The organism is Streptomyces sp. NPDC027672 (assembly GCF_055566335.1).
On sequence record NZ_JBVHSO010000006.1, the window covers coordinates 280848 to 471142 of the forward strand.

Annotated in this window: 164 protein-coding genes, 2 tRNA genes and 6 pseudogenes (1 of these 172 only partly in view); 111 read left to right on the plus strand and 61 right to left on the minus strand. The window is 73.3% G+C overall.

Annotated elements, in window-relative coordinates; all coding sequences use genetic code 11:
* Both ACZ4SV_RS17125 and ACZ4SV_RS17130 read left to right on the plus strand, forming a co-directional pair.
* Positions 1 to 71, plus strand: the 3' end of a protein-coding gene (locus ACZ4SV_RS17125) for a hypothetical protein (RefSeq protein WP_468005129.1). The gene continues 181 nt to the left of window position 1, outside the view; 71 of the gene's 252 nt are visible here — the last part of the coding sequence; its start codon lies beyond the left edge, outside the window; its stop codon occupies positions 69 to 71.
* Positions 68 to 403, plus strand: a complete 336-nt coding sequence (locus tag ACZ4SV_RS17130) for a hypothetical protein (protein WP_365875528.1) — start codon at positions 68 to 70, stop codon at positions 401 to 403. The genes ACZ4SV_RS17125 and ACZ4SV_RS17130 overlap by 4 nt, the downstream gene beginning before the upstream one ends.
* A 177-nt stretch (positions 404 to 580) precedes the next feature.
* On the opposite strand, the gene ACZ4SV_RS17135 is transcribed toward ACZ4SV_RS17130, so the two are convergent.
* The gene (locus ACZ4SV_RS17135; RefSeq protein ID WP_397936294.1) at positions 581 to 994 is read right to left on the minus strand and encodes a pyridoxamine 5'-phosphate oxidase family protein; all 414 of its coding nucleotides are present in this window, start codon (positions 992 to 994) and stop codon (positions 581 to 583) included.
* Positions 995 to 1118: 124 nt separating this feature from the next.
* Between ACZ4SV_RS17135 and clpB the strand changes: the two genes are divergently transcribed.
* Together clpB and ACZ4SV_RS17145 are read left to right on the plus strand one after the other, a co-directional pair.
* Positions 1119 to 3716 carry an ATP-dependent chaperone ClpB gene (gene clpB, locus ACZ4SV_RS17140; protein ID WP_397936293.1) on the plus strand — a complete coding sequence of 866 codons (2598 nt, stop codon included), beginning with the start codon at positions 1119 to 1121 and terminating at the stop codon, positions 3714 to 3716.
* 113 nt (positions 3717 to 3829) lie between these two features.
* A complete protein-coding gene (locus ACZ4SV_RS17145) occupies positions 3830 to 4360 on the plus strand; it encodes a type III secretion system chaperone family protein (protein ID WP_365875534.1) in 531 nt (176 codons plus the stop codon).
* A 53-nt stretch (positions 4361 to 4413) separates the two neighbouring features.
* Here the strand turns inward: ACZ4SV_RS17145 and ACZ4SV_RS17150 are convergent, their stop codons facing one another.
* Entirely contained in the window at positions 4414 to 4857 is a 444-nt protein-coding gene (locus tag ACZ4SV_RS17150) for an aminotransferase class I/II-fold pyridoxal phosphate-dependent enzyme (RefSeq protein WP_468005133.1), read from the minus strand.
* Here ACZ4SV_RS17150 and ACZ4SV_RS17155 point away from each other — a divergent pair.
* The 3 genes from ACZ4SV_RS17155 (at position 4745) to ACZ4SV_RS17165 (ending at position 6557) form a co-directional block, all read left to right on the plus strand.
* Positions 4745 to 5299 (plus strand): Uma2 family endonuclease, encoded by a 555-nt coding sequence (locus tag ACZ4SV_RS17155; protein WP_468005135.1) that lies wholly within the window; start codon positions 4745 to 4747, stop codon positions 5297 to 5299. The genes ACZ4SV_RS17150 and ACZ4SV_RS17155 overlap by 113 nt on opposite strands.
* A gap of 391 nt (positions 5300 to 5690) precedes the next feature.
* Complete coding sequence (locus tag ACZ4SV_RS17160) at positions 5691 to 6077, plus strand: hypothetical protein (RefSeq protein WP_468005137.1); 387 nt, start codon at positions 5691 to 5693, stop codon at positions 6075 to 6077.
* A 69-nt stretch (positions 6078 to 6146) separates the two neighbouring features.
* Positions 6147 to 6557 (plus strand): hypothetical protein, encoded by a 411-nt coding sequence (locus ACZ4SV_RS17165; RefSeq protein WP_468005139.1) that lies wholly within the window; start codon positions 6147 to 6149, stop codon positions 6555 to 6557.
* A gap of 62 nt (positions 6558 to 6619) precedes the next feature.
* Here the strand turns inward: ACZ4SV_RS17165 and ACZ4SV_RS17170 are convergent, their stop codons facing one another.
* On the minus strand, positions 6620 to 7810 hold the full coding sequence (locus tag ACZ4SV_RS17170) for a pyridoxal phosphate-dependent aminotransferase (protein ID WP_468005141.1): 1191 nt from the start codon (positions 7808 to 7810) through the stop codon (positions 6620 to 6622).
* A 140-nt stretch (positions 7811 to 7950) separates the two neighbouring features.
* Between ACZ4SV_RS17170 and ACZ4SV_RS17175 the strand changes: the two genes are divergently transcribed.
* The 15 genes from ACZ4SV_RS17175 to ACZ4SV_RS17245 all read left to right on the plus strand — a co-directional run bounded on the left by ACZ4SV_RS17175 (position 7951) and on the right by ACZ4SV_RS17245 (position 23648).
* Complete coding sequence (locus ACZ4SV_RS17175; protein WP_468005143.1) at positions 7951 to 8298, plus strand: hypothetical protein; 348 nt, start codon at positions 7951 to 7953, stop codon at positions 8296 to 8298.
* A 418-nt stretch (positions 8299 to 8716) separates the two neighbouring features.
* A complete protein-coding gene (locus ACZ4SV_RS17180) occupies positions 8717 to 9259 on the plus strand; it encodes a DUF2617 family protein (RefSeq protein ID WP_365875539.1) in 543 nt (180 codons plus the stop codon).
* Between the two features lie 120 nt (positions 9260 to 9379).
* A complete protein-coding gene (locus ACZ4SV_RS17185) occupies positions 9380 to 11002 on the plus strand; it encodes a polyamine aminopropyltransferase (protein WP_468005145.1) in 1623 nt (540 codons plus the stop codon).
* Positions 11003 to 11083: 81 nt separating this feature from the next.
* Entirely contained in the window at positions 11084 to 12196 is a 1113-nt protein-coding gene (locus ACZ4SV_RS17190) for an SRPBCC family protein (protein ID WP_468005147.1), read from the plus strand.
* Between the two features lie 45 nt (positions 12197 to 12241).
* The gene (locus ACZ4SV_RS17195) at positions 12242 to 13030 is read left to right on the plus strand and encodes an aldose epimerase family protein (protein ID WP_365875545.1); all 789 of its coding nucleotides are present in this window, start codon (positions 12242 to 12244) and stop codon (positions 13028 to 13030) included.
* 10 nt (positions 13031 to 13040) lie between these two features.
* A complete protein-coding gene (pyrE, locus tag ACZ4SV_RS17200) occupies positions 13041 to 13589 on the plus strand; it encodes an orotate phosphoribosyltransferase (RefSeq protein WP_365875547.1) in 549 nt (182 codons plus the stop codon).
* Between the two features lie 143 nt (positions 13590 to 13732).
* Positions 13733 to 14764, plus strand: coding sequence for a class II fructose-bisphosphate aldolase (gene fbaA / locus ACZ4SV_RS17205; RefSeq protein ID WP_365875549.1), 1032 nt, complete (start codon positions 13733 to 13735; stop codon positions 14762 to 14764).
* 65 nt (positions 14765 to 14829) lie between these two features.
* Complete coding sequence (locus ACZ4SV_RS17210; RefSeq protein WP_468005150.1) at positions 14830 to 16326, plus strand: MFS transporter; 1497 nt, start codon at positions 14830 to 14832, stop codon at positions 16324 to 16326.
* A 188-nt stretch (positions 16327 to 16514) separates the two neighbouring features.
* Positions 16515 to 16928 (plus strand): DUF3151 domain-containing protein, encoded by a 414-nt coding sequence (locus ACZ4SV_RS17215; RefSeq protein ID WP_365942101.1) that lies wholly within the window; start codon positions 16515 to 16517, stop codon positions 16926 to 16928.
* 174 nt (positions 16929 to 17102) lie between these two features.
* On the plus strand, positions 17103 to 17951 hold the full coding sequence (locus ACZ4SV_RS17220; protein ID WP_365879394.1) for a tryptophan 2,3-dioxygenase family protein: 849 nt from the start codon (positions 17103 to 17105) through the stop codon (positions 17949 to 17951).
* Positions 17944 to 19128, plus strand: a complete 1185-nt coding sequence (gene kynU / locus ACZ4SV_RS17225; protein WP_468005152.1) for a kynureninase — start codon at positions 17944 to 17946, stop codon at positions 19126 to 19128. The genes ACZ4SV_RS17220 and kynU overlap by 8 nt, the downstream gene beginning before the upstream one ends.
* Before the next feature lie 208 nt (positions 19129 to 19336).
* Positions 19337 to 20251 (plus strand): alpha/beta hydrolase family protein, encoded by a 915-nt coding sequence (locus ACZ4SV_RS17230; protein WP_468005154.1) that lies wholly within the window; start codon positions 19337 to 19339, stop codon positions 20249 to 20251.
* Between the two features lie 142 nt (positions 20252 to 20393).
* Positions 20394 to 21749: a sensor histidine kinase gene (locus ACZ4SV_RS17235; protein ID WP_468005156.1), complete on the plus strand. Its 1356-nt coding sequence runs from the start codon at positions 20394 to 20396 to the stop codon at positions 21747 to 21749.
* The gene (locus tag ACZ4SV_RS17240; RefSeq protein WP_397936276.1) at positions 21746 to 22411 is read left to right on the plus strand and encodes a response regulator; all 666 of its coding nucleotides are present in this window, start codon (positions 21746 to 21748) and stop codon (positions 22409 to 22411) included. Before ACZ4SV_RS17235 ends, ACZ4SV_RS17240 begins: the two co-directional genes overlap by 4 nt.
* 19 nt (positions 22412 to 22430) lie before the next feature.
* A complete protein-coding gene (locus ACZ4SV_RS17245; protein ID WP_468005158.1) occupies positions 22431 to 23648 on the plus strand; it encodes a cytochrome P450 in 1218 nt (405 codons plus the stop codon).
* 79 nt (positions 23649 to 23727) lie between these two features.
* Here ACZ4SV_RS17245 and ACZ4SV_RS17250 read toward each other — a convergent pair whose 3' ends face one another.
* Complete coding sequence (locus ACZ4SV_RS17250; protein ID WP_365883833.1) at positions 23728 to 24555, minus strand: diacylglycerol kinase; 828 nt, start codon at positions 24553 to 24555, stop codon at positions 23728 to 23730.
* Between the two features lie 197 nt (positions 24556 to 24752).
* Between ACZ4SV_RS17250 and ACZ4SV_RS17255 the strand changes: the two genes are divergently transcribed.
* Positions 24753 to 26036 (plus strand): adenylosuccinate synthase, encoded by a 1284-nt coding sequence (locus ACZ4SV_RS17255; RefSeq protein WP_365883834.1) that lies wholly within the window; start codon positions 24753 to 24755, stop codon positions 26034 to 26036.
* 85 nt (positions 26037 to 26121) lie between these two features.
* On the opposite strand, the gene ACZ4SV_RS17260 is transcribed toward ACZ4SV_RS17255, so the two are convergent.
* The 3 genes from ACZ4SV_RS17260 to ACZ4SV_RS17270 all read right to left on the minus strand — a co-directional run bounded on the left by ACZ4SV_RS17260 (position 26122) and on the right by ACZ4SV_RS17270 (position 29098).
* Positions 26122 to 26772, minus strand: coding sequence for a hypothetical protein (locus ACZ4SV_RS17260; protein ID WP_365941453.1), 651 nt, complete (start codon positions 26770 to 26772; stop codon positions 26122 to 26124).
* A 119-nt stretch (positions 26773 to 26891) separates the two neighbouring features.
* Entirely contained in the window at positions 26892 to 27587 is a 696-nt protein-coding gene (locus ACZ4SV_RS17265) for a GntR family transcriptional regulator (protein ID WP_365876980.1), read from the minus strand.
* Positions 27588 to 27742: 155 nt separating this feature from the next.
* Positions 27743 to 29098, minus strand: coding sequence for an aminotransferase class III-fold pyridoxal phosphate-dependent enzyme (locus tag ACZ4SV_RS17270; protein ID WP_468005161.1), 1356 nt, complete (start codon positions 29096 to 29098; stop codon positions 27743 to 27745).
* Between the two features lie 158 nt (positions 29099 to 29256).
* Here ACZ4SV_RS17270 and ACZ4SV_RS17275 point away from each other — a divergent pair, with 158 nt between their 5' ends.
* The gene (locus ACZ4SV_RS17275) at positions 29257 to 31650 is read left to right on the plus strand and encodes a serine/threonine-protein kinase (RefSeq protein WP_468005163.1); all 2394 of its coding nucleotides are present in this window, start codon (positions 29257 to 29259) and stop codon (positions 31648 to 31650) included.
* 59 nt (positions 31651 to 31709) lie between these two features.
* Here the strand turns inward: ACZ4SV_RS17275 and ACZ4SV_RS17280 are convergent, their stop codons facing one another.
* Positions 31710 to 32459 (minus strand): SLATT domain-containing protein, encoded by a 750-nt coding sequence (locus ACZ4SV_RS17280; RefSeq protein WP_397936267.1) that lies wholly within the window; start codon positions 32457 to 32459, stop codon positions 31710 to 31712.
* 289 nt (positions 32460 to 32748) lie between these two features.
* On the opposite strand from ACZ4SV_RS17280, the gene ACZ4SV_RS17285 reads away from it, so the two are divergent.
* The 7 genes from ACZ4SV_RS17285 to ACZ4SV_RS17315 all read left to right on the plus strand — a co-directional run bounded on the left by ACZ4SV_RS17285 (position 32749) and on the right by ACZ4SV_RS17315 (position 39231).
* On the plus strand, positions 32749 to 33090 hold the full coding sequence (locus ACZ4SV_RS17285; protein ID WP_365877008.1) for a YbaB/EbfC family nucleoid-associated protein: 342 nt from the start codon (positions 32749 to 32751) through the stop codon (positions 33088 to 33090).
* A gap of 73 nt (positions 33091 to 33163) precedes the next feature.
* The gene (gene recR, locus ACZ4SV_RS17290; protein WP_365876988.1) at positions 33164 to 33763 is read left to right on the plus strand and encodes a recombination mediator RecR; all 600 of its coding nucleotides are present in this window, start codon (positions 33164 to 33166) and stop codon (positions 33761 to 33763) included.
* Positions 33756 to 34418: a DUF5063 domain-containing protein gene (locus ACZ4SV_RS17295; protein WP_365876991.1), complete on the plus strand. Its 663-nt coding sequence runs from the start codon at positions 33756 to 33758 to the stop codon at positions 34416 to 34418. Before recR ends, ACZ4SV_RS17295 begins: the two co-directional genes overlap by 8 nt.
* A gap of 193 nt (positions 34419 to 34611) precedes the next feature.
* Complete coding sequence (locus ACZ4SV_RS17300; RefSeq protein ID WP_365876993.1) at positions 34612 to 35883, plus strand: aspartate kinase; 1272 nt, start codon at positions 34612 to 34614, stop codon at positions 35881 to 35883.
* Positions 35883 to 36944, plus strand: a complete 1062-nt coding sequence (locus tag ACZ4SV_RS17305; protein ID WP_365876995.1) for an aspartate-semialdehyde dehydrogenase — start codon at positions 35883 to 35885, stop codon at positions 36942 to 36944. Before ACZ4SV_RS17300 ends, ACZ4SV_RS17305 begins: the two co-directional genes overlap by 1 nt.
* 368 nt (positions 36945 to 37312) lie before the next feature.
* Complete coding sequence (locus ACZ4SV_RS17310) at positions 37313 to 37993, plus strand: SigE family RNA polymerase sigma factor (protein WP_397967995.1); 681 nt, start codon at positions 37313 to 37315, stop codon at positions 37991 to 37993.
* Between the two features lie 143 nt (positions 37994 to 38136).
* Positions 38137 to 39231, plus strand: coding sequence for a hypothetical protein (locus ACZ4SV_RS17315; RefSeq protein WP_468005166.1), 1095 nt, complete (start codon positions 38137 to 38139; stop codon positions 39229 to 39231).
* A gap of 31 nt (positions 39232 to 39262) precedes the next feature.
* Here the strand turns inward: ACZ4SV_RS17315 and ACZ4SV_RS17320 are convergent, their stop codons facing one another.
* The gene (locus ACZ4SV_RS17320) at positions 39263 to 40054 is read right to left on the minus strand and encodes an SURF1 family protein (protein ID WP_468005168.1); all 792 of its coding nucleotides are present in this window, start codon (positions 40052 to 40054) and stop codon (positions 39263 to 39265) included.
* A 156-nt stretch (positions 40055 to 40210) separates the two neighbouring features.
* Here ACZ4SV_RS17320 and ACZ4SV_RS17325 point away from each other — a divergent pair, with 156 nt between their 5' ends.
* Positions 40211 to 42016, plus strand: a complete 1806-nt coding sequence (locus ACZ4SV_RS17325; RefSeq protein ID WP_468005170.1) for a S9 family peptidase — start codon at positions 40211 to 40213, stop codon at positions 42014 to 42016.
* Between the two features lie 164 nt (positions 42017 to 42180).
* On the opposite strand, the gene ACZ4SV_RS17330 is transcribed toward ACZ4SV_RS17325, so the two are convergent.
* Both ACZ4SV_RS17330 and ACZ4SV_RS17335 read right to left on the minus strand, forming a co-directional pair.
* Entirely contained in the window at positions 42181 to 44127 is a 1947-nt protein-coding gene (locus tag ACZ4SV_RS17330; RefSeq protein ID WP_468005349.1) for an NAD-binding protein, read from the minus strand.
* Between the two features lie 125 nt (positions 44128 to 44252).
* Positions 44253 to 46319, minus strand: coding sequence for an NAD(+) synthase (locus ACZ4SV_RS17335; protein ID WP_365877004.1), 2067 nt, complete (start codon positions 46317 to 46319; stop codon positions 44253 to 44255).
* Positions 46320 to 46480: 161 nt separating this feature from the next.
* Between ACZ4SV_RS17335 and ACZ4SV_RS17340 the strand changes: the two genes are divergently transcribed.
* Positions 46481 to 46879, plus strand: a complete 399-nt coding sequence (locus tag ACZ4SV_RS17340) for a hypothetical protein (protein WP_468005172.1) — start codon at positions 46481 to 46483, stop codon at positions 46877 to 46879.
* Between the two features lie 476 nt (positions 46880 to 47355).
* On the opposite strand, the gene ACZ4SV_RS17345 is transcribed toward ACZ4SV_RS17340, so the two are convergent.
* From ACZ4SV_RS17345 to ACZ4SV_RS17370, 6 genes are all read right to left on the minus strand, one after another.
* Positions 47356 to 47832, minus strand: coding sequence for a DUF5994 family protein (locus ACZ4SV_RS17345; RefSeq protein ID WP_468005174.1), 477 nt, complete (start codon positions 47830 to 47832; stop codon positions 47356 to 47358).
* Between the two features lie 187 nt (positions 47833 to 48019).
* A complete protein-coding gene (locus ACZ4SV_RS17350) occupies positions 48020 to 48307 on the minus strand; it encodes an SCO5918 family protein (protein ID WP_365880892.1) in 288 nt (95 codons plus the stop codon).
* A gap of 46 nt (positions 48308 to 48353) precedes the next feature.
* A complete protein-coding gene (locus tag ACZ4SV_RS17355; RefSeq protein ID WP_468005177.1) occupies positions 48354 to 48761 on the minus strand; it encodes a CBS domain-containing protein in 408 nt (135 codons plus the stop codon).
* Positions 48762 to 48950: 189 nt separating this feature from the next.
* Positions 48951 to 50408, minus strand: coding sequence for a DEAD/DEAH box helicase (locus ACZ4SV_RS17360; protein ID WP_468005178.1), 1458 nt, complete (start codon positions 50406 to 50408; stop codon positions 48951 to 48953).
* A gap of 272 nt (positions 50409 to 50680) precedes the next feature.
* The gene (locus ACZ4SV_RS17365) at positions 50681 to 50884 is read right to left on the minus strand and encodes a cold-shock protein (protein WP_007383480.1); all 204 of its coding nucleotides are present in this window, start codon (positions 50882 to 50884) and stop codon (positions 50681 to 50683) included.
* Positions 50885 to 51125: 241 nt separating this feature from the next.
* Positions 51126 to 51464, minus strand: coding sequence for a MerR family transcriptional regulator (locus tag ACZ4SV_RS17370; protein ID WP_468005181.1), 339 nt, complete (start codon positions 51462 to 51464; stop codon positions 51126 to 51128).
* Between the two features lie 369 nt (positions 51465 to 51833).
* Here ACZ4SV_RS17370 and ACZ4SV_RS17375 point away from each other — a divergent pair, with 369 nt between their 5' ends.
* Both ACZ4SV_RS17375 and ACZ4SV_RS17380 read left to right on the plus strand, forming a co-directional pair.
* Positions 51834 to 52913, plus strand: coding sequence for an ATP-binding cassette domain-containing protein (locus tag ACZ4SV_RS17375; RefSeq protein ID WP_468005183.1), 1080 nt, complete (start codon positions 51834 to 51836; stop codon positions 52911 to 52913).
* On the plus strand, positions 52910 to 53704 hold the full coding sequence (locus tag ACZ4SV_RS17380) for an ABC transporter permease (RefSeq protein ID WP_365880901.1): 795 nt from the start codon (positions 52910 to 52912) through the stop codon (positions 53702 to 53704). The genes ACZ4SV_RS17375 and ACZ4SV_RS17380 overlap by 4 nt, the downstream gene beginning before the upstream one ends.
* On the opposite strand, the gene ACZ4SV_RS17385 is transcribed toward ACZ4SV_RS17380, so the two are convergent.
* Positions 53682 to 56840: an ATP-binding protein gene (locus ACZ4SV_RS17385; protein ID WP_468005185.1), complete on the minus strand. Its 3159-nt coding sequence runs from the start codon at positions 56838 to 56840 to the stop codon at positions 53682 to 53684. The two genes, ACZ4SV_RS17380 and ACZ4SV_RS17385, sit on opposite strands and share 23 nt — an antisense overlap.
* A 124-nt stretch (positions 56841 to 56964) precedes the next feature.
* Between ACZ4SV_RS17385 and ACZ4SV_RS17390 the strand changes: the two genes are divergently transcribed.
* The 4 genes from ACZ4SV_RS17390 (at position 56965) to ACZ4SV_RS17405 (ending at position 58852) form a co-directional block, all read left to right on the plus strand.
* Positions 56965 to 57204, plus strand: a complete 240-nt coding sequence (locus ACZ4SV_RS17390; RefSeq protein WP_468005187.1) for a hypothetical protein — start codon at positions 56965 to 56967, stop codon at positions 57202 to 57204.
* 79 nt (positions 57205 to 57283) lie between these two features.
* Positions 57284 to 57817: a phosphatase PAP2 family protein gene (locus ACZ4SV_RS17395; RefSeq protein ID WP_468005189.1), complete on the plus strand. Its 534-nt coding sequence runs from the start codon at positions 57284 to 57286 to the stop codon at positions 57815 to 57817.
* A 97-nt stretch (positions 57818 to 57914) separates the two neighbouring features.
* On the plus strand, positions 57915 to 58343 hold the full coding sequence (locus ACZ4SV_RS17400; RefSeq protein WP_468005191.1) for a phage holin family protein: 429 nt from the start codon (positions 57915 to 57917) through the stop codon (positions 58341 to 58343).
* Complete coding sequence (locus ACZ4SV_RS17405; protein WP_365941455.1) at positions 58340 to 58852, plus strand: DUF3618 domain-containing protein; 513 nt, start codon at positions 58340 to 58342, stop codon at positions 58850 to 58852. The genes ACZ4SV_RS17400 and ACZ4SV_RS17405 overlap by 4 nt, the downstream gene beginning before the upstream one ends.
* Before the next feature lie 117 nt (positions 58853 to 58969).
* Here the strand turns inward: ACZ4SV_RS17405 and ACZ4SV_RS17410 are convergent, their stop codons facing one another.
* Together ACZ4SV_RS17410 and ACZ4SV_RS17415 are read right to left on the minus strand one after the other, a co-directional pair.
* Positions 58970 to 59836 (minus strand): choice-of-anchor K domain-containing protein, encoded by an 867-nt coding sequence (locus tag ACZ4SV_RS17410; protein ID WP_468005193.1) that lies wholly within the window; start codon positions 59834 to 59836, stop codon positions 58970 to 58972.
* Between the two features lie 20 nt (positions 59837 to 59856).
* Positions 59857 to 60468: a hypothetical protein gene (locus tag ACZ4SV_RS17415; RefSeq protein WP_468005195.1), complete on the minus strand. Its 612-nt coding sequence runs from the start codon at positions 60466 to 60468 to the stop codon at positions 59857 to 59859.
* Between the two features lie 664 nt (positions 60469 to 61132).
* On the opposite strand from ACZ4SV_RS17415, the gene ACZ4SV_RS17420 reads away from it, so the two are divergent.
* The 6 genes from ACZ4SV_RS17420 to ACZ4SV_RS17445 all read left to right on the plus strand — a co-directional run bounded on the left by ACZ4SV_RS17420 (position 61133) and on the right by ACZ4SV_RS17445 (position 67821).
* Positions 61133 to 62755, plus strand: coding sequence for an NHL repeat-containing protein (locus ACZ4SV_RS17420; RefSeq protein WP_468005197.1), 1623 nt, complete (start codon positions 61133 to 61135; stop codon positions 62753 to 62755).
* Positions 62756 to 63033: 278 nt separating this feature from the next.
* Complete coding sequence (locus tag ACZ4SV_RS17425) at positions 63034 to 64119, plus strand: hypothetical protein (RefSeq protein ID WP_468005199.1); 1086 nt, start codon at positions 63034 to 63036, stop codon at positions 64117 to 64119.
* The gene (locus tag ACZ4SV_RS17430) at positions 64112 to 65764 is read left to right on the plus strand and encodes a polyprenyl synthetase family protein (protein ID WP_468005201.1); all 1653 of its coding nucleotides are present in this window, start codon (positions 64112 to 64114) and stop codon (positions 65762 to 65764) included. The genes ACZ4SV_RS17425 and ACZ4SV_RS17430 overlap by 8 nt, the downstream gene beginning before the upstream one ends.
* Before the next feature lie 8 nt (positions 65765 to 65772).
* The gene (locus ACZ4SV_RS17435) at positions 65773 to 66441 is read left to right on the plus strand and encodes a hypothetical protein (protein WP_468005203.1); all 669 of its coding nucleotides are present in this window, start codon (positions 65773 to 65775) and stop codon (positions 66439 to 66441) included.
* Between the two features lie 109 nt (positions 66442 to 66550).
* Positions 66551 to 67021, plus strand: coding sequence for a hypothetical protein (locus ACZ4SV_RS17440; protein ID WP_365876360.1), 471 nt, complete (start codon positions 66551 to 66553; stop codon positions 67019 to 67021).
* A gap of 83 nt (positions 67022 to 67104) precedes the next feature.
* Positions 67105 to 67821 (plus strand): hypothetical protein, encoded by a 717-nt coding sequence (locus ACZ4SV_RS17445; protein WP_468005205.1) that lies wholly within the window; start codon positions 67105 to 67107, stop codon positions 67819 to 67821.
* 98 nt (positions 67822 to 67919) lie between these two features.
* On the opposite strand, the gene ACZ4SV_RS17450 is transcribed toward ACZ4SV_RS17445, so the two are convergent.
* Both ACZ4SV_RS17450 and ACZ4SV_RS17455 read right to left on the minus strand, forming a co-directional pair.
* Entirely contained in the window at positions 67920 to 71687 is a 3768-nt protein-coding gene (locus tag ACZ4SV_RS17450; protein ID WP_468005207.1) for a caspase, EACC1-associated type, read from the minus strand.
* Entirely contained in the window at positions 71684 to 72100 is a 417-nt protein-coding gene (locus tag ACZ4SV_RS17455; RefSeq protein WP_468005209.1) for a hypothetical protein, read from the minus strand. Before ACZ4SV_RS17455 ends, ACZ4SV_RS17450 begins: the two co-directional genes overlap by 4 nt.
* Before the next feature lie 282 nt (positions 72101 to 72382).
* Here ACZ4SV_RS17455 and ACZ4SV_RS17460 point away from each other — a divergent pair, with 282 nt between their 5' ends.
* The 7 genes and pseudogenes from ACZ4SV_RS17460 to ACZ4SV_RS17490 all read left to right on the plus strand — a co-directional run bounded on the left by ACZ4SV_RS17460 (position 72383) and on the right by ACZ4SV_RS17490 (position 79130).
* Positions 72383 to 72748 carry a hypothetical protein gene (locus tag ACZ4SV_RS17460; protein ID WP_365876368.1) on the plus strand — a complete coding sequence of 122 codons (366 nt, stop codon included), beginning with the start codon at positions 72383 to 72385 and terminating at the stop codon, positions 72746 to 72748.
* Entirely contained in the window at positions 72738 to 77024 is a 4287-nt protein-coding gene (locus tag ACZ4SV_RS17465; protein ID WP_468005211.1) for a DUF6531 domain-containing protein, read from the plus strand. The genes ACZ4SV_RS17460 and ACZ4SV_RS17465 overlap by 11 nt, the downstream gene beginning before the upstream one ends.
* A complete protein-coding gene (locus tag ACZ4SV_RS17470) occupies positions 77021 to 77482 on the plus strand; it encodes a hypothetical protein (RefSeq protein ID WP_468005213.1) in 462 nt (153 codons plus the stop codon). Before ACZ4SV_RS17465 ends, ACZ4SV_RS17470 begins: the two co-directional genes overlap by 4 nt.
* Positions 77421 to 77642: a polymorphic toxin type 24 domain-containing protein gene (locus tag ACZ4SV_RS17475; protein ID WP_468005351.1), complete on the plus strand. Its 222-nt coding sequence runs from the start codon at positions 77421 to 77423 to the stop codon at positions 77640 to 77642. The genes ACZ4SV_RS17470 and ACZ4SV_RS17475 overlap by 62 nt, the downstream gene beginning before the upstream one ends.
* 17 nt (positions 77643 to 77659) lie before the next feature.
* Entirely contained in the window at positions 77660 to 78100 is a 441-nt protein-coding gene (locus ACZ4SV_RS17480; protein ID WP_468005215.1) for a hypothetical protein, read from the plus strand.
* A gap of 56 nt (positions 78101 to 78156) precedes the next feature.
* Positions 78157 to 78363 (plus strand): annotated as a pseudogene (locus ACZ4SV_RS17485) (tyrosine-type recombinase/integrase); the annotation flags it as partial.
* Positions 78364 to 78458: 95 nt separating this feature from the next.
* The gene (locus tag ACZ4SV_RS17490; protein WP_468005217.1) at positions 78459 to 79130 is read left to right on the plus strand and encodes a phosphotransferase; all 672 of its coding nucleotides are present in this window, start codon (positions 78459 to 78461) and stop codon (positions 79128 to 79130) included.
* A gap of 48 nt (positions 79131 to 79178) precedes the next feature.
* Here the strand turns inward: ACZ4SV_RS17490 and ACZ4SV_RS17495 are convergent.
* From ACZ4SV_RS17495 to ACZ4SV_RS17515, 5 genes and pseudogenes are all read right to left on the minus strand, one after another.
* Positions 79179 to 80147: pseudogene (locus tag ACZ4SV_RS17495) on the minus strand (serine hydrolase domain-containing protein); the annotation flags it as partial.
* Positions 80148 to 80241: 94 nt separating this feature from the next.
* Positions 80242 to 80987, minus strand: a pseudogene (locus tag ACZ4SV_RS17500) (transcriptional regulator); the annotation flags it as partial.
* A 174-nt stretch (positions 80988 to 81161) separates the two neighbouring features.
* Positions 81162 to 81235, minus strand: a tRNA-Pro gene (locus ACZ4SV_RS17505).
* A 66-nt stretch (positions 81236 to 81301) separates the two neighbouring features.
* A complete protein-coding gene (locus tag ACZ4SV_RS17510) occupies positions 81302 to 82060 on the minus strand; it encodes a Pr6Pr family membrane protein (RefSeq protein ID WP_468005219.1) in 759 nt (252 codons plus the stop codon).
* A 265-nt stretch (positions 82061 to 82325) separates the two neighbouring features.
* A complete protein-coding gene (locus ACZ4SV_RS17515; protein ID WP_365873796.1) occupies positions 82326 to 83252 on the minus strand; it encodes a metallophosphoesterase in 927 nt (308 codons plus the stop codon).
* A gap of 212 nt (positions 83253 to 83464) precedes the next feature.
* Here ACZ4SV_RS17515 and ACZ4SV_RS17520 point away from each other — a divergent pair, with 212 nt between their 5' ends.
* Positions 83465 to 83932 (plus strand): GatB/YqeY domain-containing protein, encoded by a 468-nt coding sequence (locus ACZ4SV_RS17520; RefSeq protein ID WP_365873794.1) that lies wholly within the window; start codon positions 83465 to 83467, stop codon positions 83930 to 83932.
* A 229-nt stretch (positions 83933 to 84161) separates the two neighbouring features.
* Here ACZ4SV_RS17520 and ACZ4SV_RS17525 read toward each other — a convergent pair whose 3' ends face one another.
* Complete coding sequence (locus ACZ4SV_RS17525; RefSeq protein ID WP_468005221.1) at positions 84162 to 86522, minus strand: transglycosylase domain-containing protein; 2361 nt, start codon at positions 86520 to 86522, stop codon at positions 84162 to 84164.
* Positions 86523 to 87105: 583 nt separating this feature from the next.
* Between ACZ4SV_RS17525 and wblA the strand changes: the two genes are divergently transcribed.
* Positions 87106 to 87444 (plus strand): transcriptional regulator WblA, encoded by a 339-nt coding sequence (gene wblA, locus ACZ4SV_RS17530; protein WP_365873790.1) that lies wholly within the window; start codon positions 87106 to 87108, stop codon positions 87442 to 87444.
* A gap of 502 nt (positions 87445 to 87946) precedes the next feature.
* Here the strand turns inward: wblA and bagB are convergent.
* Entirely contained in the window at positions 87947 to 89380 is a 1434-nt protein-coding gene (bagB, locus tag ACZ4SV_RS17535) for an ATPase BagB (protein ID WP_468005224.1), read from the minus strand.
* Positions 89377 to 90354 carry an ATPase BagA gene (gene bagA, locus ACZ4SV_RS17540; RefSeq protein ID WP_468005226.1) on the minus strand — a complete coding sequence of 326 codons (978 nt, stop codon included), beginning with the start codon at positions 90352 to 90354 and terminating at the stop codon, positions 89377 to 89379. Before bagA ends, bagB begins: the two co-directional genes overlap by 4 nt.
* Positions 90355 to 90449: 95 nt before the next feature.
* On the opposite strand from bagA, the gene ACZ4SV_RS17545 reads away from it, so the two are divergent.
* From ACZ4SV_RS17545 to ACZ4SV_RS17560, 4 genes are all read left to right on the plus strand, one after another.
* Positions 90450 to 90608, plus strand: a complete 159-nt coding sequence (locus ACZ4SV_RS17545) for a DUF4177 domain-containing protein (protein WP_009189813.1) — start codon at positions 90450 to 90452, stop codon at positions 90606 to 90608.
* Complete coding sequence (locus tag ACZ4SV_RS17550) at positions 90605 to 91069, plus strand: RidA family protein (protein ID WP_365873784.1); 465 nt, start codon at positions 90605 to 90607, stop codon at positions 91067 to 91069. The genes ACZ4SV_RS17545 and ACZ4SV_RS17550 overlap by 4 nt, the downstream gene beginning before the upstream one ends.
* A gap of 63 nt (positions 91070 to 91132) precedes the next feature.
* Positions 91133 to 92098 carry an NUDIX hydrolase gene (locus tag ACZ4SV_RS17555; RefSeq protein ID WP_468005229.1) on the plus strand — a complete coding sequence of 322 codons (966 nt, stop codon included), beginning with the start codon at positions 91133 to 91135 and terminating at the stop codon, positions 92096 to 92098.
* Positions 92095 to 92925: an MBL fold metallo-hydrolase gene (locus tag ACZ4SV_RS17560; protein WP_397943663.1), complete on the plus strand. Its 831-nt coding sequence runs from the start codon at positions 92095 to 92097 to the stop codon at positions 92923 to 92925. The genes ACZ4SV_RS17555 and ACZ4SV_RS17560 overlap by 4 nt, the downstream gene beginning before the upstream one ends.
* 36 nt (positions 92926 to 92961) lie before the next feature.
* Here the strand turns inward: ACZ4SV_RS17560 and ACZ4SV_RS17565 are convergent, their stop codons facing one another.
* Together ACZ4SV_RS17565 and ACZ4SV_RS17570 are read right to left on the minus strand one after the other, a co-directional pair.
* The gene (locus ACZ4SV_RS17565; RefSeq protein ID WP_468005232.1) at positions 92962 to 93654 is read right to left on the minus strand and encodes a nucleotidyltransferase domain-containing protein; all 693 of its coding nucleotides are present in this window, start codon (positions 93652 to 93654) and stop codon (positions 92962 to 92964) included.
* A 31-nt stretch (positions 93655 to 93685) separates the two neighbouring features.
* The gene (locus tag ACZ4SV_RS17570) at positions 93686 to 94360 is read right to left on the minus strand and encodes a Crp/Fnr family transcriptional regulator (RefSeq protein WP_014674022.1); all 675 of its coding nucleotides are present in this window, start codon (positions 94358 to 94360) and stop codon (positions 93686 to 93688) included.
* A gap of 275 nt (positions 94361 to 94635) precedes the next feature.
* Here ACZ4SV_RS17570 and nth point away from each other — a divergent pair, with 275 nt between their 5' ends.
* The 3 genes from nth to ACZ4SV_RS17585 all read left to right on the plus strand — a co-directional run bounded on the left by nth (position 94636) and on the right by ACZ4SV_RS17585 (position 97755).
* Positions 94636 to 95712: an endonuclease III gene (gene nth, locus ACZ4SV_RS17575; protein ID WP_468005234.1), complete on the plus strand. Its 1077-nt coding sequence runs from the start codon at positions 94636 to 94638 to the stop codon at positions 95710 to 95712.
* 55 nt (positions 95713 to 95767) lie between these two features.
* On the plus strand, positions 95768 to 96463 hold the full coding sequence (locus ACZ4SV_RS17580) for an NUDIX hydrolase (protein ID WP_397967940.1): 696 nt from the start codon (positions 95768 to 95770) through the stop codon (positions 96461 to 96463).
* A gap of 92 nt (positions 96464 to 96555) precedes the next feature.
* Positions 96556 to 97755, plus strand: coding sequence for a MarP family serine protease (locus ACZ4SV_RS17585; RefSeq protein ID WP_397967939.1), 1200 nt, complete (start codon positions 96556 to 96558; stop codon positions 97753 to 97755).
* Positions 97756 to 97768: 13 nt separating this feature from the next.
* On the opposite strand, the gene ACZ4SV_RS17590 is transcribed toward ACZ4SV_RS17585, so the two are convergent.
* From ACZ4SV_RS17590 to ACZ4SV_RS17615, 6 genes are all read right to left on the minus strand, one after another.
* Positions 97769 to 97948, minus strand: coding sequence for a hypothetical protein (locus tag ACZ4SV_RS17590; RefSeq protein WP_365873769.1), 180 nt, complete (start codon positions 97946 to 97948; stop codon positions 97769 to 97771).
* Between the two features lie 139 nt (positions 97949 to 98087).
* Positions 98088 to 99023 (minus strand): alpha/beta fold hydrolase, encoded by a 936-nt coding sequence (locus ACZ4SV_RS17595; RefSeq protein ID WP_468005237.1) that lies wholly within the window; start codon positions 99021 to 99023, stop codon positions 98088 to 98090.
* Complete coding sequence (locus tag ACZ4SV_RS17600) at positions 99020 to 99508, minus strand: phage holin family protein (protein WP_365873765.1); 489 nt, start codon at positions 99506 to 99508, stop codon at positions 99020 to 99022. The genes ACZ4SV_RS17595 and ACZ4SV_RS17600 overlap by 4 nt, the downstream gene beginning before the upstream one ends.
* A 119-nt stretch (positions 99509 to 99627) precedes the next feature.
* Positions 99628 to 101070 (minus strand): Na+/H+ antiporter NhaA, encoded by a 1443-nt coding sequence (gene nhaA, locus ACZ4SV_RS17605; protein ID WP_468005239.1) that lies wholly within the window; start codon positions 101068 to 101070, stop codon positions 99628 to 99630.
* Between the two features lie 199 nt (positions 101071 to 101269).
* On the minus strand, positions 101270 to 103225 hold the full coding sequence (gene acs, locus ACZ4SV_RS17610) for an acetate--CoA ligase (protein WP_397947870.1): 1956 nt from the start codon (positions 103223 to 103225) through the stop codon (positions 101270 to 101272).
* Positions 103226 to 103621: 396 nt separating this feature from the next.
* Complete coding sequence (locus tag ACZ4SV_RS17615) at positions 103622 to 105361, minus strand: SulP family inorganic anion transporter (protein ID WP_468005241.1); 1740 nt, start codon at positions 105359 to 105361, stop codon at positions 103622 to 103624.
* A gap of 262 nt (positions 105362 to 105623) precedes the next feature.
* On the opposite strand from ACZ4SV_RS17615, the gene ACZ4SV_RS17620 reads away from it, so the two are divergent.
* A complete protein-coding gene (locus ACZ4SV_RS17620; RefSeq protein WP_468005243.1) occupies positions 105624 to 106892 on the plus strand; it encodes a polysaccharide deacetylase family protein in 1269 nt (422 codons plus the stop codon).
* Between the two features lie 3 nt (positions 106893 to 106895).
* Here ACZ4SV_RS17620 and ACZ4SV_RS17625 read toward each other — a convergent pair whose 3' ends face one another.
* The gene (locus ACZ4SV_RS17625) at positions 106896 to 107876 is read right to left on the minus strand and encodes an ATP-binding protein (RefSeq protein WP_468005245.1); all 981 of its coding nucleotides are present in this window, start codon (positions 107874 to 107876) and stop codon (positions 106896 to 106898) included.
* Between the two features lie 101 nt (positions 107877 to 107977).
* On the opposite strand from ACZ4SV_RS17625, the gene ACZ4SV_RS17630 reads away from it, so the two are divergent.
* Positions 107978 to 108811, plus strand: a complete 834-nt coding sequence (locus ACZ4SV_RS17630) for a Fic family protein (RefSeq protein ID WP_468005247.1) — start codon at positions 107978 to 107980, stop codon at positions 108809 to 108811.
* A 498-nt stretch (positions 108812 to 109309) separates the two neighbouring features.
* Here the strand turns inward: ACZ4SV_RS17630 and ACZ4SV_RS17635 are convergent, their stop codons facing one another.
* Positions 109310 to 110140 carry an HAD family hydrolase gene (locus ACZ4SV_RS17635; protein ID WP_468005249.1) on the minus strand — a complete coding sequence of 277 codons (831 nt, stop codon included), beginning with the start codon at positions 110138 to 110140 and terminating at the stop codon, positions 109310 to 109312.
* 595 nt (positions 110141 to 110735) lie between these two features.
* Here ACZ4SV_RS17635 and ssd point away from each other — a divergent pair.
* The 7 genes from ssd (at position 110736) to ACZ4SV_RS17670 (ending at position 116038) form a co-directional block, all read left to right on the plus strand.
* Positions 110736 to 111842, plus strand: coding sequence for a septum site-determining protein Ssd (gene ssd, locus ACZ4SV_RS17640; RefSeq protein WP_365875604.1), 1107 nt, complete (start codon positions 110736 to 110738; stop codon positions 111840 to 111842).
* Positions 111839 to 113029 (plus strand): TadA family conjugal transfer-associated ATPase, encoded by a 1191-nt coding sequence (locus tag ACZ4SV_RS17645; RefSeq protein WP_468005251.1) that lies wholly within the window; start codon positions 111839 to 111841, stop codon positions 113027 to 113029. Before ssd ends, ACZ4SV_RS17645 begins: the two co-directional genes overlap by 4 nt.
* 69 nt (positions 113030 to 113098) lie before the next feature.
* A complete protein-coding gene (locus ACZ4SV_RS17650; RefSeq protein WP_468005253.1) occupies positions 113099 to 113959 on the plus strand; it encodes a type II secretion system F family protein in 861 nt (286 codons plus the stop codon).
* Positions 113956 to 114747 carry a type II secretion system F family protein gene (locus ACZ4SV_RS17655; RefSeq protein ID WP_468005255.1) on the plus strand — a complete coding sequence of 264 codons (792 nt, stop codon included), beginning with the start codon at positions 113956 to 113958 and terminating at the stop codon, positions 114745 to 114747. The genes ACZ4SV_RS17650 and ACZ4SV_RS17655 overlap by 4 nt, the downstream gene beginning before the upstream one ends.
* A 220-nt stretch (positions 114748 to 114967) precedes the next feature.
* Entirely contained in the window at positions 114968 to 115105 is a 138-nt protein-coding gene (locus ACZ4SV_RS17660; protein WP_397947861.1) for a DUF4244 domain-containing protein, read from the plus strand.
* Between the two features lie 22 nt (positions 115106 to 115127).
* The gene (locus ACZ4SV_RS17665; RefSeq protein ID WP_468005257.1) at positions 115128 to 115466 is read left to right on the plus strand and encodes a TadE family type IV pilus minor pilin; all 339 of its coding nucleotides are present in this window, start codon (positions 115128 to 115130) and stop codon (positions 115464 to 115466) included.
* 122 nt (positions 115467 to 115588) lie between these two features.
* A complete protein-coding gene (locus tag ACZ4SV_RS17670) occupies positions 115589 to 116038 on the plus strand; it encodes an Rv3654c family TadE-like protein (RefSeq protein ID WP_468005258.1) in 450 nt (149 codons plus the stop codon).
* 61 nt (positions 116039 to 116099) lie between these two features.
* Here ACZ4SV_RS17670 and ACZ4SV_RS17675 read toward each other — a convergent pair whose 3' ends face one another.
* Positions 116100 to 118571, minus strand: coding sequence for a DEAD/DEAH box helicase (locus ACZ4SV_RS17675; protein ID WP_468005260.1), 2472 nt, complete (start codon positions 118569 to 118571; stop codon positions 116100 to 116102).
* A 160-nt stretch (positions 118572 to 118731) separates the two neighbouring features.
* On the opposite strand from ACZ4SV_RS17675, the gene bldG reads away from it, so the two are divergent.
* From bldG to ACZ4SV_RS17730, 11 genes are all read left to right on the plus strand, one after another.
* Entirely contained in the window at positions 118732 to 119073 is a 342-nt protein-coding gene (bldG, locus tag ACZ4SV_RS17680; protein WP_365873753.1) for an anti-sigma factor antagonist BldG, read from the plus strand.
* Between the two features lie 380 nt (positions 119074 to 119453).
* Positions 119454 to 119885 (plus strand): ATP-binding protein, encoded by a 432-nt coding sequence (locus ACZ4SV_RS17685; protein WP_365873755.1) that lies wholly within the window; start codon positions 119454 to 119456, stop codon positions 119883 to 119885.
* A gap of 299 nt (positions 119886 to 120184) precedes the next feature.
* Positions 120185 to 122590 carry a sodium-translocating pyrophosphatase gene (locus tag ACZ4SV_RS17690; RefSeq protein WP_468005263.1) on the plus strand — a complete coding sequence of 802 codons (2406 nt, stop codon included), beginning with the start codon at positions 120185 to 120187 and terminating at the stop codon, positions 122588 to 122590.
* Between the two features lie 284 nt (positions 122591 to 122874).
* The gene (locus ACZ4SV_RS17695) at positions 122875 to 123486 is read left to right on the plus strand and encodes a small secreted protein (RefSeq protein ID WP_365941462.1); all 612 of its coding nucleotides are present in this window, start codon (positions 122875 to 122877) and stop codon (positions 123484 to 123486) included.
* A gap of 61 nt (positions 123487 to 123547) precedes the next feature.
* The gene (locus ACZ4SV_RS17700; protein ID WP_468005265.1) at positions 123548 to 125068 is read left to right on the plus strand and encodes a DUF7059 domain-containing protein; all 1521 of its coding nucleotides are present in this window, start codon (positions 123548 to 123550) and stop codon (positions 125066 to 125068) included.
* A gap of 280 nt (positions 125069 to 125348) precedes the next feature.
* Positions 125349 to 125546, plus strand: coding sequence for a hypothetical protein (locus ACZ4SV_RS17705; protein ID WP_468005267.1), 198 nt, complete (start codon positions 125349 to 125351; stop codon positions 125544 to 125546).
* Between the two features lie 256 nt (positions 125547 to 125802).
* The gene (topA, locus tag ACZ4SV_RS17710) at positions 125803 to 128646 is read left to right on the plus strand and encodes a type I DNA topoisomerase (protein ID WP_468005269.1); all 2844 of its coding nucleotides are present in this window, start codon (positions 125803 to 125805) and stop codon (positions 128644 to 128646) included.
* A gap of 125 nt (positions 128647 to 128771) precedes the next feature.
* Complete coding sequence (gene tmk, locus ACZ4SV_RS17715; protein WP_468005271.1) at positions 128772 to 132179, plus strand: dTMP kinase; 3408 nt, start codon at positions 128772 to 128774, stop codon at positions 132177 to 132179.
* Positions 132180 to 132430: 251 nt separating this feature from the next.
* On the plus strand, positions 132431 to 133636 hold the full coding sequence (locus tag ACZ4SV_RS17720; RefSeq protein ID WP_468005273.1) for a DNA polymerase III subunit delta': 1206 nt from the start codon (positions 132431 to 132433) through the stop codon (positions 133634 to 133636).
* A 190-nt stretch (positions 133637 to 133826) separates the two neighbouring features.
* A complete protein-coding gene (locus ACZ4SV_RS17725; protein ID WP_468005275.1) occupies positions 133827 to 135437 on the plus strand; it encodes an alpha/beta hydrolase in 1611 nt (536 codons plus the stop codon).
* Positions 135438 to 135544: 107 nt separating this feature from the next.
* Positions 135545 to 135621 (plus strand) — tRNA-Thr (locus tag ACZ4SV_RS17730).
* A gap of 43 nt (positions 135622 to 135664) precedes the next feature.
* Here ACZ4SV_RS17730 and ACZ4SV_RS17735 read toward each other — a convergent pair.
* Positions 135665 to 135862, minus strand: a pseudogene (locus ACZ4SV_RS17735) (tyrosine-type recombinase/integrase); the annotation flags it as partial.
* On the opposite strand from ACZ4SV_RS17735, the gene ACZ4SV_RS17740 reads away from it, so the two are divergent.
* Positions 135855 to 136280, plus strand: coding sequence for an NUDIX domain-containing protein (locus ACZ4SV_RS17740; protein ID WP_468005277.1), 426 nt, complete (start codon positions 135855 to 135857; stop codon positions 136278 to 136280). The pseudogene ACZ4SV_RS17735 and the gene ACZ4SV_RS17740 overlap by 8 nt on opposite strands.
* On the opposite strand, the pseudogene ACZ4SV_RS17745 reads toward ACZ4SV_RS17740, so the two are convergent.
* A pseudogene (locus ACZ4SV_RS17745) lies at positions 136268 to 136817 on the minus strand (HD domain-containing protein). The gene ACZ4SV_RS17740 and the pseudogene ACZ4SV_RS17745 sit on opposite strands and share 13 nt — an antisense overlap.
* Before the next feature lie 123 nt (positions 136818 to 136940).
* Positions 136941 to 137201: pseudogene (locus tag ACZ4SV_RS17750) on the minus strand (GntR family transcriptional regulator); the annotation flags it as partial.
* A gap of 672 nt (positions 137202 to 137873) precedes the next feature.
* Here ACZ4SV_RS17750 and ACZ4SV_RS17755 point away from each other — a divergent pair.
* The 3 genes from ACZ4SV_RS17755 (at position 137874) to ACZ4SV_RS17765 (ending at position 143606) form a co-directional block, all read left to right on the plus strand.
* The gene (locus ACZ4SV_RS17755; RefSeq protein WP_468005279.1) at positions 137874 to 138008 is read left to right on the plus strand and encodes a hypothetical protein; all 135 of its coding nucleotides are present in this window, start codon (positions 137874 to 137876) and stop codon (positions 138006 to 138008) included.
* 733 nt (positions 138009 to 138741) lie between these two features.
* Positions 138742 to 139635, plus strand: a complete 894-nt coding sequence (locus ACZ4SV_RS17760; protein ID WP_468005281.1) for a glycosyltransferase family 2 protein — start codon at positions 138742 to 138744, stop codon at positions 139633 to 139635.
* A gap of 488 nt (positions 139636 to 140123) precedes the next feature.
* Entirely contained in the window at positions 140124 to 143606 is a 3483-nt protein-coding gene (locus tag ACZ4SV_RS17765) for an AfsR/SARP family transcriptional regulator (protein WP_468005283.1), read from the plus strand.
* An 85-nt stretch (positions 143607 to 143691) separates the two neighbouring features.
* On the opposite strand, the gene ACZ4SV_RS17770 is transcribed toward ACZ4SV_RS17765, so the two are convergent.
* Complete coding sequence (locus tag ACZ4SV_RS17770) at positions 143692 to 145374, minus strand: bifunctional 3'-5' exonuclease/DNA polymerase (protein WP_468005285.1); 1683 nt, start codon at positions 145372 to 145374, stop codon at positions 143692 to 143694.
* Between the two features lie 240 nt (positions 145375 to 145614).
* Between ACZ4SV_RS17770 and ACZ4SV_RS17775 the strand changes: the two genes are divergently transcribed.
* Positions 145615 to 146721: a DUF2786 domain-containing protein gene (locus ACZ4SV_RS17775; RefSeq protein ID WP_468005287.1), complete on the plus strand. Its 1107-nt coding sequence runs from the start codon at positions 145615 to 145617 to the stop codon at positions 146719 to 146721.
* Positions 146722 to 146729: 8 nt separating this feature from the next.
* Here ACZ4SV_RS17775 and ACZ4SV_RS17780 read toward each other — a convergent pair whose 3' ends face one another.
* Together ACZ4SV_RS17780 and ACZ4SV_RS17785 are read right to left on the minus strand one after the other, a co-directional pair.
* Positions 146730 to 147245 carry a DUF4232 domain-containing protein gene (locus ACZ4SV_RS17780; RefSeq protein WP_397947817.1) on the minus strand — a complete coding sequence of 172 codons (516 nt, stop codon included), beginning with the start codon at positions 147243 to 147245 and terminating at the stop codon, positions 146730 to 146732.
* A 95-nt stretch (positions 147246 to 147340) separates the two neighbouring features.
* On the minus strand, positions 147341 to 147826 hold the full coding sequence (locus tag ACZ4SV_RS17785; RefSeq protein WP_468005289.1) for a hypothetical protein: 486 nt from the start codon (positions 147824 to 147826) through the stop codon (positions 147341 to 147343).
* Between the two features lie 414 nt (positions 147827 to 148240).
* On the opposite strand from ACZ4SV_RS17785, the gene ACZ4SV_RS17790 reads away from it, so the two are divergent.
* A complete protein-coding gene (locus ACZ4SV_RS17790; protein ID WP_397943512.1) occupies positions 148241 to 148510 on the plus strand; it encodes a DUF397 domain-containing protein in 270 nt (89 codons plus the stop codon).
* 159 nt (positions 148511 to 148669) lie between these two features.
* Here the strand turns inward: ACZ4SV_RS17790 and ACZ4SV_RS17795 are convergent, their stop codons facing one another.
* Complete coding sequence (locus ACZ4SV_RS17795; protein WP_468005292.1) at positions 148670 to 149146, minus strand: ATP-binding protein; 477 nt, start codon at positions 149144 to 149146, stop codon at positions 148670 to 148672.
* A gap of 364 nt (positions 149147 to 149510) precedes the next feature.
* On the opposite strand from ACZ4SV_RS17795, the gene ACZ4SV_RS17800 reads away from it, so the two are divergent.
* The 6 genes from ACZ4SV_RS17800 (at position 149511) to ACZ4SV_RS17825 (ending at position 155266) form a co-directional block, all read left to right on the plus strand.
* Positions 149511 to 150335: a helix-turn-helix domain-containing protein gene (locus tag ACZ4SV_RS17800; protein WP_468005353.1), complete on the plus strand. Its 825-nt coding sequence runs from the start codon at positions 149511 to 149513 to the stop codon at positions 150333 to 150335.
* An 87-nt stretch (positions 150336 to 150422) separates the two neighbouring features.
* Positions 150423 to 151883, plus strand: coding sequence for an aldehyde dehydrogenase family protein (locus tag ACZ4SV_RS17805; protein ID WP_468005294.1), 1461 nt, complete (start codon positions 150423 to 150425; stop codon positions 151881 to 151883).
* Between the two features lie 117 nt (positions 151884 to 152000).
* The gene (locus ACZ4SV_RS17810; protein WP_365873618.1) at positions 152001 to 152549 is read left to right on the plus strand and encodes a DinB family protein; all 549 of its coding nucleotides are present in this window, start codon (positions 152001 to 152003) and stop codon (positions 152547 to 152549) included.
* A gap of 26 nt (positions 152550 to 152575) precedes the next feature.
* Positions 152576 to 153217: a PadR family transcriptional regulator gene (locus ACZ4SV_RS17815; RefSeq protein WP_365873616.1), complete on the plus strand. Its 642-nt coding sequence runs from the start codon at positions 152576 to 152578 to the stop codon at positions 153215 to 153217.
* 76 nt (positions 153218 to 153293) lie between these two features.
* Positions 153294 to 154058 carry a MerR family transcriptional regulator gene (locus ACZ4SV_RS17820; protein ID WP_468005297.1) on the plus strand — a complete coding sequence of 255 codons (765 nt, stop codon included), beginning with the start codon at positions 153294 to 153296 and terminating at the stop codon, positions 154056 to 154058.
* 200 nt (positions 154059 to 154258) lie between these two features.
* A complete protein-coding gene (locus tag ACZ4SV_RS17825; protein WP_468005299.1) occupies positions 154259 to 155266 on the plus strand; it encodes a DedA family protein in 1008 nt (335 codons plus the stop codon).
* 3 nt (positions 155267 to 155269) lie between these two features.
* Here ACZ4SV_RS17825 and ACZ4SV_RS17830 read toward each other — a convergent pair whose 3' ends face one another.
* Both ACZ4SV_RS17830 and ACZ4SV_RS17835 read right to left on the minus strand, forming a co-directional pair.
* Positions 155270 to 156928: a threonine/serine exporter family protein gene (locus ACZ4SV_RS17830; RefSeq protein WP_468005301.1), complete on the minus strand. Its 1659-nt coding sequence runs from the start codon at positions 156926 to 156928 to the stop codon at positions 155270 to 155272.
* 133 nt (positions 156929 to 157061) lie between these two features.
* The gene (locus tag ACZ4SV_RS17835) at positions 157062 to 157553 is read right to left on the minus strand and encodes an inorganic diphosphatase (protein ID WP_030734045.1); all 492 of its coding nucleotides are present in this window, start codon (positions 157551 to 157553) and stop codon (positions 157062 to 157064) included.
* 124 nt (positions 157554 to 157677) lie between these two features.
* Between ACZ4SV_RS17835 and dacB the strand changes: the two genes are divergently transcribed.
* The 6 genes from dacB to folE all read left to right on the plus strand — a co-directional run bounded on the left by dacB (position 157678) and on the right by folE (position 165262).
* The gene (gene dacB / locus ACZ4SV_RS17840; RefSeq protein ID WP_468005303.1) at positions 157678 to 159210 is read left to right on the plus strand and encodes a D-alanyl-D-alanine carboxypeptidase/D-alanyl-D-alanine endopeptidase; all 1533 of its coding nucleotides are present in this window, start codon (positions 157678 to 157680) and stop codon (positions 159208 to 159210) included.
* Between the two features lie 78 nt (positions 159211 to 159288).
* The gene (locus tag ACZ4SV_RS17845; RefSeq protein WP_468005304.1) at positions 159289 to 160422 is read left to right on the plus strand and encodes a zinc-dependent metalloprotease; all 1134 of its coding nucleotides are present in this window, start codon (positions 159289 to 159291) and stop codon (positions 160420 to 160422) included.
* A gap of 191 nt (positions 160423 to 160613) precedes the next feature.
* The gene (tilS, locus tag ACZ4SV_RS17850) at positions 160614 to 161660 is read left to right on the plus strand and encodes a tRNA lysidine(34) synthetase TilS (protein WP_468005306.1); all 1047 of its coding nucleotides are present in this window, start codon (positions 160614 to 160616) and stop codon (positions 161658 to 161660) included.
* 85 nt (positions 161661 to 161745) lie between these two features.
* Positions 161746 to 162306, plus strand: coding sequence for a hypoxanthine phosphoribosyltransferase (gene hpt / locus ACZ4SV_RS17855; RefSeq protein ID WP_365873602.1), 561 nt, complete (start codon positions 161746 to 161748; stop codon positions 162304 to 162306).
* Positions 162307 to 162502: 196 nt separating this feature from the next.
* Positions 162503 to 164542 (plus strand): ATP-dependent zinc metalloprotease FtsH, encoded by a 2040-nt coding sequence (ftsH, locus tag ACZ4SV_RS17860; protein WP_365873600.1) that lies wholly within the window; start codon positions 162503 to 162505, stop codon positions 164540 to 164542.
* Between the two features lie 114 nt (positions 164543 to 164656).
* Entirely contained in the window at positions 164657 to 165262 is a 606-nt protein-coding gene (folE, locus tag ACZ4SV_RS17865; protein WP_365873598.1) for a GTP cyclohydrolase I FolE, read from the plus strand.
* Between the two features lie 40 nt (positions 165263 to 165302).
* Here folE and ACZ4SV_RS17870 read toward each other — a convergent pair whose 3' ends face one another.
* The 6 genes from ACZ4SV_RS17870 to ACZ4SV_RS17895 all read right to left on the minus strand — a co-directional run bounded on the left by ACZ4SV_RS17870 (position 165303) and on the right by ACZ4SV_RS17895 (position 170520).
* Positions 165303 to 165791 carry a DUF3180 domain-containing protein gene (locus ACZ4SV_RS17870; RefSeq protein WP_468005309.1) on the minus strand — a complete coding sequence of 163 codons (489 nt, stop codon included), beginning with the start codon at positions 165789 to 165791 and terminating at the stop codon, positions 165303 to 165305.
* Positions 165792 to 165864: 73 nt separating this feature from the next.
* Positions 165865 to 166476, minus strand: a complete 612-nt coding sequence (folK, locus tag ACZ4SV_RS17875) for a 2-amino-4-hydroxy-6-hydroxymethyldihydropteridine diphosphokinase (RefSeq protein ID WP_468005311.1) — start codon at positions 166474 to 166476, stop codon at positions 165865 to 165867.
* Positions 166473 to 166832 (minus strand): dihydroneopterin aldolase, encoded by a 360-nt coding sequence (gene folB, locus ACZ4SV_RS17880; protein ID WP_365873591.1) that lies wholly within the window; start codon positions 166830 to 166832, stop codon positions 166473 to 166475. The genes folK and folB overlap by 4 nt, the downstream gene beginning before the upstream one ends.
* Before the next feature lie 261 nt (positions 166833 to 167093).
* The gene (locus ACZ4SV_RS17885) at positions 167094 to 167627 is read right to left on the minus strand and encodes a nuclear transport factor 2 family protein (protein ID WP_468005313.1); all 534 of its coding nucleotides are present in this window, start codon (positions 167625 to 167627) and stop codon (positions 167094 to 167096) included.
* Entirely contained in the window at positions 167624 to 168553 is a 930-nt protein-coding gene (gene folP, locus ACZ4SV_RS17890; RefSeq protein ID WP_365873587.1) for a dihydropteroate synthase, read from the minus strand. Before folP ends, ACZ4SV_RS17885 begins: the two co-directional genes overlap by 4 nt.
* A gap of 128 nt (positions 168554 to 168681) precedes the next feature.
* Complete coding sequence (locus ACZ4SV_RS17895) at positions 168682 to 170520, minus strand: phosphatidylglycerol lysyltransferase domain-containing protein (RefSeq protein WP_468005316.1); 1839 nt, start codon at positions 170518 to 170520, stop codon at positions 168682 to 168684.
* Positions 170521 to 170724: 204 nt separating this feature from the next.
* On the opposite strand from ACZ4SV_RS17895, the gene ACZ4SV_RS17900 reads away from it, so the two are divergent.
* Positions 170725 to 171852 carry an alpha/beta hydrolase gene (locus tag ACZ4SV_RS17900; RefSeq protein ID WP_468005318.1) on the plus strand — a complete coding sequence of 376 codons (1128 nt, stop codon included), beginning with the start codon at positions 170725 to 170727 and terminating at the stop codon, positions 171850 to 171852.
* 97 nt (positions 171853 to 171949) lie between these two features.
* A complete protein-coding gene (locus tag ACZ4SV_RS17905; protein ID WP_468005320.1) occupies positions 171950 to 173350 on the plus strand; it encodes a hypothetical protein in 1401 nt (466 codons plus the stop codon).
* A gap of 80 nt (positions 173351 to 173430) precedes the next feature.
* On the opposite strand, the gene ACZ4SV_RS17910 is transcribed toward ACZ4SV_RS17905, so the two are convergent.
* Together ACZ4SV_RS17910 and ACZ4SV_RS17915 are read right to left on the minus strand one after the other, a co-directional pair.
* Positions 173431 to 174777, minus strand: a complete 1347-nt coding sequence (locus ACZ4SV_RS17910) for a PH domain-containing protein (RefSeq protein ID WP_468005322.1) — start codon at positions 174775 to 174777, stop codon at positions 173431 to 173433.
* Complete coding sequence (locus ACZ4SV_RS17915) at positions 174774 to 175277, minus strand: PH domain-containing protein (RefSeq protein ID WP_468005324.1); 504 nt, start codon at positions 175275 to 175277, stop codon at positions 174774 to 174776. The genes ACZ4SV_RS17910 and ACZ4SV_RS17915 overlap by 4 nt, the downstream gene beginning before the upstream one ends.
* A 31-nt stretch (positions 175278 to 175308) precedes the next feature.
* Between ACZ4SV_RS17915 and ACZ4SV_RS17920 the strand changes: the two genes are divergently transcribed.
* Positions 175309 to 176460 (plus strand): NADH-quinone oxidoreductase subunit D, encoded by a 1152-nt coding sequence (locus tag ACZ4SV_RS17920; protein WP_365875461.1) that lies wholly within the window; start codon positions 175309 to 175311, stop codon positions 176458 to 176460.
* A 54-nt stretch (positions 176461 to 176514) separates the two neighbouring features.
* Here ACZ4SV_RS17920 and ACZ4SV_RS17925 read toward each other — a convergent pair whose 3' ends face one another.
* Positions 176515 to 177639, minus strand: a complete 1125-nt coding sequence (locus ACZ4SV_RS17925; protein WP_468005326.1) for an SAM-dependent methyltransferase — start codon at positions 177637 to 177639, stop codon at positions 176515 to 176517.
* A 118-nt stretch (positions 177640 to 177757) separates the two neighbouring features.
* Between ACZ4SV_RS17925 and ACZ4SV_RS17930 the strand changes: the two genes are divergently transcribed.
* Together ACZ4SV_RS17930 and ACZ4SV_RS17935 are read left to right on the plus strand one after the other, a co-directional pair.
* On the plus strand, positions 177758 to 178963 hold the full coding sequence (locus tag ACZ4SV_RS17930; RefSeq protein ID WP_397943483.1) for a sensor histidine kinase: 1206 nt from the start codon (positions 177758 to 177760) through the stop codon (positions 178961 to 178963).
* 133 nt (positions 178964 to 179096) lie between these two features.
* Positions 179097 to 179768 (plus strand): response regulator transcription factor, encoded by a 672-nt coding sequence (locus ACZ4SV_RS17935; protein ID WP_365875467.1) that lies wholly within the window; start codon positions 179097 to 179099, stop codon positions 179766 to 179768.
* Between the two features lie 33 nt (positions 179769 to 179801).
* On the opposite strand, the gene ACZ4SV_RS17940 is transcribed toward ACZ4SV_RS17935, so the two are convergent.
* Positions 179802 to 180905, minus strand: a complete 1104-nt coding sequence (locus ACZ4SV_RS17940) for a DUF5937 family protein (RefSeq protein ID WP_397943480.1) — start codon at positions 180903 to 180905, stop codon at positions 179802 to 179804.
* Between the two features lie 190 nt (positions 180906 to 181095).
* On the opposite strand from ACZ4SV_RS17940, the gene ACZ4SV_RS17945 reads away from it, so the two are divergent.
* Positions 181096 to 181302 carry a hypothetical protein gene (locus ACZ4SV_RS17945; protein ID WP_397947800.1) on the plus strand — a complete coding sequence of 69 codons (207 nt, stop codon included), beginning with the start codon at positions 181096 to 181098 and terminating at the stop codon, positions 181300 to 181302.
* 188 nt (positions 181303 to 181490) lie between these two features.
* On the opposite strand, the gene ACZ4SV_RS17950 is transcribed toward ACZ4SV_RS17945, so the two are convergent.
* Positions 181491 to 182858, minus strand: a complete 1368-nt coding sequence (locus ACZ4SV_RS17950) for a threonine aldolase family protein (RefSeq protein WP_468005330.1) — start codon at positions 182856 to 182858, stop codon at positions 181491 to 181493.
* A 157-nt stretch (positions 182859 to 183015) separates the two neighbouring features.
* Here ACZ4SV_RS17950 and ACZ4SV_RS17955 point away from each other — a divergent pair, with 157 nt between their 5' ends.
* The 6 genes from ACZ4SV_RS17955 (at position 183016) to ACZ4SV_RS17980 (ending at position 189411) form a co-directional block, all read left to right on the plus strand.
* Entirely contained in the window at positions 183016 to 184068 is a 1053-nt protein-coding gene (locus ACZ4SV_RS17955; RefSeq protein WP_468005332.1) for a Rossmann-like and DUF2520 domain-containing protein, read from the plus strand.
* Positions 184065 to 185066 carry a pantoate--beta-alanine ligase gene (panC, locus tag ACZ4SV_RS17960; protein WP_397947796.1) on the plus strand — a complete coding sequence of 334 codons (1002 nt, stop codon included), beginning with the start codon at positions 184065 to 184067 and terminating at the stop codon, positions 185064 to 185066. Before ACZ4SV_RS17955 ends, panC begins: the two co-directional genes overlap by 4 nt.
* Complete coding sequence (locus ACZ4SV_RS17965) at positions 185063 to 186784, plus strand: L-aspartate oxidase (RefSeq protein ID WP_468005334.1); 1722 nt, start codon at positions 185063 to 185065, stop codon at positions 186782 to 186784. The genes panC and ACZ4SV_RS17965 overlap by 4 nt, the downstream gene beginning before the upstream one ends.
* A 4-nt stretch (positions 186785 to 186788) precedes the next feature.
* Positions 186789 to 187766: a carboxylating nicotinate-nucleotide diphosphorylase gene (gene nadC / locus ACZ4SV_RS17970; RefSeq protein WP_365875481.1), complete on the plus strand. Its 978-nt coding sequence runs from the start codon at positions 186789 to 186791 to the stop codon at positions 187764 to 187766.
* A 5-nt stretch (positions 187767 to 187771) separates the two neighbouring features.
* Entirely contained in the window at positions 187772 to 188569 is a 798-nt protein-coding gene (locus tag ACZ4SV_RS17975) for a type III pantothenate kinase (RefSeq protein ID WP_365875483.1), read from the plus strand.
* A 185-nt stretch (positions 188570 to 188754) separates the two neighbouring features.
* Positions 188755 to 189411: a hypothetical protein gene (locus ACZ4SV_RS17980; RefSeq protein ID WP_365875505.1), complete on the plus strand. Its 657-nt coding sequence runs from the start codon at positions 188755 to 188757 to the stop codon at positions 189409 to 189411.
* The last annotated feature ends 884 nt before the right edge of the window (positions 189412 to 190295 follow it).

Below are 190295 nucleotides of genomic sequence, written 5' to 3' on the forward strand. Positions count from 1 at the left end.
GCTCCTGGGTCGCGCCCGCGGACAGTTCCTGGGTCGCCCCCGCCGACAGCAGTTGGGCCGTGCGGTCATGACCACTCCACCCGACGACCGTTCCTTCCGGCGCGAGATGGCCACCGCCTACCGCTCCGGCTGGCACTTCATCGACCTGGTCACCGCCATCCCCCACAGTGGTGACTCGTTGATGGTGACGGTGTTCGGCGAGCCGGTCGTCGTCACGCGGGACGACGACGGAGACGTACGGGCGTTCCGGTGTCTGCGCAGGCCGCGCGGCGCGCCCCAGCCGGTGCGCTGTGCCATCCGGTACGGAATGATCTTTGTGAACCTGGACCAGCGGGACCACCGGCTGACCGAGCCGGTGGAGTCCGACCTGAGGACCATCTCGGCCACCCCCCGCAGTGCCTGACGCGATTCCCCCGTCGTAAAAGATCGCTCAGGCGCTTCCCCCCGCAGCGGCGTCACCGTGACCTGAACACGGTGACGCCGCTGCAGTTTGCGGGGAGATTTCGAGGTATGCCGCCATTTCCAGGGTGGCTGAAAATCGACTGTGCAGGCTGGGAGCCCCTGCTTCTCCGGCCGGGTGTCAGCCGTGGCCCAGGGTCCGCTCGACCTCGATCTCGATCACCACGCGGGCCGGATTGGGGCGCGGCACGCGCGCGTAGCGCTCGGCGTAGCGCCGTTCCGCCTCCGCCACCCGGTCCGGCTCGGTGCGCACCCGCGCCCGCCCCTCCAGCGTCGCCCAGCGCCGGCCGTCCACCTGGCACACCGCGACCCGGGCGCCCGCCTCCCCGGCCGCCCGCACATGCCGGGCCTTCGCGCTGGTGCCGCTGGTGATCACCCGGGCCAGCCGGGCCTCCGCGTCGTAGGTCACGCCCACCGGCACCACGTGCGGGCTGCCGTCGGGGCGCAGGGTCGTGAGCGTGCACAGGTGCCGTTCGCGCCAGAAGGCGAGGTACGGCTCGTCCGGAGCGGCCGGATCCATGGAATGCCTGGTCATGCGCGCAACCTAGCCCGGAACCCCTCCCCGGCGAACCTTGAGCGGAATAGACTCAACTTTGTGTACGCTGATGTAGTCAGCGCCACTCGCAGGAAGTGCCAGGACGAGGAGGAGAACGGACACCGTGGATGCCGAGCTGACCAACCGGAGCCGGGACGCGATCAACGCGGCGAGTCAGCGCGCCGTGACCGAGGGGCACCCGGACCTGACCCCCGCCCACCTGCTGCTGGCCCTGCTCCAGGGGCAGGACAACGAGAACATCACCGACCTGCTCGCGGCCGTCGGCGCCGACCAGGCGGCTGTACGCTCCGCCGCCGAGCGCGTCCTGGCCGGCCTGCCCAGCGTGACCGGGTCCACCGTCGCCCCGCCGCAGCCCAACCGGGACCTGCTGGCCGTGATCGCCGACGCCGGCGAGCGCGCCCGGGAGCTGGGCGACGAGTACCTGTCCACCGAGCACCTGCTGATCGGCATCGCCGCGAAGGGCGGTGCGGCCGGCGACCTGCTCAAGGGGCAGGGCGCCGAGGCGAGGAAACTGCTGGAGGCCTTCCGCAAGGCCAGGGGAGGACGCCGCGTGACCACCGCCGATCCCGAGGGCCAGTACAAGGCCCTGGAGAAGTTCGGCACCGACTTCACCGCCGCGGCCCGCGAGGGCCGGCTGGACCCCGTCATCGGGCGGGACCAGGAGATCCGGCGGGTGGTGCAGGTGCTGAGCCGCCGTACCAAGAACAACCCCGTCCTCATCGGCGAGCCCGGAGTCGGCAAGACCGCCGTGGTGGAGGGGCTGGCCCAGCGGATCGTCAAGGGCGACGTGCCCGAGTCGCTGAAGGACAAGCGGCTCGTCGCGCTCGACCTCGGCGCGATGGTGGCCGGCGCCAAGTACCGCGGCGAGTTCGAGGAGCGCCTGAAGGCCGTCCTCGCCGAGATCAAGGACTCCGACGGGCAGGTCATCACCTTCATCGACGAGCTGCACACCGTCGTGGGCACCGGCGCCGGCGGGGACTCCGCCATGGACGCGGGCAACATGCTCAAGCCCATGCTCGCCCGCGGTGAGCTGCGCATGGTCGGCGCCACCACGCTGGACGAGTACCGGGAGCGGATCGAGAAGGACCCGGCGCTGGAACGCCGCTTCCAGCAGGTGCTGGTCGCCGAGCCCACCGTCGAGGACACCATCGCCATCCTGCGCGGGCTCAAGGGCCGCTACGAGGCCCACCACAAGGTACAGATCGCCGACAGCGCGCTGGTGGCCGCCGCCACCCTGTCCGACCGCTACATCACCTCCCGCTTCCTGCCCGACAAGGCCATCGACCTCGTCGACGAGGCGGCCTCCCGGCTGCGCATGGAGATCGACTCCTCGCCCGTCGAGATCGACGAACTCCAGCGCGCCGTCGACCGGCTGCGGATGGAGGAGCTGGCGATCGCCAAGGAGACCGACCCGGCCTCCGTCGCCCGCCTGGAGAAGCTGCGCCGCGACCTCGCCGACAAGGAGGAGGAGCTGCGCGGGCTCACCGCCCGCTGGGAGAAGGAGAAGCAGTCCCTCAACCGGGTCGGCGAGCTGAAGGAGAAGCTGGACGACCTGCGCGGCCAGGCCGAGCGCGCCCAGCGCGACGGCGACTTCGACACCGCGGCCAAGCTGCTGTACGGCGAGATCCCGCAGCTCGAGAAGGAGCTGGAGGCCGCCTCCGCCGCCGAGGAGGAGGTCGCCCGGGACACCATGGTCAAGGAGGAGGTCGGCTCCGACGACATCGCCGACGTGGTCGGCGCCTGGACCGGCATCCCGGCCGGGCGGCTGCTGGAGGGCGAGACGCAGAAGCTGCTGCGCATGGAGGAGGAGCTGGGCAAGCGGCTCATCGGCCAGAGCGAGGCCGTGCGGGCGGTCTCGGACGCCGTACGGCGCTCGCGGGCGGGAATCGCCGACCCGGACCGGCCCACCGGCTCGTTCCTCTTCCTCGGCCCGACCGGTGTCGGCAAGACCGAGCTGGCCAAGGCGCTCGCGGACTTCCTCTTCGACGACGAGCGGGCCATGGTCCGCGTCGACATGTCGGAGTACGGCGAGAAGCACAGCGTGGCCCGCCTGGTCGGCGCGCCTCCCGGCTACATCGGCTACGAGGAGGGCGGCCAGCTCACCGAGGCGGTGCGCCGGCGCCCGTACAGCGTGGTGCTCCTGGACGAGGTGGAGAAGGCCCACCCGGAGGTCTTCGACATCCTGCTCCAGGTGCTCGACGACGGCCGGCTGACGGACGGCCAGGGCCGCACGGTCGACTTCCGCAACACGATCCTGGTGCTCACCTCCAACCTGGGCAGCCAGTTCCTGATGGACCCGCTGAGCAGCGAGGAGCAGAAGCGGGAGCAGGTGCTGGAGGTGGTCCGGGCCTCCTTCAAGCCCGAGTTCCTCAACCGGCTGGACGACCTGGTGGTCTTCTCCGCGCTGACCAAGCCCGAGCTGGAGCGGATCGCCGGGCTGCAGATCGGCCGGCTGGCCCGGCGGCTGGCCGAGCGGCGGCTCACGCTGGACGTCACGCCCGCGGCGCTGGCCTGGCTGGCGGAGGAGGGCCTGGACCCGGCCTACGGCGCCCGGCCGCTGCGCCGGCTGGTGCAGACCGCCATCGGCGACCGGCTGGCCCGCGAGATCCTCTCCGGGGAGATCACGGACGGCGACACGGTCCGCGTGGACCGCTTCGGCGACGGCCTGCTGGTCGGACCGGACACCGGCAAGACACTCTGACCGCGCGTTCCCCCTCCGACCCGCCGGTTCAGGGCCGACCGGCGGGTCGGGGCTTGCCACGCCCCTCCCCGCATGGGGGAGGATGGCGGCATCCGCATGAAGGGAAAAACACGGTGAGCATCGACCCGTCCTCCATTCCGAACTTCGGGGGCCAGCCCGAACCGCAGCCCCAGGGACCGGCGGGCCCCGTCCTCCCGGATCAGGACCTGGTGAAGCAGCTTCTCGACCAGATGGAACTGAAGTACGTCGTGGACGAGGAGGGTGACCTCGCCGCGCCGTGGGAGCAGTTCCGCACCTACTTCATGTTCCGTGGCGAGGACGAACAGGCCATCTTCTCGGTGCGGACCTTCTACGACCGCCCGCACAAGATCGACGAGAAGCCGCAGATCCTGGAGTCCATCGACGACTGGAACCGCCGCACCCTGTGGCCCAAGGTGTACACCCACACCCACGACGACGGCACCGTCCGGCTGATCGGCGAGGCCCAGATGCTGATCGGCACGGGCGTCGACATCAACCACTTCGTCTCCTCCACGGTCAGCTGGGTGCGGGCCGCGATCGAGTTCGACAAGTGGCTGGCCGAGCAGTTGGGCCTGGAGCAGGAGGCCGACGACTCCGGCACGCCGGAAGAAGACGGCGAGTAACAGCCGTCCCGGCCGGCCCGGGGGCCTCACGCCCCGGGCCGGTCCCGCCGCGCTCACATGCGCCGCAGCCGCTCCGCCGCCTCCCGCAGCACCTCTTCCCGCTTGCAGAAGGCGAAGCGCACGAACGGCGCCCCCGCCTCCCGGTCGTCGTAGAAGACCGCGTTCGGGATGGCCACCACGCCCGCCCGCTCGGGCAGGGCGCGGCAGAACGCGAAGCCGTCCTTCTCGCCGAGGGAGCGGATGTCGGTGGTGATGAAGTAGGTCCCGGCCGGCCGGAGCACCGTGAACCCCGCCTCCGTCAGCCCCCGCGCCAGGATGTCCCGGCGGGCCCGGTGACGCGGCACTGTCCGTCGTATCCTGACCACACACGGGAAGGAGCCGTCCATGAGCGTCGACGCGATCGTGCACACCGAGTTCCCCAAGGGGTACACGGTCCTGTTCGGGGCCGACGGAAAGGTGATCATGACCCCGCAGAGCGAAGAGCACTCCAGCACCATCAGGTCGATGCAGATCGACTCCGCTCTTGCCCTCGGCCGTCACGCGAAGGTCACCTCCGACGTCTACATCGACTTCCCCGCCGATGAGAACTCCGCCCCCGACCTCGCGATCCTGCGCGAGGACGCGCGCAGGGAAGGCAAGCGCTACAGCTTCGAGGACGTCCTGCTGATCTCCGAGGTCGTCTCGACCTCTTCCGCACGCAAGGACTACGACGACTGCACCGCGAAGTACGGCCGCTACGGCATCCCGATCTACCTGGTCGTGGACCCCTACGCCCAGGAAGTCGTCCTTCACACCCAGCCGACCGCCACCGGTTACATTGCGGCACACACCCACAAGTACGGCACCGGCAAGCTCCCCATCCACCTGGCCGACGGCCGCACTTTCACCCTCGACCTCGACGAGCTCCCGCGCCCGGAGCCCGAGGCGGACGCCCGCTGACGACGGACTCCCGGTGCGGCCAGGCCCGTGCCGTTCTGTGCAGTGAGTCCGTGCGGCGCAGTCCGGTTCGCCGCAACGAGGTTCGAATCCGAGGAGGAGTTCGAGGCGGCGCGTGGGCTGCTGGTCGACCGCCTGGTTCGGTGGGCCGGGGAACAGGGATCAGGGCCTGCCGCAGTTCGAAACACGCGTCGAAGGCAGACGTCCTGGATGACGTGCTGAACACGCTCTACAGCCTGCCGTACTCGATGCCCTGGCCACGGCTGCGCGACACGATACATCTGGCCTATCGGGCCTCCTTCCAGCTCGATGGCGGTTCGAGCACGCCGACCGGGACCTGCGCACGGTTCTCGACCTGCTGGACGACCTGGGCGCGATCGAGCGTGACCGTGGGATGGCCGATCCGGTGTTCCTCGACGTCGACCTCTCCGATGCCGGAGCCGAGATGCCCGCGGACATGCCGCCGGAGCTCGTGGAGCTGCTGGGCGTCGCGGGGGCGGCGACGGACCCGGCGGCGCGGGAGCGCGCCGATGCCCGGCGTGAGGAGCTGACCACCGGGCCGGTCGAGCTGATCCGTCTCACCGAGCTCGGTACCCGGGCCGTACGACAGCGGTTGCTGGCGGTCGGCAGGGACGCACCGCTGGTCGGTGAACTGGCCCGGGCGCCGGCGGCCGGCCTGCTGGGGGTGCCGGCTGAGGACTACCCCCGGATGCGGCCCGCGCTGAGCCGGCCGGCTGGATCACGGTCCGCGGCGAGCGAGAGGCCACACCGCGGCAACTGACCGTCGCCGCACCGACCATGTCGTTCCGCACGCGTGCGCAGGCGATGCTCGACGTGCTGCTGGCGGGGGTTGCCGGACGGTGAGGGCGAACGGCTGCTGCGTACGCTGCGTCGCGACACCCGGCTGGCGCCCCTGGCGCTGAACGCGCTGGCGCAACGCGAGCTGCTGTCTCCAGAGGACATGACCGATGCCGAGCAACTGCTGGTGCTCGCCGAGAGTCTGCTCCAGCTCGTGGAGTCGGCGGGTGGCGAGGACGGCGCCGAGGGGATGCTGCGCGCCCAGGGCTCCCAGGCCAGGGACGCGGTTGCCGCCGCGTTGGACTCCGCACACCCGGACCGGGCCGGACTCGACGAGCTCAGGCGGCTGGCGGCCCGTGCACTGGGTACCCACGACGCCCGCGCCCGGCCGGCGGAGGAGGGCTACTGCCCGATCACCACCTTCTTCGTGGAGCCCGGTGCGGGTTGTGTCCTTCGGAGCTGATATGCGTCTTCGCCGTCCCTGTCCTCCGTGATCAGGGTGCTGTCACGAGCCCGGCGGCGTGTTCAGGACACGAGGCGTTGAAGACGGCCGGTGGCCTCGCTGAGGACGTCGTCCCTCTTGCAGAAGGCGAAGCGGACCTGGCTGCGGCCGGCGTCGGGATCGTCGTAGAAGACGGAGTTGGGGATGGCGACGACGCCGCAGCGTTCGGGGAGCGCTCGACAGAAGGCGTAGGCGTCCTTCTCGCCGAGGGGGGCGATGTCGGTGGTGATGAAGTACGTGCCTTGGGGCTGGTAGACCTTGAACCCGGACGCGCGCAGGCCATCGCCGAGCAGGTCGCGCTTGCGGCGCAGGTCGGCGCGGAAGCCGTCGAAGTACGTCTCCGGCAGGGCGAGCGCCTCGGCGACCGCGTACTGGAAGGGGCCCGAGGCGACGTAGGTCAGGAACTGCTTGACCGAGCGGACCGCGCCGACCAGCTCCGGGGACCCGGTCACCCAGCCGACCTTCCAGCCCGTGAACGAGAAGGTCTTGCCCGCCGAGCCGATGCTCACCGTGCGCTCGCGCATCCCCGGGAAGGTGGCGAGCGGCAGGTGCTCGGCGCCGTCGAAGACCAGGTGCTCGTAGACCTCGTCGGTCATCACCAGCAGGTCCCGCTCCACCGCCAGCTCGGCGATCGCGGCCAGTTCCGCGCGGGTGAGGACGGTCCCGGTCGGGTTGTGCGGGGTGTTGATCAGCAGCAGCCGGGTGCGGTCGGTGACGGCCGCGCGCAGCTCGTCCAGGTCCAGCCGGAAGCCGTCCTCGTGCGGCCGGAGGGTCACCGGCACCCGCCGGCCGCCCGCCATCGCGATGCTCGCCGCGTAGGAGTCGTAGTACGGCTCCAGCGCGACGACCTCGTCGCCCGGCTCGACCAGGGCCAGCAGCGTGGCCGCGATCGCCTCCGTGGCGCCCGCCGTGACCAGTACCTCGGTGTCGGGGTCGTAGGACAGGCCGTAGCGGCGGAGCTGGTGCGCGGCGATCGCGGTGCGCAGCTCGGGGATGCCGGGGCCCGGCGGGTACTGGTTGCCGCGGCCGTCGCGCAGGGCCCGGACGGCCGCCTCCCGGATCTCCTCGGGGCCGTCGGTGTCCGGGAAGCCCTGGCCCAGGTTGATCGAACCGGTCGCCGTGGCCAGCGCCGACATCTCGGCGAAGATCGTGGTCCCGAACTCGGCGAGCCGGCGGTTGAGGTGAGGACGTGCGCTGGAGGTCATGCCGGTCATCCTGCGCGCAAGCTCTGGAGTTCCTCAACTCTGCTTTGGGCGCGATCCGGGCCGGGCATCTCCTCGGCACCGCGAGACGCGGTGACACGGCGAGGCGCCCACGGGGGGCCGCTTCGGGGGAACGGAAGGAGGGTGACGCCATGACCGAGGGCATCATCCTGGCGGTGTTCGCGCTGCTGGTGTTCACGGTGGGCCGGACCCGCCGCGGCCGGCGCGGCAGGCAGTCCGGCGGGGGCGGCGGACGGAACCGGGGGCGGCGCTGGTCGTCGTCGTCATCGTCGTCGTACGCGGGCAGCGCGGGGGCGGGTAGCTGGTGGGCCGGCGCCGGGGACTCCGGCTCGTCGGGCGGCGGCCACCACGGGCACCACGGCGGGCACGGGCACCACGGGGGCCACTCCTGCGGCGGGGGCCACTCCTGTGGCGGCGGCTCGTCCTGCGGCGGCGGATCGTCGTGCGGCGGCGGGGGCGGATGCGGGGGAGGCGGCTGACGGGGGCAGCCGGGCGCGGCTGACAGGGGGGCAGCCGCGCTTCCGGACATGGGGAAGCCGGGCTTCCGGACACGGGGGAGCCGGGCTTCCGGGGACGGGCAACCGGGCTTCCGGGGACGGGGGGCCGCGTCCGGGCCGCATCGCGCCGGGTGTGCGCCGGGTACGCCATCCGGCGGGCGCCCGGCGTCCGCGCATCCGCGCCCGGCGCACGCCGGGGTGGAACAGTTGAGCTGTGGAGCCCCCTGAGGGATGGAAACCCCCCAGAGTTGGGTAAAAACGCTGTGGCGTCACCGCTGTTCATGATTCCCTCTACTTCGCCAACGCAGCCCCTCGGATGCCCCTGACTGCCCCCTCCGGCCGGGCCGGCCGGGCTGACATGGCCGATCTCCCCCTTCTTGCGTGTTAGCGGAGCCGATCCATGCTCACGACCCTGAACACCTCCTACACCGATACGCGCGCTGCCGACCTCGCCTGGGCGCTGGGCCGCGAACCGCTGCCCGCCCTGGCCACCCTCGATCTCGAACTCACCGGCGCCAAGCTGCAGTTGCGGCTGCTCGGCGCGTCCCACCAGGTGCTCGTGGAGGAGGAGCGCGGCAACTGCTCGGAGACGGTCGCGTGCATCCCCGGCTCCAGCACCCCGCTGCCGCTGGGCGTCGCCAAGCGCGTCGACGACTGGGAGTACGAGTTCGCCGCCCGCGTGGAGGTGCTCACTCCCGGCTCGTTCGCCGGCCGCGCCCAGGAGCTGCTGGCCCTCGTCTCCGACCATCCGCACGGTCTCGCCGGCGTCTTCCCGGGCAGCCCGCACGCCTTCACCGCGATGCTGGCCCAGCGGCGCGAGGGTCAGGTGCACTGGCGCACCTGGCACGCCTACCCGCAGGACGGGCAGCTCGTGGCCACCCGGACCCGGGTCGGGGCGCGGTCGCGGGCCGGATCGCGGACGCGGGTGACGCGCTCGGGCTGACCGGCGGGCAGGTCCGGGCCGACCGCTTTTCGGCGACATAAACCCGTTGTGCGTCAACCGCCCCTTCTTTCACACCTGCGGGTGACGTGGTGTGCCGGGTCAGTGACGTAACGTCACAGCGTGATCGCATCGCACGCCCCCGCGCCGCCGGGCGCCCCGCCCTGCCGGACCCGCCCCGCGCGGCTGCCCGTCCGGCCCGGCACCGGGCGGTTCCTGGTCCTCGTGTGCGTCTTCGTCTGCGCGGCCTGCGGACTCGTGTACGAACTGGAACTCGTCGCCTTCGCCTCGTACCTGACCGGCGACTCGGTCACCCAGGCATCCGTCGTGCTGTCCGTGATGGTGTTCGCCATGGGCCTCGGCTCCCTCGGCGCCAAGCGGCTGCGCCGGCACGCGGCGGCCGGGTTCGGCGCGCTCGAGTCGGTCCTCGCGCTGGTCGGCGGGTGCAGTGCCATGGCCCTGTACGCCGTGTTCGCCTGGACCGCCGGCTGGGGCGGGCCGTGGGCCGCCGGACCGCGCTGCCTGCTGGTCGCCTTCACCCTGGTCATCGGCCTGCTCATCGGCGCCGAGGTCCCGCTGCTGATGGAGCTGATCCAGCGCATCCGCCGGCAGGACGCGGGCGGCGCGGTGGCCGACCTGTTCGCGGCGGACTACGTGGGCGCCCTCGTCGGCGGCCTCGCCTTCCCCTTCCTCCTGCTGCCCTGCCTCGGCCAGCTGACCGGGGCGCTGCTGACCGGCACGGTCAACGTGGTCGCGGGCGGCACGCTGGTCCTCGGCCTGTTCCGGCGCGACCTCACCCGCGGCGCCCGCCGGACCCTCCTCGTCACCGGCCTCGCCGTCCTCGGCGTCCTCACCGCCGCCGCCCTCCTCGCCGGCGACTTCGAACGCGCCGCCCGGCACGCCGTGTACGGCGCGGACGTCCGGGTGGCGGTGCGCACCGACGTCCAGGAGGTCGTCCTGGCCGGCGGCACCCGCGGCCGGCCCCTCGGCCTCTTCCTCGACGGCCGGTTACGGGTCGACGGCCGGAACGAGCACCGCTACCACGAGGCCCTGGTCCACCCGGCCCTCACCGGCCCGCACGCGCGGGTGCTGATCCTCGGCGGCGGCGACGGGCTGGCCGCCCGCGAGGTGCTGCGCCACCGCACGGTGCGCCGCGTGGATGTCGTGGAACTCGACCCCGGCCTGGTGGACCTGGCCCGCCGCGACCCCGGTCTGGCCGCCGCCAACGCGCACGCCTTCGCCGACCCGCGCGTCCACGTCACCACCGCCGACGCGCTCGCCTGGCTGCGCCGGGCGCGCGTACCCGCGTACGACGTCGTGATCAGCGACCTGCCCGACCCCGGCATCACGGCCGGCGCCAAGCTGTACTCCCAGGAGTTCTACGGCCTGGTCCGCCGGGTGCTGGCCCCGGACGGCCGCCTGGTGGTGCACGCCGGTCCGCTCACCGCCCGGCCCCGCGCCTTCTGGACCGTCGCCGCGACCCTCCGCGCGGCCGGCCTCGCCGCCTCGCCCTACCGCGTCCCCGGCCACGACCCGGGCGCCGCCCCGGGCCCCGGCCGCTCGCCGGGCGCGCCGGACTGGGGCTTCCTGCTGGCGGGCCGGGGACCGGTCCCGCCGGTCCCGCGGCTGGGCTCCTGGCGGCCCGGCACCCTCACCCCGGCCGGGCTGGCGGCGGACGTCCGGGCGGCCGGACGGACCCGGATCGGCGGCCTGCCGGCGTCCACGCTGGCGCACCCGCGGTACTGAGCGCGCACCGGCCGCGGCCTGCTGCCTCCGGGTGACCGGGTTCGGGTGAGTTCCGGCCCCGAGTGGGTAGGCTCCCCGACCATGGAGCACCAGGTCTTCGTCCCGGCCCCCACCGACAGGCTCGGCGCCGCGCTGACCGACCCCGCTCGCGTGGCCCGCGCCGTCCCCGGCCTGCACCAGGACGCCGGTGCGGAACCGGTCGCCGGGCGGCTGAAGCTCCGCGTCGGCGGCCACTCCGTCACCTACCGGGGCACGGCCCGCGTGACCCGCCGCGAGGACGGCGCGTACACCGTGACGGCCGAGGCCACGGAGGCCCGCGGCGCCGGCTCGGTCTCGCTGGCCCTGACCCTGCGCCTGGCGGACGCCGAGGGCGGCTGCACGGTCACGGTCGAGGGCACGGCGGACACGGCCGGCCGCATCACGGAACTGCCCGCGGAGACGGTCGCGTCGGCGGCGGCCAGGCTGCTGAGCCGGTTCCTGGAGGCGCTGGCCACGGAGGAGGACCCGGCCGAGGACCCGGACGAGGACCCGGCGGACGACGAGGGCTCGGCGGACGACGAGGGCCCAGCGGACGGCGAGGGTTCGCCGGAGGGCGAGGGTCCGGCCGCCGGTGAGCACGTGACCGACGCGGACGAGGGCCTGACCGACGCGGACGAGAACCCGGCGGACGGCGGAGCCGCGGACGAGGACGCGTCCCGCCCGGGCGGCGAGGACGTGGCCCAGCCACCGGACCGGGCCCCGGACACGGGCACCGCCGAGCAGTCGCAGCCCCCCGCCGGTGCCGCCCCCCGCCCCTCCGTCTTCGACACCGAGGTCCCTCCGCCCGCCCTCGATCCGGCGACGGACGACGACGCAGCCGACACCGACACCGCCGCCACCGGAACCGGCAGCGCCACCGGCAGCGGCACCGGCGTCCGCGGCGGTGACGGCCACCGCCCCGCCCACCCGGACGGCCTCGCCGAGGACTTCGCCGACACCGGCGAACCGCCCGCCGAGGCCGCGCACGCCCGCCGCACGATGATCGGCCGCAGCGCCGAGGAGGTCGACCACGCCCCGCCGCGCGGCCGGTACGCCCCCGTGCCCGCCCCGCAGGCCGGCAGCGGCCACCCGGTCCTGCGCTGGGCGGCCCCCGCCGCCGCGGTGGCCCTCGCCTCGGCGATCGTGGTCTCCCGCGCCCTGCGCAGACGACGCTGAACGTCCTGCGTACACCGCCCCGGACAGCCCGCTAGGGTCGGTCGGGTGAGCAACGAAGACATCACGCTGACCGCGGGTGAAGCGGAAGTACGCGTCAGTCCCGCAGGCGGCGGCCGGATCAGCGGGCTCAAGGTCGGCGACCTGGAACTGCTGCGGCAGGGCCCCCGCTTCGGCTGCTTCCCGATGGTGCCCTGGTGCGGCCGGACCCGGGACGGCCGCTTCCTGGACGGCGGCACCGTGCGCCGCATGCCGCTGAACGCCCCGCCGCACGCCATCCACGGCACCGCGCGCGACGGCGCCTGGCGCACCGCGCGCGTCTCGGCGGACGAGGCGGTGATCACGTACGAGCTGACCGAGCCCTGGCCGCACCCCGGCCGCGTCACCCAGGTCGTCGCGCTCGCCGAGGACAGCCTGACGCTGACCATGTCCGTGGAGACGTACGAGGACTCCTTCCCGGCGCAGCTCGGCTGGCATCCGTGGTTCCAGCGGAACCTCGGCGGCGCGGACGTGCGGCTCGACTTCAAGGCGGCCTGGCAGGAGGAGCGCGGCGCCGACCACCTGCCCACCGGCAACCGGATCGCCCCGGAACCCGGCCCGTGGGACGACTGCTTCGGCATGCCCGGCGGAGTCGACGTCACCCTGACCTGGCCCGGCCGGCTCCAGCTGAAGGTGGCCAGCCGGGAGGAGTGGGTGGTGGTCTACGACGAGCAGGCCGAGGCCGTCTGCGTCGAGCCGCAGACCGGGCCGCCCAACGGCCTGAACACCCTTCCGCGCCTGGTCACCCCGCTGGACCCGCTGGAGGCGAGCACCACCTGGACCTGGCGGCGCCTCTAAGCTGGTCGCCATGACGGACGTACGTGGCGCACTGCTGCAGCAGATCAAGGACAAGGCCGTGGTGCACGGCAAGGTGACCCTCTCCTCCGGTCTGGAGGCCGACTACTACGTCGACCTGCGCCGCGTGACCCTCGACGGCGAGGCCGCCCCGCTGGTCGGCCAGGTGCTGCTGGACCTGACCGCCGACCTGGAGTTCGACGCGGTCGGCGGGCTCACCATGGGCGCCGACCCGGTCGCCGCCGCCATGCTGCACGCCGCCGCGGCGCGCGGCCGGCGGCTGGACGCCTTCGTGGTCCGCAAGGCCGCCAAGGCGCACGGGCTCCAGCGGCGCGTGGAGGGCCCGGACATCGCGGGCCGCCGGGTCCTGGTGGTGGAGGACACCTCCACCACCGGCGGTTCCCCGCTGACCGCCGTGGAGGCCGTGCGGGAGGCCGGGGCCGAGGTCGTCGCCGTCGCCACCATCGTGGACCGGGCGACCGGAGCCGCTCAGAAGATCGAGGCCGGTGCGGGTGTTCCCTACCGGTTCGCCTTCTCGAAGGACGAACTGGGTCTGGACTGACGCCCGCAAGCACCGGTTTCCACCGGCGCGTGGACCATCGGCTCAGGTCTGGGAAGATGGGGCCGACGATGACGTCGCCCCCCAGGTCTAGGTCAGGGCCGTAGCACGCAGAACGCCAACCCGCACACCCAAGGAGCGGACAGATGCCCATCGCAACCCCCGAGGTCTACAACGAGATGCTCGACCGGGCGAAGGCAGGCAAGTTCGCCTACCCGGCCATCAACGTGACCTCGTCGCAGACCCTGAACGCGGCGCTGCGCGGCTTCGCCGAGGCCGAGAGCGACGGCATCGTCCAGATCTCTACCGGCGGGGCCGAGTTCCTCGGCGGCCAGTACAGCAAGGACATGGTGACGGGCGCGGTCGCCCTCGCCGAGTACGCGCACATCCTGGCCGAGAAGTACCCGGTCAACATCGCGCTGCACACCGACCACTGCCCGAAGGACAAGCTGGACGGGTACGTGCGTCCGCTGATCGCGGTCTCCGAGGAGCGCGTGAAGGCCGGCCGCAACCCGCTGTTCCAGTCGCACATGTGGGACGGTTCGGCCGAGACCCTCGCCGACAACCTCGCCATCGCCCAGGAGCTGCTGGAGCGCACCCGCGCCGCCAAGATCATCCTCGAGGTGGAGATCACCCCGACCGGCGGCGAGGAGGACGGTGTCACGCACGAGATCAACGACGAGCTGTACACCACGGTCGACGACGCGATCCGCACCGCCGAGGCGCTGGGCCTGGGCGAGAAGGGCCGCTATCTGCTGGCCGCCTCCTTCGGCAACGTGCACGGCGTGTACAAGCCGGGCAACGTCGTGCTCCGCCCCGAGCTGCTGAAGGAGCTGAACGACGGCGTCGCCGCCAAGTTCGGCAAGGCCGCTTCCCCCGGCCCCTTCGACTTCGTCTTCCACGGCGGCTCCGGCTCCAGCGAGCAGGAGATCCAGACGGCGCTGGAGAACGGCGTGGTGAAGATGAACATCGACACCGACACCCAGTACGCCTTCACCCGGCCGGTCGCCGCGCACATGTTCCAGAACTACGACGGCGTCCTGAAGGTCGACGGCGAGGTCGGCAACAAGAAGGCCTACGACCCGCGCACCTGGGGCAAGCTGGCCGAGGCGAGCATGGCCGCGCGTGTCCTCCAGGCCACGCAGCACCTGCGCTCGGCGGGCAACAAGATCAAGTAAGCGCGCGCGGTACCCGGCGGGCCCGGCGGCTGTCCAAGCCGCCGGGCCCGCTGTATACCTGGGGCATGCCCGGTGTCCGGCTGGCCTCGTCCCGGGGCCGGTGGCTGCTGTTCACCACGGTCCTCGGGTCCGGCATGGTGATGCTGGACTCCACGGTCGTCAACGTCGCCCTGCCGCGCATCGGCCGTGATCTGCACGCGAGCCTCGCCGCCCTCCAGTGGACGGTCAACGCGTACCTGGTGACGCTGGCCGGCCTGATCCTGCTCGGCGGCTCGCTCGGCGACCGGTACGGCCGCCGGAAGGTCTTCGTGCTCGGCGTCGCCGCGTTCGCCGCGGCCTCCCTGCTGTGCGGGCTCGCCCCGACCCCGGGCGTGCTGATCGCGGCGCGCGCGGTGCAGGGGGTCGGCGGCGCCCTGTTGACGCCCGGCTCGCTCGCGCTCATCCAGGCGTCCTTCCACCCCGACGACCGCGGGCGGGCGGTCGGCCTGTGGTCCGGCTTCGGCGGGATCGGCGCGGCCGTCGGCCCGTTCCTCGGCGGCTGGCTGGTGTCCGGGCCCGGCTGGCGCTGGGTGTTCCTGCTGAACGTGCCGCTGGCGGTGCTGTGCGTGCCGGTCGCGCTGCGGCACGTGCCGGAGTCCGCCGGCCGGCGGGCCCACGGCCGCTTCGACGTCCTCGGCGCGGTGCTGGGCGCGCTGGCCCTGGCCCTGCTGACGTACGCCCTCATCGAGGCCCGCGCGGGCCTGCTGCCGGTGGCCGTGACCGGGGCGGCGGGCCTGGCCGCCGCGGTGGCCTTCGGGTACGTCGAGACGCACCGCGCGGAGCCGATGCTGCCGCCGGACATCTTCGCCGGCCGCCAGTTCACGGCGGTCAACCTGGTCACGGTGTGCGTGTACGCGGCCTTCGGCGGCTTCTTCTTCCTCACCGCGCTCCAGCTCCAGGTGGTGGCGGGCTACTCGCCGCTGGCCGCCGGCACGGCCCTGCTGCCCACCACCGCGCTGATGCTGCTGTTCTCGGCCCGCTCGGGCGCGCTGGCCGACCGCACCGGCCCCCGGCTGCCGCTGACCGCCGGTCCGCTGCTGTGCGCGGCGGGGACGCTGCTGATGCTGCGGGTGGGGCAGGACGCCGACTACCCGAGGGACGTCCTGCCCGCGCTGCTGGTGCTGGGCGCCGGCATGGTCACCCTGGTCGCGCCCCTGACGGCCACGGTCCTCGCCTCCGTCGACACCGCGCGGGCGGGCCTGGCCAGCGGGGTCAACAACGCGGCGGCGCGCGCGGCGGGCCTGCTGGCCGTGGCGGCGCTGCCGCTGCTGACGGGGATGGGCCCGCAGGCGTACCGGTCGCCCACGGCGTTCGACGCGGCGTACGACCGGGCGATGCCGCTCTGCGCGGGTGCGCTGGTGCTGGGCGCGGTCCTGGCCTTCGCCCTGGTCCGCCGCCCGGCCGTGGACCGCCCCCGCCCGGAGTGCCGGACCCACGGCCAGGTGACGGCCCCGCCGCTGGAGGGGGAGCCGCCGGAGGGCGGGCGCGAGCGCCGGGGCGGACAGCGGGCGGACGGGGGCTGACCGGGCTTCCCGGGGCCCGGAAGGCTCCGGACGCGGCTGCGGTCACCTCCGGACGCGGGTTGCGGTCACCTCGGTACCCGGCCGCGGCCGCCGCCGTACCGGCCGCGGTGACCGCCGTACCCGGCCGTGCTCACCGCCGTACCCGGCCGTGGGAGCCCGTCGCCGTGCCCGTACGCCACACTGAACCCATGACGATTCACGAGAACCTCCTCGGCGGCCCGCCCCCGACCCGGCTGCCCGACGACCCCGGGCCCCGCGAGGCCCTGGCGGCCGGCACCCCGCCCGCGGACGTCGCCGCCAAGCACCCCACCTCCTCCCTCGCCTGGGCCCAGTTGGCCGACGAGGCGTTCGAGCGGGGCTCGGTCGTGGAGTCGTACGCCTACGCCCGTACGGGTTACCACCGCGGTCTGGACGCCCTGCGCCGCAACGGCTGGAAGGGCCACGGCCCGGTGCCCTGGGAGCACGAGCCGAACCGCGGCTTCCTGCGCGCCCTGCACGGCCTCGCCCGCGCCGCCCAGGCGATCGGCGAGCAGGAGGAGTACGAGCGCTGCTCGCAGTTCCTGAAGGACTCCTCGCCGGCGGCGGCCCAGACCCTGGGCTGACCCGCACGGGTGCCACCGGAGTCGCCGTGATCACACCGGTGAAGGCCCGTCTGGCGACAGGCGGGCCTTGCCGTCCCCCGGGGCATTGCGCAGGATGGCGGGGTGGGGACCGGGGCCCCCGTGCCGGCATCGGCAGGGGCGGACCGCTACCCGGAGTAACAACAGGAGACAGCGATGTCCCAACAGGCTCACCCCCCTCACCAGGCCGCTGAGCCCGAGACCCCGAACCTGGATTTCGCGGGGACGACGCCGTACGAGGACTACGTCAAGGCCGACGTGCTCACCCACCTCCAGCACCTCCTCTCCGACGATCCCGCGGAGATGGTCTTCCTGGTGACCACCCAGGTCATGGAGCTGTGGTTCACGGTGATCGTGCACGAGTGGGAGACGGCCGCCCGGGCGCTCCGCTCGGACGACGTGCCGGCCGCGCTCGCCGCGCTGAAGCGGTCCACGCGCGAACTGGAGGCCCTGAACGCCTCCTGGAAGCCGCTCGGACAGCTGACCCCGGCCCAGTTCAACGCCTACCGCGGCGCGCTCGGCGAGGGGTCCGGCTTCCAGTCGGCGATGTACCGGCGGCTGGAGTTCCTGCTCGGCGAGAAGTCCGCCTCCATGCTCGTCCCGCACCGCGGCGCCCCGCGCGTCCACGCGGAGCTGGAGAAGGCACTGCACGAGCCGAGCCTGTACGACGAGGCGGTACGGCTCCTCGCGCGCCGCGGCCACGCCGTACCCGACGCCGTGCTGGACCGGGAGGTCTCCGCGCGGTACGAGCCCTCGGACGCCGTGGAGGACGCCTGGGCCGCCGTCTACGCGGGCGACCCGGACGACGAACTGGCCCGGCTGGGCGAGGCGCTGACGGACGTGGCGGAGCTGGTGTGGCGGTGGCGCAACGACCACCTGGTGGCCACCCGGCGCGCGATGGGCGCCAAGTCCGGCACGGGCGGCTCCGCCGGCGTGGCCTGGCTGGAGAAGCGGGCCCGCAAGAACGTGTTCCCCGAGCTGTGGACGGCGAGGTCCCATGTCTGAACTGTCCCTGCACGCCGAGAAGCTGGACGCGGCGGACGACCTCGCGCCGCTGCGGGACCGCTTCGTCCTGGACGACGTGGTCTATCTGGACGGCAACTCGCTGGGCGCCCTGCCCGCGCACGTCCCCGGCCGGCTGGCGGACGTGGTGCGCCGCGAGTGGGGCGAACTGCGCATCCGCTCCTGGGAGGAGAGCGGCTGGTGGACGGCGCCCGAGCGGGTCGGCGACCGGATCGCCCCGCTGGTGGGCGCGGCGCCCGGCCAGCTCGTCGTCGGCGACTCGACCAGCGTCAACGTCTTCAAGGCGCTGGTCGCGGCGGTCCGCATGGCGGAGGACGGCCGTGACGAGATCCTGGTCGACGCCACGACCTTCCCCACGGACGGCTACATCGCCGAGTCGGCGGCCCGGCTGACCGGCCGCACCCTGCGCGCCGTGACCCCGGCCGAGGTGCCGGGCGCGCTGAGCGGGCGCACCGCCGCGGTGCTGCTCAACCACGTCGACTACCGCACCGGCCGGCTGCACGACCTGCCGGCGCTCACCGCCGCGGTCCACGCCGCGGGCGCCCTCGCGGTGTGGGACCTGTGCCACAGCGCGGGCGCGCTGCCGGTCGGCCTGGACGAGCACGGCGTCGACCTCGCGGTGGGCTGCACCTACAAGTACCTGAACGGCGGCCCGGGTTCACCGGCGTACCTGTATGTGCGCCGGGAACTCCAGGACCGCTTCGACTCGCCGCTGCCGGGCTGGAACTCGCACTCCGAGCCGTTCGGGATGAGCCCCGCCTACGCCCCGGCGCCGGGTGCCCTGCGCGGCCGGGTCGGCACGCCGGACATCCTCTCGCTGCTCGCGCTGGAGGCCGCCCTCGACGTCTGGGACGGGGTGTCCGTGGCCGCCGTCCGCGCCAAGTCCCTGGCGCTGACGGACTTCTTCCTGCGGTGCGTGGCCGAGTACACCGAGCCCGGCCGGGTGGAGTGCGTGACGCCCGAGCGGCATGCGGAGCGGGGCAGCCAGATCGCCCTGCGCTGTCCGGACGCGGGCGAGGTGATGAAACGCCTGATCGCCCGCGGGGTGGTCGGCGACTTCCGCCACCCCGACATCCTCCGCTTCGGCTTCACCCCGCTCTACCTGGGCTTCCGCGAGACGGAGCGGGCGGTGCGGGTGCTGGCGGAGGAGCTGGCGTAGGGGAGCGGACCGGGCGGGCACGGGCGCCGGACAGGCAGGGCGCGCCCGTGCCCGCCCCTCCCGTCACCGTGCGTGACATTCCGGTGTCCCCGCATGTCACCGGCCTGGTACCGTCCCCGCCAACGGCCGGGCCCGCACCCGGTCCGCCGTCCCTTCCCGCAGCGGCCCGAGCCCGGGAGGGACCCCATCGTCGCTGAGAGGTTGGAGCATGCCGGACGACGCCGCAGCAGCCCGCGCCGCCGCCGAGGAGGAGTCGGCCTTCTCGCACGCGCCGGTCGGTCCGGACGCCACCGCCGCGTACGGCGACCACCCCGACCAGGTGATCGACTTCTACGCCCCCCGCTCCGGCCCGGGCACCGCCGCTCCCGCGTACCCCGCCCCGCTGGTCGTCGTCCTGCACGGCGGGGCCTGGCGCGCCCGCCACGACCGCCGCCACGTCACCCCCTTCGCGGACTACCTGGCCCGCCGGGGGTTCGCGGTGGCCAACGTCGAGTACCGGCGCGGAGGCACGCCGCTGATCCCGGCGCAGCCCACCGGGTCGGAGGCGGACGACGTGCCGCCCGCCGGGCGCTGGCCCGACACCTTCGACGACGTGGCGGCGGCCCTGGACGCCCTGCCCGCGCTGGTCCGCCGGGCGCTGCCGCAGGCGGACGCCCGCCGCACGGTGCTGACCGGCCACTCGGCGGGCGGCCACCTCGCGCTGTGGGCGGCGGCCCGGCACGTGCTGCCCGCGGACGCCCCCTGGCGGACCGCCGGCCCGGCGCCGCTGCGCGGGGTGGTCGCGCTCGCGCCCATCGCGGATCTGGAGGTGGCGGAGAAGCTGGCGGTGTGCGCGCACGCGTCCCGGCAACTGCTGGGCGGGCGCGAGGCGTTCACCGGGCGCCGGGCCTATGCGGACCCGGCGCTGCTGCTGCCGACCGGTATCGCCACGACCCTGGTCCAGGGCCGGGCCGACCTGGTGGTGCCGCATCCGGTGGCCGAGTCGTACGCGGAGGCGGCGGCGAGGGCGGGGGAGGTGGTGGGGCTGACGCTGCTGGAGGACGTGGGCCACTTCCCGCTGATCGACCCGGCGGCGGACGCCTGCGCGGTGGTGGCCGAGGAGATCGCCCAACTGGCCTGGTGACAGCCCGTAGTGCCTGACGGGCCTGGTGACAGCCCGCAGTGCCTGACCGGCCTGGTGACAGCCCGTAGTACCTGAGGAGGACGCCCGAAGACCCCTCTCCAAGGGGACGACCGGGCCCCCGGCCCGCGCCTACCGTCTTCCCGTGACCGAGACGACGCATACGCAGACCACACCGCCGAGGGCGGCCGGACGGCCCCGCAGTCCGGAGCTCCGGCTGGTCGCCGACGCCCTGCGCGGACTGCGGCAGGACCTGTTCCAGGGGGCCTTCGCCTACCGCCCGCTGCCCCGCGCGGCCGTCGACGGCCCGCTCGCCCGCCACCTGTCCGCCCGCGCGCGGTGGTACGCGGCCTGGACCCCGCACCTGCTGGTGGCCGGCGCCGGCGTGGCCGCGATGTTCGCCAACGCGGCCGCGTTCCGCGAAGGCCAGGTGCCGCGGCTGCTGTACGGGTTCCTCGCGCTGGCCCCGGTGCTGCTGACCCTGGTCCGTCCGGTCGGCGCGTTCTGGCTGTCGCTGGCGGCGACCGCGGTCACCGCGGCGGCCGGCGACAGCTGGGACAGCTGGCCGTGGCTGCCCGGGAGCTTCCTCGCCCACGTCGTGGTGCTCACGGTCGTGGCGCTGCGCACCCGGCCGCGCGCCGCGGCCTGGATGTGGCTGCTGTCCGCGGTCTACGGCCTGTGGAGCGTGTCCGTCCTGGGCGCGAACCACTACCAGGTCGACGCGGCCCAGATGATCCTCCTGTCCGCGCTGCTCCTGCTGGCCGTCGCCGTGCGGCACATCCGCCGGCAGGCCCGGCAGGAGGTGACCGCCCAGCAGACGGTGACCGAGCACGAGCGCTCGCGCCGCACGCTGCTGGAGGAGCGCACCACGATAGCCCGCGAGCTGCACGACGTGGTCGCCCACCACATGTCGGTCGTCGCGATCCAGGCGGAGGCCGCGCCGTACCGGGTGCAGGACCCGCCGCCGGAGCTGGAGCAGGCGTTCGTCACCATCCGGGAGAACGCGGTGGCGGCCCTGACCGAGCTGCGCCGCGTCCTCGGAGTGGTCCGCGCCGAGGACTACGAGGCCCCGGACACCCCGCAGCCCACCCTGGCCGATCTGGACGGCCTGCTCGCCAACGTCCGGGAGGCCGGCGTGGCGGCGGAGAAGGCGGTGACCGGTGCGGTGCGGGAGCTGCCGCAGGGCGTGGAGCTGTCGGCGTACCGGATCGTGCAGGAGGCGCTCAGCAACACCCTGCGGCACGCGCCCGGGGCGAGCGCCCGGGTCGAGATCGGCTATGTCCTCGGCGGTCTGGGACTGCGCGTGGTCAACGGCCCGCCACCGGCTCCGCACCTGTCCAAGGCGTCCCCCGGCGCCGGGCACGGCATCACGGGCATGCGCGAGCGGGTCTCCATGCTGGACGGCGAGATGACGGCACAGGCCACGGCCGCGGGCGGCTACGAGGTGACGGTGTTCCTGCCGGTGCCGGCCGCGGTCCCGGCGGCCGGGGACGGGGCATGACGATCCGGGTGCTGGTCGCCGACGACCAGATGATGGTCCGGGAGGGCTTCTCGGTCCTGCTGAACGCGATGCCGGACATCGAGGTCGTGGGCGAGGCCGTCAACGGCCGGGAGGCGGTCGAGCGGGTCCGGGAGCTGGCTCCGGACGTGGTGCTGATGGACATCCGCATGCCGGAGCTGAACGGCATCGAGGCGACCCGGGAGATCGTCGCCGCGGACGCGTCGGCCAAGGTGCTGGTGCTGACCACGTTCGACCTGGACGAGTACGTGTACCAGGCGCTGCGCGCGGGCGCCTCCGGGTTCCTGCTCAAGGACGCCTCGGCCCGCCGGCTGGCGGACGGGGTGCGGGTGGTGGCGGCCGGCGAGGCGCTGCTGGCTCCCTCGGTCACCCGGCGGCTGATCACCGAGTTCTCCCGGCTGGCGGACAGCCCGCGGCTGACACCGGCGGCGCGGACGGCGTACGGGGAGCTGACGGAACGCGAGACGGAGGTGCTGGTGCTGATCGCCCGGGGTCTGTCGAACGCGGAGATCGCCGCCCGGCTGGTGGTGGCGGAGTCGACGATAAAGACCCATGTGAGCCGCGTGCTGGTCAAACTCGGCCTGCGCGACCGCACCCAGGCGGCGGTGTTCGCGTACGAGGCGAGGCTGGTCACACCCGGGTGAGCCCGGCTAGCGTCCGTGCATGGCTGCTGCGGACCTCGCCTTCGACCCGTGGGACCCGGCGTTCCTCGCCGATCCCCGTCCGGCCTACGCCGAGCTGCGGGCCCGCGGCCGGGTGATCCGGTACGAGCCGACCGACCAGTGGCTCGTCCCGCACCACGCGGACGTCTCGGCGCTGCTGCGGGACCGCCGGCTCGGCCGCACCTACCGGCACCGGTTCACGCACGAGGAGTTCGGCCGCACCCCGCCCCCGCCGGAGCACGAGCCGTTCCACACCCTGAACGACCACGGGATGCTCGACCTGGAGCCGCCGGACCACACCCGGATCCGGCGCCTGGTGGCGAAGGCGTTCACCCCGCGCACGGTGGAGCGGCTGCGGCCCTACGTCCACGAGCTGGCCCGGGACCTGGTGGCGGCCCTGGTCCGCGCGGGCGGCGGTGACCTGCTGACGGACGTGGCGGAGCCGCTGCCGGTGGCGGTGATCGCCGAGATGCTCGGCATCCCCGGGGCGGACCGGGCCCGGCTGCGGCCGTGGTCGGCGGACATCTGCGGGATGTACGAGCTGAATCCGTCCGAGGAGACAGCGGCGAGGGCGGTCCGGGCGTCGCGGGAGTTCTCCGACTGCCTCCGCGAGCTGATCGCGGCCCGCCGCCGGGAGCCCGGCGAGGACCTGATCTCCGGCCTGATCGCGGCCCACGACGAGGGCGAGCGCCTCACCGAGCAGGAGATGATCTCCACGGCGGTGCTGCTGCTCAACGCGGGCCACGAGGCGACGGTCAACGCCACGGTGAACGGCTGGTACGCCCTGTTCCGCCACCCCGGCCAGCTCGCCGCGCTGCGCGCCGACCACCGGCTGGTGCCGTCCGCGGTGGAGGAGCTGCTGCGCTACGACACCCCGCTCCAGCTCTTCGAACGCTGGGTGCTGGACGACATCGAGATCGACGGCACGACGATCCCGCGGGGCTCCGAGATCGCCATGCTGTTCGGCTCCGCCAACCACGACCCGGCCGTCTTCGCCGACCCCGGCCGCCTGGACCTCGCCCGCGCGGACAACCCGCACCTGTCGTTCAGCGCGGGCATCCACTACTGCATCGGCGCCCCGCTGGCCCGGATGGAACTCGCGGCCTCGCTGACGGCCCTGCTGGAGCAGGCGCCCGCGCTCACCCTGACGGCGGAACCGGAGCGCAGGCCGAACTTCGTGATGCGGGGACTGCGCGGACTGAGCGTGGCGGTGGGCTGACCCCGGCCCCGGGCGGGCGGCCCGGACGGGCACCCGCACCGGCGCGGGCGTCACCGCCGCGGGGCCGCCGGGGGCGCCGTCACCGGTCGGCGGGCAGGACGAGCCCCCAGGCGCCCTCGGCCACCCGCCAGGTCCGCCGGCGCACCGGCCCGGTCACCGACGCGTCCGCCCGGTAGCGGAAGTCCGCCCCGGTGACCGTCACCGTGCGGCCGGTGGCCAGCAGCGGCGTCGCCTCCGCGCCCACCGACAGCGGTCGCACCTCCACCGCGGCCACCCCGTCCGCGCCCGGCGTCACCGACACCGCCTGCACCGGCTGGTCCAGGTCGATCACCGTCGCGCCGTCCACCTCCACCCGGAGCCGGGCCGGACCGGTGGCGGGCCGCACGGGCCGCGGGGCCAGGGTGCGCACCAGGGAGCGGTACCAGGGCCGGCCCGGGACTGCCGGCACCGGCTCGGCGGCGGTCTCGCGCACCGGCGCCGGCGGGATGCCGAGCGTGCCCAGCACCACGCCGTCGCTGTCGTCGACCAGCAGGTCGAGCCGCCGTTCGACACCGTCCAGGACCGCCCGCGCCGCCGCGACCGCGCCACCGGGCACGCCGAGCGACTCGGCGAGGGCGGTGTCCCCGACCGGCACCACCGACAGCGGGCACCCGGCCAGCTCCCGCCGCCGGTGCAGTACGGCGACCGCCCGCGCCAGGGCCCGGCCGTCCCCGATCACGACCGGCCGCCGTGCACCCCTCCGGCCCAGTGCCCGGGCGAACTCCTCCGGCCCCTCCGGCAGACACAGTTTGGCCGCCGCACCCGCGCTGAGCACGTCTTTCGCGATCCGTACGGACTCCCCGTCCGTCTGCCGTGCCGCCGAATCGATGATCACCAGCAGCTGATCGGACGTCGCGGAAGTCGCCACCTCGGTCCTGCCTCGCTTCCTCGGGTAGCATCTTTGTGCAAGAGCCCCTTGCGCTATTGCGCCAGGGGCTTCGTCTATTCCGGGGCATCCGGTCCGACGGTTGTGCGACCAACGACGGTCGCGGTGGTACGCGGCGGTGAACCTTACGCCCACGCCCCCGACCTTGGACATGCCCCGCCCGGAAGGGGTGTACGCGCGTGCCCGCACTTGTGCTGCTCGGTGCTCAGTGGGGTGACGAAGGCAAGGGAAAGGCGACGGACCTGCTCGGTGGTTCCGTCGATTACGTGGTGCGTTACCAAGGCGGCAACAACGCCGGTCACACGGTCGTCGTGGGCGACCAGAAGTACGCACTCCACCTCCTCCCTTCCGGAATCCTGTCGCCCGGCTGTACGCCGGTCATCGGCAACGGTGTCGTCGTCGACCCGTCGGTCCTGCTCTCCGAGCTGAGCGGTCTGAACGAGCGTGGCGTCGACACGTCCAAGCTCCTGATCAGTGGTAACGCGCACGTCATCACGCCGTACAACGTGACCGTCGACAAGGTGACGGAACGCTTCCTCGGCAAGCGCAAGATCGGCACGACCGGCCGCGGCATCGGCCCGACCTACGCGGACAAGATCAACCGCGTGGGCATCCGGGTCCAGGACCTGTACGACGAGTCGATCCTCCAGCAGAAGGTGGAGGCGGCCCTCGACGTCAAGAACCAGATCCTCACCAAGCTGTACAACCGGCGCGCGATCGCCGCGGACCAGGTGGTCGAGGAGCTGCTGGGCTACGCCGAGCAGATCAGGCCGTACGTCGCCGACACGGTGCTGGTCCTGAACCAGGCGCTGGAGGACGACAAGGTCGTCCTGTTCGAGGGCGGCCAGGGCACCCTGCTGGACATCGACCACGGCACTTATCCCTTCGTCACCTCCTCCAACCCCACCGCGGGCGGTGCCTGCACCGGCGCCGGTGTGGGCCCGACGAAGATCAGCCGGGTCATCGGCATCCTCAAGGCGTACACGACCCGTGTCGGCGCCGGCCCGTTCCCGACCGAGCTGTTCGACGAGGACGGCGAGGCACTGCGGCGCATCGGCGGCGAGCGGGGCGTCACCACCGGCCGGGACCGCCGCTGCGGCTGGTTCGACGCGGTCATCGCCCGCTACGCCACCCGCGTCAACGGCCTGACCGACTTCTTCCTCACCAAGCTGGACGTCCTCACCGGCTGGGAGGAGATCCCGGTCTGCGTGGCCTACGAGATCGACGGCAGGCGCGTCGAGGAACTGCCGTACTCGCAGACCGACTTCCACCACGCCAAGCCGGTCTACGAGACCCTGCCGGGCTGGAGCGAGGACATCAGCAAGGCGAAGACGTTCGCCGACCTGCCGAAGAACGCCCAGAACTACGTCAAGGCGCTGGAGGAGATGTCCGGCGCCCCGATCTCCGCGATCGGCGTGGGTCCGGGCCGGAACGAGACGATCGAGATCAACTCGTTCCTGTAGGCACCGCGCGGTCCCTGGTGCCGGCGCCCGCCGGTCCCGCCTCCGGGCGGGCCGGCGGGCGCCGGCGTCTGCCGGCCCGGCCGGCCTAGCTGAACACGATCATCGAGCCCTGGGCCAGGGAGCGGGTCGCCGCCGCGTGCAGACCCAGCCAGACGTGGCGTTCGCGGGCGAAGGGACTGGGGTCGTACGGGGCGGGGACGGCCGGTTCCTCCAGTTCCGTGGGGGCCGCCGGCGGGGCGGGTGCCGCCGGGGGGTTGGCCGCGTCGATGCCGATCGACGGCGCCACGTACTGCAGTTCCCGCAGCAGGGCGTGCGCGGAGCCCAGCGGGCCGCCGCCCGCGAGGAGTTCGTCGTTCGACAGCGGGTGCGGGAAGTCCACGGGGACGTACGCGCCCGCGTGGTCGTAGTGCCAGACGAGGTGCGACTGCTGGGCGGTCGACTCGAACATCTCCAGCAACTGCTCGTAGTCCCCGCCCAGTTCGTCCACCGGGGTCACCGGCAGGCCGCAGACCTGGAGCAGGTAGGCCCGGCGCAGGAAGTGCAGGGCGTCGTAGTCGAAACCGGCGACCGGGGCGACGTCGCCGGACAGGCCCGGCATGTACTGGTACACCGGCACCGGGGGCAGGCCGGCCTCGGCCAGGGCCTTGTCGTACTGCGCGAGTTCCTCGGCGAAGGGGTTGTCCGGGGTGTGGCACAACACGTCCACGAGCGGTACCAGCCACAGATCACAGGCCAAAGAGAGCTCCTCGCATCGGCGGGCGCGCGGTCACGCACGGCAGCAGGTTCAGGGAAGGGTAGTCCGTACGGCCCAGCAAAGGCGCCCCTCGTACGGACCGTGGGGGCCGTATCGGTCATCTACCCGTTGGTCAGGTGTTCCAGCAGTGCCAGCGAGTGCGCGTTGGAGGCGGCCACCACCGACCGCGCGGTCTCGGCCTCGCGGCGGGCCAGCGCGTCGACCAGCTCGGTGTGCCCGGCCCACAGCCGGCCGCGCAGGTCGGGCAGGCGCAGCAGGTGCTGCACGGCGCAGACCCAGGACTGCACGCGCAGCCGGTGCAGGAAGTCGCCGAGGTAGGGGTTGCCGAACAGGGCGCTCAGCTCGCGCCAGAACCGCAGGTCGTAGCCGATGAGGATGGTCAGGTCACCGGCCGCGGCGGCCCGCTGGGCCTCCTCGCCGCGGCGGCGCACGGTGGTCAGGGCCGCGGCCGTGCGCGGGTCGCCGGGCGGGGAGTGGAAGGCGGGGTGGCCGGCGGTGAGGGCCTGGAACATGCCGTCGGTGACCAGGCTGCGCGCCTCGATCATGTTCCGGTAGTCGGTGACCGAGTAGTCGGGCACGCGGAAGCCGCGGTGCTGGTCGGCCTCCAGGATGCCCTGCGCGGACAGGTCGACCAGCGCCTCGCGGACAGGAGTGGCGGAGACGCCGTACTGGTCGGCGATCTCCTTCACGGTGAACGCCCGGCCCGGGCGCAGCCGGCCCGCGAGCACCTCGTCACGGAGCGCGTCCGCGATCTGCTGGCGCAGGGTGCTGCGCGTCACGGTGCCGTGGCCGGGCATGGTCCGTGCCTCTCCTCACACGTCCGGTTACGTACTTGTTCGACTCGTGATCACACGAGTCTCCATTGCTTACGAGCACGTCACCTTACGCGTTCGAATCGGTTCGAAGGCAGTCGTGGTTCGTCGGTGGTTCGTCTCTTTTCGACTGCCGACGGTCACACCGTGTGCTCGTCCGCCACGCTCAGCGCGGCGTCGAGCGCGGCCAGGCCCTCCTTCAGCTCGGCCTCGGTCGCGTTGCACGGCGGGACGACATGGGTGCGGTTCATGTTCACGAACGGCCACAGGCCGTGCCGCTTGGCGGCCGCCGTGAACGCGGCCATCGGCGCGTTCGCCTCCCCGGAGGCGTTGTACGGCACCAGCGGCTCGCGGGTCTCCCGGTCCCGCACCAGCTCCAGCGCCCAGAACATGCCGGTGCCGCGCACCTCGCCGACGCTCGGGTGCCGCGCGGCCAGCTCGGCGAGACCAGGTCCGACGACGCTCTCGCCCAGCCGCCGGGCGTTCTCCACCACGCCCTCCTCGGCCATCACGTTGATCGTGGCGACGGCGGCGGCGCAGGCCAGCGGGTGGCCGGAGTAGGTGAGACCGCCCGGGTAGGGGCGCTTGCCGAAGGTCTCCGCGATCCGCCCGGACACGGCCACGCCGCCCAGCGGCACGTAACCGGAGTTCACGCCCTTGGCGAAGGTCATCAGGTCCGGTACGACGCCGAACAGGTCCGCCGCGAACCACTCGCCGGTGCGGCCGAACCCGGCCATCACCTCGTCCAGCACGAAGACGATGCCGTACTTGTCGCACAGCGCGCGCACACCGGCCAGGTAGCCGGGCGGCGGGACCATGATCCCGGCGGTGCCCGGCACGGTCTCCAGGATGATCGCGGCGATCGTCCCCGGGCCCTCGAACTCGATCGTCGTCTCCAGGTGCTCCAGCGCCCGGGCGCACTCCTGCTCCTCGGTCTCGGCGTGGAAGCGGGAGCGGTAGAGGAACGGCGCCCAGAACCGGACGACACCGGCGGTGCCGCCGTCGGACGCCCAGCGGCGCGGGTCACCGGTGATGTTGACGGCCTGCTGGGTGCCGCCGTGGTACGAGCGGTACGCCGAGAGCACCTTCGGCCGGCCCGTGTGCAGCCGGGCCATGCGCACCGCGTGCTCGACGGCGTCCGCGCCGCCGTTGGTGAAGAAGATCTTGTCCAGGTCGCCGGGGGTCCGCTCGGCGATCAGCCGGGCCGCCTCCGAGCGCGCCTCGATCGCGAAGGCCGGCGCGAACGTGGTCAGCCGCGCGGCCTGCTCCTGGATCGCGGCGACGACCCGGGGGTGCTGGTAGCCGATGTTGGTGAAGACGAGCCCGCTGGTGAAGTCCAGGTACCGCGTGCCGTCGTAGTCCCAGAAGTACGACCCCTCGGCGCCGGCCACGGCGAGCGGGTCGATGAGGTCCTGCGCGGACCAGGAGTGGAAGACGTGCGCACGGTCCGCGGCCTTGACTGCGGCACCGGCTTCGGGGCTGGGCTGAGGGGTCATGCCGGTGAGGGTAGATGTCCGCGATGCGGAAACGACATCGGCGTCTTGTTCCGTGGACGCGGCGATTCCGCGACAGGTTGTCGACGGCCCGGTCCGCCGTCCCGCCCGGCCACTATTCTCGGTCGTCGCAGACCTATGGGGGGAAGGCGGGCACGGGGATGGAGAAGCTGGGAGCGGGTGATCCGCTCGGGGAGCCCCCGGCCGGCGGCCGGGGGCGGCTGGGGAGCTACCGGCTGCTGGCGCGGCTCGGCGCGGGCGGCATGGGCCAGGTGTACCTGGCCCGGTCCGACCGGGGCCGGACGGTCGCCGTCAAGGTCGTCCGGGAGGAACTGGCCGCGCGGGAGGAGTTCCGGGCCCGGTTCCGGCAGGAGGTGGTGGCCGCCCGGCGGGTCGGCGGGTACTGGACGGCGCCGGTGCTGGACGCGGACACCGAGGCGGCCGTGCCGTGGGTGGCGACCGGGTACGTGGCCGGGCCGAGCCTCCAGCAGGTCGTCGGGCACGACCACGGGGCGCTGCCCGAGCGGTCGGTGCGGATCATGGCGGCGGGGCTCGCGTACGCGCTCAAGGACATCCACGCGGCCGGGATCGTGCACCGGGACCTGAAGCCGTCGAACGTGCTGGTCACCATCGACGGGCCGCGCGTGATCGACTTCGGGATCGCGCGGGCGCTGGAGTCGGAGACCGCGGACGGGGCGGGGCTCACCCGGACCGGGGCGCTCGTCGGGTCGCCCGGGTTCATGGCGCCCGAGCAGGTGCGCGGGGACCGGATTACGCCCGCGTGCGACGTGTTCTGCCTGGGCTCCGTGCTGGCCTACGCGGCGACCGGCGCGCTGCCCTTCGGGACCGCCGACAGCGGGGTCCACGCGCTGATGTTCCGCATCGCCCAGGAGGAGCCGGACCTGACGGGGGTGCCGGAGGGCATCGCCGATCTGGTCCGGGACTGCCTGCGCAAGGACCCGGCGCAGCGGCCGTCGCTGGACACGGTCCTGGAGCGGACCGGCGCGGAGGACACCGTGGCCGGCGGGCGCTCGCGGGACCCCTGGCTGCCGGCCTCCCTGGTCGCCCAGCTCGGCCGGCACGCGGTACGGCTGCTGGAGGTGGAGGACCCGGAGCGGGAGGGCGGCCCCGCACCCGGAACCGACGGGCCCGACGACCGGCCGCTGCCGCCGCGCGCGGACGGCTCGGGCGGCCACCCGGGTGTCGGCGACGGTACGGCGGCCTCGTCGGCGGGTGCGGGGGGTTCCGAGGGCTGGCCGGTGCCTCTGCCGCGCGTGGAGGGCGCCGGTGGTCAGCCGGGCGTCGGTGGCGGGGTGGTCTCACCGGCTGGTGCGGGTGGTTCCGATGGCTGGCCGGTGCCTTCGCCCCGCGTGGACGGCTTCGGTGGTCACCCGGGTGGCGTCGGCAGTACGGCGGTCCCCTCGGCGGGTGCCGGCGGCGTCGGCGGTGGCAAGGTGTCGCCGGCCGAGGCGGGTGGTGTCGATGACTGGCCGGTGCCTCCGCCGCGCGGGGACGGCTCCGGTGGTCAGCCGGTGCCCCCGGCCGGCGCGGGCGGCCTCGGCGGCGGGTGGGAGGCGCCCGGTGCCGACGGCTGGCCGGTGCCCCGCGCGGGCGGTCCCGGTGACTGGCCGGTCCCGGTCGCCGGTGCCGGTGCGGGGCCGGGGAGTGTGCCGGGCGGTGTCGAGTCGTCGCCCGAGCATGCCGCCGTGTCGGACGGCCGGCCCGGCGGGGGCGACCATCCGCCCGGCGTCGCGCCCGGCCAGGCCCCGCCGCCCGCCAGACCTCCGGTGCCGCCCGGGTTCGGGACCGCTCCCCCCGCGCCCTATGGCGCCCCGCACCCCGGGCACCAGCCCCCCGCCTACGGCTACCCACAGCAGCCCGGCGCCGGGCCTTGGGGCACGGGGCAGCCGCTGTACCAGCCCTATGCCGGCGGACCCGGCGCCACCGCGCCGTACGGTCCGCAGGACGCCGGCGGGCCGGCGGAGGAGCGCCGCAGCGGCCGGTCCACCGCGCTGCTCCTGGTGATCGCGCTGGTCGTGGCGCTGGGCGCGGGCGGCTCGGTGTACGCGCTGATGAAGAACGGCGGCGAGGACAAGGACGGCGGCACGGCCGGCCCGGCGCCCACCGGCCGCTCCGCGCCCCCGGTCACCTCGCCCGGACCGACCGCCTCGAAGGACTCCGCCTCGCCCTCGGCCGCCGGGGCCGTCCCGGACGCCTATCTGGGCACCTGGCGGACGGTCATCGGCAACGCGAGCGGGACCAACACCCGCGAACTGACCATCCGGCAGGGCGAGGTGGGCGACACCGTGCTGACGCTGGTCGCGGAGGGGCCGGCCGAGGGCGGCGGGTCGTACCACTGCGTCTTCGAGGCGGAGCTGGCCGCACGGCCCGCCGGCGACGGTCCGCTGGCGATCGGGCCGTCCACCGTCACCTCCGGGGAACCCGCGTCCTCCTGCGCCCCGGGCGAGGCCACCGAGGTCAGCCTGTTGCCGGACGGCCGGCTGAAGCGGGCCAAGGCGACCGGCGAGGAGAGCCTGACGTACGACAAGGAGTGACCGGGCGGCCCGACGACGCCCCGGCGCGACCGGGGCCGGCATGATCCGGAGGAGAGGCGCTAACGCGGCTCCGGGGGCCGCTGCCGCGGCATGTTCGGCCGGTTTCCGTTCACCGGCGGCAGCGGCAGCCGGCCGCCCGCGCCCCCGGCCTCCTGCCGCGGCACCGCCGCCACCGCCGTCTGGATGCCGAGCGGGGCCGAGCCCGTGCGGAACTCCACCATCCAGTCGGTGGTCTCCGTGCGCACCAGCTCCGTGACGTCCTCCGAGAAGCGCCGCAGCACCGCCAGGCACCGCTCGGCCGCCTCGCTCGCCGTGCCCTCCGCCGGTCCGAGCACCTCCCGCACGCTCTCCGACGCCCAGTCGAACTGCAACACCTGGAGCCGCCGCTGCACCGCCTGGGCCGTGGCGACGTCCCTTATCCAGCCGGAGGTGAACCCGAAGAACCGGTCGGTGCCCACGCCGGCGACCCCGAGCAGCAGGGCCAGACAGCCCCAGGGCGCCACGCCGTCGGCCGCGCCGGTGAGGTCCAGCAGCGGCAGCGCCGCCCCGGCCACCGCGCCGGACGCCGCCGCGACCCGCAGCGCGCGCGCCCCGCGCCGCTTCCAGATCCGGTCCCGCAGATACCAGGCGGCCGTCTCCAGCGCCCGGCGCTCCACCCACCGGTACAGCTCGTCCAGCCGTTCGGCGGGCTCGCCCCAGTCCCCGAGCGGGAAGGCCCGCCCGGTCAGATCGCCCGGCCGCAGCCCGGCCGCGCCCTCGCCCCGCCCGTCCTGAGGCGGACCCTCGGGCTGCATCTCCGGCTGACCCACCCGGCACTCCCTACTGATCACGACCGGTCGCGTTGCGTGACATTCCATGCCGACGCGCGGCCACCTTCCTACCGCCCAACGGGTGGCGGAGAGGGAGCTTCGCCGCCTTTTCCGCTCGGAAGAGGGTCTTGATCAGGTAGAGGACTGGGGGCATCCTCACTCGAAAGAGTGGCAGGGCAGTGGCCGCGTGGACCACGTAGGCTCGTTGACGACTGAGGAGATGCCGCGGACGTCCTGGACGCCCGCGGGCATCGCAGACGACGACACGGAAGACGGCGAGGAGCTGATCGTGATCCCCGGTGGCCAGCCCAACATGCAGCAGTTGCTCCAGCAGGCGCAGAAGATGCAGCAGGACCTGCAGCGGGCGCAGGAGGAACTGGCGAACACGGAGGTCGACGGCCAGGCGGGCGGTGGCCTGGTGAAGGCCACCGTGACCGGCGCCGGTGAGCTGCGCGCGCTGAAGATCGACCCGAAGGCGGTGGACCCGGAGGACACCGAGACCCTCGCCGACCTGATCCTGGCGGCCGTCCAGGCGGCCAACGAGAACGCGCAGTCGCTCCAGCAGCAGAAGCTGGGCCCGCTGGCGCAGGGGCTGGGCGGCGGCTCCGGCATCCCGGGCCTGCCGTTCTGAGGACTCCGCCTTCCGAGCGGAGGCGGAAGCCAACTACCGTACGTACCGAAAGGTCTCCAGGAAGGGCAGTCCGTTGTACGAAGGCGTGGTCCAGGACCTCATCGACGAACTGGGGCGGCTCCCCGGCGTCGGTCCCAAGAGCGCGCAGCGGATCGCCTTCCACGTGCTGCAGGCTGAGCCGGCCGACGTGAAGCGGCTCGCGCACGCCCTCCTGGAGGTGAAGGCGAAGGTCCGCTTCTGCGCGACCTGCGGCAACGTGGCGCAGGAGGAGCTGTGCGGCATCTGCCGCGACCCGCGCCGGGACGTCTCCGTCATCTGCGTGGTGGAGGAGCCGAAGGACGTCGTGGCGATCGAGCGCACCCGTGAGTTCCGGGGCCGGTACCACGTGCTCGGCGGCGCGATCAGCCCGATCGAGGGCGTGGGACCCGACGACCTGCGTATACGGGAACTTCTCGCGCGGTTGGCCGACGGGACGGTCACGGAGCTGATCCTGGCCACGGATCCGAACCTGGAGGGCGAGGCGACGGCGACGTACCTCGCCCGCATGATCAAGCCCATGGGCCTGAAGGTCACCCGCCTGGCCAGCGGCCTCCCGGTGGGTGGCGACCTGGAGTACGCGGACGAGGTGACCCTCGGCCGCGCCTTCGAGGGGAGACGACTGCTAGATGTCTGACGCCACGCTGCATGCCACGACACGGGACCCGGACGACTTCGCGGTGCAGATCGCGGACCAGATGGAGAGCTTCCTGGTGGCCGTCACGGAGGTGGCGAGAGGCGACGAGCCGGAGTCGGCGGTCCCCTTCCTCCTCCTTGAGGTCTCCCAGCTCCTGCTGGCCGGCGGCCGGCTGGGCGCCCACGAGGACATCGTCCCGGAGGAGCGCTACGAGCCGGACCCGGGCCCCGAGCCGGACCTGGACGAGCTGCGCATGAACTTCGCCCGGCTGCTGGACCCGGTCGACGTCTACTCCGAGGTCTTCGACCCGTACGAGCCCCGCAAGGCGCCCGTGCCGGCGAGGATCTCCGACGACCTCGCCGACATCATCACCGACCTGCGGCACGGCATGGTCCACTACCGGGCGGGCCGCACCACCGAGGCCCTGTGGTGGTGGCAGTTCTCCTACTTCTCCAACTGGGGACCCACGGCCTCCGCGGTGCTGCGCGCCCTGCAGTCCGTGCTCATCCACGTCCGGCTGAACCAGCCCCTGGAGGAGCTGGACGGCCTGGACACCGACCAGGCCGACATCGGCGACGAGACGCTGGAGTTCGAGGCGGGCCGGGTGATGGCGGAGGAGATCGGCGGACCGCTGGGGATCCGGCCGGGCTCGTAGGCCGGACCCGCCGTACCCGCCGGGGCCGCGTCCCGCGGCGCTGTGACCCGGGGCACGTTCCGCGTGGCCGGGCGCACGGTGGGCAGGTTCCGGTCGCGGGCGCGCCGGATGTCTCACCATGCGGGACCAGGGTGGGGGAATTCGGGCGCTCGTTAGACTGAGCCGACATCAACGAACCGAGCGAGGAGCGCACGTGGGCCTTGTCGTGCAGAAGTACGGAGGCTCCTCCGTAGCCGATGCCGAGGGCATCAAGCGCGTCGCCAAGCGGATCGTGGAAGCGAAGAAGAACGGCAACCAGGTTGTCGTCGTCGTTTCCGCGATGGGCGACACGACGGACGAGCTGATCGATCTCGCCGAGCAGGTGTCTCCGATGCCTGCCGGGCGGGAATTCGACATGCTGCTGACCGCCGGAGAGCGGATCTCCATGGCCCTGCTGGCGATGGCGATCAAAAACCTGGGCCACGAGGCGCAGTCCTTCACCGGCAGCCAGGCAGGCGTCATCACCGACTCGGTCCACAACAAAGCCCGGATCATCGACGTCACGCCGGGCCGCATCCGCACCGCGCTGGACGAGGGCAACATCGCGATCGTCGCCGGTTTCCAGGGCGTCAGCCAGGACAAGAAGGACATCACCACGCTGGGCCGCGGTGGGTCCGACACGACGGCCGTGGCGCTGGCCGCCGCGCTCGACGCCGAGGTCTGCGAGATCTACACCGACGTCGACGGCGTCTTCACGGCCGACCCGCGGGTGGTCAAGAAGGCCCGGAAGATCGACTGGATCTCCTTCGAGGACATGCTGGAGCTGGCCTCGTCCGGTTCCAAGGTGCTGCTCCACCGCTGTGTGGAGTACGCCCGCCGCTACAACATCCCGATCCACGTCCGGTCCTCGTTCAGCGGACTGCAGGGCACGTGGGTCAGCAGTGAGCCGATTGGGGACAAGAAGGTGGAGCAGGCCATCATCTCCGGTGTCGCACACGACACCTCCGAGGCCAAGGTCACGGTCGTCGGTGTGCCGGACAAGCCGGGTGAGGCCGCCGCGATCTTCCGGACCATCGCCGATGCCGAGATCAACATCGACATGGTCGTGCAGAACGTGTCCGCCGCCGCCACCGGTCTGACGGACATCTCCTTCACCCTGCCGAAGACCGAGGGCCGCAAGGCCATCGACGCGCTGAAGAAGAACCGTCCCGGCATCGGCTTCGACTCGCTGCGCTACGACGACCAGATCGGCAAGATCTCCCTGGTCGGCGCCGGTATGAAGACCAACCCGGGGGTCACCGCCGCCTTCTTCGAGGCGCTGAGCGACGCGGGCGTGAACATCGAGCTGATCTCGACCTCCGAGATCCGCATCTCGGTCGTCACGCGCGCCGACGACGTGGCGGAGGCCGTCCGCGCCGTGCACACCGCCTTCGGGCTGGACTCCGACACCGACGAGGCCGTCGTCTACGGAGGCACGGGCCGCTGATGGCACCGACCGGCAGGCCGACGCTCGCGGTCGTGGGGGCGACCGGAGCGGTCGGCTCGGTCATGCTCCGGATCCTGTCCCAGCGGGCGGACGTCTGGGGCGAGATCCGCCTGTTCGCCTCGCCGCGCTCGGCCGGCCGCAAGCTGGCCGTGCGGGGCGAGCAGGTCGAGGTGGCGGCCCTGACGGAGGACGCCTTCGCCGGGGTCGGCATCGCGTTGTTCGCGGTGCCCGAGGAGGTGGCCGCGGTCTGGGCGCCGGTCGCCGCCGCGCACGGCGCGGTCGTCGTCGACGGCTCCGGCGCCTTCCGGCAGGAGCCGGATGTGCCGCTCGTCGTGCCCGAGGTCAATCCGCACGCGGTGCGCACCCGCCCGCGCGGGATCGTCGCGAGCCCCGATGGCACGACGTTGACGATGATCGTCGCCCTGGGCGCGCTGCACGCCGAGTTCGGCCTGCGCGAGCTGGTGGTGTCCTCGTACCAGGCGGTGAGCGGGGCCGGGCGGGCCGGCGTGGAGACGCTGCGGGCCCAGCTCTCGCTGGTGGCCGGCACCGAGCTGGGCACCACGCCCGGGGACCTGCGGCGGGCCGTCGGGGACGACACCGGTCCGTTCCCGGAGCCGGTCGCGCTCAATGTCGTCCCGTGGGCCGGCTCGCTGCGCGAGGACGGCTGGTCGTCGACGGAGATGGCGGTCCGCGACGAGTCCCGCAAGATCCTCGGTCTGCCGCGGCTGCCGGTCGCCGTGACCTGTGTCCGGGTGCCGGTGGTCACCACGCACTCGCTGACCGTGCACGCCCGCTTCCAGCGCGAGGTCCCGCTCGACGGCGCCCGGGAGATCCTCGCGACCGCGCCGGGCGTGGTGCTGTGCGACGATCCGGCCGCCGGCGAGTTCCCGACGCCCGCCGACGTGGCGGGCACCGATCCGGCCTGGGTGGGCCGGCTGCGCCGGGCCCTGGACGATCCGGCCGCGCTGGAGCTGTTCGTGTGCGGCGACAACCTGCGCAAGGGCGCGGCGCTGAACTGCGCCCAGATCGCCGAGCTGATCGCGGCGGAGACCTCCGGCTGACCGGGCCGGGGCCGAATGTCCGTCAGGCCCCCGCAGCTTTGTAGAACTTTGTAATATCTACGTAAGCAGTGTGGCCGGGAGCATGGTCCAAAACCCTTGAACCGCCCCTCTTCGGCAGCAGAGGATTTCACTCCCCGCCCTTCCGCAACCGTACGGAGGGCGGGGAGCGTCTTTGCGGTCACCCTTGCGGGACCTGGGGACGTGATGATCCTGGCGTGGGGACGCCGTGATCGGGGCGTGGGGACGCCCGTTCAAATGGGACATAAGGGAAGAGCGGGACGCATGACGGCAGTTGAGGTACCGCCGGTGGTCGCACATGTGACGCCCGGCACGTACAACCCCGGAGGGGGGATGCGTGTCCAACTGGCGTGGCAGAGGTACTCGAACTCAGTGTGGCCCGCGGCGGCTCGGCCCTGCGGCCCCGTGCGGCGCTCCGGCCCCGTGCGTCCGGCGGCATGCCGGTGATCGCGCCCATGCCCGCAGCGCGGCCCGCCCGCATACCCAGTCAGCGTGACGGCGCCGAGGATGTCGCGGGCGCCGTGACGGCCGAGGCCGCCGGGACCACCGTCGACCACCTCACCGAGACCTACCGGGCGCACTACCGCTCGCTGCTCGGCCTCGCCGCACTGCTCCTCGACGACACCGCCTCCTGCGAGGACGTCGTCCAGGAGGCCTTCATCCGCGTCCATTCGGCCCGCAAGCGCGTCCGCGACCCCGAGAAGACCCTCGCCTATCTGCGGCAGACGGTCGTCAACCTCTCCCGGTCCACGCTGCGCCGGCGCATCCTCGGTCTGAAGCTGCTGGCCAAGCCGATGCCCGACATGGCGAGCGCGGAAGAGGGCGCCTACGACCGGCTGGAGCGTCGGGACCTGATCAAGGCGATGAAGGGCCTCCAGCGCCGCCAGCGCGAGGTGCTGGTGCTGCGCTACTTCGCGGACATGACCGAGGCCCAGGTCGCCGAGACGCTCGGCATATCCCTGGGTTCGGTGAAGGCGTACGGCTCACGGGGGATCGCCGCGCTGCGGGTGGCCATGGAGCAACCGGTATGAGCGCCCACGCCGAAGGGCGCGACGCCCGTGACGGCCACGCCGGCGAGCGCCACTCCCACGAACGTCACGAGCCCTACGCCTGGCACGAGCCGACAGACGGCCAGGGGCAACCGCACACGCCAACGCACGCTGGGAACGCAACTGTGAACCACGGCCCCCAGGACAAGGGCCCCGACAGACTCGGCCCGGACACCGACGGGCCGGCCGGGCCCGCCGGATCCGCCCCGGACGAACTGGCCCTGCGCCGACTGCTGCACTCGGCGGTCGACGGCATCGAACCGCGCCGGGGCACCCTGGACCATCTGCGCCGGGCCGTCCCCGCGCGCCGCGCCCGCAAGCGGCAGGCGGTCGTCGGGCTGGCCGCCGCGGCCCTGTTCATCGGTACCGCCATCCCCGCCCTGGTGCACGTCTCCCAGACCGGCGGCACCGACCCCAACACCGCCATGGCCGGCCAGACCTCCCAGGCCCAGGGCGGCACCGGCCAGGGCAAGGACAAGGGCAGCCCGGACAAGGGCGGCCACCCGGACACCGGGAGCACGACGGTCAAGCCCGGCCGGGAACCGGGCAAACGCGACGAGGAGCCCGAGCGGGGCGGCCACAGCGGCACCGCGCCCGGCGGCACCGGCCCGTCCGCCACCCCGTCCGCCGGCACCCCGCCGTGCACCCCGGCCCAGCTCGGCTCCGCCACCGGCACCGTGAACGCCCCCGACTCCGCGGGCGTCGTCTACGGCACCTTCCGCGTCGCCAACGTCTCCGGCACCGCCTGCACCGTCGACGGTCCCGGCAGCGTCACGCCCCTGGCGCAGGGCGCCGCCGACCCGGCCAAGATCTCCGCGGCCCGGCACACGGCCGGGGACGCGGCCACCGCCCTGCCCGACCCGTCCGTGGAGGTCGCCACCCTGGTCCTCCAGCCCGGTGAGGCGTACGCGGAGCAGTTCGCCTTCGTGCCCTCCGAGACCTGCCCCGCCACCGGCGGCACCGGCACCACGGGCAGCCCCGGCACGGGCGACCCGTCGCCGGACCCGACGCCGACCGAGGAGACGAGCGCGACCGGCGGGACGACCGACACCACCGGGGCCGCGGGCCCCACGCCCCAGCTCGTCACCGAGGACGGCACGGCCGACGGCAGCGTCGCGGTCACCCACACGGCGCAGGGCGGCGCACCGGCGGCGACGGCGGTGGTACCGGGCGCGTGCGCGGGCACGGTGTACTACACGGGGCTGCTGGCGGGCTCCTGAGGCACCGCGGGCGGCGTCTCGGCCCGCGGGCTCAGCCGCTCGCCACCGGGGTCTGCTCCGGCTCCTGCGGGACCAGCCCCAGCGCGGCGTCCCGCTGGAACTCCAGCTCCCGGCGCAGCAGCCGGAACCACATGAACGCCACGAAGCCCGCGAACACGAACCACTCCCCGGTGTACCCGAGGTTCTGGAACGCCTTCAGGTCCAGTCCCGTACCGCTCGGCGCGCTCGCGGGCACGGCCTTCATCCCGGCGTCGCCCCGGTCGAGTGTCACCCACGCGTCGTACAGCCGGTACGGCACCAGGTTGACCAGTGACGCCGGGCTGATCGCCGCCGTCTGCCCGGCGGGCAGTCCGCTCTGCGCGCCGACCCCGTTGTCCCCGGGCGTCTCCGGGGCCTGGAGCGCGCCGGTGACGGTGACCTCGCCGGCGGGCGGCGCGGGCGCCTTGGCCGGATCCGCCGTCCCCGGCAGCCAGCCGCGCACCACGGGCAGCGCCTTGCCGGAACCGGTGCGCAGCAGGCCGAGGACGTAGAAGCCGGGCTTGCCGTCCAGCTCCCGGCCGGGCACCAGCAGCTGCTCGCCGTACCGCCCGCTCGCCGTGACCCGCCGCCCCGCGGGCCCCTTGTCGACGGGCACCATCGAGTCCAGCGGGCGCGCGGCCTCGTGCCGGCCGGCGGCGGCCTGCTCGGTCGCGGCGCGGTGGTCCTGCACCCGGCCCTCGAACCGGCCCAGCTGCCAGGACCCCATGAAGACGCAGAACGGGATGGCGAGCAGCACGAAGACGTTGATGCCCCACCAGCGTGGTGTCAGCAGAAACCGGTACACGCCCTCCACGGTACGGCGCCGCCGGCGGGCCGCCGCCCGCGGGTCGGCCCCTGCCGGTGCCCGGACGCGCCGCGGACGGGAAGTTATCCACAGGCTGGGCACACCCGTCCCCCACTTGTCGGCGCGGCCAGGCAGTATGGGCGCATGACTGGGGCCATGAGTGAGAGCAGCACACCGGACACGCCGGACATGCCGGACTGGGAGAAGCGCTTCCGGGCGCCGCGGGTCTCGCTGCCCGACTGGGCGGAGGACGCGCCGGACCGCTCCCTGTTCGTGTCGAACGCGACGGGGACGTACGAGCTGTACGCCTGGGACCGGGCCACGGGCGAGCAGCGGCAGGCGACGGACCGGCCGAACGGCACGACGGACGGCGTGCTGTCCCCGGACGGCGCGTGGATCTGGTGGTTCGACGACAAGGACGGCGACGAGTTCGGCGTCTGGCGCCGCCAGCCCTTCACGGGCGGCCCGGACGAGCCGGCCGTGCCCGGTCTGGCCCCGTCGTACCCGGCCGGTCTGGCGCTGTCCCGGGACGGCCGCACGGCGGTCGTCGGCCGCTCCACGGACGAGGACGGCACGACGATCCACCTGGCCCGGCAGGGCGCGGAGCCGGTGGAGATCTACCGCCACCGCGAGTCGGCGGGCGTCGGCGACCTCTCGCACGACGGCTCCCTGATCGCGATCGAGCACACCGAGCACGGCGACGCCATGCACGCGGCCCTGCGCGTGCTCCGCCCGGACGGCACGACGGTCGCCGAGCTGGACGACACCAAGGGCGGCACCGAGGAGCTGGGCCTGGAGGTGCTGGGCTTCGCCCCGGTCGACGGCGACACCCGGCTGCTCATCGGCCACCAGCGCCGGGGCCGCTGGGAGCCGCTGGTGTGGGACGTGGCCACGGGCGAGGAGACGGACCTGGCCCTGGAGCTGCCGGGCGACGTCGGCGCGGAGTGGTATCCGGACGGCTCGGCCCTGCTCGTCGCCCACGGCTTCGAGGCCCGCAGCGAACTGTTCCGGTACGACCTGGCGGCCCGCGAGCTGACCCGCATCCCCACCCCGCCCGGCACGGTCTCCGGTGCCACGGCCCGGCCCGACGGCAGCGTGGAGTACCTGTGGTCGTCGGCCGCCGAGCCGCCGGCGGTGCGGTCCACGGCCGGCGGTGTGGTGCTGGACCCGCCCGGCATGGCGTGTCCGCCGTCGGTGGCCGTGGAGGACGTCTGGGTGGACGGCCCCGGCGGCCGCATCCACGCCCTGATCCAGAAGCCGGCCGGCGCCACGGGCCCGCTGCCCACCGTCTTCGACCTGCACGGCGGCCCGACCTGGCACGACAGCGACTCCTTCGCGGCGGGTCCGGCCGCCTGGGTCGACCACGGCTACGCGGTGGTCCGCGTCAACTACCGCGGCTCCACCGGCTACGGCCGCGCCTGGACCGACGCCCTCAAGCACCGGGTGGGCCTGATCGAGCTGGAGGACGTGGCCGCGGTCCGCGACTGGGCCGTCTCCAGCGGTCTCGCCGACCCCGCCCGCCTGGTCCTCACCGGCGGCTCCTGGGGCGGCTACCTCACCCTGCTGGGCATCGGCACCCAGCCGGAGGCCTGGGCGCTGGGCATCGCGGTGGTGCCGGTCGCGGACTACGTCACCGCGTACCACGACGAGATGGAGGCCCTGAAGGCCATGGACCGCACCCTGCTGGGCGGTACCCCCGAGGAGGTCCCGGAACGCTTCGAGGCGTCCTCCCCGCTCACCTACGTCGACCAGGTCAAGGCCCCGGTCTACATCTCGGCGGGCGTCAACGACCCCCGCTGCCCGATCCGCCAGATCGACAACTACGTCAAGCGCCTGGAGGCCCGCGGCGCCACCCACGAGGTCTACCGCTACGACGCGGGCCACGGCTCCCTGGTGGTGGACGAACGCATCAAGCAGGTGCGGCTGGAACTGGAGTTCGCGGAGCGCCACCTGGGCCGGTAGAGCCCGGCCCCCGCCGACGGGGGCCGGCGGAGCCGCCCCGGGCCTTGGGGCGCCCCGACCTCCGCCCCGGCCTCCCGGGTCGCTCCGGCCTCTCGGGTCGGCCCGGCCCCGGATCGTCCTGGCCGCCGGGTCGTCCCAGCCTCCGAGCCGACCCGGCCCTCCGGTCAGCGGAGTTCCGCCAGGCCCCTGCGGGTCGCGGCGATCACGACCCGGTCTCCCTTCGCCAGTACGTGGTCGGCCGAGGTGTCGGTGCGGCCCTCCAGCGCCAGCACCCGCCACGCCCCGGCCCGGAACGCCTCCCGCACGGTACGGCCTTCCAACTGGCGGTGGCCGTCCACGTCGACGGCGGCGAACAGCAGGACCCGCCGTTCGACCGCGATCGCGCCCAGCACCTGCCGGCCCAGCATGGCCCCGGCGAACGCGGGCGCGGCCAGGTGGGTGACGCTGCGGCTGCGGGTCAGCGCGTGCGGGTGGGCGGCCCGCAGGGTGCGGTAGACGGCGGTGGCGAAGTCGTCGTCGTAGAGGCGCAGGACCACGCGGAGATCGGGGCGCACGGTCCGCGCGTACAGCACGGCCTCCAGGTTGGTGGTGTCGGCGCTGGTCACCGCGAGCAGTGTCTGCGCCCGGTGGATCTGCGCCGCTTCCAGGACGCCTTCCTGGGTGACGTCCCCGAGCACCACCGGCACCCGCAGCCGGCGGGCGGTGGCCAGGCCGCGTGCCTCCGGGTCGGACTCGACGCAGACCACGGGCACGTTCAGTTCCCGCAGCCGGGTCAGCACCCGGGTGCCGATCTTGCCGAGTCCGAGCAGCACCACATGGCCGCTCAGCCCGCGCGGCGGCCGGCGCAGGGCGGAGGCGGTGCGGAAGGTGCCGAGCGCCTCCAGCGCGGTGGCCAGCAGCACGGGCAGGAGGAGCAGTCCGACCAGGGCGGACAGGAGCTGGAGCAACTGGCGGCCCGGGGGCGCGCCGAGGGCCGGGTCGTCGATGGCGAACAGGTCGAGGAGGGTGAGGTAGAAGGCGCCCAGCGGGTGGATGCCGGTGACCAGCCACAGGGCGACGGCGAGGGCGGCGACGCAGCAGAACAGGCCGGCCAGGGACCAGCGCAGCCGCCGGGAGAAGAGGGAGGCGAGCGGCATGACGCCGGTGATCCGGCGGGTGGGTGCGGCGGACTCCGCGCCGGCCGCGGCGGAGACGTTCTCCAGCACCACGGCGTGCCGGCCGGCCGCCTGCCGTACCTCCTCGTCGTCCGGGAGCAGGCGCGGCTGTTCGCCGGCGAGGTCCGGTTCGCCGCCGGTGAGCAGTGCGAGCGTGCACAGTCCGGGGCCGGTGGCGGGGCCGGTGCCGTCCGCGGCCAGCGGCCGTTCCACGGCCCGCAGCAGCAGGCTCTCGGTCTGGACGACCTTGCTGGTGCCGGCGACGGCGGTCGCGGCCAGCGCGGGCGCGGCGGTGTCGGCGTCGGACAGCACGGTCGTGGCGGTCTCGGCGCCGGTGCCCGGGCCGTCGGTCTCGCTCCCGGCGGCCAGCGCGGCGGCCTGGTCGAGGAGTTCCTCGATGTGCTGGCCCAGCCGCCGGTTGTAGAGGCGCAGGACCAGCCGCAGCCGCGGGTTGAGCCGGCGGGCGGTCAGCGCGGCGCGGATGTTGGTCTCGTCGTCGTCGTAGACGAGGGCGAGCGCGGCGGCCCGGGCCACCCCGGCCTCGGCGAGCACCGCCTCGGTGGGCTCGGCGGCCTCCATCACCGCCTCGCCGTCCGCGCGCTGGCCGGCCGCCGGTCCGGCGGCCCCGCCGGTCCCGCCCGCCCCACTGCCCCGGCCGGGTCCCGCGGCCACACCGGCTCCGCTCCCGCGTCCGCCGGACCCCGCTGTCGTGCCCGCCCCGCTCCCGCGCCCGGCGGGTCCTCCGGTCGCGGTGGTTCCGCCCGCCCGGCCGACGGTGCCCACCGCCGCGCTGACCATGCGGTCCAGCAGCGCCGACGCGGCCCGGGCCCGGCCGACCACCGGCGGCCGGGCGGTGCGCTCGTTCGGCGGGACGACGAGGGTCACCTGTTCGCCGTAGACCCCGCGCAACTCGGCCGCCAGCCGGTGCGCGAGCCCGTCGTCACCGCACACCACCATGTGCGCCTGCGGGGACCCGGGCCCCCCTTGATACGGAACACTCGCCACAAGGGAAGAGAGTGGCCCGGGCGGACGCCCGGTTCCACACCGGACGCACCGCCGGGAGGGCGCCGGGCGTCAGCGGCTCAGCCGTCCGTCCGCTCCGACGGCCAGTCGAAGCGGTCCAGGTCCCGCAGCCACGCCTCCGCGTTGCCGTCGGACGGGGCCCGCCAGTCGCCGCGCGGGGAGAGGGAGCCGCCCGCCGAGACCTTGGGCCCGTTCGGCATGGCCGAGCGCTTGAACTGCGAGAACGCGAAGAAGCGGCGGCAGAACACCTCCAGCCAGTGCCGGATCTCGGGCAGGCCGTACGCCCCGCGCTTGTCCTCCGGGAAGCCGGGCGGCCAGGCGCCGGCCTCCGGGTCGTGCCAGGCGTGCCAGGCCAGGAAGGCGATCTTGGAGGGCCGGAAGCCGTAGCGCAGCACGTGGAAGAGGGTGAAGTCGTGCAGCGCGTACGGGCCGATCTTCGACTCGGTGGACTGCATCTCCTCGCCGGGCACCAGCTCCGGGCTGATCTCGGTGTCCAGGATCGCGGTGAGCACCTTGCCGGTCTCGTCGTCGAACTGGCCGCTGCCGACCACCCAGCGGATCAGGTGCTGGATGAAGGTCTTCGGCACCCCGGCGTTGACGTTGTAGTGGCTCATCTGGTCGCCGACGCCGTACGTGGACCAGCCGAGCGCCAGCTCCGAGAGGTCGCCGGTGCCCAGGACGATGCCGCCGCGCTGGTTGGCCAGCCGGAACAGGTAGTCGGTGCGCAGACCGGCCTGCACGTTCTCGAAGGTGACGTCGTACACCGGCTCGCCGGAGGCGAAGGGGTGGCCGATCTCCTTCAGCATCAGCCGCGCGGTCGGCGTGATGTCCAGTTCGGCGGCGGTGACGCCGAGCGCGCGCATCAGCTTGTGCGCGTTGTCCTTGGTGTGGTCGCTGGTGGCGAAGCCGGGCAGGGTGAAGGCCAGGATGTCGCTGCGCGGCCGGCCCGCGCGGTCCATCGCCCGGGCGGCGACGATCAGCGCGTGGGTGGAGTCCAGGCCGCCGGACACGCCGATGACGACCTTGGGGCCGCCGATCGCCGCCAGCCGCTGCTGGAGCCCGGCGACCTGGATGTTGTACGCCTCGTAGCAGTCCAGGGCGAGCCGCTCGGCGTCGGCGGGCACGAACGGGTACCGCTCGACGCGCCGCCGCAGCCCGAGGTCGGTGAGCGGGGGGTCCAGCTCGAAGGAGATCGTCCGGAAGTCCCCGGTCCGGCCGGCGTGGGTCCGCCGGTTGTCGTCGAAGGTGCCCATCCGGTGCCGCTCCTGCCGCAGCAGGTCCAGATCGACGTCGGCGACGGCGCACTGGTCGCCCAGCGGGAAGCGCTCGGACTCGGCGAGCAGCACCCCGTTCTCGTAGATCATGGTCTGTCCGTCCCAGGACAGGTCGGTGGTGGACTCGCCCAGTCCGGCCGCCGCGTAGACGTAGGCGGCGAGGCAGCGGGAGGACGCCGAGCGGCACAGCAGTTCGCGGTCCCCGGCCCGGCCGACCGTGATCGGGCTGCCGGAGAGGTTGACCAGCACCGTCGCGCCGGCGAGCGCGGCCTCCGCGCTGGGCGGCACCGGCACCCACATGTCCTCGCAGATCTCGGTGTGCAGCACCAGCCCGGGCACGTCTGCGGCCTCGAACAGCAGGTCCACGCCGAACGGCACCTCCGCGCCCGCGACGCGGAGGGTCCCGCCGCGCTCGTCGTGGCCGTCGGCGATCTGCCGGCGCTCGTAGAACTCCCGGTAGTTCGGCGGGTACGACTTCGGCACCACCCCGAGGACACGGCCCCGGTGGATGATCACCGCGCAGTTGTAGATCCGGTGGCGGTGGCGCAGCGGGGCGCCGACGACCAGCACCGGCAGCAGGCCGGCCGAGCCGGCCACGACCGTCCGCAGCGCCGTCTCCACCTGGTCGAGCAGCGCGTCCTGGAGCAGCAGGTCCTCGATGGAGTAGCCGGTGAGGCCCAGCTCGGGGAAGACGGCGACGGCGACGCCCTCGTCCGCGCACCGGCGGGCCTGGCGCAGGACCGTTTCCGCGTTGGCCTGCGGATCGGCGATGACGGTGTGGCCCGTGCACGCGGCGATGCGCGCGAAGCCGTGGCTGTAGAGCGACCAGAAGTTCAACGGGGCTTCCTTCATGATTCAACAGACGGCGCGGACGAGGCGGATCTCCTCCAGGACAAAGCCTAGATCCCGGCCACGCGGCGGCCCGGTCCTGGCCGCGTACTCAGGCGGGTACCCGGACACGGCTGAGTACGTGCGCTCTGGCCGCCGCCGGCGTACGACGCGACGGTGGAGGCATGCGACAAGATCCGAGAAGGCTTCTGCTCCGCACGCTGCCGCTGCTCGCGCCCGCCGTCGTGGCGTCCCTGGCGTGGGCCGCCTGGCTGGGCTGGGACCAGCAGCGGGATGTGGCCCCGGACGGCACGGTGTCCGGGCCGTACGAGAGCTGGCAGGTGATCGGGCTGGTCCTGACCCTGCTGCCGCCGGTCTACTGGGCCACGATCCGGCACCACCCGGTGAGCGCCGTCCTCGGCACCTCCGCCGGTCTGACGGCCGCCGCCTACTACGACTGGTCGGACGACTCCAGCGGGCTCTTCGTGATCGGTGTGGGACTGGTGCTGGCCGGCAGCCTCGCCGCGACCGCCGCCGTCTGCGGGATCATCGGCTTCGCCCGCCGCGCCACCGCCACGGCGTAGGCCGGCGGGAGCGGCGGTGCTGCGGGCCCGTGGTCAGGACGCTGCGGTGCCGCGGGCGACGGCGGCGGTCACGGCGCGGCCCCGCCTGGAGGGTCAGCGGTCCCGGCCCGGAGGGGCGGCGGTGGTGCGGGCCCGTGGTCAGGGCGCTGCGGTGCCGCGGGCGACGGCGGGGGCCACGGTGCGGTCCGGCCCGGAGGGGCGGCGGTCCCGGCCTGGAGAGTCGTCGGTCCCGCCTGAAGGGCCGGCGGTCCCGGCCGGAGGGCCGGCGGTCCCGGCCTGGAGGGGTGGCGAGGGTGCGGGCCCGTGGTCAGGGCGCTGCGGTGCCGCGGGCGACGGCGGCGGCCACGGCGCGGCCCCGCCTGAGGGGCCGACGGTCGCGGCCTGGAGAATCGGCGGTCCCGGCCTGGAGGGTCAGCGGTCCCGGCCCGGAGGGCGTCGGTCCCGGCCTGCAGGGTCGGTGGTCCCGCCCCGGAAGGTCAGTTGTCGTCGAAGTCCGCCTGGGCGAGGGCCAGTATGTGCGCGGCCGTCAGGGCGTTCCACGGGTCGGCGGCGGTGCGCAGCAGCCAGTCGGCCGCGGCGGCGGGCTGTCCGGGCGGGACGACCAGCAGCGCCCAGCGGCCCACCGTGCCGCAGTCCAGGGTGATCGAGTGCGCCTCGGCGTCGACGTCCGACAGGGCCACCTCGATCAGCTGGCCCGGCGCCAGCACCGTACGCGGGGCGGCGGGCCAGGCGGCCGTGTCGACCATGACCCGGGTGACGCTGCCCGGTACCGGGTTCAACGCGTCGACCAGCGCGGGCAGTTCCAGTTCCAGCGCGTCGCAGCGGGGCCACCAGGCTCCGTCCAGCGGGCCGTGGCTGACACCGGGGGTGAGCGTCAGCCGGGGCGCGGGCATCCGGTAGACGCGCGCTCCGCCCGCGGGGCCGTCGCCGGGGGAGCTTGTGGTGTCGCCCATCAGCAGATCCCGTCCCGAACGGCCCCCGGCCGTCCGCGCTCGTCGACCGCCGGGAGCGGCACCGCGGTGGCCGCGCTGCGCGAGGGCTCCCGGTAGGGCCAGGGTACGTCCGGCCGGAGGGACCCGGCGCGGCCCTCTCCCGGGCGCGGTGGCCCGCGGTGCCGGCCCGGGGAGGGGAGCGTGCGGGTCACCGGCTCCAGGGCAGGTCGTCGGCCCGGACCTCCGGGACCGGCGCGGCCGCGGGGACGTCGTGGCAGGTGAAACCGAGCCGGGTCAGGGCCCTGCGCACCTCGTGCGCCGTGAAGTCGCGGCGGTCCTGCCGGGTGATCACCTGTCCGACCTGCTTGACCGGGTAGACGCGGCGGCCGATGGTCACGCACACCCCGGTGGCGGGCTCAGGCGGGATGCCCTCCATCGAGTCCTCGACCTCGCTCTTGGTCAGGTCGAAGGGGAAACGGGCGATGACACAGCGCATGATGCCTCCAAGGACGAGCGGTCGGGCGGCGGGGTGTGACGGTCGGTCAGGGCGTGAGCGCGAGGACGCCCAGGGCGTAGCCCTGCTCGTCCACGACGGGCGAGGCGTCCAGCGTCCGCAGGCGCATCGCGGCCTCCGCCTCGCCGAGCACGGCCGCGGAGGCGGTGAACGGACCGCGGTCGAGCGGGAGGTCCCGCAGTCGCGTCCGGTCGGCGTACCAGGAGCCGCCGCGGTGCGCGGCGAGCTGCGACCGGGTGACCAGTCCCGCGCACCGGCCGTCCTCGTCCCGCAGGAGCAGGTGCGGGACCCGGGCGCCGAGGAGGACCGACAGCGCCACGTCGACCGCCATGTGGTCCTCGACCTGCGGTCCGGGAGCGTGCATGGCGTCACGGGCGGTCAGGTCCGTGCCGCCGGTGGTGCCGGCCTGCCGGGTCCGCGGCGGGAACTGCGTCAACGGCTTCTCCTCGTCGGTTGCGTCGTGCGGGTCGGGTGCGTCTCGCCGTGCGGGGCGGGTCCGGCGGTCGGTGGTGGCGTGCGGGGTGCGTCTTTCCGTCGTACGAGAGGGGCGTGCGGCCGTCGCGGGCGCGGTGCGCCGGCCGTGCGGGCCGGGCCGTCGGGCAGCCGACAGCCCGGCCGGCGGCTGTTACTGGCCGCGGTTGGCGCGCGGGGCCGAGCGGCGGCCCCGGCTGCTTCCCCGGCCGCCGCGGCCGCGGCCGGCGGAGCTCTTGCGCTCCTCGCGCTGCTCGGCGGCCGGCACGGTGATCGTGACGGGCACGCCGGACGGCGTCCGGGCGCCGGTGATGCGGGTCAGCTCGGCCTCGCCCGGGCGGACCCGCGCGCTGTTGGCGGTGATGCCGGCGTCGGTCATCAGCCGGTCCATCGCGCGCCGCTGGTGCGGCAGGACGAGGGTGACGACGGTGCCGGACTCGCCGGCCCGGGCCGTACGGCCGCCCCGGTGCAGGTAGTCCTTGTGATCGGCGGGCGGGTCGACGTTGACGACCAGGTCGAGGTCGTCGACGTGGATGCCGCGGGCGGCGACGTTCGTGGCGACCAGGACCGTGACGTGCCCGTCCTTGAACTGGGCGAGCGTCCGGTTGCGCTGCGGCTGGGACTTGCCGCCGTGCAGGGCGGAGGCGCGCACCCCGACGGACAGCAGGTGCCGGGCCAGCTTGTCCACGGCGTGCTTGGTGTCCAGGAACATGATCACGCGGCCGTCGCGGGCGGCGATCTCGGTCGCGGTGGCGTGCTTGTCGTCGTCGTGCACGTGCAGCAGGTGGTGCTCCATCGTGGTGACGGCGCCCGCGGACGGGTCGACCGAGTGCACGACCGGGTCGTGCAGGTAACGGCGCACCAGGAGGTCGATGTTGCGGTCCAGGGTGGCCGAGAACAGCAACCGCTGGCCGTCGGCGGGGACCTGGTCGAGCAGGGCGGTCACCTGGGGCATGAAGCCCATGTCGGCCATCTGGTCGGCCTCGTCCAGCACGGTGACGGCGACCTGGTCCAGGCGGCAGTCCCGCCGCTCGATGAGGTCCTTGAGCCGGCCGGGGGTCGCGACGACGACCTCGGCGCCGCCGCGCAGGGCGCTGGCCTGGCGGCCGATCGACATGCCGCCCACCACGGTGGCGAGCCGCAGCCGCAGCGCGCGGGCGTACGGCGTGAGCGCGTCGGTGACCTGCTGGGCCAGTTCCCGGGTGGGTACGAGGACCAGGGCGAGCGGCTGCCGGGGCTCGGCGCGCTGTCCGTCCAGCCGGGCCAGCAGGGGCAGTCCGAACGCGAGCGTCTTGCCCGAGCCGGTGCGCCCGCGGCCCAGGACGTCCCGGCCGGCCAGGGCGTTCGGCAGGGTGGCCGCCTGGATGGGGAAGGGGGTGGTGACGCCCTCGGCGCCGAGCGCGGTGAGCAGCCGTTCGGGCATGTCCAGCTCGGCGAACGTCTCGACGGCGGGCAGCGGCTCGGTCAGCGTGACCGGCAGCGCGAACTCCTGCTGGCGCGGGGCGGAGCGCGGCCCCCGGTTGCCGGTGCGCCCGGTGGCCGGACGGGGGCTGCGGCGGCGCGTCTCCTGCGTGCGGGGGCGGCCGGAGCGTGCGGACTGTGTGCGGTTCAAGGGGAACCTTCCTCGATGCGGCACGTATCGAGGAATTCCTCCGGCGGGTTGCACACCGCACGAGTCGTACGAGGAATCACAAGAAAAGAGCCGGGGGTGAAAACCGACGGCCGGGGTCTGCGGACTGCGCCTGCCGGAGGCAGGGCCGGGCCTGTCGGGAAGAGGGGAAAGCAAACGGGCTGGAACCCGCACCCGAAGAGCGCGGGCCCCAGCCACGTGATGCACGAGCCGTACGGCGTGGAGCCGTACGCCTGCGTGGGTTCGCGTCAGCGTCAGGCGGGAACGATGTTCTCGGCCTGCGGGCCCTTCTGGCCCTGCGTGACGTCGAAGGTAACCTTCTGGCCTTCCTGAAGCTCGCGGAAGCCGGAGGTGGCGATGTTCGAGTAGTGGGCGAACACGTCAGCGCCGCCGCCGTCCTGCTCGATGAAGCCGAAGCCCTTTTCCGCGTTGAACCACTTCACGGTGCCAGATGCCATATTGAATCTCCCTTGGGGGGCAGTGCCGGAGTCCGCACTTTACGGATCCCGAGTCGCCGCGATGATCACCCCTCCGGAAAGATCCGGAAAGCTCTGCGAAAGAAAAGATCCTGAAGAGATCTCTGGTAACCAAAACTGCAACTGGTATCACGCTAACACAGGTCACCGGAAAACTGCAGGCATTTCGCGGCCGTCCGGATATTCTTGCCCCGCCGGTGCCCGTATATCTGCAACGGTGGCGTCAGATTTCCAGGCCGTGCTCGGCCAGCTTCCGGCGCAGGTCATCGGTGCGGCGCAGGGCGTCGGCGAGCCGGTCCTCCAGGTCGACGATCCGGCAGGCGGCCTCCACGGGGGTGTTCTGGTCGACCAGTACCCGGGCGCGGGCGACGATCCGTAGCTGCCGGCGGGAGTAGCGGCGGTGACCGCCCTCCGACCGCAGCGGGCTGATCAGCTCCGTCTCGCCCACCGCCCGCAGGAAGGCGGGTGTGATGCCGAGGACGGCGGCGGCCCGCCCCATGGTGTAGGCGGGGTAGTCGTCATCGTCGAGGAGGCCGGCGGCCGGCGGGTTCTCGGCGGGCATGGCACCTTCGTTCAGGGACGGGGTGGCGGACGGGGCGCGCGCGGCGCCCCGCGCTCCGAAGGATTCGGCACCATCTGTCTCGTGGTCCAACCCTAGTCCCGTCGGCCACGGAGATCTGGTACGGCCGCGACAGATTTTGTGTCGGCGGGGGAGCCGCATCCCGAGCGGGCGGCGACGGCAGGTCCCTGGTCCGCGAGTCCCCCGTCCGGCGTCGCCGTCCCGGCGCCTCCGGTCTGCCGTCGCCGGCCCGGCGCCCCCGGCCCGCCGTCCCCGGCCCGCCGTGCCGGTTTCAGTGCGCCGCGCGGTCCTCCCGGGGGCTGAAACCCGGCTGAAGCCGTTCTGAACCGTCCGGGCCGCACGCTCTGCGGCATGACGACGACCGACCGAGAACTCGCGATCGCGGCCACCGGGCTGCGCAAGTCCTACGGGGACAAGACCGTCCTCGACGGCATCGACCTCCACGTGCCCGCCGGCACCGTCTACTCCCTGCTCGGGCCGAACGGCGCGGGCAAGACCACGGTGGTCGGCATCCTGTCCACGCTGGTGCCCGCCGACGCCGGACAGGCGCGGATCGCCGGGCACGACCTCACCGCCGAGGCCCACCAGGTGCGGGCCGCGATCGGGGTCACCGGACAGTTCTCCGCGGTCGACGGGCTGATCACCGGCGAGGAGAACATGCTCCTGATGGCCGACCTGAACCACCTCCCGCGGGCCGAGGGCCGGCGTGTGACGGCCGAGCTGCTGGAGCGCTTCGAGCTGACCGAGGCCGCGAAGAAGCCCGCGTCCGCCTACTCGGGCGGGATGAAGCGCCGGCTCGACATCGCCATGACCCTGGTCGGCCGGCCGCGGATCATCTTCCTCGACGAGCCGACCACGGGCCTGGACCCGCGCTCCCGCCACACCATGTGGCAGATCGTCCGCGAGCTGGTCGCCGCCGGCACCACGGTCTTCCTCACCACCCAGTACCTGGAGGAGGCCGACCAGCTCGCCGACCGCATCGCGGTGCTCAACGGCGGCCGGCTGGTCGCCGAGGGCAGCGCCGCGGAACTCAAGCGGCGCGTGCCCGGCGGTCACGTCCGGCTGCGCTTCTCCGACCCGGTGGCGTACGAGCGGGCGGCGGCCGCGCTGCGCGGCACGCACCGCGACGACGAGGCGCTCACCCTGCAGATCCCGAGCGACGGCAGCCAGCGCGAGCTGCGCGCCATCCTCGACTGGCTCGACGCCACCGGCACCGAGGCCGACGAGCTGTCCGTGCACACGCCCGACCTGGACGACGTGTTCTTCGCCCTGACCGGCAGCCCCGTCCCCGCACAGCCCACCGGCTCCCCGGACCGAACCGGCCCCGTGGACCCCGCCGGCACCCCCGACCCCACCGCCCCCGCGCGGCCCACCGCCTCCGCGCACCCCGCCCCGTCCGCGCACCCCGCCGGCAAGGAGACCACCCGATGAGCGCCGCCACCCACGCCGTCCGCGACAGCATGACCATGCTGCGGCGCAACCTCCTGCACGCCCGCCGCTACCCGTCCCTGACCCTGAACCTCCTGCTCACCCCGGTCATCCTGCTGCTGCTCTTCGTCTACGTCTTCGGCAACGTGATGAGTTCCGGCATCAGCGGCGGCCCCGCCGACCGCGCCGGCTACGTCGCCTATCTGGTCCCCGGCATCCTGCTCATGACGGTCGGCGGGACCGCCCTCGGCACCGCGGTGTCGGTGGCCACCGACATGACCGAGGGCATCATCGCCCGGTTCCGCACCATGGCGATCTCCCGCGCCTCCGTGCTGGTCGGCCATGTGCTGGGCAGCGTGATCCAGACCCTGATGGCGCTCGCGCTGGTCCTGGGCATCGGCGTGGCGATCGGCTTCCGGCCCGACGCGACCTGGACGGAGTGGCTCGCGGCGGCCGGGCTGCTGGCCCTGGACAGCCTCGCGCTGACCTGGATCGCGGTCGGTATCGGTCTGGTCAGTCCGAACGCCGAGGGCGCCAGCAACCTGGGCATGCCGCTGATGGTGCTGCCCCTGCTGGGCAGCGCCTTCGTGCCGGTGGACCTGATGCCGGGCTGGTTCCGCTGGTTCGCCGAGTACCAGCCGTTCTCGCCGGCCATCGAGACCCTGCGCGGGCTGCTGCTGGGCACCGGCATCGGCACCACGGACGCGGTGCTGGCCGTCGCCTGGCCGGTGGGTCTGACGCTGCTGGGCTTCTGGTGGTCCACGGCCCGGTTCACCCGCGCGTCGCGGCGGTGAGTTCGCGCAGCGCCGCGGTCCACAGCTCCTCCCGCCCCAGGGCGGCGTACGCCGACTTCGCCGCGGCGTACGCCGCCCGGTCGGCCCGCTCCGCGGCCTGCCGGCAGCGGGCCGAGGACAGCGTCGGGAACTCCCGCACCACCGGCATGCGTTCCGCCAGCGCCACCAGCCGTACGGCCGACGGATCGCCCGCCGCCAGACCGGCGAAACCGAGCCCCAGCAGGACGGTGCCGTACACGGGCAGTTCCACCGGGGCCGCCCCCTCGCCGGCCGGCGCCGACAGCATGGCCAGCAGCCGGGTCCGCAGCCGCCCGGCGAGTCCGGCCACCGGTTCCGGCCGGCCGTGCTGGGCGTGCGCCGCCAGCGCGGCCGACTGCACCTGGAGCGCCCAGGTGTCCAGGAACGGGTCGTCGGCGTACGCCGGGCCGGCCGCCCCGGTCCGTTCGACCGCCCGGCGCCACAGCCCGAGCCCGACCTCGGTCAGCCCCCGGGCCAGCGCGATCTCCGCCCGGGCCGGCAGGTCGGGGCTGTAGCCCTGCTCGGGGTCCGGCCGCTGGTCCAGGGCGGCGAGCCCGAGCCAGTACTCGGCCTCGTCGATCTCCCCGCGCTGGAGACAGGCGAGCACCAGCCCCCAGCGGACGTCGATCGGGTCCGCCCAGTCGCCCATCTCGCCGAGCACCTCCAGCGCGGCGCGCAGATGCCCGTACGCCTCGTCGCCGCGCTCGGCCTGGAGGCACAGCTCGCTGATCCGCCCGTGCCCGAGCAGCAGCATCGCCGGATTGCCGAGCGGTTCCAGCGCGTCCAGCATGCGCCGGGCGCACTCCAGGGCGCGTTCCGTCTCGTGCTCGGAGTGCCACATGTAGCTGGCGACACCCGACGCGACTCCCGCGAGGAGGGGCTCGGGGGCGTCGCACAGCTCCTGCAGCCGCGTGAACCGCGGCGGGTGTATCTCCGGTACGGCGCACAGCACGGCGGCCAGTGCCCGGACCAGGGTGTCCGGCGGGGCGGGCGGCAGCCGGCGCAGCGTGACGAGCTGCCGTACGGCGTGCGGGCCGTGGCCCATGAACAGGCTTGCCGCGCACACCGCCGCCGCGCTCCGGGCCGCCTCCAGGTCCCCGGGCTCCCCGGGCCCGGGACGGAAATGCGACAGGGGCCCGGCGGTCTCCGCGGCGAGCGCGGCGAGCCGGGCGTAGTTGCTGTCGGTGGCCCACAGCGTGGACAGCACGGCGGTGAGCGCCGCGGTGGCGGGCCCGTCGCCGCGGGCCAGCGCGAACCGCAGGGCCAGGACGAGGTTGTCCTGCTCGGCCCGGACCCGGTTCCAGGCCGGCAGCGGCCGGGCGCGGAACAGCGCGTCGTGGTGGGCCCGGCCGAAGTCCCGCGCCCAGGCGAGGAACCGGCCGGCGACCCGCTCCTCCTCCCCGGCCTCGGCGCGCCGGGCGGCGCCGAACTCCCGCAGCGTCTCCAGCATGTGGAAGCGCATCCCGGCGGGACTGTCCCCGGCCTTGATCAGGGACTGGCCGGCCAGTTGCTCCAGCAGGCCGAGCACGTCCCCGGTCCCGTCCAGCACCCGCTCCGCCGCGTCCGCGGAGAACCCGCCGGGGAACACCGACAGCGCGCGCAGCGCCGCCCGGCCGTCGGGTTCCAGCAGGTTCCAGCTCCACTCGACCACGGCCCGCAGGGTCCGGTGCCGTTCCGGCGCGTCGCGCGCGCCGCCGCGCAGCAGCGCGAAGCGGTCCTGGAGGCGGCGCGCGATGTCGGCCACCGACAGCACCCGCACCCGGGCCGCGGCCAGCTCCACGGCCAGCGGCAGCCCGTCCAGATGACGGCAGATCCCGGCCACCTCGCCGGCCGGCAGCTCCACACCGGGCCGGGCCGCCCGCGCCCGCTGTGCGAACAGCTCGACGGAGGTGGCCAGGGACAGCTCCGGCAGGTCGTACACGGACTCCGAGGTCAGCCCCAGCGCGGCCCGGCTGGTGGCGAGGACCCGCAGCTCCTTCGACCGCGACACCAGCTCCCGCACGAGTCCGGCCGCGCCGGCGATCACCTGCTCGCAGTTGTCCAGCACCAGCAGCGCCGGCCCGGGGCCCAGCGCGCCGAGGATGCCGTTCACGGCGTGCTTGTCCGTGCCGCCGCCGGTGAACGGCCGGGCCTCGGCGGCCCCGACGGCCGAGGCCACCTCGCCGGCCACGTCCGCGTCGGCGGTGACACCGGCCAGCGTCACGAAGTGCACCACCGGTTGCGCCGCCGCCCGGCTCACCGCGTGCGCGAGGCGGGTCTTGCCCAGCCCGCCCGGACCCAGGACGGTCACCACCCGGGCCGTGCGCAGCAGCCCGGTCACGGCGGCGAGGTCGGCGTCCCGGCCCAGCAGCGGGTTCGGGTCGTGCGGCACACCGTGGCGGAGCGGCGGCGCGTCCGCGTGCAGCAGCTCCTGGTACACGGCCTTCAGCCCCGGCCCCGGGTCGGTCCCCAACTCCTCGCGCAGTGCGCGCCGGTAGGCGTCGTACCGGCTCAGCGCGGTGGCCCGGCCGGCCGTACCGGCCTCGCAGCGCAGCAGCTCGGCGAGCACCTCCTCGTCCCGCGGCAGCTCCCGGGCCAGCCCGGCCAGCGGCTGGACCGCCTCCGCCCGCCGGCCCACCCGGGCGAGGGCGAGCGCCCGGGACCGCAGCAGGGAACGGAACGCCCGGACCCGGCCGGCGCGCAGCGCGACCACCGGGTCGTGCAGGTCCTCGCCCGCCGCGGCGCCCACGGTCCCGTCCCACAGCGCCAGGCCCGCCTCGGCCTCGGCCAGGGCGCCCTCGTGATCGCCCGCCCGGGCCCGCTCGGCGCTCGCGGCCTCGTGCAGCAGCAGCGCGGAGCTGTCGATCCGCGTCTCGTCCAGGCCCAGCCGGTATCCGGTCGGGGTGCTCACGACCAAGTCGGCGCCGGCCTGCGCCCTGAGCCGCGACACCAGCACCTGCACCGCCTTGCCCGGCCGTTCCGGCAGCTCGTCCGGCCACAGCCCTTCCACCAGCCGGGCGGTGCTGCACCCGGTGCGCGGATCGTCCCCGAGCAGCGCGAGCAGACCGCGCAGCCGGGGCGCGGTGATCTCCCGTCCACGACAGGCGACTCGGGACAGCAGGATCAACTCGGTCGTCACGCGTGCAGAGTAGCCAAGAGCCTTTCGCGGGACCCCCGTCACAACATGTTCACAACGACGGGCCGGTGACCGGAGGCGCCCCGGGCACCCGTCCACGGCTGTCTGCCGGGGAGGAGCCCGAGCCGTGGTCGTCATCGCCTGCCTTCTGCTGCCCGTCATGGGAGTACTGCTGTACGGCATGGACCGTGTCGAGAACTGGCTGACGCGTCCGGCCCCGCCGCCCCGCCACGCCGGCGCGCGCCCCCTGCGCCTGCTCCAGGGCGGCCGCCGCGAACCGTCCGTGCGCCGCGCACCGTCCGTTCTCCGTGAACCGTCCGTGCGCCGGGTGCCGGAGGCCGGACGGGAGCACCGCCGGGCCGCTTGAACCGGGGGAACAGCGGGGCCGAGAGGCGCCTACGTCGCCGAGTGCGGGATACCCGCAGGTCATGAGGTTGCCGACGGAGTTGCGTGACATTGATGGTGCCGGGGCACGGGCAGCCGCCCGCCGTATCCCGCCGAAGCCGGCCAAGGTGCTGTCGGCGGTCGAAGAGGCGGCGGAGAGTACGAAGCTGTGGTGCGGCGCCGCCGTGCTGATGGCCGCCACCGGCGGCCGGCGGGGCCGGCAGGCGGCGGTCGCGGGACTGGCCGCGGTGGCGGTGGCACAACTGCTGGCCAACGGTGTCTGCAAGCAACTGGCCGGCCGCGAGCGGCCGCCCGAGGAGTGGTACCCGCACGACGAGGTCCACGACCGCCCGGACTCCTCCTCGTTCCCCTCCGGACACACCGCCGCCGCGGCCGCCTTCACGGCGGCGGTCGCCCCGGCCTGGCCCGCGGCCGCCGCGCTGTGCGCCGTACCGGCCGCGATGGTCGCGCTGGAGCGCGTGCAGTCCGGCGCCCACTACCCGAGCGACGTCGTGGCGGGCGCCACCATCGGTCTGCTCAGCGCCGGGCTGGTACGGCGGGCACCGCGCCGGCTGCTGCGGCGCGCCCCGTGGTGAACGCGGTGGCGGCCGGGCCGAAACCGGTGACCTGAACGGCGGACACCGGGGTACTCGCGAGCTGACCGGACATAAGCACAGACGGGAGGTGAGCGCCGTGTCGAGTACGCAGCCCCGCACCGGAACGGACGGGCACGCACCGGTTTCGGAACCGGTGGGTGAACTGGTGCAGCGTGCCTCGCAGCAGCTGACGGAACTGGTACGCGGTGAACTGCGCCTGGTGCAGGCGGAGATGACGGAGAAGGGCAAGCGGTACGGCAAGGGAGGCGGACTCTTCGGCGGCGCCGGCGTGGTCGGCTTCCTGATGCTCCAGGCCCTGGTGGCCACGGTGATCGCCGCGCTCGCGGTGCCGCTCCCGGTGTGGGCCGCTGCCCTCATCGTGACCGCGGTGCTCGGTGTGATCGCCGCGGTGCTGGCGCTGAACGGCAAGAAGCAGGTCGCCCGGGCCGCGCCGCCGACCCCGCAGCAGACGATCGAGAACGTGAAGGCCGACGTGGCCGAGATCAAGGAGAGTGCGCATCGATGACCCAGCCGCCCCACGACGAGCCCACCGCCGCGAACCCCGGCGAACTGCGTGAGCAGGTCGAGCAGACCCGCCAGGAACTCGGCAAGACGGTGGAAGCCCTCGCGGCCAAGACCGACGTCAAGGCACGCGCCCAGGAAAAGGCCAACGAAGCCGCCGCGAAGGCCGGCGAGCTGAAGGAACAGGCGGTGGCGAAGGCGGGTGAACTGAAGGAGCAGGCCGCCGTGAAGGCGGAGGAGCTGAAGGGACAGGCCGCCGTGAAGGCCGGCGAGCTGAAGGAACAGGCCGCCGTCAAGGCGGAGGGGCTGAAGGAGCAGGCCGCCGTCGGGGCGGGCACGGCCCGGACCAAGGTCGCCGAGGCGGCGGCCAAGGCCCAGGACAGCGTGCCCGAACCGATCAGGGACAAGGCGGTCCAGGGCGTCCGGCTGGCCCGGCAGAACCGCCCTGTGCTGCTGGCGGTCGCCGGCGCCGCGGCCGTCGTCTGGCTGGCCTGCCGCCGGCGCAAGGGCTGAGCGGGGCCGGAGCGCCGCCGGAAACCGCACCCGGTTCCCGGCGGCGCTCCGGCGTACACGGCCCCGGCCGCCCGGAGCCTCGCCGCACCCCGGTCTCACCGCCACCGCGGGTTGTGCTTACGGGGCGCTGGCCCTGTTGAAGCCCTTGTCCAGGTAGGGGGACTGGTCGACCACGAAGCCGTCGTCCGCGACCAGGCGGGCGATGCCGCCCTGGTCCCGCCAGATCTCGCTGGAGGAGGCGAAGGAGAAGCCGCCGTACTGCGGGTGGTTCTCGTTGGTGTAGACGCGGTAGCGCTGGCCGGGCTGGATGACCGTACCCGGCGGGAAGGGGAAGGAGTACCCGGTGGGCTTGGCCTCCACCTTCCAGCCGGTCAGGTCCTGGGCTGCGCCGCCCTGGTTGAGGATCTCGACGTATTCGTCCGCCTGGGCCGCACCCGTGCCCTGGTAACGCAGTCCGGAGATGACCACGTCGGGCTCGTCGAGCGTGAACATGCAGACCACGTGGGCGAAGTTGATGCCGCCCTCCGGGCTGCGGAACTGCCGGACGATCTGGCCGTTGCGCTCGAACCCGCTCAGCACCGCCCGGTACTGCTTGCCGTTGACCGTGACGGGCTGCGGGTGGACGAAGGTCTGCAGGTCGACCAGGTCGTCGTCCGCGGGGCTGGTGTTGGTGGTGTTGGGCGTCTCGTCGTGGTGGAAGCTGAAGGTGAGGTCGGTCGTGCTGCCGTCCTCGAACATGACGTTGACGGTGAGCTGGACGTCGAACTGGCTCGGGGTGACGGTCGTGGGCTTGTTGCGGTGCACGAAGGTGCCGATGACGAACTCGGTGCCGTCGAGTTCGACGTCCACGGCCGCACCGCGGAACTGGTACCCGCTCTGGCTGCCGGCGCTGCCCCATTGGATGTAGTCGGTGCCCAGGCCGCTGACCGGCGAGATGCCCGGGTTGGTGGAGGTGAAGACGCCGGAGGTGACGACGGTGGTCATGGTGTCTGGTTCCCGCTTCCTCAGTCCTCGTCCTCGATGACCTCGGCCTTGAGCTTGGCCGGCGGCGCGGTGCCGATCTGGGCGGTGCCGTCGGTGTGACGGCCGGGTGCGGCCCCGTCGACGGCTTCCAGCCCGCAGGTGTAGACGATGCAGTCCTTGTCCTGGGCGCCCGTGTTCAGGTGCACGTGGGAGGTGAAGGTCAGCGTGCGTCCGTCGTCGCTGACCTTCGCCTGGACGGAGGGCAGGCCGCCGCCCGTGGTCTGGTCGATGCGCTTGTACTGGGCGCCCACCGTGCCGTTCCAGCGGAAGCCGGTGGGGGCGGTGAACACGTGCTCGCGCTCGCCGGCGTCGACCGTCTCGTTCCAGTTCGGCGTGCGCACGCAGATGTTGATGGTGGTGCCGAGGCCGCCGGGCGCGTCCTCGACTCCGCCCTCCTGCCACACCACGAGGTCGAGTTTCTGGGCACGGCCCTGCTCGTAGCCCCAGTCGTACCCGTTCGCGTACTGGTCCTGCTCGCCGCGCGCGCCGTCGCGCGGCGGGTCGGCGTAGGGCGTCCCGGCGAGCGCGTCGGCGCGTCCCTCCTCCTCCCCCCGTTTGTACGCTTCCCTCTTGGTCTGCACATCGGTGCTCATCTCCGGGTCCTCCTGGGGCTGTGGTCGACGCGTGCGACGGAAAAGAAGAGACGTCCTGGTGCGGGTCGCCCCGGCGTGCGGGCGGCGGGCAGGCCCGACACCGCACACCGCGCGGGTTCGCCGGACGCGGAGCGTCATGAAGGGCGTCCGCGAGACGGACCTCGGGGCGCTGCCCGCGGCTTCCGGCGGGGCGTCCGCGCGGGTGTCGCGGCACGCACCGGACTTTCCTCCGGGTCCATCGTTAGCCCGGACCTGCCGGTGATATGCCGTCATTCCCCCGTTTGGTATGCCGAATCGATTCCGCGTCACTTGTTCGAGTGAGATCGAGGCGCAGTACGGCGCAGGGGAGTGGAGCAGAGCGCGTCAGCGCGCCTCCCGTCGCGTGCGCCGGTGCGGGCGCCGGCCCACCGTCCTCCCCTACGGCCCCCACCCCCGCCCCTGCCTCCCGGTCCTGCCGCTCCGTCCCCGTCCCTGCCTCCCGGTTCCTCCCCCGTGCGGGTGGAGCGCTCGGTGGCGGCGCCCGCCGTGCCGTCCGGGCCGGTATGCAGGGGAAATGCCAACGGCGGAGCGGAAGGAGACGGAAGATGCGGGAGACGAGGCCGTGGACGCGGGAGGTGCCGGGCGCCGGCAGGGCCCGGCCGCGTGCGGGCCGGGGGGTGACGGCGTGACGGCCGGGGCGGCGACGCGGCGGCAGCCACCGGACACGCCGGACGCGGACGGCCCCCCGGGCACGGCGGCCGTCACCGTGGCGGGCGACGGCACGGCCGGGTTCTCCGGGGACGGCGGCCCCGCTCCGGACGGGCAGTTGGCCTTCCCGGCGGACGTGGCGGTGGGAGGCGGCGCGGTCTACGTCGCCGACCACGCCAACCACCGGGTCCGCCGGATCGACGGCACCGGCACCCTGACGACGGTCGCCGGCGCCGGGCTGCGGGGGTTCGCCGGGGACGGCGCCGACGCGGCGCGCGCCCGCCTCGGCTTCCCGTCCGCGCTGGCGGCCGCCCCGGACGGAGCCGTGTTCGTCGCCGACGAGATGAACCACCGGGTCCGCCGGATCGATCCCTCGGGCGTCATCGCCACCGTCGCGGGAGACGGCTCGCGCGGCGACGGCGGGGACGACGGTGACGGCGGCCCGGCCGGCCGCGCCCGGCTGGCCGCCCCGTGCGCCCTGGCCGTGGACGGCGCCGGAACGCTGTATGTCGGGGAAGCGGGCACGTCCCGGGTGCGCAGGGTCGGCGACGACGGTGTCATCAGCACGGTCGTCGCGGCATCCGGACGCCCCGGCGGCAGTGCCGCGGCCGACGCGGGCGCGGAGTTCCTGCCCGCCGGCCTGGCGGTCGACGCGGCCGGCCGGCTGTACATCGCCGACCCGGTGGGCCGCCGGGTGCTGCTGCTCGACCCGGACGGCGCGCTGCGGGTACTGGCGGGACCGCCGGACGGGGACGCCGGCGCCACGGCGGTCGACTGGGGCGCGCCGTGCGCGGTGGCGGCCGACGGCGAGGGCACGCTCTACGTCGCCGACCAGACCGGACACCGGGTATGGCGGCTGGCCGGCGGAACGGCCCGGATCCTCGTGGGGCCGCCGGGGGCGGGGGGCCAGGAGGCCGGCCCGGCCGGTGACGCGGCCGGTGACGGAGCCGATGCCGCCGTCCACACCACGCTGCGCTACCCGTGCGGGCTCGCCGTGGACCCGGCCGGGCGCCTGCTCGTGGCGGACAACTTCCACCACCGGATCGCGGCCGTACCCCTCACCATCGCTCCCCTCCAGGAGACCGAGCCGGTACGGGACGAGGAACCGGCACCCGCTCCCGCCCCGGCACCCACCCCTGCTCCCGCGCCGACGCCCGCCCCCGCGCCCCCGCCGTCCGCCAAGCTGCTGGTCCGGCAGGAGGTCGGCCTCGAAGTCCCCCGAGGGGCGAGCGAGTTGCTGCACGTCCGGATCTCCTCCACCGACCCCTGGGCTCCGGGACGGGTGGAGCACCGCTTCACGGCTCCGACGGGTTTCGTCTTCGACGGGCGGGTGACCTGCGCGTACTACCGCGCGGACCGCACGGTGCTCCCCGGCGGGGACCCCACCGGGACGGCCGGGAACGACGGCAGGACGCTGACCGTCACCGACGAGCCCCGCCTGAACACGCCCGGCCACCCGGCGGCGGCCCTGGTCTACACGCTCGGCATCCGCGCCCTGGGCGACGCCGAGCCGGGCCGGTACACCGACGGGCGCGCGGTGATCGCGGGCGGCCCGGAAGCGCCCCTGAAGGCAACCGTTCTCGGAGACGACGAGGACTGACGACGACCGATGACGACCGGCGACGACCGATGACGACCGGCGACGACCGACGACGGCCGGCGACGACCGACACGGACCGGCGCGGAGTGACGGCGGCCGATGACGCCTGACGGGGGCGCGGTCGCGTCCGGAGCCGTCCATGGCGGACCACTCCCCGTGGACGGCTCCGCGCGATCTCAAACCCTGAATGGGCAGGTAATCGTTTCTGTGCTCCCACGTCACCCCCCTGATGGTCACGGATTGCAGGTCGCTGACCACGTTGGGTTAGCGTTCGATACGTGTTCACGCCCACCCTCCCGAGGCTCGGCCCGCCGGGTCCCTTCCCGCGCGCGCCCCTTGCCCATCAGCTCGACCGCAAGTGGCTGCACTACGCGTTCCTGTCTCGGTGCGGTCGGCACGCGCTCATCGCGAACCTGTCCGTCCTGGGGTCCGCCAGCGGCGAGGTCGTCGCGGATCCGGGCGCCCCGGCCACCGGGCGCCGCAGCGGCACCGGCACCGCGGCCGAGGGGCAGCACATGGCGATCCTGCTGCTCCACGGGGAGGGCCACGGCTGGAGCGCGACGCAGTTCAACGCCGAACAGCCCGAACTGCCCTGGTCGGCCTTCCGGCTGCCGCACCCGCACGGTGAGCCCGGCGCGTTCCGGGTGGCGGCCCGGTCGGCGGCGCCGGCGGCGGACGTCCGGCTGACCCGGACCAGCAGGCCGTGCACCTCGCAGTGCGCGCCGTTCGGCGCGGACGAGCACCTGCGCTGGCAGTCCGAGCCCGGTGTCCTGGGCACCGGCACCCTGCGGCACGGCGACGGCACGGCCACGGAGACGGACCTGCTGGGCTACCACGAGCGGGTACGCGGCCGGTGGTCGTGGCCCACGCTCGGCGGCTGGGTGTTCGGGTTCGTCAACGACCCCTCGGGCCCCGCCGGCCAGGCCCCGCCCTCGGCGGTCGTCTTCACCCTGATCCAGCCCGCGTACCCGGCGGACGCGGCCAACGGGTCGGTGATGCTGTGGCGCGACGGGCGCATGATCCGCCACTTCCCGCGGCGCAGTCTGCGGGTGGCGGTCAGCGGCAGCCTGGACCGCGACCGGGTGGCGGTGGTCCCGCCGCTGGCGGGCCTGCTGGGCACCCCGCCGATGGCCGCGGTGCCCGGCCGGCTGCTGATCACCGCCCGGCTCGGCGAGGACCGTCTCGTCCTCGACTTCCGCTCGCACACGGCGGTCCGGATCGCCAACCCGTCCGAGACCAGCCTGCACCCGTTCAGCGTGCACGAGACCCTCGGCCCGTGCACCGTGGAGGGCCGTGTCGGCGGACGCCGTATCGGCTTCCGCACCGGGGGCATCGTGGAGTTCGCCGGGGGTGCCCATGACTGAGACCGCCCCCGCGTTCACCGGGGCCCGGCTGCTGGACGAGACCGTCACCGCCCTGTCCGACCGGGCCCCGGCCGTTCTCGCCGCCGCGGCCGGCCAACTGCGCGGCATCCGGCTCGGTCTGCACTTCAACGACGACAGCCACGCCACGCTCACCGCGCGGCACAGCCGTCTCCTCGTACGCCGGGAGCGCTGCCCGGACCCCGATGTCGAGGTCGCCTTCGACAACCGGGCCATGAACCTGCTGTTCGACCTCCAGCGCCCGCCCGTCGACCAGGTCCTGCCCGACAGCCTCGACGTCCGGGGCTCCCGCGACGACGCCCTCGCCGTGTGGCGGGCCTTCACCCTGCTGGCCCAGCGCGCGGCGGGCCTGCGCAGCATGCAGGAACTGTGGGGGTCCTACCGCGAGCAGGCACCCCAGCTCTGGGGCGGGGTGCCGTCACAGGTCCGGGAACCGGCCGCCGACCCGGTCGACTGGACGGCGCTGGACTTCCTCGCCCGGCGCTCCCCCGAGGACGCGCCCGCACCGCCCGCGCTGATCGGCGACACCACCGTCACCGCGCCGCGCCTGCTGTGGGACGGCCGCGCGAGCACCGACTGGTCGCTGGAGGACACCGTCCAGGACGCGGACCTCCTGGAGACCATGCGCCGGTGCCGGGCCCGCACCAACGAGGAGATCGAGCGGCTGCTCCCGGACCGCGAACCGCGCGCCGAGCTGTACGACCTCATGCGCTCCTACCCCGCCCGCCAGGGCAAGGGCCTGCGCCCCACCCTGACCATCGCCGCCTGTGCCGCCTTCGGCGGGCGCCCCGACGACGCCGTACGCGCCGCCGCCGCACTGGAGCTGTTCCACAACGGCTTCCTCGTCCACGACGACATCGCCGACGAGTCCACGCACCGGCGCGGCCTGCCGACCATGCACGAGGAACACGGCCTGGGCCTGGCCGTCAACGTCGGCGACGGGCTGAACCTGCTCGCCGTCGACGCCGTCCTGTCCAACCTGGAAACGCTCGGCCTGGTCCGCACCCTCGGCCTCATCCACGAGGCGGTGCACATGTGCCGGGAGTCCATCGAGGGCCAGGCCATGGAGCTGGGCTGGATCCGCCACGAGGTGGTCCCCGGGCACGACGACGCCTACTTCACGATGAGCACCAAGAAGACCGGCTGGTACACCTGCATCAGCCCGTGCCGCATCGGTGCCGTCTGCGCCGGCATCACCGACCCTTCCGTGCTCGGCCGGTTCGACGAGGCGTTCCGCCTGATCGGCATCGCCTTCCAGATCCAGGACGACATCCTCAACCTGATCGGCGAGGAGGCCCTGTACGGCAAGGAGCCCCTCGGCGACCTCCTCGAGGGCAAGCGCACGGTGATGCTGATCCACCTCTTCCGCTCGGCGTACGCCCACGAGCGCCCCCGCCTCCTCGACGTCCTGCGGCAGCGCCGTACCGACAAGACGCAGCAGCACGCCGAGGAACTCCTCGCCGCCATGCGGCGGCACGGCTCCATCGAATACGCCACCGACCTCGCCGACCGGCTCGCCGCCGAAGGCATCGCCCGCTTCGAGGAAGACCTCCGGTTCATCCCCGAGAACGAGGGCAAAGCCGTCCTGCGGCAGATCGCCCACTACGTCACCTCAAGGCCACTGTGACCACCACCATGCCCCCGCCCCCGCCGGCCGGTCCCGCCGGCACCGGCCCGCTGACCCCCACCGACCTCCGGGCCTTCGCCTTCCTCGGCCACGTCAACAGCAGTCTGCGCCGGTCCCTGTGCACCCTGGCCAGGCACGGCGTGGCGCTGCGCCGCGACGCCCCGGACCGCGCCCGCCTCCTGCTCGACACCGTCCGGCCCTGGCCCCTCTACAAGGGCGGCCAGTTCCTCTTCGACCTGATGGAGTGGGAGGACCTCATGGTCGACGGCGACCCTCCGCCCGTCCTGCCCACGGAACGGATCGTCTCCGCCTGCACGCTCCCCGTGCAGTTGCTCGCCGCCGCCACCGAGGAGGCGTCCGCAGCGACGGGAGCGGTGCCCGGCCAGCGCACGGCCGCCGCCTTCGACCTCCCGCTGCGCCTGCTGGCCGGCACCGCCCGCACCACCCTCCTGGGCGCCGCGCAGGACCTCACCGACCTGTTCGGCACGCCCTCCCACCGGACCGGACCCGACGGCGACGACCCGGAAGACACCACGGCCGCGGAGAGCACCGATCCCGAACTCCCGCCGCTCGAAGCGGGTTTCTACCTCTACGAGGACATCGCCCTCGGCGCCCTGGCCGTCCTCGGCCCGCTCCTGGCCGGCCACGCACCGGCCGGCTCCGCGACATCCGCCTAGCTCATGAAGCCCGTCGCCGCCTCCGGCGGTCCATGAGCGGACCCGGTCACCAAGCCCGCCACCGGCGGATCCGCTCACGCGGACCCCTCCACCCACAGAAGGGACACCCATGGCCACGCAGACCCAGTCACCCGTCCAGCCGGGCTCCGAGAACAAGCTCTACATCCTCCAGCAGGGCATCGTCGAGGACGCGCCCGGCGGCGTACCGGCCCACCTCAGCTTCGGCATCCTCAGCACCGTCCCCGACCCGGTGAACCCCGGCGACATCACCTTCACCCTGAAGGCGCCCACCGGCTTCGCCTTCACCGGCTGGCTCTCCTGGGCCTACCACGACGTCAACACCCTGCAGGCGAAGGGCAACCTGGAGACCACCCAGGGCACCCTCGGCGACGGGGGCCGCACCCTGACCTTCACCCACAACCCGTACCTGTCCACCAACCAGGAGTGCCTCGGCTACGGCGCCCAGGTCACCGCCGTCGACGGCGCGACGCCTGGCCGCTACACCGACGGCCAGCTCAAGGTGGGCGCCGCCACCCCGATCAAGCTCAAGGGCCGCGTCCTGGCCACCGACGAGGACTGAGCGACCCTCACCAGCCGCCCGTCGGTGGCCGTGCCGGCGCGACCGGGGCCACCGACGGGCCACGCGGAAAGGAAGGACGGAGCATGTACGGAGCAGGAAACCGCGCCGGGTGCCGTACCGGGAGCGCCGCCGCCTGGGCACCGGCGCGGCGCCGGGGACGCCGGGCCCTGTGGACCCTGGGCACGCTGGCCGCGACGACGCTGCTGGCATCGTCACTGCCCGCGACCACCGCCACGGCGCAGGCCGGGCCCGCCCCGGCGGCGCGGACCACGGCGGCACGCGACCCGGAGTGCATCCAGCCGGGCAACGCGTGGCTCAACCCGCGGTTCTACTGGCGGAACGTCTTCGGCACCCGGCTGGGCGAGGGCACGATCAACGAATCGTCGTCCCCGAACCCGTTCGGCGGCCGGATCGCGCCGGGCTCGACGTTCACGTTCCGCTGGCGCCCGGACACCACCCGCAACCCCGTGGGAGCGCAGTACCACGTCCACCGGGTCAACCTGGCCTCGGTGCTGGCAGTGGCCGACGCGGAGTCGGTGACGGGCCCGGGCACCTTCTCCGGAACGACACTGAGCGCTCAGGAGACACCGCCGCAGAAGCTGGGCGACACCGTGGTGCGGTTCCGGATCAGGCCGGGCACGGAGGGCCGCACGGCCACCCTCTCCTCGGCCGACCACAGCCTGACCACGAGGTGGCTGTTCGCCAACATCAACAACGTCTGGGAGAACACCGGAACCATCTCCTTCACGGTCGCCTCCCGCGCCGCACTGGGCTGCACTTCGTCATCGATCCTCGGCTGACGGATCCCCTCGCCGGCCCCTCGGTCACGACTGTGACCGAGGGACGGCGTGTGTGTGGGAGGGGCAAGGCCGCGCCGGATCAGGGCGCGGGCCGGAGCTCACCCCCGCTGCTCTTCCGTCTCGTACAACCTCCAGGCCGGCCATCGAACGGCTTCGGCTTCTCCGTCGTCGCTGCCCAGCAAGTTCCGTCGATGCAGCATGAGCCGAAGGTGGCGGGCAGCGTCGGAGCCCTCTTCGATTCCCCTGTCGAGGAGTACGGCTCTGGGTGCGGAGGCACCGTCGCCTCCCACCAGGGCGTCCGCCGGATGCCCGTTGACTGTCTCGCTCAGCGTGACCGTGGCTTTCTCCGTGCGGGAGAGGGTCTGGTACAGGCGTTTGAGCAGCTCGTCGTCGTCTCTGCCACCCGGGGGCACGCCATCCCGCTCCGCAGCCTCCAGCAGTGCGGCGCCCACGCCTCCCCGCTTTCGCCAGAGCTCCTTGTCCCCCACCACGATGAGGTGACCGCGTGCCCGGGTGATGGCGACGTTCCACAGGTTCAGTTGTCCACCGACCCACTCGACGGCGCCCGGATGCATGCCTTCGCCCGCGACGAGGGAGAACACCATGACGTCCCGTTCACCACCCTGGAAGGTGTGCACGGTACCGATGCGCAGGCGCACCTCATCGTAGGGTCCCAGCCGCTTGCGCAGCAGTTCGGCCTGCGCCGTGAAAGGAGTGACGACGCCGACGGTGGCCTCGGGCGGCAACTGGTCCAACAGGTACCTGACGCTGGCGAGCACTTTCTGGATCTCGTCCTCGTTGACCCAGGAGCCACCGAACGGGGGGCGGGCGGCCCGCCCGGTCACATCCGTCCAGATGACGGCGGGGCGATGCGCCAGAGCGGGACGGCCACGGGTGTCGGTGAGAACGGTCAGCCCACCGTCGTAGAAGAATGTGTTGGAGATCCCGGCGATGTGCGGATGACAGCGGAAGTGCTCGTCGAGAAGCAGCGTGCCACCCGCGGACTGCTCGGCCGCGTGGAAGGCGGAGTGGCGCCGGTAGGCGAGGTGGTGCTTCTCCAGCCAGTCGGACCGCAGCCCGTTCCCGCGCCGGATGAGAGCCTCGCGGTGCGGGCTGGTCCGCGTGATGTGCGTGAGCTGCATGGGATCGCCGATGACCAGGGCGCGCCGCGCGCGGAACAGCAGCGGCAGGACGTGGGGGATGGCGCACTGGCTGGCCTCGTCGATGACGACGAGATCGAACAGGGCCGGGTCCGGAGGAAAACGCCGGGCGGAGAGGCTGGTCACTGCCCAGCCGGCCACTGCGGGTGCGTCCGTCGATGTTCCCGAGCGGCCGAGCACCCTTCCCAACTGCGGCCAGTCGCCGCGTTTGCCGTCCCGAGCCGTCAACAGGTCCAGGATGCGGCGGCGTCCGGCCCAGGCGGCGGCTTGGACCGTGGCGGCGAGGAGCGTGCGGGAAGCGTCCTGGAGGGCACTCTCCGCATCGCGGAGCGTACGCGTGAGCGCTGTGTCGTCCACAGCGGCCGCTTGCTCGCGCCCGTCACGCCATACCGCCTCGGCCGCGGCGAAGCCGGCGAGCGCGAGGCATCCCGTGGCGGGATCACCGGAGTACCCCTCCAGACCGGTGGTGCGCAGGAAACGGGTCCGGCGCCACGATCCGAGGAAGCGCGCGTGGGCGAGGCGGCGTGCCTTGCTCTCCAGCTCCCTCGGCCGGGCCGGGCCACCGAGCAGGTCCTGGAGGTCGGCGACGGTGGCCCCGAGCTGTTCTGCGTGGTGGTCGCGGACTTCGCCTGCCCGGCGAAGCCGCGCCTCGGTCTGAGCGATATGTGCCAGACCTTGCCGTACTTCTGCCAGACGGTCGGTGGCCAGCGCGGTGGCCATGGATGCCGTGGCCACGGTGGTGGACGGCTCCGGGCCGGTACGCAGCGCGTGCAGTGCGGCGGCCTCGTACTCGGCGTTGCTCGTGCCGTTCTTCCGCGCCGAGCCGGTGCGCACGACGCTGCCGGGCACCAGCTTGTCGCAGCGGCGCCAGACCTCGTCCACGGCATCGTTGTTGGTGGACGCGACCAGTACGGTCTGACCTGCCGCGATCGCGGTGGCCACGAGATTGGCGACCAGCTGGCTCTTGCCGGTGCCGGGCGGGCCCGTGGCCACGGTGAGGCGGCGGGTCATGGCGGACCGGAGCACCGCCGTCTGGGCCTCGTTACAGGGCAGCGGCGTCACAAGGCGTACCGGTCCGGGGTCCGTGTGAGCGAGGGACCGGGCGCGCTGCGCGGTGTCGGGCGCGAGCGCCCCGAGGGCGGTCTTCCCGATCTGGTCCGTCTGCTGGGCGATGACGGCGAAGTCGTTGAGAAGCCCCTTCGTGAAGCCCGTCTGGGGGCGTGCCGCGAACAAGACCGCGGTGTTGCGGGCCCCGTGGCCGGGCGTGCGGACGTCGATGCGGTCGGCGAGCTGGTCGGGACGGAGCTCCTGCACGCACGGCAGTTCGAACTCCTGCGTGAGGAGGTTGCGCACCTCCACCGCCATACGGTCGTGCTGTCCTCGATGCCAGGACGGCTGAAACGTGTCGATGAGCTGGTTGGCCTCGTCCTCGCCCAGCCAGTCGTGCGCCAGCTGAGGATGCGGCTGGACCGGGCCGTACGGCTTCAGCCGCACCTCGCCCTCGGCCTGGACGATCTCGACCCGGCGTACCAGCAGGGGCGCGAACTTCGGCTGCCGCCAGGGGCGCCCGGCACGCGGCCCGGTGAGGACCACGGCCGGGTACCCCGCCCAGAGCTCGGCGTCCTCGTCGGCCGCTGAGTCCACCAGCGCGGCCGCTTCCTCGGGAAGCGCGACGCAGCCGTCGTCATCGACGTCGCCGGAGATGAACCTCTCCACGCCCTCCAGGCACACGTACGACGCGTCCTGACGGCTCACTTCCATCAACGGTGTCTCGGCGCTCTCGGCCAGGACGCACTCGCGGTAGTAGTCCAGCAGGCTGGCCCAGGAGGGCTGCGTGTGAGCGGATTTCGCCGCACGCGGTGGCGCCGTCTCGCCGGCGGCAGCCCGGGGCCGAGAGCTCAGCGGATCGAGGAGGGGGGCCCGGCCGAAGGGGCTGTCCGCGATGACGATGCGGTCGTCGACGCCGAGCGCGGAGTGCACCGGCACCTGACGTCCGCCGTCCTGGGCACGCATGCGCCGGTTGACGTAGTGGAACAGGTCGCTGACCGTCACCGCGCTGCCGCCGTCCTTGCTGACCTTCCCCGTGCGCAGCGCCTCGATGACCTCGCCGGTGAACGCCGACGGCTTCAGGTCCTCGTCGCCGCCCGCGTCCGCGTACGAGTCCTCCCCGGCCCGCGAGGACGACAGGACGTACACACCCCTGCTGGTCAGTGGGGGCTGCTCGCCGGACTTGGGCACAGCGTCCCCGGGCCGCCGGTCCGATGTGCGCAGCCCCATGGCGAACCCGCCGCTGCGGCAGCAGTCGATCATCACGATCTTCTGCGGGGCAACGCACTCTTCCAGCGCGTCGTTGAGGAACCCCGCGCTGACCCCGGTCGAGGCCACCCGGTCGTAGTCGGTGTCCTTGGCGACGAAGTGGAACTCGCCGCCGTCGCGTACGGTGCGCACACCGTGCCCGGAGACGTACACGAGCGCGAGTTCGTCCTCGTCGCGCTCCTGGAGGAACTCCCCGATGACCGCCCGCATGTCGTCGGCGGTGAGATCGGATGCGGTCTGGACGGAGACGAAGTTTCCGATGTTGCGATGCTTCAGGACCTGGGAGAGTCCCCAGACATCCGCCCGTACGGAAGCCAGCGGCGAGAAACGGCCGTCGTCGTAGTGCTCGTTGCCGATCAGGAGAGCCCGGCGCTTGTGCAGGCGGGTCACGCCGCGTCGTCATCCGGTTCGGGGGCGTCGCCGTCGGCGAGCCGGCCCTGGAACTCGCGGACCATGCGCTCCTGGGCCGCGTCCGGGCGCCCGGTGATCTCCAGGGAGTCGTCTCCGACGGTGACCACGACCTTGCGGTGCCGCTCCTTGGCGCACCACTCCTTGATCAGGGTGATCAGGACCTGGGACGCCGGACGGGCGACGGCGGCGGCCGTGGTGGCCCAGAGAGCCACCTCCCCGACACCGGTGCCCTTACGGCCCGGTTCGGCAGGCCCGCCGACGTCATGAAAGCCGACGACGAGGCCGTCCGTCGTCTGCAGAGTGGCGTGGAGATCCCGGGTGAGGCGCTCCTGCCGGAGTGTGTCGCCGCCTGTGGGCACGGTGAGTGTCCACCGCGGGCCCCCGTCGCGCATGTGCTGCTCCTCGCGTCGTTGTGTGACTTGTCCTGTCCGATCAGCGACTTTGACACGAGGACATTCCCTGGTGACAGCCCGGGACTGACGGCAGCGACAGCATCTGGCCACCTCCGCGACGTGCAACAGCCACGGGCTGAGGGTGCTGTTCGTCAGCGAGCAGTTCACCGCACTTTCCCGTCGCCGACACATTGCTTGCACGTGCCTTCGCTATGACCTTTCCTTGACTCGTTTCCCCTAGGGTCGGAAGCTGCAATCGCGAACCGGGGGGAGGCGACACCGATGGGCGACGGCAAGGTCCCCGGCAAGGTCCTGGACATCAAGACCGCCGACATCAAGGCGGCGGCACCGGCCTTCCACCAGGGCGCCATCGATCTGAGCAAGGCGCTGACCACGCTCATCCAGACCCTGGACGGCCTGGGCGAGCCCTGGGGCCACGACGAGCAGGGCGACAAGTTCGGCAGCGCCTACAAGCCGCAGCAGAAGAAGATCGAGAGCGCGGCGGGCATCCTGGTGCTCGGTCTGACGAGCATCCACGAGGCCATGGTGGACCTCTCGGACGGGCACGTGGACAACGACCAGCTCATCGCCGGCATGTTCACGCGGGTGAAGCCCGGCGAGCAGAGCGACGGTGCCGGTGAGCGTTGAGGACAAGGCCCGCCACATCCTGCTCAAGCTGGGCCTGTGGTGGCCGGAAGCCGACTCCGGCAAGCTGCGGGACGCGGCGAAGGCCTGGCGCGCCTTCGCCGACTCGGTGGACGACGTCCGCGCCCCGGTGCACCGCAGCGCGTCGTCGATCATCCACAACAACACCGGTGAGTCGATCGAGGCGTTCGACACGTTCTGGGGCCGCTATGCCAAGGACCAGGACGGCGGCTGGCTGAGCGACCTCGCGAAGTCCTCGCGGGAGATGGCCAAAGCGCTGGAGAAGTTCGCCGACGCCATCGACGACGCGATCAACAAACTCTGGACGCAGATCGGCATCGACGCCGCCGTCATCGCGGGCGGGGTGACGCTCGCCTTCCTCACCGCGGGCCTCGCCTCCGGGGCCGCCGTCGCGGCGGCCGACGCGGTCATCGAGTTCGGCGCCACCATGGGCATCGCCGTCACGACGACGGTGGCCGAGATCGCCGCGGGCACCCTCGTCGCCGCCGCGTTCGGCGGTGTCGAGTCGGTCGCGGTCGACCTCGCCGTGGCCCAGCCGCTGAAGATGGCGACCGGTCTCCAGCAGGGCTTCAGCCTGGACGAGGTGAACCAGGCCGCCAAGGACGGCATGATCTTCGGCGGCGCGCTGGGAGCGGGCGGCGGCGTGCTGAAGGCGAGCATGGAGGGCGGCCTCGCCGACACCACGCCGCTGCTGCTGCGCCCGCCGTCGCTCCGCCCCGACCTGGTGGAGCTGGGCCCGGCGGCCCGCAACGCCGAGCGCACCCCGTGTGTCGGCGAGCCGATCGACGTGGCGACCGGCGCCATGCTGATGACCCAGACGGACCTGACCCTGCCCGGCAGCCTGCCCCTGGAGTTCACCCGCACCCACCTCTCCTCCTACCGGGGCGGTGTCTGCTTCGGTCCGACGTGGATCTCCACCCTGGACGAGTGCCTCCAGATCGACGGCGAGGGCGTCGTCTTCGCGGCGGCCGACGGCATGCGCCTGGTCTACCCGGTACCGGAACCCGGCGTTCCCACGATGCCGGCCAAGGGCGCCCGCTGGCCGCTGGAGTGGGACGGCAAGCCGGACGGCGCGATGACGGTCACCGACCCGGCGACCGGCGTGACCCGCACCTTCGCCGCCCCCGTCCCCTCACCCTCCTTCGGCGTCTTCCACCTGGCCCTGGACTCCTGGTCGGACCGCAACGGCAACCGCATCGACATCGAACGCGACGACGAGGGCATCCCGTCCGGCATCCGCCACTCCGGCGGCTACTACGTCGCCGTCGACACCCAGGGCCCGCGCATCACCGCCCTGCGCCTCCTGGACGAGCCGCCCTCCCGCTACCACCCGAACCCCGCGGCCGACGAGGGCACGGTGGTGATGCGCTATGCCTACGACACCGCCGGCAACCTCACCGAGGTCGTCAACTCCAGCGGCGAGCCCCTGCGTTTCGCCTACGACGCCGAGGGCCGCGTCACCCGCTGGACCGACCGCAACGGCACCTGGTTCTCGTACACCTACGACGACCGCGGCCGCGTGCTCCGCACCGAGGGCGTCGACGGCGTCCTCTCCGGCACGCTGACCTACGACGACACCACCCGCACGACGACGTACACGGACTCGCAGGGCCATGTCTCGGTTCACCGGTACAACGCCGAGGGCCTGGTGGTGGAGGAGACGGACCCACTCGGCCACGTCACGCGCACGGAGTGGGACGAGTACGGAGCCCAGCCACTGTCGGTGACCGACCCCCTGGGCCACACCACGCGGTACGCCTATGACGACGCGGGCAACGTCACGGAACTCACCCTGCCCGACGGCTCGGTAGCCCGAGCCACGTACAACGCGCTCGGCCTGCCCACGGAGGTGGTCGAGCCGGGCGGCGCCATCTGGCGGCACACGTACGACGAGCGGGGCAACCTGCTCGCCACCGTGGACCCGCTCGGCGCCGAGACGCGGTACACGCAGGACAGCGCCGGCCGGCCGACGGCGATCACCGACGCCCTCGGTCACACCCGGACGGTGGCGTACGACGCGGCAGGCCTGCCCGTCTCCCTCACGGACGAACTCGGCCACACGACGACGGTCCGCCGCGACACCTTCGGCCGCGTCATCGAGGTGACCGACCCTCTCGGCCACAGCACCCGCCTGGGATGGACGACAGAAGGGAAGCCGGCTTGGCGGGAACTGGGCGACGGCACGCGCGAGTCCTGGACCTGGGACGCCGAGGGCAACCTGCTCAGTCACACGGACCTCGCCGGGAACACGACCCACCACACGGTGAGCCACTTCGGCGTGCCGGCCACCCGCACGGATCCGGACGGGGCGCAGTACGCGTTTGTCTACGACACCGAACTCCGTCTGACCGCCGTCACGAATCCGCAGGGCTTGAGCTGGTCGTACACGTATGACGGCGCGGGCCGGTTGACAGCGGAGACGGACTTCAACGGTCGGGCCCTCAGCTACACGCGCGATGCCGTCGGCAACCTGACCGCGCGCGCCAATGGCGCTGGACAGACACTGCGCTTCGTGCGGGACCCGCTCGGCCGGGTAGTGGAACAGCACGCCGACACCGGTGATGTCACCACGTTCGCCTACGGCTCCGACGGCAACCTGTGCCGTGCGGCAAACGCGGATGCCGAGGTCGCGCTGGAGCGTGACCCGCTCGGCCGCGTGCTGTCGGAGACCGTCAACGGCCAGACGACCACCTATGTCCACGATGCCCTCGGTCGTCGGACCCGGCGTATGACCCCTTCGGGGATGGTCTCCGAATGGACCTACGACCTGGCGGGGCGTCCGCTCACCCTGCGGTCGTCCGTGGGTGCCCTGGACTTCTGCCATGACGCTGTCGGCCGTGAGACACAGCGCAACATCGGTTCGGAGACCACGCTTACCCAGGCATGGACCGCGGCGGGTCTGCTGGCCGCGCAGACCCTGACCGCCGCCTCCCCTGACCGCATCCTCCAGCATCGGACGTACGCGCATCGAGCAGACGGCTACCTCACCGAGATCCGGGAGCTGACGTCGGGCACCCGCCGGTTCAACCTGGATGACATGGGCCGCGTCACCCGTACGCGCGCCCACGGCTGGAGCGAGACCTACGCGTACGCCCCAGCGGGCAACCTGACGCACGCCGCGTCGCCAGCCCATGGGGCACCCGGTGAGCGGCGGTTCGAGGGCACGCTCGTCCGCTCGGCTGGCCACAACTCCTATGAGCACGATGGCGAAGGCCGCCTCGTGCGCAGGACCCGCAAGCTCCTGAACGGTCAGACCCGTAGCTGGACCTACAGGTGGAACGCCGAGGACCGCCTCACAGAGGTGGTCACCCCAGACGGGATTCAGTGGCGGTACGCGTACGACCCGCTCGGCCGACGCATCTCCAAACACCGGGTCGTCGACGACGGCTCCGTGGCCGACCGTACGGATTTCTTCTGGGAGGACCTGTGCCTGGCCGAGCAGGCCACAGCAGACGGCTGGGTGACAACCTGGGACTACGCGCCGGACAGCCCGCGCCCGGTCGCCCAGACGCGCCACAAATCGACCGCGGCAGCCGCCAATACGTCGTTCCTGGCGCAGTTGGCGGAGATAGCGGATCCCGAGCGAGACACTCGGTTCCACGCAGTCGTCACCGACTCCCTCGGTACACCCACGGAGCTGGTCTCCGCGACAGGAGATCTGGTCTGGCAACGCCGTACCAGCCTGTGGGGCACTCCCTTGCCGGCTCTGGACGACGCGACGTCGCCAGTCGACTGCCCGCTGCGTTTCCCGGGACAGTACGCCGACCTCGAGACGGGTCTGCACTACAACCTGCACCGGTACTACGATCCCGAGACAGCGCGGTACATCAGCGCGGATCCGCTGGGCCTCGTCCCCGCACCGGATCACCACGCCTATGTACCGAACCCGCTGAGCTGGAGCGACCATCTCGGCCTCGCGGGGAAGGGGCCGAAAGGCCCGCCGAATCCCCTGGACTTCGGGCAGGGGTATACGGGGCGGGCCGACATCTTTCCGGTGAGCAACAAGGGCATGGATGTGGAAATCCATGTCTACGACAAGTCCATGCGCGAAGTGGGGTTGTTCAACAGTCAGGGATGGTTCAATAAGCACGGCATCAAAGCCTCGGAAGTCGAGGTACCGCCCGGTGTGCACAATGCCATCAAGGGACGGGTCATCTACGAATTGCGGAAAGTCGGCCGCATCGGCCCGAAGGGTACTGAAGACATTTCGGGAGATAAATGGAGGCGACCGCCTCTCGCCGCGGAAGGTTGTAAATGAAGTACGTGACGGCCGTCTGGAATGATGGCGGGTTCTACGTCGACCCGAGGGACTACCTGGCCGAACTCCCCAAATTCCTTGATCGACTGCCAAGCGGGGCAAGGGAATTCGCGTCGGATCCGGCGCACTATGCTTTGGGGCACGGCAATAGCCGCTGTGTCAAGGACTTGGAATTGTCTGGTATCCAGGTGTCCACCGACAAAAGCGGAGGGCTTACCCTGGAATTCGCCCCGAACCAGTGGAAGCATGACGCCGGGCTTCGCATCAGCTATTCGGGCGTGACGCATTTCTCCATCGACTATGAGCACTCCATCGACTGGATGCTGGTCGACACCGTGCTCCTCGACGAGATTCTCCCGGGCGAGGACGGGGGCTGCGTGCACGAGATCGCCCTCACTGACGCGTCGATCACCGTCCGCTGCGAGGACCTGCACGCCGTTTGGGGGGAGGCGAGCTGAGGGGGGCAACCAGACCCTCGGCCTACAGGGCACCCACGGCGGGGTGCCGGCACCCCACGTGTTGGAGACCACCAGGAACGTGAACCCGAAGACCGGCCAGACGTTCCTCACGTGGAAGAAGATGCCCAGGCCCGCTCGCCCCGACGAGCTCCCTCAGTGAGTGTGAAGGACGGAATGATGGACCCGCTGAGAGTCCGGGATGTGCGGGAGTGGACACAGGCGGTCGGTGACGACGCCGATTACCTCGACTACCTGTCGCAGCAGGCAGGACTGGGCGAGTGGGCGGCCTTCTCACGCGCGTTCATGCCCCGCTTCGTGGAAGTGGAGGGATGCGTCCTGTGGGACCGCGTCTACGAGCCCGGCAACTTCCGCAGCTGGTACGAGCAGCTGCGTGGGGACGCCACCTCGATCGAGGCGACGCTGAACCAGTTCCGCCTGGCGCTCTACATCGACATCCCGGAGGATTCCGACTCCGAGGCCGCCGCCCAAGCCCTGGCCGAGGAGATCGCTCGCTCCTGGCACAGGTGCCTGCACGACACCTTCCCGGACCGCTCGTTCCAGGTCGTCGCGAGCGAAACGGAGGACGGCCCGGTCGTGAGCTTCACGACGATCCGCTGACGCAACGCCGTCAAGGCTCATAGCGTAGAGCCCGCAACTCAACTCACCCTGATCACTCTCGGGGCGAGGCTCAGCGTGCAGCGGCCGAGGCCGAGAACAAGGACCGTCGCGGCGACTGGCGCGACCCGGCCCTCGGCCAGGAGACCTTCGGCGAGTACGCGAACCGCTGGTACGAGGCCCAGGACCTGGCAGCCTCCACCATGCAGAACTACAAGCGCCACATCGAGGAGCACCTCCTCCCCGAGTTCGAAGACAAGGCGCTCGACGCTCCACCTGATCCTCGTCCTGCGGGTGAGTCTTGGGTGCTTGTTCGCGCGAGTTCGGGGACCGGCCCGCGCGGGGTCGATCTGACGGTAGCGTGATCGTCATGACGGCTGGGGGCGAGGCGCTGGTCGGCGGCATGGCGAACGCAGGGGCGGTCTTCCGCCGTGGTGCGCTGGTGGAGCGCCCGGCGCCGCGCAACGCGCGCGCCCTGCATGCCTACCTCCTGGCGCTGAAGGAGCATGGCTTCGACGCAGCGCCGGCCTTCATCGGTCTCACCGAAGATGGCCGTGAACAGCTGACCTTCATCCCTGGCGACGTGGCTCTGCCACCGTTCCCGGACTGGGCGATGACGCGTTCCGCCCTCGAATCGGTGGGGAGCCTGCTGCGGCGTCTGCATGAGAACAGCGCGGCCGTCGAGTTCGACACCCATGCCGAGTGGCCCCGGGACCTGGCCGACCGGGAGGGGGGAACGATGCTGTGCCACAACGACGTGTGCCCGGAAAACGTCGTCTTCCGCCACGGCCGTGCCGCTGCCCTGATCGATTTCGACCTGGCGGCCCCTGGCCGCCCCCTCAAGGAAGCGCTGAGCGACGCTCCGGACCGGCTCTGCCTTCCCGCAGTCGATGAACGGGCCGTGCGAGGGCCGAAGTTCGGGAATGCGCTGCCGCCACGCCTGGCGGAGGCGACGCTGTCGGCCCGACTGGCGGACTTGACAGCCGCAACAGCAGTACCAGCCGACCCCGTACTTGTCGCCGCCTGTAAGTGAAGCGGTACATGACTCGCCGAATGATCACACCGTGTGAGCGCCAGGTCATTACGCCAGAGATCGGCGCACTGCCTCGACCAGCGTGGCCGCTCGCACATCGTCGCCGCCTCCGATGACGCGGTTCATCGCGTAGGCGAATGCAACACCGTGCTCCGGGTCGGCGAAGGCGAGTGATCCCCCTCGGCCGGTGTGACCGGAAGAGCTCGGCCCGAGCATCGGGTTGCTCTCGGTGGGCAGCATGTACCCGGCGCTGAAGCGGCTGGGGATCAGCATGACCTGGTCCTTCCCGCTGGCCTGCTCCTCGGTCGCCGCCGCCAGGGCGTCCGGGGAGAGCAGGCGCACGCCGTCCACCTCGCCGATCAGCGCGGCGTACATGCGCGCAAGAGCGCGTGCGGTGCCGATGCCGTTGGAGGCCGGGAGCTCCGCGGCCTGCACCTCCGGTGAGTCGAAGTCGATCTCGGGAGGATTGGTGACGGCGTACGCCCTGTTGCTGAACGAGTTCGGGTCCCGCCAGGCGGCGACCTGCTCGCGGAGTTCCTCGGGGACCGACTCGGTGGGCAGGGTGGTGAGGTCGACGTCCGGTCGCTGGTAGACCATGCGGCTCACTCGGTCGCGTTCGCCGGCGGGCAGGCCGATGAAGAAGTCCAAGCCCAGTGGGGCCGCGATCTCGTCGGCGAAGAAGCGGCCCGGTGAGCGACCGGACACCCGTCGGATCACCTCGCCGACCAGCCATCCCCAGGTACGGCCGTGGTAGCCGTGCGCTGTGCCCGGAGTCCAGAAGGGGTGCTGCGCGGCCAGTGCCGCCGCCATCGGGTGCCAGGCCAGCGCCTCCTTCAACGGCACCGGCTGATCCAGCGCGACCAGGCCGGCCTGGTGTGACAGGAGCCAGCGCAGCGGGATGTCCGCCTTGCCGTTCGCGGCGAACTCCGGCCAGTACGTCGCGACGGGCGCGTCCAGGTCGAGTGCTCCGCGCTCGGCCAGCATGTGCACGGCGGTTGCGGTCGCTCCTTTGGTCGCCCTCGCCGTAGATCGTCGTCATGCCGGCCATCCTGGCAGTCTTGCAGCCCTCGTCACCGAGACGGGCTCGCCCCCGGTGGTCAGGCGATCGACATCAAACGGCGACGGACAATTCCCGCAGACGCTCGCGGAACTCCTGTACGGAGGGAACGGACTTGTGCGGCTCCAGCCGTGTGGAGAACTCCTTGAGGCGGTCGAGGGCCCGGACGGATCCGACGCAGTCCTCCAGCAGTCCGGCTCCGTAGTTCCCGGCGTCCAACGCACCCTCCAGGTCACCGCCGGCGAGCCGCGCCTCGGCCAGACGGCTGGACCGTACCGCTTGTCCCGAGGGGCGGCTCTCCCTGCGGATCCTAGGCTGGCGTCGTAGGCCATCCATCCGGCCAGGTGCGACACGCGGGCCGCCAGCGCGTACAGCCGGAGCCTGACTTTGTCCGTGCAACGGCCGCCGCCGAGCAGACCGGTGACCAGAGCCAGGTCGCCTCGCGCCTGTTCCAGCAGTCGAGCGCCGCCAAGCTGGTCGTCGAGCGTACGGAGAGTGCCGATGCGCTGCTCGATCGTCGAGACCATCGTGTTGGTGACCTGGTCACCGTTGAGCGCCGCGGCCATGGCGGGGAGCGCGTCCACCCAGCTCGCCGTGAGCCCGGTCAGGGCGGCTCCCGTGATGGTGAGGAAGCCTCTGCGATCCATCCGTCCACTCCCCACCAGATCGGACAACGCCTCGACGGTACCGGCCTCTTTCCACGGAACGGTGAGCCCGGTCACCTGTCACACAGGGAGCCAGCGGGGCCATCCTCGCCGGCGCGCTGCGTGGACGCTCTCTGGCAGCAGTTCGACGACCAGGGGGTGGGATCGGCTCATCGCTGATGGGAGCAGATCCGGCCCGTGATCCCGACCGGCGCCGTGGTCATGGACGGCATCTTCGGCGCGCAGGAGCGCGGCGGTCGTAGACACGCACGCAAAAGCAGGTTAGGCACTTACTGAATTCAGTAAGTGCCTAACCTGCTGTTATGGCTGTCGGGGTGGCGGGATTTGAACCCACGACCTCTTCGTCCCGAACGAAGCGCGCTGCCAAGCTGCGCTACACCCCGGTGTCGCTGCTTCTCGCGGCGACGTCGTTTACTTTAGCCCACCGGGGGCCGTAGACGAAATCCGGTTCAGAGGCGGTGGCGGGTCGGGGACGGGCGGCCGTGGTCCAGGGTGACCAGGAGGACGGCCAGGGCGTAGACCGCTAGTCCCAGCAGGAGGGCGTTCGCCAGGGTGCTGCGGTAGCCGTGGGCCGTCACGTCCAGGAAGGGGTAGAGGTAGCGCGAGGCCTCGGACGGTGGGAGGACGGCGGCCCGGATGAAGGAGAAGGCCAGGTAGGCCAGTGGGTAGAGGAGCCACGCCGCGGTCTGGCGGAGGTGCAGGCGGGCCGCGGGGGTGAGGAGGAGCCAGTCCAGTACCGCTGCCGCCGGGACCAGGACGTGCAGCACCTGGAGGGCCGTCCACTCGGCGTGCCACCGCTCCGGAGGGGCTGTCGCACCGGTCATGGAGAACGGGGGCGTCGTGTGGTCCAGGAGCAGGTGGTAGACCAGCGCACCGATCACGGCGTAGAGGAGCGTGGCGCCTGTCACGGCGGAGGGGAGCGGGCGGCGGGCCCGCCAAGCCCTCGTCGCCGACAAGAGCATGACCACCGCCAGCAGGATGTCGGCCTGGACGCTGAAGTAGCTCAGGACGCGTGCCGGGCTGCCCAGCAGCAGTTCCAGCGTGACTCCGCCGGCCGCCGCCACCGCGGTCAGGAGGCGGAACACCGCGGCCGGCGGGCGGCGGGCCGGGGCCACCACCGCCGTGGCCGGCACCGGGGCGGGCAGCAGGACGGGCGGGCCCGGGACCGCGGGCAGGTCCGGGATGTCCCTGGGTATCGGGGCGGTCATGCCCCTCACGCTAGGAGCGGGGGAGGGGGGTGGCCAGGTGGGCTGGGCCGGGTGGGTGACGGGCCGAGGTGCGGGGCAGCCGGCCAGCCAGCGAGCCAGGCACGGCCGGGCGATCGTTCGGCCCGGCCGCCGGATCAGTCGTCCGCGCCGGTGCTCGTTCGTTCCGGCCGCCGGACCAGTCGCCCGCCCCTCCGCGATCACTCGCCCAGCCCGCCCCCCGGCGATCACCCCCGGCCGCCGGGCTGCTCGCCGCTCCAGTCGTTCTCTACGCCCTCTCCACCAGCGTCAGCAGTGTCGCCTCCGGCGGGCAGGCGAAGCGGACCGGGGTGTAGCGATTGGTGCCGCAGCCCGCGGAGACGTGGAGGTAGGACGTACGGCCCTCCGCCGTGTGCGTGGACAGGCCCTTCACCCGGTCCGTGTCCAGGTCGCAGTTGGTGACCAGGGCGCCGTAGAAGGGGACGCACAGCTGACCGCCGTGGGTGTGGCCGGCCAGGATCAAGGGGTAGGCGTCCGCGGTGAACGCGTCCAGTACCCGCAGGTACGGCGCATGGACCACCGCGAGCGAGAAGTCGTACGTCCCCGAGGGCCCGCCGGCCACCTGGGCGTAGCGGTCGCGCTTGATGTGCGGGTCGTCCAGGCCGGTCAGCTCGATCGAGGCGCCCTCGGCCTTGAGGACTCCGCGCGTGTTGGTCAGGTTCAGCCAGCCCGCCGCGTCGAAGCCGTCCCGCAGTTCCTCCCACGGGTTGTGGATCGCGCCCACCGCCGGCGGGTTGCCGTTCAGACCGTGGCGTCCGCTCGTCTTCTCCAGCAGATAGCGGGCGGGGTTGCGCAGCTTGGGGCCGTAGTAGTCGTTGGAACCGAAGACGTACGCGCCGGGGAACTCCAGCAGCGGGCCCAGGGCGTCCAGTACCTCGGGGACGCCCTCCGGGTCCGACAGGTTGTCGCCCGTGTTGATCACGAAGTCCGGGCGCAGCCCCGCCAGGGACTGCAGCCAGCGCTGCTTCTTGCGCTGGCCGCTCACCATGTGGATGTCGGAGACCTGGAGCACGCGCAGCGGGCGCATGCCCGGCGGGAGGACGGGGACCGTGACCCGTCGGAGGCGGAACGAGCGGGCCTCGAAGCCCGCCGCATACACCAGACCGGCGGCGCCGGCCGCCATGATTCCCAGGGGAATTCCGTATCGCGCGCGCATGTGTCCATCGTCTCAGACCGGCCGGGCGCGGCGGGACGTCCGCCGGTCACGTGGACGGGCGGGCGGCCTGGCGAGCGCGCCGCGTGCTCGCGTGGACGGGCCGGCGTGCGTCCCCACGCCGGGACCGGGAGTACATCCCGCCTCGGTACCGGCATGCGTCCGGCCGCTAAATGGGCGGGCGTGCGCAGCCGTGCACCTGCGACAATCGCGTCATGACCACCACGCTCAAGTCGAAGCTGCACGACGACCTCAACGCCGCGATCAAGGAGCGTGACGAGCTGCGCTCCTCGACGCTCCGGCTGACGCTCGCCGCGATCACCAAAGAAGAGGTCGCGGGCAAGGAGAAGCGGGAGCTTTCCGACGACGAGGTCGTCCAGGTGATCACCCGTGAGGCGAAGAAGCGCCGTGAGGCGGCCGACGCGTTCGCGCAGGGCGGCCGTGCCGAGCAGGCCGCGCGGGAGAAGGCGGAGGGTGAGGTGCTCGCCGAGTACCTGCCCAAGCAGTTGTCCGACGAGGAGCTGAACGCGCTCGTCGCGCAGGCCGTGGAGGAGGCGAAGGCCGGCGGCGCCGAGGGGCCGCGGGCCATGGGCGCCGTCATGAAGATCGTGAACCCGAAGGTGGCCGGCCGGGCCGAGGGCGGCCGGGTCGCCGCCGCGGTGAAGAAGCTGCTCCAGGGCTGAGCGTCCGCCGCCGCCCCCTCCTGACCCACGCTCCTACGGCCGCGGGGCCGCGCCCCTTCCCAGAGATGCGGCAACGCTCCTACGGCCGCGGGGCCGCACCCCTCCCCAGAGACGCGGCAACGCTCCTACGACAGCGGAGCCTCACTCCTTCCCAGAGGAGGCTCCACGACAGCGGGGCCGCACCCCTTCCCAGAGGTGCGGCCCCGCTGTCGTGTCCGGAGAGCGTGGCCTAGTGCCGGCCGCCTCCGTGTCCGTTCCTGCCGGTTCCGCCGTTCGTCTGGCCCTCGAAGAGGCCCTCGGGGAAGGAGAGCGTCGGCGTCGGGAACGGGTTACGGGGAGCGCCGGTGGCCGTGCCGGTCGTGCCGCCGGTGGCACCGGTGGTGCCGCCGTCAGCGGTTCCCCCGCCCGTCGGCCCGCCGGTCGGTCCCCCGGTCACCTGTCCCGGCGTGTCCCCGTTGCTGCCGTCCGTCGCCCCCCTGTCGCCTTTTCCCTGATCACCGTCCTCGTGGGAGCCGTCGGGGATGTCGACCAGATGGAAGTCAGGCGCCGGCCTGCCGTCCAGCGCGCCGCTCATCATGTCGCGCCAGATCGGGCCCGGGACCTCACCGCCGTAAACCTTGTCGTGCGGGATGCCGCCGATGGTGATGGCGGTCATCTTGCGCTTGTGCTGCGGGTCGCCGACCCAGACCGCGCCCGCCATGTTCGGCGTGTAGCCGACGAACCAGGCGGCGAACCGCTCGTCCGTCGTACCCGTCTTGCCCGCGCTCGCGCGGCTGCCGAGGCCGGCCTCCTGGCCCGTGCCGTCCTCGACCACGCCCTTGAGGAGGGTGCTCACCGTGTCCGCGGTGTTCTCCGACATCGCCCGTGAGCAGGTCGACTTCGGCACCTCCAGGGACTTCTGCTCGCTGCCGGCCTTCCGGGTGACCGACTCGATGGCGACCGGGGTGCAGTACATGCCGCGCGAGGCGAAGGCGGCGTACGCGCTCGCCATCGTCAGCGGGGACATCTCCTGGGTGCCGAGCGCGATGGAGGGCGCCTGGCGGAGCTGGCGGCCGTCCGCGCGGTGCACGCCCATCTTCTTGGCCATGTCGACGACCGGGCAGATGCCGATGTCGCTGATCAGCTGCACGTAGTAGGTGTTGACCGACTTGGCGGTCGCCTCCTTCATGCCGTACGGGCCGTGCTCCTCCTCGTTCTCGTTGGTCAGCTTGGTGGGCTTGCGCGGGTCGTCGCGCCACGTCTTGCCGTCGCACGCGGAGACCGGGCTCGGGTACGTCATCTCGTACGGCGACGAGTACTCCTGCGTCGCGGGCTTCCCGCCCTCGATGGCCGCCGCGGCGACGATCGGCTTGAACGTGGAACCCGGCTGGTAGCCGACGCCTCCGCCCATGTCGTGGTTGACGGACAGGTTGATCGTCGTCTCGTCGTTCCTGACGTTGACGCCGTACGGGCGGGACTGGCCCATGGCGAGGATCTTGCCGGTGCCGGGCTCGACGATGGTCGCGGCGGTCGCCACGGGGTCGCTCTTGTAGACGTGGTCCTTGATGGACTCCTGCACGGACTGCTGCGCCTGCGGGTCGAGCGTCGTACGGATCGTCAGGCCGCCCCGGTTCCACAGCTTGGCCCGCTGCTCCTTGGACTTGCCGAAGACCGGGTCGGTGAGGACGACCTGGCGGACGTAGTCGCAGAAGAAGCCGGCGCCCTTCACGGCGGTGATGCAGCCGTTCTTGGGGCGGCTGGTGTGCAGGCCGAGCGGCGTCTGCTTCGCCTGGTCGGCCTCCTTCTGGGAGATGTCGCCGAGTTCAGCCATCCGCTGCAGCACGATGTTGCGCCGCTTGGTGGCCTCCGCCTCGTCGTTGACCGGGTCGTACCGGCTCGGAGACTGCACGATGCCGGCCAGCAGCGCCGATTCCTGGACGTTCAGGTCCTTGGCGTGCTTGGAGAAGTAGCGCTGGGCGGCGGCTTCGACACCGTAGGCCTGCTCACCGAAGAAAGTGATGTTCAGATAGTTCTCGAGGATCTTCTTCTTGCCCAGCTTGTCCTCGATCTGGATGGCGTACTTCAGCTCGCGGATCTTGCGGCCCAGGGTCTGCTGGGTGGCCTCGGCGACCTTGGTCGGATCGTCGCCGGCCTCTTCGATGAAGTAGTTCTTCACTAGCTGCTGGGTGAGCGTGGAGGCGCCCTGGGCGACCCCGCCCTCCTGGGCGTTCTTGTTCACGGCGCGCAGGACGCCCTTGAGGTCCACGGCACCGTGTTTGTAGAAGCGCGAGTCCTCGATCGCGACGATCGCCTTCTGCAGGTACGGCGAGATGTCCTTGAGGTCGACCACCGTACGGTCGCGGGAGTACACGGTCGCGATCTGCTTGCCCTGGTCGTCCAGGATCGTGGTGCGCTGACTCAGCTGGGGACTCTTCAGATTGGCCGGGATCTCGTCGAAACCCTGGACCGAGCCCTTGGCCGCGAGGCCCAGCGCGCCGGCCGCGGGCAGCGCGATGCCCGCCATCACGGCTCCGGCGAGCACACTGACACCGAGGAACTTGGCGGCCTGCTGCATGGGCGACAGACCGCCGCCCGAGCGCTTCTTTGGCATGGGGGCAGCCTAATCCGTACTGTTGAGCGTTCCGAGGGAGCGACCGCTTCTCGGGATGTTCCGAGTGCCGGATCGTGATGTACCGACGGCACCGCCGGCGCCGTCGGCGTCCCTGGGAGCCGGGCGGGGCGCCGGTCTCCGTCACGGCCCGGTAAAACAGAACGCGTACGTTCTCATTCGCCGGACACGCTGACAGGCCTTGGCCTAAGCTGCTCTCAACTGTCACAACCGAGCGGTCATCTCTCCATACGTACGACGGCGGCGAGCCGTTCCGGACCCGGCCCGGAATTACCGGGGCGTCCGCCCTTTTTCGGGAGGGGCGGGCCCGAATTCGCCGGGTGTGTCGCCCGACGCCCGGTGTGGCATACCGCGACTGCCCCGCTTTGTCGGGATAACCACGAATGTCGCCAGCTCACTCCCGCGGGTGATCTGCCGCTTACCCATAGTCCGTTCGGGCCATTCAAGATTGGGCCCGAAGGGGGTGTTGCGGTGTGCCCGCCTTCCGTAACGTCCTCAACTGGCGGCGGTGAATATGCCGCTGCCGCCGTGGGGGAGCCTGGATTCGGGAGAGGACGGCGCCGGTATGGGCTGGGTAACCGACTGGAGTGCGCAGGCTGCCTGCCGCACTACCGATCCGGATGAACTGTTCGTTCAAGGAGCAGCGCAGAACAGGGCCAAGGCGGTGTGCACCGGATGCCCGGTACGCACGGAATGCCTGGCCGACGCGCTGGACAACCGGGTGGAGTTCGGCGTGTGGGGAGGCATGACGGAGCGGGAGCGCCGCGCGCTGCTGCGCCGGCGGCCCACCGTGACCTCCTGGCGCAGACTGCTGGAAACCGCCCGCTCGGAGTACGAGCGGGGAGCCGGGATCGTGCCCCTCGACAGCGACGAGGTGTACGAGAGCTACGCCGCGGTGAGCTGAGGGCACCCCCTTCCGCACGCTCCCGTGGCACCCCTCTCCAGCACGCCGCCACCGCAGGCGCGCTCCAGAGGCACCGCTTCGGCAGGCGCCAGAGGCGCACCGCACCGGCAGGCCGGCCCCACCGGGCGTGGCCCCATCGCGGAGCGACCCCCCACTTCTGGCAGCCGCCCCAGTCGGGTGAACGACGCCCGCCGCGCACGCGCCCCCGGCCGTCCGCGCGCACACCCGCGTCCACCGCGGCTGCTCCCGCGATACCCGCGTACACCGCGCCTGCCGCGTACACCCACGACCGCCCGCGCACGCTCCTGCCGTACGCGCGCGTGCCCGTGCCACACGTTCCGTGCCCGCACGGCCAGTGCCATACGGCCGCTGTCCACACGACCAGGTCCCGTCCCGCACGGCCCCGCACGGGCGGTCCCGCACGGCCGGTGGCTGTACGGCCCGTCCGCACCTGTGCAGACGGTCCATGCGCGGATGACCCGTGCACGGATGACCCGGTCGCCTATATGTGTCCCCGTCCTTCCGGCCGTTCGCCCGCCAGGCGGTCTCCGATGTCGCGCAGGCCCGCGAGATCGTGGACGTCGCCGGGCAGCGCGGGCACCTCGACCACCGCCACCTCGGGGTGGCGGGCGGTGAAGCGATCGCGCGTGCGCTGCTCGCGCGCGAGCAACTGCATGCGATCGGCGTGCAGCCTCAGCAGGCCCGCCGTGAGCCGGTCGACCGAGCGTTCCGCGTCGGCGGGGGAGCCTTCGTCGGGAGCGGCGACCGCGGTCTCGGCCGCGGGATCAGATGAACTGCCGGTTGGATCAGAAGAGTTACGAAGTCCAGCTTTCCCGCCCCCCTGATCCACAATGCGGGGGTCCTCAAGATTTTCCGCGGCGGCGAGTGCCCGCTCGGCCGACAGCCGCCCGGCACCGCTGCCGTGGACGCGGTTCAGCACCAGACCCACCAGCGGCATCTTCTCCGCGGCCAGCCGCTGCACGAAGTACGCCGCCTCGCGCAGCGCGTCCCGCTCCGGGGCCGCCACCACCAGGAAGGCCGTACCGGGCGCCTGGAGCAGCTTGTAGGTGGCGTCCGCGCGGGTGCGGAAGCCGCCGAAGGTGGTGTCCATCGCGGCCACGAACGTCTGTACGTCCTTCAGCAACTGACCGCCCAGCAACTTGCCGAGGGTGCCGGTCATCATCGACATGCCGACGTTCAGGAAGGCCATCCCCGCGCGGCCCCCCAGCTTCGCCGGCGCGGTCAGCAGGCGGATGAGCCGGCCGTCCAGGAAGGAGCCGAGCCGCTTGGGCGCGTCCAGGAAGTCCAGCGCCGAACGGGACGGCGGCGTGTCGACCACGATGAGGTCCCACTCCTCCCGCGCCCGCAGCTGGCCCAGCTTCTCCATCGCCATGTACTCCTGCGTGCCCGCGAAGCCCGCCGAGAGCGATTGGTAGAAGGGGTTCGCCAGGATCGCGGCGGCCCGCTCGGAGTCCGCGTGCGCCTCCACGACCTCGTCGAAGGTGCGCTTCATGTCGAGCATCATGGCGTGCAGCTCGCCGTCGCCCTCGGTGCCCTTCACCCGGCGCGGCACGTTGTCGAGGGAGTCGATGCCCATGGACTGGGCCAGCCGCCTGGCCGGGTCGATGGTCAGGACGACCACCTTGCGGCCCCGCTCGGCGGCCCGGAGCCCGAGGGCCGCCGCGGTCGTCGTCTTGCCCACGCCGCCCGAGCCGCAGCACACCACGATCCGGGTCTTCGGGTCGTCGATCAGCGGGTCCACGTCCAGCACGCGCGCGGGGGAGAGCCGGCGGCCCTGCTCAGGCCCCGCGGCCGCCCCGGACCCCGCGGCCGCCCCGGACCCCGCGGCCGCCCCGGACCCCGCGGCCGTCCCGGAGGCCCCGGACACCTCAGCCGTCTCCGTCGCCTCGGATGCCTCGGCCGGGTCCGCACTCATGACAACCCCTGCTTCCGCAGCTCGGTGGCGAGTTCGTACAGGCCCGCCAGGTCCATGCCCTCGGCGAGCAGCGGCAGTTCGTGCAGCGGCAGGCCCAGCCCGGCGAGGACCGCGCGCTGCTCCTGTTCCAGCGTGTACCGCTCGGCGTACTCCGCGGCCTGCTCCAGCAGCGGGTCCACCAGCTTCTCGGCGTCCCCGCCGCGCCGGGCCCCGCCCAGACCGGCCGCCGAGAGCGCCCGTGCGACCGAGGAACGCTCCACGGCCGACGCGAGTTCCAGATCGGCCGCGTCCAGTACCTCCGGGCGGACCATGTTCACGATGACCCGGCCCACCGGCAGTTGGGCCGCGCGGAGTTCGGCGATGCCGTCGGCGGTCTCCTGGACCGGCATCTCCTCCAGCAGCGCCACCAGGTGCACCGCCGTCCCCGGGGACTTCAGCACCCGCATCACGGCCTGGGCCTGATTGTGTATCGGGCCGATCCTCGCCAGGCCCGCCACCTCGTCGTTCACGTTCAGGAAGCGGGTGATGCGGCCGGTCGGCGGGGCGTCCATGACCACGTAGTCGTACACGAACGCGCCGGAGCGGTCCTTGCGGCGCACGGCCTCGCACGCCTTGCCGGTCAGCAGGACGTCCCTGAGGCCGGGCGCGATGGTGGTGGCGAAGTCGATCGCGCCCAGTTTCTTCAGGGCCCGGCCGGCGCCACCCAGTTTGTAGAACATCTGGAGATAGTCCAGAAGGGCCCGTTCCGGATCGATGGCGAGGGCGAACACCTCCCCGCCGCCCGGAGCGACCGCGATCTTCCGCTCCTCATAGGGCAACGCCTCCGTCTCGAAGAGCTGGGCGATGCCTTGCCGGCCCTCGACCTCCACGAGAAGCGTCCGCTTCCCCTCGGTCGCGAGGGCCAGCGCGAGTGCGGCGGCGACCGTCGTCTTTCCGGTCCCGCCCTTGCCGCTGACGACCTGGAGCCTGCTCACGCCTTCGAGACTAACCAGTCCGGGCGACGGCCACGCGCGAGGCTGTGGATAACGCGGGTCACCGGGCCGCCGGGCACAGCGGTTACAGTCGGCCCATGACCAAGTGGGAATACGCAACCGTGCCGCTGCTCGTCCATGCCACGAAGCAGATTCTGGACACCTGGGGCGAGGACGGCTGGGAGCTCGTCCAGGTCGTGCCCGGGCCCAACCCCGAGCAGCTCGTGGCCTACCTGAAGCGGGAGAAGCAGGCGTGAGCGCGGTCGAGGCCAGGCTGGCCGAGCTGGGTCTGACCCTGCCGGAGGTCGTACCGCCGCTGGCCGCCTACCAGCCGGCCGTGCGGTCCGGGGTGTACGTCTACACCGCCGGACAGCTGCCGATGGTGGAGGGCAAGCTGCCGGTGACCGGCAAGGTGGGCGCCGAGGTCACGGCCGAGGAGGCCAAGGAGCTGGCCCGTACCTGCGCGCTGAACGCGCTGGCCGCCGTGAAGTCCGTCACCGGCGACCTGGACCGCATCGCGCGCGTGGTGAAGGTCGTCGGCTTCGTCGCCTCGGCGTCCGACTTCACCGGGCAGCCCGGCGTCGTCAACGGCGCCAGCGAGCTGCTCGGCGAGGTGCTCGGCGACAAGGGCGTGCACGCCCGCAGCGCGGTCGGTGTCGCGGTGCTGCCGCTGGACGCGCCGGTCGAGGTCGAGATCCAGGTGGAACTCGTCCCGTAGCCGCCCGCCCGCCGGTCTCGGGCACCTCTCGAACAATCGCCCTACACGGGATAGCCTCCGGCCATGGCGAACGGTCAGTGGTACCCACCGGAGTGGCCGGACCGCATCCGCGCGCTCGCGGACGGCACGCTCACCCCGGTGACCCCCCGGCGCGCGGCCACGGTGCTGCTCCTGAAGGACACCCCGGCCGGCCCGCTCGTCCACATGCTGCGCAGACGCGCCTCCATGGCCTTCGCCGGAGGCGCGTACGCGTATCCCGGGGGCGGTGTCGACCCGCGGGACGACGACCGCCAGATCCGCTGGGCGGGCCCCGCGCGCGCCTGGTGGGCGCGGCGGCTCGGCGTCGACGGGGCGGCCGCCCAGGCGATCGTCTGCGCGGCCGTGCGGGAGACGTACGAGGAGGCCGGTGTGCTGCTGGCCGGCCCGGACCCGGAGTCGGTCGTCGGCGACACCACCGGGGACGACTGGGAGGCCGACCGCGCCGCCCTGGTCGCGCGCGAGCTGTCCTTCGCCGAGTTCCTCGACCGGCGCGGCCTGGTGCTGCGCGCGGACCTGCTGGGTGCCTGGACCCGCTGGATCACCCCCGAGTTCGAGGCCCGCCGCTACGACACCTGGTTCTTCGTGGCGGCGCTGCCCGCGGGGCAGCGCACCCGGAACGCCTCCACGGAGGCCGACCGCACGGTGTGGATCCGCCCGGCCGAGGCCGCCGCCGGGTACGACCGGGGCGAGCTGCTGATGATGCCGCCCACCATCGCCACCCTGCGCCAGCTGCTTCCGTACGGCACCGCGGCCGAGGCGCTGGCCGCCGCGCCCGCGCGCGACATGACGCCGGTGCTGGCGCGCGCCCGGCTGCGGGACGGCGGGATCGTCCTGTCCTGGCCCGGCCACGACGAGTTCACCCAGCACGTCCCGACCACGCCGGCGACCGAGCCGGTGACCGCTTCGACGGCCCCGGGGACGGCCGCGCAGGCGTCCGCGCCCCTGACCGCTCCGACAGCCGCTGAGACGCCCGGTGGAGGCCCCGTATGACCGACGCAAGCGCCCTGCCGGGCCAGCCCCGGGGCGGTGCCCTGTCGGGGCCGGCCACCGAACGGGCGGTCAACGTCCTCGCGCCCAACGCCTCCGCGATGACCCTGGACGGCACCAACACCTGGATCGTGGCCGAACCAGGATCCGAACTGGCCGTGGTGATCGACCCCGGGCCGCTCGACGACGGCCACCTGCGCGCTGTCGTGGACACGGCCGAGAAGGCCGGCCGGCGCATAGCGCTGACCCTGCTGACCCACGGCCATCCCGACCACGCCGAGGGCGCGGCCCGGTTCGCCGAGCTGACCGGCACGCGCGTGCGTGCCCTCGACCCGGCCCTGCGCCTCGGTGACGAGGGCCTGGCCGCCGGGGACGTGATCACGGTCGGCGGCCTGGAGCTGAGGGTCGTACCGACCCCGGGGCACACCGCGGACTCGCTGTCCTTCCATCTCCCGGCCGACCGGGCGGTGCTGACCGGTGACACCGTCCTCGGCCGCGGTACGACCGTGGTGGCGCACCCGGACGGCCGGCTCGGGGACTATCTGGACTCGCTGCGCAGGCTGCGGTCCCTGACGGTGGACGACGGCGTGCACACCGTCCTGCCGGGCCACGGGCCGGTCCTGGAGGACGCCCAGGGCGCCGTGGAGTTCTACCTCGCCCACCGCGCCCACCGGCTCGCCCAGGTGGAGACCGCGGTGGAGGACGGCTACCGCTCCCCGGCGGAGGTCGTCGCCCACGTCTACGCCGACGTGGACCGCTCGCTGTGGCCGGCGGCGGAACTGTCGGTCCGGGCCCAACTGGACTACCTCGGCGAGCACGGCCTGATCTAGGGCCCCTCACGGGGCAGGAACCGGGCCGGGCCGGATTCAGGGGGCGGAAGCGGCCCCCTGGCCGGCCGGACGGGGCGCTTTGACGCCGTGCACGCGCGCGTACTCGCCCGCGAGCCAGGGCCCGAGGTCGTCCACGTACGACCGCAGGACGTCCGGATCACCGACGGGCTCGTGGCCGTACCGCGCCGCCGTACGCAGTTGCGCGGCCCGCTCCGGGTAGTACACGGCGAACGCCCCGGCCATCTCCCCCAGGTCGCCGTTGGTCTCCCGGGCGAGCCGGGAGTCGGGGCGGTAGCGGGGCAGGTGCGCGGCGAGGTCGTCGCCGAGCAGCGGGGTGCACAGACAGGCGGTGAACCAGCCCAGGTCGTACCGCTCCAGGTCGCTCAGCAGCCGCTCACGGCCGTAGAGCAGCGTGCCCACGCCGTCGATCTGCCCGAACTCCCGGTCCAGGGCCGCGCCGAAGGCTCGTACGGCCTCCCGGTCTGCGTCGGCCGGCTCGGCGTGCAGGGCGACCAGGAGGTCCAGGTCGCTGTGGCCGGCGCGTGCGGTGCCGCGGGGGACCGAGCCGTAGAGGTACGCGCTGTGCAGCCGCGTCCCGAAGACGTCCGGGAGCCGGGAGCGGACGGCGGAGACGACCGGGCGGAAGGCGTCCGGCACGTGCGCGAGGGAGCCCTCGCGCACGAGGAAGCCCTCGGCGTCGAGTCCGGGGCGGGGGAGCGGTGCGGTCATGGGACCACCGTGCCCCGCGCGGGCCGGCGCGTCAGCGCGACCGCTTGGCCAGCCTCTCCACGTCCAGCAGGATCACGGCCCGCGCCTCCAGGCGCAGCCACCCGCGCTGGGCGAAGTCCGCGAGGGCCTTGTTCACGGTCTCGCGGGAGGCGCCGACGAGCTGGGCCAGCTCCTCCTGGGTGAGGTCGTGGACGACGTGGATGCCCTCCTCGGACTGCACGCCGAAACGGCGGGAGAGGTCCAGCAGGGCCCGGGCCACGCGACCGGGGACGTCGGAGAAGACCAGGTCGGACATGGCGTCGTTGGTCTTGCGCAGCCGGCGCGCGACGGCGCGCAGCAGGGCGCCCGCCACCTCCGGGCGGGCGTTCAGCCAGGGCTGGAGGTCGCCGTGGCCGAGACCGAGCAGCTTGACCTCGGTCAGCGCGGTCGCGGTGGCCGTGCGGGGGCCCGGGTCGAACAGCGACAGCTCGCCGATCAGCTCGCCGGGGCCGACGACGGCGAGCATGTTCTCCCGGCCGTCGGGGGAGGTGCGGTGCAGCTTGACCTTGCCCTCCGTGACGACGTAGAGCCGGTCGCCGGGGTCGCCCTCGTGGAACAGGGAGTCGCCGCGTGCGAGGGTCACCTCACTCATGGAGGCGCGAAGCTCCGCGGCCTGCTCGTCGTCGAGAGCCGCGAAGAGCGGGTTGCGCCGCAGGACGTCGTCCACGAGTTCTCTCCTTGTCGACCTGCTCAGGGGATGGTGTTCCCCCGTGTGCCAGGGGTCCGTGTTCCCCATTTTGCCGGACGGTCCAAACAGTGTGATCTGTCACAAGGATGCCGTACGGGTGTCCCGGGGTAAGCGTCAGGGGTCCGTTCGGGGACCGGTCCGCCGGGTCCGGGGCGGATGTCGGTGCCGGGCTTTAGGCTGGCCGGGTGTCCAAATCGCCGGTGAGAGCAGAGGGCAAGGGGGCTGGGCGGGTGGTTGTACGGCGCGATTCCGCTGTGGGCGAACGCGAGCCCGAAGGAAGTAATAAAACGGGCAAATCGTCCAAAAAGGCTGCTGCTGCGAAGAAGGCGGCCAAGAAGGCGGCACCTGCCGGGAAGACCGCGAAGAAGGCCGTGAAAAAGGTGGCGGCCGCGAAGAAGGCGGTCCCGGCCGAGCGTGCCGCCCCGGCGAAGAAGGCGGCTGCCGCCAAGCGCGCCGCCCCGGCCGGGAAGGGCGGGTCCGCCGCGGCCGTCGCGTCCGCCGGGCCGGCCGTCGAGAAGGCCGCGCCCGTCCGGAAGATCGCCGTCACACCGCCGGGCGGCGAGTCCCCCACCGCCCTCGTCCGCCGTGCCCGCCGCATCAACCGCGAGCTGGCCGAGGTGTACCCGTACGCCCACCCGGAGCTGGACTTCGACAGCCCCTTCCAACTGCTGGTCGCCACCGTGCTGTCGGCCCAGACCACCGACCTGCGCGTCAACCAGACCACCCCGGCGCTCTTCGCCAGGTACCCCGCTCCCGAGGACCTCGCCGCCGCCAATCCGGAGGAGGTCGAGGAGATCCTGCGTCCCTGCGGCTTCTTCCGGGCCAAGACCAGGTCGGTCATAGGGCTGTCCAAGGCGCTCGTCGAGAACTTCGGCGGCGAGGTGCCCGGCAGGCTGGAGGATCTGGTGACCCTGCCCGGCGTGGGCCGCAAGACCGCCTTCGTTGTTCTCGGGAACGCCTTCGGCCGGCCCGGAATCACCGTGGACACCCACTTCCAGCGGCTGGTCCGGCGCTGGAAGTGGACCGACGAGACCGACCCCGACAAGATCGAGGCCGCCGTCGGCGCGCTCTTCCCGAAGAGCGACTGGACCGACCTGTCCCACCACGTCATCTGGCACGGCCGCCGCATCTGCCACGCCCGCAAGCCCGCCTGCGGCGCGTGTCCCATCGCCCCGCTCTGCCCGGCCTACGGCGAGGGCGAGACCGACCCGGAGAAGGCCAGGAAGCTGCTGAAATACGAGAAGGGCGGTTTCCCGGGGCAGCGGCTGCGGCCGCCGCAGGCCTACCTCGACGCGGGCGGCACACCGGCGCCGCCGCTGGGGGCCGCGTGACGGAACGATTTCGGTGCTCCCGGGCGTTGGAGTCAGCGAAGCGACGGGGGTGGCGATGACGAGGACGAGCGACACGCAGGGCGGTCCGGTGGCGCTCAGCAAGGAGGGGCTGCCGGACTGGCTGGCGCCCGTCGTGCGCGCCGCCGAGACGGTGCAGCCGCTCCAGCTGAGCCGCTTCCTGCCGCCGGAGAACGGCTCGGGGCGGCAGTCGGCCGTGCTGATCCTGTTCGGCGAGGGGGAGCGCGGCCCGGAGCTGCTGCTCATGGAGCGCGCGGGCTCCCTGCGCTCGCACGCGGGCCAGCCGTCCTTCCCGGGCGGCGCGCTCGATCCGCAGGACGGCGACCCGCAGGGCGAGGGCCCGCTGCGGGCCGCGCTGCGCGAGGCGGAGGAGGAGACCGGGCTCGACCCGTCCGGGGTGCAGCTCTTCGGTGTGCTGCCCCGGCTGTACATCCCGGTCAGCGGCTTCGTCGTCACGCCCGTGCTGGGCTGGTGGCGCGAGCCCAGCCCGGTCGGCGTGGTCGACCCGAACGAGACCGCGCGGGTCTTCACGGTGCCCGTGGCGGATCTCACCGACCCCGCCCACCGCGCCACCGCCGTCCACCCCCGGGGCCACCGCGGTCCGGCATTCCTGGTCGAATCGGCCCTGGTGTGGGGTTTCACGGCCGGGGTGATCGACCGTCTGCTGCACTACGCGGGCTGGGAGCGCCCCTGGGACCGGGAGAAGCAGGTCCCGCTCGACTGGCGCGCATGACAGGGTGATCCCCGAGCTGTGTTCCCCGGGGGTCGGCCCCCGGACCCCGGCCGAGCTGCTGGGAGCGGAGTGAGTAGGCGAGGCCTGAAGCAGTGAACGTGCTGGACATCCTGTTGCTCGTCGCGGCCGTGTGGTTCGCGGTGGTGGGCTACCGCCAGGGCTTCGTCGTCGGGATCCTGTCGGTGACCGGCTTCCTGGGCGGCGGCCTGGTCGCCGTGTACGCGCTGCCCGTCATCTGGGACGCGATGACCGGCAACGCGCGGGTCGGCACCACCGCCGCCGTCGTCGCCGTGGTGGTCGTCATCGTCTGCGCCTCGGTGGGCCAGGCCCTGACCACCCACCTCGGCAACAAGCTGCGCCGGCACATCACCCGGTCCCCGGCCCGCGCCCTGGACGCCACCGGCGGCGCGCTGGTCAACGTCGTCGCCATGCTCCTGGTGGCCTGGCTGATCGGCTCCGCCCTGGCCGGCACGACCCTGCCCACGCTCGGGAAGGAGGTCCGCGGCTCCAAGGTGCTGCTCGGCGTCTCCCGGGCGCTGCCCGCGCAGGCCGACACCTGGTTCGCGGACTTCTCCGCCGTCCTCGCGCAGAACGGCTTCCCGCAGGTCTTCAGCCCGTTCTCGGACGAGCCGATCAAGGACGTGGAGCCGCCCGACCCGGCCCTCGCCCGCAGCCCGGCCGCCTTCCGCGCCCAGCGTTCCATCGTCAAGGTCACCGGCACCGCCCAGAGCTGCGGCAAGGTCCTGGAGGGCACCGGCTTCGTCTTCGCCGACCGCCGGGTGATGACCAACGCGCACGTGGTCGGCGGGGTGGACGCGCCGCGCGTGCAGATAGGCGGTGAGGGCCGCAAGTACGACGCCCGGGTGGTGCTGTACGACTGGAAGCGCGACATCGCCGTACTCGACGTACCGGACCTGCGGACGTCCGCGCTGCGGTTCGCCGGGCCGGACGCGGCCGGCGGGGACGGCGCGATCGTCGCGGGCTTCCCGGAGAACGGCGCGTACGACGTGCGGGCCGCGCGCGTGCGCGGGCGCATCACGGCCAACGGACCGGACATCTACCACCGCGGCACGGTCCGCCGCGACGTCTACTCCCTGTACGCCACCGTCCGCCAGGGCAACTCCGGCGGCCCGCTGCTCACCCCGGACGGCAAGGTGTACGGCGTGGTGTTCGCCAAGTCCCTCGACGACGCGGACACCGGCTACGCCCTGACGGCGGACGAGATCGAGGCCGATATCGAGCGGGGACGCACGGCGAACGAGCAGGTGGGCACGGACAGCTGCGCCCTGTAGGACGACGGGGCGGTCAGGGCCTCGGGTGGCGCAGGCGCACCGAGACCCAGCGGGCCCGGCGGCGCAGGATGTGCGGGATCCCCACCCGAGGGTCGCCTTCCGCGAGTTGCGGGGTGCCTCGCTGAGGCGTGCTCAGGCCCGTGGCCGAGCGGCGGTTGCGGGGTGCGTCACTGTAGTCGTGCGTCCAGCCCATACCCGGACGTGTGCCCCCGCCCGAAGGTCCATAACCGCCTGGGCGCCCCCCAATTGGCCTATGCGGAAGGCATGTGGCCATTCGGGGGACAAGTGTTCAGGAACCGGATACCCCGCGCACCCGAACCGTCACCAAACGGTCACCTGTCCGGCTCGGGGTCCTTCAGCCAGTTGATCAGCTCCGTGGAGAAGGCCGCCGGGTCCTCCTCGTGCGGGAAGTGCCCGAGACCGTCGAACAGCCGCCAGCGGTACGGCGCTTCCACGTACTCCCCGGAACCGGCCGCGCTGCGGGCGCGGGTCACCGGGTCCAGTGAGCCGTGCAGATGCAGCGTCGGCACCCGTACGGGCCGCTTCATCCGGCGGTAGAACTGCACGCCGTCCGGACGGGCCAGGGAGCGCACCAGCCAGCGGTACGGCTCGACGGAGCAGTGCGCCGTGGAGGGGATGCACATGGCCCGCTGGTACGTCTCCACGGCCGCGTCCTCCGGCGGCCGCGGTCCGGACCAGTCCCGGATCAGCTTCCCCACCAGCGCGCCCCCGTCCGCGGTCAGTTGGCGCTCGGGCAGCCAGGGCCGCTGGAAGCCCCAGATGTGGGAGTTGGCGGCCGTCTGCCGGGCGTCCCGCAGCATCGCCGCGCGCCAGCGCCGCGGGTGCGGCATGGACGCCACGGCGAGGCGCCGTACCAGCTTGGGCCGCATGGCCGCCGCCGTCCACGCCAGATAGCCGCCGAGGTCGTGGCCGACCAGCGCGGCGTCCGGCTCGCCGAGCGAGCGGATCACCCCGGTGACGTCCAGCGCCAGGTTCGCCGGGTCGTAGCCGCGGGGCGTGCGGTCGCTGCCGCCGACGCCCCGCAGGTCCATCGCCACCGCCCGGTAGCCCGCGCCGGCGAGCGCGGCCAGCTGGTGCCGCCAGGTCCACCAGAACTGCGGGAAGCCGTGCAGGAGCAGCACCAGGGGCCCGTCGCCCAGCTCCGCGATGTGGAAGCGGGCGCCGTTGGCGGCGACGTCCCGGTGGGTGACCTGGCTTCCGTCCGGGAGGCCGATCCGGACGGAGGAGGAGGCGGCTGGGTCGGTCATGACGACGAGCGTGCCACAGCCTCGAGGGCGGCGGGAGCCGGTTCCCCGGGCAGTTCCGGGCGCGGGTGCGGCTTGGCGTTCTGCAGGACGCCTGCCGTCTGCTTCATCGAGGCGGCCGTCTTCTGCGGGCCCCGGCCCTGCTTGGCCTTCTTCGCGAACACCAGGCCGATGAGCCCGAGGAGGCCGGCGACCAGCACGTTGGCCGCGAAGGACAGCACGAAGCAGATCGCCAGGTTCCAGTGGCTCCAGGTGCGGATGCCGTAGGCCAGGGCGAAGTTGAGCATCGGCAGGGAGAACACCAGTACGGCGCCGGCCATCGAGAAGGCGCCGCCGCTGACCGCGCCGCGCTTCACGTCCTGCTTGAGCTGGGCCTTGGCCAGCGCGATCTCGTCGTGCACCAGCGCCGACAATTCGGTCGTCGCCGAGGCGAACAGCTGGCCGATGCTGCGTTCGGCGCCGACCGGGCTGCCGTCGGGTGCGCTCATCGCGTTCTCCCTCAGAGTCTCGTGCCGCGCAGGTGCTGCGCCGCCGGCCGTGGTGCTCGTACGGCCGTCCGGGCAGCCGCCGCGTGTGCGGCCGTCTTGTTTTGTACCGTCTCGTCAGATCATGCCGGACGGCCGCCCTCCTCGCCTGCCCCGCCCGGCACTTCCGCAAGCCCGTGGCGCGCCGCGGCCGCCCGCTCGGCGGCCAGCCGCCGGTGTTCGGCGGCCTTGCGCTCGTGGATCTCGGCCATCCGCAGGTGGTACGCCGGGTCGTCCTGCTCGTAGACGTCCGGGATGCCGTCGAGGTCCTCGTCGCGCTCCTCCTCCTCGCACAGCCTGCGGTACCGGTCGTTGCGCAGCTTCAGCAGCACGGTCGCGCACACCGCCGCGATCAGCGAGCCGGCCAGGACGGAGGCCTTCACCTCGTCGGTGAGCACGCTGTCGCCGGCGAAGGCCAGCTCACCGATGAGCAGCGAGACCGTGAAGCCGATCCCGGCGAGCGTGGCCATGGCGAAGACGTCGGCCCAGGCCAGTTCCTCGCTGAGTCGCGCGCGGGTGAAGCGGACGGTCAGCCAGGTGCCGCCGAAGATGCCGATCGCCTTGCCGACGACCAGGCCGAGGACGACACCGAGCGTCTCGGGGTGGGTGAACACGTCCCCCAGCGCCCCGCCGGACAGCGACACACCCGCGCTGAACAGGGCGAACAGCGGCACGGCGAGTCCGGCCGACAGGGGCCGCACCAGATGCTCGATGCGCTCGCCCGGCGAGTGCCGCTCGCCCTCCCGGGTGGTGCAGCGCAGCATCAGGCCCATGGCCACGCCGGCGATGGTGGCGTGCACGCCGCTGTTGTACATCAGCGCCCAGACGACGACGCCGAGCGGCACGTACACATACCAGCCGCGCACGCCCTTGCGCAGCAGCAGCCAGAAGACGGCGAGGCCGGCGACGGCGCCGCCGAGCGCGGCGAAGTTCAGCCGCTCGGTGAAGAAGACCGCGATGATCAGGATCGCCAGGAGGTCGTCGACGACGGCGAGGGTGAGCAGGAAGGCGCGCAGGGCGCTGGGCAGGGAGGTGCCGATGACCGCGAGCACGGCGAGCGCGAAGGCGATGTCGGTGGCGGTGGGCACCGCCCAGCCCCCCAGGGAGCCGTGCCCGGCGAGATTGGTGAGCGTGTAGACGAGCGCGGGTACGGCCATGCCGCACAGCGCCGCCGCCACGGGCAGCACGGCGGCCTTCGGGTCGCGCAGGTCCCCGGCGACCAGCTCGCGCTTCAGCTCGATGCCGGCGACGAAGAAGAACACGGCGAGCAGTCCGTCGGCGGCCCAGTGGGCGACCGAGAGGTGCAGGCCGAGTGCGCCGGGGCCGAGCTCGAAATGGCCGACCGTCTCGTAGGCGTGGCGCAGGCCGGGGATGTTCGCCCAGGTCAGCGCGGCCACGGCGGCGAGGAGCAGCAGGACACCGCCGACGGTCTCCGTGCGCAGCGCGTCCGCGACGTAGGTCCGCTCGGGCAGGGAGAGCCGGCCGAGGACCTTGCGGGCGGTGGTGCGGGTGTCGGGCGTGGTCACGGGAGACCTCCGAAAGGCAGGCGGAACTCACATGCCGACCAGACTTCCCGGCGCACCTGACGTGTCACGTCCTGCGACACTTTGCTTAGTTTACCTAAAGTGGCGCGGGCCGGGTGCGGGGCCTTCACCGAAGACGCCCGCGGGGCACCCGGCACGTCGCTCGCCGGGTGCCCCGCGGGCCGCCGTTCACTCCTGTCGCTCAGTCCTCGCCGGGCGCCGCCGGCAGCTTGGCCTGGATGAGGTCCATGACCGCGCTGTCGGTCAGGGTGGTCACGTCACCGAGGGTGCGGTTCTCGGCGACGTCCCGCAGCAGACGGCGCATGATCTTGCCGGAGCGGGTCTTCGGCAGCTCCGCCACCGGCAGGATCCGCTGCGGCTTGGCGATCGGGCCGAGGGTGGCGCCGACGTGGTTGCGCAGCTCGCCGACGAGCGCGTCGTCCTCCGTGACCGTGCCGCGCAGGATGACGAAGGCGACGATGGCCTGGCCGGTGGTCTCGTCGGTGGCGCCCACGACGGCGGCCTCGGCGACCGACGGGTGCGAGACGAGCGCCGACTCCACCTCGGTGGTGGAGATGTTGTGCCCGGAGACGAGCATCACGTCGTCCACCCGGCCCAGCAGCCAGATGTCCCCGTCGTCGTCCTTCTTGGCCCCGTCGCCGGCGAAGTACCGGCCCTCGAAGCGCGACCAGTAGGTGTCGATGAACCGCTGGTCGTCACCCCAGATGGTGCGCAGCATCGACGGCCACGGCTCGGTCAGCACCAGATAGCCGCCGCCGCCGTCGGGCACCTCGTTCGCCTCGTCGTCCACGACGGTCGCGCTGATGCCGGGCAGCGGGCGCTGGGCGGAACCGGGCTTGGCCTCGGTGACACCGGGCAGCGGCGAGATCATCATGGCGCCGGTCTCGGTCTGCCACCAGGTGTCCACGACGGGCGTCCGGTCGGCACCGATGTGCTTGCGGTACCAGACCCACGCCTCGGGGTTGATCGGCTCGCCCACCGAGCCGAGCACCCGCAGGGAGGACAGGTCGAACTTGGCGGGGATGTCGTCGCCCCACTTCATGAACGTCCGGATCGCGGTCGGGGCGGTGTAGAGGATCGTGACCTGGTACTTCTGCACGATCTCCCAGAACCGGCCCTGGTGTGGGGTGTCCGGCGTGCCCTCGTACATCACCTGCGTGGCGCCGTTGGCCAGCGGGCCGTACACGATGTACGAGTGGCCGGTCACCCAGCCGACATCGGCCGTGCACCAGAACACGTCCGTCTCCGGCTTGAGGTCGAAGACCGCCCAGTGGGTGTAGGCCGTCTGGGTGAGGTAGCCGCCGGAGGTGTGCAGGATGCCCTTCGGCTTCCCTGTCGTACCGGAGGTGTAGAGGATGAACAGCGGGTGCTCCGCGTCGAACGCCTCCGGGGTGTGCTCGGCGGACTGCCGGCCCACCAGGTCGTGCCACCACACGTCCCGGCCCTCGGTCCAGCCGACGTCCTGGCCGGTACGGCGCACCACCAGGACGTGCTCGACGTTGCCGGCCTTGGCCGCCGCCTCGTCCACGGCCGGCTTCAGCGCGGACGGCTTGCCGCGCCGGTAGCCGCCGTCGGCGGTGATGACGACCTTGGCGTCCGCGTCCTGGATGCGGGTCGCGAGCGCGTCCGCCGAGAAGCCGCCGAAGACGACCGAGTGCGCCGCGCCGATCCGGGCCGAGGCCAGCATCGCGATCGCGGTCTCCGGGATCATCGGCATGTAGATGGCGACCCGGTCGCCCTTGCGCACGCCCAGCTCCAGCAGGGCGTTGGCGGCCTTGGAGACCTCGTCCTTCAGCTCCGCGTAGGTGATCGCGCGGCTGTCGCCGGGCTCGCCCTCGAAGTGGATGGCGACGCGGTCCCCGTGACCGGCCTCCACATGACGGTCCACGCAGTTGTAGGCGACGTTCAGCTCGCCGTCCTTGAACCACTTCGCGAACGGCGGGTTGGACCAGTCCAGCGTCTCGGTCGGTTCCTTGGCCCAGGTCAGCCGGCGGGCCTGCTCGGCCCAGAAGCCGAGCCTGTCAGCCTTGGCCTGCTCATACGCCTCCGCCGTGACGTTGGCGTGCGCGGCCAGGTCGGCGGGGGGCGCGAACCTGCGTTCTTCCTTCAGCAGGTTGGCCAGGCTCTCGTTGCTCACGACATCTCCCTTTCCAAGGGTGTCCGTTGTGTCCCAGGCCACAGCTCATCAGACGCGGGGGGCCGATGACAAGGGTCGACGGGGAAATTGGTTTAGACCTGTCGACGCCGGGCGGGCGGCACCGGTCCGTGCGCCGCCTCACCTCCGCCGATGCCGGCCGGGATGTCGCGTGTCCTGGGCGGGCCGCGCGGGCGGGGTGGCTGCTCGGCTGTGGGGTCCTGCGTGCTGGGTGGGGTGCGTGGGCTCGGCGGTCGTCCGGTTGTGAGGTCCTGCGTCCGGGGCGGGCCGCGTCGGTTCGGTGCCTGTGGGTGGTGCGGTGGTGTGCTGGGGCGGGCTGCTGTCCGGGGTCGGTTCCGTGCGTTGGGTCGGGTTGCCGTCCGGGGTCGGTTCCGCGTGTCAGGTCGGGCCGCTGGTCCGGGTCGGTTCCGTGTGCTGGGGCAGGTCGCTGTCCCGGGCCGGTTCCCGGCCGGCCGCCGGTGCGTCCGGGGTGGCGGGTGGCCCGGCGGCGGGTGGTCCGGCGGCCGGGGAGCGGTGGTCGCGCCTCGGGGGCCGGGGGCGGCACCGACGCCCGGCGGCCGGGGCCGGTCCGGCGGTCCGGATCCCCTCCCGCCGGCCCGCCAGCTCGGCCGTCCCGCCCCGCGCGGTGTGGGCGCCGCGCCAGTCCCGCAGCGACTCGTACGCCGCGTGGTCCATGAACGAGCCGTCCAACTCCACGACGGCGTGCGCGCCGTGCGGTACGAGGTGCAGGGCTCTGCTGAGCCGGGGCACCGCGAGGAAGGTCAACTGGCCGCGGACCCGGACGTGGTGGACTCCCTTCCTCTCTTCATGGGTGACGCGGGTGCGGGTGAGGCGGTGCAGGGCGAGGGCGACCGCCACGGCGATCCCGAGGAATACGCCCTGGAGGACACCGAGGAAGACCACGCCGAGTGCGGTCGCGGCGTAGACCGGCACTTCGCGGTGGCGTGTCACCGTGCGGATGTGGTGCGGGGACACCATCTGGATGCCGACGGCCAGCACCAGGGCGGCGAGGGAGGCGAGCGGGATCTCCTCCAGGACCGGGACCGCCAGCAGCGCGGCGCCTGCTATGAGAACGCCGTGCGTCATCGTGGAGTTCCGGCTGACCGCACCCGAGGTGACATTGGCGGTACTGCGCACCGCGACCCCCGCGACCGGCAGTCCCCCGAGAGCGCCCGAGACGATGTTGGCGGCGCCCTGGCCGCGCAGTTCACGGTCCAGGTCGGAGCGGTCGGCGCGGGGCCCGGGGTCCGGCCGGGTGGCGGTCAGCCGGTCCACGGCCACCGCGCCGAGCAGCGACTGCACGCTGCACACCAGGGTGGTGGTGAGCACGGCCGCGGCGACGCCGAGCGCGGGGCCCTCGGGCAGCCCGGCCAGGGCGTGGCTGTGCCAGGACGGCAGGTCGACCCGGGGCAGGGCCAGTCCGGCGAGCGCGGCGGTGCCGGCCGCCCCGGTGACGGCCACCAGGGCGGCCGGCACCCCGCGCAGCAGCCGTCCGGCGCGGCCGGGCAGGCGTGGCCAGGCCGCCAGCAGGACCAGGGTCAGCGCGCTCATCGCCACGGCGGCCGGGTGCGGGTCGGCCACCTGGGCGGGTAGCCGGCGCAGGTTGGCGAGGACGGAGCTGTCCGGGCTGCCGCCGAGGACGATGTGCACCTGGGCTACGGCGATGGTGACGCCGATGCCGGCGAGCATGCCGTGCACCACGGCCGGGCTGACCGCGAGCGCGCCGCGCGCCACCCGCAGGCAGCCGAGGCCGAGTTGGGCGAGGCCGGCCAGCACGGTGATACCGCAGGTCGCCTGCCAGCCGTAACGGTGGATCAGGTCGGCGGTGACCAGGGTGAGTCCGGCCGCGGGCCCGCTGACCTGGAGCGGGCAGCCGCCCAGCCGGCCGGCGACGACCCCGCCGGCCGCGGCGGCGACGAGACCGGCCTGCAGCGGGGCGCCGGTGGCCAGGGCGATGCCGAGGGAGAGCGGCAGGGCGATCAGGAAGACCGCGACGGCCGCGGACAGGTCGGCGCCCGCGACGGGGAGGCGGCGGCGTGCGGGCGCGGGGGCGTGCGGCGGATGGGTGTGGTGGGGCGGGCGAGGGCGCTGGGCGGGGGGCGGTGCGCAGGCTGGCATGTCCCGTCTCCTCCGGGGCGGCGGGATGGAGTAACGCTCGGTAAAGGAAGCGTAATGCCACGTAAAGACAAAGCATAGTTTTCCATGGCAAACAGCGCAGAAGATCGCGCGTCAGGGTGAACTAATCATTTGATCGGCTTGTCGTACTAATTCCTTCTCGCTCCCGTGCGACCTTGACGGCGCTGCCGGGACAAGCCCGGCACATCACCAGAAACGGCCCTCGTCAACGTGTGCCTGAGAGAAGGAAGAAGGTGGGCGGAACATGGCCGCCACCCAGCAGAGGATCGCCGTCGGCGCCATGGTCGCCGCGGCCTGTGCGGCGTCGCTCGCCGGTTGCGCGAGCGACCCGGTCCGCACGAAGGAAGGGGCGCCCGGCCCGGAGCGGGGCGCGCCGGCACCGGGCAGCGTGCTCCGGCCGATCGGTGACGGATCCACCGCGTACACCGGTTCCCAGCCGCATCTGCCCAGACCCGAGCGGCTGAGCCCCGGACAGAAGCCGCCGCAGTTCGTCGTGTTCTCCTGGGACGGCGCGGGCGAGGACAGCCAGAAGCTGTTCTCGCACTTCCGCCAGGTCGCCAAGGACAACAACGCGACCATGACGTACTTCCTCAGCGGTGTGTACCTGCTGCCGGAGGAGAAACGCGACCTCTACAAGCCGCCGCAGCACCCGGCGGGCCGCTCCGACATCGGCTTCAACGACGAGCGGGGCATCGCCGACACCCTGGAGCAGGTACGGCTGGCCTGGCTGGAGGGCAATGAGATCGGCACCCACTTCAACGGCCACTTCTGCGGGCCCGACGGCGGGGTCGGCACCTGGTCGGTGGACGAGTGGAAGAGCGAGATCGCCCAGGCCAAACGGTTCGTGAAGTCCTGGCGGACCACCACCGGCATGCGGCAGGCGTCCGCCCTGCCCTTCGACTACGACAAGGAGCTGATCGGCGCCCGCACGCCCTGCCTGGAAGGGCAGAAGAACTTCGTCAAGGCCGCCCAGGACCTCGGCTTCCGCTACGACTCCAGCGGAGTCAACAACCAGGTCTGGCCCAAGAAGAAGGGCGGTCTGTGGGATCTGTCGATGCAACTGGTGCCCTTCCCGGGCCACACCTACGAGCAGCTGACCATGGACTACAACTTCATGGTCAACCAGTCCGGCACCGAGACCCAGGGCGACCCCGACAAGTTCGACTACTGGGGCGACCAGATGCGCGACGGCCTCCTCAAGGGCTTCTACCGCGCCTACGACGGCAACCGCGCACCCCTGATCATCGGCAACCACTTCGAGTCCTGGAACGGCGGCACCTACATGCGCGCCGTGGAACAGGTGGTCAAGGAGGTGTGCGCCAAGCCCGACGTGCGCTGTGTCTCCTTCCACCAGCTGGCCGACTGGCTGGACGCCCAGGACCCGCAGACCCTGGCGAGGCTGCGCACCCTGGAGGTCGGTGAGGCGCCGCGGCAGGGCTGGGCGTCCTTCCTGGCCGGCCGCCCGGCCCCGGCGCCCAGGGGAGTGCCCGGGGCGCCGGCGGACAAGCGGTAGGCGTCAGGCGGGCGCTGCCACGCTCTCGCCGAGCACGAAACGGGGGTCGACCTGCGCCGCCAGGTCGGCCCCGGTGCGCTCGTTCCCCCAGGATTCGGCGTTCTTCAGGTGGAAGTGCACCATCTGGCGGGTGTAGCGCTCCCAGTCGCGCCGCTCGTAGGTGGCGTCCACGGCGGCCCGCAGGGTCTCCAGGGCACCGGCGTTGGCCTCCTCCAGGAGATCGAACCGGGGCGGGCGGCCCTTCTCCATGGCGCGCACCCAGTCCGACCGCCCGACTGTCACCAGCAGGTCGTCCCCGACCTCCGCGCGCAGGAACTCGACGTCGTCCGGGTCCTGGATCTTGTTGCCGACGACCTTCAGGGCGACGCCGAAGTCCCGGGCGTATTCCTTGTACTGGCGGTAGACGGACACTCCCTTCCGGGTCGGCTCGGCGACGAGGAACGTCATGTCGAAGCGGGTGAACATGCCGGAGGCGAAGGAGTCCGATCCGGCCGTCATGTCGACCACGACGTACTCGTCGGCGCCGTCGACGAGGTGGTTCAGGAACAGCTCCACCGCTCCGGTCTTGGAGTGGTAGCAGGCGACCCCCAGGTCGGCGTCCGTGAAGGGGCCCGTGACCATCAGACGGACGGCGCCGCCGTCGAGTTCCACCGGGCGCGCGCAGGCGTCGTAGACCGGGTTGGGCTCCCGCACCCGGACCAGCCGCGAGCCCTCGCCGGGCGGGGTCGTCTTGATCATCTCCGCGGCCGAGGCGATGCGCGGGTTGGTGCCGCGCAGGTACTCCTTGATCAGCGGCAGTTGTCCGCCCAGGGCGGGCAGCGCCGCCGCCTCCTCCTCGCCGAGGCCGAGGGCCGGGCCGAGGTGCTGGTTGATGTCCGCGTCGATGGCGACCACCGGGGCCCCGGCGGCCACGAGATGGCGGACGAAGAGGGAGGAGAGCGTCGTCTTGCCGCTGCCGCCCTTCCCGACGAAAGCAATTTTCATGTTCACCAAGCGTAGTGGTGCGGTAGCAGTGGGTGGCGCCGGAACGTGAAGAAGACCACTCCTTCGTGGGGTGGGTCCCGAGCATGCGTACTGTCGTACCCATGAGTACGACAGGCGCGACCGCCGATAGGGGTGACCCCCTCGCGGCCCTGGGCACGCTGCCCGGTGTGGCCGAGTCCGTGGAGTCCGTGCGCAAGTCCGTGGACCGGGTCTACGGACACCGTGTCATGCGGCGCCGCAGCAACGAGATCACCGCCGAGGCTGCCCTGCGCGGCGCCCGCGGCTCGGCGGCGCTGTCCGGCGCGGACTGGGCCCTGGAGGAGGTGCGGCGGCGCACCGACTTCGGTACCGAGCCCGAGGCCCGGATCATGGGAGCGGCCCTGCGGCTCACGGCCGAGGCGGGACAGCTGCTGTCCATCTGGCGCCAGTCGCCCCTGCGGGTGCTGGCCCGGCTGCACCTGGTGGCCGCGGCGAGCGACGACGGCCGGGTCGGCAGGCCGCGCCTGGCCGGCGAGCCGGTGGACGAGCCGCTGGTCGAACTGCCGCTGCCGGACGCCGGGGAGGTCTCGGGCCGGCTGGAGGGGCTGGCGGACCTGATCATCGCCGGCACCTCGGCCCCCGCGCTGGTGACGGCCGCCGTGGTGCACGGGGAACTGCTCGCGCTGCGCCCCTTCGCCTCCCACAACGGCCTGGTCGCGCGCACGGCCGAACGGATCGTGCTGATCGGCAGCGGGCTGGACCCGAAGGCGGTCTGCCCGGCCGAGGTCGGCTACGCCGAACTGGGCCGCGCCTCCTACCTGGCCGCCCTGGACGGGTACGTCTCCGGCACGCCCGAGGGCATGGCCGCCTGGATCGCCCACTGCGGCCGGGCGGTCGAGCTGGGCGTGCGCGAGTCGACGGCGGTGTGCGAGGCGCTGCAGCGCGGCGCGGCCTGAACCGGCACCCGGACAAGGAATGCGGCGGTACGAGTTCTCGTACCGCCGCTGGCATGTTCACCCGGTGACCAAGCGTCCTCGATATTCGCCCATCAGGCCGGGGTGCTTTGCCCGTCCCTGGTGCGGCTGGCCCGTAATCGACGGGTCGACGTCGCGTGGGTGCCCGGTGTGCATGCGGGGGTCCGTGGGGCCAGGTGCGTAGTGACAGGGGATCCTCTCGGATGTCCTCTGGTCTCGCGGGCCTGACTTCTTTGTACCCCGAGTCGGGAGAAAGCGGTACCCCTGCCCGCACTTCTTTACTTTCCCCTTGGAACGGTGCGAAAAGGGCGCTTCCCGGCACGGCTTCGGAGCGCCCGGCGGGGTTGATCGGGTGGTGCCGTGCCGGGCGTCACGGTGTCGGCGGGACCGTTCAGGCGGTGCCGGGTGGGACTTGGCAGCCGCCCGACGTGGCTGGACAGGCGATGCCGCGCCGGGTCTCGGAGCGCCCGGCGGGGCCGGTCAGGCCGTGCCGCGCCGGCGGCTGGCGTACCAGACGAGTCCGGCGGTCGCCGCCGCCGCGCCTATCGCCGCCGCCGCGACCAGCGCGGGGCGGGGCGGCACGGAGAACGCCGGCAGCCGCTTCTTGAGCGGGACCGGGCGGCGGAACTCCAGCACCGGCCAGCCGTTCGCCACGGCCTCACGGCGCAGCGCGCGGTCCGGGTTCACGGCGTGCGGGTGCCCCACGGCCCGCAGCATCGGCAGGTCGGTCGCCGAGTCGCTGTAGGCGTGGCAGCGGGCCAGGTCGTAGCCCTCGGACGCGGCCAGTTCCCTGATGGCCTCCGCCTTGGTCGGACCGTAGGCGTAGTACTCCACCTCGCCGGTGAAACACCCGTCCTCGCCCACGACCATGCGCGTGGCCACCACCCGGTCCGCCCCGAGCAGTTCGCCGATCGGTTCGACCACCTCCGCGCCCGAGGTGGACACGATCACCACGTCCCGGCCGGCCGCGTGGTGCTCCTCGATGAGGGAGGCGGCCTCGTCGTAGATGATCGGGTCGATCAGGTCGTGCAGGGTCTCGGCGACGATCTCCCGCACCTGCTGGACGTTCCAGCCGCGGCAGAGCGCGGAGAGATACTCCCGCATGCGTTCCATCTGGTCGTGGTCCAGACCGCCGGCCAGGAAGACGAACTGGGCATATGCGGTACGAAGGGCAGCCCTGCGGTTGATCAGCCCTCCTTGGTAGAAGGACTTGCTGAAGGTGAGCGTGCTCGACTTCGCAATGACCGTCTTGTCCAGGTCAAAGAAGGCCGCTGCGCGGGGCGAGGAGTGGTTTTCCACGCCCCTGAGCATAGGCGCCCACCATTCGGCGTAAGGTGGGGCGCGTGGGTTTGCCTGAGAAGGCTCTCGGGTACACCATGGAAGTCACGGATCGTTCGCGACCGTGCTAACCCGGCCCGACTCCTCCCCCCCCCGAGTCGGCCGTGGGGACGACCCCCGCTCTCCCCCCCCGGCGGGGGTCGTCGCATGTCCGGGTGGGTTTTCTCCCTCTCCTTCCTTCCGTACGCGGCCACCGGGCCGGCCTCGCGCCGTCCGGGCCGCGGCGCTCGCATGCCCATGATCTGTCACTGACGGTAATCATAGGGATGCTCGGAGAAGTCGCCGCGGGATCGGCGCCGGTCTCACCGGTATGGGTGACGGAGTTATTCACAGGGGCCGGGGTTGTCCACAGTTATCGACCAAGATCCCCATTATTTCGCGGAGCGCGGCACCGTGATTACAGCGCGCTCACGTCGCGGCGAGTTCATGGCCGGTTCCGATTGCCGGGAGCGCGTTTGGCCGGTTTCTGTCGGCCGCTCTTATGGAGGCCGCTTACCGGCTCTTCACATCTTGGGGAATCGCGTGGCCGCCGGGGCCGCGCGGCCCGCCCAGCGAAGGGGGAACACCCGTGACCGGAACCGTCACCCACGACCCGCCGCCCGGCCCCGCGGACCGTCCCGGACGGCCGCTCATCGTCACCGAGGACGCCCTGCTCCTGGACGATCTGCTGCGCCTGTGCGCGGCGGCGGGCGCCACGCCCGAGGTCCACCACGGTGTTCCGCAGGCCGGAGACGGCTGGACGGCGGCCCCGCTCGTCCTCGTCGGCGACGACGCCGCCCGCCGGGTGAGCGGAGCCGCGCGCCGGCCCGGAGTGGTGCTGGTCGGCCGTGACCAGGACGACCCGGGGGTGTGGAAACGGGCCGTCCAGCTCGGCGCCGACCACGTCCTGATGCTTCCGGACGGCGAACCGTGGCTGGTCGACCGCATCGCCGACGTCGCCGAGGGCCTCGGCCGCCCGGCCCTCACCGTGGGCGTGATCGGCGGCCGGGGCGGGGCCGGGGCGTCCACGCTCGCCTGCGCGCTCGCCGTGACCTCCGCGCGCGAGGGGCTGCGCACCCTCCTGGTGGACGCCGACCCGCTCGGCGGCGGACTCGACGTCCTCCTCGGCGGCGAGGGCGCCGAAGGGCTGCGCTGGCCCGCCTTCGCCGCCTCCCGCGGCCGGGTCGGCGGCGGCGCCCTGGAGGAGTCGCTGCCCGAACTGCACTCGCTGCGCGTCCTGAGCTGGGACCGCGGGGACTGCGTCGCCGTGCCGCCGCCCGCCGTGCGCGCGGTGCTGGCCGCCGCCCGGCGGCGCGGCGGCACGGTCGTGGTCGACCTGCCCCGCCGGCTCGACGACGGGGTCGCCGAGGCCCTCGCCCAGCTCGACCTGGCCCTGCTCCTCGTCCCGGCCGAACTGCGGGCGGTCGCCGCCGCCGGCCGGGTCGCCTCCGCCGTCGGCATGGTCGTGCGCGACCTGCGGGTGGCGGTGCGCGGGCCGTACGCGTCCGGCCTGGACGACCACGAGGTGGCCCGGTTGCTCGGCCTGCCGCTGGCCGGCCGGGTGCCCGTCGAACCGGCGCTGCTGCGGCCGCAGGGCGGCGCCAAGGCGCCCGGGGCGACGGGGCGCGGCCCGCTCGCCCGCTTCTGCGCCGGCTTCTGGGAGCGCGCGCTCGTCGAGGCGGGAGGCACCCGGTGACCCTGCCCGGACTCGGTCTGCCCGACGGTGCGGCCCTGCTCGACGGCGTCCGCCGCCGGCTCGCCGAGAGCGGCGCCGAACTCACTCCCGCGCGCGTGGCCCAGGCGCTGCGCGAACAGGGCCGGGTGCTCGGTGACGCCGAGGTCCTGGGCGCGGCCGAGCACCTGCGCTCCGAACTCGTCGGCACCGGCCCGCTGGAGCCGCTGCTCGCCGACCCGGACGTCACCGACGTACTGGTCTCCGCCCCGGACCGGGTGTGGGTGGACCGCGGCGGCGGCCTGGAGCTGACCACGGTCACCTTCCCGGACGCGGCGGCCGTACGGCGGCTCGCGCAGCGGCTGGCCGCGGTGGCCGGACGCCGGCTGGACGACGCCCGGCCCTGGGCGGACGCCCGGCTGCCGGACGGCACTCGTTTCCACGCGGTGCTGCCTCCGGTCGCCGTGGGCTGCGCCTGCCTGGCCCTGCGGGTGGTGCGGCCCCGGGCCTTCACCGTCGAGGAACTGGTCGCGGCCGGCACGGTCCCGCCCGGCGGCGACCGGTTCCTCCGGGCCCTGCTCGCGGCCCGGCTGTCCTTCCTGGTCAGCGGCGGGACCGGCAGCGGCAAGACGACCCTGCTCAGCGCCCTGCTGGGGCTGGCCGGGCCGGGCGAGCGGATCGTGCTCGCCGAGGACGCGGCCGAGCTGCGGCCCGACCATCCGCACGTCGTCCGGCTGGAGACCCGGCCGGCCAACCAGGAGGGCGCCGGCCTGGTCACCCTGGAGGACCTCGTGCGGCAGGCGCTGCGCATGCGGCCGGACCGGCTGGTCGTCGGCGAGGTGCGCGGACCGGAGGTCGTCCATCTGCTCGCGGCCCTCAACACCGGCCACGAAGGCGGCTGTTGCACGGTCCACGCCAACGCCGCCGCGGATGTGCCGGCCCGGCTGGAGGCGCTGGCCACGGCTGCCGGACTGGACCGGGTCGCGCTGCACAGCCAACTGGCGGCGGCCCTGTCGGTGGTGGTGCACCTCGTACGGGACCGGTCCGGGCGGCGCCGGATCGACGAGGTGCACGTACTGGAGCGGGATGCCAGCGGGCTGGTGCGGACGGTCCCGGCGCTGCGCTGGGGCGAGCGGGGGTTCGCGCGGGAGCGGGGCTGGGAGCGGTTGCGGCACCTGCTGGGGGCTTCCGGGGAGGACGGGGGCGGATGAATTGCGGCGGTGCGCGGGCGAGAGGGCGAGCCGGTGAGGTGCGGAGCGATGAGAGAGGTGACGGGAGCGATGGGTGAGACGTCCATGGGGGCCGCGGTGCTCTGCCTCGGCGCGCTGGCGTGGCTGCTGGGCGGCCGGCCTGACGGGGCGCGGCGGGCCCGGCTGCTGCTGGCCGGCGGCGGCGTGGTGGCCACCGGGCCGCCCGCGTGGGAGCGGGCGCTCGCGCAACTGCGGCGCCGGCGCGACCGGGTGGGGGCCGAGTGGGCGGCGCTCGGGGCCGGGGTGGTGATCGCCCTGTGGGGCGCCTCGGTGCTTCCGGTCGTCGCGGGGGCGGCCGGGGTGCCGGTGCTGCGCCGGGTACGGCTGGCCCGGCAGGCCCGGCGCGTCCGGGAGCGGCGGGCCGACGCGGTGATCGCCCTGTGCGGGACGCTCGCCGGGGAGGTCAGGGCGGGACGGCAGCCGGGGGCGGCGCTGCTGCGGGCCGCGGCGGACTCCGGCGGGCTCGGTGCCGCGCGGGCCGCCGTGGTGGCGGCGGCGCGGTTCGGCGGTGACGTGCCGGGCGCGCTCGCCGTGGCGGCACGGCGGCCGGGCGCCGAGGGGCTGCTCGGACTCGCCGCGTGCTGGCGGGTGGCCGTGGACCAGGGCGCGGGGCTGGCCGCCGGCCTGGACCGGCTGGACGGCGCCCTGCGCGCCGAGCGGGACCAGCGGGCCGATCTGCGGGCCCAGTTGGCGGGCGCCCGGGCCACCACGGTGCTGCTCGCCGCCCTGCCCGCCCTCGGACTGCTGTTCGGCACGGCCATGGACGCCGATCCGCTGCGCGTGCTGCTGCACAGCGGGGCCGGCCTCGGCTGCCTGGTGACCGGCGCGGTGTTGGAGGCGGCCGGGATGTGGTGGGCGACGCGGATCGTGCGGGGAGCGGAGGCGGTGTGAGCGGGGACGTTGTCCACAGGCTGGGGACGGCCGGGGTCCTGCTGCTGGTCCTCGGCTGGGGCGTACGGCGGCTGGAGCTGGCCCGTCGGCGGCGCCGGGAGCGGCGCCGGGCGGCCGGGCTGCTGGGACGCGACGCGCACGGGGAAGCCCCGGGGAAGACGCGGTTCGCGGTCCCGGATGTCGTACGGCGGTGTCTGCCGCTGGCCGGCGCGGCGTGCGGTGTGTGGGTGCTGGCGGGCGGGGCGCTGGGGGTCGTGCTGGGGCTGGGCGCCGGCGCGGTGCTGTGGCGGTGGCGCGGCCGGCGGGAGACGGCGGCCGGGCGGCGGGAGACGGCCGACACCGCGGGCGCGACGCGTCAGCTCCCTCTCGCGGCCGATCTGCTGGCCGCCTGCATCGCCGCCGGCGCCGGTCCGGTGATCGCCGCCCAGGCGGTGGGAGAGGCCCTCGGCGGGCCCGTCGGCCAGGCGCTGGCGCGGGGCGCGGCGGAGGTCCGGCTCGGCGGCGCACCCGTGGACGCCTGGCGGGGCCTGGCCCTGCTGCCCGGCGCCGGTGCCCTGGCGCGGCTGCTGGAGCGGGCCGGTGAGTCCGGGCTGCCCGCGGCCGGCCCGGTCACCCGTCTGGCGGCGGACGCGCGCGCGGAGTGGACCCGCGCGGCCACGGCCCGGGCCCGCCGGGCGGCCGTACTGATCTCCGCGCCGGTCGGCCTGTGCTTCCTGCCCGCGTTCATCGCGGTCGGCGTGCTGCCCGTGGTGATCGGACTGGCGAGCGGGGTGACGGGAGGGGGCTGAGACGCCGGGAGCGGAGGGACACGGGGAGACGAGCAGGCACCCAGAACGCGTACGGACCGGCACAGGCACGTACGGACCAGAGCAGACAAAAACCGACGAGACAAACGAGACCAACGAGACAAACGAGACAGAGAGAACCGACCTTACGGGGGTTGAGATGTTCGGAAAGATTAGGGAAGCGGTGGCCCGGGCGCACGGGGCGTGCCGTGAGGACGCCGGGATGGTGACGTCCGAGTACGCGATGGGGATTATCGCGGCCGTCGGATTCGCGGTGGTGCTCTACCACGTCGTCACCAGCGGCCAGGTGCAGGCGGAACTCCAGGAGATCGTGAAGAAGGCCCTCGGTGCGCGGATGTGAGCGGGGCGGGGACCGGGGGTTCGTGACCGCGGAGGCGGCCGTGGTGCTGTCCGTGCTGGTGGCGTTCACGATGGCGCTGGTCTGGGGGCTGCTCGCGGTGGCCGCGCGGATCGAGTGCGTGGACGCGGCCCGCGCGGGCGCCCGGGCCGCCGCCCGGCAGGACCCGGCCGAGTCGGTGGTGACGGTGACCCGGCAGGCGGCGCCGCGCGGAGCCAGGGTGACCGTCACCCGCGAGGGCGACCGGGTCCGGGTGACGGTGGTGGCCCGTCCGCCGATGCTGACGGGGCTGCCCTTCGAGGTGCGGGAGGAGGCGGTGGCACTCGCCGAGGACACCGTGGGGACGGGGGAGGCGGGGCCGTGACGCACGGAACCGAACCGGCCGGCGGGCGGTGGCACACCGAGAGCGGAAGAGCGTCTCCGGGCCGGGGGCGGACGGGCCGGTGGTGGACGGGTCTGCGGCGGGCCCGGGGAGGGCAGGCGGCGGTGCCGGGCGGTGCGGAGGGCCGTCCGGCGGGGCGGAGTCAGGAGTCGGACCGGGGGTCCGCGACCGTGTGGAGCCTGGGGGCGATCGCCGTGCTGTGCGCGGTGTTCGGCGCCGTGCTCGCGCTCGGGCACGCCGTCGTCGTACGGCACCGGGCGGCCGGCGGCGCGGACCTGGCGGCGCTCGCCGCGGCGGACCACTGGACGCAGGGCGGCACGGCGGCCTGCGCCCGGGCCGGTCGGCTGGCGGCGGCCCAGGGTGTGCGGCTGGTGCGGTGCGTGATCGTGGGCGACACCTCGGACGTGACGGCGGCGGCCGGGAGAGGCCCGTTCACGGTGGAGGTCAGGGCGAGAGCGGGACCGCCGGGCCCGGTGCCGCCCGGCGCGCCGGACGGGCCCGGGACCGGACCGCCCGGCCCACCCGCGGTGTCCGACGGGTCCCGGCCACGCTGACTCACGCGCCCCCGGGACCCGCCGCGCCGGACGGAGGGTCCCGGACCACACCGGCCTGCCGCTAACCCCTTTCGGCCTCCTCCACCGCCTCCCCCACAGCCGTCTCCCCGGCCCTCTCCGCCGCCTTCTCCACCGGCCGCTCCTCGGCCTTCTCCTCCGGCGGTTCCTCCGGGGCTCCCCGCAACAGCACCGTGAGGAGCCGTACCGCCCCCCTCTTGTGCAGCGGGTCGTTGCCGTTGCCGCACTTGGGGGACTGGATGCAGGACGGGCAGCCCGCGTCGCACTCGCAGGAGGCGATGGCCTCGCGGGTGGCGGCGAGCCAGGCGCGTGCGGTGTGGAAGGCACGCTCGGCGAAGCCCGCGCCGCCGGGCTGGCCGTCGTAGACGAAGACCGTCGGCAGGAGCGTGTCGGGGTGCAGCGGGACCGAGACACCGCCGATGTCCCAGCGGTCGCAGGTCGCGAAGAGAGGCAGCATGCCGATGGAGGCGTGCTCGGCGGCGTGCAGGGAGCCGCCGAGGATCTCCGGGGTGATCCGGGCCTCGTCCAACTGGTCCTCGGTGACCGTCCACCACACCGCGCGGGTGCGCAGCGTACGGGGAGGGAGGTCGAGTTTCGTCTCGCCCAGCACTTCGCCGGTGATGAGGCGGCGGCGGAGGTAGGAGACCACCTGGTTGGTGACCTCCACCGAGCCGTAGCACAGGCGGCCGGCGCCCCACGGGACCTCGGTGTCGGTCTCCAGGACGGAGATCGACGTGGTGTCGCGGGCGACCGTCGAGTAGGGCGGGTCGGCCTGTTCGACCAGGGCCACCGAGTCCTCCAGGTCCAGGGAGCGCACCAGATAGGTGCGGCCCTGGTGCAGGTGGACGGCGCCCTCGTGGACCGTGGAGTGCGCGGCGCCCGCGTCGACCGTGCCGAGCAGCCGGCCCGTGCCGGACTCCACGATCTGCACCGGGCGGCCGCCGGTGCCCCGAATGTCGGTGAGGTCGGCGGCCCGCTCCCGGCGGGTCCAGTGCCAGGCCCGCGTGCGGCGGCGCAGCAGCTTCGCGGCCTCCAGCTGCGGCAGCACGTCCGCGCAGGCGGGGCCGAAGAGGGCGAGGTCCGCCTCGGTCAGCGGCAGCTCGGCGGCGGCGGCGCACAGGTGCGGGGCGAGGACGTACGGGTTGTCGGGGTCCAGGACCGTCGATTCCACCGGTTGGTCGAACAGGGCCTCGGGATGGTGGACGAGGAAGGTGTCCAGCGGGTCGTCGCGGGCGACGAGGACCGCGAGGGCGCCTTGGCCGGAGCGGCCCGCGCGGCCCGCCTGCTGCCACAGGGACGCGCGCGTGCCCGGGTAGCCGGCGATCACCACCGCGTCCAGGCCCGAGACGTCCACGCCCAGCTCCAGGGCCGTCGTGGCGGCGAGACCCAGGAGTTCACCGGAGTGCAGGGCGCGCTCCAGGGCGCGGCGCTCCTCGGGGAGGTAGCCGCCGCGGTAGGCCGCGACACGCCGGACCAGAGAGCGGTCCACCTCGGCGAGTCTCTCCTGGGCGATGAGCGCGATCAGCTCGGCGCCGCGCCGGGAGCGCACGAAGGCGACCGAGCGCACGCCCTGCACGGTGAGGTCGGTCAGCAGATCGGCGGTCTCGGCGGTGGCGGTACGCCGGACGGGTGCGCCCCGCTCGCCGTGCAGGTCGGTGAGCGGCGGCTCCCAGAGGGCGAAGACCAGCTCCCCGCGCGGGGAGGCGTCGTCGGCGACCTCCACGACCGGCAGGCCGGTCAGCCGGCGGGCGGCGACCGCGGGCTCGGCGGCGGTCGCCGAGGCCAGCAGGAACACGGGGGAGGAGCCGTAGCGGGCGCACAGGCGGCGCAGCCGGCGCAGCACCTGGGCGACGTGCGAGCCGAAGACGCCCCGGTAGGTGTGGCACTCGTCGATGACGACGTAACGGAGCGATTTGAGGAAGGAGGACCAGCGCGGGTGGGAGGGGAGTATCCCGCGGTGCAGCATGTCCGGGTTGGTCAGGACGTAGTTGGCGTACTGGCGGATCCACTCCCGTTCCTCGAACGGCGTGTCGCCGTCGTAGACCGCGGGGCGCACCGAGGTGCCGAGTGGTTGTGAAAGTTCCTTCACCGACCGGCACTGGTCCGCCGCGAGCGCCTTGGTGGGGGCCAGGTACAGGGCGGTGGCGCCACGCCCGTTGGGGGCCTCGGAGCCGTCCAGGAGGGCGGACAGGACGGGCACGAGGTAGGCGAGGGACTTGCCGGACGCCGTGCCGGTGGCGACGACCACCGACTCGCCGTCCAGGGCGTGCTCGGCGGCCAGCGCCTGGTGTGCCCAGGGATGCTCGATGCCGCACGCCTGGACGGCCGCGATCACCTCGGCCCGAATACGGTCAGGCCAGACGGCATGGCGGCCCGCTCGCGGGGGCAAGTGCTCCGTATGAGTGATGCGCGCGGCGCGGCTCGGCCCGGAGGCGAGCCGGTCCAGGACCGCGCCCGGAGACGGGCGGGACGCCGGGGCCGCCGGGGTTCGATCGGATCGGTGATTCTTGGCCATCGGCACCGAGTGTGTCACCGGCGTGACGGACAATGGGGTCAAGGCGTCGTGCACGCCTGCCGTAAGTGATTGAATGCCATGGCGGCTGGCGTTGCGTCCCGGGGGTCGCAAGCCGAGAGCCCGAGGGGCGACCGCTCGATAGCAAGGTGCTGGAGGATCCGTGGACCTGTCCCTGTCGACCCGTACCGTCGGCGATCGTACGGTCGTCGAGGTCGGTGGCGAAATCGACGTATATACCGCGCCCAAGCTGCGCGAGCAGCTGGTCGAGCTGGTGAACGACGGGAATTTCCACCTCGTCGTCGACATGGAGGGCGTGGACTTCCTCGACTCCACCGGGCTCGGCGTACTGGTCGGCGGCCTGAAGCGGGTGCGTGCCCATGAGGGCTCGCTGCGCCTGGTCTGCAACCAGGAGCGCATTCTCAAGATCTTCCGGATCACCGGCCTGACCAAGGTGTTCCCGATCCACAACTCGGTCGAGGAAGCGGTCGCGGCCACCGACTGACCGCTCGCCGGCCGACCGGTCACCGGCTGTTCGGCCGCTGACCGGTCACCGGCCGATCCGGACCGGTCGCCGGCGCCCGGGCTCCTGCCGGGGCGCGGTCGCCGGCCGGTCCGTCCCTGGCCGCCGCCGCGGTCGGTCCCAGCCTCCCCGGCCGGTACCGGCCCGCCGGAACCGGCCGACCGATACGACCGCCCGGCCGATATGACTGCCCGGCCGACACCGGCCGACACCGGCCGACAAAGGCCGACAGCGACCGGTATCGGCCGACGCGGCCAGGCGAAGGATGCGGACGGACGGCCCGGGGCACAGATGTACACGCAGGGGGCGGGTCGCCCGGCGGCCCGCCGTCGACCGCACGCCCGTAGTCGCGAGGGGGATGCATGGCCACCGTCGAACTCCGCTTCAGCGCGCTGCCCGAGCACGTCCGGACCGCCCGGCTGGTGGCGGCAGCGGTGGCGCGCAGGGCCGGAGTGGACGAGGCCGTCCTCGACGAGGTGCGGCTCGCCGTGGGCGAGGCCTGCTCACGCGCCGTCGGACTGCACCAGAGCAGTGGCGTCACGGCACCGGTGAAGGTGGCGCTGATCGAAGAGGAGAAACAGTTCTCCATCGAGGTCGGCGACGAGGCGCCGCACGCCGTCCCGGGCGGCGACACGCCCGGCGCGCAGGACGTCGAGGCGGAGATCGAGGAGGACGAGATGGGCCTCGCGGTCATCAGCGGCCTCGTCGACGACGTGGAGGTCAGCACCGGACCGGGCGGCGGACTGATCCGCATGACCTGGCCGACCACCCCGCCGGCCACGGCGCTCGTCTGACCAGCCGTCGTACCCGTACGTCCAAGGGCCCTGCTCAGCAGGGCCCTTGTCGTTTTCCGCCGGCCCTCCGGAATGTCGTGAAGGAATTCACGATCAATAGCCCGATAATTTGATCAAGCGCCAATGCGGTCGTCAATGCCCTGAAGGCGTTACTTCTTTCGGGCCCCGTGTCGTTACCTCGATCATTTGCTGAAGAGCGGGAGGAGGCTGATTTCGTTTACCGTCCTCTTTTTAGATCACCCCGGGGTACCTACAATCCGTCCACATCTTGAGCTCAGCCCAAGCGTCAAGGAGGACGAATGGCGGGGCTTTCTACCCCTCTTCAGTCGGGTCATCCCACTTCTCTCGCGGCCGCGGTCCTGACCGACGACAATCGGATCATCGTGGCCGTCATCGCGGCCGTCGCCCTGGCCGCGCTGGTGGTCGCGGGAGTCCTGGTGCGTCAGGTCCTCGCGGCGGGCGAGGGCACCGAGAGCATGAAACGGATCGCTGAGGCGGTCCAGGAAGGTGCCAAGGCGTATCTCGCCCGGCAGTTGCGCACCCTCGGCGTATTCGCCGTCGTCGTCTTCTTCCTGCTCATGCTGCTGCCCGCGGACGACTGGAATCAGCGGGCCGGCCGATCGGTGTTCTTCCTGATCGGCGCGGCGTTCTCGGCGGCCACCGGCTATATCGGCATGTGGCTCGCCGTGCGCAGCAACGTACGGGTCGCCGCGGCGGCCCGGGAAGCCACTCCGGCGGAAGGCGAACCGGAAAAGGATCTGACCACCGTCTCGCACACCGCGATGAAGATCGCGTTTCGCACGGGTGGCGTCGTCGGCATGTTCACGGTGGGGCTCGGCCTGCTGGGCGCCTCCTGTGTCGTGCTGGTGTACGCCGCCGACGCGCCGAAGGTGCTGGAGGGCTTCGGCCTCGGCGCCGCACTGATCGCGATGTTCATGCGGGTGGGCGGCGGCATCTTCACCAAGGCCGCCGACGTCGGCGCCGACCTGGTCGGCAAGGTCGAGCAGGGCATTCCGGAGGACGACCCGCGCAATGCCGCGACCATCGCCGACAACGTGGGCGACAACGTCGGCGACTGCGCGGGCATGGCGGCCGACCTCTTCGAGTCGTACGCCGTGACCCTGGTGGCCGCGCTGATCCTCGGCAAGGCCGCCTTCGGCGACGCCGGACTGGCCTTCCCGCTGCTGGTGCCCGCCATCGGGGTGCTCACCGCGATGATCGGCATCTTCGCGGTCGCCCCGCGCCGCAGCGACCGCAGCGGCATGAGCGCGATCAACCGCGGCTTCTTCATCTCCGCGGTGATCTCGCTCGCGCTGGTCGCGGTGGCCGTCTTCGTCTATCTGCCGGGGAGGTACGCCGACCTCGGCGGTGTCACCGACGCGGCGATCCGGGGCAAGGCCGGCGACCCGCGCGTCCTCGCGCTGGTCGCGGTGGCCATCGGCATCGTGCTCGCCGCCGTCATCCAGCAGTTGACCGGCTACTTCACCGAGACCAACCGCCGTCCGGTGCGGGACATCGGCAAGACCTCCCTCACCGGGCCGGCCACCGTCGTCCTGGCCGGCATCTCGGTCGGGCTGGAGTCGGCGGTGTACACGGCGCTGCTCATCGGGCTCGGCGTGTACGGCGCGTTCCTGCTCGGCGGCACGTCGATCATGCTGGCGCTGTTCGCCGTGGCCCTGGCCGGCACCGGCCTGCTCACCACGGTCGGTGTGATCGTCGCCATGGACACCTTCGGGCCGGTCTCGGACAACGCGCAGGGCATCGCCGAGATGTCCGGCGACGTCCAGGGGGCGGGCGCGCAGGTGCTCACCAACCTGGACGCGGTCGGCAACACCACCAAGGCCATCACCAAGGGCATCGCCATCGCCACCGCCGTCCTCGCCGCGTCGGCGCTGTTCGGGTCGTACCGCGACGCGATCACCACCAATGTGCAGGGCGTCGGCGCGAAGCTGACCGGGCCGGGCTCGCCGCTGACCCTGTCCATGGACATCTCGCAGCCCAACAACCTCGTCGGCCTCATCGCGGGCGCCGCGGTCGTCTTCCTCTTCTCCGGGCTGGCCATCAACGCCGTGTCGCGTTCGGCCGGATCGGTGGTGTTCGAGGTGCGACGGCAGTTCCGCGAGCACCCCGGGATCATGGACTACACCGAGAAGCCCGAGTACGGCCGGGTCGTCGACATCTGCACCAAGGACGCCCTGCGCGAGCTGGCCACGCCCGGACTGCTCGCCGTCATGGCGCCGATCTTCATCGGGTTCACCCTCGGCGTCGGCGCGCTCGGCTCGTACCTGGCCGGCGCGATCGGCGCGGGCACGCTGATGGCGGTGTTCCTGGCGAACTCCGGCGGCGCCTGGGACAACGCCAAGAAACTGGTGGAGGACGGCCACCACGGCGGCAAGGGCAGCGAGGCGCACGCGGCCACGGTGATCGGCGACACGGTCGGCGACCCCTTCAAGGACACCGCCGGACCCGCGATCAACCCGCTGCTGAAGGTCATGAACCTGGTGTCGCTGCTCATCGCGCCGGCGGTGATCAGGTTCTCCTACGGCGACGACAAGAACATCGGCGTCCGGATCGGTGTCGCGGTCCTGGCGCTGCTGGTGATCATCGTCGCCGTGTACGTCTCCAAGCGGCGCGGCATCACCGTCGGGGACGAGGACAGCACCGAGCGGGTGGCCAAGTCGCCCGACGCGGCGGTCGTTTCGTAGGACGAGACCGGAAGTCCCGTGGAACGGGCGGGCGGACGGCGCGCGATGGCGTGCCGCCCGCCCGCTTTCCTTGTCCGGCCCCCGCACGCCCTCGGCTGCGTGGCCGGACGCCCTCCGTTACGCGGTCGCCGCACGCCCTCCATTGCGCGGTCGCGCGCCTCGTGAGCCTTCTCTCCTCCGGTGCAAATAGTCACAAAACCTGACCGATGCCTCTCCCGGCGCGGGGAGGGAGGCCGTCCGCGTGTAGATTCCGGGGGCCGAGAGCCATGGAAGGGACCAATCCGGTGAACAAGAAGCTCGCGGCCGCGCTGTCCGGCGGTGCGGTACTGGTGGTGGCGATGACGGGGTGCGGCAGCAGCGGCCCCAAGGAGCCCGACCCCAAGCTGGTGTCCTGGGCCAAGACGGTGTGCGACGCCATACCCGCGCAGACCGCGAAGATCCGGTCGGCCAACGCCTCGATCGCGTCCATCGCCACGGACAGCAACCTGCCGCCCAAGGACGCCCAGAAGACGTACGTGGCGGCCTTCCAGGACATGTCCGACGGTTACAAGGCGCTCGCGGACGCCCTCGACAGCGCCGGCGCGCCCCCCGGTATCGACGGCGGCGCCAAGCTGCAGCGGGACGCGGCGAAGAACCTCGCCGACCTGTCCACGTCGTACACCGGGCTGAAGAAGACGGTCGACGGGCTCGACACCAAGAACCAGAGCAAGTTCGCCAAGGGCCTCAAGGAGGTCGCCGGCCAGACCAAGGAGGTCGGCAAGCAGGGCGACAACGGCACGCAGGCGCTGAAGCGGCTGGAGCAGGGCGACGTCAAGGAGGCCATGGCCAAGCAGCCCAGCTGCAAGGTCGCCGCGTCCGCGACGGCCCGCGCCACGGCGCCCGCGACGGCCGGCTGACCCCGGCGCCCGGGCCGCGCGGAAGCGGCCCCGGGCCGCCGCGGCGGGCCACAATGGGGGCGTGACTGACTCCGGACCCGCCCCCCTGCCCGCCTCCGACCGGCCCGACACCGCCGCGCGCCTGAGGGACGCGCTGCTGGCCGCCTCCTTCACCGCCGACGGGCTGCTCGACCTGCTCGGCGCCGCCGCCTACGCGGCGCTGGCCCGCAGCGAGACCGTGCCCGCCCTGCGGGCGACCCGCGGCGACACACCGCTGGAGACGCTCGTCCGGCTGTTCCTGCTCCAGCAGCCGGTGCCCCGCGCCCGCGTGGCGGACGTGCTGCCGGTGACGGAGGCGCTGGAGGGAGGCTGGCTCACGCCCGTGGGCGGCGACGAGGTGGCCGCGACCGTGGACGTACGGCCGTACGGCGGTCCCGGCGGCGAAGACTGGTTCATCGTCTCCGACCTCGGCTGCGCGGTCGGCGGTGCCGGCGGCATCGGACAGCACGACGAGGGAGTCGTCCTGGGCGTCGGCGGCGCCTCCACGACCCTGGCCGGCATCACCGTCCGCACCCCTGTCGCCGCCGCGCTGGACCTCGGCACCGGCTCCGGCATCCAGGCGCTGCACGCCGCCCAGCACGCCACGCGCGTGACGGCGACCGATCTCAACCCGCGTGCGCTGCACACCACGGCGCTCACGCTGGCGCTGTCCGGCGCGCCCGCGGCCGACCTGCGCGCGGGGTCGCTGTTCGAGCCGGTCCGGGACGACGAGACCTTCGACCTGATCGTCTCCAACCCGCCGTTCGTGATCTCGCCGGGCGCCCGGCTGACGTACCGCGACGGCGGCATGGGCGGGGATGATCTGTGCCGCTCGCTCGTTCAGCAGGCGGGGGAACGGCTGACCGAGGGCGGGTTCGCGCAGTTCCTCGCGAACTGGCAGCACGTGGCGGGGGAGGACTGGCAGGACCGGCTCAGGTCGTGGGTGCCGCGCGGGTGCGACGCCTGGATCGTGCAGCGCGAGGTGCAGGACGTCACCCAGTACGCCGAGCTGTGGCTGAGGGACGCCGGCGACCACCGCGGCGACCCGGCGGAGTACCAGGCGCGGTACGACGCGTGGCTGGACGAGTTCGAGGCGCGCAAGGTCAGGGCGGTCGGCTTCGGCTGGATCACCCTGCGCCGGACCGGGTCCGCCGAGCCCGTCGTCACGGTGGAGGAGTGGCCGCACCCGGTCGAGCAGCCGCTCGGCGAGACGGTCCGGGCGCACTTCGACCGCCTCGACTACCTCCGGGAGCACGACGACGCGGCGCTGCTGGAGAGCCACTTCAGGCTGGCCGGCGAGGTGGTCCAGGAGCAGGTCGGGCTGCCCGGCGCCGAGGACCCGGAGCATGTGGTGCTGCGCCAGCACCGCGGGATGCGCCGGGCGACGAAGGTGGACACGGTCGGCGCCGGGTTCGCGGGCGTGTGCGACGGCACGCTGAGCGCGGGCCGCATCCTGGACGCCATCGCCCAGCTCGTCGGCGAGGACCCGGTGCTGCTGCGCGACCGCACGCCGGCGCAGATCCGGCTGCTGGTGGAGCAGGGGTTCCTGGAGCCGGTCGGCTGAGCGTGCGGGGGCGCCGCCGCATCCGGCGCACCAGGCGCCGGCCGTCCTGGCGGTGGGCTGAGCGCGCGGGCGCCGCGCGGCGGGGTGTCCGCCGCGCGCGCCGGCGCCTTTCCGGAAAACGGCCGGAAAAATATGGCCGACGCGATCGGGCCTCCCGGTTCGAGTGCGTTCGATTTCGTACCGGTCCCCCCGTTCACCCCGATGTCGCCCGTCGGCCTCCCGCGCGTGGCACCCTCCCGGCACCGGGCACGGCCGGCGGCGGGGAAGGGGCGGACGGGCGATGGAGAGTGGACCGGCGATCTTCGCGGGAGCGGCGTTCGCCCTGTTCGGAGCCGGTCTGCTGGCCTGGACCGGCACGCGTCTGCGGCGCCGGGAACCGGTGGCCCTCGATGTGAGTCCGGTCGCATCGGCCACCGTCGCGAGCGTGGCCGGGACGGTCGCGCTGGCCCTCGCCGCGTACTGCCTGACCGGGTGCTGAGCCGGGCGTCGGCCGTTCCCCGGCGTGAGGGGGGCGTTACGCTCCGGACAGGGGTGCGAGGGCGGCCCCACGATCCGGGCGGCAGGAATGCCGGTAGTCGGGTTACCGTTCGAGTGGCCGTTGTGGGCTTTTCCCGTTTGACACGGGGGCGGGATGTAGCGTCACACTCCGCAGCGTCACACGAGCCAGCAGTACGCCGCGACCCCGGGACGAAGGACTGGGGAGGCCCAAGCGTCGACCGGAGAGAAGAGCGAAGTTGTCCCCGACCAGCGAGACCGCACACGGCGGTCGCCGACTCGTCATCGTCGAGTCGCCTGCCAAGGCGAAGACGATCAAGGGCTATCTCGGCCCTGGCTACATCGTCGAGGCGAGCGTCGGGCACATCCGCGACCTTCCCAACGGCGCCGCGGAGGTGCCCGAGAAGTACACCGGCGAGGTCCGTCGCCTCGGTGTGGACGTCGACCATGACTTCCAGCCGATCTATGTGATCAACGCGGACAAGAAGGCTCAGGTCAAGAAGCTCAAGGACCTGCTGAAGGACTCCGACGAGCTGTTCCTCGCCACCGATGAGGACCGGGAGGGCGAGGCGATCGCCTGGCACCTCCAGGAGGTCCTGAAGCCGAAGATCCCGGTCAAGCGCATGGTGTTCCACGAGATCACCAAGGACGCGATCCGCGCGGCCGTCGCCAACCCGCGCCAGCTCAACCAGAAGCTGGTCGACGCCCAGGAGACCCGCCGCATCCTCGACCGCCTCTACGGCTACGAGGTCTCCCCGGTGCTGTGGAAGAAGGTCATGCCCCGGCTGTCGGCCGGCCGCGTGCAGTCCGTGGCCACCCGGCTCGTCGTGGAGCGGGAACGCGAGCGCATCGCCTTCCGTTCCGCCGAGTACTGGGACCTGACGGGCACCTTCGCGACCGGCCGCGCGGGAGACTCCTCGGACCCGTCCTCGCTGGTCGCCCGCCTCCAGACGGTCGACGGCAGGCGCGTCGCGCAGGGCCGCGACTTCGACTCCGTGGGCCGGCTCAAGAGCGACAGCACCCTCCACCTCGACGAGGCGACCGCCCGCGCCCTCGCCGCCGCGCTGGAGGACACCCGCTTCTCCGTGCGGTCCGTCGAGTCCAAGCCGTACCGCCGCTCGCCGTACGCCCCGTTCCGTACGACGACGCTCCAGCAGGAGGCCAGCCGCAAGCTGGGCTTCGGCGCGAAGGCGACCATGCAGGTCGCGCAGAAGCTGTACGAGAACGGCTACATCACGTACATGCGTACGGACTCCACGACGCTGAGCGAGACCGCGGTCGCCGCGGCCCGCGCCCAGGTCACGCAGTTGTACGGCGCCGACTACCTGCCTCCGCAGCCGCGCACCTACGCCGCCAAGGTGAAGAACGCGCAGGAGGCGCACGAGGCCATCCGTCCGTCGGGTGATCGTTTCCGCACGCCCGCGGAGACCGGTCTGACCGGCGACCAGTTCAAGCTGTACGAGCTGATCTGGAAGCGGACCGTCGCCTCCCAGATGAAGGACGCGACCGGGAACAGCGTCACGGTGAAGATCGGCGGCAGGTCCGCCGACGGCCGGGACGTCGAGTTCAGCGCGTCCGGCAAGACGATCACCTTCCACGGCTTCCTGAAGGCCTACGTCGAGGGTGCCGACGACCCGAACGCCGAGCTGGACGACCGTGAGCGCCGGCTGCCGCAGGTCGCCGAGGGCGACGCGCTGTCCGCCGAGGAGATCACGGTGGACGGCCACGCGACCAAGCCGCCGGCCCGGTACACCGAGGCCAGCCTGGTCAAGGAGCTGGAAGAGCGCGAGATCGGCCGCCCGTCGACGTACGCGTCGATCATCGGCACGATCCTCGACCGCGGTTACGTCTTCAAGAAGGGCACGGCCCTCGTGCCGTCCTTCCTGTCCTTCGCCGTGGTGAACCTCCTGGAGAAGCACTTCGGGCGGCTCGTCGACTACGACTTCACCGCGAAGATGGAGGACGACCTCGACCGCATCGCGGCGGGCGAGGCCAAGGCCGTGCCGTGGCTGAAGCGCTTCTACTTCGGCAAGGGCACCGTCACCGGCAGCGCGGCCGACGCGGGCAACGGCGACGGCGACCACCTCGGCGGCCTCAAGGAACTGGTGACCGACCTGGGCGCGATCGACGCCCGCGAGGTGTCGTCGTTCCCCGTGGGCAACGGCATCGTGCTCCGCGTCGGCCGCTACGGCCCGTACATCGAGCGCGGCGAGAAGGACACCGAGGACCACCAGCGCGCCGACATCCCCGACGACCTCGCGCCGGACGAGCTGACCGTCGAGCTGGCCGAAGAGCTGCTGGCCAAGCCGAGCGGCGACTTCGAGCTGGGCACCGACCCGCAGACGGGCCACCAGATCGTCGCCAAGGCCGGCCGCTACGGTCCGTACGTCACCGAGATCCTGCCCGAGGGCACCCCGAAGACCGGCAAGAACGCGGTCAAGCCGCGGACGGCCTCGCTCTTCAAGTCCATGTCACTCGACACGGTGACGCTCGAGGACGCGCTGAAGCTGATGTCGCTGCCGCGGGTCGTCGGCACCGACGCGGACGGCCAGGAGATCACCGCGCAGAACGGCCGCTACGGCCCGTACCTGAAGAAGGGCACGGACTCGCGGTCGCTGCAGGCCGAGGACCAGCTCTTCACGATCACGCTGGAGGAGGCGCAGGCGATCTACGCCCAGCCGAAGCAGCGTGGCCGGGCCGCGGCCAAGCCGCCGCTGAAGGAGCTGGGCGAGGACCCGGTCTCCAACAAGCCGGTCGTGGTCAAGGACGGCCGCTTCGGCCCGTACGTCACCGACGGCGAGACGAACGCGACCCTCCGGTCGGGTGACAGCGTCGAGACGATCACTCCTGAGCGTGGTTTCGAGCTGCTCGCGGAGAAGCGCGCCAAGAGCCCGGCCAAGAAGACCGCGAAGAAGGCGGCGGCCAAGAAGACCGCCCCGGCGAAGAAGACCGCGGCCAAGAAGACGGCCGCCAAGACCACGGCCGCCAAGACGACGGCCACCGCGAAGAAGACGGCCGCCAAGAAGACCACCGCCAAGAAGGCGACGGCTTCGAAGGCGACGGCTTCCGGCACGGAGGACTGACCCTCCCGGCTTCGCCCAGCGCACGTCCGCCCCGGTGCCCGTCGGCCCCGGGGCGGACGTACGTGCGTACGCGGGGACACGGACACGCGAGGTGTGCTGTCAGCGCCTGCGGATAGGCTGAACGCATGACGCGAGCCGAGCAGCCAACGGCCCATCCCACAGCCCCGGACGACGCCCTGGTCGCGGACTCCCGCGAGCGCGCCGTCCGCTCCCTGCTGCGCCGGCCGCAGCTGAGGCGCCTGTGGAGCGCGCAACTGGTCAGCGGTGTCGGCGACACCCTGTCCCTCCTCGTCCTCGTCGTCCTGGTCCTCCAGGCGGCGATCTCCGCGGGCGCCTTCGGCGGCGGCTACCGAGGCGTGGCGTTCGCGGTGGCGACGGTCTTCGGTGCCCGCGTCCTCGCGACGCTGCTCTTCGGCGCCGTCCTCCTCGGCCCGGTGACCTCGCTCACCGCCCAGGAGGGCCCACTCGACCGCCGCTGGACCATGGTCGGCGCCGACGGCCTGCGCGCCGCGCTGCTGATCGTCGCGCCCCTGTGGATCGACTGGACCCCGGACGACGCGCTCGCCGTGCTGCTGGTCACCGCCTTCGTCACCGGCGTCGCCGAGCGGCTGTGGACGGTCTGCCGGGAGAGCGCCGCCCCCGCCCTGCTGCCGGCCCCGCCCCCGGAGGGCGCGACCGTACGGCCGCTGCCGGACCACCTGGACGCCCTGCGCCGCCTCGCGCTGCGCACCGGCTTCCTCGCGGTCCCGCTGGCCGCCGCCGCCCTGGTCGTGGCGGGCCTGCTGAACAACCTGCTGGGCACCGGCGTGGCCTGGTTCGGCCAGCACCAGGCGGCCCTCGGGTCGTACGTCGCGGCGGGCCTGTTCGCCGCCTCCCTGTCCGTGCTGACGTACCTGGAGGTGCCCGGCACGCGCACCCCGCGCGCGCGGTCCCCGCTGGAGGGCCTGCGCCGCCCGCGCACCGGCACCGGCGTCGACAAGGGCCGTACGGGCGCCGTCCCGCTGCTGGTCCCGGCCTGCGCCGGGGTCGCCGGGGCGATCGCGGCGGCCGTCTCGGTGTGCGTGCTGCACGCCAAGGACCTCGGCGGCGGCCCCGTGCTGTACGGCCTGTTGGTGCTGGGCCTGACCGGCGGTGTCGCCGCCGGCATCCGGACCGCGCCCGCCCTGCTGCCCTCGCTCTCCCGCCGCCGGCTGCTGGCCCTGGCGATCGCCGTCACCGGCATCGCGCTGCTGGCCGCCGGACTGGTCCCGGACGTCACCACGGTCCTGCTGCTCGTCACCCTGGCCGGCGCCGCCGCGGGCGTGGCCGCCAACACCGGGCACACCCTGCTCGACCAGGAGACCGAGGACCACCGCCGGGCGCGCACCACCGAGCACCTGCACGCCGTGGTCCGCGTCTTCATAGCGCTCGGCGTCCTGATCGCGCCCCTGTTCGCCGCGCTGATCGGCCCGCACCGGCTGGAGAACGGCAAGTTCGTCTTCGCGCACGGCGGCGCCGCGTTCACGCTGATGCTGGTCGGCGCGCTGCTGCTGCCGATGGCCGCGCTGGTCCTCGCCAAGGTCGACGACCGCTCCGGCGTGCCGCTGCGCCAGGACCTGCGGGACGCGCTGCTCGGCGGCGACGACCCGGTCACCACCCCCGCGGACAGCGGCTTCTTCATCGCCCTGGAGGGCGGCGACGGCGCCGGCAAGTCCACCCAGGCCGAGGCCCTCGCCGAGTGGATCCGCGCCAAGGGCCACGAGGTCGTCGTCACCCGCGAGCCCGGCGCCACCCCGGTGGGCAAGCGGCTGCGCTCCATCCTGCTGGACGTGTCCTCGGCGGGCCTGTCGCACCGCGCGGAGGCGCTGCTGTACGCCGCCGACCGCGCCGAGCACGTCGACACCGTCGTACGCCCCGCCCTGGAGCGCGGAGCGGTCGTCATCTCGGACCGCTACATCGACTCCTCCGTCGCCTACCAGGGCGCCGGCCGCGACCTGTCCCCGACCGAGGTCGCCCGCATCAACCGCTGGGCCACCCACGGTCTGGTCCCGCACCTCACCGTCCTGCTGGACGTCGCCCCGGAGACCGCCCGCGAGCGGTTCACCGAGGCGCCGGACCGGCTGGAGTCGGAGCCGGCGGAGTTCCACGCGCGCGTGCGCTCCGGTTTCCTCACGCTGGCCGCGTCCGACCCCGGCCGTTACCTGGTCGTGGACGCCGGACAGGAGCCCGAGGCCGTCACCACCGTGATCCGGCACCGGCTGGACACCGTGCTGCCGCTGTCCGAGGCCGAGGTCAAGGCCTTGGAGGAGGCCCGCCGGAAGGCCGAGGAGGAGGCTCGCCGCAAGGCCGAGGAAGAGGCCGCCCGCAAGGCCGAGGAGGAGCGCCTGGAGCGCGAGCGCCAGGCGCAGCTCGCCAAGCTGCGCGCCGAGGAGGAGGAGCGCAAGCGGCGCGAGCTGGAGGAGGCGCAGCGGCGCGAGGCCGAGCGGCAGGCGGAGGAGGCCCGGCAGCGGGCCGAGGAAGCCGCCCGGCGCGCGGAGGAGGAGCGGCAGCGGCTGCTCGCCGAGGAGAAGGCGCGCGCCGAGGCGGAGGCCCGCCGCAAGGCCGAGGAGGAGCGGCGCCGCAAGGAGGCCGAGGAAGAGGCCCGGCGGCGCGCCGAGGAAGAGGCCCGGCAGGCCCGGCTGCGCGCGGAGGAGGAGGCCCGGCGGCTGGCGGCGCAGCGCAAGGCCGAGGAGGCGCTGCTGCGCGCCGAGGAGGCCCGGCGGCAGGCCGCCGAGGCCGCGGCGGCGGCCGACGCGGCGGCCCGCAGGCCCAGCACGCCCCCGCCCGCGGCACCGGCCGCGGCCCCCGACGCGGCCACGGCGCCCGCACCGGACAAGGACCGGGGCACCGATGTGACCGTCCCGACCCCGGTGGTGTCCCCGGACGCACAGGCTCCGGACGCGGCACGGCGCCGGACGGACGGGCGGCCGGACGGGCGCCTCTCGGACGACACCACGGTGCTGCGGCCGGTGCGCGAGGAGCGCGGCGGCTGCGGCGGCGGCGCCCGGGGCGCCTACCCGGACTCCGAGGTGACCGCCGAACTGCCGCAGCCGCCCGCGCCCGGCCCGGCCGAGGAGACGGCCGTCCTGCCGCGGATCGTTCCGGGCGCGGCGGACGAGACGGCGGTCCTGCCGCCGGTGTCCGCCGAGCCGCCGGCCGGACCGGCCTCCGCGGGTCAGGGAGCGGCGGACGAGACCGCCGTGCTGCCGCCCGTACGGGGCGACGGCCCGGCGGACCGGGTGCCGCCCGGTTTCTTCCGGGACGAGCGGCCGGGGCCGGACGGCTCCGAGCCCCGCACGCGTGAGCTGCCCCAGCTCGACGCCGACGGCACGCCCCGCCGCCGCCCGCGCCCCGACTGGGCCGAGGAGACCCCGCTGGACGACCTGCCGACGCTGGCCGACGAACTGCTCGGGACGTACGACGAGCGGGACCACGGCGACCCGGGCGACGGCGGGGGACAGGGCCGGGCGGACCGCGGGAGCCGGGACGGCCGAGGCCGGGGACGCCGCGGCTGAGAGGGACGGACCGGACGCCGGGGTTCCGGGCAGGCCCGCCGAGCGGTTTCTGACCGGACCCGCCGGGAGGTTCCGGACCGGCCTGTCCGGGAGTTCCGGACCGGTCCCCTGAGAGGTTCCGGGCCGGTCCGTCCGGGGGCCGGTGAGCCGCCGCAGGTCCGGGGCCCGGACCTGCGGCGGCGTTCGTTGTCAGTGCCCGCCCGCACAATGGATCCCGGAACGCGGAATGTGACGGAAGGGCGGCGTGACCCATGACCGTGTGGGACGACCTCGTCGGGCAGGAGAAGGTGAGCGCGGTGCTCGACGCGGCCGCGCGGGACGCCGACGCCCTCGTCACGGCCACGTCGACCGGCCAGCCGCCGCCCGAGGCGTCGAAGATGACGCACGCCTGGCTGTTCACGGGCCCGCCGGGCGCGGGCCGCGGACAGGCGGCGCGGGCCTTCGCCGCGGCCCTCCAGTGCGTGAGCCCCGACCGCGCGCTGGGCGGCTCCCCCGGCTGCGGCTTCTGCGACGGCTGCCACACCGCGCTGCTCGGCACCCACGCGGACGTCACGACGGTCGCCGCGGTCGGCTCCGAGATCCTGGTCAAGGACATGCGGGACACGGTCCGCAAGTCGTACACGGCCCCGGCGACGGGCCGCTGGCAGATCATCCTGGTGGAGGACGCCGAGCGGCTGAACGAGAAGTCGGCCAACGCCGTCCTCAAGGCCGTCGAGGAGCCCGCCCCGCGCACGGTCTGGCTGCTGTGCGCGCCCTCCATCGAGGACGTTCTGCCCACCATCCGCTCCCGCTGCCGCCACCTGAACCTGCGCACGCCGTCCGTGGAGGCGGTCGCCGACATGCTCATACGGCGCGACGGCATCGAGCCCGAGGTCGCCGCGTCCGTCGCCCGCGCCACCCAGGGCCATGTCGACCGGGCCCGCCGGCTGGCCACCGACCCGGCGGCCCGCGAGCGCCGTGCCGCCGTGCTGCGGCTGCCCCTGCGGCTGGACGAGATCGGCGCCTGCCTCAGGGCGGCCCAGGAACTGGTCGACGCGGCGGCGGAGGACGCCAAACAGCTCGCCGAGGAGACGGACGGCAAGGAGACCGAGGAGCTGAAGGCGGCGCTCGGCGCGGTCCAGGGCGGCCGGATGCCGCGCGGGACGGCGGGGGTGATGAAGGACCTGGAGGAGATGCAGAAGCGCCGCAGGACCCGGACGCAGCGCGACAGCCTGGACGTCGCCCTCGGCGATCTCACCGCCTTCTACCGCGACGTCCTCGCCCTCCAGCTCGGCACGCGCGTGGCGCTCGCCAACGCCGACGCCGAGGACGCCCTGGAGCGGCTGGCGCGCGGCAGTACCCCCGAGTCCACGCTCCGCCGCATCGAGGCCATCGCCGCGTGCCGCGAGGCCCTGGACCGCAATGTGGCGCCGCTGCTGGCGGTGGAGGCGATGACGATGGCCCTGCGGGCGGGCTGAGGCGGTGCCGGTGGAGGTGCGGACGGCGGCCGTCGTCTGACCGGGGGGTGTGGGCGGCAGGCTGGGTCGAGGAGGCCAACGTCCTAGTCGCCCTCCCGGCCCGGCTACTGAGCGCCCCGGCGTGTCCCCCGTAGGAGGCACAATCCACACGCATCGCACCTGAGTCGTCGCGCAGCGTTACGCTCGCCTGATGCACACCAGGCCCTCTCCCCGCCCCCGCCGGACCCGGGACGCCCGCTCCCGGACGACGGCCCGTCTCACGGCCACCCTGCTCACGGCCGCCGCACTGCTCGTGTCCGCCTGTTCCGCCGGGAGCCCGTCCACGTCGGTCGGCGGGACGGTGCAGGCGGGGCTCGCCGCGCTGCCGCGGGCGACGCCGTCGGCGCTGACGCCGTACTACGGCCAGCGGCTGCGCTGGCGCGACTGCGGTGCCCCGGGGTTCCAGTGCGCGACGATGAAGGCGCCGCTGGACTACGCCGATCCGGGCGCCGGCACGGTCCGGCTCGCCGTGTCCCGCAAGAAGGCCACCGGCACGGGCAAGCCGCTCGGCTCGCTGCTGGTCAACCCGGGCGGTCCGGGAGGATCGGCGGTCGGGTACCTCCAGCAGTACGCGGCCCTCGGCTACCCGGCACGGATCCGCGCCCGTTACGACATGGTGGCGGTGGACCCGCGGGGCGTCGCCCGCAGCGAGCCCGTGCAGTGCCTCGACGGGCGGCAGATGGACGCGTACACGCAGACGGACGTGACACCCGACGACCAGCGGGAGCGCAAGGCGCTGGTCGCGGCGGACCGCACGTTCGCGGAGAGCTGCGGGACCCGCTCCGCGCGGCTGCTGCGGCACGTCTCGACCGTGGAGGCCGCCCGGGACATGGACATCCTGCGGGCGGTGCTCGGGGACCGGAAGCTGAACTACGTCGGGGCGTCCTACGGCACGTTCCTCGGCGCGACCTACGCCGGGCTGTTCCCCGGGCGGGTCGGCCGGATGGTGCTGGACGGCGCGATGGACCCGTCGCTGGACGCCCGCAGGCTGAACCTGGACCAGACGGCGGGCTTCGAGACCGCGTTCCAGGCGTTCGCGAAGGACTGCGTACGGCATCCCGGCTGCCCGCTGGGCGCCAAGGGGGCCACGCCGGCACAGGTCGGCGACCGCCTCCGGGCGTTCTTCCGGACGCTGGACGCCCGCCCCGTCCCGGCGGGGGACGCGGACGGCCGCCGGGTGGGAGAGGCGCTGGCCACGACCGCGGTGATCGTCTCGATGTACGACGAGGCGTCCTGGGCGCAGTTGCGCGAGGCGCTGACCTCGGCGATGAAGGAGCACGACGGGACCGGGCTGCTGGCCCTCTCCGACAGCTACTACGAGCGGGACGCGAACGGCCACTACAGCAATCTGATGATGGCCAACGCCGCCGTGAACTGCCTGGACCTGCCGGCGGCCTTCTCCGGCCCCGAGGAGGTGGAGAAGGCGCTGCCCGCGTTCGAGAAGGCGTCCCCGGTCTTCGGCCCCGGCCTGGCCTGGGCCTCGCTGAACTGCACGTACTGGCCGGTGCGGGCCACGGGTGAGCCGCACCGCATCACGGCGGAGGGAGCGGCGCCGATCGTGGTGGTCGGCACGGTCCGCGACCCGGCGACGCCGTACCGCTGGGCCCGTTCGCTGGCCGCCCAGCTCTCCTCGGCGCGCCTGCTGACCTACGACGGCGACGGCCACACGGCGTACGGCCGCGGCAGCGCCTGCATCGACACGGCGATCGACACCTACCTCCTCCAGGGCACCCCGCCGGCCGCCCGAAAGCGCTGCTCATAGCCCCTGCCACCCACCCCGGGGCCACCTTCCCGGGGTGGGTACGAAGCACCTCGGGAAACTGTGTAGACTTACCGACGTTGCCGATCGCACCATGGTGCGGGCAGCACGCCGCTTTAGCTCAGATGGCCAGAGCAACGCACTCGTAATGCGTAGGTCTCGGGTTCGAATCCCGAAAGCGGCTCCACTGAAAGACCAGCTAGGAACGTCCCTAGCTGGTCTTTCGTCGTTCAGCGCCCGCGGCGACGGCGCCGGGCGCGGGCCGCACGGCTGTCGCCGGTCTCACTTCTGGTCTCAGTCGCGGGTTCCGGACGGGGCATGAAGGCGTCGCCCATCCGGCGCATCGCGTCCTTCGAGAGGTGCGAGCGTCCCTTCACGTATCGCCGGGTCTGACTGATCTGGGTGTGCCGCAGGATCTCCATGATGGTGCCGTCCGTCGTCGCCTTCGTCCAGAACGAAGCCGGCCAGGTGCTCATGATCCAGCGGTCCGACAACGGGCGCTGGGCATTGCCCGGAGGCGGTCACGACGTGGGCGAGTCCATCAGCGACACCGTCGTGCGCGAGGTCTGGGAAGAGACCGGGACCAAGGCGGAAGTGGTCGACGTGTCCGGGCTCTACACGGACCCCGGACACGTCATGCAGTACGACGACGGCGAGGTGCGCCAGCAGTTCAGCATCTGCTTCCGGGCGCGGCCGGTCGGCGGCGAACTCCGTACGAGTAACGAGACGACGCAGGTCCGCTGGGTGGACCCAGCGGACCTGGCGGAGCTGGACGTGCACCCCACGATGCGCCTCCGCATCGAGCACGCCCAGGACAAGACGCGTACGGCTCCCTACATCGGCTGACGCGTGGCGGCGCCGACGCGTTCGAGTACACGGGACGTGCACGCAAGGATCTCGGGTTCGGCCCGGCGGATGAACGTCCCGATGAGGCTGTCCGGCCCGTACCGCCCCGTGATCTCGTTGATCCGCTCGATCGGGTTCGTGGGCGTGCCGTCCGGCGTGGTGTTCATGTCGCAGTAGCAGAGCGCGTCGTTCAGGTGCGCCTGCTCGCGAGGAAACTCGGACTCCAGCTCGGCGCGCATGCCGCGCGCCTCCGCCTCCATCCAGGCACAGGAATAGTGGGCGACCAGGTTGATGACCCGCTCATCGGCGCCGGCAACGTCCCGGAGGTAGGTGGAAGCCGGTCTTGGCGAGGTCCGGCGCGTAGCCGATGTCGTGCAGGACGGCGGCAGCCTCCAGCAGGTCCGCATCCTGGTCAAGAACGAGCGCGATCGTGCGCGCGCTCTTGGCGACCCCGAGACAGTGATTCCAGCGCCGCGGCAGCGGTTCGGCGAGCAAGGACTCGGCCAGGGGATAGGCCCACTCGGTCAAGGTCGGCAAGCTACGAACGCTCCTCTCGTGCCGGCACGGCACGGACCGTCCGCACCTTGCCCTGTCCGCCCCCCTCGCCAGCACGCCGGCGGCCTCCAGCTTCTCCAAGGCCCTGGTCACCGTGGGGCGTGAGACGTCGAACCGCTCGGCCAGCGGGGAAGCACTCGGGAACGCTTCCCCGGCTTGGATCCCGTCAGTCGCGATGACCTCGGCAATCCGCTCATGGAGAGGGCGACGGTCGACTTGCGTATCGGACCGAACAACGCGCCAGCGAGCCCTTGGCGCGGGCGCGGCTAGACCTTCCTGCCGCAGCACGCCGTAGGCGCGGATAGCGACCCCGCGCGAGACGCCGTGTTCGCGCATGACCTCAGGCAGGGACGGCAGCTCGGTCATCTCCGGGTTGCCCTAGATCAGAGCCCTTATCGAGTCAGCGACCTTCAGGAACGTCCCCCGAGGGCTGGCCTGCTGCGACACCCGTTCTCCCCTCTGCTGGAACTGGCGGAATCAAGCGTCGCATGCTCTGCACGTCTAGGTGTAGGGCCAGGCCTCAGGTGGCGCACTCCGTAGTGGTACACGCGCAGCAGGGGAAGTGATCTGCGTCACACAATTTCGATCGATTGGCTCGCTGCCTGAGTAACGCCGGGCAAACGGCGCTGGGGGAGAACTGCCACGTGCTTACCGGCGGCTCTTCCGTCGGTCGCTGCTTCTGTCTTGCGTCTACTTGACTGCCTTGCGCCTTACTTGGCGTGTGACCTCGGGAAACGCGGCATTACGTCTTCTTGGTTACGTCTTTGCAGTGCTAATGACTTGCGCGAAGTTGTCCCCAGTTGAATCTAATCAGTCCCATGCTAACGGAAGCAAGGATGTGTCTTGATGAGTTTGCATTACGAAATCTGCTTCACTAGTGAAGATGCCGACTTGCGGTCGTCCGCACCCTCGACTTGTCTCTGCCCGCCTATGCTTAGGCCCGGTTCCTCCGCCCGTTTCACCGAGTCGTTCGCCTCGATTCAAGGCGAACCCCTGAGTTGTACTCAGGGCCACTTCAGGGACGGAAGGAGAGGCCAGGTGGCCGAGGAGCAATCCGGTGACGGTCGCTGCACGCGGTGCGAACGCCGTCGGTCGATTCGACAGGCGGTTGTGGACTGGGTGCCGGTGATCGCCGTGGTCATCAAGGAAGTGGTGCGGTACCTCTCGTCGTGACGGGAGAGCGTGAACCCGCCGGCGGGCTCAAAGTACGAGCCCGACCGAATGTTGGACGGCCGGGCTCGTGATCTGCACCCCTTGGGGCCTGACGCTGTAGGCGCAGCGTCGGGCCCTTCCTTGTCTCTTAAGACTTACGGGGTCAGGCACTCACTGTACCGGGCTATGCATTACATCGACATGCATAGCCCGGTACGGCGGCGCTGGCCACTCCCGGTCGGCAGCAGCGTCAAACGTTTGACGCTGAACGCGTCTCACGCCCTCCAGTCGAGCGGTCTGCCCTCCGCGACGCGTCAAACGTTTGACGCTCCTCTCTGCATGCTGGTGCGCAGCGTGGGCCGACGGAGTCAGGGCGTGAGTAGCGGTCTCAATCACGGTCTCAACGGGCCCGCATTCCGGCGGTGCCCGTGGTCGTCCGCTGAAGTCCGAAGTCCTGCCTGACCAGCGGGGTCTCCTGCATCCCGGACTACCACGGACGTCCCCGGACCAAGATCGCACAACTCGTAATGCGTAGGTCTCGGGTTCGAATCCCGAAAGCGGCTCCACTGAAGCCCAGCTCAGACACTGTCTGAGCTGGTCTTTTGCGTTCAGGGGCGGCGGCGGTGGCCGTCAAAGACGTGGCAAAGCGGGCCGGGGTGCGGTGAACCCGTGGCTGGGCGGCGACATCTTGGTGAACGGCGGGCAGCGCGCGTTCGGGCGGCGGTGCCGCCGGCGGCCGGATGGGGTGAGGGACGTGCAGGCGCCGAGGATCGCCGTCGCCGTGGTGACGATGGGCAACCGGCCCGCCGAGGTCGACGCCCTGCTGGAGTCCGTGGCCGGGCAGGACCTCGCCCCCGCCCGCATCGTGATCGTCGGCAACGGCTGCCGGCTGCCCGAGTTCACCCGCCGACTGTCCCTGCCCGGCGAGGTCACGACCGTGGACGTCGAGGAGAACCTCGGCTGCCCGGGCGGCCGTAACGTCGCCCTAGCCCGGCTGCGGGAGTTCGGGGACGTCGACGTCGTCGTGGAACTGGACGACGACGGACTGCTCGTCGGCCCCGGCGTGCTGCGCCGCGTGCGCGACCTGTACGCCGCCGACCCCCGCCTCGGCATCGTCGGCTTCCGCATCGCCGACGAGCACGGCGAGACACAGCAGCGGCACGTGCCCCGGGTGGGCAAGTCCGATCCGCTGCGCGGCGGTTACGTCACCGGGTTCCTCGGCGGCGGGCACGCCCTGCGGATGGCGATGCTGGCCGAGACCGGGGACTGGCCCGCCGCGTTCTTCTTCGCGCACGAGGAGACCGACCTCGCCTGGCGGGCCGTCGACGCCGGCTGGAAGATCCTCTACGCTCCCGAGCTGCTTCTCCGGCACCCCAGGACCTCACCGGCCCGGCACGCCATCTACTACCGGGTCAACGCCCGCAACCGGGTCTGGCTCGTCCGGCGCCGGCTGCCCCTGCCGCTCGTCCCGCTGCACCTCGGGGTGTGGACGCTCCTCACCCTCGCCCGCACCCGTTCCCCGGCCGGGCTCCGCGCGTGGTGCGGCGGGTTCGCGGAGGGGCTGCGGGAACCGGCCGGCGAGCGACGGCCGATGCGCTGGCGGACGGTGTGGCGGCTCACCCGGCTGGGCCGGCCGCCGGTGATCTGAGCGACCGGTGAGCGCTGGGCGGCTGGCGGCCGGTGAGCTTTGGGCGGCCTGGCGCCGGTCGCGCCATGTGAGAGGCGCGTCCTGACCGGCGCGGGAAAGCGGGACGGGGCCCCGGTCGTTCACCTCCGACGGCCGGGGCCCTTGTTCGTCCCCGGATCCGGCCAGCGGCGACACTCCCCCGAGTTACGCGACATACGCGCGCGCCGTCGAGCCGGATCCGATGTGGTGATCACATCAGGATTCGCCAACGGATCGCTAACATGTGGCCAACGGTTCGTCGGCGGGCCGCCGAACGGTTGGCCGGAAGTTGTCCCTCGAGAGCGGGAAAAGCCCCTCGGACGGGCTGATTCCGCCTGCGGCCGGGCACACAGAAGGTGGCGGGAAACCGTTGCGGACAGGGCGGGTTTCCGCCAGGCAGACGGCGGGCACGGGCCCGCCGCGGAGCGCGGGTCGGCCCCGACCGCGCGGGAAGGCTGTGGAGCGGCGTGATGCGGCGGTGCGAGCTGCGCTTCGGACTGCTGGGACCGCCGGTCCTCTACGACCGACTCCCCGACCGACCGCCCCACGGCCTCCCGTACGACCCACCCGCCCACGTCTTCGGCCCTCCGCCCACCGGCGCCCCGGGCGAGCCCGCTCCCGGCACCGCCGCCGGTACCTCCTCCCGTACCGCCAGCACCTCCGGTACCCCTGTTCCCGGCCATAAGAACGAGAAGGCCGCCGAGAGCGCCACCGCGGTCGACGCTCCGGACGACGGTGTCCGGCCCATCGGCAGTCCCAAGGTCCGGGCCCTGCTCGCCGCACTGCTGCTGGAGCCCGGCCGGGTCGTCTCCGTCGAGTCGCTGAAGGACGCGCTGTGGGGCGGTGCACCGCCCGTCTCCGCCCAGGCGTCCCTGCACAACCACGTCACCCGGCTCCGCCGGCTCCTGGACGATCCCGAGCGGCTCAAGGCCGTACCGCCGGGTTATGTGCTGCGGGTCGACCAGGGCGAGCTGGACGTGCACGTCTTCGACGCCCGGGTCGCCGAGACGCGGGCCGCGCACGCCCGGCGGGACTGGCCGGGCGTCGTACGGGCCTGCGCCGCCGCGCTCGCGCTGTGGCGCGGCACCCCGCTCAGCGGACTCCCCGCCGACATCGGCGGCTACGCCCTCGTGCAGCGCCTGGACCAGGCCCGGCTGCTCCTGCTGGAGTGGCGTTACGACGCCGAACTGGCGCTCGGCGGCGCCCGGCCGGCCGCGCTCGTGCCCGAGCTGACGGCCCTGGTCGCCGAACATCCGCTGCGCGAGGCGTACCACCGTCAGTTGATGCTCGCCCTGCACCGCACCGGCCGCCAGGCCGAGGCCCTCGCCGTCCACCGCGATCTGCGCGCCCGCCTGGTGGAGGAACTCGGCATCGAACCGGGCCCCGCGGTCCGCGAGGCGCACGTCGAGGTGCTGCGGTGCGGCGACGGGCAGCGGCGGCCGGGCGAGGCGTACGGCGCACCGCGGCCGGCCGCGCCCGCACCGGCCGGATCGCCCTGGCGGCCGGGCAAACCGCCCTACACCAGCACCGACGGCGACCCGGAGCACACCACCGGCCCCGAGCACACCGCCAGCGACTCCACACCGCCCGCGCCCCTCACCCCGGGGGCCACCAACACCGCCACCCCCACCCCCGCTGTCCCACCCTCCCCCCACCACCCGCACACCCCCCACTCCCCACCGGTCCCCGCCGCCCCGGCCCCCCGCCAGACCCCGCGCCCGGCGCAGTTGCCCGCTCCGCCGGCCCACTTCACCGGGCGGGTGGACGTACGGCGGGAGCTGCGCCGTGCGCTGACCGAGCCGCCCGCGCCGGCCTCGGTCGTCGCGGTGATCAGCGGTATGGCCGGGGTCGGCAAGAGCGCTCTCGCGCTGCACGTCGCCCATGAGCTGCGGGAACGTTTCACCGACGGTCAGCTCTACGTCAACCTGCGCGGCGCCACCCCCGGCATGACCCCGCTCACCGCGGCCCAGGCGCTCGGCGCGCTGCTGCGCGATCTCGGCGTGGACGCCCGCAACATCCCCGAACACCCGGACGCGGCCGCCGCGTTGCTGCGCTCGCTGCTCGCGCCCGCCCACGTCCTGCTGGTACTGGACGACGCCGCGCACGCGGCCCAGGTACGGCCCCTGCTCCCGGCCGGGCCCGGCTGCGCGGTGATCGTCACCAGCCGTTCGCCGCTCACCGCGCTCGACGGTGCCCGGCGCTTCCCGCTCGCGCCGCTGACCGGCGAGGACAGTGCGGCCCTGCTGCGCGCGGTGAGCGGCCGCGCGGGGCTGGACGCCGCTCACGCCCTGGTCGAGCTGACCGGGCGGCTCCCGCTGGCGCTGCGTGTGGTCGCCGCCCGGCTCGCCGCCCGCCGCGCCCTCACCCCGGACGCCCTGGCCGGTCAGCTCGCCGAGACCGGCGGGCGCTTGCGCCATCTGGAGTACGACGATCTGAGCGTCCGGCGCTCCCTGGCCGTCGCCCACGACGCGCTCGCCGCCGCCGCGCGCGAGGCCGACCGGGACGCGGCCCTCGCCCTGCGTCGTATCGGCGCGCTCGACCTGCCGACGTACGGCGCTCCGCTGATCGCCCGGCTCACCGGCACCGACGAGCGGCGGGCCGAGGCCGCCCTCGACCGGCTGGTGGACGTGACCCTGCTGGAGGAGACGGCGTTCGGCCGCTACACCCCCCACGATCTCGTCCGCGACTTCGCCCGGGAACTCGCGGACGCCGACGCGCGGGCCGCCGCGGCGGGCGCGACCGCCCGTGGCACCACCGCCACCGGCCGCACCGGTGACAGCACCGGCACCGCCGATCTCATCGCGTTGCGCTGGTACGGCGCCGTGGCCGAACGGGCGCTGACGGCGGTCGCGGAGTCCGGGCCGGACCAGGACGACCGGCGGCGGCCGACCGCCGCGCAGCCGGCCGGGCACGCGGCCGAGGTGGCCGCGCTGGCGTCCTTCGAGTCGGCCGGGGACGCGTTCGCCTGGGCCGACATGGAGCTGGAGAACGTCGTCACGCTGGTGGCGCGGAACGCGGACACCGAGGATCCGCACATCGCCGCCCGCCTCTCGGTGCTCGCGCGGCTGCTCTTCCCCCTGGTGCAGCGCAGCGGCCGGATCGCCGAGATGGAGGTGCTGGGGCGGGCCGCGCTCGCTACGGCGCGGCGGCTGGGGGACCAGGCGGCGGAGGCGTACGCGCTGGGCGACCTCGCGGCGCTGCACTTCCTGACCGGCCGGCAGAACGACGCGCTCACCCTGACCGACCAGGCCCTGGAGATCTGGGGACGGCTGGGCGTGGCCTCCCGGATCCGGCGCTGCCTGAACAACCGCGGGCTGCTGCTGGAGGGGCTCGGACGGTTCGCGGAGTCGGGGGAGGCGCTGCGGCAGAGCCTCGCCTACTCGCGGCTGCTGGACGACCCGTACGGCGAGGCCGTCACCCGCAGCCACCTCGGCAACCTCTACGAGCACACCGATCCGCGCGCCGCCATCGAGCAGCACCGGCGCTCGCTGGCGATCGGCGAGCGCATCGGCGCGGTCGTCGTCCGGCACTCGGCGCACTGCAACATCGGCTACGCCCATCTCACCCTCGGCGAACCGGCCGCCGCCGCCCGGCACTTCGAGGAGAGCCTGCGCATCCTCGGCGGCCACGGCGACTGGCACGGCGAGTCGCAGACCCGGCTCGGCCTGGTCCGCGCGCTGCGGCGGCTCGGACGGACCGAGCGGGCGGCCGGCGAGTGCGCCGAGCTGCTGCGCCGGGCCGAGGACCGCGCCGACCGCTACATGGGCGGGCTGGCCCTGCACCAGCACGGGCTGCTGCTGCGCGAGCAGGGGCGGGGGAGGGAGGCGTACGACGCCTGGCGCACGGCGTACACGGCCCTGGACGGCACGGACGAACAGGCGGTCCTCACCGAGCTGCGGGAACTGCTGAGCGCCGACGGCCCGGACGGCCCGCGAAGCGGAGTTGCGGAATGACGGCGGCCCGAGCGGCCCTTGCGGCCCGAGCGGCCCGGGAGCGGGAGCGGGAGCTGCCGAGGGACGCGCCGCCCCGCGTGGCCGCCTACTTGGCGTCGGCGTAACACTCCACCACCGCCGTCGTGAACGGGAACCGCACCGGTGTGTCGCCGAAGGTCAGCCGGCCGGCGAGGGCGGCGGACTCGCGGATGGCCTCCGCGACCGCGTCCGCCTCCTCGGCCGGGCAGTGCACGATCACCTCGTCGTGCTGGAAGAAGACCAGCTCGGCCGCCATGTCCCAGAGGGCCTGGCGCAGCGCGGCGAGCAGCAGCAGGGCCCAGTCGGCGGCGCTGCCCTGGACGACGAAGTTCCGGGCGAAGCGGCCCCGCGCGCGGGAGTTCGTCGAGGCGTAGCCGGGAACCCAGCCGGACTGGACCTCCGGTTCCTCCTCGCCGACCGGGATGCCCGCCTCCTCCGCCTCGCCGCTGCCGGCCGCCGGCGGGCAGGTGCGGCCCAGCCAGGTGCGCACCAGCCGGCCTTCCTCGCCCGCGCGGGCCGCCTCGTCCACGTAGGCGACGGCCGTCGGGAAGCGGCGGCGGAGCGCGGCGAGGTTCTTCAGGCCGTCGCCCGAGGTCTGGCCGTAGATCGCGCCGAGCACGGCGAGTTTGGCGTGGTCGCGGTTGCCGGAGAAGGCGCGCTCGGAGACGGACTGGTAGAGGTCGCTCTCCCGGCCGGCCACCTCCATCAGTCCCGGATCGCGGGAGATCGCGGCCAGGACGCGGGGTTCCATCTGGTCGGCGTCGGCCACCACCAGCCGCCAGCCGGGGTCGGCGACCACGGCCCGGCGGATCACCTTCGGGATCTGCAGCCCGCCGCCGCCGTTCGTCGTCCAGCGCCCGGTGACCGTGCCGCCGGCGAGGAACTCGGGGCGGAAGCGGCCGTCGCGCACCCAGTCCTGGAGCCAGGACCAGCCGTGCGCCACCCAGATGCGGTACAGCTTCTTGTACTCCAGCAAGGGGGCGACGGCCGGGTGGTCGACGGACCGGATCTCCCAGCGGCGGGTGGACTTCACCTTGATCCCGGCCTGGGCGAAGGCCTTGACCACATCGGCGGCCAGGTCCGGCCGCACCCGGCGGCCGAAGGCCGTGGAGATCTGGTCGGCCAGCTCGGCGAGGCGGCGCGGCTCGCCGCCGCCCGCGTACCGCTCGCCGAGCAGGGTGTGCAGCAGCTCGCGGTGGACCGGGGCGCTCCAGGGCAGCCCCGTCCGGTTCATCTCGGCGGCCACCAGCATCCCGGCGGACTCGGCGGCGGTCAGCAGCCGCATCCGGTCGGGGTGGGCGGTCCGCCGGTGCCGTCCGAGCTGGTCGGCGTAGACCGTGAGCAGGTCGGACAGGGGCAGGCGGGTGCCGGTGGGCACGAACAGCGGGGACTGGGCGCCCGGTGCGGCCGCGTGCTGCGGCGGGTCGGGCGGGACGGGGCCGCCGCGGAGGCGGGCCAGGGCGGCGGCGGCCGAGCGCGGCTCGCCGTACCGGCCCTCGTGGCCCAGCAGGAGCGTCTCGGCGTCCTCGATGTCGTAGCACCGCTCCACCCGCACCCCCGCGGCGAGCAGACGCGGATAGACCTCGGCGGTCGACCGCCACACCCAGCGGGTCACCTCCGGGCGGCTGCGTACCGCCCCGGCGAGATCGCCCTCCCGCCGCACCGGTCCGGCGGGCAGCCCGTCCGGGCCGAGGGGGGCGACGTCCACGCCCGCGTCCTCGGCCGGTGCGAGCGCCCACCGGTCGGTCATGTCCGCGAGTGTGGCAGGCGGGTCCGACAATCGCCCGCGACCTGCGGACTCCTTCGGCGCGCGGCACTCGGACACGGTCCGCAGGCCGGTGGCGGTGATCCCGGCCTGTCCCGAAGATCCCGTTATGCCCGAAGAGTTTCCGCTCCTCCGCGAAACTGCGCCACAGCTCCCCCGACTCGTTGTCCACAGCCTGTGGACGGCCGTGCCCCGCTGTCGGTGGCGCATGGCACGATCGATGACGTGACCAGTACCGCCAGCACCGTCGAGCGGGCCTTCCGGGCCGCCCTCTACGACGACACCGACACCGGCCTCGACACGGGTGCCTCCCTGCTCGCCGCCGACCCGGCCGCCGACGCCGAACTCGCCCTGCGTGGCGAGGAGTTCGTGGCGACGGCGTGGCGGCGCGGCTGGCAGCCCGCCGATGTCGTACGGCTGGTCCGGCGCGAGCTGGAGGACACCCACGCCGGCCTGGCCGCCGGGCTGATCCGGGCCCAGGCCGGGCGGGACCGTCCGCGCGGGCGCCGCTGGGCCGCCCAGTTGGCCGAGCTGCCCGCCGACGAGCGCGCCGCCGACCGCTTCTCCCAGGCCACGGCCGTCCTGGAGCTGTACCGCCTGCTGCTGCGCCTGCCCGCCCTGGAGCCGCTGGAGGACGAGTCCCGCCCCGCTGCCGGCCCGGCCGCCTCCCGCATGCTCACCCGCATCCGCGCGCTGCTCGCCAAGGCCGAGGCGACCGGCTTCCCGGAGGAGGCGGAGGCGCTCAGCGCCAAGGCGCAGGAGCTGATGGCACGCCACAGCGTCGACGAGGCGCTGCTCGCCGCCCAGGCGCCCGCGCCGGACGCCCCCGGCGCCTGCCGCATCGGGGTCGAGCCGCCGTACGAGCAGGCCAAGGCGGTCCTGCTGGACGCGGTGGCCACGGCGAACCACTGCCGCGCGGTGTGGAACGAACCGTTCGGCTTCTCCACGGTCGTCGGCTTCGAAGCGGACCTGGAGGCCGTCGAGCTGCTCTACACCTCGCTGCTGGTGCAGGCCACCCACGCGATGAGCAAGGCGGAGGCGGCCCAGCGGGCCGGCGGCCGCAAGCGGACCAAGACCTTCCGGCAGTCGTTCCTCGCGGCCTACGCCCACCGCGTGGGCGACCGGCTCGCGGCCGCCGCCGAGACGCAGGTGACCCGGGATCTGCTGCCGGTGCTGGCCACGCGCGCGATAGCCGTGACCGGCCGGCTGGAGCGGATGTTCCCGCAGACCACGACGTCCCGGCTGCGGGGCGTCAGCGACGCGGCGGGCTGGACCGAGGGCGCCCGAGCGGCGGACCGGGCCCAGGTCAGGGCCCGCCCGCGGCTGGAGTGACCCGCGCCTCAGTCGCCGACCTGCTGGAAGGCGCCCACGGAGGCGTCGGGCTGGTTCCCGCCGGCCTTCCCGGCGACCGGGCCGTACTTCCACGGGAAGCTGCGGCTGGTGTGGGTGCCGGGCAGGGTGATCTTCACGGTCTGTGCCGCCAGGGTGTTCCGCGCGCCGTCCGCGCCGCGCACATAGCTGACGGAGAAGGTCGCGGAGTCGCCCTTGGCCAGCTTCAGCTTCTGGGCCTTCGCGCCCTTGAGCACGGGCACGGCGGCCTCCTTGCCGCCGCCGCCCAGCACGACCTCGGGGAAGTGGTCCAGGGTGCAGGGCGCGCTCTGGTTGGTGAGGCTGACCGGGATCTCGCCGCTGTCCCCGGCGGCCGGGGCCACGCTCGCCGACCCGATCTGCACGGAGACGCCGCCGATCTCGCAGGCCGAGCCGGCGCTGTTGCCGTTCTTGCCGCCACCGTCGTCGCAGGCGGTCAGCAGCAGGGCGGCGGCGAGGGCGGTGACGGTGAGCGGAATGGCGCGCATGAGCGGGTCCCTGTCCTGGTGGTGACGGTGCCCTTGCATCATGGCGCCTGCCCGCGCACCCCGTACGCGCACCCCTGTCCAAACCACCGGAACGGTCAGCGCTCCAGCCGCGTCGGGAAGCCCGACGGCAGCTTCCCGCCCTCCGCCTTGGTGTACGTCTCCCGGCCCGGCCTGCCCGACCAGGTCACCGTCAGCGTCGTGCCGTCCACCGACTCGACCGTGCCGGTGGTGCGCTCCCCGGCGCCCTGGGCGCAGGTCAGGCGGATCGTCCGCACGCCGGTCCCGGACCCCGCCGTCCCGCCGCACACGGTCCGGTCGGTCGAGAAGAGTCCGGCCTGTGTCCCGGTGATCACCAGGGCCAGGACCCTGCCGCCGGCGGTGGTGATCCAGCTGCCCTCCAGGGCGGCGCCGGTCGCGGCGGGGGAGACGGTGGCCGTCGGCGGGGTCGCGGAGGCGGCCGGCCGCGGCGAGGCGTCGGAGGTATGCCCGGACGTGCCGCCGTCGCACGCCGTGAGCGCCAGCGCGCCCGCCACTGCCGCGGCCAGGGCCGCGCTCCGCACTCTCGCCGTTGCACAGGTCACCGGAACGCTCCTCGGACGGTAGCGGCCGGCCGTCCTCACCGGACGGCCCGCAGCGCAAGTTACCAGTAGTTACCCGAACGATTTCCGGACGCGCGGCAGGACTCCCGGAGGGAATCCCCGGTGCGCCGGATGCGCGCGTGTTTCGGGCCGGGGCGGCGGAATCAGGGAACAAGAAGGGCGCGGTTCGCGTCTGTTGTGGAGGAGGGGCGTTTCGGCCCCAGGACATCTCCTGCCTGCTCCGGGGCACCCGCCGGAGGAACCCGGGTAAAGCGCGCGTCAAAGCTGTAATCGCGGGGCCACAGTTCGTGCACGTGCATCTGCTCATGCGTGTGCACGTGAACAGAGCTATGATCCGGGTCAGTTGACCACTGCATCTATGGCCTCACCAGCCAGTGCACCACCGGGGAGCGATCTGTGGACCGCGACGTTGACGGCGTGTACGGGGGGTACGACGTGTACAACGGCATGGCTGCCACGCAGCTGGACGGAGTGGCCTGGCAGAAGAGCAGGCACAGCAACTCGCAGGGGTCCTGCGTGGAGTTCGCGCGGCTGCCGGGCGGTGAGGTCGCCGTGCGCAACTCGCGCTTCCCGGACGGCCCGGCGCTCGTCTACACGCGCGCGGAGATCGAGGCGATGCTCCTCGGGATCAAGGACGGCGAGTTCGACCACCTGATCGCGAGCTGACCACCGGTCACGCGCCGGCACGGTCCCTGGCAACGATGTCGGACGGGACCGCGGAGAGCCGGCAGCCGCAGAGAGCGGAGGAATCGGGAGAAGCGGGGAAGCCCACGCGTCCGCCGGCAGCGCGCCGTAGCAAATCAGTCGGCCACGCGCCGGACCGGATCAGCCGGTCGTGCGCAGCCGGAACAGGGCCCAGACCACCTTGCCCTGGAGGGTGCCGGCGAGCGGGTGCCAGCCCCAGCTGTCGGCGAAGGAGTCGACCAGGAACAGGCCCCGGCCGGACTCGGCGGAGAAGTCGTCCGACTCCTGGGGCACCGGCGTCTCGTGGCTGGGGTCGCGCACCGCGCACACCAGCCGCTCGCTCCAGCGCATCAAGTGCAGCCGCACGGGCGGCAGCTGCGTGTCGGCGCGGCCCGCGTCCGCCGGCACCGCGTGGCGCAGGGCGTTGGTGACGAGTTCGGAGACGACCAGACACACGTCGTCGAAGCGTTCGCCGATGTCCCACGGATCGAGGGTGTCCCGGGTGAAGCGCCGGGCCTCGCGCACCGCCTCGTACCGGGCGGGGAGAACGCAGGAGGCGGCATCGGACACGGCCGCGGGGTCCAACGGCGGAAGGCCCTGCCGTAACGGCTTGAGCATGGTCGATCCATTCGTCCCCATGCGAGGCACTCCCGGGAATTCGCGGTCGTTGCGATGCAGCGGTGGCGCGGACCCATGGTTTCGGATGCGTAAGTCAGATGCAAGGGCAGATGCACGTGCACGCGACCGAAATAGCCCTGACCGTACCGCTTCTTGGCCATTTTTTCCGCCCTCTTCCCCCGCGGTCGCCGCCAGAGGTCCCGACCTGTGCCCGGTCCGGGCCGCCCGAAACGGCCGAGGCTTTCCGTTTCCGTAACCATGCGAGTACTGCTCGGAGTGTTTTAGTGGCAGACTTCGGCCCTTGAGGACGGTTGGGGAGGCTGGCGAAGTGAGCGCGGGAGAGCCCGGATCGGTGGTGCGGCGGATGCTGCTCGGTTCGCAACTCAGGCGGCTGCGTGAGGCCAGGGGGATCACGCGCGAGGCGGCGGGCTACTCGATCCGCGCCTCGGAGTCGAAGATCAGCCGGATGGAACTGGGCCGGGTGAGCTTCAAGACCAGGGACGTGGAGGACCTGCTGACGCTCTACGGCATCACCGACGAGGCGGAGCGCGAGTCGCTGCTCTCCCTCGCCCGTGAGGCCAACGTGGCGGGCTGGTGGCACAGTTACACCGACGTCCTGCCCAGCTGGTTCCCGACCTACGTGGGCCTGGAGGGCGCCGCCTCGCTGATCCGCGCCTACGAGGTGCAGTTCGTGCACGGCCTGCTCCAGACCGAGGAGTACGCCCGCGCGGTGGTCCGGCGCGGCATGAAGGGCGCGAGCGTTGCCGACGTCGAACGCCGGGTCACCCTGCGCCTGGAGCGGCAGAAGTACCTGCTCTCGGCGAACGCGCCGGAGTTCCACATCGTCCTGGACGAGGCCGCCCTGCGCCGGCCCTACGGCGACCGCGAGGTGATGCGCGGCCAGCTCCAGCACCTGATCGACCTCTCCGAGCGGCCCAACGTACGGCTCCAGGTCATGCCGTTCAGCCTCGGCGGGCACTCCGGCGAGAGCGGCGCCTTCACCATCCTCAGCTTCCCCGAGTCCGATCTGTCCGACGTGGTCTACCTGGAGCAGCTGACCAGCGCCCTCTACCTGGACAAACGCGAGGACGTCGCCCAGTACGAGCAGGCCCTGAAGGAACTCCAGCAGGACAGCCCCGGCCCGGACGAGAGCCGCGACCTCCTGCGCGGTCTGCTGCAACTGTCCTGACCCGCCCCAACTCAGGTGACTCGCAAGTAGGATGACGCTCGATCAGACCTGGCGTGGATCTGTGGCCGCTAGCGATTGAGGGATCACATGTCGTCCTACTTCACCGACCTGGCCCGGCAGTACATCGACGGCGAGTGGCGCCCGGGCTCGGGCTCCTGGGACGTCATCGACTTCGATCCGTACAACGACGAGAAGCTGGCCTCGATCACGGTGGCCACGGTCGACGAGGTGGACCAGGCCTACCAGGCCGCCGCCCGCGCCCAGAAGGAGTGGGCCGAGACCAGCCCGTACACCCGGCGCGGTGTCTTCGAGCGGGCGCTGCGCCTGATCGAGGACCGCGAGCAGGAGATAGCCGAGCTGATCGTCGCGGAGCTGGGCGGCACCCGGGTGAAGGCCGGCTTCGAGCTGCACCTCGCCAAGGAGTTCCTGCGCGAGGCGGTCCACCTCGCGCTGCGCCCCGAGGGCAGGATCCTGCCGTCGCCCGCCGACGGCAAGGAGAACCGCGTCTACCGGATGCCGGTCGGCGTCGTCGGCGTGATCAGCCCCTTCAACTTCCCCTTCCTGCTGTCGCTGAAGTCGGTCGCCCCGGCCCTCGCGCTCGGCAACGCCGTGGTGCTCAAGCCGCACCAGAACACCCCGATCGCCGGCGGCACCCTGATCGCGAAGATCTTCGAGGACGCCGGGCTGCCCGCCGGCCTGCTGAACGTCCTGGTCACCGACATCGCCGAGATCGGCGACGCGTTCCTCGAGCACCCCGTCCCGAAGGTGATCTCCTTCACCGGTTCGGACAAGGTCGGCCGGCACGTCGCCACCGTGTGCGCCCGGCACTTCAAGCGCGCGGTGCTCGAACTGGGCGGCAACAGCGCGCTGGTGGTGCTGGACGACGCCGACATCGACTACGCGGTGGACGCGGCCGTCTTCAGCCGGTTCGTGCACCAGGGCCAGGTCTGCATGGCCGCCAACCGCGTCCTGGTGGACCGCTCCGTGCTGGAGGAGTTCACCGAGAAGTTCGTCGCCAAGGTCAGGACCCTCAAGGCCGGCGACCCGCGCGACCCGGAGACCGTCATCGGCCCGGTGATCAACTCCGCGCAGGCGGCCGCGGTCTCCGGCACGGTCGAGCAGGCGCTCGCCGAGGGCGCCACCGCCCTGGTGCGCGGCACCACGACCAACAACCTGGTCGAGCCGAGCGTGCTGACCGGCGTCCCGGCCGGATCCCCGCTGCTCCAGCAGGAGGTGTTCGGCCCGGTCGTCTTCCTCATCCCGTTCGACGGCGAGGAGGAGGCGGTCCGGATCGTCAACGACACGCCCTACGGCCTCAGCGGCGCCGTCCACACCGGGAACACCGAGCGCGGTGTGGCCTTCGCCAAGCGCGTCGACACCGGCATGTTCCACGTGAACGACGGCACCGTCCACGACGAGCCGATCGTGCCGTTCGGCGGGGAGAAGCACTCCGGTCTCGGCCGGCTCAACGGCGAGACCACGCTGGAGGCGTTCACCACGGTCAAGTGGATCTCGGTCCAGTACGGCCGCAGCCGGTTCCCGTTCTGATCCACGTCTTCGCGTGCGCCGGGCCATAGAGGACAGAACCTGTCCTCCATGGTCCGTAGCGTCGTTCGTGCCGGGGACGACCGCCCCGGCGGACGGCCAGACGGAAGGCGGCAGGCCATGGTCACACACGTGCCGGCGGAGGAGCAGGGCGACGAGCGCGGGGCGCTGCTCGCGTTCATCGAGGAGCAGCGCGGCGGCATCCGCCGGGCGCTGCTCGGACTGACCGAGGAGCAGGCCCGTACCCGTCCCAGCGCCAGCGAGCTGTCCCTGGGCGGTCTGCTCAAGCACGTCGTCGAGGTGGAGCAGAGCTGGGCCGCCCGGGCCCGGCAGGAGCCGCCGGCGGTGCGGCGCGACGCGTCGAACTGGCACGAGACGTTCCAGCTCGTCGGCGAGGAGACGGTCGCCGGGCAACTGGCCTACTGGGAGCGGGTGGCGGCCGGGACCGAGCGGCTGGTGCGCGCCGCGCCCAGCCTGGACGACACCTTCCCGCTGCCGCCGGACCCCTGGTTCCCGCCGGAGGGCCGGGTGTCGCTGCGCTGGCTGTGCCTGCACCTGATCCGGGAGACGGCCCGGCACGCCGGCCACGCCGACATCATCCGCGAGTCGCTGGACGGCCGGACGGCGTTCGAGCTGGTGGCCCTGGAGCGGGAGGGCTCCGGGGGCTGAGTGAGGCGGGTCCTAATCTGGACCCCATGTCAGCGATCCGTCTCCTCGTGCTCGGCGCGGTCCGTCAGCACGGGCGGGCCCACGGCTACCAGGTGCGCAACGACCTGGAGTACTGGGGCGCGCACGAGTGGTCCAACGCCAAGCCCGGCTCGATCTACCACGCGCTGAAGCAGATGGCCCGGCAGGGACTGCTGCACGCGCACGAGACCGCGCCCTCCACGGCCGGCGGCCCGCCGCGCACCGAGTACGAGCTGACCGGCCGCGGCGAGGACGAGTTCCTGCGGCTGCTGCGCGAGTCCCTGGTCTCCTACGACCAGAAGACGGACCTCCAGTCGGCGGCCGTCGGCTTCCTGGTGGAGCTGCCGCGCGCGGAGGCCCTGGAGCTGCTGCGCGAACGGATCCGCCGGATCGGGCGGTGGCGGGACTCCGTCACCGGGAACTACCTCCCGGACGGCGGCCCGGAACAGCTCGGCCACATCGGCGAGATCATGCGCATGTGGCTCCACACGGCCGACTCCGACGCGGCCTGGACCCAGGGCCTGATCGACCGGCTGGAGGCGGGCGCGTACACCTTCGCGGGCGAGGGCGAGCCGTTCGTCGGCGTCCTCGCCGAGGGCCAGGAGAACCCGTACGCGACGGGGGAGCGGCACCCGGAGGACGACCGCTGAGCAGCGGCGCGGGCTTGCACCTCACGTGACGTGAGGCGGCAGCGTGGACGCGTACCGACCGAAGGAGCGGAGAACAGTGAGCTACTCCGTGGGACAGGTCGCGGGGTTCGCCGGCATCACGGTGCGCACCCTGCACCACTACGACGAGATCGGCCTGCTCGCGCCCGGCGAGCGCACCCGCGCCGGCCACCGGCGCTATACCGACGCCGACCTCGACCGGCTCCAGCGCATCCTGTTCTACCGGGAGCTCGGCTTCCCGCTCGACGAGGTCGCGGTCCTGCTCGACGACCCGGACGCGGACCCGCGCGCGCACCTGCGCCGCCAGCACGACCTGCTGGCCGCCCGGATCGAGAGGCTCCAGAAGATGGCCGCGGCCGTGGAGCACGCCATGGAGGCACACAAGATGGGCATCGACCTGACGCCGCAGGAGCGGTTCGAGGTCTTCGGGGACAACGACCCCGAGCAGTACGCCGAGGAGACCGAGCGGCGCTGGGGCGGCACGGAGGCGTACGCCGAGTCGCGGCGCCGCACCGCCGGCTACACCAAGGAGGACTGGCAGCGCATCCAGGCCGAGGCCGGCGCATGGGGCGAGCGGTACGCCGCCCTGGTCGCCGCCGGCGAGCCCGCGGCCGGCGAGGCGGCCATGGACCTGGCCGAGGAGCACCGGCGGCACATCAGCCGGCACTACTTCGAGGTCCCGTACGAGACGCACCGGTGCTTCGGACAGATGTACGTCTCCGACGCGCGCTTCAAGGAGTTCTACGACGCGCTGCACCCCGGTCTCGCCGAGCACCTGCGCGACGCGATCCTCGCCAACGCCGACCGCCACACCCCGGCCTGACCTCCCGGTCCGGGAGCGCACGGGGTCCGCTCCCGGACCGGGACCACACCGGCCGCCCGGGCCACGGCTTTCTCCCGGGCGCCGGGCAGTGCATCCTGGAGCCACCGGTGGAACCCGGAACGGCCGCCTCACGTTGATAGCTTTGTGCGGCCGCACATGGACGCCGCAGCCGCCTCACCCCTCAGGAGCCCGGACCCGTGATGACACTCGCCCTAGGCCCGAGCTGGCTCGATCCCGACTATCTGCTCGGCACCTACGGCATCTGGGGTCTGCTGCTCGTCGTCTTCGCCGAGTCCGGGCTGCTCATCGGCTTCTTCCTGCCGGGTGACTCGCTGCTGTTCACCTGCGGCCTGCTGATCACCTCCGGCCAGCTGGACTTCCCGCTGTGGGCCGCGATCGCCCTGATCTGCCTCGCGGCCGTCCTGGGCGACCAGGCGGGCTTCATGTTCGGCAAGAAGGTCGGCCCGTCCCTGTTCAACCGCCCGGACTCGCGTCTGTTCAAACAGGAGAACGTCACCAAGGCGCACGAGTTCTTCGAGAAGTACGGCCCGAAGTCCCTGGTCCTGGCCCGCTTCGTGCCCATCGTGCGCACGTTCACGCCGATCATCGCGGGCGTCAGCGGCATGCGGTACCGCTCGTTCCTGACCTTCAACGTCATCGGCGGCGTCCTGTGGGGCGCCGGTGTCACCCTGCTCGGCTCCTGGCTCGGCAACATCGGCTTCGTCAAGTCCAACATCGAGGCGATCCTCATCCTGATCGTCCTGGTCTCGGTGGTCCCGATCGCCATCGAGTTCCTGCGGGCCCGCGGCAAGGCGAAGAAGGCCGCCCGGTCCGCCCCCCGGCAGCCCGAGGCCCCACGGCAGCCCGAGGCCCCGCTGTACCGGCAGCCGCCGGTGATGGACACCTCCACGACCCAGCTCCGCCGCATCGACCCGGACCAGCCGTACGAGCAGCAGTTCGAGCAGCCCTATGAGCAGCCGTACGAGCAGCAGTACGGCGCACCGCAGCAGTACGACGGGCAGTACGGCGCACCGCAGCAGTACCCGCAGTACGACCAGCAGCAGCCGTACCAGCAGCCCCAGCAGCACCCCCAGCCCCAGCAGTATCCCCGGCAGCAGGACTGGGACCAGCAGCACCACGACCCGCGGCAGTACCCGCAGCAGCAGTACGACGAGAACGGCTACCCGTACGACCACCGCCCCCGGTAGCGGTCAGAAGCCTCGCGTCCGCTTCGCCGCCCGGCGCTTGCCGGCGGAGCCGACCCGCAGGAACAGCCGGGAGATCTCCGAGCCCAGATTGACCCCGATGGCGATGGCCATGGCCAGCGACGCGGCCTTGGCCAGCGACACCAGGCCCTTGTTCACGTCGTTCTGCGCCATGGACAGCAGCCCGAAGTAGGTCGACGAACCGGGCAGCAGCGGCCCGATCGCCGCCGTCGTGTACGGCAGCGCGGAGGCGAACCGGTACCGGGACAGCAACTGCCCGAACAGTCCCACCAGGCCCGCCGCGACCGCCGTGGAGGCCACCGGCGAGAGGTCGCCGGCGTAGCGCATCGCGCCGTACACCGACCAGGCGACGCCTCCGTTGAGGGTCACCCAGAGCACGGTGGACCGTTCCTGCTGGAGCAGCACCGCGAAGGTCAGCGACAGCAGCATCGAGGCCGCGATCTGCAGCAGGGGCGACTCGGAGGTGCTCAGCGCCGCGTCCGGGTTGAGTTTGCCGCCGAACTTCACGCCGAAGTACAGGACGGTCAGCACCCCGGCGACGATGCCGACGAAGAAGTACGTGACCTCCAGCAGCCGCGCGGAGGCGGTGATGTAGAAGCCCGTCAGCCCGTCCTGCACCCCCGCCACCAGCGCCCGCCCGGGCAGCAGCGCGAACAGCCCGCCGGTGATCACCGCGGAGCCCTTCACGTCCACGTGGGCCAGGGTCAGCGCCACGCCGATCGCGGCGGCCGGCATCGCGGCCACCGTGAACTGGTAGAACTCCGGCAGCCCGCGCCCCGCGCACAGCCACGCCAGCCGGTCGCCGAGCATCGCGCCGACGGCCGCCGCGAGGAACACGATCGGGTCCGCCTCGCCGCCGACCAGCACGGACGCCGCGCCGGCCAGCAGCCCGCCGGCCAGGGTCAGCGCCCAGCCGGGGTACGGGTGCCGGTTGCGGCGTATCTCCGCCAGCCGCCGGTACGCCTCCTCCAGGGAGACGTGGGTCTCCGGGTCGGTGAGGTCGTCCACCAGGCGGAAGACGGCCGCCAGCCGCGTGTAGTCGGTGCCCCGCCGCCGTACCGTCCGCGACGCCGTCACCGGGTCCTCGACCAGGGACGGCTGGTGGGAGATCGACAGCAGGGTGAAGGTGACGGTCGGCTCGCACCGGTCCAGGCCGTAGGACCGGCACACCGCGAACATCGCGGCCTCCACGTCCTCCGCGCCCTCGCCGCCGGCCAGCAGCAGCTCCCCGATGCGCAGGGTGAGGTCCAGCACGCGCGGGACGGCCGGACCGTCCTCCTCCTCGCGCTGCACCGGTTCGGGCGCCGGCCGCTCGGTCACCGGCATCCGCAGCATCGTGCGCATCCGGTCCTGCCAGGGCGCGTCCTTGATCAGGCTGACCAGCGGCACCCCGGCGGGCGGCGTGAACGCGCTCGGCGCGTCCTTCGCGCTGTAGGTGCGCGGCGGGCTGAACGCCGAACCCTCCGGCTCCGCGCTCGGCGGCTGCGGCGTCTGGAGCCCCTGCGGCACCGCGAACTCGGAGGTCGTCTCCGACTCACCGCCCCTGGGGACACCGAGACCCTTGGGAACGGCGAACTCGGACGTGATCTCCGGGTCGTACCGCGCCTCGTCGGACCCGGGCTTGCGGTCCTCCGCCTCCGTCACCTCGCACCGCTCCCTGAACGACACCTTCCGTAAGCCTCAGTATGCGCACACGTACCCGGTCGGGCCGTATTCGTGCCCGCATGCGGAACGGGCCGCACGCATGCGCGTGCGGCCCGTTCCGGTGGGGCGGGGGTCAGTGACCGCCCTGCTCCTTGAAGCGCTTGTACGACCGCTCGATCTCCGTCTCGGCGTCCGTGCGGCCCACCCAGTTGGCGCCCTCGACGGACTTGCCGGGCTCCAGGTCCTTGTACACCTCGAAGAAGTGCTGGATCTCCAGGCGGTCGAACTCCGACACGTGGTGGATGTCGCGCAGGTGCTCCACGCGCGGGTCGGTGGCCGGCACGCACAGCAGCTTGTCGTCGCCGCCCGCCTCGTCCGTCATCCGGAACATGCCGATCGCGCGGCAGCGGATGAGGCAGCCCGGGAACGTCGGCTCGTCCAGGATGACCAGCGCGTCCAGCGGGTCACCGTCCTCGCCGAGGGTGTTCTCGACGAAGCCGTAGTCGGTCGGGTAGGCGGTCGAGGTGAAGAGGCGACGGTCCAGGCGGATCCGGCCGGTCTCGTGGTCCACCTCGTACTTGTTCCGCGAACCCTTCGGGATCTCGATCGTGACGTCGAACTCCACCGGTGGCTCCTCCATGATCAGCACATAGTTCTGGTGGTTAAGTGTCCCTCACGCAGGTGTGTGATCGCGAAAGGGGCTGGTGGTCGTGCCAGAGCCGAGACCTTGGCGAGCCGCGGGACCGCGGGTGGCGCGGCTCGCGGAGGCCGTACGACCGCGTCTGGCGCGCGCCGTCAGGGCCGCGCGGCTGCCGTCGGCCGTGCGCTCCGGCTCCCTGCACCTCCCCCGTCTCCCCCGTCCGCGGACCGTCAGGACCTGGCAGTACACCGCGGGCGCCGCCACCGCCGGCCTGGTGCTGGCCGCCGGTGTGGTGACCGCGGCCGGACCCTGGGACGCCAACGGTCAGCGTACGGCCGAGCGGCTCCGGGCCGCCGCCCCGGAGCGGGCAGGTGGCGCAGATCACGGTGGCACGGCCGGCGGCGCGCCCCGGCCCGCGCCGAGCGCCGGACCCGTCCTGACGGCCCTCGGCGCCGCCGCGGACGCCGTGGGCACCGGCAAGACCGCCCAGGAGGCCCCGGCGCTCCCGGACGTCCTCGGGCCGCTGCTGGACGATCCCGCGCTCGGCGACCGCCACGCGGCGGCCGTCGTCGACGTCACGACCGGCGAACGGCTGTACGACGCCGACGCCGGCCAGGCCCTCACGCCCGCCTCCACCACCAAGATCGCCACCGCCGTCGCGGCCCTGTCCGCCCTCGGTCCCGACCACCGCCTCACCACCCGCACCGCGCTCGACCCCGACACCCGGGAACTGGTCCTGGTCGGCGGCGGCGACCCCACGCTCACCGCGCGCGCCCGGACCGGCGGCTGGGCCGGCCTGCGCCAACTGGCGGCGGACACCGCCCGGGCCCTGCGCGGGCGCGGCATCCGCAAGGTCACCCTGTCCTACGACACCACCCTCTTCACCGGCCCCGCCCTGCACCCCATCGGCGTCAACGACAACCTCGCCCCGGTCAGCGCCCTCACCGCCGACGAGGGCCGCGCCGACGGCTCCGCCCGCGGTCCGGCGCCCCGCGTGAGCGACCCGGCGGCGGACGCGGCGGCCAAGTTCGCGCGCTTCCTGAAGAGCGCCGGCATCACCGCCACACCGCCCGGCCCGTCCAAGGCGGGCACGCGCGCGCAGACCCTCGCCACCGTCTCCTCGCCGCCGCTGTCCGCGCTGGTCGAGCGGATGCTGACCAACAGCGACAACGACATCGCCGAGGCCCTGGCCCGGCACACCGCGCTGGCGAGCGGCCGGCCGGCCGGGTTCGCCGGCGGTGCCCAGGCCATCGCCACCCAGTTGCGCGGGCTGGGCCTGCCCATGGCGGGCGCCGCCTTCCACGACGGCAGCGGCCTGGACCGCGCCGACCGGCTCACGGCCGGCCTGCTGACCGGCCTGCTGGCCAAGGCGGCCGACCCGGACCGGCCCGGCCTGCGCCCGGTCCTCACCGGCCTGCCCGTGGCCGGCTTCACCGGCACCCTGAGCGGCCGCTACACCGACGGCGCGGCCGGCGCCGTACGCGCCAAGACCGGCACCCTCACCGGTGTGAACACCCTGGCCGGCACGGTCGTGGACCAGGCCGGACACCTCCTGGCCTTCGCCTTCCTGGCCTCGGACACCTCCGACGCCCTGGCGGCCCAGGCGGCGCTGGACCGGGCCGCGACGGCGCTGGCGGGCTGACGGCGGCCGGGCCGCCCGGTCCCGCGCGGGCCGGCGCACGGCTGCCCGAAGTGGCACCCCTCACGTACGGTTGACAGCATGACTGGCTTCGGTGGCACCGCATCTGTCGGGATGGTCGACTGGAACCTCGCGGTGGCGACCGCGACACGGCTCGTACGCCCCGGACCCGACGTCAGCCGCGACGAGGCCAGGTCCGTCGTCGCGGAGCTGCGCCGGCACGCGAAGGTCTCGGAGGAACACGTCCGGGGCTTCACCCGGATGGGCACCGGGGACGCCCACGACACCCCGGTCCTCGTGGTGGACCGCCCCGGCTGGGTCCGTGCCAACGTCGCCGGCTTCCGGGAGATCCTGCGGCCCCTGCTGGAGAAGATGCAGGAGCGGCGCGGCGCCGGACCGGGCGGCGCGGTCCTCGGCGCCGTCGGCGGCAAGGTCACCGGCGTGGAGCTGGGCATGCTCCTGTCGTTCCTGTCCTCCCGGGTCCTCGGCCAGTACGAGACCTTCGCCCCGGCCGCCCGCGACCTCCCGGCCGGCGCCAACGGCGGCGGCCGGCTGCTGCTCGTCGCCCCGAACATCGTCCACGTGGAGCGCGAACTCGATGTCGACCCGCACGACTTCCGCCTGTGGGTCTGCCTGCACGAGGAGACCCACCGCACGCAGTTCACGGCCGTGCCCTGGCTGCGGGACCACCTGGAGAGCGAGATCCAGTCGTTCCTGGCGGAGACCGACGTCGACCCCATGACCTTCCTGGAGCGCATCCGGGACGCGGTCCAGTCCCTGGCCGGCGGCCGTCCCGAGGGCGAGGAGGAGGACGGCGGCCGCTCCTTCGTGGAACTGGTGCAGACCCCGGCCCAGCGGGAGATCCTCGCCCGGCTCACCGCCGTGATGTCCCTGCTGGAGGGGCACGCCGACTTCGTGATGGACGGCGTCGGGCCCAGTGTCGTACCGACCGTCGCGGAGATCCGGGAGAAGTTCCAGCAGCGCCGTGCCAAGGGCGCCTCCCGGCTGGACCTGGCCCTGCGCAAGCTGCTCGGGCTGGACGCCAAGCTGCGGCAGTACCGTGACGGCGAACGGTTCGTGCGGGCCGTCGTCGAGCAGGTCGGCACCGACGGCTTCAACCGCGTGTGGACCTCTCCCAACACCCTGCCCACCAAGGCGGAGATCGCCAAACCGGCGGACTGGGTCGCGCGGGTGCACAGCAGGCCCGAGGAGTGAACGGCGCGGGGGAGTCGTGAACCGAATCCCGCCGACGGCAGGCGAACGCCCCTCCAATCACCCGTCCGAGGGACCGTAAGCCATGCGTAGGCGTGCGATGCTCGGGGAACGGCCCGCTTCTGTCACCATCTACACACTCTGAGTGACCGACTCGGGCTCATCCCCCCGAAACTTCATGAAGGGAACCGGACATGGGTCCCCATCCTGCGGTCGCGGCGATACGCCTGGCGGTCCGCCGCGTCCTCCACGACCTCCTGAACGACCACGTCGCGCCCGCGCCCGTGCACGCGGGCAGCCACCCCGCACGCACCGCCGAGCGGCCCCCCTCTCCGCTCGTCCTCGTCGCGTGCTCCGGCGGCGCCGACTCCATGGCCCTCGCCTCCGCCCTCGCCTTCGAGGCCCCCAAGCTGGGCGTCCGGGCCGGCGGTGTCACCGTCGACCACGGCCTCCAGCCCGGCTCCGACCTCCGCGCCGAGGAGGTCGTCCTGCGCCTGCGCCAGCTCGGCCTGGACCCCGTCGAGTCCATCGCCGTCACCGTGGGCCGCGAGGGAGGACCCGAGGCCGCCGCCCGGGACGCCCGCTACGCCGCCCTGGACGCCACCGCCGAACACCACGGCGCCGCCGCCGTCCTGCTCGGCCACACCCGCGACGACCAGGCCGAAACCGTCCTGCTGGGCCTCGCCCGCGGCTCCGGCATCCGCTCCCTGTCCGGGATGGCCGCGGTCTCGGGGGCCGGCGGCCGTTACCGGCGGCCCTTCCTGCACCTGGACCGGCAGACCGCCCGCAACGCCTGCCTGGCCCAGTCCCTGCCGGTCTGGGACGACCCGCACAACGCCGACCCGGCCTACACCCGCTCCCGGCTGCGGCACGAAGGACTGCCCGCCCTGGAGAAGGCCCTCGGCAAGGGCGTGGTCGAAGCGCTCGCCCGCACCGCCCAGCTCTCCCGCGACGACGCCGACGCCCTGGACGCCTGGGCCCGGCAGGCCGAGGACTCCGTGCGGGACGCCGCCGGCCGGCTGGAGTGCGCCAAGCTGTACGCGCTGCCGCCCGCCGTGCGCCGCCGGATCCTGCGCCGCGCGGCCATCGAGGCGGGCGCACCGGCCGGCGCGCTGTTCGCCCGCCACATCGAGGAGGTCGACCGCCTGATCACCGGCTGGCGCGGCCAGGGAGCCATCAATCTCCCGGGCCGGGTCGTCGCCCAGCGGCAGGGTGGCAGACTGGTGATTCGGCAAGGCTGACGACCGGCCCCGCGGAGTGCCCTCCGGCGGACCGGGCAGCCGCGGGCCGTTTCCTACGGCCGTAAGTGCGGGACGACCGAAAGTGATGCGGGTGGACGCGAAAGACATGGGTGCCGACCTTCAGCAGGTGCTCATCACCAAGGAAGAGATCGACGCGAAGCTGGCCGAGCTGGCCGCGAAGATCGACGCGGAGTACGCGGGCAAGGACCTGCTGATCGTCGGTGTGCTCAAGGGCGCGGTGATGGTCATGGCCGACCTGGCCCGGGCGCTGTCCACCCCCGTCACCATGGACTGGATGGCGGTGTCCTCCTACGGCGCGGGCACCCAGTCCTCCGGTGTGGTCCGCATCCTCAAGGACCTCGACACCGACATCAAGGGCCGGCACGTCCTGATCGTCGAGGACATCATCGACTCCGGTCTGACCCTGTCCTGGCTGATCAACAACCTCGGCTCCCGGGAACCGGCCTCGCTGAAGGTGTGCACCCTGCTGCGCAAGCCGGACGCCGCCAAGGTCGCCATCGACGTCGAGTGGGCCGGCTTCGACATCCCGAACGAATTCGTCGTCGGCTACGGCCTCGACTACGCCGAGAAGTACCGCAACCTCCCGTTCGTCGGTACGCTCGCGCCGCACGTCTACGGCGGCTGAGCCAGTCGGCCCAAGACTGGTAGGACGATCGGGAACCCCAGCGGGTTCCGTGCCGTTGAAGCAAGCGGAGACGGGTTTTCCCAGCCGTCGAAACGGCTCCGTGCGGCTTCGGGCAACAATGCTGGGGTACCGTCAGAAGAACTGTCTTATCAAACTCACTATGGCAGGAGGGACGGGGCGGCACCGCTCCGTATGGATGGACGTGAAGCGATACTTCCGTGGGCCGGTCATGTGGATCGTGCTGGCCGTCCTTGCCGTGGTCGTGTTGATGCAGGTCGTCGGCTCGTCCGGCGGCTACAAGACGGTGGACACCGGCCAGGTCGTGGCGGCGATCAACGACAACAAGGTCGAGTCGGCCAAGCTCACCACCGGTGACGAACAGAGCATCAAGGTCACGCTCAAGGACGGCTACAAGGTCGACGGCAGCTCCAAGATCCAGGCGAGCTACATCGGCGACCAGGGCGCGCAGCTCGCCGGGACGCTGCAGACCAAGTACCAGGCGAAGCAGATCACGGACGGCTACACGGTCTCGCCGTCGAAGCAGAACCCGTTCGTCGGCGTCCTGCTCTCGCTGCTGCCCTTCGTCCTGATCGTGGTCGTCTTCCTGTTCCTGATGAATCAGATGCAGGGCGGCGGCTCCCGGGTCATGAACTTCGGCAAGTCCAAGGCGAAGCTCATCACCAAGGACACCCCCAAGACCACCTTCTCCGACGTCGCCGGCTGCGACGAGGCCGTCGAGGAACTCCAGGAGATCAAGGAGTTCCTCCAGGAGCCGGCCAAGTTCCAGGCCGTCGGCGCCAAGATCCCCAAGGGCGTGCTGCTCTACGGCCGCCCGGGCACCGGCAAGACCCTGCTCGCGCGCGCCGTCGCCGGCGAGGCGGGCGTCCCCTTCTATTCGATCTCCGGCTCCGACTTCGTCGAGATGTTCGTCGGCGTCGGCGCCTCCCGGGTCCGCGACCTGTTCGAGCAGGCCAAGGCGAACGCCCCGGCGATCGTCTTCGTCGACGAGATCGACGCGGTCGGCCGGCACCGCGGCGCCGGCCTCGGCGGCGGTCACGACGAGCGTGAGCAGACCCTGAACCAGCTGCTGGTCGAGATGGACGGCTTCGACGTCAAGGGCGGTGTGATCCTCATCGCCGCCACGAACCGTCCGGACATCCTCGACCCGGCGCTGCTGCGCCCCGGCCGCTTCGACCGGCAGATCGCGGTCGACCCGCCGGACCTCCAGGGCCGCCTGGAGATCCTCAAGGTCCACCAGAAGGGCAAGCCGGTCGCGCCCGACGTCGACCTGGCCGCCGTGGCCCGCCGCACCCCGGGCATGACCGGTGCCGACCTCGCCAACGTGCTGAACGAGGCCGCGCTGCTCACCGCCCGCGGCGACCAGAAGCTGGTCGACAACAAGGCGCTGGACGAGGCGATCGACCGGGTGGTCGCGGGCCCGCAGAAGCGGACCCGGATCATGTCGGACAGGGAGAAGAAGATCACCGCGTACCACGAGGGCGGTCACGCCCTGGTCGCGGCGGCCTCGCCGAACTCCGACCCGGTGCACAAGATCACGATCCTGTCCCGCGGCCGTGCCCTCGGTTACACGATGGTCCTGCCCGACGAGGACAAGTACTCGACCACGCGCAACGAGATGCTCGACCAGCTCGCCTACATGCTGGGCGGCCGGGCGGCCGAGGAACTGGTCTTCCACGACCCGACCACGGGCGCCGCGAACGACATCGAGAAGGCCACCAACCTGGCCCGCGCGATGGTCACGCAGTACGGCATGACCGAGCGGCTCGGCGCCATCAAGTTCGGCGGCGACAACAGCGAGCCGTTCCTCGGCCGTGAGATGGCTCACCAGCGGGACTACTCGGAAGAGGTCGCCGCGCTGGTGGACGAAGAGGTCAAGAAGCTGATCGAGACCGCGCACAACGAGGCCTGGGAGATCCTGGTCGAGAACCGCGACGTGCTCGACAACCTCGTCCTCCAACTGCTGGAGAAGGAGACGCTGGGCAAGGAGGAGATCGCCGAGATCTTCGCCACGATCGTCAAGCGTCCGCCCCGGCCCGCCTGGACCGGTTCCTCCCGCCGCACCCCGTCCACCCGCCCGCCGGTGCTCTCCCCGAAGGAGCTGGCCCTGACCAACGGCGCGAACGGCGCGACGGCGTCGATCAGCACGGTCAAGTCGACGGCGAAGGAGTCCGCCCCGGTGACGGAGCAGACCCCGGAGGACCGCTCCGAGAGCTGACCGCGGTCCCGGCCCGCGGGCCCGGAATGAATGCCGCGCCCCCCAGGGTTCTAGCCTGGGGGGCGCGGCATTTCCGTATGCCCGCGGGCAGGACGCACAGGAACGAGGCATCAGATGACCGACCCCGTCACGCTGGCCGGCGACGGCTTCATCGGCGAATTCGACGAGAAGCGTGCGGAGAACGCCGTGCGCGAACTCCTGATCGCGGTGGGCGAGGACCCGGACCGGGAGGGCCTGAGGGACACGCCGGCCAGGGTCGCGCGGGCCTACCGGGAGATCTTCGCCGGGCTGTGGCAGCAGCCGGAGGACGTGCTGACGACGACGTTCGACCTGGGTCACGACGAGATGGTCCTGGTGAAGGACATCGAGGTGTACTCCACCTGTGAGCACCACCTGGTGCCGTTCCGCGGGGTCGCGCACGTCGGCTACATACCGGCCGAGAGCGGCAAGATCACCGGCCTGTCCAAGCTGGCCCGGCTGGTCGACGTCTACGCGCGCCGGCCCCAGGTGCAGGAGCGTCTCACCACGCAGATCGCGGACTCCCTGATGGAGATACTCGAGCCGCGCGGTGTGATCGTCGTGATCGAGTGCGAGCACATGTGCATGTCCATGCGCGGCATCCGCAAGCCGGGCGCGAAGACCCTCACGTCCGCCGTGCGCGGTCAGCTCCGGGACGCGGCCACGCGGAACGAGGCGATGAGCCTCATCATGGCGCGCTGAGCGCGCTCAGCGCGGCGACCGCGCCGGGCGGGGCCGGCGGTCAGGCCGCCGGCTCCGCTCCCGGGGGGTTCTCGTCGTCGTCCTCGGGGAGCCGGCAGACCCGCTCAAGGAACAGGGCCGCCGCTATCACGCCGACCCCGGCCAGCAGCGAGAAACCGGCGTAGATCGCCTGGTCGCGGCGGGCCGGGAGGTCCAGCAGCTCCAGGAGGAAGACGCCCGTGCCGCCGTACATCCCGGCCACCAGGGCGGCGACCAGGGCGCTGGCCTGGCCGAAGACGACCGCGCGGGCGGCCATCAGCGGGTCGACGCCCTTGGCGCCGGGGCGCCGCTCGCGCTGGGCCTTCAGCCGGGCGCGCAGCGACAGCGCCGTCGAGAGCAGGACCACCGCGATCAGCGCGAGGACGACGGGGGCGGCCAGGGGGACGCTCGGCAGGGTCCCGACCGAGTTCCAGAGGCGGGCGCCCGCCCAGGACAGGACGCCGGCCACGACGAACACGCCGGCCAGCACCCTGATGCGCAGCTCTTTCACGGTGTCCCTTCAGCTCCCCCGGACCGTCCCGGACGGTACTCGTCTTGGTCGTGCACCGTCTTGACCTTAACGACTACTCGGGCAGCCGGAGTTCCAGGTCGTCCCGGTGCGTCACGCCGTCCCGGGTGACGCCGGAGAGCAGGTCGGCCACCGTGCCGCGGCCCGGGAGCTGTGCCTGCGGGTCCACGTCGTGCCAGGGCGCGAGCACGAAGGCGCGTTCGTGGGCGCGCGGGTGCGGCAGGGTGAGACACGGGTCGTCCGAGGTGACACCGGCGTAGGCGACGATGTCGACGTCCAGCGTGCGCGGGCCCCAGCGCTCGTCCCGGACGCGGTGGAAGGCCTCTTCGACGGCGTGCGCCCGCTCCAGCAGGGAGGCCGGGGGCAGGGTCGTCTTGAGCACCACGACCGCGTTGAAGTACGACGGCTGGCTGCCGGGCTCGACGCCCCACGGCTCGGTCTCGTACACCGGGGAGACGGCCTTCACCCGGACGCCCGGGGTGTCCTCCAGGGCGTCGACGGCCCCCTGGAGGGTCTCCAGGCGGTTGCCGAGGTTGGAGCCGATGGAGATGACGGCCCACTGCGGGTTGTGCAGGGTGGTGTCGGCGGCGTCCACCTTCTCGACGACCGAGGCGGGCACCGGCTGGACGGTCGGGTCGCTGTGACCCGGGCGGAACGGTCGGGTCATACTCGGCTCCGGGTGATGGTGACGGTCACGTCGTCGAAGGGGACGGTGATCGGCGCGTCCGGTTTGTGGACGCAGACCTCGACCTCCTCGACCCCGTCGTGCTTCAGACAGGTCCGGGCGATCCGTTCGGCCAGGGTCTCGATGAGGTTCACCGGCTCGCCCTCGACCACGGCCACGACCTCTTCGGCCACGATGCCGTAGTGCACGGTCTTCGTCAGGTCGTCGTCGGCCGCGGCCGGCCGCGTGTCCAGACCGAGGACGAGGTCCACGATGAAGGTCTGGCCCTCCTCGCGCTCCTTGGGGAACACCCCGTGGTGCCCGCGGGCCTTCAGGCCGCGCAGCGCGACACGATCCACGCGAATCACTCCTGCAATCGTCGGGAACGACCGGGCCGTACCGCGTGCGGGCGGTACGCCGGTCCTGGACGAATCTACCCGCGGGCACCGGCTCGGCCGGGCCGCGGGGGCGTGGGCCCGCGGCGGAACCTGGAGGGTTCACCGGGTGTTTCCCCCGGGGAACCCGGCTCTGCCAGGGGCTGGTAGCCGCTTCTACCCGGCGGTAGGTGATTCCAACCACGTCCCGGTCCGCCGGGTCGGCTCCGCCGCGGGCGTGCCTGGTCAGGCGAGCGGGCCGTCGTCCGGGGGCACGTCGTCCGCACCGGGGCCCTCGTCGTCGTCGCCGCTCTCGGCCAGCACCGGGGAGGCGTGGTGCGCCCAGAGCTTCCAGCCGGCGGGCGTGCGCCGGAACACGTTCGTGGCGACGACGAGCTGGCCGACCAGCGGGCCCAGCTCCGCGCCCTCCTCCGGGGCGGGGCCGCCGCTGAGGATGTTCTCCGTGCAGGTGACGAGCGCGGTGTCGCCGGTGACGGAGACGTGCACATCGGTCAGGAAGAACTGGATGTAGTCGGTGTTGGCCATGATCAGGGCGTACGACCTGAGGACCTCGCCGCGGCCGGTGAGCACCGGCCAGCCGGGGTGCACGCAGGAGATCACGCCGCTGTCCGCGGGGTCGTGGTAGGTCTCGTCCACGCCGAGGTCCGCCGGCGTGAGCCAGAGGGCGGAGACCTCGTCGAAGTCCCCGCGCTCCAGTGCCTCGTAGAAGGCGGTGTTGGCGGCCTCGACCTGCTCGACGTCGGTGTGCGCGGTGCTCACCGCTCTCCTTCCGCCGGACGCGGGCCCGGGGTGCCGGGCGCGTGCCGCGCCGGGCACGCCCCGTCCGCGCGCGCCGCGTCCACGGCCTGGGCCACGCGCACCGCGTCGGCGGTGGCGCGCACCTCGTGCACGCGCACCGCCCAGGCGCCGGCGTGCGCCGCGAGCGCGGAGACGGCGGCCGTGGCCGCGTCCCGCTCCCGGGCCGGCGGCGGCGCGCCCTCCGGTCCGGCGAGGACACGGCCGAGGAAGCGTTTGCGGGAGGCGGCGACCAGCAGCGGGTGGCCGAGGGCGCGCAGCCGGTCCAGGTGGGCGAGGAGGGCCAGGTCGTGCCCGGCCCCCTTGGAGAAGCCGAGGCCCGGGTCGACGACGACGCGGTCCGGGGCGATCCCGCCGGCCAGTACGGCCTCCACGCGCGCGTGCAGTTCGTCCACGACTTCGGCGACGACGTCGTCGTAGACGCCCTTGACGTTGCCGCCCTGGAGGAAGCCGCGCCAGTGCATGACGACGAAGGGGGCGCCCGCGGCGGCGACCACCGGGATCATCGCGGGGTCGGCGAGGCCGCCGCTGACGTCGTTGACGAGGGCGGCGCCGGCGGTGAGGGACTGTTCGGCGACGCGGGCGCGCATGGTGTCCACGGAGACGACGACCCCCTCGGAGGCGAGGCCGCGCACCACGGGGATCACCCGGCGCAGCTCTTCGGCCTCGTCCACGCGGGTGGCGCCGGGCCGGGTGGACTCGCCGCCGACGTCGACCAGGTCCGCGCCCTGGGCGACCAGGTCCAGCCCGTGTTTGACGGCGGCGGTCGTGTCGAACCAGCGGCCGCCGTCGGAGAAGGAGTCGGGGGTCACGTTCACGACCCCCATGACCGCGCACCGGTCCCATGCCGGAAGGCCGGCCACCCGGCCGCGCCCGCTGATGCTGTTCATACGTTCAGCGTAGGCCCCGGCCGGTACCGCCGAACGCGCGGCGGCCCGGGCGGCGGCCCCCGTGCCGGAGGGGCGGGGCCGGCGCCCGGGCCGGTTCCCGGGCCGCGGCACGCCGCGTGTGTCGGAGATCAGGCCGCCCGGACGTCCCGTTCGCCCACCGCGTGCGCGCAGGGGCGGGCGAGGGCCGTACGGCGCCGGCGCAGGAAGCGCGGCAGCGGCAGGGCGAAGTCGACGAAGCCCTCCGCCTGCATGGCGGCGAAGCCGATGCGGGGCAGGTCCGCGGAGGCCCGGTAGACCACGAACCGCGGCTCCCAGCGGGGCTGGAACTTGGCGTTGAACTTGTACAGCGACTCGATCTGGAACCAGCGCGAGAGGAACACCAGCAGCCCGCGCCAGGCGCGCAGCACCGGGCCGGCGCCGATCTTCTCGCCGCGCGCGAGAGCGGAGCGGAACATCGCGAAGTTCAGCGAGACCCGGGTGATGCCGAACCTCGGGGCGGCCTGGAGGGCGGCGACGATCAGCAGTTCGTTCATGCCGGGGTCGGCGGCGCGGTCGCGGCGCATCAGGTCCAGCGACACGCCGTCCTTGCCCCAGGGCACGAAGTGCAGGACGGCCTTGAGGTCGCCGAACTCGCCCGGTGCGTCGTCCTGCTTGTGCGCGGTGGCGATCAGGCAGTCGCCGTCGGCCGCGTCGCCGATGCGGCCGAGCGCCATGGAGAAGCCGCGCTCGGTGTCCGTGCCGCGCCAGTCCTCGGCCGCGCGGCGGATGCGGTCCAGCTCGGCGTCGCCAAGGTCACGGATGCGCCGCACCCGGGTTTCGTAGCCGGCCCGCTCGATGCGCTTGACCATCTGGCGCACGTTGCGCATCGCGCGTCCGGCCAGCGAGAAATCCGCCACGTCGACCACCGCCTCGTCGCCCAGCTCCAGGGCGTCGAGACCGGTCTCGCGGGTCCAGACCTCGCCGCCCGTCTCCGAGCAGCCCATGACGGCGGGCGTCCAGGAGTGGGCCCTGGCCTCGTCCATGAAGCGCTCGATGGCACCGGGCCAGGCCTCGACGTCGCCGATGGGGTCGCCGCTGGCGAGCATCACCCCGGAGACGACCCGGTAGGTGACCGCCGCCTTGCCGCTCGGCGAGAACACGACCGCCTTGTCGCGGCGCAGCGCGAAGTGGCCGAGCGAGTCGCGGCCGCCGTGCTTGTCCAGCAGGGCGCGCAGCCGGGCCTCGTCCTCCTCGGTGAGGCGGGCGGCCGGGTGTTCCGGCCGGAAGGCCAGGTAGGCGGTGGTGGCCGCGGTGATCCAGCCGAGCGCGCCGAGGGAGAAGGCGACCGTCCAGGAGGTGTTGCCCTGGTAGTCGACCGGTCCTTCGAAGCCCAGCAGGCCGTAGATGACGTGGGTCAGCCGGTCGGCCAGGCTCGGGTCGCCGATCGTCCGGTCCGGGTGGACGCTGACGATGACGAGCCCGAGGAGCAGCGAACCGGCGCTCATCAGCACGAAGTTGGCGAGCGCGCGCCACCTGCTGCGCGGGTCGGGCAGTGCGGCGAACTCCCCGCGGTGGCGCAGCAGCGGCACCAGCAGGACGACCGCGATGAGGACGCCGACGAGCGAGTGCCGGTAGGCGAACTGCGCCACCGCGCCCGCCGGGAGCAGCGCCACCGCGGCCCGCCAGGCCCGCCGCTTGCGCCGCCTCAGCCCGTGCGCGAGCAGCAGCAGCAGCACGCCCGCGCTGAGCGAGAGCGCCGCCGCGAACGGCCCGAAGGAGCCCGGCAGCACCTCGGCCAGGGCGTGCATCCGGCTGTGCCGGAAGCGCGGGAAGACTCCCGCGGCGATGTCCAGGAGGCCCACCAGCGCGGCCGCCCGGCCGACCAGGGAGGGTACGGCTTCGGGGCGCGGGCCGCGCAGTATGCGCCGCGCCCGGCTTGATCGGCCCGGAACCCCGCCCGACACTTCCCCATCTATCCTGACAGACATCGCATCCCGTAGTTCTGCGAGAGACCTTGGACCCGGGCCCGTTCAGGGCATCCGGCGACATTGCGCCCTCTAGGACGGTGTCTCGGGGGGAGAGGTTCACTCCCTACCGGAAAGTCGGGTCAAAGGCCAAGGAAAGCCCCGGGCAAGTCCGCGCGACCGCGTGTGGACACAGTACGGGCGGAAAGCGCAGGCAGGGAACAGCCCATGGGTCTCACGAGCAACAAAGTGCTGGTGCTGGCGATAGTGGCCGCCGTCGTGCTGTTCATCGGCACGGTGTGGCTGTGGCCGCGGCTGGCCCGGCAGAGCTGGCGGACCGTCAGCGGACGGATCGGTCTGCTGCTGGCCACGCAGGTGGCGCTCTTCGTGTCCGTGGGGCTCGCCGCCAACCAGGCGTTCGGGTTCTACGCCAGTTGGGGCGACCTGTTCGGCACGGAGACCGACCAGGGGATAGTCGTCGACCACTCGGTGCACGGCGGCACCGGCGGCCCGCTCCAGGTGGTCTCCACCTCCGAGGTGCCCGGTGTGCGCGCCAAGCGGCCGGAGACCGGCGGACAGATCCAGAAGGTCGACATCATCGGCCGGACCACCCACATCGCCACACCGGCGTACGTGTACCTGCCGCCGGAGTACTTCCAGCCGCAGTACCGCACGCGCACGTTCCCGGCGGCGGTCGTGCTGACCGGCTACCCGGGCACCGCGCGTTCGCTGGTGGACAAGCTGGACTACCCGAGCACGGCGCAGCGGCTGACCAAGGACGGGCGCGTGCAGCCGATGATCCTGGTGATGCTGCGGCCGACCGTGGCGCCGCCGCGGGACACCGAGTGCGTGGACGTGCCGGACGGGCCGCAGGCGGAGACGTTCTTCGCGAAGGATCTGCCGGACGCCGTGCTCAGCCACTACCGGGCCGGCAAGCGGCCGGGCAGCTGGGGCGTCATCGGCGACTCCACGGGCGGCTACTGCGCGCTCAAGCTGGCCATGCACCACCCCGGCGTGTACGCGGCCGGCGCGGGCCTGTCGGCGTACTACACGGCGCCGATCGACCCGACCACCGGCGACCTCTTCCACGGTGACCGCAAACTGCGTGATCGCGCCAACCTGTGGTGGGTCCTCGGGCACCGGCCCGCCCCGGACACCTCGCTGCTCGTCACCAGCAGCAGGGTCGGCGAGCACAACTACAAGGCCACGATGAAGTTCATCGAGCAGGTGCAGGCCACCAACGTCACCCGCATCTCCTCGATCATCCTGGGAAGCGGCGGCCACAACTTCAACACCTGGCGGCGGGAGATCCCGCCGGCGCTCCAGTGGCTCAGCGGGCGGCTCACCGACCGCTGAACCGCCGCGTCCCGGGCGCCTCGTGGGCCCCGTGGGATGGCCGTGTTTTTACGGGGCCGGGGCCCATGAAGTGCCTACGCGCGGTAAGTTTCTGGCCATGCCACGTGGACGCCACCGCCATTCCCCTCCTCTGCACCGGCTGTTGCCTCCCTCGGCGATCGCCGGCGTGTCCGTCGTCTGCGCGCTGGGTCCCTGGGCGTTCTCCGAGGCCACGGTGGTGCGCGCGCTGGCCGCCGCGGCCGCGGCCACCGCGGTCGCCGGCGCGGTCGTGATGCGCCGCTGGGACACGCAGGCGGGCCGGCAGGTCGCCGAACTCATGCGCGCGCGGGCCGGTGACGAGTGGCGCTTCGAGGAGCGGGTCGCCGAGCTGGAGACCGACCTGGAGGAGTCCCGGGCCCTGCGCGGGAAGCTGGAGCAGCGGCTGCGCGCCAAGCGGGCCGAACTGGCGGGCCTGCGCAACGAGCACGCGGCCCTGCTGCGCCGGTACGCCACCGCCGAGACCGAGCGCGCCAGCGCGCTGGAGGGCCGGCGGCTGCTGGAACTGGAGACGGCGCCCGGGCAGCGGCCCGCGGCCTCCCCGGCGCCCGCCCTGCCGCCCGCGCGGCGCGGCGCGCCCGCGATCGCCGGGCCCGCCCGGCCGGCGGCCCCGGGGTCTCGCGCGGACCCGCCGTCGGGGGCGGCCGGGGAGGGGCCGGCCGCGCCGGCGGTGTTCTCGCCCGAGGGCGCCCGGCTGTACCGGCGGGCCCTGACGGCGCTGGCCCGGCTCGACCCGGAGGCCCCGGGCGGATCGCCGGACCCGGCCGGCGGCGGCCCGGAGGGCGGGGGCGGCACGACCACCGGGGCCGGCCCCGGGACGGCAGAACCGGGGGCCGCGCTTCCCGGGTCCGCCGGGGCGAACGCGTCCGGGAGGGGTACGACGGGCACTTCCGGACCGGAGACCTCCGGAACGGACGCTTCCGGGGCGGACGTTGCCGAGGCGGACGCTTCCGGGGCGGCTGCCGAGGGTGGCGAAACCGGGACCGAGACCGGGGCCGCCCGGCCCGGGGCCTCGGGGTCCGGGGCCTCGGGGTCCGGGGAGTCTCCCGCGGAGGCCGGCGCCACGCCGGCGAGCGGTACCGGAACCCGGCCCGCCGTGCCGCCGTCCGCCGCGCGCCGGCAGCAGCCGTCGCCGGCCCAGCCGCCGGCCGGGCGCTTCGCGGTGCCGGCCGCGGTGGCCGTCGTACCGGCCCCGCCCCTACGGCGCCCGGTGACGGAGGGCGGATTCGACTTCTTCGGCACCCAGAAGGGCGCGCCGAAGGCCGCGCTGGACGCCGTGCAGAACGAGGACCTCGCCGATGTCGTCGGCCCCGAGGCGCTCGCCGTGCACAAGGCCGAGGCGGAGTCCGGCTTCAAGCCCGCCGACGAGCGGTCCCGGGGCGTCGGCCAGGTCATCGACCTGACGGCGCACGACGAGACCGAGCAGATCGACGTCCAGGGACTGCGCAGCGCGGCCTCCTGAGCCGTCGTCGGACCGCGCGCCCGGGCCCGGCTCCCCACGGGGGGAGCCGGGCCCGGGCGCGTGCCGGTCCGGGGCGCCGGTCAGCCGCTGGTCATCCACCGGTCCGGCAGGGCGTCCCCGCGGCCCGTACGGGATCTCTCCGCCTGCTCGTGCAGCAGCCGCGCGGCCTCCGCCGCGTCCCGCAGACGGCCCGTCACGGTCTTGTCGGCACCGGTGTCCACGTGGACGTCGGCGAGCCCCAGGCAGCGCTTCCAGGGCCCCTGGGTGAGCCGGACGCTCTGCACCTTGGCGTGCGGGACCAGCGAGAGCCGGCGGCACAGCAGGCCGCTCCGGGCGGCGAACACCGTGCCGGTGACCGCGAGCCGGTGCCCGCGCCACCACAGCGGCAGGCACCACCGGGCCCGGCGCGGCGGCCGGGAGAGCCCGGCCGGGACCGTCACCCCGGGCAGCACGCGCGCGAGGACCGACTCGGCCGCCGCGCGCGGGGCGACCGGAATCAGCACGGAGTTGTCGGAGCCGGCCACGTCGAGTTCGACCCGCACCCAGTCCCGGCGCCGCCACAGCAGCGGTTCCACGATCCGTACGGTCTGCACCCGGCCGGGCGGCACCGTCTCGTGCGTCCGGTCGAGCAGCCCGTGGTCGATGCGCAGCCCGTCCGGTGACTCGCTCACCGTCCAGTCGAACTCGGTGGCGTACCGGCCCCCGCCCCGCGCCCCGGCCGCGCCGAGCAGGGGCAGGGCGGTGGCCAGGACCGTCCACAGGTTGTGCGTGACGAGCCACAGGACGGCCGGCGCGACCAGCGCGACGCCCAGCGTGCCCCAGGTGGCGCCCGTCAGCGCCAGGGAGCGCGCCAGCTCGCGCGGCGGCACCCGCAGCAGGATGCGCGCCGGCGCCTCGCCGACCTCGCGCGCCGTCTCGGGCGCGAAACCCGCCGCGCGCGCGAGCAGCTCCGCGCGCAGGGCGCGCGCCTCCCGCTCGCCCAGGAAGGCCAGTTCGTCCTTCCTGTCGGCGCCCACCACGTCGATGCGCAGCTTGGCGACGCCGGCCACGCGCGCGAGCAGCGGACGGGAGACGTCCACGGCCTGGACGCGCTCCAGCCGGATGTGCGCGGTGCGCCGGAACAGCAGCCCGGTGCGGATGCGCAGTTCGGTGTCGGTGACGGCGTAGTGCGTGAACCACCAGGACAGGAAGCCGTACAGGCCGGCCGCCGGCACCAGCACCGCGAGCCCCAGCAGGAGCATCGTGTGGGTCAGCCGCGCGAGCTGCTGCTGGGCGCCGTTCGGGTCGTGCACCGCCCAGCCGGCCAGCACCGCGAGCGGCGCCCACGCCCGGCGGAAGGGCGTGACCGGGTGCAGGCGGCGCTCGGTGACGGGCGGGTGCCGCGGTATGCCGCCGTCCTGGTCGCCGGCGCGGCCCGGGGAGGTCACAGGCCCGCCGATCGTGCCTCGCCCAGCTCGGTGAGCCGGTCGCGCAGGCGTTCCGCCTCGGCCGGGTCCAGGCCGGGGATGGTCGCGTCGGTCGCGGCGGCCGCCGTGTGGAGCTGTACGGTGGCCAGCCCGAAGCGCCGCTCCACGGGCCCGGACGTCACCTCCACCAGTTGCATCCGGCCGTACGGCACCACGGTCTCCTCGCGCCACAGGACACCGCGGCTGATCAGCAGGTCGTCGGCGCGCTCGGCGTAGCGCCAGGAGCGCCAGTTGCGTCCCAGCAGCCGCCGGCACCAGAGGGCGGCGGCCGGCGGCAGCAGCGCCCAGGCCGCCCACCACGGCCCCGCGAGCAGCCCCGGCAGCAGCCCGGCGGCCACCGTGAGCAGCGCCGTCCACACCCACAGCAGCAGCCGGCGCATCCGCAGCAGGGCGGGTTCCAGCCCCCGCCACACCGGCTGGTCCGCCCGCGCCCCGGTCTCTTCCCCGCTCCCCGTTTCCATGCGTCCAGCGTACGTAGGGGAAACTGGGGCCATGACTCCTACGACGGAGACCACGGTCGGCATCGGCGGCGCGGCGGAGAGCACCGACATGGTGCTCAACATCGGGCCCCAGCACCCGTCCACGCACGGTGTGCTGCGGCTCAGGCTCGTCCTGGACGGGGAGCGCATCCTGCGCGCGGAACCGGTGATCGGCTATATGCACCGGGGTGCCGAGAAGCTGTTCGAGGCACGCGACTACCGGCAGATCATCGTGCTCGCCAACCGGCACGACTGGCTGTCGGCGTTCTCGAACGAACTGGGCGTGGTCCTCGCCGTGGAGCGGATGCTCGGCATGGAGGTCCCCGAACGGGCGGTGTGGACGCGCACCCTGCTCGCCGAGCTGAACCGGGTGCTGAACCACCTGATGTTCCTCGGCTCCTACCCGCTGGAACTGGGCGGGATCACGCCGGTGTTCTACGCGTTCCGGGAGCGCGAGGTGCTCCAGAACGTCATGGAGGAGGTCTCCGGCGGGCGCATCCACTACATGTTCAACCGGGTCGGCGGCCTCAAGGAGGACCTGCCGGCCGGCTGGGCGGCCCGCGCGCGGGAGGCCGTCGCCGTGGTGCGCTCGCGCATGGACGTCTTCGACGACCTGGTGCTCGGCAACGAGATCTTCCGGGGGCGTACGCGCGGGGTCGGGGCGCTCTCGCCCGAGGCGGTGCACGCCTACGGCGTGAGCGGGCCCATCGCGCGCGCCTCGGGCGTCGACTTCGACCTGCGCCGCGACGAGCCGTACCTGGCCTACGGCGCTCTCCAGGACGTGCTGAAGGTGGTGACCCGCGCCGAGGGCGACTGTCTCGCCCGCTTCGAGGTGCTGCTGGAGCAGACCCACAACGCCCTCGACCTCGCCGACGCCTGCCTGGACCGGCTCGCGGAGCTGCCGCCGGGGCCGATCAACCAGCGGCTGCCGAAGGTGCTGAAGGCGCCCGAGGGGCACACGTACGCGTGGACCGAGAACCCGCTCGGCATCAACGGCTACTACCTGGTCAGCAAGGGCGAGAAGACGCCGTACCGGCTGAAGCTGCGCTCGGCCTCGTACAACAACATCCAGGCGCTGACCGAGCTGCTGCCGGGGACGCTGGTGGCGGACATGGTCGCGATCCTGGGCTCGCTGTTCTTCGTGGTCGGCGACATCGACAAGTAGGCCGCGCGGGGCCGCCACGGCGGGCTCGGGTCTGTTCCGGCGGCCGCGGGGCGGCTACGGGACCGGTTCCAGCGGGTCCGGGACGCCGACCGGCTGGAGCAGCCAGCCGAAGTCGCCGAGGCCGCCCGGTGCCGTGAGTTCGGCGGCCTCGCCGGCGCCGGCCAGGGCGCGCACGTAGGCGGCGGGGTCCGTGGAGGCCAGCGCGAGCGGAGGGCGCGCGCCGGTGAGGCCCAGGGCGTGCAGGGCGGCGCGTTGCGTGAGCAGGCGCGCGGGAGGAAGGTCGCGCGCCGGGGTGCGCGCGGTGCCGGAGGGCGTGTGGGCCGGCGTATCCGCCGGGGCGGAGGCCGCGCGCGGCGCGTCCGGCAGCGGGCCCGGGGCCGCCGCGCACGCGTCGAGCGCGACGTGCGCCGTGAGGTCGCAGGTGCCGTCCGGCACGGGTGCCGTCTCGCGTCCCGCGCGAAAGCCGGTGAGCGTCCCGAACGGCGGGCGGGTGTCCGCGGTGTGCGCGTAGTCCACGGCCACCGCCAGGCCCCGTGCCACCCGGTCCACGGCCGCCGCCCAGGCGCGGTCCCGGGGCAGCCCGATCTCCGCCCGCAGCCCCTCCTCGGCCGGCAGCGGCCACCAGCGCGCGAGCCAGTCGGCCGCCGCGCCCGTCACCGGCTCCCCGAGCCGCTCGGAGCCGTCCGCCGCGACGAGCACCAGCCGGGGCACGCCCGCCGGGTCCACCTCGGCCACGTCCACGGGGACGTTGTCCAGCCACTCGTTGGCGAACAGCAGCCCGGTCACCGCGTCCGGGACCTCGCGCAGCCAGGTGATCCGTCCGTCCAGGCCGGCCGGGCGGTCGGCGATCTCGACGGCGTACGCCCGCGCGCGTGCGGCCACCTCGGCCGGCAGCGCGGCGAGCACCCCGGTGACCAGTTCGCCGCGTCCGGCGCCCAGGTCGACGAAGTCCAGCACCGCGGGCCGCCCGAGCGCCGCGTCCACCCGGCACAGCAGCCGGGCGACGGCCCGCGCGAACAGCGGCGAGGCGTGCACGGAGGTGCGGAAGTGACCGGCCGGGCCCTCCGGGCGCCGGTAGAAGCCGCCCGGCCCGTACAGCGCCGCCTCGGCCGCCGCGCGCCAGCCGCGCGGGCCCGGCCGCCCGCCCGGTCCCTGCGCCGTCGTTGTCTCATCCGTCACCGGGCCAGCGTAGGGGCCCGAACGATCACGGCATCCACCTTAGGGAGTACACGCGCCGGGCGCGGATCGGCCCATCGGTTGACCCCTGCACGCATCCGGTTTCCCTACGCTGGGTTACGTGCAGCGCCTCTATGACTTCCTCCGCCGTCACCCGACCGGGGTCGACGCCTTCTGGGCCGTCGTCCTGTTCGGGATGTCCGGACTGAGCGTGGTCAGTCTCGACGGGGTGCGGGACCACCACGGGACGGTCCCGGCCGGGATGGCCGTGTCCGCCGTCCTGTGCGCCGTCGTGGCGCTGCGCCGCCGTCTGCCGGAACCGATGCTGCTGGTCGCCCTGGTGGCCGGGCTGGCCCAGCTGGTCCTGGACGTCGAGACGACCGTCGCCGACTTCGCCCTGCTGGTGATCACCTACACGGTCGCGGCGGTCGGCGCGCGCTGGTCCTCCCGGCTCGCCCTCGCCGTCAGCCTCTGCGCGGCGGCCGCGGCCCAGATCCGCTGGCCGGCCGAGAACACCGGCTTCCCCGGACAGGCCGCCATAGCGGTCTTCCAGACGGTGCCCTTCGCCCTCGCCTGGGTGCTCGGCGACTCCATGCGCACCCGGCGCGCGTACTTCGCCCAGCTGGAGGAGCGCGCGGCCCGGCTGGAGAAGGAGCGCGAGGCGCAGGCGAAGGTCGCGGTGGCCGCCGAGCGCGCCCGGATCGCGCGCGAGCTGCACGACGTCGTCGCGCACAACGTGTCGGTGATGGTGGTGCAGGCCGACGGCGCCGCCTACGTCATGGACGCCGCGCCCGACCAGGCGAAGACGGCCCTGGAGACCATCTCCTCCACCGGCCGCCAGGCCCTGGCCGAGATGCGCCGCCTGCTGGGCGTGCTGCGCACCGGCGAGCACCAGGAGAGCGGGGAGTACGTCCCGCAGCCCGACGTCGAGCAGATCGACGACCTCGTCGAGCAGTGCCGCACCTCCGGCCTCCCGGTCGACTTCAAGGTGGAGGGCACCCCGCGCCCGCTGCCCAGCGGCGTGGAGCTGACCGCGTACCGGATCGTGCAGGAGGCGCTGACCAACACCCGCAAGCACGGCGGGCCGGGCGCGGGCGCGAGCGTACGGCTGGTCTACTTCGACGACGGACTGGGCCTGCTGGTCGAGGACGACGGCAAGGGCGCCCCGCACGAGCTGTACGAGGAGGGCGGCGCCGACGGGCAGGGCCACGGTCTGATCGGCATGCGCGAGCGCGTCGGCATGGTCGGCGGCACGCTGGACGCCGGACCGCGCCCCGGCGGAGGATTCCGCATCAGCGCCCTGCTGCCGCTCAAGCCGGCGCACTGACCCCGGACCCCGCGCGCCCGCGGGCCTTCGCACCCTGGCGGGCCTTCGCACTCCCGCATGCTTTCGCACCCCCACGGCGCCGGACGCGCCGCCCGAAGACCCCGAAGACCCCGAAGACACGGAAGAGGACCCGATGACGATCCGCGTGATGCTCGTCGACGACCAGGCGCTGCTGCGCACCGGGTTCCGGATGGTGCTCGCCGCCCAGCCGGACATGGAGGTCGTCGCGGAGGCGGGCGACGGTGTGGAGGCCCTCCAGGTGCTGCGGTCCGCCGCCGTCGACGTCATCCTGATGGACGTCCGGATGCCGAAGCTGGACGGTGTGGAGGCCACCCGGCGGATCTGTGCCGAGCCCGACGCGCCGAAGGTGCTCATCCTGACCACGTTCGACCTGGACGAGTACGCCTTCTCCGGGCTGAAGGCCGGTGCCTCCGGCTTCATGCTCAAGGACGTGCCGCCCGGGGATCTGCTGGCCGCGATCCGGGCCGTGCACAGCGGCGACGCGGTCGTCGCGCCCTCCACCACCCGGCGCCTGCTGGACCGCTTCGCGCCGATGCTGCCCTCCGCCGGCGGGGAGCCCCGGCACAAGGAGCTGCAACGGCTCACGGAACGCGAGCGCGAGGTCATGGTGCTGGTCGCGCAGGGCCTGTCCAACGGCGAGATCGCGGCCCGGCTGGTGCTGAGCGAGGCGACGGTGAAGACCCACGTGGGCCGCATCCTGACCAAGCTGGGCCTCAGGGACCGGGTGCAGGTGGTCGTGCTGGCGTACGAGACGGGGCTGGTCCGGGCGGGCGGCCACGGCTGACGCCGGCAGGGACGCCGGCCCGGGACCGGCGGCTCAGCGCAGGACACCCTCGATGAAGTCGCTGCCGAGCCGGGCCACCGCGGCCAGGTCCAGCTGGTGCTGCACGTACCGGCCGCGCCGGCAGCCGGTGATCAGGCCCGCCTTCTTCAGCACGGTCAGGTGCCGGGATATCTCGGGCGCGGTCATGCCGTGGGCGTCGGCCAGTTCGCTGGTGGTGTGCGGGGCGCGCGCGAGGTGCCGGCACAGCCGCATCCGCACCGGGTGCGCCAGCGCCTCCATCCGGCGGGTGAGCTGTTCCACGGAGGGGGCCTGCGGGCGGGAGCCGCTCGCGGGATAGGTGATCGAGGGCTGCCAGCCGTACCGGTGCAGGACCATCAGGTGCGGCCAGCCGAGGCTGGTCGGCACCAGCACCAGGCCGCCGTCCCCGGTGACGGCGCGGCCCACCAGCAGCTTGTCGATGGTGATCAGCGCGGACTCCTCGTCCAGCGAGACGGCCCCGGACAGGGACGCGAGGGCCTCGCCGAGGCCCTTGCGGCGCAGCAGCTCGGTCTTGTGCCGGGCGTCCGCGGCCAGTTGCGGCTGGACGCGGGCCCAGGTGTCGGCGAAGAAGGCGTCGTCGCAGTCGAGCAGCAGCTGCCGGAACCAGGCGCGGACGGCCGGCGGTTCCGTCAGCAGCCGGCGCGTGAACCGCTCCTGCACGGCACCGCGCGCGGCGGCCAGCTCCAGGGAGCGCCGGCGCAGCTCCGGGTCGTCCAGCGGGCCGGGCTCGCGCACGTCGTAGCGCAACTGGCAGGTGAACTCCAGGGCCGCGTTCACGAACTGCTCGTCCGTCAGCTTGTCGAGCTGGTCGAGTTCCTCGGCGAGCGTGGCCCCGGGCAGCGCGCGTCCGCCCGGAAGGCCGGCGAACGGGGCGAAGACGTCCGAGAACGTCGTCCGCCACAGGAAGTCCGCCTCGCACAGCCGGTCGGCCAGACAGGGGTCCAGCCGGGAGGAGACGGCGGTGGCCCAGCCCCGCAGCTCCGGGTGGTGGCCGGGCTCGCTCAGCGCGTGCAGTGCCATCCCCAGCTCCGCCAGCGGAGAGGGCATGACGTGCACCCGCTCCAAGGGCAGCCCGGTGATGTCGATCGTCACGCTCATGCGTCCATCCTGCACCCGCCCGCCGACAACGCCCGCGCCGATTGACGCCGGCCGTCAATCGACGGGACATCCCGGCGGCGCGGCAGCAGGCTGTGGGCACCGGGGCAGCCGCGGAGCCCGGTCCGGCACCGAGCGGCCGGTGACCGGTCCACGTCCCGAGAAGTCCGAGAACCCGAGAAGGCGATCCGCCATGAGCATCACCCAGCAGTACCTCCTCGACAGCTACCGCGCCCGGCTGCACGGCGAGCCCGAGCCGCCCGCGCCGGGCCGCCACGACCTGGACGCGCTGCGGGAAGCACGGGAGTACCGCCGCTTTGACGCGGTCGTCGCCGGGCGCCCGGCGCACGGACGGCTGCGGTACGCCCTGCGCCGGTGGCTGCGGCCACGGGCACTGTGACGGCCCTACGGCGCTGTGAGCGCGCGCGGCACTGTGACGGCCCTACGGCCCTACGGCGCTGTGAGCGCGCGCGGTGCTGTGCGGGCCTGTGCGCCGTGATGTCCGCGGCGCTGCTGTGGGGGCTCGTGCGCCGTGACCGCCCGCGCGCGCCGTGAGGGTCCGCGCGGGCGGTACGCCGTCCGCGCCGGTTACGCGCCGGGCAGCCGGCGCGCGAAGTCGGCGACGGCCGCCCGTACGTCGTCCGCCGTCCACTCCAGGCCGGGCGAGCGCACCGAGACCTCGGTGCGGGCCAGCCCCGGCCCGCCCGCGTCCCAGTGGTCGGCGAAGAGGAACACGCCCGTCTCCTCGGCCTGCCGTACGGACGCCTCCAGCAGGACGCCCGGGTCGTACGGCAGCCACACCTGGAACTCGTGGGTGTGCGGCTCGTCGGGGTGCACCCGGGCCCACGGCACGCCGGCCGCGGCGAAGCCCTCGCGCAGCGCGGCGGCGACCACGCGCGCGTGCCGCACGTACTGCGGCAGCCGGGGCAGTTCGCGCTCCAGTCCGACGAGCGCGGACAGCGCGGTGGGGAACTGCTGGAAGACCATGCCGCCGTACCGGTGCCGCCAGGTCTTCGCCTCCTCCACCAGCGTCTTCGGGCCGGCCAGCGCGGCACCGCCGAAGCCGTCGAGGGACTTGTAGAACGACACGTAGACGCTGTCCGCGAGGCCGGCGATCTCCGCCAGCGGCCGGCCGAGGTGGACCGTGGACTCCCACAGGCGCGCGCCGTCGAAGTGCACCACCGCGTCACGCTCCCGCGCGGCCGCCACCACCTCGGTCAGCTCCTCCCAGGAGGGCAGCACGAAACCGGCGTCCCGCAGGGGCAGCTCCAGCATCAGCGCCCCGAAGGGCTCCTCGAAGTCCCGTATATCGGCCGCCGTGGGCAGCCGGGGCTCACTGGTCACGCGCACCGGACGCAACCCGCTGACCTCGCTGAACGCATGCCGTTCGTGCACCTCCGGATGGCTCAGGGCGTGCAGGGCCACCGTGCGGTCGCCGGTGCGGCCCGCCCAGCAGCGCAGCGCCACCTGCTGGGCCATGGTGCCGGTCGGGAAGAACGCGGCGGCCTCCGTGCCGAGCAGCTCCGCGACCCGCTTCTCCAGGTCCGCCACGATCCCGTCGCCGTACAGGTCCGTGTTCCGGTCCAGGTCGTACACCTCGGGCGCCGCCTCCTGGAGGTCCGCCAGGCGCTCCCGGATCGTGCGCCGGAAACCCGGGCGCCCCAGCACGCGCTCGGCCCGCGCGAAGGCGGCCCGGCGCCTCGCCCGCAGCCGCTCCTCGGCGGACTGCTCCGGAGGCTCGGCACCCGGCTGCCCCGCGCCCGCGCGCGCGGCGTCCGCGCGCTCCCTGCCCGGATGCTCGATGCCGGTTTGCTCCGCGTCCGCGCGCTCCGCCCCCGGCTGCTCCGCGTCCGCGCGCGCCGTGTCCGGCTGCTCCGCGTCCGCGCGCGCCGTGTCCGGCTGCCCGGTGCCCGCATGAGGAGCATCCTGCTGTTGTGGTCCCGCCGCGTCAGTCATGTGCGGATCATGCCGCGCGGCCCTGCGTGCGAGCAGCCGGATTTCCGTGGCGGAGCCCTGCCTGTGGACGACCGGCCGCCGCCCCACCCGATAGCGTTAACATGACGAGAAATCGTCCGGTACCCAGAGCGGACTGGAACGGGAAGGCCGCCGTCGCGTGAGTACAGTCCACCAGCCAGACCTCAAGGACCGCCCCGCGCGGCTCACCGTCGGTGTCGTCGGCGCCGGCCGCGTGGGCCCCGCGCTGGCCGCGTCCCTCCAGCTCGCCGGGCACCGCCCGGTGGCCGTCTCCGGAGTCTCCGACGCCTCCCGCAGGCGTGCCGAGAGGCTGCTCCCGGGCGTCCCGCTGGTGCCGCCCGCCGAGGTGCTCCAGCGCGCCGACCTGGTGCTGCTGACCGTCCCCGACGACGCCCTGCCCGGCCTGGTCGCCGGGCTCGCCGAGACCGGCGCGGTCCGGCCGGGCCAGCTCCTGGTGCACACCTCCGGCCGGTACGGCGTGGCGGTCCTCGACCCGGCCCTGCGCGCGGGCGCGCTGCCGCTGGCCCTGCATCCGGCGATGACCTTCACCGGCACGCCCGTGGACGTCCAGCGCCTCGCGGGCTGCTCGTTCGGCGTCACCGCGCCCGGGGAGCTGCGGCTGGCCGCCGAGGCCCTGGTGATCGAGATGGGCGGCGAACCGGAGTGGATCAGCGAGGAGAACCGCCCGCTGTACCACGCGGCCCTCGCGCTCGGCGCGAACCACCTGGTCACGCTGGTCGCGCAGGCGATGGAACTGCTGCGCACGGCCGGCGTGGGGGCGCCCGACCGGATGCTCGGCCCGCTGCTCGGCGCCGCCCTGGACAACGCGCTGCGCTCCGGTGACGCCGCGCTGACCGGCCCGGTCGCGCGCGGGGACGCCGGCACGGTCGCCGCGCACGTCGCCGAGTTGCGTGCGCACGCTCCGCAGACCGTGGCGGGCTATCTGGCGATGGCCCGCGCGACCGCCGACCGCGCGCTCGCGTCCGGCCTGCTCAAGCCGGAACTGGCGGAGGACCTTCTCGGGGTACTCGCCGACGGAGGCCGGACGAGCCCCGCAGGCGGCACCGGCCGCACCGACCGTCCGCACGGCACGACCGGCGCTGACGGCTCGAACCGCACCGACGACACCACCGGCACCGACGACACTGACGACACCGACGGTCCGACCGGCACCGAGGGGAACGACCGATGACCACCGCCCTGCTGAGCACCGCCGGGGAGCTGCACGCGCGCGTGCGCCGCGGCCGCCGCGCCGTCGTGATGACCATGGGTGCCCTGCACGAGGGCCACGCCACCCTCGTCCGCTCCGCGCGCCGGATCGCCGGCCCGGACGGCGAGGTCGTCGTCACGGTCTTCGTCAACCCGCTCCAGTTCGGCGCCGGCGAGGACCTGGACCGCTACCCGCGCACCCTGGACGCCGACGTGAAGCTGGCCGGGCAGGCGGGCGCGGACGCCGTGTTCGCGCCCTCCGTGGACGAGGTGTACCCGGGCGGCGAACCCCAGGTACGCGTCTGCGCGGGACCCATGGGCGAACGCCTGGAGGGCGCCTCGCGGCCCGGCCACTTCGACGGCATGCTCACCGTCGTCGCCAAGCTGCTGCACCTCACCCGCCCCGACGTCGCCCTGTTCGGGCAGAAGGACGCCCAGCAGCTGGCCCTGATCCGGCGCATGGTGCGGGACCTGAACTTCGGCGTCGAGATCGTCGCCGTACCGACCGTGCGCGAGGAGGACGGGCTCGCGCTGTCCAGCCGCAACCGCTACCTGTCGCCCGTGGAGCGCCGTACCGCGCTCGCGCTGTCCCGGGCGCTGTTCGCCGGCCGGGACCGGCACGCGGCCCAGGAGGCGCTGCGCGCGCGGGCCCGGGAAGTGCCCTCCACGCACGCGCGGGCGGAGGCGCTGAGCGCCATAGGCGAGTCCCGCGCGGCGGCCGACGCGCACGCGGTGGCCACCGCCGCGCCCGGCGCCCCGGCGGCCGTGCGCGCCGCCGCCCGCCAGGTCCTGGACGAGGCCGCCCGCCTCGACCCGCCGCTGCGGCTGGACTACCTGGCACTGGTCGACCCCGCCGACTTCACCGAGATCGGCGACGACTTCACCGGTGAGGCCGTGCTCGCCGTCGCCGCCCGGGTCGGCACGACCCGGCTGATCGACAACCTCCCGCTCACCTTCGGAACCCTCGGAGCCGCCTCGTGACCAGCACAGGCATACGACTGCACGCGCCCGCTCCCGGCTGGGCCATCGCCGCGGACGTGGTCGTCGTCGGTTCCGGCGTGGCCGGGCTGACCGCGGCCCTGCGCTGCGAGGCCGCCGGCCTCACCACCGTGGTCGTCACCAAGGCCCGGCTGGACGACGGCTCCACGCGCTGGGCGCAGGGCGGCATCGCCGCCGCCCTGGGCGAGGGCGACACGCCCGAGCAGCACCTCGAGGACACCCTCGTGGCCGGCGCGGGCCTGTGCGACGAGGAGGCCGTGCGCATCCTCGTCACCGAAGGCCCCGACGCGGTACGGCGGCTCATCGACACCGGCGCGCACTTCGACGAGTCCTCCGAAGGCGGCCTGGAACTCACCCGCGAGGGCGGCCACCACCGCCGCCGCATCGCGCACGCCGGCGGGGACGCGACCGGCGCGGAGATCTCCCGGGCGCTCGTCGAGGCGGTCCGCGCGCGCGGGCTGCGCACCATCGAGAACGCGCTGGTGCTGGACCTGCTGACGGACGCCGAGGGCCGTACGGCCGGGGTGACCCTGCATGTGATGGGCGAGGGCCAGCACGACGGCGTGGGCGCCGTGCACGCGCCCGCGGTGGTGCTGGCGACCGGCGGCATGGGCCAGGTGTTCTCCGCGACCACCAACCCGTCGGTGTCCACCGGCGACGGCGTGGCGCTGGCGCTGCGCGCGGGCGCCGAGGTCTCCGACCTGGAGTTCGTGCAGTTCCACCCGACCGTGCTGTTCCTCGGCGCGGACGCCGAGGGCCAGCAGCCGCTGGTCTCCGAGGCGGTGCGCGGCGAGGGCGCCCACCTGGTCGACGGCGACGGCGTGCGCTTCATGGTGGGCCAGCACGAACTGGCCGAGCTGGCGCCCCGGGACATCGTCGCCAAGGGCATCCTGCGGCGGATGCTGGCGCAGGGCGCCGAGCACATGTACCTGGACGCGCGGCACTTCGGCGCCGACATGTGGGAACACCGCTTCCCGACCATCCTGGCCGCCTGCCGGGCCCACGGCATCGACCCGGTCACCGAGCCGATCCCGATCGCCCCGGCCGCCCACTACGCCTCCGGAGGCGTCCGCACCGACGCCCACGGCCGGACCACCGTGCCCGGCCTGTACGCGTGCGGCGAGGTGGCGTGCACCGGCGTGCACGGCGCCAACCGGCTCGCCTCCAACTCCCTGCTCGAAGGGCTCGTGTACGCCGAGCGGATCGCCGCCGACATCGCCGCCGCGCGCGCGGCGGGCGGCCTGCCCGCGCGCGTGCCCGCCCCGGTGCCGTACCCGGACCGGCCCGTCCACCCGCTGCTCGCCCCGGAGAGCCGCTTCGCCATCCAGCGGATCATGGCCGAGGGCGCGGGCGTGCTGCGCTCGGCGGAGTCCCTCGCCGGGGCCGCCGACCGGCTCCAGCGGCTGCACACCGACGCCCGGGACGCGCTGGAGGAGAACGGCAAGACCGCCGAGCCCGGCGTGGACACCTGGGAGGCGACGAACCTGCTCTTCGTCGCCCGGGTGCTGGTCGCCGCCGCCCGGCTGCGCGAGGAGACCCGCGGCTGCCACTGGCGCGAGGACCGCGCCGAGCGCGACGACACCCACTGGCGGCGCCACATCGTCGTACGGCTCAAGCCCGACCGGTCGCTGGCCGTACGCACCACGGACACCGCAGACTTCCCCCCGACCCGGCCAACCCCGCGCCCCCAGGAGCAGTGACGACGTGAGCACCGACGACCTTCCCCTCGCCCCGACCGGCGGCTGCGGCGACGGCTGCGCCTGCGGCGCCGAGGGCGACGAGGAGTACCTGGAGTGCGGGCTCGACCCCGCGCTCGCCGAGCTGCTGGCCGCCGCCGGACTCGACCCCGTGGAGGTCGAGGACATCGCCAACGTCGCCATCCAGGAGGACCTGGCCGGCGGCGTGGACGTGACGACGGTCTCCACCATCGCCGAGGACGCCGTCGCCACCGGCGACTTCACCGCGCGGGAGGCGGGCGTCGTGGCCGGCCTCCGGGTCGCCGAGGCCGTGCTCTCCGTGGTCTGCACGGACGAGTTCGAGGTCGAGCGGCACGTGGAGGACGGCGACCGGATCGAGGCCGGGCAGAAGCTGCTGTCGGTCACCACGCGCACCCGTGATCTGCTCACCGCCGAGCGCAGCGCGCTGAACATCCTGTGCCGGCTGTCCGGCATCGCGACCGCCACGCGCGCGTGGGCGGACGCGCTGGAGGGCACCAAGGCGCGCGTGCGGGACACCCGCAAGACGACCCCGGGCCTGCGCTCGCTGGAGAAGTTCGCCGTCCGCTGCGGCGGCGGCGTCAACCACCGCATGTCGCTGTCCGACGCGGCCCTGGTGAAGGACAACCACGTGGTCGCCGCCGGCGGCGTCGCGCAGGCGTTCACCGCCGTACGGGAGGCCTTCCCGGACGTGCCGATCGAGGTCGAGGTCGACACCATGCACCAGCTCCGCGAGGTCGTGGACGCGGGCGCCGACCTGATCCTGCTGGACAACTTCACGCCCGGCGAGTGCGAGGAGGCCGTCGGCATCGTCGGCGGCCGGGCCCTGCTGGAGGCGTCCGGGCGGCTGACCCTCGCCGACGCGCACGCGTACGCCGGCACGGGCGTGGACTTCCTGGCCGTCGGCGCGCTCACCCACTCCTCGCCGATCCTGGACATCGGCCTGGATCTGCGCGAGGCGGAGTAACGGCCATGCTGCTCACCATCGACGTCGGCAACACGCACACCGTCCTCGGCCTGTTCGACGGCGAGGACATCGTCGAGCACTGGCGCATCTCCACGGACGCGCGCCGCACGGCGGACGAGCTGGCGGTGCTGCTCAAGGGCCTGATGGGCATGCACCCGCTGCTCGGCGAGGAGCTGGGCGACGGCATCGACGGCATCGCGATCTGCGCGACCGTCCCGTCGGTGCTGCACGAACTGCGCGAGGTCACCCGCCGGTACTACGGCGACGTGCCCGCCGTGCTGGTCGAGCCGGGCGTGAAGACGGGCGTGCCGATCCAGTTCGACAACCCCAAGGAGATCGGCGCCGACCGCATCATCAACGCGGTCGCGGCGAACGAGCTGTACGGCGGCCCGGCGATCGTGGTCGACTTCGGTACGGCGACGACGTTCGACGCGGTCTCCGCGCGCGGGGAGTACGTCGGCGGTGTCATCGCCCCGGGCATCGAGATCTCGGTGGAGGCCCTCGGCGTCAAGGCCGCCCAGCTACGGAAGATCGAGGTGGCCCGGCCGCGCAGCGTGATCGGCAAGAACACGGTCGAGGCCATGCAGGCGGGCATCGTGTACGGGTTCGCCGGCCAGGTCGACGGGGTGGTCGAGCGGATGGCCCGGGAGCTGGCCGACGACCCCGACGACGTGACGGTGATCGCCACGGGCGGGCTCGCGCCGATGGTGCTGGGCGAGGCCTCGGTGATCGACGAGCACCAGCCGTGGCTGACGCTGATCGGGCTGCGCCTGGTGTACGAGCGGAACGTGTCGCGGCTGTGACGGACGGCCGGTGCCCGGCGGGCGCCGGCCGCTTCCGGCGGCGCGTGCCCGGTCACCCGCGCGGGGTGGCCCCGGACGAGGGAACCGGCGCACGACACGCGCCGAAAAAACGTCCTGGATCGTCACTTTTGTCCGATTAGCGATAGCGTCGCCGCATGCCCACGCCATACGGATCCCGCGGCGGCATGGCGTTCGGCGCGGAGGAGCTGCGTGTGCTCCGCCGCGCCCTCGCCCTCGCCCTCCACCCCGGCCACGCCTCCGCCGCGGACGTGCAGGACTGTCTGCGGCTCGCCGAGTCGCTCGACGAGGCGGTGTGCGAGGGGGCCAGACTGCGCGCCTTCCTGGTGGCCGACCTGGGCCGCTACCGGGCCGCTCTGCCGGGCACCGCCGCCGGGTACCTGACGCTGCTGGAGGAGGCCCTCGGGGCGGGGCACCGGCCGGTGCCGGACGACCTCGCCGCGCTCCGGGCGCTGCGCGGGAACCCCGTGGCGGCGGCGCTGCTGGACCGCTGCCGGGCGCTGGCCGAGCAGGACGTACGGGCACGGTTCGGGCAGGGCGCCCGCAAGGTGCCGGCGCCCGCCGTGCCGCCCGCGCGGACGCGCCTGCTGGCCCTTCCCGGCGGCGCGGGGGACCCGGGGGTCCGCCAGGACGACGGGGCGCCGCAGGAGCCCGTACAGCCCGCCCAGGAGCCCGCGCGGAAGCCGTCGCCCGGCCCGGCGGAACGGCCCGTGCCGGACCCGGCCGCCCCGAAGCGGCCCATCCCCACACCGGGAGAGGTCTTCCCCCGCCGCAAACCGTCCCCACCCACAGAACGATCCCCCCACCAACTGACCGCAGTCTGACCCACCGCCCCCCGGCCGACGCCGCGTGCCGCACCCACCTCCCGACCCGACCCCGCCTCACGCCCTGCGCCGCCGCGCGGGCGTGCGGGCGGTCCCGCCGGGTGGCCACAGGGCTGGCCCCGCCCCCGGCAACCCCGTCCTGCCGCCTGCGCCGCCGCGCGGGCGTGCGGCCGGTCCCGCCGGGTGTCGCGGGTCGGGCCCACCCTCCCGGCCGGCCCCGTCCCGTGACCTGCGCCGCCGCGCGGGCGTGCGGCCGGTCCCGCCGGGTGTCGCGGGCCGGGCCCGTCCCGTGACCTGCGCCGCCGCGCGGGCCTGTGGCCGGACCCACCGGGCCGACTGTGGGCTGGGTCCACCGTTCGGCCTGGTCCCGTCTAGCGCCCTGCGCGGGCGTGCGGCCGGCCCTGCCGGGTCACTGCGAGCCTGCCTCGCCCTCGGCCGGACTCGGGCCGGTCCCACGGTCCGCGCCGACGCACGGCCGGGCTCGCCGGGTGGCTGTGGGCCGGCTCCGGCCCTCGGCCGTCCCGTCTTGCGGCCTGCGCCACCGTGCCACTGCGCGGCCGGGCTCCCGGGTGGCCGGTCCGGACCCGGACCCGGGAGCGCGAGCCCGTCCTGTCGTCCGCAACCGTCGTGCGGGCGCGTGGTCGGCCCGCCCGGGGCGTCCTCCCTTCGGCTGGTTCCATCGCCTCCTGCCCGTGCCGGCGCGCGGCTGAGCTGCCTGCGGACTGGCTTCGCCCTTCGAGCCGGTTCCGTCTCGGGGTCTGCACCGCTAGGGGCCGCGGGCCCGCCTGCCTAGGCAGTCTCGTTTGGATCAGTCGGTCGTTGGTCCGGGTGTGCCGTTGACTGACGCGCAGTGGGCGCGGATCGAGCCGTTACTCCCGGACCGG

Coding starts and splice junctions, on each gene's coding strand:
- ACZ4SV_RS17130 (WP_365875528.1), top strand. CDS start 68: ATGACCACTCCACCCGACGACCGTTCCTTCCGGCGCGAGATGGCCACC.
- ACZ4SV_RS17135 (WP_397936294.1), bottom strand. CDS start 994: ATGACCAGGCATTCCATGGATCCGGCCGCTCCGGACGAGCCGTACCTC.
- ACZ4SV_RS17155 (WP_468005135.1), top strand. CDS start 4,745: ATGAGCGTCGACGCGATCGTGCACACCGAGTTCCCCAAGGGGTACACG.
- ACZ4SV_RS17150 (WP_468005133.1), bottom strand. CDS start 4,857: ATGGTGCTGGAGTGCTCTTCGCTCTGCGGGGTCATGATCACCTTTCCG.
- ACZ4SV_RS17160 (WP_468005137.1), top strand. CDS start 5,691: ATGGCCGATCCGGTGTTCCTCGACGTCGACCTCTCCGATGCCGGAGCC.
- ACZ4SV_RS17170 (WP_468005141.1), bottom strand. CDS start 7,810: ATGACCGGCATGACCTCCAGCGCACGTCCTCACCTCAACCGCCGGCTC.
- ACZ4SV_RS17175 (WP_468005143.1), top strand. CDS start 7,951: ATGACCGAGGGCATCATCCTGGCGGTGTTCGCGCTGCTGGTGTTCACG.
- ACZ4SV_RS17180 (WP_365875539.1), top strand. CDS start 8,717: ATGCTCACGACCCTGAACACCTCCTACACCGATACGCGCGCTGCCGAC.
- ACZ4SV_RS17190 (WP_468005147.1), top strand. CDS start 11,084: ATGGAGCACCAGGTCTTCGTCCCGGCCCCCACCGACAGGCTCGGCGCC.
- pyrE (WP_365875547.1), top strand. CDS start 13,041: ATGACGGACGTACGTGGCGCACTGCTGCAGCAGATCAAGGACAAGGCC.
- fbaA (WP_365875549.1), top strand. CDS start 13,733: ATGCCCATCGCAACCCCCGAGGTCTACAACGAGATGCTCGACCGGGCG.
- ACZ4SV_RS17210 (WP_468005150.1), top strand. CDS start 14,830: ATGCCCGGTGTCCGGCTGGCCTCGTCCCGGGGCCGGTGGCTGCTGTTC.
- ACZ4SV_RS17215 (WP_365942101.1), top strand. CDS start 16,515: ATGACGATTCACGAGAACCTCCTCGGCGGCCCGCCCCCGACCCGGCTG.
- ACZ4SV_RS17220 (WP_365879394.1), top strand. CDS start 17,103: ATGTCCCAACAGGCTCACCCCCCTCACCAGGCCGCTGAGCCCGAGACC.
- kynU (WP_468005152.1), top strand. CDS start 17,944: ATGTCTGAACTGTCCCTGCACGCCGAGAAGCTGGACGCGGCGGACGAC.
- ACZ4SV_RS17230 (WP_468005154.1), top strand. CDS start 19,337: ATGCCGGACGACGCCGCAGCAGCCCGCGCCGCCGCCGAGGAGGAGTCG.
- ACZ4SV_RS17240 (WP_397936276.1), top strand. CDS start 21,746: ATGACGATCCGGGTGCTGGTCGCCGACGACCAGATGATGGTCCGGGAG.
- ACZ4SV_RS17245 (WP_468005158.1), top strand. CDS start 22,431: ATGGCTGCTGCGGACCTCGCCTTCGACCCGTGGGACCCGGCGTTCCTC.
- ACZ4SV_RS17265 (WP_365876980.1), bottom strand. CDS start 27,587: ATGCCCGGCCACGGCACCGTGACGCGCAGCACCCTGCGCCAGCAGATC.
- ACZ4SV_RS17270 (WP_468005161.1), bottom strand. CDS start 29,098: ATGACCCCTCAGCCCAGCCCCGAAGCCGGTGCCGCAGTCAAGGCCGCG.
- ACZ4SV_RS17275 (WP_468005163.1), top strand. CDS start 29,257: ATGGAGAAGCTGGGAGCGGGTGATCCGCTCGGGGAGCCCCCGGCCGGC.
- ACZ4SV_RS17295 (WP_365876991.1), top strand. CDS start 33,756: ATGTCTGACGCCACGCTGCATGCCACGACACGGGACCCGGACGACTTC.
- ACZ4SV_RS17305 (WP_365876995.1), top strand. CDS start 35,883: ATGGCACCGACCGGCAGGCCGACGCTCGCGGTCGTGGGGGCGACCGGA.
- ACZ4SV_RS17325 (WP_468005170.1), top strand. CDS start 40,211: ATGAGTGAGAGCAGCACACCGGACACGCCGGACATGCCGGACTGGGAG.
- ACZ4SV_RS17330 (WP_468005349.1), bottom strand. CDS start 44,127: ATGGTGGTGTGCGGTGACGACGGGCTCGCGCACCGGCTGGCGGCCGAG.
- ACZ4SV_RS17335 (WP_365877004.1), bottom strand. CDS start 46,319: ATGAAGGAAGCCCCGTTGAACTTCTGGTCGCTCTACAGCCACGGCTTC.
- ACZ4SV_RS17340 (WP_468005172.1), top strand. CDS start 46,481: ATGCGACAAGATCCGAGAAGGCTTCTGCTCCGCACGCTGCCGCTGCTC.
- ACZ4SV_RS17345 (WP_468005174.1), bottom strand. CDS start 47,832: ATGGGCGACACCACAAGCTCCCCCGGCGACGGCCCCGCGGGCGGAGCG.
- ACZ4SV_RS17350 (WP_365880892.1), bottom strand. CDS start 48,307: ATGCGCTGTGTCATCGCCCGTTTCCCCTTCGACCTGACCAAGAGCGAG.
- ACZ4SV_RS17365 (WP_007383480.1), bottom strand. CDS start 50,884: ATGGCATCTGGCACCGTGAAGTGGTTCAACGCGGAAAAGGGCTTCGGC.
- ACZ4SV_RS17370 (WP_468005181.1), bottom strand. CDS start 51,464: ATGCCCGCCGAGAACCCGCCGGCCGCCGGCCTCCTCGACGATGACGAC.
- ACZ4SV_RS17375 (WP_468005183.1), top strand. CDS start 51,834: ATGACGACGACCGACCGAGAACTCGCGATCGCGGCCACCGGGCTGCGC.
- ACZ4SV_RS17380 (WP_365880901.1), top strand. CDS start 52,910: ATGAGCGCCGCCACCCACGCCGTCCGCGACAGCATGACCATGCTGCGG.
- ACZ4SV_RS17405 (WP_365941455.1), top strand. CDS start 58,340: ATGACCCAGCCGCCCCACGACGAGCCCACCGCCGCGAACCCCGGCGAA.
- ACZ4SV_RS17410 (WP_468005193.1), bottom strand. CDS start 59,836: ATGACCACCGTCGTCACCTCCGGCGTCTTCACCTCCACCAACCCGGGC.
- ACZ4SV_RS17415 (WP_468005195.1), bottom strand. CDS start 60,468: ATGAGCACCGATGTGCAGACCAAGAGGGAAGCGTACAAACGGGGGGAG.
- ACZ4SV_RS17430 (WP_468005201.1), top strand. CDS start 64,112: ATGACTGAGACCGCCCCCGCGTTCACCGGGGCCCGGCTGCTGGACGAG.
- ACZ4SV_RS17435 (WP_468005203.1), top strand. CDS start 65,773: ATGCCCCCGCCCCCGCCGGCCGGTCCCGCCGGCACCGGCCCGCTGACC.
- ACZ4SV_RS17440 (WP_365876360.1), top strand. CDS start 66,551: ATGGCCACGCAGACCCAGTCACCCGTCCAGCCGGGCTCCGAGAACAAG.
- ACZ4SV_RS17445 (WP_468005205.1), top strand. CDS start 67,105: ATGTACGGAGCAGGAAACCGCGCCGGGTGCCGTACCGGGAGCGCCGCC.
- ACZ4SV_RS17455 (WP_468005209.1), bottom strand. CDS start 72,100: ATGCGCGACGGGGGCCCGCGGTGGACACTCACCGTGCCCACAGGCGGC.
- ACZ4SV_RS17460 (WP_365876368.1), top strand. CDS start 72,383: ATGGGCGACGGCAAGGTCCCCGGCAAGGTCCTGGACATCAAGACCGCC.
- ACZ4SV_RS17470 (WP_468005213.1), top strand. CDS start 77,021: ATGAAGTACGTGACGGCCGTCTGGAATGATGGCGGGTTCTACGTCGAC.
- ACZ4SV_RS17480 (WP_468005215.1), top strand. CDS start 77,660: ATGGACCCGCTGAGAGTCCGGGATGTGCGGGAGTGGACACAGGCGGTC.
- ACZ4SV_RS17510 (WP_468005219.1), bottom strand. CDS start 82,060: ATGACCGCCCCGATACCCAGGGACATCCCGGACCTGCCCGCGGTCCCG.
- ACZ4SV_RS17515 (WP_365873796.1), bottom strand. CDS start 83,252: ATGCGCGCGCGATACGGAATTCCCCTGGGAATCATGGCGGCCGGCGCC.
- ACZ4SV_RS17520 (WP_365873794.1), top strand. CDS start 83,465: ATGACCACCACGCTCAAGTCGAAGCTGCACGACGACCTCAACGCCGCG.
- ACZ4SV_RS17525 (WP_468005221.1), bottom strand. CDS start 86,522: ATGCCAAAGAAGCGCTCGGGCGGCGGTCTGTCGCCCATGCAGCAGGCC.
- wblA (WP_365873790.1), top strand. CDS start 87,106: ATGGGCTGGGTAACCGACTGGAGTGCGCAGGCTGCCTGCCGCACTACC.
- bagB (WP_468005224.1), bottom strand. CDS start 89,380: ATGAGTGCGGACCCGGCCGAGGCATCCGAGGCGACGGAGACGGCTGAG.
- ACZ4SV_RS17545 (WP_009189813.1), top strand. CDS start 90,450: ATGACCAAGTGGGAATACGCAACCGTGCCGCTGCTCGTCCATGCCACG.
- ACZ4SV_RS17555 (WP_468005229.1), top strand. CDS start 91,133: ATGGCGAACGGTCAGTGGTACCCACCGGAGTGGCCGGACCGCATCCGC.
- ACZ4SV_RS17560 (WP_397943663.1), top strand. CDS start 92,095: ATGACCGACGCAAGCGCCCTGCCGGGCCAGCCCCGGGGCGGTGCCCTG.
- ACZ4SV_RS17565 (WP_468005232.1), bottom strand. CDS start 93,654: ATGACCGCACCGCTCCCCCGCCCCGGACTCGACGCCGAGGGCTTCCTC.
- ACZ4SV_RS17580 (WP_397967940.1), top strand. CDS start 95,768: ATGACGAGGACGAGCGACACGCAGGGCGGTCCGGTGGCGCTCAGCAAG.
- ACZ4SV_RS17590 (WP_365873769.1), bottom strand. CDS start 97,948: ATGGGCTGGACGCACGACTACAGTGACGCACCCCGCAACCGCCGCTCG.
- ACZ4SV_RS17595 (WP_468005237.1), bottom strand. CDS start 99,023: ATGACCGACCCAGCCGCCTCCTCCTCCGTCCGGATCGGCCTCCCGGAC.
- ACZ4SV_RS17600 (WP_365873765.1), bottom strand. CDS start 99,508: ATGAGCGCACCCGACGGCAGCCCGGTCGGCGCCGAACGCAGCATCGGC.
- ACZ4SV_RS17615 (WP_468005241.1), bottom strand. CDS start 105,361: ATGCCAGCCTGCGCACCGCCCCCCGCCCAGCGCCCTCGCCCGCCCCAC.
- ACZ4SV_RS17620 (WP_468005243.1), top strand. CDS start 105,624: ATGGCCGCCACCCAGCAGAGGATCGCCGTCGGCGCCATGGTCGCCGCG.
- ACZ4SV_RS17625 (WP_468005245.1), bottom strand. CDS start 107,876: ATGAAAATTGCTTTCGTCGGGAAGGGCGGCAGCGGCAAGACGACGCTC.
- ACZ4SV_RS17630 (WP_468005247.1), top strand. CDS start 107,978: ATGAGTACGACAGGCGCGACCGCCGATAGGGGTGACCCCCTCGCGGCC.
- ACZ4SV_RS17635 (WP_468005249.1), bottom strand. CDS start 110,140: ATGCTCAGGGGCGTGGAAAACCACTCCTCGCCCCGCGCAGCGGCCTTC.
- ACZ4SV_RS17650 (WP_468005253.1), top strand. CDS start 113,099: ATGGGTGAGACGTCCATGGGGGCCGCGGTGCTCTGCCTCGGCGCGCTG.
- ACZ4SV_RS17660 (WP_397947861.1), top strand. CDS start 114,968: ATGGTGACGTCCGAGTACGCGATGGGGATTATCGCGGCCGTCGGATTC.
- ACZ4SV_RS17675 (WP_468005260.1), bottom strand. CDS start 118,571: ATGGCCAAGAATCACCGATCCGATCGAACCCCGGCGGCCCCGGCGTCC.
- ACZ4SV_RS17685 (WP_365873755.1), top strand. CDS start 119,454: ATGGCCACCGTCGAACTCCGCTTCAGCGCGCTGCCCGAGCACGTCCGG.
- ACZ4SV_RS17690 (WP_468005263.1), top strand. CDS start 120,185: ATGGCGGGGCTTTCTACCCCTCTTCAGTCGGGTCATCCCACTTCTCTC.
- ACZ4SV_RS17705 (WP_468005267.1), top strand. CDS start 125,349: ATGGAGAGTGGACCGGCGATCTTCGCGGGAGCGGCGTTCGCCCTGTTC.
- tmk (WP_468005271.1), top strand. CDS start 128,772: ATGACGCGAGCCGAGCAGCCAACGGCCCATCCCACAGCCCCGGACGAC.
- ACZ4SV_RS17720 (WP_468005273.1), top strand. CDS start 132,431: ATGACCGTGTGGGACGACCTCGTCGGGCAGGAGAAGGTGAGCGCGGTG.
- ACZ4SV_RS17725 (WP_468005275.1), top strand. CDS start 133,827: ATGCACACCAGGCCCTCTCCCCGCCCCCGCCGGACCCGGGACGCCCGC.
- ACZ4SV_RS17740 (WP_468005277.1), top strand. CDS start 135,855: ATGATGGTGCCGTCCGTCGTCGCCTTCGTCCAGAACGAAGCCGGCCAG.
- ACZ4SV_RS17765 (WP_468005283.1), top strand. CDS start 140,124: ATGCGGCGGTGCGAGCTGCGCTTCGGACTGCTGGGACCGCCGGTCCTC.
- ACZ4SV_RS17770 (WP_468005285.1), bottom strand. CDS start 145,374: ATGACCGACCGGTGGGCGCTCGCACCGGCCGAGGACGCGGGCGTGGAC.
- ACZ4SV_RS17780 (WP_397947817.1), bottom strand. CDS start 147,245: ATGCGCGCCATTCCGCTCACCGTCACCGCCCTCGCCGCCGCCCTGCTG.
- ACZ4SV_RS17795 (WP_468005292.1), bottom strand. CDS start 149,146: ATGCTCAAGCCGTTACGGCAGGGCCTTCCGCCGTTGGACCCCGCGGCC.
- ACZ4SV_RS17800 (WP_468005353.1), top strand. CDS start 149,511: ATGCTGCTCGGTTCGCAACTCAGGCGGCTGCGTGAGGCCAGGGGGATC.
- ACZ4SV_RS17805 (WP_468005294.1), top strand. CDS start 150,423: ATGTCGTCCTACTTCACCGACCTGGCCCGGCAGTACATCGACGGCGAG.
- ACZ4SV_RS17810 (WP_365873618.1), top strand. CDS start 152,001: ATGGTCACACACGTGCCGGCGGAGGAGCAGGGCGACGAGCGCGGGGCG.
- ACZ4SV_RS17815 (WP_365873616.1), top strand. CDS start 152,576: ATGTCAGCGATCCGTCTCCTCGTGCTCGGCGCGGTCCGTCAGCACGGG.
- ACZ4SV_RS17825 (WP_468005299.1), top strand. CDS start 154,259: ATGACACTCGCCCTAGGCCCGAGCTGGCTCGATCCCGACTATCTGCTC.
- ACZ4SV_RS17845 (WP_468005304.1), top strand. CDS start 159,289: ATGACTGGCTTCGGTGGCACCGCATCTGTCGGGATGGTCGACTGGAAC.
- tilS (WP_468005306.1), top strand. CDS start 160,614: ATGGGTCCCCATCCTGCGGTCGCGGCGATACGCCTGGCGGTCCGCCGC.
- hpt (WP_365873602.1), top strand. CDS start 161,746: ATGCGGGTGGACGCGAAAGACATGGGTGCCGACCTTCAGCAGGTGCTC.
- ftsH (WP_365873600.1), top strand. CDS start 162,503: ATGGACGTGAAGCGATACTTCCGTGGGCCGGTCATGTGGATCGTGCTG.
- folE (WP_365873598.1), top strand. CDS start 164,657: ATGACCGACCCCGTCACGCTGGCCGGCGACGGCTTCATCGGCGAATTC.
- folK (WP_468005311.1), bottom strand. CDS start 166,476: ATGACCCGACCGTTCCGCCCGGGTCACAGCGACCCGACCGTCCAGCCG.
- folP (WP_365873587.1), bottom strand. CDS start 168,553: ATGAACAGCATCAGCGGGCGCGGCCGGGTGGCCGGCCTTCCGGCATGG.
- ACZ4SV_RS17895 (WP_468005316.1), bottom strand. CDS start 170,520: ATGTCTGTCAGGATAGATGGGGAAGTGTCGGGCGGGGTTCCGGGCCGA.
- ACZ4SV_RS17900 (WP_468005318.1), top strand. CDS start 170,725: ATGGGTCTCACGAGCAACAAAGTGCTGGTGCTGGCGATAGTGGCCGCC.
- ACZ4SV_RS17905 (WP_468005320.1), top strand. CDS start 171,950: ATGCCACGTGGACGCCACCGCCATTCCCCTCCTCTGCACCGGCTGTTG.
- ACZ4SV_RS17915 (WP_468005324.1), bottom strand. CDS start 175,277: ATGGAAACGGGGAGCGGGGAAGAGACCGGGGCGCGGGCGGACCAGCCG.
- ACZ4SV_RS17920 (WP_365875461.1), top strand. CDS start 175,309: ATGACTCCTACGACGGAGACCACGGTCGGCATCGGCGGCGCGGCGGAG.
- ACZ4SV_RS17935 (WP_365875467.1), top strand. CDS start 179,097: ATGACGATCCGCGTGATGCTCGTCGACGACCAGGCGCTGCTGCGCACC.
- ACZ4SV_RS17940 (WP_397943480.1), bottom strand. CDS start 180,905: ATGAGCGTGACGATCGACATCACCGGGCTGCCCTTGGAGCGGGTGCAC.
- ACZ4SV_RS17945 (WP_397947800.1), top strand. CDS start 181,096: ATGAGCATCACCCAGCAGTACCTCCTCGACAGCTACCGCGCCCGGCTG.
- ACZ4SV_RS17950 (WP_468005330.1), bottom strand. CDS start 182,858: ATGACTGACGCGGCGGGACCACAACAGCAGGATGCTCCTCATGCGGGC.
- panC (WP_397947796.1), top strand. CDS start 184,065: ATGACCACCGCCCTGCTGAGCACCGCCGGGGAGCTGCACGCGCGCGTG.
- ACZ4SV_RS17975 (WP_365875483.1), top strand. CDS start 187,772: ATGCTGCTCACCATCGACGTCGGCAACACGCACACCGTCCTCGGCCTG.
- ACZ4SV_RS17980 (WP_365875505.1), top strand. CDS start 188,755: ATGGCGTTCGGCGCGGAGGAGCTGCGTGTGCTCCGCCGCGCCCTCGCC.